At 45.7% G+C, this 230,686-nt stretch carries 238 protein-coding genes, 11 tRNA genes, 2 rRNA genes, 1 pseudogene and 1 riboswitch (2 of these 253 cut by a window edge); of the genes and pseudogenes, 211 read left to right on the forward strand and 41 right to left on the reverse strand.

Going from position 1 to position 230,686, the window contains the following annotated elements:
• From ACQW03_RS17655 to yajC, 21 genes are all read left to right on the forward strand, one after another.
• Positions 1-1,407, forward strand: a 23S ribosomal RNA gene (locus ACQW03_RS17655) (it extends 1,520 nt beyond the left edge of the window).
• A gap of 152 nt (positions 1,408-1,559) precedes the next feature.
• A 5S ribosomal RNA gene (gene rrf, locus ACQW03_RS17660) occupies positions 1,560-1,676 on the forward strand.
• Positions 1,677-1,695: 19 nt separating this feature from the next.
• Positions 1,696-1,771: transfer RNA gene (locus ACQW03_RS17665), tRNA-Asn, on the forward strand.
• Between the two features lie 3 nt (positions 1,772-1,774).
• Positions 1,775-1,866 (forward strand) — tRNA-Ser (locus ACQW03_RS17670).
• A 17-nt stretch (positions 1,867-1,883) separates the two neighbouring features.
• Positions 1,884-1,955, forward strand: a tRNA-Glu gene (locus ACQW03_RS17675).
• A gap of 10 nt (positions 1,956-1,965) precedes the next feature.
• A tRNA-Val gene (locus ACQW03_RS17680) sits at positions 1,966-2,041 on the forward strand.
• A gap of 29 nt (positions 2,042-2,070) precedes the next feature.
• Positions 2,071-2,147: transfer RNA gene (locus ACQW03_RS17685), tRNA-Met, on the forward strand.
• Positions 2,148-2,173: 26 nt separating this feature from the next.
• A tRNA-Asp gene (locus tag ACQW03_RS17690) sits at positions 2,174-2,250 on the forward strand.
• Positions 2,251-2,278: 28 nt separating this feature from the next.
• Positions 2,279-2,354, forward strand: a tRNA-Lys gene (locus ACQW03_RS17695).
• A 35-nt stretch (positions 2,355-2,389) separates the two neighbouring features.
• Positions 2,390-2,464: transfer RNA gene (locus ACQW03_RS17700), tRNA-Gly, on the forward strand.
• 5 nt (positions 2,465-2,469) lie between these two features.
• A tRNA-Arg gene (locus tag ACQW03_RS17705) sits at positions 2,470-2,546 on the forward strand.
• Between the two features lie 12 nt (positions 2,547-2,558).
• Positions 2,559-2,638: transfer RNA gene (locus tag ACQW03_RS17710), tRNA-Leu, on the forward strand.
• A gap of 7 nt (positions 2,639-2,645) precedes the next feature.
• A tRNA-Pro gene (locus tag ACQW03_RS17715) sits at positions 2,646-2,719 on the forward strand.
• A 114-nt stretch (positions 2,720-2,833) separates the two neighbouring features.
• Positions 2,834-3,538: a BofC C-terminal domain-containing protein gene (locus ACQW03_RS17720; protein WP_071642557.1), complete on the forward strand. Its 705-nt coding sequence runs from the start codon at positions 2,834-2,836 to the stop codon at positions 3,536-3,538.
• A gap of 230 nt (positions 3,539-3,768) precedes the next feature.
• Positions 3,769-4,272: a crossover junction endodeoxyribonuclease RuvC gene (ruvC, locus tag ACQW03_RS17725; protein ID WP_013311580.1), complete on the forward strand. Its 504-nt coding sequence runs from the start codon at positions 3,769-3,771 to the stop codon at positions 4,270-4,272.
• Positions 4,269-4,883 carry a Holliday junction branch migration protein RuvA gene (gene ruvA / locus ACQW03_RS17730; RefSeq protein WP_076294393.1) on the forward strand — a complete coding sequence of 205 codons (615 nt, stop codon included), beginning with the start codon at positions 4,269-4,271 and terminating at the stop codon, positions 4,881-4,883. The genes ruvC and ruvA overlap by 4 nt, the downstream gene beginning before the upstream one ends.
• Before the next feature lie 50 nt (positions 4,884-4,933).
• A complete protein-coding gene (ruvB, locus tag ACQW03_RS17735) occupies positions 4,934-5,941 on the forward strand; it encodes a Holliday junction branch migration DNA helicase RuvB (protein WP_013372650.1) in 1,008 nt (335 codons plus the stop codon).
• 228 nt (positions 5,942-6,169) lie between these two features.
• Positions 6,170-8,263, forward strand: a complete 2,094-nt coding sequence (locus ACQW03_RS17740) for a SpoIID/LytB domain-containing protein (RefSeq protein WP_441950871.1) — start codon at positions 6,170-6,172, stop codon at positions 8,261-8,263.
• Positions 8,264-8,270: 7 nt separating this feature from the next.
• On the forward strand, positions 8,271-9,299 hold the full coding sequence (gene queA / locus ACQW03_RS17745) for a tRNA preQ1(34) S-adenosylmethionine ribosyltransferase-isomerase QueA (RefSeq protein ID WP_028542424.1): 1,029 nt from the start codon (positions 8,271-8,273) through the stop codon (positions 9,297-9,299).
• Between the two features lie 20 nt (positions 9,300-9,319).
• Positions 9,320-10,459, forward strand: coding sequence for a tRNA guanosine(34) transglycosylase Tgt (gene tgt / locus ACQW03_RS17750; RefSeq protein ID WP_013311575.1), 1,140 nt, complete (start codon positions 9,320-9,322; stop codon positions 10,457-10,459).
• 34 nt (positions 10,460-10,493) lie between these two features.
• Complete coding sequence (gene yajC, locus ACQW03_RS17755) at positions 10,494-10,829, forward strand: preprotein translocase subunit YajC (RefSeq protein ID WP_013311574.1); 336 nt, start codon at positions 10,494-10,496, stop codon at positions 10,827-10,829.
• Positions 10,830-10,917: 88 nt separating this feature from the next.
• Here the strand turns inward: yajC and ACQW03_RS17760 are convergent, their stop codons facing one another.
• Entirely contained in the window at positions 10,918-11,307 is a 390-nt protein-coding gene (locus ACQW03_RS17760) for a TIGR04086 family membrane protein (RefSeq protein WP_023989933.1), read from the reverse strand.
• 206 nt (positions 11,308-11,513) lie between these two features.
• Here ACQW03_RS17760 and ACQW03_RS17765 point away from each other — a divergent pair, with 206 nt between their 5' ends.
• Positions 11,514-12,290 carry a DUF421 domain-containing protein gene (locus tag ACQW03_RS17765; RefSeq protein ID WP_220030069.1) on the forward strand — a complete coding sequence of 259 codons (777 nt, stop codon included), beginning with the start codon at positions 11,514-11,516 and terminating at the stop codon, positions 12,288-12,290.
• Between the two features lie 5 nt (positions 12,291-12,295).
• Here the strand turns inward: ACQW03_RS17765 and spoVB are convergent, their stop codons facing one another.
• The gene (gene spoVB, locus ACQW03_RS17770) at positions 12,296-13,870 is read right to left on the reverse strand and encodes a stage V sporulation protein B (RefSeq protein WP_025720232.1); all 1,575 of its coding nucleotides are present in this window, start codon (positions 13,868-13,870) and stop codon (positions 12,296-12,298) included.
• A 307-nt stretch (positions 13,871-14,177) separates the two neighbouring features.
• Here spoVB and ACQW03_RS17775 point away from each other — a divergent pair, with 307 nt between their 5' ends.
• From ACQW03_RS17775 to ACQW03_RS17800, 6 genes are all read left to right on the forward strand, one after another.
• Positions 14,178-14,435: a post-transcriptional regulator gene (locus tag ACQW03_RS17775; RefSeq protein ID WP_013311570.1), complete on the forward strand. Its 258-nt coding sequence runs from the start codon at positions 14,178-14,180 to the stop codon at positions 14,433-14,435.
• Between the two features lie 90 nt (positions 14,436-14,525).
• Complete coding sequence (secD, locus tag ACQW03_RS17780; RefSeq protein ID WP_071642546.1) at positions 14,526-15,782, forward strand: protein translocase subunit SecD; 1,257 nt, start codon at positions 14,526-14,528, stop codon at positions 15,780-15,782.
• On the forward strand, positions 15,772-16,689 hold the full coding sequence (gene secF, locus ACQW03_RS17785; protein WP_441950876.1) for a protein translocase subunit SecF: 918 nt from the start codon (positions 15,772-15,774) through the stop codon (positions 16,687-16,689). The genes secD and secF overlap by 11 nt, the downstream gene beginning before the upstream one ends.
• Positions 16,690-16,890: 201 nt before the next feature.
• On the forward strand, positions 16,891-17,847 hold the full coding sequence (locus ACQW03_RS17790) for a cation diffusion facilitator family transporter (RefSeq protein ID WP_441950878.1): 957 nt from the start codon (positions 16,891-16,893) through the stop codon (positions 17,845-17,847).
• Between the two features lie 34 nt (positions 17,848-17,881).
• On the forward strand, positions 17,882-20,278 hold the full coding sequence (gene recJ / locus ACQW03_RS17795; protein ID WP_441950880.1) for a single-stranded-DNA-specific exonuclease RecJ: 2,397 nt from the start codon (positions 17,882-17,884) through the stop codon (positions 20,276-20,278).
• Positions 20,279-20,347: 69 nt separating this feature from the next.
• Positions 20,348-20,860, forward strand: coding sequence for an adenine phosphoribosyltransferase (locus ACQW03_RS17800; protein ID WP_028542428.1), 513 nt, complete (start codon positions 20,348-20,350; stop codon positions 20,858-20,860).
• Positions 20,861-21,389: 529 nt separating this feature from the next.
• On the opposite strand, the gene uraA is transcribed toward ACQW03_RS17800, so the two are convergent.
• Complete coding sequence (uraA, locus tag ACQW03_RS17805) at positions 21,390-22,700, reverse strand: uracil permease (RefSeq protein WP_025720227.1); 1,311 nt, start codon at positions 22,698-22,700, stop codon at positions 21,390-21,392.
• Positions 22,701-22,969: 269 nt separating this feature from the next.
• On the opposite strand from uraA, the gene ACQW03_RS17810 reads away from it, so the two are divergent.
• The 14 genes from ACQW03_RS17810 (at position 22,970) to crcB (ACQW03_RS17875) (ending at position 40,249) form a co-directional block, all read left to right on the forward strand.
• A complete protein-coding gene (locus ACQW03_RS17810) occupies positions 22,970-25,147 on the forward strand; it encodes a RelA/SpoT family protein (RefSeq protein WP_025720225.1) in 2,178 nt (725 codons plus the stop codon).
• 138 nt (positions 25,148-25,285) lie between these two features.
• Positions 25,286-25,732, forward strand: a complete 447-nt coding sequence (gene dtd, locus ACQW03_RS17815) for a D-aminoacyl-tRNA deacylase (protein ID WP_023989923.1) — start codon at positions 25,286-25,288, stop codon at positions 25,730-25,732.
• A gap of 118 nt (positions 25,733-25,850) precedes the next feature.
• Entirely contained in the window at positions 25,851-26,012 is a 162-nt protein-coding gene (locus ACQW03_RS17820) for a hypothetical protein (protein ID WP_220025838.1), read from the forward strand.
• A gap of 231 nt (positions 26,013-26,243) precedes the next feature.
• Entirely contained in the window at positions 26,244-26,750 is a 507-nt protein-coding gene (locus ACQW03_RS17825) for a type 1 glutamine amidotransferase domain-containing protein (RefSeq protein WP_441950884.1), read from the forward strand.
• A gap of 62 nt (positions 26,751-26,812) precedes the next feature.
• Positions 26,813-27,283, forward strand: coding sequence for a hypothetical protein (locus tag ACQW03_RS17830; protein WP_220025837.1), 471 nt, complete (start codon positions 26,813-26,815; stop codon positions 27,281-27,283).
• Positions 27,284-27,971: 688 nt separating this feature from the next.
• On the forward strand, positions 27,972-29,216 hold the full coding sequence (gene hisS, locus ACQW03_RS17835; RefSeq protein WP_220025836.1) for a histidine--tRNA ligase: 1,245 nt from the start codon (positions 27,972-27,974) through the stop codon (positions 29,214-29,216).
• 84 nt (positions 29,217-29,300) lie between these two features.
• On the forward strand, positions 29,301-31,079 hold the full coding sequence (gene aspS, locus ACQW03_RS17840; RefSeq protein ID WP_220025835.1) for an aspartate--tRNA ligase: 1,779 nt from the start codon (positions 29,301-29,303) through the stop codon (positions 31,077-31,079).
• 143 nt (positions 31,080-31,222) lie between these two features.
• Positions 31,223-31,972 carry a tRNA threonylcarbamoyladenosine dehydratase gene (locus ACQW03_RS17845; protein WP_013311554.1) on the forward strand — a complete coding sequence of 250 codons (750 nt, stop codon included), beginning with the start codon at positions 31,223-31,225 and terminating at the stop codon, positions 31,970-31,972.
• A gap of 173 nt (positions 31,973-32,145) precedes the next feature.
• The gene (locus ACQW03_RS17850; protein ID WP_023989918.1) at positions 32,146-33,444 is read left to right on the forward strand and encodes an NCS2 family permease; all 1,299 of its coding nucleotides are present in this window, start codon (positions 32,146-32,148) and stop codon (positions 33,442-33,444) included.
• Between the two features lie 97 nt (positions 33,445-33,541).
• Positions 33,542-35,359, forward strand: coding sequence for an ABC transporter ATP-binding protein (locus ACQW03_RS17855; RefSeq protein WP_441950888.1), 1,818 nt, complete (start codon positions 33,542-33,544; stop codon positions 35,357-35,359).
• A gap of 238 nt (positions 35,360-35,597) precedes the next feature.
• Positions 35,598-37,739: a HelD family protein gene (locus ACQW03_RS17860; RefSeq protein ID WP_441950890.1), complete on the forward strand. Its 2,142-nt coding sequence runs from the start codon at positions 35,598-35,600 to the stop codon at positions 37,737-37,739.
• A 360-nt stretch (positions 37,740-38,099) separates the two neighbouring features.
• Positions 38,100-39,410 (forward strand): replication-associated recombination protein A, encoded by a 1,311-nt coding sequence (locus ACQW03_RS17865; protein ID WP_023989915.1) that lies wholly within the window; start codon positions 38,100-38,102, stop codon positions 39,408-39,410.
• 84 nt (positions 39,411-39,494) lie between these two features.
• The gene (gene crcB, locus ACQW03_RS17870; RefSeq protein ID WP_220025832.1) at positions 39,495-39,896 is read left to right on the forward strand and encodes a fluoride efflux transporter CrcB; all 402 of its coding nucleotides are present in this window, start codon (positions 39,495-39,497) and stop codon (positions 39,894-39,896) included.
• Complete coding sequence (crcB, locus tag ACQW03_RS17875) at positions 39,893-40,249, forward strand: fluoride efflux transporter CrcB (protein WP_220025831.1); 357 nt, start codon at positions 39,893-39,895, stop codon at positions 40,247-40,249. The genes crcB (ACQW03_RS17870) and crcB (ACQW03_RS17875) overlap by 4 nt, the downstream gene beginning before the upstream one ends.
• A gap of 114 nt (positions 40,250-40,363) precedes the next feature.
• Here crcB (ACQW03_RS17875) and ACQW03_RS17880 read toward each other — a convergent pair whose 3' ends face one another.
• Positions 40,364-41,194, reverse strand: coding sequence for a PPK2 family polyphosphate kinase (locus ACQW03_RS17880; RefSeq protein ID WP_441950893.1), 831 nt, complete (start codon positions 41,192-41,194; stop codon positions 40,364-40,366).
• A gap of 305 nt (positions 41,195-41,499) precedes the next feature.
• The gene (gene mnmA / locus ACQW03_RS17885; RefSeq protein ID WP_441950895.1) at positions 41,500-42,621 is read right to left on the reverse strand and encodes a tRNA 2-thiouridine(34) synthase MnmA; all 1,122 of its coding nucleotides are present in this window, start codon (positions 42,619-42,621) and stop codon (positions 41,500-41,502) included.
• Between the two features lie 304 nt (positions 42,622-42,925).
• On the opposite strand from mnmA, the gene cymR reads away from it, so the two are divergent.
• Entirely contained in the window at positions 42,926-43,345 is a 420-nt protein-coding gene (cymR, locus tag ACQW03_RS17890; protein ID WP_013311532.1) for a cysteine metabolism transcriptional regulator CymR, read from the forward strand.
• A 92-nt stretch (positions 43,346-43,437) separates the two neighbouring features.
• Here the strand turns inward: cymR and ACQW03_RS17895 are convergent, their stop codons facing one another.
• The 3 genes from ACQW03_RS17895 to ACQW03_RS17905 all read right to left on the reverse strand — a co-directional run bounded on the left by ACQW03_RS17895 (position 43,438) and on the right by ACQW03_RS17905 (position 45,598).
• The gene (locus ACQW03_RS17895) at positions 43,438-44,661 is read right to left on the reverse strand and encodes a tyrosine-type recombinase/integrase (protein ID WP_441950898.1); all 1,224 of its coding nucleotides are present in this window, start codon (positions 44,659-44,661) and stop codon (positions 43,438-43,440) included.
• 88 nt (positions 44,662-44,749) lie between these two features.
• Complete coding sequence (locus ACQW03_RS17900) at positions 44,750-45,169, reverse strand: ImmA/IrrE family metallo-endopeptidase (RefSeq protein ID WP_441950900.1); 420 nt, start codon at positions 45,167-45,169, stop codon at positions 44,750-44,752.
• Positions 45,170-45,598, reverse strand: a complete 429-nt coding sequence (locus tag ACQW03_RS17905) for a helix-turn-helix domain-containing protein (protein ID WP_441950902.1) — start codon at positions 45,596-45,598, stop codon at positions 45,170-45,172.
• A 191-nt stretch (positions 45,599-45,789) separates the two neighbouring features.
• On the opposite strand from ACQW03_RS17905, the gene ACQW03_RS17910 reads away from it, so the two are divergent.
• The 4 genes from ACQW03_RS17910 to ACQW03_RS17925 are packed head-to-tail and all read left to right on the forward strand — an operon-like array spanning position 45,790 to position 47,283.
• Positions 45,790-46,008 carry a helix-turn-helix domain-containing protein gene (locus ACQW03_RS17910; RefSeq protein ID WP_441950904.1) on the forward strand — a complete coding sequence of 73 codons (219 nt, stop codon included), beginning with the start codon at positions 45,790-45,792 and terminating at the stop codon, positions 46,006-46,008.
• A 6-nt stretch (positions 46,009-46,014) separates the two neighbouring features.
• Entirely contained in the window at positions 46,015-46,203 is a 189-nt protein-coding gene (locus ACQW03_RS17915; protein WP_441950906.1) for a helix-turn-helix domain-containing protein, read from the forward strand.
• Between the two features lie 15 nt (positions 46,204-46,218).
• On the forward strand, positions 46,219-46,998 hold the full coding sequence (locus ACQW03_RS17920; RefSeq protein ID WP_441950908.1) for a Rha family transcriptional regulator: 780 nt from the start codon (positions 46,219-46,221) through the stop codon (positions 46,996-46,998).
• 18 nt (positions 46,999-47,016) lie between these two features.
• Positions 47,017-47,283 carry a hypothetical protein gene (locus ACQW03_RS17925; RefSeq protein ID WP_071559222.1) on the forward strand — a complete coding sequence of 89 codons (267 nt, stop codon included), beginning with the start codon at positions 47,017-47,019 and terminating at the stop codon, positions 47,281-47,283.
• 155 nt (positions 47,284-47,438) lie between these two features.
• Here ACQW03_RS17925 and ACQW03_RS17930 read toward each other — a convergent pair whose 3' ends face one another.
• A complete protein-coding gene (locus ACQW03_RS17930) occupies positions 47,439-47,693 on the reverse strand; it encodes a hypothetical protein (RefSeq protein WP_441950910.1) in 255 nt (84 codons plus the stop codon).
• A gap of 87 nt (positions 47,694-47,780) precedes the next feature.
• Here ACQW03_RS17930 and ACQW03_RS17935 point away from each other — a divergent pair, with 87 nt between their 5' ends.
• The 55 genes from ACQW03_RS17935 to ACQW03_RS18205 all read left to right on the forward strand — a co-directional run bounded on the left by ACQW03_RS17935 (position 47,781) and on the right by ACQW03_RS18205 (position 77,702).
• Positions 47,781-47,945, forward strand: coding sequence for a hypothetical protein (locus ACQW03_RS17935; protein WP_441950912.1), 165 nt, complete (start codon positions 47,781-47,783; stop codon positions 47,943-47,945).
• A 133-nt stretch (positions 47,946-48,078) separates the two neighbouring features.
• The gene (locus ACQW03_RS17940; RefSeq protein WP_441950914.1) at positions 48,079-48,273 is read left to right on the forward strand and encodes a hypothetical protein; all 195 of its coding nucleotides are present in this window, start codon (positions 48,079-48,081) and stop codon (positions 48,271-48,273) included.
• Between the two features lie 309 nt (positions 48,274-48,582).
• The gene (locus tag ACQW03_RS17945) at positions 48,583-48,801 is read left to right on the forward strand and encodes a hypothetical protein (protein WP_441950916.1); all 219 of its coding nucleotides are present in this window, start codon (positions 48,583-48,585) and stop codon (positions 48,799-48,801) included.
• Between the two features lie 42 nt (positions 48,802-48,843).
• Positions 48,844-49,656, forward strand: coding sequence for a recombinase RecT (locus ACQW03_RS17950; RefSeq protein WP_441950918.1), 813 nt, complete (start codon positions 48,844-48,846; stop codon positions 49,654-49,656).
• Entirely contained in the window at positions 49,637-50,449 is an 813-nt protein-coding gene (locus ACQW03_RS17955) for a PD-(D/E)XK nuclease-like domain-containing protein (protein WP_441950920.1), read from the forward strand. Before ACQW03_RS17950 ends, ACQW03_RS17955 begins: the two co-directional genes overlap by 20 nt.
• Before the next feature lie 16 nt (positions 50,450-50,465).
• The gene (gene ssb, locus ACQW03_RS17960) at positions 50,466-50,891 is read left to right on the forward strand and encodes a single-stranded DNA-binding protein (RefSeq protein ID WP_441950922.1); all 426 of its coding nucleotides are present in this window, start codon (positions 50,466-50,468) and stop codon (positions 50,889-50,891) included.
• 18 nt (positions 50,892-50,909) lie between these two features.
• Positions 50,910-51,257, forward strand: a complete 348-nt coding sequence (locus ACQW03_RS17965; RefSeq protein ID WP_441950924.1) for a hypothetical protein — start codon at positions 50,910-50,912, stop codon at positions 51,255-51,257.
• Positions 51,238-51,771: a hypothetical protein gene (locus tag ACQW03_RS17970; RefSeq protein WP_441950926.1), complete on the forward strand. Its 534-nt coding sequence runs from the start codon at positions 51,238-51,240 to the stop codon at positions 51,769-51,771. Before ACQW03_RS17965 ends, ACQW03_RS17970 begins: the two co-directional genes overlap by 20 nt.
• An 8-nt stretch (positions 51,772-51,779) precedes the next feature.
• A complete protein-coding gene (locus ACQW03_RS17975; protein ID WP_441950928.1) occupies positions 51,780-52,688 on the forward strand; it encodes a hypothetical protein in 909 nt (302 codons plus the stop codon).
• Between the two features lie 88 nt (positions 52,689-52,776).
• Complete coding sequence (locus tag ACQW03_RS17980) at positions 52,777-53,460, forward strand: DnaA ATPase domain-containing protein (protein WP_441952421.1); 684 nt, start codon at positions 52,777-52,779, stop codon at positions 53,458-53,460.
• A gap of 19 nt (positions 53,461-53,479) precedes the next feature.
• Complete coding sequence (locus tag ACQW03_RS17985) at positions 53,480-53,857, forward strand: BC1872 family protein (RefSeq protein ID WP_441950930.1); 378 nt, start codon at positions 53,480-53,482, stop codon at positions 53,855-53,857.
• A gap of 258 nt (positions 53,858-54,115) precedes the next feature.
• On the forward strand, positions 54,116-54,307 hold the full coding sequence (locus tag ACQW03_RS17990) for a hypothetical protein (RefSeq protein WP_441950932.1): 192 nt from the start codon (positions 54,116-54,118) through the stop codon (positions 54,305-54,307).
• A gap of 32 nt (positions 54,308-54,339) precedes the next feature.
• Complete coding sequence (locus tag ACQW03_RS17995; protein WP_064795287.1) at positions 54,340-54,621, forward strand: hypothetical protein; 282 nt, start codon at positions 54,340-54,342, stop codon at positions 54,619-54,621.
• Between the two features lie 34 nt (positions 54,622-54,655).
• The gene (locus ACQW03_RS18000) at positions 54,656-54,847 is read left to right on the forward strand and encodes a hypothetical protein (protein WP_220031209.1); all 192 of its coding nucleotides are present in this window, start codon (positions 54,656-54,658) and stop codon (positions 54,845-54,847) included.
• A gap of 3 nt (positions 54,848-54,850) precedes the next feature.
• Complete coding sequence (locus tag ACQW03_RS18005) at positions 54,851-55,135, forward strand: hypothetical protein (RefSeq protein ID WP_441950935.1); 285 nt, start codon at positions 54,851-54,853, stop codon at positions 55,133-55,135.
• Positions 55,132-55,263, forward strand: a complete 132-nt coding sequence (locus ACQW03_RS18010) for a hypothetical protein (RefSeq protein WP_441950937.1) — start codon at positions 55,132-55,134, stop codon at positions 55,261-55,263. The genes ACQW03_RS18005 and ACQW03_RS18010 overlap by 4 nt, the downstream gene beginning before the upstream one ends.
• Positions 55,250-55,411: a hypothetical protein gene (locus ACQW03_RS18015; protein WP_441950939.1), complete on the forward strand. Its 162-nt coding sequence runs from the start codon at positions 55,250-55,252 to the stop codon at positions 55,409-55,411. Before ACQW03_RS18010 ends, ACQW03_RS18015 begins: the two co-directional genes overlap by 14 nt.
• Complete coding sequence (locus ACQW03_RS18020; RefSeq protein ID WP_441950941.1) at positions 55,371-55,619, forward strand: hypothetical protein; 249 nt, start codon at positions 55,371-55,373, stop codon at positions 55,617-55,619. Before ACQW03_RS18015 ends, ACQW03_RS18020 begins: the two co-directional genes overlap by 41 nt.
• Positions 55,620-55,629: 10 nt before the next feature.
• Complete coding sequence (locus ACQW03_RS18025; protein ID WP_441950943.1) at positions 55,630-56,154, forward strand: hypothetical protein; 525 nt, start codon at positions 55,630-55,632, stop codon at positions 56,152-56,154.
• Positions 56,151-56,420 (forward strand): hypothetical protein, encoded by a 270-nt coding sequence (locus ACQW03_RS18030; RefSeq protein ID WP_441950945.1) that lies wholly within the window; start codon positions 56,151-56,153, stop codon positions 56,418-56,420. The genes ACQW03_RS18025 and ACQW03_RS18030 overlap by 4 nt, the downstream gene beginning before the upstream one ends.
• A 29-nt stretch (positions 56,421-56,449) precedes the next feature.
• On the forward strand, positions 56,450-56,614 hold the full coding sequence (locus tag ACQW03_RS18035; RefSeq protein WP_441950947.1) for a hypothetical protein: 165 nt from the start codon (positions 56,450-56,452) through the stop codon (positions 56,612-56,614).
• Between the two features lie 26 nt (positions 56,615-56,640).
• Positions 56,641-56,979 carry a hypothetical protein gene (locus ACQW03_RS18040; RefSeq protein WP_441950949.1) on the forward strand — a complete coding sequence of 113 codons (339 nt, stop codon included), beginning with the start codon at positions 56,641-56,643 and terminating at the stop codon, positions 56,977-56,979.
• 84 nt (positions 56,980-57,063) lie between these two features.
• Positions 57,064-57,450, forward strand: coding sequence for a hypothetical protein (locus ACQW03_RS18045; protein ID WP_441950951.1), 387 nt, complete (start codon positions 57,064-57,066; stop codon positions 57,448-57,450).
• Positions 57,451-57,511: 61 nt separating this feature from the next.
• The gene (locus tag ACQW03_RS18050; RefSeq protein WP_441950953.1) at positions 57,512-57,724 is read left to right on the forward strand and encodes a hypothetical protein; all 213 of its coding nucleotides are present in this window, start codon (positions 57,512-57,514) and stop codon (positions 57,722-57,724) included.
• A gap of 2 nt (positions 57,725-57,726) precedes the next feature.
• Positions 57,727-58,080, forward strand: coding sequence for a hypothetical protein (locus ACQW03_RS18055; protein ID WP_441950955.1), 354 nt, complete (start codon positions 57,727-57,729; stop codon positions 58,078-58,080).
• Between the two features lie 34 nt (positions 58,081-58,114).
• Positions 58,115-58,561 carry a YopX family protein gene (locus tag ACQW03_RS18060; RefSeq protein ID WP_441950957.1) on the forward strand — a complete coding sequence of 149 codons (447 nt, stop codon included), beginning with the start codon at positions 58,115-58,117 and terminating at the stop codon, positions 58,559-58,561.
• On the forward strand, positions 58,554-58,781 hold the full coding sequence (locus tag ACQW03_RS18065) for a hypothetical protein (RefSeq protein WP_441950959.1): 228 nt from the start codon (positions 58,554-58,556) through the stop codon (positions 58,779-58,781). Before ACQW03_RS18060 ends, ACQW03_RS18065 begins: the two co-directional genes overlap by 8 nt.
• A gap of 38 nt (positions 58,782-58,819) precedes the next feature.
• Positions 58,820-59,158: a hypothetical protein gene (locus ACQW03_RS18070; protein WP_441950961.1), complete on the forward strand. Its 339-nt coding sequence runs from the start codon at positions 58,820-58,822 to the stop codon at positions 59,156-59,158.
• Between the two features lie 117 nt (positions 59,159-59,275).
• Positions 59,276-59,569: a hypothetical protein gene (locus ACQW03_RS18075; RefSeq protein WP_441950963.1), complete on the forward strand. Its 294-nt coding sequence runs from the start codon at positions 59,276-59,278 to the stop codon at positions 59,567-59,569.
• A complete protein-coding gene (locus ACQW03_RS18080; protein WP_441950965.1) occupies positions 59,559-59,810 on the forward strand; it encodes a hypothetical protein in 252 nt (83 codons plus the stop codon). Before ACQW03_RS18075 ends, ACQW03_RS18080 begins: the two co-directional genes overlap by 11 nt.
• A gap of 176 nt (positions 59,811-59,986) precedes the next feature.
• Entirely contained in the window at positions 59,987-60,199 is a 213-nt protein-coding gene (locus ACQW03_RS18085; protein ID WP_441950967.1) for a hypothetical protein, read from the forward strand.
• A gap of 13 nt (positions 60,200-60,212) precedes the next feature.
• Positions 60,213-60,608 (forward strand): hypothetical protein, encoded by a 396-nt coding sequence (locus tag ACQW03_RS18090; protein WP_167438251.1) that lies wholly within the window; start codon positions 60,213-60,215, stop codon positions 60,606-60,608.
• A 293-nt stretch (positions 60,609-60,901) separates the two neighbouring features.
• Positions 60,902-61,153, forward strand: coding sequence for a hypothetical protein (locus tag ACQW03_RS18095; protein WP_441950969.1), 252 nt, complete (start codon positions 60,902-60,904; stop codon positions 61,151-61,153).
• Between the two features lie 93 nt (positions 61,154-61,246).
• Entirely contained in the window at positions 61,247-61,441 is a 195-nt protein-coding gene (locus tag ACQW03_RS18100) for a hypothetical protein (RefSeq protein ID WP_441950971.1), read from the forward strand.
• Between the two features lie 101 nt (positions 61,442-61,542).
• Positions 61,543-61,854, forward strand: coding sequence for a hypothetical protein (locus ACQW03_RS18105; protein ID WP_441950973.1), 312 nt, complete (start codon positions 61,543-61,545; stop codon positions 61,852-61,854).
• 14 nt (positions 61,855-61,868) lie between these two features.
• Positions 61,869-62,279: a hypothetical protein gene (locus ACQW03_RS18110; protein WP_441950975.1), complete on the forward strand. Its 411-nt coding sequence runs from the start codon at positions 61,869-61,871 to the stop codon at positions 62,277-62,279.
• A 52-nt stretch (positions 62,280-62,331) separates the two neighbouring features.
• Positions 62,332-63,075 (forward strand): phage terminase small subunit, encoded by a 744-nt coding sequence (gene terS / locus ACQW03_RS18115; RefSeq protein ID WP_441950977.1) that lies wholly within the window; start codon positions 62,332-62,334, stop codon positions 63,073-63,075.
• Positions 63,068-64,309 (forward strand): PBSX family phage terminase large subunit, encoded by a 1,242-nt coding sequence (locus ACQW03_RS18120; RefSeq protein ID WP_441950979.1) that lies wholly within the window; start codon positions 63,068-63,070, stop codon positions 64,307-64,309. The genes terS and ACQW03_RS18120 overlap by 8 nt, the downstream gene beginning before the upstream one ends.
• A gap of 15 nt (positions 64,310-64,324) precedes the next feature.
• Positions 64,325-65,800, forward strand: coding sequence for a phage portal protein (locus ACQW03_RS18125; protein ID WP_441950981.1), 1,476 nt, complete (start codon positions 64,325-64,327; stop codon positions 65,798-65,800).
• Positions 65,797-67,494 carry a minor capsid protein gene (locus ACQW03_RS18130; RefSeq protein WP_441950983.1) on the forward strand — a complete coding sequence of 566 codons (1,698 nt, stop codon included), beginning with the start codon at positions 65,797-65,799 and terminating at the stop codon, positions 67,492-67,494. The genes ACQW03_RS18125 and ACQW03_RS18130 overlap by 4 nt, the downstream gene beginning before the upstream one ends.
• A gap of 259 nt (positions 67,495-67,753) precedes the next feature.
• A complete protein-coding gene (locus ACQW03_RS18135) occupies positions 67,754-68,386 on the forward strand; it encodes a phage scaffolding protein (RefSeq protein WP_441950985.1) in 633 nt (210 codons plus the stop codon).
• A 17-nt stretch (positions 68,387-68,403) separates the two neighbouring features.
• On the forward strand, positions 68,404-68,772 hold the full coding sequence (locus ACQW03_RS18140) for a hypothetical protein (RefSeq protein WP_441950987.1): 369 nt from the start codon (positions 68,404-68,406) through the stop codon (positions 68,770-68,772).
• An 18-nt stretch (positions 68,773-68,790) separates the two neighbouring features.
• Positions 68,791-69,837: a major capsid protein gene (locus tag ACQW03_RS18145; RefSeq protein WP_068939753.1), complete on the forward strand. Its 1,047-nt coding sequence runs from the start codon at positions 68,791-68,793 to the stop codon at positions 69,835-69,837.
• A 45-nt stretch (positions 69,838-69,882) separates the two neighbouring features.
• A complete protein-coding gene (locus ACQW03_RS18150) occupies positions 69,883-70,197 on the forward strand; it encodes a Rho termination factor N-terminal domain-containing protein (protein ID WP_441950989.1) in 315 nt (104 codons plus the stop codon).
• Positions 70,157-70,531: a hypothetical protein gene (locus ACQW03_RS18155; protein ID WP_441950991.1), complete on the forward strand. Its 375-nt coding sequence runs from the start codon at positions 70,157-70,159 to the stop codon at positions 70,529-70,531. The genes ACQW03_RS18150 and ACQW03_RS18155 overlap by 41 nt, the downstream gene beginning before the upstream one ends.
• Position 70,532: 1 nt before the next feature.
• Positions 70,533-70,904: an ABC transporter ATP-binding protein gene (locus ACQW03_RS18160; RefSeq protein WP_441950993.1), complete on the forward strand. Its 372-nt coding sequence runs from the start codon at positions 70,533-70,535 to the stop codon at positions 70,902-70,904.
• The gene (locus tag ACQW03_RS18165; protein ID WP_441950995.1) at positions 70,901-71,299 is read left to right on the forward strand and encodes an HK97 gp10 family phage protein; all 399 of its coding nucleotides are present in this window, start codon (positions 70,901-70,903) and stop codon (positions 71,297-71,299) included. Before ACQW03_RS18160 ends, ACQW03_RS18165 begins: the two co-directional genes overlap by 4 nt.
• Positions 71,300-71,303: 4 nt before the next feature.
• Positions 71,304-71,726, forward strand: a complete 423-nt coding sequence (locus tag ACQW03_RS18170; RefSeq protein WP_441950997.1) for a phage tail terminator family protein — start codon at positions 71,304-71,306, stop codon at positions 71,724-71,726.
• Positions 71,719-71,952 (forward strand): hypothetical protein, encoded by a 234-nt coding sequence (locus ACQW03_RS18175; protein ID WP_441950999.1) that lies wholly within the window; start codon positions 71,719-71,721, stop codon positions 71,950-71,952. The genes ACQW03_RS18170 and ACQW03_RS18175 overlap by 8 nt, the downstream gene beginning before the upstream one ends.
• On the forward strand, positions 71,953-73,275 hold the full coding sequence (locus ACQW03_RS18180) for a phage tail sheath family protein (protein WP_441951001.1): 1,323 nt from the start codon (positions 71,953-71,955) through the stop codon (positions 73,273-73,275).
• 1 nt (position 73,276) lies between these two features.
• Positions 73,277-73,750, forward strand: a complete 474-nt coding sequence (locus tag ACQW03_RS18185; protein WP_103049863.1) for a phage tail tube protein — start codon at positions 73,277-73,279, stop codon at positions 73,748-73,750.
• Positions 73,751-73,778: 28 nt separating this feature from the next.
• On the forward strand, positions 73,779-74,201 hold the full coding sequence (locus tag ACQW03_RS18190) for a phage tail assembly chaperone (protein ID WP_441951004.1): 423 nt from the start codon (positions 73,779-73,781) through the stop codon (positions 74,199-74,201).
• Positions 74,202-74,433: 232 nt separating this feature from the next.
• On the forward strand, positions 74,434-75,084 hold the full coding sequence (locus ACQW03_RS18195) for a hypothetical protein (RefSeq protein ID WP_441951006.1): 651 nt from the start codon (positions 74,434-74,436) through the stop codon (positions 75,082-75,084).
• A 39-nt stretch (positions 75,085-75,123) separates the two neighbouring features.
• Entirely contained in the window at positions 75,124-77,475 is a 2,352-nt protein-coding gene (locus tag ACQW03_RS18200) for a hypothetical protein (RefSeq protein ID WP_441951008.1), read from the forward strand.
• Positions 77,475-77,702: a hypothetical protein gene (locus tag ACQW03_RS18205; RefSeq protein ID WP_441951010.1), complete on the forward strand. Its 228-nt coding sequence runs from the start codon at positions 77,475-77,477 to the stop codon at positions 77,700-77,702. Before ACQW03_RS18200 ends, ACQW03_RS18205 begins: the two co-directional genes overlap by 1 nt.
• Here the strand turns inward: ACQW03_RS18205 and ACQW03_RS18210 are convergent.
• Positions 77,686-77,949, reverse strand: a complete 264-nt coding sequence (locus ACQW03_RS18210) for a hypothetical protein (RefSeq protein WP_441951012.1) — start codon at positions 77,947-77,949, stop codon at positions 77,686-77,688. The two genes, ACQW03_RS18205 and ACQW03_RS18210, sit on opposite strands and share 17 nt — an antisense overlap.
• Before the next feature lie 93 nt (positions 77,950-78,042).
• Here ACQW03_RS18210 and ACQW03_RS18215 point away from each other — a divergent pair, with 93 nt between their 5' ends.
• The 12 genes from ACQW03_RS18215 (at position 78,043) to ACQW03_RS18270 (ending at position 88,344) form a co-directional block, all read left to right on the forward strand.
• A complete protein-coding gene (locus ACQW03_RS18215) occupies positions 78,043-78,756 on the forward strand; it encodes a LysM peptidoglycan-binding domain-containing protein (RefSeq protein WP_441951013.1) in 714 nt (237 codons plus the stop codon).
• A gap of 4 nt (positions 78,757-78,760) precedes the next feature.
• Positions 78,761-79,759 carry an XkdQ/YqbQ family protein gene (locus ACQW03_RS18220; protein WP_441951015.1) on the forward strand — a complete coding sequence of 333 codons (999 nt, stop codon included), beginning with the start codon at positions 78,761-78,763 and terminating at the stop codon, positions 79,757-79,759.
• Entirely contained in the window at positions 79,759-80,118 is a 360-nt protein-coding gene (locus ACQW03_RS18225) for a DUF2577 domain-containing protein (RefSeq protein WP_071559168.1), read from the forward strand. The genes ACQW03_RS18220 and ACQW03_RS18225 overlap by 1 nt, the downstream gene beginning before the upstream one ends.
• The gene (locus ACQW03_RS18230) at positions 80,115-80,522 is read left to right on the forward strand and encodes a DUF2634 domain-containing protein (RefSeq protein WP_441951017.1); all 408 of its coding nucleotides are present in this window, start codon (positions 80,115-80,117) and stop codon (positions 80,520-80,522) included. The genes ACQW03_RS18225 and ACQW03_RS18230 overlap by 4 nt, the downstream gene beginning before the upstream one ends.
• On the forward strand, positions 80,515-81,582 hold the full coding sequence (locus ACQW03_RS18235; RefSeq protein WP_441951019.1) for a baseplate J/gp47 family protein: 1,068 nt from the start codon (positions 80,515-80,517) through the stop codon (positions 81,580-81,582). Before ACQW03_RS18230 ends, ACQW03_RS18235 begins: the two co-directional genes overlap by 8 nt.
• Positions 81,575-82,126: a YmfQ family protein gene (locus ACQW03_RS18240; protein WP_441951021.1), complete on the forward strand. Its 552-nt coding sequence runs from the start codon at positions 81,575-81,577 to the stop codon at positions 82,124-82,126. The genes ACQW03_RS18235 and ACQW03_RS18240 overlap by 8 nt, the downstream gene beginning before the upstream one ends.
• Positions 82,116-84,116 carry a hypothetical protein gene (locus ACQW03_RS18245; protein WP_441951022.1) on the forward strand — a complete coding sequence of 667 codons (2,001 nt, stop codon included), beginning with the start codon at positions 82,116-82,118 and terminating at the stop codon, positions 84,114-84,116. The genes ACQW03_RS18240 and ACQW03_RS18245 overlap by 11 nt, the downstream gene beginning before the upstream one ends.
• 78 nt (positions 84,117-84,194) lie before the next feature.
• Entirely contained in the window at positions 84,195-85,340 is a 1,146-nt protein-coding gene (locus ACQW03_RS18250) for a hypothetical protein (RefSeq protein WP_441951024.1), read from the forward strand.
• Positions 85,341-85,408: 68 nt separating this feature from the next.
• A complete protein-coding gene (locus ACQW03_RS18255; RefSeq protein ID WP_441952423.1) occupies positions 85,409-86,341 on the forward strand; it encodes an acetylxylan esterase in 933 nt (310 codons plus the stop codon).
• Between the two features lie 87 nt (positions 86,342-86,428).
• On the forward strand, positions 86,429-86,830 hold the full coding sequence (locus ACQW03_RS18260; protein WP_277511530.1) for a hypothetical protein: 402 nt from the start codon (positions 86,429-86,431) through the stop codon (positions 86,828-86,830).
• A gap of 3 nt (positions 86,831-86,833) precedes the next feature.
• On the forward strand, positions 86,834-87,751 hold the full coding sequence (locus tag ACQW03_RS18265; RefSeq protein WP_277511532.1) for a peptidoglycan recognition protein family protein: 918 nt from the start codon (positions 86,834-86,836) through the stop codon (positions 87,749-87,751).
• Positions 87,752-87,765: 14 nt separating this feature from the next.
• Positions 87,766-88,344, forward strand: coding sequence for a phage holin (locus tag ACQW03_RS18270; protein WP_441951027.1), 579 nt, complete (start codon positions 87,766-87,768; stop codon positions 88,342-88,344).
• A 65-nt stretch (positions 88,345-88,409) separates the two neighbouring features.
• Here the strand turns inward: ACQW03_RS18270 and ACQW03_RS18275 are convergent, their stop codons facing one another.
• Entirely contained in the window at positions 88,410-88,796 is a 387-nt protein-coding gene (locus ACQW03_RS18275) for a hypothetical protein (protein WP_441951029.1), read from the reverse strand.
• A gap of 201 nt (positions 88,797-88,997) precedes the next feature.
• Between ACQW03_RS18275 and ACQW03_RS18280 the strand changes: the two genes are divergently transcribed.
• Together ACQW03_RS18280 and ACQW03_RS18285 are read left to right on the forward strand one after the other, a co-directional pair.
• On the forward strand, positions 88,998-89,444 hold the full coding sequence (locus ACQW03_RS18280) for a NucA/NucB deoxyribonuclease domain-containing protein (protein WP_441951031.1): 447 nt from the start codon (positions 88,998-89,000) through the stop codon (positions 89,442-89,444).
• A gap of 66 nt (positions 89,445-89,510) precedes the next feature.
• Complete coding sequence (locus tag ACQW03_RS18285; RefSeq protein WP_441951033.1) at positions 89,511-89,765, forward strand: hypothetical protein; 255 nt, start codon at positions 89,511-89,513, stop codon at positions 89,763-89,765.
• 42 nt (positions 89,766-89,807) lie between these two features.
• On the opposite strand, the gene ACQW03_RS18290 is transcribed toward ACQW03_RS18285, so the two are convergent.
• The 8 genes from ACQW03_RS18290 to ACQW03_RS18325 form a co-directional block, all read right to left on the reverse strand.
• Positions 89,808-90,293 carry a hypothetical protein gene (locus tag ACQW03_RS18290; protein ID WP_441951035.1) on the reverse strand — a complete coding sequence of 162 codons (486 nt, stop codon included), beginning with the start codon at positions 90,291-90,293 and terminating at the stop codon, positions 89,808-89,810.
• Complete coding sequence (locus ACQW03_RS18295; RefSeq protein WP_441951037.1) at positions 90,293-90,562, reverse strand: hypothetical protein; 270 nt, start codon at positions 90,560-90,562, stop codon at positions 90,293-90,295. The genes ACQW03_RS18290 and ACQW03_RS18295 overlap by 1 nt, the downstream gene beginning before the upstream one ends.
• Positions 90,559-90,798 carry a hypothetical protein gene (locus ACQW03_RS18300; protein WP_441951039.1) on the reverse strand — a complete coding sequence of 80 codons (240 nt, stop codon included), beginning with the start codon at positions 90,796-90,798 and terminating at the stop codon, positions 90,559-90,561. Before ACQW03_RS18300 ends, ACQW03_RS18295 begins: the two co-directional genes overlap by 4 nt.
• 44 nt (positions 90,799-90,842) lie before the next feature.
• A complete protein-coding gene (locus ACQW03_RS18305; RefSeq protein ID WP_441951041.1) occupies positions 90,843-91,241 on the reverse strand; it encodes a hypothetical protein in 399 nt (132 codons plus the stop codon).
• A 148-nt stretch (positions 91,242-91,389) separates the two neighbouring features.
• The gene (locus ACQW03_RS18310) at positions 91,390-91,695 is read right to left on the reverse strand and encodes a hypothetical protein (RefSeq protein ID WP_277511559.1); all 306 of its coding nucleotides are present in this window, start codon (positions 91,693-91,695) and stop codon (positions 91,390-91,392) included.
• Positions 91,696-91,706: 11 nt separating this feature from the next.
• Positions 91,707-91,910: a hypothetical protein gene (locus ACQW03_RS18315; RefSeq protein ID WP_441951043.1), complete on the reverse strand. Its 204-nt coding sequence runs from the start codon at positions 91,908-91,910 to the stop codon at positions 91,707-91,709.
• Positions 91,910-92,335 (reverse strand): type II toxin-antitoxin system HicB family antitoxin, encoded by a 426-nt coding sequence (locus ACQW03_RS18320; RefSeq protein WP_441951045.1) that lies wholly within the window; start codon positions 92,333-92,335, stop codon positions 91,910-91,912. Before ACQW03_RS18320 ends, ACQW03_RS18315 begins: the two co-directional genes overlap by 1 nt.
• Before the next feature lie 29 nt (positions 92,336-92,364).
• The gene (locus ACQW03_RS18325) at positions 92,365-92,559 is read right to left on the reverse strand and encodes a type II toxin-antitoxin system HicA family toxin (protein ID WP_152380875.1); all 195 of its coding nucleotides are present in this window, start codon (positions 92,557-92,559) and stop codon (positions 92,365-92,367) included.
• Positions 92,560-92,788: 229 nt separating this feature from the next.
• On the opposite strand from ACQW03_RS18325, the gene ACQW03_RS18330 reads away from it, so the two are divergent.
• The gene (locus tag ACQW03_RS18330; RefSeq protein ID WP_441951048.1) at positions 92,789-92,986 is read left to right on the forward strand and encodes a hypothetical protein; all 198 of its coding nucleotides are present in this window, start codon (positions 92,789-92,791) and stop codon (positions 92,984-92,986) included.
• A 28-nt stretch (positions 92,987-93,014) separates the two neighbouring features.
• Here ACQW03_RS18330 and ACQW03_RS18335 read toward each other — a convergent pair whose 3' ends face one another.
• Positions 93,015-93,218 carry a YqaE/Pmp3 family membrane protein gene (locus tag ACQW03_RS18335; RefSeq protein ID WP_441951050.1) on the reverse strand — a complete coding sequence of 68 codons (204 nt, stop codon included), beginning with the start codon at positions 93,216-93,218 and terminating at the stop codon, positions 93,015-93,017.
• A gap of 163 nt (positions 93,219-93,381) precedes the next feature.
• Here ACQW03_RS18335 and ACQW03_RS18340 point away from each other — a divergent pair, with 163 nt between their 5' ends.
• From ACQW03_RS18340 to ACQW03_RS18380, 9 genes are all read left to right on the forward strand, one after another.
• The gene (locus tag ACQW03_RS18340) at positions 93,382-93,717 is read left to right on the forward strand and encodes a YolD-like family protein (protein WP_441951052.1); all 336 of its coding nucleotides are present in this window, start codon (positions 93,382-93,384) and stop codon (positions 93,715-93,717) included.
• A gap of 64 nt (positions 93,718-93,781) precedes the next feature.
• A complete protein-coding gene (locus ACQW03_RS18345; RefSeq protein WP_441951054.1) occupies positions 93,782-94,495 on the forward strand; it encodes a hypothetical protein in 714 nt (237 codons plus the stop codon).
• Positions 94,446-94,967 carry an accessory gene regulator ArgB-like protein gene (locus tag ACQW03_RS18350; protein WP_441952425.1) on the forward strand — a complete coding sequence of 174 codons (522 nt, stop codon included), beginning with the start codon at positions 94,446-94,448 and terminating at the stop codon, positions 94,965-94,967. The genes ACQW03_RS18345 and ACQW03_RS18350 overlap by 50 nt, the downstream gene beginning before the upstream one ends.
• Positions 94,964-95,086, forward strand: coding sequence for a hypothetical protein (locus tag ACQW03_RS18355; protein ID WP_258012324.1), 123 nt, complete (start codon positions 94,964-94,966; stop codon positions 95,084-95,086). The genes ACQW03_RS18350 and ACQW03_RS18355 overlap by 4 nt, the downstream gene beginning before the upstream one ends.
• 21 nt (positions 95,087-95,107) lie before the next feature.
• Positions 95,108-95,809 carry a hypothetical protein gene (locus ACQW03_RS18360; protein ID WP_441951056.1) on the forward strand — a complete coding sequence of 234 codons (702 nt, stop codon included), beginning with the start codon at positions 95,108-95,110 and terminating at the stop codon, positions 95,807-95,809.
• Positions 95,810-96,133: 324 nt separating this feature from the next.
• Complete coding sequence (locus ACQW03_RS18365) at positions 96,134-96,313, forward strand: hypothetical protein (protein ID WP_441951058.1); 180 nt, start codon at positions 96,134-96,136, stop codon at positions 96,311-96,313.
• A gap of 227 nt (positions 96,314-96,540) precedes the next feature.
• Positions 96,541-97,692 carry a cysteine desulfurase family protein gene (locus tag ACQW03_RS18370; protein ID WP_441951060.1) on the forward strand — a complete coding sequence of 384 codons (1,152 nt, stop codon included), beginning with the start codon at positions 96,541-96,543 and terminating at the stop codon, positions 97,690-97,692.
• A gap of 135 nt (positions 97,693-97,827) precedes the next feature.
• A complete protein-coding gene (locus tag ACQW03_RS18375; protein ID WP_441951062.1) occupies positions 97,828-98,349 on the forward strand; it encodes a PRC-barrel domain-containing protein in 522 nt (173 codons plus the stop codon).
• Positions 98,350-98,359: 10 nt separating this feature from the next.
• A complete protein-coding gene (locus tag ACQW03_RS18380; protein WP_013311529.1) occupies positions 98,360-98,572 on the forward strand; it encodes a hypothetical protein in 213 nt (70 codons plus the stop codon).
• Between the two features lie 164 nt (positions 98,573-98,736).
• Here the strand turns inward: ACQW03_RS18380 and ACQW03_RS18385 are convergent, their stop codons facing one another.
• Positions 98,737-100,710, reverse strand: coding sequence for a methyl-accepting chemotaxis protein (locus tag ACQW03_RS18385; RefSeq protein ID WP_441951064.1), 1,974 nt, complete (start codon positions 100,708-100,710; stop codon positions 98,737-98,739).
• 211 nt (positions 100,711-100,921) lie between these two features.
• Here ACQW03_RS18385 and ACQW03_RS18390 point away from each other — a divergent pair, with 211 nt between their 5' ends.
• The 12 genes from ACQW03_RS18390 to ACQW03_RS18445 all read left to right on the forward strand — a co-directional run bounded on the left by ACQW03_RS18390 (position 100,922) and on the right by ACQW03_RS18445 (position 114,401).
• Positions 100,922-101,989, forward strand: a complete 1,068-nt coding sequence (locus tag ACQW03_RS18390; protein WP_025723897.1) for an AI-2E family transporter — start codon at positions 100,922-100,924, stop codon at positions 101,987-101,989.
• Between the two features lie 350 nt (positions 101,990-102,339).
• Complete coding sequence (alaS, locus tag ACQW03_RS18395; protein ID WP_071642469.1) at positions 102,340-104,973, forward strand: alanine--tRNA ligase; 2,634 nt, start codon at positions 102,340-102,342, stop codon at positions 104,971-104,973.
• A 136-nt stretch (positions 104,974-105,109) separates the two neighbouring features.
• Positions 105,110-105,370 (forward strand): IreB family regulatory phosphoprotein, encoded by a 261-nt coding sequence (locus tag ACQW03_RS18400; RefSeq protein WP_007431624.1) that lies wholly within the window; start codon positions 105,110-105,112, stop codon positions 105,368-105,370.
• A 9-nt stretch (positions 105,371-105,379) separates the two neighbouring features.
• Positions 105,380-105,796, forward strand: coding sequence for a Holliday junction resolvase RuvX (gene ruvX, locus ACQW03_RS18405; protein WP_013311524.1), 417 nt, complete (start codon positions 105,380-105,382; stop codon positions 105,794-105,796).
• Positions 105,797-105,809: 13 nt separating this feature from the next.
• On the forward strand, positions 105,810-106,112 hold the full coding sequence (locus ACQW03_RS18410) for a DUF1292 domain-containing protein (protein WP_013311523.1): 303 nt from the start codon (positions 105,810-105,812) through the stop codon (positions 106,110-106,112).
• A complete protein-coding gene (locus ACQW03_RS18415) occupies positions 106,109-106,414 on the forward strand; it encodes a DUF1292 domain-containing protein (RefSeq protein WP_071642467.1) in 306 nt (101 codons plus the stop codon). The genes ACQW03_RS18410 and ACQW03_RS18415 overlap by 4 nt, the downstream gene beginning before the upstream one ends.
• 94 nt (positions 106,415-106,508) lie before the next feature.
• Complete coding sequence (mltG, locus tag ACQW03_RS18420) at positions 106,509-107,537, forward strand: endolytic transglycosylase MltG (RefSeq protein WP_071644376.1); 1,029 nt, start codon at positions 106,509-106,511, stop codon at positions 107,535-107,537.
• 11 nt (positions 107,538-107,548) lie between these two features.
• Entirely contained in the window at positions 107,549-108,478 is a 930-nt protein-coding gene (locus ACQW03_RS18425; protein ID WP_441951067.1) for a peptidase U32 family protein, read from the forward strand.
• Between the two features lie 32 nt (positions 108,479-108,510).
• The gene (locus tag ACQW03_RS18430) at positions 108,511-109,842 is read left to right on the forward strand and encodes a peptidase U32 family protein (protein ID WP_071642463.1); all 1,332 of its coding nucleotides are present in this window, start codon (positions 108,511-108,513) and stop codon (positions 109,840-109,842) included.
• Between the two features lie 224 nt (positions 109,843-110,066).
• A complete protein-coding gene (locus ACQW03_RS18435; protein WP_441951069.1) occupies positions 110,067-112,316 on the forward strand; it encodes a methyl-accepting chemotaxis protein in 2,250 nt (749 codons plus the stop codon).
• Positions 112,317-112,417: 101 nt separating this feature from the next.
• Positions 112,418-112,540 carry a hypothetical protein gene (locus ACQW03_RS18440; RefSeq protein WP_256703379.1) on the forward strand — a complete coding sequence of 41 codons (123 nt, stop codon included), beginning with the start codon at positions 112,418-112,420 and terminating at the stop codon, positions 112,538-112,540.
• Positions 112,541-112,625: 85 nt separating this feature from the next.
• The gene (locus tag ACQW03_RS18445; RefSeq protein ID WP_441951072.1) at positions 112,626-114,401 is read left to right on the forward strand and encodes a peptidoglycan D,D-transpeptidase FtsI family protein; all 1,776 of its coding nucleotides are present in this window, start codon (positions 112,626-112,628) and stop codon (positions 114,399-114,401) included.
• Here the strand turns inward: ACQW03_RS18445 and ACQW03_RS18450 are convergent.
• Positions 114,389-115,543, reverse strand: coding sequence for an AI-2E family transporter (locus ACQW03_RS18450; protein WP_076294379.1), 1,155 nt, complete (start codon positions 115,541-115,543; stop codon positions 114,389-114,391). The genes ACQW03_RS18445 and ACQW03_RS18450 overlap by 13 nt on opposite strands.
• Positions 115,544-115,722: 179 nt before the next feature.
• Between ACQW03_RS18450 and ACQW03_RS18455 the strand changes: the two genes are divergently transcribed.
• On the forward strand, positions 115,723-117,108 hold the full coding sequence (locus ACQW03_RS18455) for a polysaccharide deacetylase family protein (RefSeq protein ID WP_076294378.1): 1,386 nt from the start codon (positions 115,723-115,725) through the stop codon (positions 117,106-117,108).
• Between the two features lie 99 nt (positions 117,109-117,207).
• Here the strand turns inward: ACQW03_RS18455 and ilvD are convergent, their stop codons facing one another.
• The 3 genes from ilvD to ACQW03_RS18470 form a co-directional block, all read right to left on the reverse strand.
• Complete coding sequence (gene ilvD, locus ACQW03_RS18460) at positions 117,208-118,896, reverse strand: dihydroxy-acid dehydratase (protein WP_025723889.1); 1,689 nt, start codon at positions 118,894-118,896, stop codon at positions 117,208-117,210.
• Positions 118,897-119,239: 343 nt separating this feature from the next.
• The gene (locus tag ACQW03_RS18465) at positions 119,240-119,488 is read right to left on the reverse strand and encodes a KGG domain-containing protein (protein WP_023989894.1); all 249 of its coding nucleotides are present in this window, start codon (positions 119,486-119,488) and stop codon (positions 119,240-119,242) included.
• Between the two features lie 174 nt (positions 119,489-119,662).
• A complete protein-coding gene (locus tag ACQW03_RS18470; protein ID WP_441951076.1) occupies positions 119,663-120,697 on the reverse strand; it encodes an acyltransferase family protein in 1,035 nt (344 codons plus the stop codon).
• A 311-nt stretch (positions 120,698-121,008) separates the two neighbouring features.
• Here ACQW03_RS18470 and ACQW03_RS18475 point away from each other — a divergent pair, with 311 nt between their 5' ends.
• The 4 genes from ACQW03_RS18475 to mgrA all read left to right on the forward strand — a co-directional run bounded on the left by ACQW03_RS18475 (position 121,009) and on the right by mgrA (position 124,420).
• Positions 121,009-121,815 (forward strand): alpha/beta fold hydrolase, encoded by an 807-nt coding sequence (locus ACQW03_RS18475; protein WP_441952428.1) that lies wholly within the window; start codon positions 121,009-121,011, stop codon positions 121,813-121,815.
• A gap of 14 nt (positions 121,816-121,829) precedes the next feature.
• A complete protein-coding gene (locus ACQW03_RS18480; RefSeq protein ID WP_071642452.1) occupies positions 121,830-122,600 on the forward strand; it encodes an HAD family hydrolase in 771 nt (256 codons plus the stop codon).
• Positions 122,597-123,337: an NAD-dependent protein deacylase gene (locus ACQW03_RS18485; protein ID WP_441951078.1), complete on the forward strand. Its 741-nt coding sequence runs from the start codon at positions 122,597-122,599 to the stop codon at positions 123,335-123,337. The genes ACQW03_RS18480 and ACQW03_RS18485 overlap by 4 nt, the downstream gene beginning before the upstream one ends.
• 84 nt (positions 123,338-123,421) lie before the next feature.
• On the forward strand, positions 123,422-124,420 hold the full coding sequence (mgrA, locus tag ACQW03_RS18490) for an L-glyceraldehyde 3-phosphate reductase (RefSeq protein ID WP_028542446.1): 999 nt from the start codon (positions 123,422-123,424) through the stop codon (positions 124,418-124,420).
• Between the two features lie 127 nt (positions 124,421-124,547).
• Here mgrA and ACQW03_RS18495 read toward each other — a convergent pair whose 3' ends face one another.
• The gene (locus tag ACQW03_RS18495; RefSeq protein WP_071642446.1) at positions 124,548-125,414 is read right to left on the reverse strand and encodes an AraC family transcriptional regulator; all 867 of its coding nucleotides are present in this window, start codon (positions 125,412-125,414) and stop codon (positions 124,548-124,550) included.
• A gap of 220 nt (positions 125,415-125,634) precedes the next feature.
• Between ACQW03_RS18495 and ACQW03_RS18500 the strand changes: the two genes are divergently transcribed.
• The 10 genes from ACQW03_RS18500 (at position 125,635) to ptsP (ending at position 138,530) form a co-directional block, all read left to right on the forward strand.
• Entirely contained in the window at positions 125,635-126,813 is a 1,179-nt protein-coding gene (locus tag ACQW03_RS18500) for a galactokinase (RefSeq protein ID WP_441951081.1), read from the forward strand.
• A 1-nt stretch (position 126,814) separates the two neighbouring features.
• Positions 126,815-127,804 carry a UDP-glucose 4-epimerase GalE gene (gene galE / locus ACQW03_RS18505; RefSeq protein ID WP_071642442.1) on the forward strand — a complete coding sequence of 330 codons (990 nt, stop codon included), beginning with the start codon at positions 126,815-126,817 and terminating at the stop codon, positions 127,802-127,804.
• Between the two features lie 17 nt (positions 127,805-127,821).
• Positions 127,822-129,465, forward strand: a complete 1,644-nt coding sequence (locus ACQW03_RS18510; protein WP_071642440.1) for a UDP-glucose--hexose-1-phosphate uridylyltransferase — start codon at positions 127,822-127,824, stop codon at positions 129,463-129,465.
• A 184-nt stretch (positions 129,466-129,649) separates the two neighbouring features.
• Complete coding sequence (locus ACQW03_RS18515) at positions 129,650-130,813, forward strand: iron-containing alcohol dehydrogenase (protein WP_441951084.1); 1,164 nt, start codon at positions 129,650-129,652, stop codon at positions 130,811-130,813.
• A gap of 174 nt (positions 130,814-130,987) precedes the next feature.
• Positions 130,988-131,506, forward strand: coding sequence for a protease (locus ACQW03_RS18520; RefSeq protein ID WP_441951086.1), 519 nt, complete (start codon positions 130,988-130,990; stop codon positions 131,504-131,506).
• 48 nt (positions 131,507-131,554) lie between these two features.
• Positions 131,555-133,090 (forward strand): flotillin family protein, encoded by a 1,536-nt coding sequence (locus ACQW03_RS18525; protein ID WP_061829261.1) that lies wholly within the window; start codon positions 131,555-131,557, stop codon positions 133,088-133,090.
• A gap of 190 nt (positions 133,091-133,280) precedes the next feature.
• Positions 133,281-134,141 (forward strand): glucose PTS transporter transcription antiterminator GlcT, encoded by an 861-nt coding sequence (gene glcT / locus ACQW03_RS18530; RefSeq protein WP_023989882.1) that lies wholly within the window; start codon positions 133,281-133,283, stop codon positions 134,139-134,141.
• 252 nt (positions 134,142-134,393) lie between these two features.
• Positions 134,394-136,439: a glucose-specific PTS transporter subunit IIBC gene (gene ptsG / locus ACQW03_RS18535; RefSeq protein WP_023989881.1), complete on the forward strand. Its 2,046-nt coding sequence runs from the start codon at positions 134,394-134,396 to the stop codon at positions 136,437-136,439.
• 110 nt (positions 136,440-136,549) lie between these two features.
• Positions 136,550-136,825: an HPr family phosphocarrier protein gene (locus ACQW03_RS18540; RefSeq protein WP_013372579.1), complete on the forward strand. Its 276-nt coding sequence runs from the start codon at positions 136,550-136,552 to the stop codon at positions 136,823-136,825.
• On the forward strand, positions 136,818-138,530 hold the full coding sequence (ptsP, locus tag ACQW03_RS18545; RefSeq protein ID WP_025722137.1) for a phosphoenolpyruvate--protein phosphotransferase: 1,713 nt from the start codon (positions 136,818-136,820) through the stop codon (positions 138,528-138,530). Before ACQW03_RS18540 ends, ptsP begins: the two co-directional genes overlap by 8 nt.
• Before the next feature lie 118 nt (positions 138,531-138,648).
• On the opposite strand, the gene gcvPB is transcribed toward ptsP, so the two are convergent.
• The 3 genes from gcvPB to gcvT all read right to left on the reverse strand — a co-directional run bounded on the left by gcvPB (position 138,649) and on the right by gcvT (position 142,724).
• Positions 138,649-140,145 (reverse strand): aminomethyl-transferring glycine dehydrogenase subunit GcvPB, encoded by a 1,497-nt coding sequence (gene gcvPB / locus ACQW03_RS18550; protein ID WP_071642432.1) that lies wholly within the window; start codon positions 140,143-140,145, stop codon positions 138,649-138,651.
• Positions 140,142-141,497 carry an aminomethyl-transferring glycine dehydrogenase subunit GcvPA gene (gene gcvPA / locus ACQW03_RS18555; RefSeq protein ID WP_076294373.1) on the reverse strand — a complete coding sequence of 452 codons (1,356 nt, stop codon included), beginning with the start codon at positions 141,495-141,497 and terminating at the stop codon, positions 140,142-140,144. Before gcvPA ends, gcvPB begins: the two co-directional genes overlap by 4 nt.
• 126 nt (positions 141,498-141,623) lie before the next feature.
• Positions 141,624-142,724, reverse strand: coding sequence for a glycine cleavage system aminomethyltransferase GcvT (gene gcvT, locus ACQW03_RS18560; RefSeq protein WP_220030049.1), 1,101 nt, complete (start codon positions 142,722-142,724; stop codon positions 141,624-141,626).
• Positions 142,725-142,900: 176 nt separating this feature from the next.
• Positions 142,901-142,999: riboswitch (glycine riboswitch) on the reverse strand.
• A gap of 394 nt (positions 143,000-143,393) precedes the next feature.
• Between gcvT and gcvH the strand changes: the two genes are divergently transcribed.
• The 15 genes from gcvH to ACQW03_RS18635 all read left to right on the forward strand — a co-directional run bounded on the left by gcvH (position 143,394) and on the right by ACQW03_RS18635 (position 165,059).
• On the forward strand, positions 143,394-143,792 hold the full coding sequence (gcvH, locus tag ACQW03_RS18565) for a glycine cleavage system protein GcvH (RefSeq protein ID WP_071642426.1): 399 nt from the start codon (positions 143,394-143,396) through the stop codon (positions 143,790-143,792).
• Between the two features lie 377 nt (positions 143,793-144,169).
• Positions 144,170-145,648 (forward strand): PTS mannitol transporter subunit IICB, encoded by a 1,479-nt coding sequence (locus ACQW03_RS18570; RefSeq protein WP_076294372.1) that lies wholly within the window; start codon positions 144,170-144,172, stop codon positions 145,646-145,648.
• Between the two features lie 81 nt (positions 145,649-145,729).
• Positions 145,730-147,808, forward strand: a complete 2,079-nt coding sequence (locus tag ACQW03_RS18575) for a BglG family transcription antiterminator (RefSeq protein WP_441951091.1) — start codon at positions 145,730-145,732, stop codon at positions 147,806-147,808.
• Entirely contained in the window at positions 147,805-148,239 is a 435-nt protein-coding gene (locus ACQW03_RS18580) for a PTS sugar transporter subunit IIA (RefSeq protein ID WP_441951093.1), read from the forward strand. The genes ACQW03_RS18575 and ACQW03_RS18580 overlap by 4 nt, the downstream gene beginning before the upstream one ends.
• Positions 148,236-149,381, forward strand: a complete 1,146-nt coding sequence (locus ACQW03_RS18585) for a mannitol-1-phosphate 5-dehydrogenase (protein ID WP_441951095.1) — start codon at positions 148,236-148,238, stop codon at positions 149,379-149,381. The genes ACQW03_RS18580 and ACQW03_RS18585 overlap by 4 nt, the downstream gene beginning before the upstream one ends.
• A 214-nt stretch (positions 149,382-149,595) precedes the next feature.
• Positions 149,596-151,743, forward strand: a complete 2,148-nt coding sequence (locus ACQW03_RS18590) for a DUF454 family protein (protein WP_441951097.1) — start codon at positions 149,596-149,598, stop codon at positions 151,741-151,743.
• Positions 151,736-153,391 carry an amino acid ABC transporter ATP-binding/permease protein gene (locus ACQW03_RS18595; protein ID WP_441951099.1) on the forward strand — a complete coding sequence of 552 codons (1,656 nt, stop codon included), beginning with the start codon at positions 151,736-151,738 and terminating at the stop codon, positions 153,389-153,391. The genes ACQW03_RS18590 and ACQW03_RS18595 overlap by 8 nt, the downstream gene beginning before the upstream one ends.
• Positions 153,392-153,695: 304 nt before the next feature.
• Positions 153,696-156,230 (forward strand): type I pullulanase, encoded by a 2,535-nt coding sequence (gene pulA / locus ACQW03_RS18600; RefSeq protein ID WP_441951101.1) that lies wholly within the window; start codon positions 153,696-153,698, stop codon positions 156,228-156,230.
• Positions 156,231-156,461: 231 nt separating this feature from the next.
• Positions 156,462-157,103, forward strand: coding sequence for a 50S ribosomal protein L25 (locus ACQW03_RS18605; RefSeq protein WP_076294365.1), 642 nt, complete (start codon positions 156,462-156,464; stop codon positions 157,101-157,103).
• Between the two features lie 284 nt (positions 157,104-157,387).
• Positions 157,388-158,884, forward strand: coding sequence for a methyl-accepting chemotaxis protein (locus ACQW03_RS18610; protein WP_071642409.1), 1,497 nt, complete (start codon positions 157,388-157,390; stop codon positions 158,882-158,884).
• 182 nt (positions 158,885-159,066) lie between these two features.
• Positions 159,067-160,053, forward strand: coding sequence for a S66 family peptidase (locus ACQW03_RS18615; protein ID WP_441951104.1), 987 nt, complete (start codon positions 159,067-159,069; stop codon positions 160,051-160,053).
• A gap of 50 nt (positions 160,054-160,103) precedes the next feature.
• Positions 160,104-161,765, forward strand: coding sequence for a LytS/YhcK type 5TM receptor domain-containing protein (locus ACQW03_RS18620; protein WP_441951106.1), 1,662 nt, complete (start codon positions 160,104-160,106; stop codon positions 161,763-161,765).
• Positions 161,762-162,526, forward strand: coding sequence for a LytR/AlgR family response regulator transcription factor (locus tag ACQW03_RS18625; RefSeq protein WP_322252129.1), 765 nt, complete (start codon positions 161,762-161,764; stop codon positions 162,524-162,526). Before ACQW03_RS18620 ends, ACQW03_RS18625 begins: the two co-directional genes overlap by 4 nt.
• A gap of 190 nt (positions 162,527-162,716) precedes the next feature.
• Positions 162,717-163,970, forward strand: a complete 1,254-nt coding sequence (locus tag ACQW03_RS18630) for an L-lactate MFS transporter (protein ID WP_023989863.1) — start codon at positions 162,717-162,719, stop codon at positions 163,968-163,970.
• Between the two features lie 177 nt (positions 163,971-164,147).
• Positions 164,148-165,059 (forward strand): serine/threonine protein kinase, encoded by a 912-nt coding sequence (locus tag ACQW03_RS18635; protein ID WP_076294364.1) that lies wholly within the window; start codon positions 164,148-164,150, stop codon positions 165,057-165,059.
• Positions 165,060-165,102: 43 nt separating this feature from the next.
• Here the strand turns inward: ACQW03_RS18635 and ACQW03_RS18640 are convergent, their stop codons facing one another.
• Positions 165,103-167,193, reverse strand: coding sequence for a vWA domain-containing protein (locus ACQW03_RS18640; protein WP_441951109.1), 2,091 nt, complete (start codon positions 167,191-167,193; stop codon positions 165,103-165,105).
• Positions 167,194-167,831: 638 nt separating this feature from the next.
• On the opposite strand from ACQW03_RS18640, the gene ACQW03_RS18645 reads away from it, so the two are divergent.
• The 26 genes and pseudogenes from ACQW03_RS18645 to ACQW03_RS18770 form a co-directional block, all read left to right on the forward strand.
• Positions 167,832-170,000, forward strand: a complete 2,169-nt coding sequence (locus ACQW03_RS18645) for a hypothetical protein (RefSeq protein ID WP_023989860.1) — start codon at positions 167,832-167,834, stop codon at positions 169,998-170,000.
• A 119-nt stretch (positions 170,001-170,119) separates the two neighbouring features.
• Positions 170,120-170,545, forward strand: a complete 426-nt coding sequence (locus ACQW03_RS18650; RefSeq protein WP_013311475.1) for a hypothetical protein — start codon at positions 170,120-170,122, stop codon at positions 170,543-170,545.
• Positions 170,546-170,675: 130 nt separating this feature from the next.
• Entirely contained in the window at positions 170,676-171,125 is a 450-nt protein-coding gene (locus tag ACQW03_RS18655; protein WP_071642401.1) for a J domain-containing protein, read from the forward strand.
• Between the two features lie 32 nt (positions 171,126-171,157).
• Entirely contained in the window at positions 171,158-171,706 is a 549-nt protein-coding gene (locus ACQW03_RS18660) for an FHA domain-containing protein (RefSeq protein WP_068942022.1), read from the forward strand.
• Between the two features lie 67 nt (positions 171,707-171,773).
• Positions 171,774-172,301: an FHA domain-containing protein gene (locus ACQW03_RS18665; RefSeq protein ID WP_069290165.1), complete on the forward strand. Its 528-nt coding sequence runs from the start codon at positions 171,774-171,776 to the stop codon at positions 172,299-172,301.
• Between the two features lie 34 nt (positions 172,302-172,335).
• Positions 172,336-173,166: a PP2C family protein-serine/threonine phosphatase gene (locus ACQW03_RS18670; RefSeq protein ID WP_441951113.1), complete on the forward strand. Its 831-nt coding sequence runs from the start codon at positions 172,336-172,338 to the stop codon at positions 173,164-173,166.
• Between the two features lie 22 nt (positions 173,167-173,188).
• Positions 173,189-175,078 carry a PP2C family protein-serine/threonine phosphatase gene (locus ACQW03_RS18675; protein WP_441951115.1) on the forward strand — a complete coding sequence of 630 codons (1,890 nt, stop codon included), beginning with the start codon at positions 173,189-173,191 and terminating at the stop codon, positions 175,076-175,078.
• A gap of 46 nt (positions 175,079-175,124) precedes the next feature.
• On the forward strand, positions 175,125-176,444 hold the full coding sequence (locus tag ACQW03_RS18680) for a normocyte-binding protein (protein WP_441951117.1): 1,320 nt from the start codon (positions 175,125-175,127) through the stop codon (positions 176,442-176,444).
• Positions 176,441-177,130 carry an iron-dependent peroxidase gene (locus tag ACQW03_RS18685; protein WP_104496072.1) on the forward strand — a complete coding sequence of 230 codons (690 nt, stop codon included), beginning with the start codon at positions 176,441-176,443 and terminating at the stop codon, positions 177,128-177,130. The genes ACQW03_RS18680 and ACQW03_RS18685 overlap by 4 nt, the downstream gene beginning before the upstream one ends.
• Before the next feature lie 31 nt (positions 177,131-177,161).
• Positions 177,162-179,813 (forward strand): molecular chaperone, encoded by a 2,652-nt coding sequence (locus ACQW03_RS18690; protein WP_071642395.1) that lies wholly within the window; start codon positions 177,162-177,164, stop codon positions 179,811-179,813.
• 62 nt (positions 179,814-179,875) lie between these two features.
• Positions 179,876-180,388, forward strand: coding sequence for an RDD family protein (locus tag ACQW03_RS18695; protein ID WP_076294394.1), 513 nt, complete (start codon positions 179,876-179,878; stop codon positions 180,386-180,388).
• Positions 180,389-180,448: 60 nt separating this feature from the next.
• On the forward strand, positions 180,449-180,601 hold the full coding sequence (locus tag ACQW03_RS18700) for a hypothetical protein (RefSeq protein ID WP_023989850.1): 153 nt from the start codon (positions 180,449-180,451) through the stop codon (positions 180,599-180,601).
• A gap of 18 nt (positions 180,602-180,619) precedes the next feature.
• A complete protein-coding gene (locus tag ACQW03_RS18705) occupies positions 180,620-181,396 on the forward strand; it encodes a DNA and RNA helicase (RefSeq protein WP_441951120.1) in 777 nt (258 codons plus the stop codon).
• Between the two features lie 25 nt (positions 181,397-181,421).
• The gene (locus ACQW03_RS18710; RefSeq protein ID WP_076294359.1) at positions 181,422-182,021 is read left to right on the forward strand and encodes a hypothetical protein; all 600 of its coding nucleotides are present in this window, start codon (positions 181,422-181,424) and stop codon (positions 182,019-182,021) included.
• A complete protein-coding gene (locus tag ACQW03_RS18715; RefSeq protein ID WP_071642389.1) occupies positions 182,018-183,430 on the forward strand; it encodes a contractile injection system protein, VgrG/Pvc8 family in 1,413 nt (470 codons plus the stop codon). The genes ACQW03_RS18710 and ACQW03_RS18715 overlap by 4 nt, the downstream gene beginning before the upstream one ends.
• Entirely contained in the window at positions 183,427-184,074 is a 648-nt protein-coding gene (locus tag ACQW03_RS18720; RefSeq protein WP_441951122.1) for a hypothetical protein, read from the forward strand. Before ACQW03_RS18715 ends, ACQW03_RS18720 begins: the two co-directional genes overlap by 4 nt.
• Positions 184,056-184,580, forward strand: coding sequence for a hypothetical protein (locus ACQW03_RS18725; RefSeq protein WP_071642385.1), 525 nt, complete (start codon positions 184,056-184,058; stop codon positions 184,578-184,580). Before ACQW03_RS18720 ends, ACQW03_RS18725 begins: the two co-directional genes overlap by 19 nt.
• Positions 184,581-184,595: 15 nt before the next feature.
• Positions 184,596-184,988 carry a DUF4280 domain-containing protein gene (locus ACQW03_RS18730; RefSeq protein ID WP_071642384.1) on the forward strand — a complete coding sequence of 131 codons (393 nt, stop codon included), beginning with the start codon at positions 184,596-184,598 and terminating at the stop codon, positions 184,986-184,988.
• A 21-nt stretch (positions 184,989-185,009) separates the two neighbouring features.
• Positions 185,010-187,916 (forward strand): hypothetical protein, encoded by a 2,907-nt coding sequence (locus ACQW03_RS18735; protein WP_441951125.1) that lies wholly within the window; start codon positions 185,010-185,012, stop codon positions 187,914-187,916.
• Between the two features lie 16 nt (positions 187,917-187,932).
• Positions 187,933-188,907, forward strand: a complete 975-nt coding sequence (locus tag ACQW03_RS18740; protein WP_441951127.1) for a hypothetical protein — start codon at positions 187,933-187,935, stop codon at positions 188,905-188,907.
• A 21-nt stretch (positions 188,908-188,928) separates the two neighbouring features.
• Positions 188,929-189,384 (forward strand): DUF6630 family protein, encoded by a 456-nt coding sequence (locus tag ACQW03_RS18745; RefSeq protein WP_441951129.1) that lies wholly within the window; start codon positions 188,929-188,931, stop codon positions 189,382-189,384.
• A gap of 818 nt (positions 189,385-190,202) precedes the next feature.
• Complete coding sequence (locus ACQW03_RS18750) at positions 190,203-190,649, forward strand: SUKH-3 domain-containing protein (protein WP_181127246.1); 447 nt, start codon at positions 190,203-190,205, stop codon at positions 190,647-190,649.
• A 395-nt stretch (positions 190,650-191,044) separates the two neighbouring features.
• Complete coding sequence (locus ACQW03_RS18755; protein WP_441951131.1) at positions 191,045-191,476, forward strand: hypothetical protein; 432 nt, start codon at positions 191,045-191,047, stop codon at positions 191,474-191,476.
• 259 nt (positions 191,477-191,735) lie between these two features.
• Positions 191,736-192,224 (forward strand): hypothetical protein, encoded by a 489-nt coding sequence (locus ACQW03_RS18760; protein WP_220030035.1) that lies wholly within the window; start codon positions 191,736-191,738, stop codon positions 192,222-192,224.
• A 56-nt stretch (positions 192,225-192,280) separates the two neighbouring features.
• A complete protein-coding gene (locus tag ACQW03_RS18765; protein WP_071642380.1) occupies positions 192,281-192,901 on the forward strand; it encodes a suppressor of fused domain protein in 621 nt (206 codons plus the stop codon).
• A gap of 764 nt (positions 192,902-193,665) precedes the next feature.
• Positions 193,666-194,421, forward strand: a pseudogene (locus ACQW03_RS18770) (DUF2167 domain-containing protein); the annotation flags it as partial.
• 176 nt (positions 194,422-194,597) lie between these two features.
• Here the strand turns inward: ACQW03_RS18770 and ACQW03_RS18775 are convergent.
• Entirely contained in the window at positions 194,598-195,629 is a 1,032-nt protein-coding gene (locus ACQW03_RS18775; protein WP_220030034.1) for a PocR ligand-binding domain-containing protein, read from the reverse strand.
• 189 nt (positions 195,630-195,818) lie between these two features.
• On the opposite strand from ACQW03_RS18775, the gene ACQW03_RS18780 reads away from it, so the two are divergent.
• From ACQW03_RS18780 to ACQW03_RS18795, 4 genes are all read left to right on the forward strand, one after another.
• On the forward strand, positions 195,819-196,952 hold the full coding sequence (locus ACQW03_RS18780) for a glycerol dehydrogenase (protein WP_220030033.1): 1,134 nt from the start codon (positions 195,819-195,821) through the stop codon (positions 196,950-196,952).
• Position 196,953: 1 nt separating this feature from the next.
• Positions 196,954-198,714, forward strand: a complete 1,761-nt coding sequence (gene dhaK, locus ACQW03_RS18785; protein WP_441951135.1) for a dihydroxyacetone kinase subunit DhaK — start codon at positions 196,954-196,956, stop codon at positions 198,712-198,714.
• 226 nt (positions 198,715-198,940) lie between these two features.
• Positions 198,941-199,192 (forward strand): hypothetical protein, encoded by a 252-nt coding sequence (locus ACQW03_RS18790; RefSeq protein ID WP_071642371.1) that lies wholly within the window; start codon positions 198,941-198,943, stop codon positions 199,190-199,192.
• Positions 199,193-199,614: 422 nt separating this feature from the next.
• Positions 199,615-201,231 carry a cellulase family glycosylhydrolase gene (locus tag ACQW03_RS18795; RefSeq protein WP_441951137.1) on the forward strand — a complete coding sequence of 539 codons (1,617 nt, stop codon included), beginning with the start codon at positions 199,615-199,617 and terminating at the stop codon, positions 201,229-201,231.
• A gap of 321 nt (positions 201,232-201,552) precedes the next feature.
• Here the strand turns inward: ACQW03_RS18795 and ACQW03_RS18800 are convergent, their stop codons facing one another.
• Complete coding sequence (locus ACQW03_RS18800) at positions 201,553-202,557, reverse strand: LLM class flavin-dependent oxidoreductase (RefSeq protein ID WP_029515656.1); 1,005 nt, start codon at positions 202,555-202,557, stop codon at positions 201,553-201,555.
• 153 nt (positions 202,558-202,710) lie between these two features.
• Here ACQW03_RS18800 and ACQW03_RS18805 point away from each other — a divergent pair, with 153 nt between their 5' ends.
• Positions 202,711-203,034: a DUF3817 domain-containing protein gene (locus ACQW03_RS18805; RefSeq protein ID WP_016324638.1), complete on the forward strand. Its 324-nt coding sequence runs from the start codon at positions 202,711-202,713 to the stop codon at positions 203,032-203,034.
• Positions 203,035-203,203: 169 nt separating this feature from the next.
• Here the strand turns inward: ACQW03_RS18805 and ACQW03_RS18810 are convergent, their stop codons facing one another.
• Together ACQW03_RS18810 and ACQW03_RS18815 are read right to left on the reverse strand one after the other, a co-directional pair.
• Positions 203,204-204,154, reverse strand: a complete 951-nt coding sequence (locus ACQW03_RS18810) for an acetylxylan esterase (protein WP_441951140.1) — start codon at positions 204,152-204,154, stop codon at positions 203,204-203,206.
• Between the two features lie 36 nt (positions 204,155-204,190).
• Positions 204,191-204,454 (reverse strand): YkgJ family cysteine cluster protein, encoded by a 264-nt coding sequence (locus ACQW03_RS18815; RefSeq protein ID WP_013311446.1) that lies wholly within the window; start codon positions 204,452-204,454, stop codon positions 204,191-204,193.
• A gap of 296 nt (positions 204,455-204,750) precedes the next feature.
• Between ACQW03_RS18815 and ACQW03_RS18820 the strand changes: the two genes are divergently transcribed.
• Positions 204,751-205,008, forward strand: a complete 258-nt coding sequence (locus ACQW03_RS18820) for a GlsB/YeaQ/YmgE family stress response membrane protein (RefSeq protein ID WP_023989828.1) — start codon at positions 204,751-204,753, stop codon at positions 205,006-205,008.
• Positions 205,009-205,137: 129 nt separating this feature from the next.
• Here the strand turns inward: ACQW03_RS18820 and ACQW03_RS18825 are convergent, their stop codons facing one another.
• Positions 205,138-206,439: an MFS transporter gene (locus tag ACQW03_RS18825; protein WP_076294349.1), complete on the reverse strand. Its 1,302-nt coding sequence runs from the start codon at positions 206,437-206,439 to the stop codon at positions 205,138-205,140.
• 400 nt (positions 206,440-206,839) lie between these two features.
• Between ACQW03_RS18825 and ACQW03_RS18830 the strand changes: the two genes are divergently transcribed.
• From ACQW03_RS18830 to ACQW03_RS18840, 3 genes are all read left to right on the forward strand, one after another.
• Positions 206,840-207,691 (forward strand): amino acid ABC transporter substrate-binding protein, encoded by an 852-nt coding sequence (locus tag ACQW03_RS18830; protein WP_441951143.1) that lies wholly within the window; start codon positions 206,840-206,842, stop codon positions 207,689-207,691.
• A 73-nt stretch (positions 207,692-207,764) separates the two neighbouring features.
• Complete coding sequence (locus ACQW03_RS18835; protein WP_071642361.1) at positions 207,765-208,433, forward strand: amino acid ABC transporter permease; 669 nt, start codon at positions 207,765-207,767, stop codon at positions 208,431-208,433.
• A gap of 14 nt (positions 208,434-208,447) precedes the next feature.
• Positions 208,448-209,200 carry an amino acid ABC transporter ATP-binding protein gene (locus ACQW03_RS18840; protein ID WP_068942063.1) on the forward strand — a complete coding sequence of 251 codons (753 nt, stop codon included), beginning with the start codon at positions 208,448-208,450 and terminating at the stop codon, positions 209,198-209,200.
• Between the two features lie 119 nt (positions 209,201-209,319).
• Here ACQW03_RS18840 and ACQW03_RS18845 read toward each other — a convergent pair whose 3' ends face one another.
• From ACQW03_RS18845 to ACQW03_RS18855, 3 genes are all read right to left on the reverse strand, one after another.
• A complete protein-coding gene (locus ACQW03_RS18845) occupies positions 209,320-210,474 on the reverse strand; it encodes an MFS transporter (protein ID WP_441951146.1) in 1,155 nt (384 codons plus the stop codon).
• Between the two features lie 262 nt (positions 210,475-210,736).
• The gene (locus ACQW03_RS18850) at positions 210,737-212,017 is read right to left on the reverse strand and encodes an AAA family ATPase (protein ID WP_441951148.1); all 1,281 of its coding nucleotides are present in this window, start codon (positions 212,015-212,017) and stop codon (positions 210,737-210,739) included.
• 1 nt (position 212,018) lies between these two features.
• Positions 212,019-213,476, reverse strand: coding sequence for an RtcB family protein (locus tag ACQW03_RS18855; RefSeq protein WP_441951150.1), 1,458 nt, complete (start codon positions 213,474-213,476; stop codon positions 212,019-212,021).
• A gap of 545 nt (positions 213,477-214,021) precedes the next feature.
• Here ACQW03_RS18855 and ACQW03_RS18860 point away from each other — a divergent pair.
• The 5 genes from ACQW03_RS18860 (at position 214,022) to ACQW03_RS18880 (ending at position 224,905) form a co-directional block, all read left to right on the forward strand.
• The gene (locus ACQW03_RS18860; RefSeq protein WP_013311437.1) at positions 214,022-214,351 is read left to right on the forward strand and encodes an ArsR/SmtB family transcription factor; all 330 of its coding nucleotides are present in this window, start codon (positions 214,022-214,024) and stop codon (positions 214,349-214,351) included.
• Between the two features lie 29 nt (positions 214,352-214,380).
• Positions 214,381-216,162, forward strand: coding sequence for a SulP family inorganic anion transporter (locus ACQW03_RS18865; protein ID WP_076294346.1), 1,782 nt, complete (start codon positions 214,381-214,383; stop codon positions 216,160-216,162).
• Positions 216,163-216,681: 519 nt separating this feature from the next.
• Entirely contained in the window at positions 216,682-218,307 is a 1,626-nt protein-coding gene (locus tag ACQW03_RS18870) for a S8 family serine peptidase (protein WP_441951153.1), read from the forward strand.
• A 569-nt stretch (positions 218,308-218,876) separates the two neighbouring features.
• Positions 218,877-224,375: a S8 family serine peptidase gene (locus ACQW03_RS18875; RefSeq protein ID WP_441951155.1), complete on the forward strand. Its 5,499-nt coding sequence runs from the start codon at positions 218,877-218,879 to the stop codon at positions 224,373-224,375.
• Between the two features lie 182 nt (positions 224,376-224,557).
• A complete protein-coding gene (locus ACQW03_RS18880; protein WP_023989817.1) occupies positions 224,558-224,905 on the forward strand; it encodes a hypothetical protein in 348 nt (115 codons plus the stop codon).
• A 12-nt stretch (positions 224,906-224,917) separates the two neighbouring features.
• Here ACQW03_RS18880 and ACQW03_RS18885 read toward each other — a convergent pair whose 3' ends face one another.
• A complete protein-coding gene (locus tag ACQW03_RS18885; RefSeq protein WP_258296706.1) occupies positions 224,918-225,505 on the reverse strand; it encodes a hypothetical protein in 588 nt (195 codons plus the stop codon).
• Positions 225,506-225,728: 223 nt separating this feature from the next.
• Between ACQW03_RS18885 and ACQW03_RS18890 the strand changes: the two genes are divergently transcribed.
• Positions 225,729-226,100, forward strand: a complete 372-nt coding sequence (locus ACQW03_RS18890; RefSeq protein WP_025720792.1) for a DUF4190 domain-containing protein — start codon at positions 225,729-225,731, stop codon at positions 226,098-226,100.
• 93 nt (positions 226,101-226,193) lie between these two features.
• Positions 226,194-226,451, forward strand: a complete 258-nt coding sequence (locus ACQW03_RS18895) for a hypothetical protein (RefSeq protein ID WP_258296705.1) — start codon at positions 226,194-226,196, stop codon at positions 226,449-226,451.
• Positions 226,452-226,588: 137 nt separating this feature from the next.
• Here the strand turns inward: ACQW03_RS18895 and ACQW03_RS18900 are convergent, their stop codons facing one another.
• Both ACQW03_RS18900 and fabV read right to left on the reverse strand, forming a co-directional pair.
• Positions 226,589-226,741 carry a DUF1540 domain-containing protein gene (locus ACQW03_RS18900; RefSeq protein WP_023989813.1) on the reverse strand — a complete coding sequence of 51 codons (153 nt, stop codon included), beginning with the start codon at positions 226,739-226,741 and terminating at the stop codon, positions 226,589-226,591.
• A gap of 298 nt (positions 226,742-227,039) precedes the next feature.
• Complete coding sequence (fabV, locus tag ACQW03_RS18905) at positions 227,040-228,227, reverse strand: enoyl-ACP reductase FabV (RefSeq protein ID WP_441951159.1); 1,188 nt, start codon at positions 228,225-228,227, stop codon at positions 227,040-227,042.
• Between the two features lie 189 nt (positions 228,228-228,416).
• Between fabV and ACQW03_RS18910 the strand changes: the two genes are divergently transcribed.
• Positions 228,417-230,686: the beginning of a WIAG-tail domain gene (locus tag ACQW03_RS18910; protein WP_441951161.1), read on the forward strand. The gene runs 4,471 nt beyond the window's last position; the window shows 2,270 of its 6,741 coding nt (coding positions 1-2,270); it begins with the start codon at positions 228,417-228,419; its stop codon lies off the right edge, out of view.

Here is a 230,686-nt window from a genome sequence, read left to right on the forward strand (position 1 = left end):
AGTGAGGCTGGTGTGTAGGCAAATCCGCACATCGTAAGGCTGGGCTGTGATGGGGAGCGAAAATTGTAGTAGCGAAGGTCATGATCTCAGACTGCCAAGAAAAGCCTCTAGCCAGGAGAAGGTGCCCGTACCGCAAACCGACACAGGTAGGCGAGAAGAGAATTCTAAGGCGCGCGGAAGAACTCTCGTTAAGGAACTCGGCAAAATGACCCCGTAACTTCGGGAGAAGGGGTGCCTCGGTAGGGTGAATAGCCCGAGGGGGCCGCAGTGAAAAGGCCCAAGCGACTGTTTAGCAAAAACACAGGTCTGTGCGAAGCCGCAAGGCGAAGTATACGGGCTGACGCCTGCCCGGTGCTGGAAGGTTAAGGGGAGTGGTAAGCCCTTCGGGGCGAAGCTATGAACCGAAGCCCCAGTAAACGGCGGCCGTAACTATAACGGTCCTAAGGTAGCGAAATTCCTTGTCAGGTAAATTCTGACCCGCACGAATGGCGTAACGACTTGGGCGCTGTCTCAACGAGAGATCCGGTGAAATTTTAATACCTGTGAAGATGCAGGTTACCCGCGACAAGACGGAAAGACCCCATGGAGCTTTACTGCAGCTTGATATTGAATTTGGGTACGATCTGTACAGGATAGGTGGGAGCCGTTGAATCTTGAGCGCCAGCTTGAGAGGAGGCATCCTTGGGATACCACCCTGATCGTATCTAGGTTCTAACTTGGTACCGTAATCCGGTGCGAGGACAGTGTCAGGTGGGCAGTTTGACTGGGGCGGTCGCCTCCTAAAGAGTAACGGAGGCGCCCCAAGGTTCCCTCAGAATGGTTGGAAATCATTCGAAGAGTGCAAAGGCAGAAGGGAGCTTGACTGCGAGACCTACAAGTCGAGCAGGGACGAAAGTCGGGCTTAGTGATCCGGTGGTACCGCATGGAAGGGCCATCGCTCAACGGATAAAAGCTACCCTGGGGATAACAGGCTTATCTCCCCCAAGAGTCCACATCGACGGGGAGGTTTGGCACCTCGATGTCGGCTCATCGCATCCTGGGGCTGAAGTAGGTCCCAAGGGTTGGGCTGTTCGCCCATTAAAGCGGTACGCGAGCTGGGTTCAGAACGTCGTGAGACAGTTCGGTCCCTATCTGTCGTGGGCGTAGGAAATTTGAGAGGAGCTGTCCTTAGTACGAGAGGACCGGGATGGACGTACCGCTGGTGTACCAGTTGTTCCGCCAGGAGCACCGCTGGGTAGCTATGTACGGAAGGGATAAGCGCTGAAAGCATCTAAGCGTGAAGCCCCCCTCAAGATGAGATTTCCCAGTATGTAAGACCCCTTGAAGACGACGAGGTAGATAGGTTGGGGGTGGAAGTGCAGTAATGCATGGAGCTGACCAATACTAATCGGTCGAGGGCTTATCCTAAAAATAAAACGCAAATGAGTTTCGGATCCAGTTTTCAGGGTGTAACCTTGAAGGTATGTACAAGTGACATACGACAAGCGCATGGCTATTCATTCACACGATAAGTGATGAACCGAATAACCGTACGGTAGAATTTGCACAGCAAATTCATGTTTGGTGGCGATAGCGGAGGGGTTCCACACGTACCCATCCCGAACACGACCGTTAAGCCCTCCAGCGCCGATGGTACTTGGACCGCAGGGTCCTGGGAGAGTAGGACGTCGCCAAGCAGAGTTTTATGATTAATATTCCCTGATAGCTCAGTTGGTAGAGCACTCGACTGTTAATCGAGTTGTCACAGGTTCGAGTCCTGTTCGGGGAGCCATATGGAGAGGTGTCCGAGTTGGCCGAAGGAGCACGATTGGAAATCGTGTAGGCGCCAAAAGCGTCTCGAGGGTTCGAATCCCTCTCTCTCCGCCATAATTATTTTATTGTATGGCCCGTTGGTCAAGGGGTTAAGACACCTCCCTTTCACGGAGGTAACAGGGGTTCGAATCCCCTACGGGTCATAAGTAGTATGGAGGCTTAGCTCAGCTGGGAGAGCATCTGCCTTACAAGCAGAGGGTCGGGGGTTCGAGCCCCTCAGCCTCCACCATTTATTTAAATAGCAGTCCCTAATATTATCGCGGGGTGGAGCAGTTCGGTAGCTCGTCGGGCTCATAACCCGAAGGTCGCAGGTTCAAATCCTGCCCCCGCAACCAATTAAATTTTGAATGTAAACTGCTATGGAACTGTGGTGTAGAGGCCTAACATGCCTGCCTGTCACGCAGGAGATCGCGGGTTCGAATCCCGTCAGTTCCGCCATTTTTACAAAGTTATATTACCCTGTTGGGAGCCATTAGCTCAGTTGGTAGAGCACCTGACTTTTAATCAGGGTGTCGAAGGTTCGAGTCCTTCATGGCTCACCATTCATGAACTTATATGTCATGGATATAATGATATTGCGGACGTGGCTCAGCGGTAGAGCATCGCCTTGCCAAGGCGAGGGTCGCGGGTTCGATTCCCGTCGTCCGCTCCATATTTGCGCCCTTAGCTCAGCTGGATAGAGCGTTTGACTACGAATCAAAAGGCCGGGAGTTCGAATCTCTCAGGGCGCGCCATTAACTTCATAAGCCGGTGTGGCGGAATTGGCAGACGCGCGCGACTCAAAATCGTGAGGGAAACCGTGGAGGTTCGAGTCCTCTCACCGGCATCTATTTCGGGATGTAGCTCAGCTTGGTAGAGCACCTGGTTTGGGACCAGGGGGTCGCATGTTCAAATCGTGTCATCCCGATTCAAAAGAAAAGTCGCTGGAAGCAGCGGCTTTTTTGTTATATTAATATCTTTTTGTATAAATCAGTAATCGTCAGGTCACACTAACACAAAAAGTGGGACGGAAGGGATTACTGTGAAGCGATTAAGTTGGAAAAAACAGATGAAACGGCGCTGGAAACAGTGGAGAAGAACAGTGTGGGCTTGTAGCATTTTTGGTGCGGCTTGTTTGCTGGCAGGGTTGGGTATTCTGTTTTCGAATTATTTGCAGGCTATGTTGTCACAGCCACTCGCTACTACCGTCATGGCAGAGGAGAGCGTGGAGGAGGCTTCACATCTCAGTCCAACTGAAGATCACTCTTCACAGACGCAACTATTGCAAAGTATTCGTGCTTCGGGTATAAGCAGGAAGACCCGTCTATTAACCACCTACGTATGTGGTACGGAAACACTTTCCTTGGGAACACTAAGTTCACAGCAGCTAGAGACCTTACTGAAGCAACATCCCGATTGGAAGGGACGACTTAATACCAAAGGAGAGGTGTGGCTGGAGCGCAGGGTGGAAGACTTGTCAGAGTCATGCAAAGAGCGTGGATACATGGGTTTGAGCACTGACGGCCAGCTTACATTGTATGAAGGGCTACCTAAAAGAGAAAAAGTTATCCGCACTTTTTTTCAATTGGATGTGGGTTCCATGGAGACGGCCTTGCCAGAAGGGGTGTATAAACAACTTCAGCAGGGGATCCGTGTACAGGATATAAATGAGTATAACAGTGTAATCTCCACTTTTAGTGACTTTGCCGTGGAGCGAACACAAAGGGTATTAAAGCAGCACTATTGATTACAACTACGGAGACGTTAGGCATTGCCCATGAGGTGAGGCTTGAAGCGTCTCTTTTTATGTTTTTACTCACGTTTAAATTTTTTCCTCTATTAGATACAAAGTTTTGTTATAATGAAAAGAACGACACATATGTTCGCTTTATATGGTATTTGGCTATGATTATATGAAGAATAACGTCTGGCTATTGTTTAGTTATGCCATGTTTGAGCGATAGGGGAGAGATTTTTTTGCGCTTTTTAGGAATTGATCCGGGCATTGCCATTGTGGGCTTCGGATTTGTAGACAAGATTGGCAGCAAGGTAGTTCCTGTACAGTATGGCTGCATCCAGACGGAGGCCCATACACCGGAAGAAGAAAGGCTGCTTCATGTGTATGAAGGCATGTTGCAATTAATAGATAAATATAAACCTGATGCAGTAGCACTGGAAAAGCTCTTTTTTAATCGCAACGTTACAACCGCTATGTCTGTAAGTCAGGCACGTGGGGTGCTGGTACTAGCTGCAAAACAACGTAATTTGCCTATAGGTGAATACACGCCGATGCAGGTAAAGCAGGCTATTGTAGGGTATGGAAAGGCTGAGAAGAAACAGGTACAAGAAATGGTTAGAATGTTTCTAAAGCTTCAAGTTGTGCCCAAACCGGACGATGTAGCGGATGCTTTGGCGGTGGCTATTTGTCATGCGCATTCTTATGGACTAAATTCAAAATTAAATGAGGTATTGCGAAAATGATAGATTTCTTGCGTGGTTCTGTAGCCCATTTGGAAAATGAATATGTCGTTTTAGATGTGCAGGGTGTAGGGTACCGAGTATTTTGTCCGAATCCTTACGCGTTCGCCAAAACTGAAGGTCCAGTGGTTATTTACATTCACCATCATGTAAGGGAAGATGCTATTTTACTGTTCGGTTTTCCGACCCGTGAGGAGCAGCAGCTGTTCCGTAAACTGATTGATGTATCTGGTATTGGACCGCGTGTTGCGCTTGGTATTTTAGGAGGCGGTACGCCTGCTCATGTGGTAACGGCGATTTATCAGGAGAATATCACATTTCTCACCAAGTTACCGGGGATCGGTAAAAAGACGGCACAACGTATGATTCTGGATTTGAAAGACAAGCTGGACGGTATTGGCTCGTTGGGAATGGCAACCGGATTGTTTGCTGAGCCTGTCGTAGAAGAAGGCGAAGGTTCATATTGGGGCGAGGCCCGTGAGGCACTCAAGGCGCTGGGTTACACTGATGCTGAGTTGGATAAGGTATGGAGCAGAATGAAGAAAGATGCGAAACCTGATGAATCTGCTGATATTTTGATGAAGCGGGCTTTGCAACTGTTGTTTGCCGGATAGGACGATGATGTCCGTTAACAAATGTCTGGTGAAAAGAGGAGCGATGGAATATGGATGACCGGATTATTTCCGCCAATTTGATGATGGAAGACCAGACGGCGGAGCTAAGCCTTCGCCCCCGTTATCTAAATGAATATATCGGGCAAAATCAGGTTAAGGAAAATCTGAAAGTATATATTGAAGCGGCCAAAATGCGTAAAGAAGCGTTGGACCATGTACTGTTATACGGACCGCCGGGGTTGGGTAAAACAACTCTTGCTAACATTATCGCCAATGAGTTGGGGGTTAATCTGCGTACAACTTCAGGTCCTGCAATTGAAAGACCGGGAGATTTGGCAGCGTTGCTGACCAATCTTCAAGAGGGTGATGTTTTGTTCATTGATGAGATTCATCGCCTTCATCGTACGGTGGAAGAAGTCATGTACCCTGCGATGGAGGATTTTGCGCTGGACATTATGATTGGTAAAGGCCCGAGTGCACGCTCGGTCCGTCTGGATTTGCCACCCTTTACCCTTATAGGGGCCACTACGCGCGCTGGGCTGCTCTCTGCGCCATTGCGTGACCGGTTTGGTGTTATTAGTCGTTTAGAGTTTTATACGACAGACGAGCTGGCTTACATCGTGTCCAGGAACGCGGATATTATGGAGATTGAAATTGTCGGGGATGCGGCAGAGGAAATCGCATTGCGTTCGCGGGGGACACCGCGTATTGCCAACCGACTGTTAAAAAGGGTGCGTGATTTTGCCCAGGTTGCCGGAGACGGTATTATTCATTCTGAGTTAGCTGCAGAGGCGCTAAAGAGGCTTCAAATAGATCCACTCGGGCTTGATGAAATTGATCATAAAATGCTTAAGGCCATGATTCATTCATTCCGAGGCGGACCTGTAGGATTGGACACAATTGCTGCAACTATTGGTGAAGAGAGTCAGACAATTGAGGATGTGTATGAACCCTATTTGTTACAAATTGGTCTTTTACAAAGAACACCTCGGGGACGAACAGTGACTCCGGCGGCATATGCTCACCTTGGAATCCCAATGCCAACGGACCCACGGTGATTAGGAAACATGATTCACTTTAAAAAAAATCATTTCATGGTTACACGCAAGTATGATGAATACGATATCGGCTGACGGATGATTGAGGGAAGTGAGAGTGTAAGTAAGATTCGAGCGGGTTCATATTTTGGGTTATTCCGCCGATGTATTTAGAGGGACAGACAAGGGTCGAGATCCCGATAAATTACGCAATATAAGTGCTAGACAGCTAGATTGGGGGAGCCAGAAATGAGTGGAGAAGCATTTAACCGAAAAAGTATTTTCGGTGCATGGATGGGCCGGGCCAAACGAGCAGCAGCGATTATGGTATTAGCTACAGTGTGCATACCTTGGTCTTCGGGCGTTCACGCTGCTGCCGCCCAAGAGGATATTCGAGTAGTGATTTTTGCGGATCTAGGTAGCAAATATAAAGCGACAGTCCCCGCTGTAACCTTGAAATCATCAGGAGGTCTGAGTGTTGGACAGAACAGTGGAGGCAGTTTTCAAACTTGGATGGGACTGTCAGACAGTACCGCTCGTTTTAGTGTAGACAGCTATCGGGTGAAGGTACTTGAAGGAAATGAAGCAGCGGCGATAAAAGCGGCCCAAGCCCTGCAAAAGACTAATGATAAACCTACGGTTTTTATCGGTTCAAAAAATGGTAGCTCTGTGTATCAAGTGTACGCGGGAACATATGCTAGTGAACAATCTGCGCAGGCTGCTGTACAGCGGATTTCCTCCGCAACCGGAGCGCAGCCCGAGGTTAAGGGAAACAAGCATTGGTCCACAGGAAGCTACGGAAGCGAGCAGGAAGCTAATCTCGTTCGAACGACAATTGCTGCGGCAGGCTTTGATGCTTTTACTGTGATTCAATCAAGGGGCCAGTATGCTGTATGGGTTGGAGAAGAAAGTAATGACAGCAAGCTGTCGGCTTTGAAAACAGAGCTGGAGAGCAAGCAACCAAGACTCACGCTGTCCAAAGTTAATGCTACTCAAACCGGCCTCATTATAAGACAGGAAGCAGGAGTCACGACCGGCTCGCAGGTGATGTCTCATTACATGCTAAGTGGTTCTGATAATAGCAAGGTAACTGTCAATGGCGGTAATAATGGAATACAAGTGATGGAGAGATCACAGCGTACATATCGCGGCCAGATGGAGATTGGCATGACGTCAGGCCAGCTGGCGCTTGTGAACGAAGTTCCTTTGGAGCAGTATTTGTATTCCGTGGTAGGAGCAGAGGTCTATTCCTCATGGCCAGATGAAGCGCTCAAGGCTCAAGCGGTAGCGGCTCGTAGCTACGCGCTTGCCCAAGGCAATCGGTTTCAGATCGGAAATGTAGTAGATGGTACGTTAAGCCAGGCTTACAACGGTAAGAGCTCGGAACATGCCAATGTCAATGAGGCTGTAGATGCAACAGCTGGTGAAGTCATTAAAAGTGGCGGCAAAGTGGTCGAAGCTGTATTTTCATCTAATGCGGGCGGTGTCACAGCAGATGCTTCCGAGGTGTGGAACAGTGGTGGCGAAGCCTTTGCCAGCGTAGACAGCTCGGGGGATACTTCGGCACAAAAAGGAGCACAGGAATGGTATCATGTACTTCTCTCCAGTGGCAAGACAGGTTATATTCGTGAGGATAATGCTAAGGAACTGGAGGGTGTCACAGAAGCGGGGTTAGACAAAATAACCGTCACTGCGGAAAATACAAATGTGCGTCCTATTCCCCAAATCCAATCGACAGTTACACCAATAGCCAAGGCGCAGCCGGGCGAAGAGATAATTGTATTGGAAAAGGTGCCTCAGTCCGGAGACTATGCATGGGTGCGGGGGCCCTTTACGTCAGCTCAGCTTGCTAAATCCCTGCAAGGGAAAGTCACGGGCACAGTGCCTTCCTCTATTAATCACCTCGATGTCACTAAACGTGGTCCATCAGGGCGAGTGTTGGAGGTTGAAGCGAACGGATCCCCTTTGAAAGTGAAATATCCGGATATGTTTCGCTCAGCGATGGGCGGACTCCCGAGCACACTGTTTGATATTGCGAGTACCGGAAGTTATACTGTATTAGGCGCTGATGGGGCTACTTCTCATGTAAGTGGTACACAAGGCACTCAAATCCTGTCCGCATCTGGCAGCAGTACTTCAAGTGGTAACGGGGTGATCGTCATGAATGAAGATCGTCATGCACGGGTCATTGACAAAACACAAAGCTTTATTTTTACAGGTAAAGGAAATGGTCATGGTTTGGGCTTATCCCAATGGGGTGCCAACGGTTTGGCCGAGCAGGGGTATGATTACAAGAAAATTTTGCAACACTATTACAAAAATGTGGATATAGTTAAGGACTGACCAATATATGAACGTAAACGACTACGATTTTGAACTGCCTGAAACATTAATTGCACAGACACCTTTGCTGGATCGGAGCGCTTCCAGATTACTGACGTTAAACAAAAATAACGGTGAAGTGGGTCATCATACGTTTTCGGATATTGTGCAGTATCTTCAACCAGGGGATACGCTGGTGTTAAACGATACGAGAGTGATTCCTGCACGCTTGTTTGGCATCAAGGAAGATACGGGAGCAAAGGCTGAAGTTTTACTGCTTAAGCAACTGCAAGGGGACCGATGGGAAGCATTGGTGAAACCTGGTAAAAAGCTGAAAAAGGGTGCTGTTATCGTTTTCGGTGATGAGCTTAAAGCAGTAATTGAGGAAGAAGGAGATATGGGCGGAAGGGTACTTTCATTTTCATATGACGGTATTTTCCAGGAGATCTTGGACCGTCTGGGGCAGATGCCGCTTCCGCCGTATATCAAGGAACAACTGGATGACCGCGAGCGTTATCAGACAGTTTATGCTCGGCATGAAGGTTCTGCTGCGGCTCCAACGGCAGGGCTGCACTTTACAGAAGAATTGCTGGACCAGATTAAAAAGAAGGGCGTTACCGTTGCCTTTATCACACTTCATGTTGGCTTAGGGACGTTCAGACCGATGTCTGTGGATACGATTGAAGAACATGTGATGCATGAAGAATACTATTCATTGTCACAGGAAACAGCGGATGTACTCAATGAAACCAAGGCGCGCGGCGGAAGAGTCGTGGCGGTGGGGACGACCAGTTGCCGGACGCTGGAAACGGTGGGCAATAAATTCCTAGATGGAGTATTAGAGGCCAGTAGTGGCTGGACACAGATTTTTATTTATCCAGGCTATGAATTCCGTGTGGTGGATGCGATGATTACGAATTTTCATTTGCCTAAATCCACCTTGGTTATGCTGGTCAGCGCACTGGCGGGCAGGGAGAATATTATGCATGCTTACCAGGAGGCGATTGACCGACAATATCGGTTTTTCAGCTTCGGGGACGCAATGTTCATTTATTAATTAAGGATGGTAGAGAAAATATGGCACCAGCAATAAGATACGAACATATTAAAACCTGCAAGCAATCGGGAGCCCGTCTTGGGCGTGTACACACACCTCATGGAGTTATTGAGACACCAACCTTTATGCCTGTGGGAACTCAAGCTACTGTTAAAACGATGAGTCCTGAGGAACTGAAAGCGATGGATGCTCAAATTATTTTGAGTAACACGTACCATTTGTTTCTTCGTCCCGGCCACGATATTATTCGTGAAGCGGGTGGACTGCACAAGTTTATGAATTGGGATCGCCCTATTTTAACGGACAGCGGTGGATTCCAGGTGTTTTCCTTAAGTGAAATGCGCAAGATTTCAGAGGAGGGTGTTCATTTTCGCTCTCATTTAAATGGAGATAAGAAGTTTCTTTCGCCTGAAGTGGCGATGGAAATACAAAACTCGCTTGGCTCAGATATTATGATGGCCTTCGATGAATGCCCGCCATTTCCGGCTGAATATGAGTATGTGAAAAAGTCACTGGAACGTACCAGCCGTTGGGCTGAGCGTTGTTTGGAGGCACACGCGCGTCCTCATGATCAAGGGCTGTTTGCCATTGTACAAGGAGGCATGCATGAAGATCTACGCAAGCAAAGCGCTGCGGATTTGACTTCCATGGATTTCCCGGGGTATGCTATTGGTGGACTGAGCGTAGGTGAACCGAAACATTTGATGTATGAAGTGCTAGATTACACGCTTCCTCTGCTTCCCACCAACAAGCCAAGATATTTGATGGGCGTAGGTTCTCCGGATGCCTTGATTGAAGGCGCTATCCGTGGTGTGGATATGTTTGATTGTGTACTTCCAACGCGAATTGCTCGCAACGGGACAACGATGACCAGCCAAGGTCGTCTTGTCGTTCGCAATGCCCAATATGCAAGTGATTTTGGCCCGCTCGATCCCGCTTGTGATTGTTATACCTGTCGCAATTATTCACGTGCTTACTTGCGGCATTTGATTAAAGCGGATGAAACCTTCGGGCTCCGACTGACAACGTATCATAACTTGCATTTCTTAATACAATTGATGCGTAATGTCAGACAAGCGATTATGGATGACAGGCTGCTTGATTTCCGAGATGAATTTTTTGAGCAGTATGGTCTTCATGATAATGATAAAGGCTTTTAAGTTTTAGGTAGAGTATACGAAAGGGGGATTTAACATGTTTCATTTTGCTACAGCCGCTGCTGCACCCGGTGGAACTGGCGGACTTTTTCAAATGATCTGGCCACTGGCTCTGATGTTTGTAATCTTCTATTTCTTGCTGATTCGCCCGAATCAGAAAAAACAAAAGCAGCGTCAAACGATGCTTCAAGCTTTGAAAAAGGGAGATAAAGTAATTACGATCGGAGGTCTTCACGGTACAATTGTGGAGATTACGGATGATGTAGTAGTTTTGCGTGTGAATGATGTCACGAAGCTGACCTTTGACCGCAGTGCAATTAGTAATGCGATTGCAAAAGACACGGCATCTGAGGAAGTTGTTTCCAAATCGTAAAATACTTCTGACCGTTATGCAAAAACCGAGCCTTTGAGGAGGCTCGGTTTTTTTGTGTTGTTTTATTACATGGATACAAACATTTTGATTACTTGCTGAGATTAATGCCAAACATCCCACCACCTGCACCTATGACAAACGCGAAAGCTAAGTGTAACAGGTCCTTGCCGTTCATGCCCGCATCCAATGCCAGAAAACCGACCAGCAAAACGATTAGTCCATACAGGATGCCTGTAATACCGCCTTGATACCAGCCTTTGTTTGTGGATCTTTTACCGGCGACGAAGCCGCCAGATAGCATGGCGAATGCGTGGACGATGTACGTATACAATGATAAGTCCTGTTCCTGCATCTGTGTCAGCCACAAGAGTAGTGAAAGAATCAATGCGCCAAGCAGCATCCATGCAAAAGCATAAAATAAGCCGGATAAAATGGGATGGGCCAGACGAAACGAACACCAGCGGCGAATGAGCTCCATTGATAATTCCTCCTGTACCAAGGTTTGAACTATTATCATTCTATGGCCAAGCCTCCCTGCTTAGTACCAAGTCGCAAGCAGTCTTTCTCTTTATTTCAATAATTTAGCCTTTTGTTTTTTGTATGAGCCAAGTGAGGAACGGTCAGAATACGTGTACAATGAACGACTAATGTCTTATTGCAAGTACAGGGGAGGAGGCGAACATATTGAGTCACGATATTTTTGCTCATATTTTTCGGACGCTGCTCATGTATTTTATTGTATATCTGGTGATGCGCTTGATGGGTAAAAGGGAGATCGGCAAATTGTCTGTTTTCGATCTCGTCATATCGATTATGATTGCAGAAATTGCTGTATTCAGCCTGGAGGATATAAAACGTCCTCTTTATGAAGGGCTGATTCCTTTAGGAGTGCTGTTAATTTTGCAAATCGGGATTTCATTTTTCAGTCTGAAAAGTCGGCGACTGCGCTTACTATTTGATGGTAGGCCCAGTGTATTGTACTCCAATGGACAATTAAACAAGGACGAAATGGTGAAACAACGTTACAATTTAGATGACTTGCTGTTACAACTTCGTGAACAAAATATAGAAAGTCTGGATGAAGTCGAATATGTTATTTTGGAAACGACAGGTAAGCTAACGGTTATAGGTAAGGATGATAACGATGGAGTGGAACACGGAAAAATAAAGCAAGAATTAAACGGAACAGATGTGATAAACAAAGAGCAACAGGTGAATAAAGTTCATCCTTCTCCACAAATCGGTGGAAAGTTTAGATATGAGGGACTGCCTATTCCATTAATCATGGATGGCAAGGTGCTGGATCGAAATTTGGAACGGATGGATATGAACCGTTTTTGGCTTAAAAATCAGATTCAAGCAAAGGGACACAAAGATTTTAAAGATGTTTTTTTATGCTCGGTTAACCATAGAGGTGATGTGTATATTACACCACCGGCCTATGGAAAATCTTCGGATTAGATTTCTTACGCTTTAAACCATCTTCTCAGGAGTGGAATGCGTGTAAGGTTGTCCCAATCAATCATTTTGATCAAGGTCATTAGGAAAAGGTACAGTATAATTCCCAAACCTGCGGCAAAAATAAACTGAAGCCACATTTGGTCGAACATCGTTAGATGTCTGTAGGTATATAATACTGCTGCTGCCATGATGATCATACCTATCCCGGTCTTCCAGAAATCGAGCAAACGTACGCGGAAGCGAAGCAGTCTGCTGACACTGAAGCCATGAAGGAGTGTAACAATGGCACTGTTAATACAAATGGCAATGACAGCTCCGTAGATACCGTACTGAGGTTGGGAAGCAAGCCAGACGATTAGCGCAATTTTGATAACGGCTCCGATAAAGGTATTTAATAAGGCACTTCCAGGACGGTCTAATGCCTGAAGTGCTGCCTGAAGCGGGGCCTGAATGTACATAAAAAGTGCAAAAGGTGCCATGAGCTTAAGCATGCCTGCAATATCGCCATTATTATAGAGTAGCAGACACAGAGGTTCTGCCAAAACATACATGATTACGGCAAATGGGGCTCCTGCAACCAAAGCGAGCCGAAGCGATTGATGAAGACGTTTGTGAATGGCTGTAATATGCCCCTTGGCTGCTGCTTCGGATAACGAAGGAACGAGTGAAACAGCTAGTGAACTGGTAAGAACTCCAGGTAGTAATAATACAGGAATGACCATGCCCTGCATGGCTCCATATTGTGCGGTTGCCACGCCAGTTGCTATGCCTGCTACGGCGAGGCTACGCATGCACAAGATAGATTCGAGCAAATAGGATAAGGAACCAACAAGCCTTCCAGCAGTAACGGGAACGGATATAGACATAAGACGTGACAAAACGGATGATTGCTCGGGTTGAACCTCAGAGGAGGGGATAGGCGACTTCGGCTGAAGGATGCGATCTTTTCGATGGTTACATACGTATTGCCATAGCAGCACAATCATGCCAATGAATTCCCCCGCCAGAGCACCGAGCATGGCACCTGCAGCAGCGTAGGCTACCCCATGGGGAAGTAACAAGTAAGCAAACCAAATGACACAAAAAATGCGCATAACGGTCTCCGCAATGGAGGAGGTGGCGGAAGGAATCATATTTTGCTTTCCCTGAAAATAGCCCCTATAAGCTGAGGAAACCGCTACAATGACAATCATTGGGCTCATGCTCACGAATGTATAATACACGCGGCTGTCGGTCAGGAGATGGCTTGTAATCCAAGGCGCGAACACAAGACAGAGCACCATGGCGATTAGACTGAGTGTGATGGTGAAGCGCAGGCTGGTGTGCAAAATACGCCGCGACATTTCGGGCTGTCCCGCCGTTTCTGCTTCGGCTACAAGCTTGGCTACCGCAAGAGGGATACCCCCTGTAATAAGCGTCACCAGAACGATAAAAAAGGGATACCCCTGTTGGTACAAGCCAACTCCTTCGGGGCCGATGATACGCGGGAGTGCGATTCGGGGAATAAAACCTAGTATCCGGTTGATAATTCCTGCTGCCAATAAAATAATTGCTCCATGGATGAATGTCTGCTTTTTCAATCGCAACTCCCTCTTCCCCAAAATGTAATTCTGCGTCTATACATTACTTTAGAAGATATGCTGGACCTGTCCATCTTCATGACAAGCTTTTCCGTTCAGAAACAAAGTGATTTAGACAACAAGAGGGAGAGTGGTGAATTCTGCTATTGACGAGCGAAATGAATGCATATATTGTTGATTTAAGGCTATTTTCAACGAAAAGAAGGGTTTTCCAGGATCAGGACAGAAATGTTCTACAAAGCAGTCAATAACCCCGCTAATTGCTGATCTGCGGAACCGGTAGTCGCTGGGAGGAGGAACGGCCATCGTGGGTATGGAAGAGCTGGATGAGCAGGATTGGGATGACGCAATTGAGATGCTCTGTCAAAGTAAGGCGGACGAGTTGATTCTCGTAGGCTATGAGCATGTCACAAGTAAGGACGTGTGGAATTGCGTCAGCCATAAATATGAAAAGGAGGGTATCCCTCCGCTGCACAAGCTCGTTAACGATATACTTTCCCTTAAAGCGACGAGCTTTATGAACTATTTGACTATGTCCGCATTACGGGGCTCCACTTTCGAATAGAAGGGGGTCTTTTTTTGCGTTCAAATTGACTGCTTTTTGAGGGGTAGCTATAATAGGAATATTGAGAATGAAAGGGGAACATGGGACGGAATGAAGAGAATTCTAAGTTTCATCGTGGTCGTGCTCATAACTACTGGTGTTATGATCGGGACAAGCCCGGGCCTACTGAACAGTTTAAAATTAGGCCTCGATTTAAAGGGAGGCTTTGAAATTTTATATGAAGCCCAGCCTTTGGAAGCCGGGCAGAGTGTAACCAGACAGTCTCTTATTCAAACAGCTCAAAGTCTGGAGAGACGGATTAATGCGCTCGGTACGACTGAGCCGGAAGTAACAACAGAGGGGAGCAACCGTATTCGCGTGCGGCTTGCTGGTGTCACTAATGAGGCAGAAGTCCGCTCCATGCTGAAAAAACCTGCAGAATTAACGTTCCGCAGTGCAACGGCAGCAGATGCTAAAAAGCCAGGCCAATACAGCAAAATTGAGCTCCGCGGTAATGATTTTGTGGAGAATGGTGCTGTTGTCGGCTTTGACCAGCTGAACCAACCTGAGATTAGTATCAAAGTGAAGGACAAAGCTAAATTTGCAGAAATCACAAAGCGACTTCTGAATAAAGAATTAGCTATTTTCCTGGATCAGGAATTGCTGTCTGCACCTACAGTACGTGGGGAATTAACGGACGGTAGCGCGTCAATCACAGGTAGCTACACTCGTGATGAAGCGAATAAACTGGCGGATACGATTAATTTGGGTGCCCTTCCGCTCAAACTGACGGAAAAATATTCTCAGAGTGTAGGTGCTACGCTGGGTCAATTGTCACTGGATCAGACGATTCGTGCTGGGTTGATCGGCTCGATCATTATTCTGGTATTTATGATTGCGATGTTCCGTGTACCGGGCCTAGTGGCCAGCTTCTGTCTGATCGTTCATACTTGGCTGGTACTCGCGATCTTCTACTTGGGTGGATTCGTACTCACACTCCCAGGTATCGCCGCCTTCGTGCTCGGGATCGGGATGGCAGTCGATGCCAATATTATTACGTATGAACGGATTAAAGAAGAAATTAAGACAGGCAAAACGATTCGTTCTTCCGTTATCGCAGGTAGTAAGGCTTCGTTCCGTACCGTTATGGATGCCAATATTACGACAATTATAGCGGCAGCGGTTATGTTTGGTCTCGGAACAGGCTCCGTTAGAGGTTTCGCTCTGGTGCTTATCGTTGATATTGTCACCAGTATCTTGACGAATATCTTCTTCTCCCGCTTCTTGCTCAATCTGCTGGTTAAAGCGGATGCTGTGAAGAAGCCCAAGTATTTTGGTGTGAAGGAGAGTGATATTAGTGCGCTTTAATTGGGACTATAAATATATCAAGATGAGCAAGTGGTTTTACACGTTCTCGATTATTATCACACTGCTTGGTATTCTGAGCTTGTCGATATTCGGCTTGAATTACGGGGTAGACTTTCGTTCCGGTTCCAATGTGGATGTCAATTTGACTAAAGTCGTTACACAGAAACAGATCCAAACTTTGCTGGACAAGCAGGGGATCGGTAAAGAGGTGGATTATACACCGGGTAAAGAGCGTTTCGGTATTCGCTTCTCACAGGTTTTGACGGATCAGCAAGTGAATGATTTTAAGATTTCTTTTAATAAACAGCTGGATCCGAAGGCTTCCTTTGAGGTCAATACAGTGGATACGGAAATGGCGCAAGAACTGGAGCGGAATGCAATATGGGCGATATTGCTAGCATGTGTAGCCATCGCAGTCTATATTTCAATCCGGTTTGAATGGCGGTTTGCCATTGCAGCCATCGTTTCGTTGTTGCATGATGCCTTCCTCGTTATCAGTATTTTCTCGATTTTCCGTCTTGAGGTGGATTTGACCTTTATTACGGCAATTCTGACGATTGTCGGTTTCTCCATTAATGATACCGTCGTTATTTTTGACCGTATTCGGGAAAATCTACGATTTGCGAAGAAGAAGTCCAGAGACGACTTAGAACAGGTAGTTGATCACAGTATTGCGCAGACAATGACTCGTTCACTTGCAACCGTGTTTACGGTGTTTATTGCCTCCTTATGTTTGTTCATATTTGGCGGCGAATCGATCCGTATGTTCTCCCTTGCGATGGTCATTGGTTTGTTGTTTGGTGCTTATTCTTCCATTTTCATTGCCAGTCCGCTGTGGGTGGCTTTGAAAGGAAAACAAAAATCTCCGACAGCTGGCGGGAGCGCGGCCAAAACTGCAAAGTCTTAAGTTACGCAAATACCAGTAGTATAAATTAAAGAGAAAGCCGCGTCTGCTTGGGCGCGGTTTTCTAAGGTTTTGAGATTTACCTTGAGTAAGGCACAGTAGTGGACACTTAAATGTGAATGGTTTTTGTTTTTTAGAAATTCGGTTATTTTAGAATGGAGCTTTATTGGGAAAGGGTTAGTTCAGGATTGAGGGGGAAACGTTGTGAATAGCGAACGCAGCCGATCATTAGAAACTGCGGCGTTGAGTGGGATTGTAGGTAATCTCGCGCTGGCTGTTCTAAAGGGAACCGTCGGTTATGCGGCAAACAGCAAAGCGTTGATGGGGGATGCACTGCACACGGCTGCGGATAGTGCTTCCCGTTTGCAGGAGCTTCTGTTTTCCAAGGGGGCTACAGGGCACGGAATGCTGGCACGGTTGCGGAATGGTGAAAAAGTTCGGACGGTCATATCTGTGGTGCTGGCTATTTTAGTGCTGATGAGCGGTCTTCAGCTAGCTATGTCGGCGGTTCGTTCATTAAGCAGTTCGGAACCGCAGGCTCCCGGTCTGTATGCATTAATTACCGTATTTATTGCGTTGGTGTTGAGAGAAGCGCTATTTCAGTTTCAATATCGCTACTCGATTAAACATGGTCATAAAGCGGAAGCAGATCGTTACGCTAACCATGAACGTTACTCGCTGTATGCATCGTTGATTGCATTGATCGGCATGATCGGTGCAATGACTGGCGAAGCAATGGAATGGCCTGCATTATTATATCTTGATCCAACCGCAGCTTTGCTGGTAGCCTGTCTGGTGTTGCGTAAAGGGTATTTGATGGTAATGAATACCGCTTACCAGGTTCCTGCACAGCCCTTGCAGGAGGAAGACTCCCGACGCTTTATGGAGACGATTCAACGGGTGTATGGTATTGTAACGGTTGAACACTTACATGCCCAGGAAACAGGCCATTTCATAACGGTGGATGTAACGATAAGTGTAAACCCGCGGATTACGGTACAGGAAGCGCAGGAAATCGCCGATCGAGCAAAAAATTTACTGTTAGCCCGTTTTCCACAGGTGACCCATGTACAAATGCAGTTCATTTCTTATCAAGCCGGATATCCTTACAAATCCAATCATGAACTGCCAGATAATGATGTGTCGTCGTTGCTTCAGTAGGGGCAGGACGACTATGAAAGAAAGGTGAATAGGATTGCTTCATTCGCAGTACAGATGGAAGACCCCAGAAGCTAACCTGGAAGCGGCTCAGCTGTTGACAGAAGAACTGGGGATTTCACCATTGTTGTCCCGGCTTTTAGTGAACCGGGGCGTCACTACCGCCGGGGAAGCAAACCGCTTTTTGTACGGAAGTGTGGACGATGTACACGACCCTTTTCTGCTTCTTGGTATGAAAGAGGCCGTGCCGAGAATTCGCCAGGCTCTGGAACGTGGCGAGCATATATTAATCTATGGCGATTATGATGCAGACGGCGTATCCAGTACATCATTGATGATTCAGCTCATGCGTTTTCTGAAGGCTTCTTATGATATTTATATTCCCCATCGTTCTAATGAGGGGTATGGTCTGCATAACCATGCCCTTGATTGGGCTCATCAGCAGGGAGTTACACTGGTCATTACGGTAGATACGGGAATTAGTGCAGTAGAACAAATTGCTTATGCAACTTCCTTGGGGATAGATGTTATTGTGACGGATCATCATGAGCCGCCTGCTGTACTTCCCGAGGCATATACTTTGATTAATCCGAAGCTACCCGGTTGCCCATACCCATTTAAAGGTCTTGCAGGTGTTGGTGTTGCCCTGAAGCTCGCTCAGGCGTTGTTGGGTGAGGTGCCGGAGGAATGGTTTGAAATCGCCGCTATCGGCACGGTAGCCGATCTGATGCCACTACATGGTGAAAATCGGACGATGGTACGCAGAGGGATTCAATCCATGAGAAACTCTGCATTTCCGGGTATTCGTGCGTTGCTCCATGTAGCGAGCGTGGATATATCTACAGTGACTTCAGTCAACATCGCATTTGCATTGGCTCCGCGGATTAATGCCAGCGGGCGCCTGGATCATGCGGGACGAGCAGTTTCTCTGCTGACGACAGAAAAAGAGGAAGAAGCAGACCAACTTGCGCATGCGCTGGACCTGCTCAATCGTGAGCGTCAACAGGTGGTCGAACGTATTGTGGAGCAAGCCGAGCAGCAATTGGCATCCAAACTGAATGGAGGTAAGCTACCATCAGTTATTGTGTTGGCTGGTGAAGGCTGGAATGTCGGCGTTGTCGGAATTGTGGCATCCAAGCTATTGGATCGTTATTATCGACCGACTATTATTCTTGGTATAGATGCTGAGACAGGCACATGCAAAGGTTCTGCCCGTTCTATTCCTGCATTGGATATTTACAGTGCCCTTACGGACAGCCATGAGCTTATGGAGCATTTTGGGGGTCATCCTTCGGCTGCGGGTATGACGCTGTCCCGTGACAATCTGGAATTGTTTGAAGAGCAGCTGAACCACTATGCGGGTTCCATTCTGACACCAGAAGATCTCATTCCTGTAGCTGAAGCTGATATGGTCTGTCGTTTGGACGAGGTATCTTTGCAAGTGGTTGAAGAACTGGAGTTGCTTCAGCCTTTTGGTATGGGGAATCCTTCTCCACGATTCGTATTACAGGGACTGCAATTGCGCGAGGCTCGTAAAATGGGACGTGAGAAAAATCATGTGAAGCTCTTGCTGGAGCAGAACGGTTTATCGCTGGACGCGATTGCCTTCCGTCGTGGCGATTTGGCTGATTTTTTACAGCAACAAACGGAGATAGATCTGCTGGGTGAATTGTCAATTAACGAATGGAACGGTAAAAGGTCTCTCCAGCTAATGATGCAGGACATTCGAGTGCAGGCGCCGCAAATTTTTGATTATCGTGGAGTGTCGGACCCTTTTGCCGAATTAGAGCGGGGACTCAAGATCTTTCATCCACGCATAGAGGAAAGAAAGAAAGACGTTGCGGTGTTGATCCACCCGTCATCTAGGCTTCGTCCCTCGGGCTCCGTGGATGCTGAATCCTTATGGTTGTACGATAAAGATGGCAGCGTTATTCCCAGTGATGGTCAAAGAGATGCACAGCACTCTGTGAAGTCGCTGTTCGTACTGGAGCCGCCGGATACACCGGATCAGTTTCAGGCATTATGGTCTACCTTTGAGAATGTAGAGAACGTATTTCTCCTTCATTCGGTCAGTGAGCGTGGCGGTCGACTCGTAAGCCCCGACAGAGAGCTGTTCAAGCGTATTTACGTTGTGCTTTCCCGAATGGGGACACAGCCTATTGATGAAAAGGCAATGCTGCCTGCTCTTAGCCGACAGTGTTCCTGTTCAGTACGTATGTTATCCAAAGTATTGGACATCTTCGAAGAACTTGAGTTTATGACGCGTACAGATGGTCAATTCTGTTTTGTATCCAATCCGCCTAAGCGGGATTTAACCGCTTCTCCACGCTATCAGGAATTGTATAATATGGCTGAGATGGAGAAGTACTTGTTGGATGCGGACACTACCCAGATGACGAGCTGGATTATGTCGCTTATGAAGGGTGCGTCTTGAGATACTATTTCTCAATTTATGTTGTAAAATGTATATACTAATTTGAAGTTTACAGTAGGAGGAACTAAGTTGGACTACAAAGAATATATTCGGGTGATTTCCGATTTTCCACAACCAGGGATTAGTTTTAAGGACATTACGACCTTGATGAAAAATGGTGAACTATACCGCAAGGCTATCAACGATATGAAGGAACTGGTATCGGATTTGAAAATTGATTTGATTGCAGGGCCAGAAGCACGTGGGTTCGTTGTTGGTGCCCCTTTGGCTTATGCGCTTGGTGTTGGTTTTATTCCCATCCGTAAAAGTGGCAAGCTCCCTGGGGAAACCATTGAGGAAGCATACGGTTTGGAGTATGGTAAAGATACGCTGGCGATGCATAAGGATGCTATAGAGCCAGGCCAAAATGTTTTGATTGCTGATGACCTGCTTGCTACAGGTGGAACTATTGCTACATCCGTTAACTTGGTACGCCAGCTTGGTGGTAATGTGGCAGGGGCTGCTTTTCTTATCGAGCTGTCTGACTTAAACGGCCGGGCGAAACTGACTGATGTAGATGTATTCACCCTGATTACGTATTAAGTATTTTGAAACCCGGGTTTCCCGGGAAATAATTATGTGCGGATCGCCTAAATAGTCCGATGGAACATCTCTTTAACTAAAGAGTTGCTCCATCGGACTATTTTGTTTAGAAGTGTTTTAAGTTTGGGCTTTGTTTGATAGTCCTAAACCACCAACCACTTTGTGGGGATAGGTATGAAAAAAAATTAAAAATGTCGATGAACAATAAAAAAAGGAGCAGAGGTGGTCATAAGGAGCATAGTGGTCATACTAATTTCAATTAATTTTTGTTTTATTTTTTGCTAAGCAGAAGCTAGATACGGAAATAAGTCAAAAATGCTGCTCGTTGCTTATCGAGGGTTAAAGCGGTTATTGCAACTAACTTGGATGGGGTGCTCTGGAGATGGATGAAGGAGTATCTATTTTAAAAAGGCTGTGCATAAAAAAACGCCGACACCATGGGAGACGGATCCTTACACGCTTATCTTAACAGCTCAAGCGTATTGATCCGTGACTCATGGAGCGGCGTTTTAAAGTTTAAAAACAGATATCAATCTGGTGTTTTCTCGGTTAGAGGTTCCTGCGATTTATCGTTGGACCAGCCGAGCACGTCAACCAGCTTGAAGAACAAGCTGAGGATGATGCCGATGATTGTAGCCAATGCCATACCTTTCAAGGTTACAGCGCCCCAAGTGAGCGTAGTACCGCTGATTCCGACAACAAGCACGATGGTCGCAAGCAGCATGTTGGTTGGCTTGGCGAAATCCACCTTTTGCTCAACGAAGATTCTTAGACCGGAGGCAGCGATGACGCCGAATAATAGTAAGGATACGCCGCCCATAACTGGAGCTGGAATATTAGAAACAATCGCTGAGAACGTGCCTGAGAAGGACAGCAAGATGGCAATGACAGCCGCTCCGCCAATGACCCATACAGAGTACACTTTAGTTAATGCCATGACACCAATATTTTCACCATAAGTCGTATTAGGTGTAGAACCGACAAAACCGGAAATGACGGTGGAAATACCGTTACCCAGCAGTGAGCGATGGAGACCAGGATCTTTGGACAACTCGCGCCCGACAATGTTGCTAGTCACAAGTAAGTGACCAATATGCTCTACGATGACAACCAGAGCAACAGGAAGAATCGTCAGCATAGCAGAGGTATTAAAAACTGGAGTGGTAATTGCAGGATGTCCGAAAAAAGGAGCGTCTGCAATGGCCTGTGTATTGACCATGCCCATAAAATAAGCAAGCACATAGCCCACTACGATACCGATCAGAATATGAATGATTTTGGCAAACCCGCGAAACAACACCGCACCCAGAACAGTGACCCCGAGTGTAACGAGCGAAAGAGTAATCGTTTTGGGATCTGGAGACCAGGCTTTAGTAGGATCGGCATTGATAATGCCTGCCATGCCTGCTGCAACCGGAACCAGTTCTAGACCGATTAAGGCTACGATGGAGCCCATAACAGCTGGAGGAAAAACGACGTCCAGCCAACGGGTTCCGGCATATTTGATCACCAGTGCGACGAGGCAGAAAATAATACCTGTAACGATGAAAGCACCGAGAGCCATAGCATAGCCGTTGCCGCCGGGATTGTTTTTAAGCACAAGACTGACGGGAGCGATAAAAGCGAAGCTGGAGCCGAGATAGGCGGGAATTTTGCCGCGGCAGATCCATATGTACAACAATGTGCCAATACCGTTCATTAGCAAAATCATGCCAGGATCGACGCCGAAAATATTCGGCACCAGCACAGTGCTGCCAAACATGGCAAACAAATGCTGTACGCTGAGCAGGAACCCGGGTCCTGCCGGTAGCTTTTCATTAACTTGAATTTCGCGTTGCAACGCAGTTCACTCCTTAGTTCTTTCAATTATTCTTATATACATTAATTACTTTTCGTAATTTTTTCAATATAATTCGTTTCATTTCGTCAACAATCCTCATTTTACTTATCCATGTGTGACAGAATAATGCGACAATGCCAAACCTGTAATAGTTGACGTGCGACGTGCTAACCGTCATAATTGTAGGAAATCACTTTTAAAAGGGAACCTTTGCGCGACATTGATCGGCGGGTTCCATTTTGCATAGAAAGGACACGGAATAGAGCAGAATGGGGATAGAGCAATTACTTAAAAAGGCCGGGGCCTATACCAGAGAAGCAGATCTTATCCGCATCAGGGACGCCTATGATTTTGCCGAGCAGGCCCATTCCGGCCAGACTCGTAAGTCCGGTGAACCTTATATTCTGCATCCGCTTGCGGTTGCTGATATCGTCGTTAATATGCAGATGGATACCATCTCCATTATCGCCGCTCTTTTACATGACGTTGTGGAGGATACGACGGTGTCTTTGGCGCAGATTCGCGAGCATTTTGGCGATACATGTGCGATGCTTGTCGATGGTCTGACGAAGCTGGAGCGTATCCAGTTCCGTTCCAAGGAAGAACAACAGAACGAAAATTATCGGAAAATGTTTATTGCTATGGCGCAGGACATTCGTGTCATCGTCATTAAGTTAGCAGATCGTCTGCATAACATGCGTACCTTGAAATATCAGTCAGAGGAAAGCCAGCGTCGGATCGCTTATGAAACACTAGAGATTTTCTGTCCGGTTGCAAACCGACTGGGTATTTCAGCCATTAAATGGGAAATGGAAGATATTGCTTTACGCTATCTGAATCCTCAGCAGTATTATCGCATCGCTAATTTGATGCATAAAAAGCGGGCAGAGCGGGAGCAGTTTATTGATAATGTCATACAACGTATCAGAGAAAAGCTGGAAGAAATGGGTATTCAGGCTGACCTGTCCGGACGCCCTAAACATATTTACAGTGTGTTTAAAAAAATGACGACGAAGAACAAGCAATTCAATGAAATATATGATTTGCTGGCGATTCGAATTATTGTGGATAACATTAAAGACTGTTACGCCACACTGGGGATTATCCATACGTTGTGGAAGCCAATGCCGGGGCGGTTTAAAGATTATATCGCTATGCCTAAGGCCAATATGTATCAGTCCCTTCATACGACAGTAGTAGGTCCCAACGGGGAGCCTACCGAGGTACAAATTCGCACAGTGGATATGCACCGTACCGCTGAATTCGGGATTGCGGCCCATTGGGCCTATAAAGAAGGAAACGGAGCAAACAACACTAACTTTGAGGATAAAATCACCTTTTTTCGAGAAATTCTGGAGCTGCAAAATGAAGCGAAGGATGCGTCGGAATTTGTAGAATCGCTCAAAATGGACTTTTTCTCAGACCTTGTGTTTGTGTTTACTCCTAAGGGAGAGGTCATTGAGTTGCCGGCCGGATCCGTTCCCCTGGACTTTGCTTTCCGTATTCATACCGAAGTTGGCAATCGAACGATTGGCTCTAAGGTAAATGGAAGAATCGTACCTTTGGATTATCGACTTAAAACCGGTGATATTGTCGAAATTATGACGTCCAAGCATTCTTATGGACCTAGTCAGGACTGGCTCAAAATTGCTCAGTCCTCTCACGCGCGCAGTAAAATCAAACAATGGTTCAAGAAAGAAAAGCGTGAGGAGAATGTTGAAAAAGGCCGCGAAAATCTGGAACGTGAGCTAAGAAAACGTGATATCGAGCCATCGGTGTGGATGAGCGACGACAAGCTTCAGGAAGTGGCACAGAAGTTCTCTTTTAACGATTCCGAAGATATGCTGTCTGCGATTGGTTTTGGTGGTATAACTGCAGCGCAGGTCTGTACACGTTTGACAGAGAAGCTGCGTAAGGAACAAGAAGAGGCACGGTTGATCGAATTGACGACCGAGGTCAAGGAGTACAAGCCGCAGGGCGAGCGGAAAAAAACACCCACTAACGGTGTCAGCGTCAGAGGCGTCGATAATTTGCTCGTTCGTTTTGCACGATGTTGTAATCCCGTACCGGGAGATGACATCATTGGATATGTAACACGTGGACGCGGCGTATCCGTTCACCGGACGGATTGCCCGAATATTCCTTCGGGTACGGGCGAAGACCAGGCGCGTGTGATTGAAGTGGAGTGGGAAGAAGCAGCGGAAGTCAATTACAGCGTCGATATTGAGATTACGGGGCATGATCGTAACGGTTTGCTGAATGAAGTGCTTCAGGCCATTTCTGAGAATAAAACCAGCTTCTCGGCCGTTACAGGTCGTACAGATAAAAATAAAATGGCGATGATTCACATCACGATTCTCATTCGCAACACGGATCATTTGCATTCTGTTGTCGAACGGATTAAACGGGTGAAGGATGTATACACCGTGCATCGGATTATGCAATAACCTTGTTAAAGCGTATAGATAGGTTTATAGCCTTTGTAACACATCTTGGGTAGAAAGACCCATAGGCTGCTAAAAGAGCCGTAATACGGCTGTGAGCACCTTTTAAAAGGGAAGGTTAAAGGAGATATCGGATAGGCGATGAAGATCATTATTCAGCGCTGTAAAGACGCTCAGGTAACGGTGAATCAAAAGGTGGTCGGCAAGATTGGAACCGGATTAATGCTGCTGGTTGGTATTGGTCAGGGAGATACAGCAGCCGATGCCGTTTATTTGGCGGATAAAACAGCGGGATTACGTATATTTGAGGATGCTGAAGGTAAAATGAATGACAGCGTTCTGGATGTCGGTGGAGCCATTTTGTCTGTCTCTCAATTTACGTTGTATGGTGACTGCCGTAAAGGAAGAAGGCCTAACTTTATGGGGGCGGCCAAACCTGAGGAAGCAGAGAAGCTGTATGATTTCTTCAACAGTCAGCTTCGAGCCAAGGGCCTGGAGGTAGAAACGGGAATTTTTGGGGCTATGATGGATGTTTCATTGACGAACTGGGGCCCAGTGACACTGATTTTGGATACCGAACGTTCGTAACTATGCGTTCATGGCGTGATCTGAGTAGAATAAAATAGCTGTTCAGAGGGACCATAATGTCATCCCGATTGGTGATTAGCCAGGCGGATAGCCTAAGGGTGACAGGAGAGACGAAGCTATGCGTCAAACCCCAAAAATGGACGGGCATCGAAGCACTGTGCTGCTTTTTCCCGGTAGTATGCAGGAGGCAATCAGCCTTTCTCGTAATGCTGATACGTTATTACAGCATGTTGCAACAGCCATCGACAAGCCGGGACGCGGTGCTTTGCCGCGCAGGTAACATCGTGTTAAATGTAGCGTTAATGAGGGGCTACCCGAAAGCAGCACAAAGAGGTCAAAAATAACATATGTAGCATCGAATTAGTGCAGGAGCCGAAAGGCTCCTTTTTCTTTTCCACCGCTGCGAATTGTTATAAAAACTGATCAAGCGGGTAATAACAAAGCGTGGTAGACAAACAAACTTAATTTTAAACTTGTTTTGAGGATAACCGGAAAGGAGATCTGAACATTAATGAGTAAAATTGCATTTTTATTGGCTGACCAATTTGAAGATTCCGAAATGAAGGTACCTTATGATGAATTAAAAAAGGCTGGACATGAGGCAGATATTGTTGGGCTGAAGCAAGGTGAGAAAGTGAGCGGTAAGCAAGGTAAAGCAAGCTACACTATTGAAAAAGCCATTGCAGATGTGAAATCAAGTGATTATGATGCAGTTGTTATTCCCGGCGGATCCTCCCCGGAAAATCTACGACTGGATGCAAATGTTCTGAAATTTGTGACTGAAATTAATGAGTCCAAAAAAACGATAGGCGCTATCTGTCACGGGCCACAAATTTTGGCGAGTGCTGATTTGTTACAAGGCCGGACGATTACAGCTTATCCTCCATTGAAAGATGACTTGATTAATGCGGGTGCTCATTTTGAGGATCAAGAGGCGGTTGTGGACGGTAACTTTATTACGTCTCGGACCCCTAAGGATGAGCCAGCCTTTGTGCGTGAGTTATTAAAAGTATTGTAATTAGAACGCGAATATTTTCTTAGATTAATGCCAGTACAATTCCCAAACGAGGAGGATTTGATATGGCAAAACAGATTCAGGTTTATTTTCGCACAGAAGATGAAGCTGAGGGTGCCAGAGCTTCGCTTCAAGCTTATAGAACCGAACATTTGGAAGTAGGTGCTTTGGATGATGCGCTCGGCCGGGAGACGAGAGTTTTAATTCCGCTGGTCCCCTATAACAATACAGGCTCTGTGAGCACAGGAGGCTCTGCAGGTGCGGCAATCCCTGCGGCGGGTGCTTATGGCGAGAATATTCTACCAGATGCGAAGGATGACCAAATTAACTCTGGCTCAGCCCAAAGGGATCTGGATGAAGATCGGAACGGAACAACGAATCATGACGGAGGGTTGCTCCGTGCGACAGATGTTTATATTAACGGTGATCAAGATGAATTGCGGTATGTATTATCAGCAAAGGTGAATGATGCCGATTATGATGAGGTCATTTATAAGCTACGTTCCAATCGTGGATATGTATCGCAGTTGGATTAAAGCTGGGAGCGCGCCACAAGATTGTCGATACTTGAGGGATTTAGCCACAAAAGAGTGACTGTAATACAATTGTAATATTCGAAACATCATTCCTTAATATTCGTTGTTTATAATAACAGCATGACCCCCTTTTGATATATCTTTTTTAACCTGCGGACCGTTTCCGCAGGTTATTTTCTTTTTATAAGCCTTATTTGTCCGATTATAGGGAGAATGTCTTGACTTTGTCGAAGCGGTTCATTAAAATCATAAAATAATGAAAAATGATTTGATGACGGGACCAAGTACTCCGAACCCACAAGCGCAGAGAGGAATTTCCAGGCTGTAAAAATTCCCTTGATGAGCGGATGAATGACCTCCCCGAGAACAGGCGGCGAACAATTGAGGAAACCCTACTGAAAGTACATTGCAATTGTGCCGACAGTGGATGGTCCTGCATAATAGCCGTACTGCGCGTTACGGGCGTTATACGTATGAGCGGAGTCAGTATAATGCTGACGGGCAATGAGTGATTCTTATGCTGGTTGTCTGGGCAAACTCCGGAATGTGGGTGGTACCACGGGTGATTGTAAACGACAATCCCTCGTCCCTGTTAATGTTAACAGGACGAGGGATTTTTTGTTTTATATTGAAAGTGGAGCAAGAAGAAAGTGCACAATACGAAATACAACGATGGGGGGATACGTTAATGGCCTTTCAAAAACCGACAGGAACACAGGATTTGCTGCCGGGCAGTGTAGAAAAGTGGCAAGTTGTCGAGGAAAAAGCCCGTGAGATTAGCCGCCGCTTTAATTACCGAGAGATTCGTACGCCAATGTTCGAACAAACGAATTTGTTCGTTCGAGGTGTGGGTGAAACGACGGATGTGGTGGAAAAAGAAATGTATACTTTTGAGGATAAAGGGAAGCGCAGCATGACTTTGCGTCCGGAAGGAACAGCAGGGGTTGTCCGCTCCTATGTGGAGAACAAACTATACGGGGAGCCGGATGTAACTAAGCTGTATTATATCGGCCCGATGTTCCGGTATGAGCGTCCACAGGCTGGGCGTCAGCGCCAGTTTCACCAATTTGGAATTGAAGCATTTGGTGCGGTCGATCCGGCGTTGGATGCAGAAGTTATTGCTTTCGGGTATCAATTCTGCCGTGAGCTGGGCTTGAAAGGAGTAAAGGTGGAGATTAACTCTGTCGGTAATGCAGCCAGCCGGGCAGCTTATCGTCAGCATTTGGTGGACTTCTTGATGCCAATTAAGGATACGTTGACCAAGGAGAGCCAAGCACGCATTGAGCGTAATCCGCTGCGAGTGCTGGATAGCAAAGATGACCAGGACAAATTTGGAGGTGCACCTTCGATTTTGGATAGCTTGGACGAGGAATCTCGCACACACTTTGAGAAAGTGAAGCAAAATTTGGATGCCATGGGCGTGGAATATACAGTTAACCCGCGTTTGGTACGGGGGCTGGATTATTATACGTTGACAGCGTTCGAATTCAAAGCTGAAGGAATTGGTGCCATAGACACGATCGGTGGAGGCGGCCGCTACAACGGATTGGTTGGAGATCTGGGCGGACCGGATCAGCCAGGCATTGGTTTTGGCATTGGACTGGAGCGAATTCAGCTGATCCTGGAGCATCAAGGTGTCAAACTGAACGAAGCCAAGCCGTTAGATATCTATATGGTAGCGTTGGGAGAAGCAGCAGAAACGGAAGTAACCAAACAACTATTCAAGTTGCGTCAAGCCGGATTTTCCGCAGAACGAGATTATCTGGGGCGTAAAATGAAGGCACAGATGAAATCAGCCGATCGCTTTAAAGCAAGGTATACTGCGATTCTGGGTGAGGATGAGCTGGTTCAAGGTGAAATTGCACTGAAAAACATGGAAACTGGCGAGCAGCGTACCGTTAAGCTGGATCAGCTGGTGGAAGAATTAGGATAAACAAAATGATGTAACATCAATCAGTGGAGCTTCTTCTGGTTGTCATATAGCATTAACTACTAAACATAAACAGGAGTGTGTATTATGAAAAGGAGTCATGAGTGCGGCGCATTGACCCATGCGCATATCGGAGAAACAGTTACATTGAACGGTTGGGTACAAACCCGTCGTGATTTGGGGGGCGTGCTTTTTATTGACCTGCGCGACCGTAGCGGAATTGTACAAATTGTGTTTAATCCGGCATATTCCGGTGACGCACTGCAAATTGCGGATCGTGTTCGTAGTGAATATGTGCTTGAGGTTACCGGTACCATTGTTAAGCGTGATGCAGAAACGGTTAACCCGAACCTGCCTACAGGTGAAATTGAAGTACGTGTCACTGAAATCGAAGTATTGAATGCGTCCAAAACACCTCCGTTCTTCATTGAAAATGGTGTAGAAGTGGACGAGTCTCTGCGTTTGAAATACCGTTATTTGGACCTGCGTCGTCCGGAAATGTACCAGACGTTGAAACTGCGCTCCAAAGCAGCAAAAATATTCCGTGACTTCCTGGACGGAGAAGAGTTCGTCGAGGTGGAAACACCAATTTTGACGAAAAGTTCCCCAGAGGGCGCACGTGATTATCTGGTACCTAGCCGGGTGCATGAAGGTGAGTTTTTCGCCTTGCCGCAATCGCCACAACTGTACAAGCAATTGCTGATGGTGGGTGGCCTGGAGCGCTACTACCAAATTGCACGTTGTTTCCGTGATGAAGATTTGCGTGCTGACCGTCAGCCTGAATTTACGCAGGTCGACATCGAGACCTCCTTCATGCAACAGGATGACTTGCTGCCAATGATGGAGCGTCTTATGGTGAAATTGTTCAAAGAAACCGTTGGGGTAGAACTGGAAACACCGTTCCAACGGATTACACATGCCGATGCGATGGACAAATACGGCTCGGACAAGCCAGACCTGCGTTTTGGCATGGAGTTGATTAAAGTCAATGATATCGTGGCAACTAGTGGTGTAAAAGTATTCGCTTCCGTAATTGAAAAGGGTGGCGAAGTAAAAGTCCTCAATGCCAAAGGATGTGGCACTTGGAGCCGTAAGGACATTGATGACCTGGGTCCTTATGCTGCACGCTATGGAGCTAAAGGCTTGGCTTGGATTCAAGTGAAGGAAGGCGAATTCAAGGGACCTATCGTTAAATTCTTCACACCAGAAGAAATCGAAGCATTGAAGGAGCGCACAGGAGCCGAAGAAGGCGATCTGTTACTCTTCTCTGCAGATAATAAAAAGGTAGTTGCTGATGTATTGGGCGCACTTCGTCTGAAAATTGGCCGTCATTTAGGCCTCATCGACGATAACAAATTTAAATTTGCCTGGGTTGTAGACTTCCCGCTTCTCGGCTATGACGAAGAACAAAAACGTTATGTGGCGGAACACCATCCGTTCACTCGTCCGAAGGACGAAGACCTTGGCCTCTTGGATACCGATCCAGGTCAAGTTCGTGCTCAAGCCTATGACATCGTACTGAACGGCTACGAAGTGGGCGGCGGCTCGATGCGGATTTACAAACGTGATGTTCAGGAGAAAATGTTCAAAGCTCTCAACCTGGCGCCGGAAGAAGTTACTGATAAATTCGGCTATCTGTTAGATGCGTTCGAATATGGTACGCCTCCACATGGTGGTATTGCCTTCGGTTTTGACCGCCTTGTGATGTTGCTTGCAGGTCGTACAAACTTGCGCGAAACGATTGCATTCCCGAAAACAGCTAGTGCGACAGACCTGCTTATGGATGCACCAGCCGAAGTAGATCAAGCTCAATTGGAACAGCTTCATATCCGTATTGCTCCGAAGCCTGTTGCTCCTAAAGCTTAAGACGTTTGCAAGTGCCATCCATTGGCATGTGATTAGCTTATAGAATGCCATGAACCCGTTACCCTCATATGGATAATGGGTTCGTGGTTTGTATGCTGGAGTTCAAGCATAGAGTTTAAATCAGTGAGGGAGGATATACCATATTGTTGCATCAATTTTCACGAACGGAACTGGCTATCGGAACTGAAGGTCTAGAGGTTATGAAAAATAGCACGGTGGCCGTGCTGGGTATCGGCGGTGTCGGTTCGATTGCAGTGGAAGCACTGGCGCGCACGGGTGTTGGACGTATCATTCTGATTGATAAAGATGTTGTAGATATCACCAATATTAATCGCCAGATACATGCGTTGACAACGACGGTAGGCCAAAAAAAGGCTGATCTGATGGTAGAGCGTGTGAAACTGATTAATCCTGAATGTGAAGCGATTGCACTGAACATGTTTTATACGGAAGAAACATATGAGGAGCTGTTCAAGTACGAACTGGATTATGTGCTGGATGCTTCGGATACGATTATTTACAAAATTCATTTGATTAAGGAATGCCTGAAACGGGGGATTCCGATGATCTCCAGTATGGGTGCTGCGAACAAAATGGATCCGAGTCGTTTTCAAGTTGCGGATATTTCCCAGACGAGAATGGACCCGATTGCCCGTGTCATCCGCACCAAGTTGCGCAAGGAAGGTATTACCAAAGGCGTCAAGGTTGTATTCTCGGATGAAGAACCCATGAAGCCACGTGAAGAAATTACAAAAAAAATTGTACCTGCAAACGCACCTGAAATCCGGAAGGCGAAGCAGCCGCCTGCAAGCAATGCATTTGTACCTCCGGTAGCAGGACTGATCATGGTTAGTGTAGCCGTGAAGGATTTATTAGAACATGCTGGTGTGTAAGTTGCAAAAATAGCATGGCAGTGCATTCGTAGATTTACATCAGTATGTATTCACTTTAAGACCTGTAGTTCTGTGCATCACATCCTTTGTGTCACAGTTGCTACAGCTCTTTTTTGTTTTGAAAAAGCGCAGTTTACTGCAAACAGATTGAACAACTGCTGGAGGGTTTTGGTATGAAGGATGGACTGTGGTCCAGAAGTCTCGGTTTCAAGCCCGAGCATCATTGGAAAAAGGAATTAGCCGCTGGGGCCATTTCTTATTTTTCCGTTGTATACATTGTTATGGTTAATGCAACTATTTTGGCAGATGCCGGGATTCCCCTCCAAGGGGCGATGCTCGGGACGCTGCTGACATCGATGATCGGCTGTCTGCTTATGGCTTTTGGTGGGAAATCTCCAATGGTCGTTGTACCAGGGATGGGGATTAATGCCTTTTTCACTTATACGCTCGTACATTCTATGAAGCTGAGTTGGCAGGAAGCGTTGATGGTGGTTGCCATTACAGGGATCTTATTCGCCATTGTGGCCTTTACATCATTATACAAGCTGATTAGCCAAGCGATTCCCCATAATTTGCAGCACGGAATTACGGTAGGCATTGGTTTGTTTTTAACCTTTATCGGATTGCAAAAAAGCGGCATCGTGATTGCTCATCAGACGACTTTTGTGGCTATTGGCCATTTTAATGATCCCAAGGTAATTACGGCTTGTGTAACGTTGCTGCTCGCTATTGTATTGTTTGTGCGTAACGTTCAGGGAGGTTTACTAATTAGCATTTTGGCGGGAACTGGGCTTGCTTATATACTGGGAGCTGTAGAGCCTACAAGCACGGTACGAACCTCTGAAACGGTGCGACAGTATGGGCAATTGTTTGGAGAGCTTTCCTTTTCAGGCATTGTCTCGGTAGCTTTTTGGATCGCTGTCTTTTTGCTCCTACTCATTGTGCTATTCGAGAATATTGGTATGATTACTGCACAAACCAACATGATCGGAAGACCGGATTTATTTAAAAACAGCTTGCGTGTGTTGGCTGTAACCAATATCTTTGCCGGTATTTTGGGTAGCAGTCCGGCGGTAGCCGCTGCGGAATCGACGGCTGGTATTGCAGCAGGCGGACGCTCGGGAATGACACCGCTGGTAACTGCTATTTTATTCGGAGCGACGTTTTTCTTTATTCCCCTGTTGGCTTATATTCCTGACAGTGCCATTGCGCCCGTGTTGATCATTATTGGGGGTCTAATGGTGCAAAATGTGCGAGAGATGGATTTCAGTGATTTTACTGAAGCGTTTCCTGCATTTCTGATCATGGTGATGATGCCCTTTACTTACAGTATTGTAGACGGGATGGCATTTGGTTTTATTGCATACCCCGTAGCCAAGCTGGCAGCAGGACGGGGCAAGGAAGTGCCTGTCGCATTATATATCATTTCTGTACTGTTTGTGGCTAACTTTGTGCTTCATTCTCTGGTGTAGTAAACTCGAAGATAGATTGTACTGTTCATACCCGCGCAGAGCGCGGGTGTTGTTGTTTGAACAAGAATGGTCAGACAGGAAGCGAGGTTGATGGTATATGGAAAAAGAACATCATATAAACCAAGATGAGCAGGAAGACCGGATGAAGGAAAAGCCAGGTAAAAGACCGGATAAGGCTGGCATGGGGCGGTTTATCAAATTGATTGCGAGTGCGCATCCGCCCAAGGCCATTCTGATCATCGCCCTGATTCTGACCCTGATTCAGACCATTGCTGGTTTAATCGTACCCATGATGACCAAAGGGTTGATTGATGGCTTAACCTTTTCTTCATTAAACCGTATGGTCATTGTTGGTCTGCTTGGCGCTTTTGTGCTTCAAGCGGTGGCTTCGGCGGTTTCTATCTATATGTTGAACTATGCTGGGCATAAGATTGTGGCTAATTTGCGCAAACGCTTATGGCATAAAATCTTATCTCTACCTATCCCTTACTTTGATCGAAATCGGTCAGGAGATACGATGAGTCGTGTCACCAATGATACAAGCCTGATTATGAACTTAATTACGGAGTATCTAGTCAATCTGATTTCTAATTTGATTGCAATTATTGGTGGTATTGCATTGTTATTTTATCTGGATTGGGTGATGACGCTCATTATTATGGCTATTGTTCCGCTAACAGCCCTGATTTTATTTCCGGTAGGCAGAAAAATGTACCGTATCTCCAAAAAACAGCAGGATGAGATGGCAGATCTAACCTCAGTGTTGAGTCAGGTTATCGGCGAAATCAGACTGGTGAAGGCCTACGGAACCGAAAGCAGAGAGGCTCAGGCCGGTGAGGATCGTATTTACCGGATGTTCCGCTTCGGTTTGCAAGAGTCACGCATCCTGGCCCTTGTAGGTCCCATTTCTACCTTCTTGTTGACTGCAGTGCTGGTCATTATATTGGGTGTTGGTGGTGTTCGCGTCGCATCGGGTGTGCTGACCGCCGGGGATTTGGTGGCTTTTATTTTGCTGCTGTTTCAGGTGATCACACCGATGGCACAATTCACGACCCTGTATTCACGTCTACAAAAGGTGGTTGGGGCTACTGAACGGATCCAGACTATTTTAGATCATGAAGAGGAACCGCTCGAGTTGAAGCAGGAAGCGGCAAAAGAGAGCAGAGATATTATACTTCGTGATGTTGCCTTTTCTTATACCGAAGGTGAAGAGGTCCTTCATAATGCGAACTTGGTCATTCCGGCTAACCGGACGACAGCATTCGTGGGGCCGAGCGGGAGTGGGAAGTCCACCTTATTTTCATTGTTGGAACGCTTTTATGTGCCAGATACAGGGGAAATTCGTTATGGAGACGAACCGATATCGTCATATACACTTTCCTCCTGGCGCTCCAAAATTGGTTATGTATCGCAGGAAAGCTCAATGATGACCGGAACGGTCAGAGATAACATTACATATGGCTTGGGACGCGAAGCTGACTTGGAAGAAGTGAGACGAGCAGCCACGATGGCGTATGCGGATACATTCATTATGGATCTACCTCAAGGCTACAATACTGAGGTGGGAGAACGGGGAATGAAGCTGTCCGGAGGGCAGCGTCAACGGATCGCTATTGCGCGTGCGCTTCTTCGTAGCCCTGACATTCTCATGCTGGATGAGGCTACATCTAGTCTGGACAGCTCATCTGAGCATGAGGTACAGAAGGCCCTAGCGAACTTGATGGAAGGACGCACGACGATTGTCATTGCTCATCGCTTGTCTACGGTGGTTCACTCCGATCAGATTATCGTGTTGGACAAGGGCAAGGTGACCGGTGCAGGAACTCATACTGAGTTATTAGAGTCCCATCAGGTGTACCGTGAGCTGGCTCAAAAGCAGTTTGTGGAGATGGGGGAGAGGAGTATGGAGCATTAGAGGCCGCTGCGCGTGTGATTTGATCCTCCGATCGTTCCGCTTCTTCGGATTCAAATCACCCGCTCCATTGGTGCCGCGAAGCTTCATACTTTTGTGAAAGAGTAGGGAAATAGGTGTATTAGGAAATAAGGTTGGATTTTTATGGTTAAATGTGTTACGCTTACTTTCCTTTTTTTGTGTCGGAGCAAGTGAATGCGATGCAGAAATCGAGACTTGATATTCTTAGGAGGTAACTGAAATGGAGATTGAGTTTCAAAGTGCCTATCAAGAAGAACAGCATAGGCTGTCGCTTGCTATGGAGGAAATTGATCGGAGATTGGAACGGCTTCGCAATACGCCGGTGTACACCGGGCATGATTTTACGGAGCAAGTGCTGGAATCGGCACGGGAGGAAAAACGTCAGGCTTTGGCCAAAAGCTCGCAGGAGCCTTATTTTGGTCGTATGGATTTTGACGAGCGTGGTAGAGGGCAGCGGAAGCCACTTTATATCGGTAAAATTGGAGTGGAGCGTGAAGAAACGTCAGCGTATCCGCTGGTGATTGATTGGCGTGCACCGATTGCCAGCTTGTTTTATTCGTTTACAGGTGGTGAAGAAACCGCGTCCTACGAAGCTCCTGAGGGAACCATTGAGGGCTTGGTCTATCTGAAGCGTAACGTAGTCATTCGGAAAAAAATCCTGGAACGGGTAGCCGATACATACAATCGTGAAAGCGACGAGCCTGCCGTTTCCGATGAGTTTCTCGTTTATCGTTTGGGAGAAAACAAGGATAACCGTTTACGGGATATCGTATCTACCATTCAGGCGGAGCAGGATCAGATCATCCGCGCGGCCAAAAATACAGCCCTCGTTATTCAGGGGGTAGCGGGTAGTGGCAAGACGACGGTAGCGCTGCATCGTCTCGCATTTTTGCTGTATCAATACAAGGATCAGGTATCAGCGGACAAAATGGTAATTTTCGCACCAAACCATATGTTCCTTGACTATATTTCAGATGTACTTCCAGAGCTGGGGGTCGGGAATATTCAGCAAAGTACATTTGCAGACTGGGCACTGGACTTATTGGGTTTGGATTTACCTTTGGCTGATCCTGCCGAAACATTATCTTATTGGTTTGAGAGTGGCAGTCTGAGAAAGGAATCCATGGATGAGGCGCCGGGAAGATTCAAGGGTTCGGTTCACTTTATGGAGTTGCTTCAAGCTTTTGTTGAACGACTGGAGCCCATCTCCGTGCCCGAGGGGGATTTTTCACCATGGGATGGAGCGGTGCTGCCACAAGCTGAGATTTTGAATTGGTTTAATGAGGAATATAAGCCTTATCCGCTCGCGAAGCGGAAGGAGCGTGTGCTGGCAAGAGTCCACCGCTGGATTGAAATGGAACTGAAAAAGTCGCCTTCGGCGGCAGCGCTCAAGGAACGCAAGAAAAAGGCAGGGACACGGGAAAAGGCATATGCTAAAAAATGGCCACAATATGACGCACTGACGCTCTATAAGCAGCTTTTTCAGGCAGCTAAAGGGTTACCCGCAGATACGGCTGCGGAGATGAAGTCTTCTCTGCCAACTGCTATTTTTAAGACCACACAGTCGGACCTGCGAAAACAGATTATCCGTGAAGAAGATCTGACTGCGTTAGTGTATCTTCACGTGCTGATTCATGAGGTAGAGTCATCTCAACGTTTTGACCATGTGGTCATTGATGAAGCGCAGGATTTTTCACCTTTTCATATCGCATTGCTGGATTTGTTCGTGAAAGGGCATTCCTTCACTATACTGGGCGATTTATCGCAGGGCATTCATGAATACCGTGGCGTACATGCGTGGGAGGAAATGAGTTCTCTTTTTGCGCCGGAACATACAGGGTATTTTGCACTTACGCGGAGCTATAGATCAACCTTGGAAATTATAGAATTTGCAAACACGATTTTGGAGCAGGGAGTTCGCGGCGGTATTACGGCAGTTCCGGTATTTCGTAGTGGCGATCCGGTGCGCACTATGTCTTACGACTCATCGGTGCGTGAGCAGAGTTTGCTCACCGCTCTAAAAGAGCTGTCCTCCAAGGAGTATCGTACTGTTTCTGTGCTGACCCGTACCTTAAAAGAGGCTGTGGAGCTACATGAGGTTTTCACAAGCGCGGGGTTGGATGTGAATTTGATTGACGGTGGTAAAAAGCAATATGAAGGCGGTTTGTCGGTACTGCCTGTGTACCTATCCAAAGGTCTGGAGTTCGATGCAGTTATTGTGGCGGATGCCGACCATGAGCATTATGGGGAACGGGCATGGGATGCCAAGCTGCTGTATGTAGGATGTACTCGTGCGCTGCATGAGCTGTGGCTATTGCATGATGGCTCACTTCCTAGTTACGTACAGGCACAGACGGAGTAAGCAGGAAAAGCGTTGTAAAGCATCGCCTGAGTTGTTGTATTCCTTTTTGTTTACTGTTTATCTTAGTGATGGAAATTAGGAAGTCATGTTAGTCGAAGAACAGCCACGAAATTCATCTTTCGTCTAAGGCTGTTCTTTCTTTTTTGTGGGCGACTGACTTGGAGATCTACAGCCGTGCCATGACCATGCTATCTGCAACTTGTTAACGGATATGGTAGAATAAGAGGCGGTTTACACTGTATCAGGATTATAGATGACTTGAATTTTCATGATTTTCAACCGTATGAGCGAACATAATATAGTAGGTTTTCAAAGAAAAAGAGAAAGTGTTCGTTCATAAACCATAAGGAAGTGAATGAAATGGACTTATTTTCATATTCCCAAGAGTCAACGCCAAGCAATCGGTTGCTTGCGGATCGCTTGCGTCCGACTTCGCTGGATGAATATATTGGACAGGAGCATGTTGTGGGTCCAGGTAAGCTGCTGCGAAGAGCTATAGAGGCAGATCAGGTCTCTTCTATTTTGTTGTACGGACCACCGGGGTGCGGCAAAACAACGCTGGCACATATCATCTCGCAACACACGCAAGGCGATTTTGTACGTCTGAATGCTGTAGAAGCATCTGTGAAAGACGTAAGAGAAGTCATTGACCGTGCACAGACGAATAAATCGATGTATGGCAAAAAAACTATTTTGTTTCTCGACGAGGTACATCGTTTTAACAGTTCACGTCAGGATGCACTATTGCCTGCGGTGGAAAAGGGCACGATCGTGTTTATTGGTGCCACGACTGAAAATCCCTTTCACTACGTCAACGGCGCTTTAATGAGCCGTTCTACGCTGTTCCAGCTTGAAGCGCTAACGCAGGAGCATTCGCTGGCTGCTATGCGCCGCGCCTTGAGTGATGCGGACAAAGGGCTCGGCTACATGCAGCTTCAGGTCGATGAAGCTGCACTGGCTCACATAGCGTCCATGGCGAACGGTGATATCCGCCGCGCTTTGAACGCGCTGGAACTGGCGGCGCTCACGACGCCTCCACTGGCAGACGGCACGATTCACGTGACACTGGAAGTCGCGGAGGAATCCATCCGCCGCCCGATTGTCAAAGCAGATGAATCCACACAGTATGACGTGCTGTCGGCCTTTCACAAAAGCATACGCGGCTCCAGCGACGCCGCGCTGTTCTGGTTCCTATACGCCGTAGAAAAGCTCGGCATGGACCCGATGACCTTTATCCGCCGCCTCATCGCGGCGAGCAGTGAGGACATTGGCCTAGCGAACCCGCAGGCAATGGTGCAAGCGGTGAGTGCGCTTGAAGCTTATCGCAATAACGGCTGGCCCGAGGCCAAGCTGAACATTGCACAGGCCATTTTGTTCGCCGTGGAAAGCCCCAAATCGAATGCCGTATATACGGCGATTTCACGGGCCATGTCGGCTATGGACGATATCAAATCAGCCGAGGTGCCACTCCATTTGCGTGACGCACACTACAAAGGCTCGGAAAAGCTCGGGCATGTTGGCTATCAATATCCACATAATTATCCGAATCACTATGTGAAGCAGCAATATTTGCCCGATTCGATAGCAGACCAAACCTTCTACCAGGCTACTGAGCAGGGGAATGAGTCAAAAATCAGGCAAAACCAGCGCTGGCGGGATTCACAGTCTTAATATATGTGCGACTTAATATACAGAGTGTGTACGATATCGTCACGTTACACCATGATTGTGCAAGAGCGAAGAAGGGGATAAAAGATGAAAGACGTGCTATACGTTGCTGCGGGCGGAGCGCTTGGAACCTCTACCCGTTATGGCCTGCAATCGCTGCTGCCTGCGGCGGGTGCGGATTTTCCACTTGGTGTGCTGCTAATCAATTGGATCGGCTGCCTGTTTCTTGGTTGGTTCTTTACGGTAACCTTGCGATCATGGCGGATCAAGCCGCGATTGCGACTTGCCATCGGAACAGGATTTACAGGGGGTTTTACCACCTTTTCCACCTTTGCAGTGGATGCTGTCCGCCTCACGGTTCACGATCGTATGCTGACGGCTGTGTTGTACCTGCTGCTTAGCGTAGGCGGAGGGCTGTTTTTGACATGGACAGGTATCCGCCTAGGTACAAAAATGACGCAGGCTGCTCCCAAGGAGGAACGCTTATGATCTGGTGGGCAGCGACAGGCGGTATCGTGGGTACACTGGCGAGATACGGGCTTGGCATGTGGGCTGGAAAGAGGTTCGGTACCGTATTCCCGTGGGGGACGTGGATCATTAACGTCAGCGGTTCATTGCTGCTAGGCTGGCTCTATGGCGAGTTTACGCAAAACCATTTGTCTCCTGCACTCTGGATGCTGCTAGGAACAGGTTTTTGTGGCGGCTACACCACCTTTTCCACATTCGGCTATGAATCTCTTCAACTGATGGAGCGTAAAGAATACCGACGCATGGCTACGTATGTACTGTCCTCTGTCGTGGTAGGAGTTGTAGCTGCGGCTATCGGGTACAGAGTCAGTTAAGCTTTATACATTTTCGAAATAACACGTAAAAATGCAATAAAAAGCTTCCAATCCCGACTCAAGGCATTCTCAGCCGTGATACGGTTTTGGAAGCTTAGTGCTGTACCTATACAGCTATTTTTTATCTCGTTCTTCGTACAATTCAGGTAAAAGAGATTCAAGTTCAGGTCTTGGATCAGGATCAGACAACTTCATTTCCTCCAGCGTTTGGACGGCAATCCGTAGCACAGTATAATCCCTATACCAACGGTTGTCTGAAGGAACGACATACCAAGGTGCTTGTTTGGTTGCACTTAGCTCTAGTACATCCTCATAATACTGGGTATACTGCTTCCAAAATTTGCGTTCCTGCAAATCACTTGGATCGAGTTTCCAGTTTTTGTGAGGCTTTTCAATCCGATCGATCAGCTTTTCTAACTGAAATTGCTTTGAAATATGTAAAAAGATTTTAACCACCTTTACACCATTATCCAGCAACAACTGTTCAAAATGCTTGATATGCTTAATATTCCGTTTGGCCTGCTTATCGGATATCTGTCCGTGAACACGTGTAATCAGCACATCCTCATAATAAGAACGGTTAAATGCTGCAATATATCCACGTCCTGGGGTAACGCTATGAGCACGCCACAAGAAATCATGACTTAATTCCTCAGCCGTAGGTGATTTAAAGCTGTGGACAGTCACCCCCGCAGGGTTAAGGTTGGAAAATACCTGTCTGATGACGCCATCTTTGCCGCTGCAATCCATACCCTGAAATACAAACAAAACGGATTGTTTTTTCTCTGTAAATAATTTGCTTTGTAATTCCGTGAAGCGTTCCTTCAATTGATCTGTTTCCTGTCGGATTTCTTCTTTATTTTTGATATTCTTCGTATCCTTGGGGTCCCATTCTTTCAAAGAAACTTTTTTACCCGGTGTCAGCATTCCTAATGAATCAGACATAAAGGCACGCTCCTTTTCAATTGAAGTATGATCTTGTCTACATCATATACCCAAATGAGGATGTTATCAAAAGTTCCTTATGTATTAATGATCTTTCTAGTTAATTCAAGAGACGTGCATACACCATGGAAAATTTTTTGCAAGAAATGTTTGTCCAGCATGACAGACATCATAAAGAGCAGATTATCAATTCTTTACAAGCCATTAACTAAAAACATCTTTCATAAAAAAAGTCGCCCCTCCCAAATCTGGAGAGACGACTTTTTTTAATTCCCTGCTATATCAATGCAAAATGGTCATTTTATTTAAACTGTTTCAGGCTGAAGTTTTTCAACCTTATCAATGGTTCCGCCACCCAGACAGCGTTCCCCGTCGTAAAATACAACAGCTTGTCCAGGCGTAATGGCCTTCTGATGTACATCGAATATGACATGCACGGTTCCATCCGCAAGCCATTGTAAAGTTACTTTCTGATCAGGTTGGCGATAACGGAACTTGGCTGTGCAACGGAATTCGCCGGACGGACGAGTATCTGCGCCTTCAATCCAGTTCACGTCCGTTGCAATCAGGCTGGTAGAATACAGGCTGTGGTGACGATCACCTTGTACCACATACAGAATATTCTTCTCCAGATCCTTATCCGCTACGAACCACGGTTCACCTGAACCTGAGCCGCCAATGCCCAAGCCTTGTCGTTGACCCAGTGTATAGTACATCAGACCATCGTGGCGTCCTTTGACTTCACCAGTAGCGATATCCACCATATCTCCACCTTTTGCAGGCAGATATCCACTCAGAAACTCCTTGAAATTACGCTCGCCGATAAAGCATACGCCTGTACTGTCTTTCTTCTTGGCCGTATACAGTCCTGCAGCTTCCGCAATTTTACGCACTTCTGGTTTCGGCAGATGACCGATAGGGAACATGGCTCGGGACAACTGTGTTTGGCTTAATGCATTCAGGAAATAAGTCTGATCCTTGTTGCTATCCACACCTCGCAGCAAAGTAAAGTGGCCGTCTTCTTCCACAACCCGTGCATAATGTCCAGTAGCAACATAATCTGCTCCTAAATCCAGCGCTTTATTTAGAAACTCGCCGAATTTAATTTCACGGTTACACATGACATCCGGGTTGGGTGTGCGTCCAGCTTTATATTCATCAAGAAAATAGGAGAATACTTTATCGAAGTATTCTTTTTCAAAATTGACGGTATAGTAAGGAATGTCGATCTGTTCACAGACACGGCGCACATCCTCCGCATCCTCCTCAGCCGTACAACGGCCAAATTCATCCGTGTCATCCCAGTTTTTCATGAAGATGCCGATTACGTCATAGCCCTGCTCCTTCAGCAGCAGCGCGGTAACGGATGAGTCGACGCCACCGGACATCCCGACGACGACACGGGTTTCATGATTGGCTTTAGCCATGGTCATCACCCAATTCTTTCAATATTGTTGTAGAACCCACCTATTGTAACATAAACGATAATAAGATACGATGTTTGGACGATCAAACGACACGGCGAACGATGGAAGAAAGCTATATAAAATGGGCTAAAGTTGTTCCAAATCGCCCGAAAGCAACTTTTTTTAAGATTGTTACCGTAATGTTTCCCTTTACCTGCCCTAATATGTTAACATAAGCTGAGGGTTAGGATCGGAATAGAGAGGTTTACAACACCAGTTATTCCGCGTGTTTAACGGAATTGTTACTATAAGTGAGGTGGCACAATTGAAAATATCAACGAAGGGCCGTTATGGCCTGACCATTATGATGGAACTTGCAGCCAGGTTTGGCGAAGGTCCAACTTCTTTGAAAAGTATTGCCGAAAAAAATCAGCTGTCAGAGCATTACCTGGAACAGCTCATCGCGCCTTTGCGTAATGCAGGTTTGGTAAAAAGTATCCGTGGTGCTTACGGCGGTTATATTTTGGCGAATGAACCGGCAGGAGTGACAGCGGGAGACATCATTCGTGTACTGGAAGGTCCGATTTCTCCGGTCGATTTCACGGAAGAAGACGATCCGGCAAAACGTCAGCTGTGGCTGCGAATTCGTGACAGCATCGCTGAAGTGTTGGATTCTACTACACTTAAGGACTTGATCACATACCAAGAACATGATGAATTGGACAATTACATGTTCTATATTTAGCCAAGAGCTAGTTATATAGCCAAATTGCCTTATGTGGCAAGGGTTTTCGAGGTTATGGATTCGAGCGAGTTACCCGCAAATTACCCGCATTTCTAATTGTTTATTGCCCATTCAAAATCATCAGCAATCTTGATTTGGCGGTTCTTTGTGACGTGGAGATAGATCAGTTCTGTAACTTTAGAATTGCTCTTGTGCCCGATTCGTGCCTGAATCTCTGGCAGTCCAACTCGCGGATTAGAAGCGAGTAACGATACATGAGTATGGCGTAAACTATGTGGAGTAAGATTTGTCGGCAACTCAGCTTTCCCAAGAACCTTACGCATATAGTCACCCATTCCTGTAACCTGAACTGGATATCCGGGAAAAGAGGGACACCAGAAAACGAAATTGTCCTTCGTGTTAAATTCCTTGGCAGAAAGGCGCTCATCCTTTTGCCACTCCAGCAGTAATCCTAGAGCTTTGGCTACGGTGTCTCCGAAGCTTACGACACGTTCACTCTGCTCATTCTTGGGAGGTATGAAGGAATACTCGAGAACGCTTGTACCGTAAATCTGTTTGTTTACATCAATTGTTCGGGCGTCAAAATCAATATCGTCCCACTGGAGTCCTGCTGCTTCACTGATTCGTAAGCCTGTGTAGGCTAGTACAATGAAGAAAGCCCACATATTGGTTGTAAGCATGAACCTGGCTAATTGTAGAAATTTTTTCAGTTCGTCCTTCTCAAGAAATTTGGGAAGGACTTGTCTTTTTTCTCCGATTTTCCGCGCTGTTTTTTTCTCCTTCGGTATAACTGCATCAACAGTCGGATCGAATTCGATTAAGCCATTACGTTTAGCGTGTTCATACATGAGCGAAGCTACTGTGTGGACTGTGGTTACAGTACTGCGTTTTTTTCCTTCTTCCTTCAGCTTGTATAGGAAATCCTGATATTGACTCGCAGTCACATCTGCGAGCGCAAAGCCACCAAATTGTTTCAACAGAACCCTAAGTCCATACTCACGATTTTTGACCGTGTTGCCAGCTGGTTCTCGCTCCATGATGTATGCTTTGAGCCATGTCTGACTCCAAGTCCTTACTGTTAAGTCGTCTGTGTATTTCAACTTTTTCTGTATCTTTTTCGCCTCGATCAATATCCCAAAGTCAACCGCCTCCTGAATCGTGTCAAACCTTGGCGACTCTGTCTCTTTGTTGCTTTTCTTTTCCTCTCCATCAATGAATTTAGTAGTAGGAATGTAATAGCGATAAGAATACTTGCCATCACGTTCTCTGACATTTGGGGGTAACTTCCTCTTGGTGGAATTATGCTTCTTTTTCACATCTTCAACTCCTTTATTTTGGAAATATGAGAACCTATGTTCTGTTTTTGGATATATTTAAACAGCCTTGCAGCTGGAAAGCGCAAAGTTATATGTGAAAATTATGAAGTTGTTTTGGGATGCCGCAACGCAATAGATAGGCTTCTTGCGTTTCCCACGGCTCCCGTTCCACGGAATATGTCAGTAGTTTTACAGCAAAAAAGTTGGCTTGTCGCTCGTATTTCCCGACTGCAAAAAAAGTGTGCTCATCTAGCCAGAATTGGCTTAAACCTGAGTGTAGACGGTCGTGTCCAAGCTCGTGAGCACATACTATACGTTGCCATTCATCAGACAGACCATTATGGATACAGATAAATCGCCTTCGCAATTTACGATAATACAGACCCCGAGTCCCTTCATCGAATTCTACATGGCGGACTAATATGTTAAGCCCCTTGGCAATGACAAAAGGGTCGTTTGTTTTGAATCGTCTAACCAACTTGTAAATAATGTCGTCCAAAACAGTCACCTACTCTTTGTTGTCCTTCGAGGCACCTTTCTTATTTTTCCCATAAGTCTTTTTATTCAGTTCCTTGGCTTCCCAAAATAGCCCAGTAAGCATGTCCATGACTCTCTGACGTTTCTCTCCCTCAATTGGAACACCGTCAAACAAAATTGGTTGGTCTTCCTCAAGCATCTGTTTGAAATCAGCTATGTCCTTGGATGTCGCCCATTCAGGGATACTCTGCGCGTCTTCACCTTCATCATCAGTAAAATAATCCAGAGGCTTGTCGAAATAATTAGCAATTAATTTTAACGAATCTATTTGAGGGTGTCTTGTTTGTCCCGTAAGTATTTTAGTGACACCAGTGTAGGAGACGCCTGTTTCCTTGGCAAGACGGTATTTGGTAATCCCACGTTCATCCATCAATTCCTGGATTTTATCTGCTAACTCCACTACAACAATGCCTCCTGTATATCTCAATAGTGTTATATCTCTATGAAGTTATAATAAAACACAAAAGGGAGATAAGTCAAGTATTTTGGAGAGAGCGAGAGAAAAAAGGTCATTATATAACCCTATGGGGTTATATCGTCCATTGATCATAATTCTTTGGAGTTATACTATGTGTTCAGGAGGTGAACACAATGGGACAAGCAATTGAAGAAAATGTGCAGAGGTTAATTGAAGCAAAAGGTTGGACAATCTACCGTCTCTCTAAAGAGAGTGGGGTTGCAGTATCTGCATTGTACAACATAGGTAGGAAAAAACAAGGTCCTTATGCTGAAACCCTAGTGAAACTCGCTGATGCTCTTGGGTGCACGGTTGATGAGTTAGTCAGAAATAATCTTGCAACAAGAGGGTGAACCTAGATGACTGTTGATTTAAAACCGACATTGGATGTTATTGACGCTGCAGAATATTTAAAAGTCAGTAAATACACCGTGATCAATCGTATCAAACAAGGTAAGTTGAAAGCCTACAAACAAGGGCGGTACTGGAGGATTAAAAGAGAATGGCTGTTGGAATATGAAAATGATCTACTCAAACAAATTGCATAATCGAAGGGAGACAATATGACTCAATTGGTATTTATACAGAACGGACAAGCAGTGACGGACAGTTTAATAATGGCTGACGTATTTAAAAAAGCCCATGACGATGTGTTGAGGGACATAAGAATTCAGATTGAAAAGCTAAACGCCGCTGGAGAAACAGAATTCTCACTCCGCAACTTTGCGGAGTCAAGTTATCGTAACGAGCGAGGCCGCGATTATCCCAAATTCGAAATGACAGAAGACGCCTTTGCTATTGTCGCGATGTCATATACAACTCCAGAAGCTATGAAAATGAAAGTTAAGTTTTTAAACGAATTCAAGCGAATGCGAAACGAATTGACTATCAATACACAATCATTATCGCCAGAATTGCAAATGTTTAATCATATGTTTCAAGCTGTTGCAAAAGTAGAGTTGGAAAACTCACAACTAAAAAATGATGTGAACGCCGTAAAACAGCAGCTTGATAACCAGGCTGAGATACTGGCCCTGAACCCCACAGAATGGCGCAAGAAAGTCCGATCCTTGCTAAACAAAATTGCACAGAAGCGCGGCGGTCATGATGCTTACTCAGAAGTAAACAGCGAGAGCTACGAACTGCTAGAACAACGTGGGAACTGCAAATTAGGCATCCGGCAGGAAAACATCAAGAAGCGCATGGCTCTGGAAGGTGCCGCTAAATCGAAGATCAATGCAATTAGTAAGTTGGAAGCAATTGCGGAGGATTCGCGATTAACGGAAATCTATCTAGCTATTGTTAAGGAAATGGCAATCAAGCACAGCGTTAAGGTGGACTAATAAAAAGGAGTGAATACCTTGAATTTAACCAAACAAGAAAGCGAACTTATCCAATTTATTCGTACATTAGATTTTGACGACATGCTGAACGTGCTGGACGGCATTAAAGCAGTAGCAGAAGACTTGTCTACTAAATCTGTGGTGTATGCAAACAACGGAATTGACAGAGCCGCGCAGGGATTTAAAAGCCAAGCAGAAAACATGGACAAGCTTGAGCAACTGCTTGGTGAAGCAAATGAAGAATACCGTAAGGAAATCTATTCTGGATTAGAAGAAGGAGAATGAGTATGAGCAAACACGATGATGCGTACAGTGAAATATTAAAATTCAAACGTAACAAAGCACATGAAATTCATAATATTCTATCCGGATTAAGAGTAGCGGATGCAATGGAAGTCCTGGATAGAGCCAGAACCTCCATTGTGAATGAGACAAGGGTATCAGTTTTTCATGAACGGAGCGAGTGAATCTTTTTCCTCTTGAAGTGCACGATCATAACCGCTGAGAATTTTATGAAAGTTTTTCATGTAATCTTCATAACAAAAGGCGTAATGACAAAGGAGTCTTTCATGAAGTTCTAAATCCGAAAGTGCACCTCTTGTCTCCTGATCAGCTACTTTCTTTGCATACTCTAGTGCTAACTCATGACAAAGTTTCTGTCTTTCTTCATCGGTAATGTTATTTAAAAATCGCATCTATGTCACCTCCTTCCTAGTTTGATAGGTAAGTCTGGACAACTACCATCATACACAGAAAGGAAAAATCTTGAAAGGACGATATACATGAAACACAAACTCGCACTCATAGAAGCTTTTGACGATTGCCTGAGACGTAATGTTAGCAAGGGACAATTACTAGGGTTTGTAGATCGGGCGCGGCGGTACTGGAATGGCAACGCGGAAATGCTGGCTGTTGTAGAAGGACTGGTTGAAGGGGTGAGGGTATGAATCCATTCTTTAGCGGATTTAATGCCGGGAAGAGAGTAAATGGCGTATTGCTGATAAAGCGTGACGGTACCTGGTTCCAGCTTAAGACTATGGCAAGGTTGCAGGCTGACTCTATAAAAGGGAGTTGATAGGTATGTGGCGGTGGTGGCGTAAGAAGCCTGCGGCAGTCACTAAGAACCTTACGGGGTTGAGTGTACTGACGGACGAGCATTTAGAATGTTTGGCTGAGTCCTACTTGCAGCAAGAATATTGTGGTATGAAGCTTAAAGACCAAATACCATTTTCTGTGTATGTCGAGGTTGAGAGAAAAATCAAGTGGGAAGTGTGACATGGAGATCAGATGTGGATGCGGTCGGGAAGCCAAATACCTTGTATACGAACATGAGGAACCACACTGCAAAGAATGCATGTTGGATGCTGTTGAGTGTAAAAATCAGGTGCTTGTGAGGGTGATAGACGATGCATATGCAAACTCGCGTCAAGGGAAGCAATAGCTATTCCGATCTACAGGCTTTGATGCAGGTTGGTGGACAAGCCATCGAGCAAGAAAACGGAAAAGTGATGTTTATATTCAGCAGTGACATTGCTTATCGGGAATATCGCAGAATACGAAGGGAACAAAAGGAGGGGGCCAAACGTGAAAACGCCGTTAGAACAAGCTATCCGGGTTCTGGAGGAGCTTCAAGCCGAAACTGAAATACGTGGTAAATCGCTCAATAACATCGTAGAGCCTTTGCTAATCTTCAGGGATGGTAAATTGCAATATGTCTTAGAAGCTTTGTATGACGCACGTAATGCCTTAGAAAGCGAAACGACCCCGGCGGCAACCGGAGTCGAATCAGAAACTTTTAAATAAACATTTGTGGTCACTATAACAAAATTTTAGGAGGCTGTAAAGATGTCAGATAAATTATTAGTCATTCATGACAACCTAAACAAAATGTTGGATGAAAAAAGCGAAGCAATGCCTACTAGCTTTAACAAGACAAGGTTTTTACAAAACTGTATGACTGTTTTACAAGATACCAAAGATATCGAGCAATGTGACGCTAAAAGTGTAGCTAGAACGATGCTCAAGGGTGCATTCTTGGGATTAGATTTTTTCAACAAAGAGTGCTATGCAATCCCTTATAACGAGAATTTAGGTACTAAAGACAAGCCTAGATGGATTAAAAGTCTACAATTCCAAACGGATTATAAAGGCGAGAAGAAGCTTGCTAAGAAATACAGTACACGCAAAGTTAAGGACATTTACGCAAAGCTGGTTCGTGAAGGTGATGACTTCAGCGAGGAAATCGAAAGCGGACAACCAACGATTAATTTTAAGCCGCTGCCATTTAGCGATGGAGTTATTAGAGGTGCGTTTGCTGTTGCGCTCTTTGAAGATGGTGGAATGATTTATGAAACCATGTCTTTAAAAGAAATCGAGAAAACAAGGGACGATTACTCTAAACAGTCGACTGGTAAGGCTTGGACAAAAAGCCCAGGGGAAATGTACAAAAAGACTGTTTTACGCAGACTTTGCAAGAATATTGAACTTGATTTTGACACAATTGAGCAGGCGCAGGCTTTTGAGGATTCAAGCGATTTTGATATGAACAAGGAACCAAAGCCGCAGCAACAAAGCCCGTTGAATCCTAATGTGACTATCATTGATGCGGAATATGAAGAAATCAAAGAGGACCCAGCTCATGAAACTGACCAAGAGTAATTACTTTAGCCAAGAAGCCAACCGTCACTATATGTCTGTAAGCCAGTTTAAGAGCTTCCTGCCCTCCTATGGGGGCTGTGAGGCTCAAGCAATAGCTAAGATCAACGGCGAGTATGAGCAGCCAGCAATCACAGCTTTTATGGAGGGGCATTACGTTCACGCTTGGAATGAGGGGATATTAGAAGACTTTAAAGCGGACAATCCGGAAATGTACAGTAGTCGCGGCGCGACAGCCGGGCAGCTTAAAGCAAACTTTCAACATTGCAACAAAATGATAGAAGTCTTGGAGAATGATCCGCTGGTCATGAAGGCTTTGGCTGGAGAGAAAGAGGTAATCATGACTGCTGATATGTTCGGCATTCCTTGGAAGGTGATGCTTGACAGTTACCAGCCACAGACAGGTATTTTCGCAGATTTGAAAGCCCTAAAAGAAATGGACGGCAAGTGGTGGAACAAGGATGCTGGAGTATATGAAAACTTCCTACAGCACTATGGTTACACAATCCAGATGGCTGTGTACGCCGAAATCGAGAAGCGTGTTACAGGACGGAAAGATTGGTTGCTTCCACATATGGTTGTGGTGACCAAACAGAATCCGCCTGATCACGAAATCATCTATTTTGACTATGACATTATTGAGCAGAGTCTTTCTATAGTGAAAAACAACATTGAGCGCGTGAAGGAAGTCAAGTCAGGTCAGACGGAGCCTGTTCGATGTGAGCGGTGCGAATACTGCCGTAAGACCAAGAAAATCGACCGGATTAAGCATTTTTCAGAATTGAACCTTTATTAAGAAAAGAGGAACTACATTGTTAAACCGAGTGATTTTGATTGGCCGTTTGACTAAAGAGCCTGAATTACGATATACACCGAGCGGGGTAGCAACATGCTCTTTTACTCTTGCTGTAGACCGTCCTTTTACGAGTCAAGGCGGCGAAAGAGAAGCGGACTTTTTACCGATCGTGACTTGGCGGCAGCTTGCCGAGACGTGCGCTAACTATCTGAAAAAAGGGCGCTTAATAGCTGTGGAAGGTCGGGTTCAAGTAAGGAACTATGAAAACAATGAGGGGAAACGTGTTTACGTCACTGAGATTGTGGCAGATAACGTCCGCTTCCTTGAATCCGGCAGGAATGATAGTGCTGGTAGACAGCAGCCTTCAACTAAAAATGACAATGATCCGTTCTCAGATGATGGCAAACCGATTGATATAGCAGACGAAGATCTTCCCTTTTAGAGATTGGAGGCATGCAGCATGATACAGTACGGGTTTCATCCAACCCCTAAACCAGCCAAAAGCAAGCGTGTAAAGCTCACACAGAAGCAGAAAGGCGATATAAGCCAACAGGTAGATAAGCAGCTTAAAGCGCGGTCACACGGCTTGTGTGAGCTTTGTGACAACGCATTGGCTACTGAACGAGCTCACTTGATCGGACGTAAGCATATTAACCATAAAACGAGAGTAACGGACTTATTACATCTTTGTACGACGTGTCATGACTGGCTGGATGAAACGCCGGAAGGGATACGGGCACGGAAATGTATGGCTATGCTGGCAAACACGAACGAGAGGGGAAACCAAAATGAAGAAAATCGGACTTAACATAAAGGGGCTTTGCAAACAAATCAAGGCGGATAAAAACCGGATGATCTGGTCCTTGAAAGATGGGGTGCACTCCATAACTAACCGTCACTGGATGATTACTCTAGCCGAATTGCCAAGGGAAGTGAAAACAGTATTGCTAACTATCTTTGGGGATTTCCCAGAAGAAGGTCGTTGCTTAAAAAACACTTCATATAGTGCGATTCCTCTAAACGGTCCATCGGTAGATGGTTTGATACTAGACCGCGAGCATGCCATTCCTGCTAGAAAAACAGATTATTTGTTGTCGTCTAGCAAAGTAGGCGATTTGAGGATTTTCAAGGCTGGAGAAAATTTCATTTATATAAAAGAATCATTCTTGGAAGCAATTGATCCAAATTTCGGATTTGAAAATATGAGTTTCTTTGGGAAATTATCACCATTTATTTTCGAAGATTTGAATTATGTTGTATTGCCTGTACGGATCGGGGAAGAAAAAGATTTGCTTACACTCAAGGAACTAACTAACGAGTAGGTGGTGAAATGTCCGGGAAAGGTTGGATCAGCGTACACCGTAAAATGCTGGATAATCCGGTTGTATGTAAAGATGGCGACTACATGGCGGTATGGATGTATCTGCTTCTGAACGCCACTCATACCGAGTATCCAGCGCTGTTTTCCGGGAAGAAGGTTATCCTTCAACCCGGACAGCTTATAACCGGTAGAAAGTCGATATCAGAGAAATTGAACATTTCAGAAAGTAAGGTACAACGGATACTAAAATCGTTCGAAAGTGAACAACAAATTGAACAACAAAACGGAAACAAAAACCGCTTAGTAACAGTGGTTTCATGGTCCGAGTACCAAGAGAGTGAACAACAAAATGAACAACAAGTGAACAACAAGCGAACAACAACTGAACAACAAGTGAACACAAACAATAATGTAATAACAGAACAACAGAATAATGAAAATAAAAAACCACCTTCTCCGAAAAGTCCGAAACGGACTTATTCAGAGGACGATCGGAATTTTAAATTGGCTAAAAGATTTCACGAACTGGCTTATCAAAATGCACTAGAGATTGGAACGGCCCATTTAATAGAATCACCAAACTTCCAGAAATGGGCCAATACGTTTCGTTTGATGATTGAAAATAAAAAACTACCTGAAACTGAAATTGGTGAAGTTGTTAAATTCGCTTTATCGGATTCATTCTATCGAACTATCATATTCAGTCCGGATAATCTACGAAAACAGTATCAAGCTATTTTGACCAAAATGAGAACACAGGGAGGCGGTGGACGTGGACAGCGTAAAGCCAGCTATGCAGCAACTACTCAAACGGGTGGAAGCTATGAAAGCCCAACAGAAGACCTCATCCTTGGAAAATCAGGATCAGAAGACGAATCTGTTCCCGAAGAACTCTTACGGAGAATTAGAGGCACCTGAGGGCTGCGCTAAGTGCGATTACACAGGAACCATCAACGTAATGCGCTGGATTGAGAAAGAGGGCTACACGGACAAGTATGGCGCTCCTATGAAGGTACAGGTCGCACAGGTGGAACCATGTTCATGCTTGCTGGACAAGCAACTCAAGAAATATACAGCAAACAGCAGTTTTAATCATGAGCAAAAGCAGCACACATTTAAAAATGCTGTGATCGACGCGAAAAACGCTGAACACTTTGCAATAGCTACTGATTTTCTTGATAATATCGAATCTCACAAAAAGGACGGAACGTGGCTTTATATCTTCGGGGATGAAACCAGAATAAAGGGAACTCAGAGCGCTTACGGCACTGGCAAGACGTTTTTAATGGACTGTATAGCCAATGCGCTAGCAGAACGACGCATACCAGGCCTCTACGTGACCGAGGAGACACTTTTTGGGGATATCAAGTCTACTTACAGCCGGAACAGTGAAGAGAGCGAGAATGAGGTTCTAAGCCGCTATTACAACGTGCCTGTGCTGATGATAGATGACCTGTTTACAGCTCCTTATAAAGAATGGTCCGAAGGTAAGCTGTACAGCATCCTAAATGAACGCATGCAGAACGGCATGATTACGATTATAACCAGTAATTATTCTACCGATCGGATACATGAGCGACTGCCGCTGAATGGCCGGAAGATTGCCAGCCGGATTGTTGGACAAGCACAGCGAATTGAAATGATTGGCCCGGATCGGCGTGAGAAAAAGGCCCGGGATAGACTCCAATAAGAAGGGAAGAAGATACCCTATGACCAGGGATGAAGTAATAGCTAAATGGAATAGTATGCAGCCACAAGAGCGAGATATATGGATTGCTACGGATGTGATGGGATATAAGGCGGATCGAGTCAGACCAGGGATGATTATCAACAGTAAAGGTTATTCAACCTCACCAGCAATGTACAGCACTGACATAGGCGCAGCATGGGAAGTATCACAAAAATATCCGATCATGACTCTGAGCAGAACACAAATATTCGAAATTAGCCCAGTGGAGTACAGCTGCACATTTTGGAGTGATGTAGATTCAGGACCAATTGAAGTACCTGCCAAGACTGCACAGGAAGCGGTGTGCTTGGCTGCTCTGATATCGGTATTAACCCAAGGAGAGGGGATAGAAAGTTGACTGACTTCATTCAAAACAAGACTGTTAAGACTCGTAAAGAGCGCCGATGCGAAGGATGTGCTCAGAATTTCCCTGTTGGCACTACAATGGTTTACGTTTCCGGCATGTGGCAAGGGGACTGGCAATCTTATTATCTTTGTAGCCCTTGCGATGAGTTTATAACCAACGAAGATAGCGCGAGAGAAGCCGTGTGTGAGGTAGGATTCACTCTTGGTGATATAGGAGAATGGCGAAAAGAAGCAGAGAGGGGATAGAGGAATGACAATATCTGAACTAATCGAAAAATTACAAGCGTTTCGTAAAACCTATGGAGATATAAATGTCAATGTGGGCACTCTTAGAGACGATGTTGTTGATTACGACTCAATAGGACACCTTGCAGTTTTAAGGGATGTTGGTAAGAAAACGGGTGGCAAACTGGTTATTTTTGATAAATGGTCGGATGAATAATAGCCCCTAAAGGGCAAGGAGAGGAATAAGACATGACTGCAAACATCTCGAAACATATGAACGTTACCACGCTTGAGATCAAAACAGGATTGAAAGGTTTCGTGTACATCCATAATTACGGTAGGCACTCAATACAGGGATCAGGTTGGGGATTTTTCGCTGGTGGTAATCCTTACGCACTTAATCTTGTCATGGTAATCAACAACAACGATGACGTGCATAAGTGTATCGCAAAAATTAACGAAATTGACTGGATCGATTTGTATGACAAAGCGGAATGCACAGACTTTTTGCGCCGGATGATTAGAGATTAGGGATTACTAGCATATCAAAGGAGAGGAATAAGGGATGATTAATATATATGGAACAGCAACTGTATACGTGGACTATGAAGTGAAACTGGATTTGACGGAAGAACAATTTTCTGAACTTACGGAGAAAGAGCAAAACGAACTGCTTCAATCTGCAATTGACTGGCAGGAAGCGTTACGAAACGGGCAAACAGATGACATTGAAGTCGATGATATTGTGGAGGTCTAAACCATGGATAAGAAGATACAAGAGATACGTACAGCACTGGCAGCAGCTGATATACACGCACCAGGACGATGGATTGATCCTGAAAAAGGTAGGTTATTGAACTACATTGAATTTTTGCTTCAGCTGACAGACGAAAAAGACAAGGCAATCGAGGAAGAACGTACTGAAACCCAAAGGATGTTCAGAATGCTTAAAACGGAAAGCGGACTTGCTCGGAGTGCACATAAGAAAATTGAATCTCTAGAAAAGAAAATAGAGTACTTGCTAAAAGGAGAGGATACCCCATGAATCCAATAGACGTTATAGACGACTATGACTATTTAGAAAAGGACATTGAAGGTTCCCTACGTATTGCTAGAGCAGAGTTAGAGTGGGAGAAAGCACAGGAGGCCGAGGACGAACGTGAGACCCTTTGAAAGCATGACTAATTCTGAACTGGTCATAGCAGCTTATGACGAAACTAAAGATTATGATTATCGAATACTAGCACATGAAGAAATCTACCGGAGGGCAGGTGAAGCCGATGGCAAGGGACTACACAAACCGGATGGACGCTATATTTGAAAGCTGGGAATATCATCTGTTTGAAAAGCTAGGCGGAGTTGATCGGATAGTTGCCAGAATCCAAAGTGAAGCAGCACTGTTTGACATTCCTTATGCCGCAAGAACCGAATATATAAATCGAAAACTGGTAGATATGATAGACCAAATTGCGGAAAAGCGTGAAGCGAGTTCTCAAGGCAGCCGGAGACAAGCAAAGAAAATAGGATAGGGGAATGAATATGACCAGATACGTAGGAATAGACCCGAGTACCAAAACAGGGGTATGCATCTTGGATGCAGATGGTAATGTGCTGGATGCATTGGAAGTAACGGCAACCGGGAAAGATCCAGAACGTATGTCAGACATCATCACCGATGTTTGCGAAAACGTAGATTACGGCGATGTGGTAGTGATAGAGGGTTTTGGTTTTGCTTCACAATCAGGCTTCCTCCTTGGCGGGATTGGTTGGGGAATCCGATTGGACTTGTACGAACGCAACATTAAATATCAGGAAGCTGCTCCTGCTGCACTTAAAAAATTCGCTTCAGGCAAGGGGACTACTAAAAAGGATGAATTGGCAGTAGAAATCTTTAAACGGTGGGGCTTCCAGCACGGTTCAGATAACGTCCGAGACGCGTTTGTTTTGGCTCAGATAGCCCGTTCATTGCGAGGTAATGCCAATACAGCCAAATTCCAAGACGAAGTCATACAGGCTATTTTAAACCCGGTTCCTAAGAAGAAAAAGAAGGTGAAAGCTGGATGAACGAGGCAGAGAAACGGCGCGCTTTCCAAAAGATAAAATCCCTTTCAACCAAAAACTTTTATCGCTTCATGGATGCCACAAATTCAGATGCTTATGATATGGCAATCAAGCATATGACGGAAGCTATGAGCTGTGATCCAAAGATAAGTAAGCCAACGATTAAACGAGTGTTGGCAAAGGCAGAAGAGATACGGACATTATGGGACGGTATAAACACGTACACGGCGGACCAGGTGTACAAATTTGATGGAGGAAAAAGTAATTAATTCGTATAACAACGAAGATAGGTGACTATATGAAAAGAAAAACCAAGTATGAACAGAACAAAGGGTGGATTCGTGCTGCTGAGAAAAACGGCATCAAAAAAGAGTATTTCATTCAACGAATAGAGCAATACGGATGGAGTAAAAAAGACGCTTCTACGTTGCCAATAGGGACGGTAAGAAAGAAAAAAGCATAGCCCCCAAGGGCAGAGAGGACATAAAAATGGATAAAGCAATTTTAACCCAAGCGCAGGCGGAGGCAATTGATTCAATTCAAGCTGCATACCATTGGACAGCAGAGGCGTTTGTCCGCAGCCATGCAGAAAACTCGCACCAATGGGATGCGCCTTGTGATGTGCTCAACGGAGTACCTTTGGATTCTATTATCCGTGCGCTTTATATCGGTTATGAAGTCGAACTGACGATAGAGGAAAAGCTGTTAGAAATGTATAGAGAAGGGTTACCATGTCCAACCACGCCTACTGAAGATTCAGCTTTTCGCGAAGGTATGAAAAAGGCATGTGAAATAGCGGGAATTAAGGTCAAATGGTCCAGAAATTAAGCCCCATAGGGGACAAGAAGGAGGGGCAACCCTCCATAAGGGGGAGAGACACAATGCATCCCCTATACCAAAGGAGAGATATACATGTCACTGACAGTCGAACAATTGGACAATGAGATTGCTTTAAAGAGCATTATCAATCATGCATTACATGTGTTCCCTAAATCCTTCATCAATCATAATAACGAAATTATCCTGGAACCGCGAAACAACGTTTACTTTGGTTTGAATGATGTGTATACAGAACTTGCGTTTAAATGCAAAATGTTTGCCTGGCTATCAAGACCAATTGCAAAAGAATTGAACAAGTATTGGGCACCAAGGGTTTTGGATAGCTTCAATCAGTTATTACGGACCAACTTCACCAAAGACGATATGTATAAAATTTATGATCGTTTAGGAAATGATATCAATCGGAAACTGACAATACAGTTCATCGAATCTAACTATGATTTAACTTTACTGGACTGAGGTTGAGGCATAACAGCCTCTTACCCTACCCAATACAAATATCAAAGGAGCGAATGAACGTATGCAAAAAGTTTGGTTGATTTGTAAAAAAGACGGTAAGGCATCGGGTTATTTGATGTATGAGCAAGACGTTGAGGGGTATGTGAATGCACTTCGGGACAAGGGATTTGAAGAATTTGAAATCTGTACTCCTGTCTACGGTATCGACAACCAAGGTAGGTACGAGATATCCACCCTATTACCCTATACCCCTATATACCTTAAAGGAGCATGAATATGAGTCGTATTAAGCGAAAATACAGAACCATCCGGCAAGAGTTTAAAAATGAGCTTTACGCAGCAATAAGAAGCAACCCGGCACTTGGCATGCTTTGTATAAAGACTTATACAGCTAGTAGACACCGTGACCATATCCATCAAATTTGGGGGATGAGTGTCCGCTATCCTAATTTTCGTAAAGAATACACGGAAAAATTGATTGGTAAGTGTTTAACCGGACGAGATGAAATTTTTCATTCTCTCTACTTTGCGGCTCCAGACTTATACCAGAAATATGCGCGTAAAATACCGGAGGACTTGGCGATGGGCGATGCTTTGGGTGTTGCTTATAGAGCCATGAAAGATAAATGAGGGTTGATCCCCCTATATATAAGGAGCGATAAGCATGAGAGATATTAAATTCCGTGGCATAAGTGTTGAAAGGCTGGTTGGAGATAATCAGTGGTTAGAGGGGTTTGGTGTAGATTTTTGCGAGATGACAGACGGGACTACGGAAGTATATCTGTACACCAACTTTAACGGTGTATGCAGGGTGATCCCCGAATCAGTAGGTCAATACACAGGACTCAAGGACTCGAAACGTACACCAGAGTTTCCAGATGGTCAGGAAATTTATGAGGATGATATATCCACAAAGGAAGAGATGCTGTTCCCGCTGCATGGCACACGGACGGGGATTGTAAAGTACATTGACGGATCGTATCTGCTTGAAGATTTGGATGGCAAGGATGGAGACTACCTGTTCAGCGAATCGGTAGAGATTACGGTAATCGGCAACATACACGATAACCCGGAGCTGCTACAGCCCCAAGGAGGCGGTAAAGGTGAGTAAACGGACAGTAGATTTAATCCGTAAAGATGTGCAGTCGGCAAAGAATGAAGCGAAGAAAAATATCCTGTTACCAGTTAGAGAGGTAGAAGACCTGCTTGCCCTGGTAGACTCACTCCAGCAGCAGCTAGCAGAGAAGGACGAAACGATCCAGCTAGGTGTGGATATGCTAGATGAGAGGGACCACAAAATAGCCTGGCTTACTAACGAGTTAGGGGAGTAACCACCAATACAATACGTTCACCCAGGAGCGTTGGAAGGATGATAGATATGTCGGTAAAGGATATGACAGACCAGCAGCTTAATATAGCGCTTGATGTACTCCTAGGAGCAAAAGTGGACAGGGGCAGACCGGGCAACGTGCTCAAGAATAACTATTCAGTCAGTCCAACTGACTATTGCGCCGATCCTGTTGCCTCTCTGGAGGTACAGGCAAAGGCGATGGATATGGACGAGATTGGGTACATGGCAAATTTGGTTTTTCGCACGGGTCACTCGTATAGCGAGGGTCTTAACTACGAAACCGCAGCAGATATGCTCAGAGCTACACCAAGACAGAGGGCAGAGGCTGCTTATATGACATTATCCAGTCAGGATTAAACCCATACAGGGGATTGACAAAAGCTTGTTGCAACTATCTCACTAAAAAAACGTGTATTTTGCAACCAAAAGACATTCAGGGTGTAGGTCCTGCACCCACTAAGGGAGGATATATAGATGCCAGTGTTCATTTATGGACATTTTGAAACGAATATAGATCCAAAAAGCGAATTGAGCGGATACCTGAATGAAGTCAATGAACAACGTGAAAATAAGTTAATAATCGAATGTGAAACGATAAAGAGAGGTATCTTCCACAAACCGGAGACTATCTACAATCTGTACGTTGATATGGGTTATGGAGAATACCAGGAGATAGCGTGCGCTAGCGGGAATGAACGAGTGACAATGGCTTACTTACTAGGCATGTTATCAGGAATGCGTATGGGGAGGAACAACAATGACAGATAAACCACGTAACTGGCAAGAGGATATGAATCTGTGCATGAAAGTGGATGAAGCATGGTCAAGAGAATTATTTATCGCAGATCAACCCGACATTACTACCTATTGGCTCCAACAATATGCAGCCGCTGAATCCCTTATACAACTAAAGGATACAGAGATAGCTGTATTAAAACGTCTGGCTGAATTTTGGGAATCGCAATGTAGCGACGCTATTACGCATAGGATGAAACGGAAGAACGCTTGAACGTAAAGATAGCCAACCTCACAGCTCTCCTGCAAGATGTAGGAGAAACCCCATGATAAGAGCCTATACCTCTATATTATGCGCATTACTGTTATATGTAGGTGTAGTCAGTATAGATAGGTATTTCGTTATAGAACATATCGAACCGAACAAATTAAGCGAAGGAAGGATTGTTAATGTCGGGTAACAACGATAAAGTGACCGCCACTACACACTGGGTATGGACAGCCAAAGCAGAGCGACACAATGGTACACGGTCCGTTGAAGGGCAGGCTATCTGGCCGCATTATCTGCATAAAGCACCGCGTAAATGGTTGGATGAAGGACTTATACAAGATTCAACAGAGTATGTAGATCCAGGGCAGGTTGATTTGTTCGAATTGATATAAAAGGAGCGACAAGATGGGGGCGATAGAGCAAATGGAATTATACCCGAGCATCACAGAAGCCGATAAGAAGGCCGTACGCAAGTTGCTGGGCAATTACCCTAAGATGCGCCTTACCGTCGAATCATTAGGCCGCAAGGAGTCTCTAACGGCGGAAGAAAGGCAAGTGTATCAGGAGTGGAGCAAATTGATTACCGAATTAGACATGGCAATCAATTTAATCTTAGACGATGAGGTCAAAAAGATCATTGAGCACCGCTTCATTAAGGGGCGTAAATATAAATTCACTGTGATCCAATTCCAGAACCATGGCATGAGCGTTAATACCATTGACCGCCGAATAGACGAAGGAGTCAAAAGTATAGCAGAAACCTTGAAGCTATGCGGAATTTTGGGGGTAAGTTGGGGGTAACGTGGGGGCAATTTGGGGGTGAAACCATTTTAAAGTAGGGACATAGGGTTAACGCCCGGGTGTCCCTGCTGCCCCTTACCACGGCAGGACTCGTCCACGCTTAAAGGCACCGCTTTGAACACAGGGTGATAGAGCACTGAGTTGCGGTGGTGTGGAAGCGGGGAAGGAATAGGTTAGAGTCCTTTCCAGGCGCTCCGCCCGGGCGCGGTAGAACTACGGGCAATATCAAATAAGCAAGCATGAGGGCATCGGTATACGGTGTCCTTTTTGCTATGTACAGGAGGAAACAAACGATGGCACAGAATTACGCGTATCTTGATCAATACGGCATTCTGCATCTACACGATGAGGAGCATGCCAAACAGCAAGGCAAACATGTTGCTACTGAGCTGCAAGCAGACGAAAGCGGCTATCCAGTAGTAGAGGGCAACGGTGTAGTCTACTACAGCAATGAGGATGCAGCATACATCAAGGGCAACCGCAAAGATGGACAACGTATCAGCACCCCAGCTGTAATTAAGCAACTGGCAGATCAACTAAAGTAACACCTTTTTCCCGGCTTAGTCCGGGGATATGACACATATAGGATTATAGCGGTTCGATTCCGCTGTGTGTCTTACTAGGGAGGGATATAACCAATGAAACTCTATCCGGACGGAACCATAGAGGGTACACCACAGGAGATAGCGCAGTATAAAGGGTTGAACACACATTCTATAACCATTAAAAATGTCGATCTCAAAATTGAGAGTGCCGCGAGCGCTGAACAAGTCATAAGAGAGATAGGACAGCGGTTGGAGGAAAGCATGCTTGGGTGTAAGGCTGTCTATTAGTAGTCATTAGAGACAACTAGACCCGTAATATACATCTGAAAATAGCTGAGAGGTGACAGCTGAGTAGGATACACGGGTCTATTTGTCGTGGGGAGGGAAATATGAACGACCTGTCAATCGAGAAAGCGGAAGAGATAACAGTATCTGTTCATTTAGTGAACCGTGAGATATTCGAATATTACTATCCTGCGGATGAATTAGAAAATGTAGAAGTATTTCTGTCCTGGTACAAGAATCCTGGCAGGGATAAGGTGTTTACGATTCATACACCGCATCTGAAAGAGATACGATCGTTAAACCACGAAAATATTGTATTTGTATCAGTAGATGGATACATTGAACCGGATGGACGGGAATCAAGATGGTATGAACGCCTTATAGATCGTTTTAGGCTATGGAGAATGACCAGATAAGGGAGGAAGCATCGATGAAGAAATGTGGAACGTGTGGAGTTACATTTATGGAAGCGAGAATCCAACCTGTTTTCGATGAGGTGCAAACTTTAGGTATGGCTTCAACCCAAAAAGTAATAAGTTCTTGGGAAGAAGTGTGTACGAATTGCGGTTCAAATGATATAGAATACCTAACTCATGAATTGCAATGGCATACCGAAAAGCCTCCTGATTCTCCAAAGGGGAATGTCACTACGTTAACAATAGGAGACAAAAAGATAAACGTTACCTATTACGGGGCTAGACGAAAGATTTTCAATGAAAAAGAAGCTCAGGCTATAATGTCACGGGATAATTGGGAAGGTACTTTATCAACTGACGGATGGCAAAGAGCTTTACGTTTAGGAATGTTTAACTCAGTAAGGTTTAATGGGCAGTACATTTAGAATGTCCGCAAAACCAACTCAAATAACCAGGCGGGGGTGGTGAAATGTAGTCATGGATTGGTCAGCAATCAGAGAAGAATACGAAACAACGGATATTTCCTTAACCGACCTAGCCGATAAGCATGGTATCAAATATCCGACAATCAAGAGTCGAAAACAGCGGCAAGGTTGGGACAAAGATGCATCCGACTCCATAAAAGATGCGTCCAACGTTAAAGATGCATCCCAAAAAAGACGCGGCCCGCCCAAGGGTAGCAGAAACGCAGCGGGGCATGGTGCTCCTAAGGGCAACAAGAACGCGTTGGGCAATAGCGGCGGCGCTGGGGGGCCGTACGGCAATGATAAGGCGGTAACACATGGATTCTTCCGTAAGTTTCTGCCAGATGATACAGCGGAGATTATGGATGCTATTGAGGATCGTTCACCACTGGACATGATTTGGGACCAAATAATGATTCAGTACGCTGCTATACTACGGGCGCAGCAAATAATGTTTGTTAAAGACAGTGAGGATGTAACCAAGGTGCTGATCGAATCTGCAGACAACGCTTTCGGTGGATCTGAGAAGTGGGAATACCAACACGCTTGGGATAAACACGCTACTTTTATGAACGCTCAGAGCCGCGCTATGACCACGCTACAAGGACTCATTAAGCGGTATGAGGAAATGTGCAGGCTTGGTTATGCCGATGAAGAACAGCAACTACGGATTAGCAAACTGAAAGCGGAAGTTGCTTCTATGGATAAAGCCAAAATGGTGGAATCGGTAGTGTTTAAGGATGATTTGCATGAGTAACGAAATTAGCCTGCAAGAGACAATAGGCAAAGGGTACGCTGAATTTTGGCGCTTTCGAGGACGCTACCGAGTGGTCAAGGGTGGCCGGGGTTCTAAGAAAAGCGTTACCTCTGCTTACTGGATTATCTACAACATGATGAAGATGCCGTTAGCCAACACTCTAGTCCTGAGAAAGACGTTTAATACTCATAAGGATTCAACATGGGCGCAGCTGAAATGGGCCGCTCATCGGTTGAAAGTATCACATTTATGGCAATTTAAGAAGAGCCCGCTTGAAGCCATATATAAGCCGACAGGACAGAAAATATTGTTCCGTGGCCTTGATGATCCGATGTCCATCACATCTATAACGGTGGATAACGGTTTTTTGTGCTGGGCTTGGTTTGAGGAAGCATATCAAATTTTGAATGAAGATGATTTTGACAAAGTTGATATGTCTATCCGGGGCGAGTTGCCGGAAGGGTACTTTAAACAATTAACGCTATCTTTTAACCCGTGGAATGAAAAGCACTGGTTGAAGAGGCGTTTTTTTGATGTCTCCAATCCAAATGTACTGGCGATCACTACGAATTACCGATGCAATGAGTTTCTTGGAAACGATGATCGGGCGTTGTTTGAGTGGATGAAAGAGCATAAGCCCAAACGCCACCGCGTTGAAGGTGATGGGGATTGGGGGATTACTGAAGGTGCTATATATGAGGATTGGAAAGAAGAGGACTTTGACTGGAAATCTATATCTAAGCAGAGCGGGTATAAAGCCGTTTTCGGCCTCGACTTCGGTTACACGAATGACCCGAGCGCACTGGTTTGTGCTCTCGTAAATAAAGAGGCGAAGAAGCTTTATATATTCGATGAACATTATGAACACGGCATGCAGAATGACGACATTGCCCAAATGATAAAAAGCAAAGGGTACGCAAAAGAACGGATCATTGCCGACTCATCGGAACCCAAATCTATAGATGAGATAAGGGGCTACGGTATCGGAAGGATACGGGCTGCTGATAAGGGTGGAGACAGCATCAAAAATGGTATTCAATTCATTCAGCAGTACGAAATCATTGTTCATAAATTCAAATGCCCCAATGTAGCTATTGAGCTTTCCAGTTATGTATGGGATCAGAACAAAGCAGGCAAATTCATGAATAAGCCTATAGACGACTTCAACCACACGTTGGACGCGCTAAGGTATGCCATGGAGCAGATCAGAAAGCCAGCTACATTTGAGTTTTAGGGGAAGGAGGACACTATGACCACAACAGAAGAAGTAATCTACAACCTTGAAAAGAATGCTCCTATGACCAATAGGGAGATAGCGCAGCAAGAGGTGAACGACTTCAAACAGTCCAAACGTTATGAATGGATGCTGACCGGGGAAGCTTACTACCGTAACCAGACAGAGATTCTTAATCACAAGCGATATACCATCGGTGAAGGTGGAGCAAAGATTGAAGCAATTAACCTGGCTAATAACAAATTGGTTAATGGGTTTATACGGAAGTTGGTTGATCAAAAGACTGGTTATTTATTATCCAAGCCGATCAGTATACAGACGGATGGCCCGAACGAATACAAAGATCAATTGGATAATTTCTTTGGTAAGTCGTTTCTTCGTCAGCTCAAAAACCTTGGGAAAAACGCATTTAACAATGGAATAGGTTGGTTGCAGGTCTATTACAGTGAGACCGGGGAACTTAGTTTCAAAATTATTCCTTCAAGGGAATGTGTGCCATTGTGGAAGGACGGAGCACATACAGAATTAGATGCTATGATTCGTTTTTATCCGATAGTCATTTATGAGGCTAAAACCAAGAAGACGGTAAATATCGTTGAATTTTGGGACGACACTGGTGTTATGAAGTGGGTACAGGACACGACGATCAATTCAGACTATATCCCATATGAGGAATTGCAAGGGCACTTCTCTGCAATTGATGCTGAAGGAAAGACGCAACAGCTTGTTTGGGATCGCATCCCCTTTATCCCGTTTAAGTATAATGACGAAGAAATGCCACTGGTTGAGATTCTCAAGACACTGGTCGACGATTACGACTTACGCATGTCAGAGAACGCCAACAATCTGGAGGACTTACCGAACAGTATTCTCGTTGTCAAAAACTACGACGGTCAAGATGTTGGAGAAATGCGGCGTAACTTAGCAACAACCCGTACACTCAAGGTATCCGGTGACGGTGGAGTAGACACACTTACACTAGTTATCGACACTGCGGCATTCACCAACCACATGGAAATGCTTCGTAAGTCCATATACGAGTTTGGCCGTGGAGTGGATACACAGTCGGACAAGTTTGGGAACAGCCCGTCTGGTATTGCGCTGCGTTTCTTGTATGGCGACCTGGATATGGACGCGAACATTATTGAGACGGAATTTCAAGCCAGCCTCGAACAGTTGCTATGGTTCGTAGATCAGCACCTTGCTAACACGACAGGAAATGATTACGCGGAGTACGAGGTCGATTTCATCTTTAATCGTGATATTTTGATAAACGAAACCGAAGCCGTCACAAATGCCAAAGACAGTGTAGGCGTCATTTCTGACGAAACCATTGTGGCTAATCATCCATGGGTAACCAACGTGCAGGACGAACTGGACAGGCTCAAAAAGGAAAAGAGCGAGGCTATGCCTGTATTGCAAGACCAGCCTTATGGCGGTACAGGTGGTAACCCTCCTGAACCAGAACCAAAACAGGATGAACAATCATGAAGTCCGAGGAATACTGGTCAGGCCGTATGGACGCGCTAAACGAGGCGCAGTTAGGTAAGGGTGATGCCTACGTTAAGAAGATGGAACTGGAGTACGCCAAGGCTAACGCATCCATTCAGCGGGATATAGACACATTCTATCAGCGGTTCGCCAAGAACAACGAAATAGGGCTGGCAGAAGCGCGGCAAGTGCTCAAAGCTGGTGAGCTCAAAGAGTTCAAATGGACGGTTGAGGATTATATCAAAGCTGGCCGAGAAAATGCAGTCGATCAACGGTGGATGAAGGAACTTGAGAATGCATCCATACGAGTGCGTATGACTCGTTTAGAGGCTCTACAGATGCAGATGCGCCAACACGTCGAGGTCCTAACCGGAAAGCGTCAGGCAGGCGCTAAGGAGCTTATGGGTGATATATACAAGGATGGGTACTATCGCTCAGTGTTTGAGCTCCATAAGGGAACGGGGTTGGGCGCCACTTTCTCTAAGTTGGACAAGCGGCAGATTGAAGCGGTCTTAAGTAAGCCGTGGGCGGCAGATGGTTCAAACTTCTCTGCTCGTATCTGGAAGGATCGGGACAAGCTGGTACACGAGCTCCAAACCGTATTGACTCAAGGGATGATACGCGGCGATACATCGGACAAGATGATTAACGCCTTATCGGACCGCATGGGAGTTTCCCGATCAGCTGCAGCCAGGATCATTCAAACCGAATCAGCCTATTTCGCTGGTCAGTCTCGGATGGATGCATACAAGGAGTTAGGCGTAGAGCAGTACAAGTTTACGGCTACCCTGGATAAACGCACATCAAGTATCTGCCGGCACATGGATGGAGAGGTATTTGGGGTGTCTGAAGCTGAGGTAGGGGTGAACTACCCACCATTACATGCTTATTGCCGTTCTACCACGATTCCACATTATGAGGACAATGTCCAAGAGCGAGTTGCGAGGGACGAAGACGGCAAGAATCAGGCTGTTCCCGGGGATATGACTTATTCCGAATGGGAAAAGGAGTATGTTAAGCCGAACACGTCGAATGAACCCACAGAAAGCAACGTGCCTGATCCTGAGGTTGAAGAACCTGGAGGCAGCTTTAATCGGAAGTACAATCCTAAAGCTTCTTACCATGTTGATCTGCCAAACGTATCAGAACCGGTGTTGGAAAAGTTGGCTGAGGTTAATCGTAGTCTTGCCCGGGAAGGTCACAAAGCAGGCAAAGAAATCATGGTCATTATGGATCAGACAGCAGGTAAGAAAATCGGCAGAGCTGATGGTGTCATAAATAAGGTTACATTCACACCTGAGATACACGATTCGCTTATCAAAGCACCGCCGAATAGCGTAATCCTTACTCACAATCACCCAAGAGGAACAAGGGTTAACGTTAAGGATATACGCAACATGGCGATTTATCCGGCCATTGCTAGTCTGCTTGCAGTTGGGCATGATGGCGGAGTAAGTGGAGTGTCATCCAATGGTAAATCATCCGATCTGCTTGTGTTTAATAATGTGCTGGAATCCACTGCTATGACTGCTCTTGAGCAGTTACAAAGCAGCGAGAACTATGCTACAATGTCAGAAACAGCCAAGAATGAGTACATGGATTATCTATGGCTACAGTTAATAATTAAGAAACTGGGGTGGACGTATGTCGAAGACTTCCAAGCAGCCAAAGCGGACTATCGGTTTAATAGATGACACGCCGCTGAAACTGGATTTTACGAAAACACCTGAAGAAATAGCTGCTGACATGCTAAGGCAAGTCAAAGAGCCATTTGAAAAACAAAATAGTAAGGATTAAAGCCTGATTGCACATTTAGATGCAGCAGGCTTTTTATTTTGCCCTGTCATACGGCTATAAACTGGGTATCGCCCTCTTTAAAGGTTCGGGGCTGACTGAACGTATCCTATGCGTGGTGGGTTACACGTCATAAAAACTAAAATAGGGGTGCTATTAATGGATTTGAAAGAATTGCTTGGAGAAGAGTTGTATAACCAAGTTGTTGAAAAGGCTGGTGATAAGAAACTAGCGGTCGTAAATGATGGCAACTGGTTCCCAAAAGATAAATTCGATGAAGTGAACAATACCAAGAAACGACTCGAAACGGATCTGAAGGACCGGGATAAGCAGTTGACTGATCTACAGAAGGCGGCAGGGGATGTCCCAGCATTACAGGGGCAGATTACCAAGCTTCAAGAGGACAATAAAGCAGCTACAGACAAGTACAATGCAGACATGCAGGAGTTACGCCTTAATACGGCGCTTAAAATGGCGTTGAACGGTCAGGCCCACGATCCTGATATCGTATCTAGTCTGCTGGACAAATCACAAATCGAGATTGCAGAGGATGGAAGCATTAAAGCCGGACTCGACAATCAACTCACTGGCCTACGTGAAAGCAAGGGCTTTTTGTTTGTACCGAAAGAGGACCCGAAACCGGGATTCCAGCCGAAAGGCGCTACGCCAGCAGATGGAGCAGGCGGAAAGCAAGACCTAGGTAAGACGGAGGCTAATTATGGCAAGTTGGCTGCTCAAGGTAAAGCAGATAATGAGACATTAGCCAAAGCTCGGGCAGACTATTTTCAATAAACAGGAGGTAAGAGAAGATGAAATTCACTGAAACGAAATATACGAATAAAAAGGAAATTCTTAAATTTCCCGACCATTACGTTAACCTTGCTGTCACAGTAGATGACACCGGGATTGTAGCAAATGCAGATGGTCGCAAAATCGTGCCAGCCGGAACCATTATCGGAAATGGCATTCTGAACGACTTGACCAAAAAGGCTAAAAAAGCTGTTACAACCACGGGCGTTTCCAATGCGGAAGGCGTTCTTTTTTATGATGTCGATGTCACGTATGGTCCAGCGCCGGGCGCGATGTTGATTCATGGCTTTATCGACTTAGGCAAGATTCCCACGGCTCCAACGCCTGAGGAAATTACTGCACTCAAACAAATCACATTTTTGAAATAAGAGAGGATGAAATAAACCATGCCAGATATTTTTGATCTTGTAACTGCAGAGAATATCACAACTTATTATCAGGAAACGGCATCTAATGCTATTCCTTATCTCGGAGCCACGCTCTTCCCGGCAAAGAAACAGCAAGGTTTGAACCTGAGTTGGATTAAAGGAGCTGGCGGATTGCCAGTAGCGCTTAAACCGTCAGCGTTTGATGCTAAAGCACCGTTGCGTGACCGGATTGGATTGAGCAAAGTTGATACAGAAATGCCTTTCTTCCGAGAAAGTACGCGTATTGGTGAAAAAGATCGTCAAGAACTATTGATGCTCCTTTCTTCGCCTAATGCAGCCTATTATCAAGCGCTGATAGCAAGAATTTATGACGACCAATCGAATTTGGTAAAAGGCGCAGACGTCATTCCAGAACGAATGATCATGCAATTGCTTTCTACAGGTAAAATTGACGTATCTGCTGAAAGATTGGATTACACTTACGACTACAAAATGCCTGCAGAACATCAAGTCACTCTTACTGCGGACGATCGTTGGAGCCAGCCGGGTGCAGAAATTGTCCAAGATATTCAAAAATGGTTAGATGATGCTGAGGACAATACGGGCGTCCGTCCTGCCAAGGCCATTGTTACTCGCAAAACATGGAATTACATGCTCAGAAACTCAGGCATTCGCCTTGATTTGAATCCGGTCGGAGGACAAAACATCATCATGACAGATACAATGTTGCGTCAATACTTGGAAACAAAACTTAGTATTGCTGTAGCGGTGTATAACAAGAAGTACCAACTTTCAGATGGAAGTTCACACTTGTTCTTTCCTGATGATGTGTTCACCCTTATTCCTGATGGGCCGCTCGGTAACACGTGGTACGGCACTACGCCTGAAGAGGCCGACTTAATGAGTGGTGCTACGAACGCAGAAGTGAAAATCGTTAACACTGGCGTAGCGGTTACAACTATTAAAGAACCGCATCCTGTTAACGTGGAAACAATTGTATCTGAAATTGTATTGCCTTCATTCGAACAAATTAACAATATCTTCATCGCAAAAGTAAACGGCTAAGGAGGGGCAAATGCCTCTCTTTTTAATTTTGAAAGGAGTAACCACATGAAAGTAACATTGATTGCTGGCGCTAAATATAAGAAAGAGTTTTACCAGACAGGCGACGAAGTGGAGGTTGAGTCGATCCACATACCGGAGTTAATTAAGGCCAAAGTTATTAGTCCTGATACAGAAGTGCCTGACGAACCTGTTGAAACGGATGTCAACAAGATGAATCTAGCTCAGCTGAAGGATCACGCCGAACAAAACTCCATTGACCTAGCTGGCGCAACCAAAAAGGAAGACGTGCTCGCAGCCATTCTGAAAGCGGGTGAAGGAAATGGAACCGAACCGCAGGGAAGCGCTGCTGATCAAGCTTAAAATCCTACTTGGCATCCCAGTTACTGATACGAGTAAGGATGTACAACTCGGATTTTCCTTTGATTTTACGATTGATGGCATCAAAAACTACTGCAACATATCCGACATACCGGAGCAATTGGAAAATACGATGCTCCTGATCGCAAAGGACTATTACCTCAACCAGTTTGTGGCTCCGGCTGCGGCTGGTGAAGGTGAGAAGAATGTCCAGAGCATCAAGCGTGGTGACGTGCAGTTTACTTTCTTTGCGGATGCTAAAGTGGGTGTGGAAGGCACGGCCTTTATTAAGGCGTATGGCGCGCAACTTAACGCTTTCCGCAGATTGAGGTGGTAGCATGCAACTGGGTAATCCAGCAACAGAGCGCAGGCTGCTTGAAATGACCTACACAGGCGTTTGTCGGGTAGAGGGACAGATAACCCGTAAAGACCCGGTAACAGGCGTAGAACGACCAACCAACGGCGTTATATTTGATAATCAGCCGTGTGCGCTGTCTCAAGCGTCATTGCCAAGCGCGGCCCAAACGGACACGAACAATGATGTTGCATATGATGGAAAGTTGTTCATTGCTCCTGATATCGTTATTCAGTCCGGAAGCCGTATCTTTGTTACGCAGGATGGAATGAACTATGAGTTTCAGCAGTCAGGCGAACCTTTTATCTACCCGACACACCAAGAAGTAAAAATGAAGCGGGTTGGTAAGGCATGAGCTTTGCTGAATTTGATTTTAGCGAGTTTGAGCAGCTTGGAAAGAGCCTGAAAAAGATGCAAACGGACTATCCGCGCTTTGTAGAGGACTGCATAAGAGAACTTGCCAGCAGGCTCCTGGCTAAGACGGTGGCACGTACTCCGGTAGATACGGGTATGCTCCGGCGTAACTGGCAGCTTGGCCCTGTGGAGCGTGTGGGCGGTGGCTATAGCATCGAACTGTTTAATCCCATCGAGTACGCGCCTTACGTGGAATACGGGCACCGTACCCGGTTACACACAGGCTGGGTGGAAGGTAGGTTCATGCTTACTATTTCCGAAAGGGAACTGGAACGAGAATTGCCCGCGCTCATGGAACGTAAGCTGAAACGCTTTATGGAAGACCACCTGAGGTGATGTAATGGAAGATGTTAAAAATGGAATATTGAAGCACCTGAGCACCTTTCAAACGGGTGTGAAAGTGTACGATGAGCGCATTGAGCAGGGTTTTTCGGAACCGTGCTTTTTTGTGTTGCTCATTGATGGATCGCAGAACCGGGAATTTAATCGCCGTTACATGCGGACGGATAGTTTCGATGTTCACTATTTTCCTTCTGATACGCCAGAGAAGCGCCGTGAATGCGAAGCTGTGGCTGACCGACTATACGAGGAAATGGAGTACATCCATTGGGAAGGCACCATGTACAGGGCGGTGGGGATGAAGCACCAAATCGTCGATGATGTGCTGCATTTCTTCCTGGACATTAACGTTCATCTTATGAAACCGAAAGAGCAGGAAACAAAAATGAGGACTTTAAAACAGGAGGCTGGTATACGTGGCTGATACTGATAACCAAGAAACAGAAACCGTGGCACCTACGAAGAAAGAGACGGCAGCGTCGTCAGCTTCGGTAGAACCCCGTTTTGGCAAAGAGCAATTTCAAGAATCACAGCAGTTTACACAGATCGAAAAAGATACACTAAGCGTCCTACTTGAAGACGGACAGAATTACACCATCGGTGAAGCTAAACGAGTTCTTACCGAATGGTTAGTGAAGGAGGTCAAGTAAATGGCTGGTACATGGGTTACACAGAACAAGGATCTACCTGGCGTATATACCAACGTTGTTTCTGAGCCTAAACCACTAGGCACGTTAAGTGATCGTGGTACCGTCACCCTGCCGTTGACATTAAGCTGGGGGCCAGCAAAACAAATCATTACCATTGATGCTGGTGATGATATCGCAAAAGCGTTGGGATACGACATTACAGACACAAGCCTCCTGCTGGTTAAGGAGGCTCTTAAGCGCGCCAAAACACTGCTGGTGTACCGATTAAACGAAGGGACAAAGGCTACAGTCACAAGTGGCAATCTTGTCACTACTGCGAAGTATGGGGGCGTGAGAGGCAATGATATTTCCATTGTGATTCAGGCAGACATTGATACGCCTTCTAGCTTCAACGTTCGCACTCTGGTTGAGGGCCGAGAGATGAATACTCAAAAGGTTGCCAACATTGACGGACTGGTTTCGAACGAGTGGGTGACATTCAAGGCTTCAGCTACAGATAAGACGTTGGCAGCAACGGCCGGAGCGCCGCTGATTGGTGGGGCTGACGGTACGGCGACCAACGCAGATCATTCGGATTATATGGCGGCAATTGAAACACAAGTGTTTAACACCGTGGGTCTGCCGTATGATGATGCGACCCTTAAGCCTCTTTATGCCACTTACATCAAACGGCTTCGTGAGGATGAGGGGAAATATGTACAGTTGGTTGTTCCAAACTATGATGCGGCTGATTATGAAGGTGTAATCAATGTGCCGAATGGTGTTATTTTGTCCGATGGTACAGTGATTGACAAAACAAAGGCCGTAGCATGGGTTGCGGCTGCAACAGCTGCAGCAAACGTTAACCAGTCATTGACTTACGCCGACTACGACGATGCTGTGGATGTTGATGTTAGATTCACCAACCGAGAAGCTATTGCCGCAGTTCAAAAGGGTCAATTCTTCTTTATTTTCAAAGATGGCAAGGCTAAAGTGCAGCAGGATATCAACACTTTCCGCAGTTTCACGCCTACAAAAAATAAAGACTTCCGTAAGAATCGTGTACTTCGTACATTGGATGGTATTGGAACGGACTTGCAGAGAGTCTTCGAAAACTCCTACATCGGTAAAGTCGATAACAATGCGGATGGTTTGAACATTTTAAAGAAAGAAGCTATTTCATTATTCGAACTAAATCAAAATATCAGTGCCATTCAGGATTTCAACCCTCAGACAGACGTAACAATTGTACCTGGCACTGACAAAGATGCTGTTTACGCTGAGTATTATGTTAAACCAGTAGACAGTATCGAAAAAATCTATCAGTTAGTGAGGGCGAGATAATATGACACAGTGGTTGCAAGCTAAGGATACTATTTCCGGCCAGCAGGGTCGATTGTACGCCACCATAAACGGTAGTGTGGAAGAGATGGCCTACTGCAAGAAATTCGAGGCAAAGATCGAGAAAAACATGACAGAAGTAAAAGTATTGGGATATCTGGGGGATCAGAATAAAGCCAATGGTTGGAAGGGAACGGGGTCAATGACTTTTTACTATGTGACCTCGTTGTTCAGACAAATGATGCTGGATTATGTGACCACAGGAAAAGATACCTATTTTGATCTGGTCGCGGTCAATGAAGACCCAACCTCCTCGATCGGCAAACAAACCGTGACGCTCAAGAATGTCAATATAAGCAGCATTATTATTGCTAAGTTGGATACTGAATCTCAATTGTTGGACGAAGATTTGGACTTTACTTTTTCCGGGGTCGGATTGCAAGATAGCTTCACTAAACCTGTATTGGGCGGTAACTAAAATAATCTAAATTAAGGGGATATAAATAATGAGTCAATTTAGCGCGTTTTTTAAAGAAAATGCTTCAGTGGATATCACAGAAGAGATTGTTGTTTCTGAAAGATTTAAGGATGAAGATGGCAAGCACGTTCTTTGGAAGATCCAAGGTATTTCGGAAGAACGAAACAAAGCCATTAGAAAGTCTGCCACGAAAACAGAGAAGGGCAAAGGGGGGATGAAAATTCCTGAAATTGACCCAGACGATTACACCACTAAGCTAGTTTTAGAAAGCGTAGTGTATCCTAACCTGAAAGATGCTGAGCTGCAAGAGAACTATGGTGTTGTTGGGGCTGATAACTTGCTCAACAAAATGCTTTTGTCTGGTGAGTTCGCTACTTTGTTGGAAAAGGTGCAGGAGCTTAACGGTTACGATCAAGATATCAACAAGGTTATGGATGAAACAAAAAACTAATGGAGGAGGGTGATGCGGATGCAAACTTCGCGTATTATGCCCTCCACAAATTACGTATATTGCCCCAGGACTTGATGAAAATGTCTGTTACTGAGCGTGGAGTCATATATCAAATGATTAAGGAACGTATCGAAAATGAGAAAAAAGAAGCGGCTAGACTAAATAAATGATTTACTCTTCCTGAGCGGGTTGATAGAATAATGGTAAAATATACCCACTCAGGAGGGTCATTATGTCTAATTACGGCGAGTGGCAAGATTCGAAAAAAGAATACAAGATGGAAAAAAGAAAGAAACGTCATAAAAGCCAATTGGTTCTTCTTGCAATCATATTGATAATAGGAATTCCTTTGGTTATCATTGTTGGAATCACAAAAGGTTCAGAAAGCGGCAAAGAATCTGTAAAACCCATGACAGAATCTGCTCAAATAAAGAAGGAGTTTGATTCGTTTAAAAAGCAAATTCTCAGTGAAACTACACAAATGATTGAGAGTGAAGCGAATTTTAATGAATTCGTTAAAGCTTATTCATCTGGTTCGTTTAGTCAAGTCGAAGCTTACGAAAACGTTAAAGAGTATCGGGATATAATTAATCAACATAGATCAAATTTAATAGCAATGAAGTTTGACGAAAGATTTCCCGAGAAACTTGGAGCTCATTTAACGGAAGGAAAATCAAAGATTTTGGATGGAGTAGCTATGAAAGACTCTGCGCTGGCATCATTACTTGAATACTTGGATGATGGTAAAACAAGTGAATTAGCTGAATATCGAGAAAATTCTCCTTTGTATTTAGTAGGAGTGAAGGCAGGTTTACAGGAAATCAATGTAGTTGAAAAAATAGTAAATCCTAAAAAACAAAGTACAGGTAAAGCATCCAAATAGGGTGCTTTTTTTGTGCCCCTTTTTTGGAAAGGAGGGAAAATGGCTACTGTTCAATCGACGCTCCAATTATATGATAACTTTTCAAACAAACTAAATGCAGTCAATCAGGCTCTTCAAAATACAACACGGCAAATGGAACGGTTGCAAACGGCTGCCCGTGCTAATATTCAAATAAACGTAAACGCGGCTAATGCAGTTAGTGAGTTGAATACTGTACAACGAAGACTGCAATCTTTATCCGATGGGAATGTGCGAATCAATATTGATGCAGCCAATGCAATTCGAGAGCTGGAAGTCGTGCGTAACCACATAAGGCAAATGGGCTCAGGATCTGTTGTCAATATTGTGGTCAATTCGGCTGATATTCTGCGGGAAATTACAGTTATTCGTGACCGTATTCGCGGGATGTTCACCACTTCAGTGGTGAATATAACAATTAATGCCGCTGATGCAATAACGCAGGCTCGTCGCATTCGCCAGCAAATTGATAACCAATTACGAAATATCCAAGCCAGAATACGGATACAATTACCAGCATCGTTACAAGCAATGTTTGGCAATCTGCAAATGCTTGTATTGAGGCTCATTCGTGTTGTTCGGCAACTGAGAACAAGCAGCGGCGCAAACGCAGCATCGTTACAAGCCGCATTAGCACGGATAGAAGCTTTGGAACAGAAGATAAACCAATTACAAGAAAGACTGAATCGACGTTTGCGTGAGGGCGGACGGGCTTCCGAGAGTATGTTGAGCAACCTCAGAAACATTGCAGCCGTTTACGTTTCTATTGCAGCGGCAAAGGCTCTATTTGAAAAGGTTATGAGCGGGGCGATGGATCAACAATCATTTATTGACACATTTTCCTCTCGAGCCGGTGATTTAAATCTAGGGAATGCTATTTATGACTCGATCACAAAACAAGCATTAAAGGCTGGGCAAGATGTAAACGACGCTTTGTCAGGAACAATGAAGTTTATGTCCAACACTATGGACCCTGAACAGTTAACAAAATTGAATATGCTTTCTATGCGGCTTGCGAAGCTAAACCCTGCTGAAGGTTTAGAAGGGGCAGCTTTTAGTATGAAGGAACTCCTTTCGGGCGATTACACTTCCATAGTCGAGAGGTTTGACATAGGAAGAAGTACTATAAAAACAAGTGATGCCTTGAAGGCTGGTAAGGCAGGAAATATTGATGAGTTCATAAAGGGGATGGATAAACTCCTAAACCAACAGAATTTGACGCAAAAGGCATTCGACAAAATGTTAGAATCCCCTGCTGCAAAATGGAAGAAGGCAGTAAACACTTTTGAGTTTAGTCTATCTAAAGCAGGGATGCAGGCATTAAAAGCCTTTGAACCACTGTTCGATATGATAAACAATGGTTTCCAAAGTGGTAAGTTTGATCAATTTTTCGGCAGTATTCAAGCTGGCATGTCCATGATTGCAACAGCAACAACAAGCGTAGTTCAATTTCTTATGAACAACTGGGATCTGGTGAAAAACACGTTATTAGTTTTAGGCGTTGTAGCTGCCGCTGTAGCTGTTGGGTTTGCGATAGATTGGATTATAGCCGTTTGGCCATTAGCTCTAATTGTGGCTGCTATCATTGGTATTATAACGGTACTGAATAAATTCGGGATATCCACCGGGGAAGTTGTGGCTTTTGTTGTGGGGGTGTTTTATGCAATGTTTGCCCAACTAAACAACTGGATTGCTGGATTCTGGAATGTAATTTTAGATTTCGCGGAGTTCTTCGCAAATATTTTTATCGACCCAGTTTACGCAATCAAAAAGCTGTTTTATGACCTGTGGAATGATATCGGTAAGTATTTCGTAGATCTGATAAACAAAATGGTTGACGGACTTAACTGGTTGATTGAGAAAACTAATTCGATAACAGGTTCAACGATTTCGGCAATTCAGTACATGAAGATGGAAGATGGTCCGCAAAAGCCGACTTCTGATAAAGGAGTTATGGATTTTAGCAAATATCGAATGCAATCAATGGATGTCGTCAAAGCGTTCAATAGTGGTAAGTCGATGGCTAACGACCTTACTAAATCCGTAAGCAATTTTTCTCTTAAAGGAACTGCCCAGCCTTATAAAGCCCCTAAGGCAGCAAAGCCAAACGGCGCTGGCGATGTTGGCAAGGTTGGTAAAGTGGGCAAAGTCGGAAAGATTGAAGACAAGGTAGATATCTCATCGGAGGATTTGAAGGTTATGAGGGATATCGCAGAAATGAAGTCTATACAGAACTTTGTTACTCTTACGCCTACAGTGCAGGTCAAGACAGGCGATATCAACAATGGCGCTGATGTGGATACGATCATTAAGAAAATTGGCGACCATTTAGAAGAACAATTTGTTTCAACGGCACAGGGGGTATACACCTAATGGACATTAAAACAATCTTGGACGAGTTCATTTTGTCAGAGATAGCAGAAGATGCAGAAGAGTGTGAAAGGAAAAGACGGCTCTCCTGCGAGTTGGTATTAAATGAATTTAAAAAAATGACGGCGGATGATTTAAGTAAATACTTAAAGGATGCAATCATTTGTAAAACTGGGCCATCTTTTGATTTGACTTTCTCATTTCCAGTAACCTTTAATCCGTCAAGTTAGCCAATGCATATTGATACCCTTTATCCGTTAGTTCATAGCTAACGCGGGGAGCGAGGATGTTAATGCTGTCGGGGTCGTAATTATCGGATGTAGGCACTACGTATTCCTGTTCCACTAATGAGTCGAGAGCGTTGGAATAATGAAATATCTCGTCTCCATTTCTACCGATAGTTACACCTGTAGCCTTGCCGGATTTTCGGTAGTTTTCATAAGCGATCTTTAATAATTCAATTTCAAATTTGTTCATTTTGAACCCTCTTTCGTTAATTAATGGGCAGTCCAGACAACTACCATTATTCGACAAATAGAGGGTTATTCCTTTTTGGATGGAGGTGATCCCTTGCCGACAGAACACGCCATACTGTTGAGCTATAACAACCAGGAGGAAGCATTTCGCATCCCGGTCAATCCGCCAGAACTAAGTATCAAGGAAGCTGGAGACGGGTCAACGTACAAGATCGTAGGCGGCGATGAAATAAACGCTATACAGTCACGGAAACTCACGGAAATATCTTTCTCCAGCTTCTTTCCTGGTCAGGCATACCCTTTTGTGAACACGGATGAATTGCTTCCTATACCTGAATATATCGCTCTTATAACCAAGTGGATGGATGCCAAGCGGCCCATCCGCTTTATTTATTCCGCCATTAGCTTTGAGCCGGGCGCACAAAAGAGTCCACAAGAAATAGCTATCAATATGCCAGTGACCATTGAGGAATTCGAGTGGAAGCCGGTAGCTGGTACTTCTGATATCGAATACACCATCACATTCAAGAAATACGTGTTTTACAATGCGGTGCAGGCCAAGGTGAAGCAAACCACAACCAAGACAGGCGCAAAAAAGACGACAACCACCAAGGCGAAGGCCAAGCGGCCCAACGAGAAGGTGAAGCCTAAATCCGTCAAGGTTAAGGCTGGCGATACACTTTGGATTATCGCTAAAAAAAACCTGGGTGACGGGTCCCGATACAAGGAGATTCAAACACTTAACAAAATCACGAACGCACAGGCCAAACGGCTAAAGGTTGGGCAAGTGCTGAGACTGCCGGGGTGATGGCATGGACATTTTTATAGACAACCGTGACGGCAATGTATGGCAGGTGTCCGGCGAGGCTTTAACTGGTAAGGAGAACTCTTCTGGTCTGGTGGCTGAACTCACATGGAAAACCGAACGCACCGGGAGTCCAGGTAGCGTAGATATCACGTTGGTTAAAGACGGAATCTATCAAAACAAGAAGTTCAAGGTGCAAAACGGGGATATCATACGGATCACCAAGGGCAAGTACAAGATATTTTACGGCTATGTGTTTTCGGTGGAGCAGTCGGAAAAGTCAGATATGAAGATTACTGCTTATGATCAGATCCGTTATTTGAATGCGAACGATACCTACGTTTTCAAAAACTTAACGGCCGGGGCAGTCATCAAGCGGATTGCTGAGGACTTTAAACTCAAAACCGGAATGATTGCTGATACTGGATACAAGATCCCGGCAATGGTCGAAGACAACCAAAAGCTTTTGGACATCATTTACAAGGCTATCGACCAGACGCTAATGTCTACGGGAACTATCTATGTATTTTACGATGACTTCGGCGCCCTGGCCCTTAAACGGGCTGCTGACATGCTCGTTTCGGTGTCGGTAGGTGATGGTAGCCTTATGACCGGATACGCGCTTAAAAAGTCCATAGACAGCGAGACTTACAACTATGTAAAGCTGGTGCAGGACAACAAAGAGAGCGGCAAGCGTGATGCTTATGTCTATCAGGACGGCAACAATATCAAGAAGTGGGGGAAACTCCAACTCTATGACAAAGTAGACGAAAAAATGAACGCGGCACAAATTAAACAAAAAGCCCAAAACCTACTTACCTTGCACAATCGGGAAAGCAAGAGCTTGAGTATAGATGCTATGGGAGATTTAAGTATCCGGGCAGGGTGTTATGTGCCTGTGTTCATCGACGATTTAAAGGTGAGTCAAGTTTACTTGGTAGATTCGTGCACACATAAATTTTCAGGAATGGAACATACCATGTCACTCGAATTGAAGGTGATCTAATGATTAAACAACTACAGAAAATAGCGCTGGGTACTGTGGATGCTTCCAAGCCAAGCGAGAGTATGGTCGGGCAAGTAACAGGAGTAGACCCGCTTGAAATTACCGTTGACCAACGACTGGTGCTGGACGCGGATTTATTGCTTGTCACAGAACGCGTAAAACGGTACGTGGTTAGCCTTACACACAGCCATGTATACAAAGACGAAACTCCAACGGAGACGGCTACCAAGACCACTCAGACGGCGTTACCCGATGTGTTGGTGATCCGTGAAGGATTGAAAATGGGGGATGCAGTTATCTTGCAACAAATGAAAGGCGGTCAACAATTTGTCGTCATGGATAAGTTGGTGGCACCATGATACCAGAAGGCGGAAGCATCGTAGACGAGGAAATTGAAGAGGAAGAAATGCCTACCAAGACATACGCCTTAGACTTCACAAATGGACGCGCACGCGGCATTGTGGACGGTCTGGAGGCTATGCGGCAAGTGGTGTACAAGATACTCCAGACATTACGTTATGAAAATCTCATATACTCCGACGATTACGGGGCAGAAGTAGACCGGCTGCAAGGGCAGAGCCGGTTATTTGTGCAGACTGAATTAAAACGGTTGGTCCGTGAAGCGCTCCTGGCGGATGAACGGATTACGGATGTGCGAGATTTTCAATTCACTTTTAACGGTAGCGATGTTCTGGCCGAATTTGAAGTGATCACAACACAAGGTAACTTTAGAGACGAAACGGGGGTCGGAGGGATTGTATGAGGATCAAACAGAAGAGGTTATCTTAGAACGCCTGTTGGCCCGTATACCGGATACTATGGATAAACGGGAGGGGAGCGTTATTTTTGATGCTCTGGCACCTGCAGCAAATGAACTGGCCCAAATGTATGTTGAACTGGATACGAATATAAGCCTAGTTTTCCCGAATGCTGATAATGAGGAATATTTAGATTCGGCTGTGGCTTGGTCTGGCATAGTGCGAAAGGCGGCAACAAAGGCGCACTGGAGAGGTAAGTTTTACGATAACCAGGGCGCATTAATGGATGTACCTATCGGCAGCCGCTACAGCATCGAGGATCTAAACTATGTCGTGCTCAGCAAATTGGGTGTCGGACAGTTTGCCGTAGAATGCGAAACGGCTGGCGTAATAGGTAATCAATTTTCGGGTTCACTGTTACCGATTGATTTTATAAACGGGCTGGCTCGGGCCGAATTGGTCGATCTGTTGGTGTCTGGAGAAGATACCGAAACGGGAGAGGCGTTGTACGATCGGTACCAAGACAGAGTATCGAAACCTATTACAAGTGCAAACAAAAATCAATATGTTAACTGGGCGCGTGAAGTGCCAGGGGTTGGTGACGCCAAAGTATTCCCTCTCTGGAACGGTGAAGGGACGGTAAAGGTTGTTATTTTGAATAACGACAAACGTTCCCCCTCTGCTGCAGTTGTACAGGCTGTACAAACATATATTGATCCTACTCAAGATGGGCACGGTGAAGGTGCTGCACCAATCGGACCAGTTGTTACGGTTGTAGGGGCAACTGAAGTCGCTATCAATATCAGTACAAGAGTCGAACTTGCGCGGGATGCTACGGTGGCTGATGTAAAAGAACAATTAGAAGTAAGTATTGCGAAGTACCTTGAAGGTTTAGCTTTCTCTGACACTGATACATTAGTTAGGATTACTCGAATAGCAAACCTTATCCTTGATGTCCCACAAGTCATAGATTACTTCGAACTGACTATTAACGGGCTGACTGGCAATATACAAGTTCCGCTGGATAGCGTAGCTGTACTTGGGACGGTGGATGTACATGTCTAAGAAACTTATGTCCTATCTGCCAGACTATTATCAAGAGATTGAAGAGTTTGTGCAGATAATGGACACGGAAGATATCGAATTGGACAAGGTTAATGCCGCAATAGTAGATACATTTAAACAGTTCCATCCAGAAACGGCTACTTGGGGAATTGCTTATTGGGAACGGGATTTGAAAATAACTCCGCTCCCATCTAAACCAATTGAACAACGTCGTAGTGTGGTTATCTCTAAAATGCGAGGCAGTGGGAAAGTGTCAGCAAGCATGATAAAAAATGTGGCTGATAGCTATGATCGAGGCAAAGTGGATGTAATTGTATATCCGGCTGAATATCGGTTTGACATTAAATTTATCGGTACTTTAGGCGTGCCACCGAACTTACAGGACCTAAAGGACGCAATAGAGGAAATAAAGCCAGCGCATTTAGAGGTGAGATATCAGTTTCGATATTTGGTTATCCGCGAAATACACCATGTAATGACGATCAATGCAATAAACAGTACTCCATTAAATAATTTTGCGGGAGGTGTGCCGATTGGCAAGTAATACACCTAATTTGAGCTTATATATGAAGGACCCTGTGACAGATGGGAATGATTTTTTTGACATTAAGACGATGATGAACGACAACTGGCGTGCTATAGACACCTTTGCAGGTTCAACAAAAGGAAGCTTGGATAAGGCGACTAAATTTGTGGTCACGTCTGATATGTTTGGAGCCACAGGAAATAACACAGATCAAACACAGGCCATTCAAAATGCACTCAATTACCTGGAGAGTGTCGGAGGCGGAAAACTTATCCTAGGCGCAGGCACATTTCTTTTGAGTCTCGCTAAAAGCACACATACCAAAGCTTGTATCCTTATTCCGGCTGGGGTAACAGTAGAAGGCTCTGGCATGGGTGTCACCATCCTCAAAAGGCTGGAAAGTGAACGTAATCAGGACGGAGTATTGTTAGTTAACAAGGATTACGACACAAAGGGTGGATACACAGCAGCTGGTAACATCACGCTACGGAATTTCACAATTACTGATGGCGATGTTACTGCAACTCCCAGAACATATGGGGATCTGATTGCACTGGGACATGCGGATAACGTGTTAATTGAGCGGGTTGGATCTTTAAATCATGATCAGCATTTTGTAGATGTTTGCGGGTCGAGGAATATCACCATTCGGGATTGTATGTGTAATAACTTACAAGATACCTATGGGAGTGCCACCATCCAGATTGACCGGGCAAAAGGGCTTGGTATTTGGGGGCTGTTGCTGGATGATACAAATCCAAGCAATGTGACTATTGAGGGGAATAATATCACTTCTATATCTGAACTGATACTACAACTTGGGCATGGAAAGTCTACTGTAGAGGACTTGAGTGTAGTAGACAATGTAATTGTTTGTGCGAACACTGCTAAAGGTCAGATAGCAATCGGGAATGACGAAGATACTTCGATATCAACCGCTGATATTGAAGATAACAAAATAGAACTCAACAATATAAATAGTGCAGGAATCTACCTGGTTGGCGATCCAACAAACAAGTTTGAAAACATATCTATCTCCAGCAATATCGTAACGGGGAAGATGCGTGCAGCAATTTTTGTTGGTAGCTCTACAATGCCAAGTACATTTGCTAATTTTAAAAATGTATTGGTATCAGAAAATACCGTTGATATGGACATTAGGGAATCAACCAGCACTCATTACATTTCGGGAATCCGAGTGAGTAACGGCATTAGTGCGGCGCTTTGTAATAATACTGTACGCTTCGCCTGCCAAGGAGGTGGTTATGCAGATGCGAAGATTATAAGGGCAGACAGTTTTAAAGATATTTTGATCAGCGCAAATCAAATTATAATGGCAGACTCAAATTCCCGCACGGATGCGCAATTGTATGGTATCCAACTCGAAATGGATTCTGCCATTGCTAACAGTCTCTATTGCAAAGCAAAGATAATCTCAAATATGGTTCTTGGCACAGGTTATCGTTGGGGGATATCAGAGCGCGGAGGAGTTAATGTTTCAAACTTTCTACAAGCGGTGGTTTCACAAAATAATGTGTACGATGACGCACCGATGCAAGGACATTACCATGAGTCCACGCCATCGTTAGACGGAACCAATAACCTGCAGTTTGTAAACTTTGAATCTTTAGGGTTTGCTGCAACCGGTCCTGTATTGACAATTCAATCCGCAAAAACGTATACGTTTGTATCCCCAATCCGAAAAAGCGGGATAACACAGACAGCATACACAACAAGTGGAACAATGTTTTTTAACCCGGTTTCCGCCACGGCATTTGGTACGGATGCAGAGGAGATTGAAACGGCCTATTGGGTGGAAGGATCGACCACGAAATTTGTAGGAACAGTAGTGAGCAAGTCAGTGACAGGAAATGATGCGAATGGTCGAGTGATTAACACTTTAACTATCAACACGGGTAATGCTGGCTGTAACATGGCACTCAACTCAACTGACCACACGGGTATAATTCGTTCCAATGGCTATTTAATGTTGCGAATTGGAGTGTAAATTTACCAATGATATTGACTTTACTTCCCAATTATATGTAAGGTATTCACATCTACTATAAGTGAGGAAGGTTGTTAGATGATGTGTAAGAAATTACCTATGTTTTTCCTTATGGTTGTTTGTATTTTCACTCTTGGGATTTCCTTTGCATCAGCAAGTGGTTTTAGCATAAGCAATGTTTCTAGAGCCAAGCATGACATTTTGCACAAAGGTCGCAATTTTGTAGTTAAAGCTGCTGCGTTTGGCGCTACTGGTAACGGCACAGATCAGACCCGGACTTTACAGTCAGCTTTGAACTACCTAGAAAGGGTTGGAGGCGGTAAACTTGTCCTTGGTAAAGGCACGTTTCTATTAAGTCTTGCAAAAAGCATACACGATAAGGCTTGTATTATAATTCCGGCAGGAGTAACAGTAGAAGGCTCTGGCATGGGTGTCACCATCCTTAAACGGATCAGTAGTGAACGGAAGCAAAACGGAATACTTCTTGTCAATAAGGGTTACGACACAAAAGGTGAATACAAAGCAGCGGGCAATATCACTTTGCGTGATTTCACGATTACTGACGGTGATGTAACCTCAAAACCGAGAACTTACGGAGACTTGATTGCGTTAGGACATACGGATAATGTGCTCGTTGAGCGTGTACAATCGTTAAATCACGATCAACATTTCGTAGACATTTGTGGATCACGCAATGTCACCGTAAGAGATAGTATCAGTAACAATCTGCAAAATACCTACGGGACGGCTACGATTCAAATTGATCGAGCCAAAAACCTAGGAATATGGGGCTTGCTATTGGACGGAACTAATCCAAAGAATGTCACTATAGAAAATAACAAAATCACTTCAATGTCCGAACTTGTGTTGCAACTTGGGCACGATCAATCTACTGCTGAAAGTTTAAATGTAGTAAGTAACATGATTACTGCCGCGAACGCGAATAAAGGTCAGATGGCAATCGGGAAGGATGAAGATACCTCAATATCAACTGTAAATATTAAAGACAATCAAATAAAGCTCAATAATGAAAACAGTATCGGGATTAATCTGGCAACCGACACAGCCAATAGACTCGATAACATCTCAATATCTGGTAATGTTATAACGGGCAAGATGAGAACAGATACGTTTATAGATAGTGCTGTTGCGTCAACGGATTTTAAGGACATTTTGTATTCGCTTCTCATTGACTTGTCTTCTGGAATGAAGGTACTCTATTAATAACTACTAATAAATACCTTTTGGAAGGCGTTGAGTTGATATTGCGTAGAAAGATAAGTTTCTTGTTGGTGGCACTGATCCTAATTATGACTACATCCTTCGCTTATGCTGATAAGGGAGCTACATTTAAACAGAAACTTATATCTGTTTACGGCATTCATTTGAATAACGGAAAGTTACCAGATGCTCCTGAAATTATCTACGGAGAACAAAAAAAGGTAGAGGGACTGGATGTAACAGATATAACGTTTTCTAGTTTTGACGGTCAGAAGATACCTGGCGAAGTGATCTACCCGAAAGGCTTTAAAACAAATAATAAGTATCCTACGGTCCTAGTATTTTCTGGACATGGGGAGATGGAAGAACTAATCTCTAAACCAGAATCATATCAACATGCTGGTGCAGTAGGACTTGCACAAAATGGTTACCTCGTTTACACAATGGAAAATAGAGGTATGGGTAAGCTTGCGAAGATGGGAGATCACCTAGTCCTTGATGCTGTAGCGCGCTTGCACGGCGGTTCGTGGTATGGGGATATAACTACGGATGCTTTATATCTGAGCGCAGCAGTAAACAACGTCAGTTACGTGAATCAGAAGAAAATCGGAACCGCTGGTGTATCTACAGGCGGAGCACTGAGTATGTTGGTTGCTGCATTAGATGAGCGAGTAGACGCAGCTTATGTACAAGGTTATCTCGGCACCTATGCAAAAACGTTCACAGACGGTACGCACGATATCTGTAACAACATTAGCGGGATCCTTAACATTGGAGAGATGTGGGATGTCGGCAATCTAATCGCTCCACGTAACGCGTTGTATGTTAACGGAGAGATGGACCATTTCCATTATGCAGATGCTCAGGTTTCATATGCTGAAATAAAGGAACATTACAAAGAATTGAGTGTTGAAAAAAATGTAAACTTACAATCTCCGCGAGGGGTTACACATGAATTTTCCACTCAACTTGCAGCTGATTTTTTCGATAAGAATCTTAAATAGATTTTAACGACACGTCTTAAACGGCGTGTTTTTTTATGTCCTCAGAGTGGTTGAGGGCTGATTTTATAGAGAGACGGGGGAAAGGTCATGAACGAAACGGGGGAAATCTTCAAAGGAGGGGAAGGGGATGTAGTGCCGATCCAAAGGCTTGAAGATGTGGAAAAGGGATTGTCTGCTTTATCAGATGAATTTGCTAGACTTGCGGCAGAAAGTAACGCCATGCAACTTAAACTCAACTATCTTGATGAGAGCCGGAGCCGTCACGAAGAAGATGTGAAACAGATTAAACAAGCTTCAGCGGAAATGAAGATTCAATTCAATGAAATCATGCGCCGGTGGGATACCTTGGATGCACGTATGTTTCAATTACTTCAACAAAGCCAGGAAGACGAAAAGGCGGGGCAAAAGAGCTGGATGGACTTTACTAAGTTCGTTTTAGGAGGCACGATCATTGCTATCGTCGCCTTCATTTTTAGAGGGGGATTGTGATAATTGGATACAACCAAATATACGATAGAACGGCGCTACATAAACAAGCGCCATAACGTAAGACCGGGTACTCGCCTAACAAGCGGGAATCCGGTCTTTTTAGTTGCACACGACACGGGTAATCCTGGAGCTTCAGCGGATAACCACTTTACCTATTTTCAAAATCTAAAAGACCGATCCGCATCTGCTCAGGTCTTTGTAGATGACAAAAAGATTCTTGAAATCATCCCAACAGGAACCGGACCAGACGCAGCAGAGAAAGCTTGGCACGTCTTGTACAACGTCACCACGGATAACGAACGCTTTGGCGACGATGCAAACGATATCGCCCTTGGTATAGAACTTTGTTTTGGTGGCAAGATCGACACGCTGGAGGCTTACAAACGCTTTGTATGGTATATGGCTTACTGCTGTAACAAGTGGGGGATTAATCCACGTACACACATACCAAGCCATAAACAGCTTGACCCTGCTCGTAAGAGAGACGTAGACCAAGCGCTTGCGACTATTGGCAAGACGCTAAAGGAATTGGTTTATGACGTGGAAGCAGAGCTTAAAGGCGCTTCTGTGGCTCCTGTTGCGCTGGACTTTACACCGCTGCCTGTGTATATCGCTCAGTCGCTTATAGACAACTATGTATCTCCAGCTTGGTTTGCCAGCCAGAAGGCAGCCGATCAGGAAGGCAAGACACACTTTCATAACCTCGCTAATAACCTGCGAGCTGCGGCCGGGCTTAATGAAAAGAATCTGCCGCTTGCTGGATCTGTGAAGCTGTACAAGTCCAATGCACAAGAGATTATCTTCCGGTGGCTCCAACCAGCTTGGTTTAAAGCGAAACAAGCGGGTGACAAGGAACAAATGCAACATTTCAACAATCTGGCTAATTATCTGCGCGCTGCCGCAGGTCTGCCCAAACAATAATAGGGGGATTTTATATGCAAACAATTATCGAAACTGTACAACCATATGTAAGTACCGTCGCTACCGCCATTTTAGGCGTCCTGACAGCCATTGTTATAGCTGGGCTGAACACGATTAAGGTGAAGGCTAATGAATGGATAAATGCCCGTACAACGGAGTCACAGCGCGTCCTGTTGCACAAACTGGCGGAAGAAGGATTTTCTCTCGCTAAGACAGTGTTCAAAGAGGCGGACGGCCCGAAAAAGCTACAACAAGCTATATCCTATGTAACCAGACAATTAGAACAAAGAGGGATATATCTTACTGACACAGAGATTCAGGGAGCCATAGAAAAGGCGTATCTTGACTACAAAGCCAAGCAAAAACCCAATAGCACGGAGGAAGCCACTATAGCAGATGCAGCAGCCAAGGTTAGCGCCGAAGAAGCAGCTCAAGCGGCAGCGAAAGAGGCTATGGCTGGTTTGGCAGCTAAGGTAAACGAACTGTTGGCTCAGGCTACGGCAGAAGCGCTACCCACGGCTCCTGCTCAGGTGCAGGTTGAACCTATTCCAATTCCAATAGAATCTGCACAAGAGCCTGTTACTACTGAATAAGAATAATACGGCTACAGAAGCAAGTAAAGAAAAAAGGCCCCGGCATAATGGACGGGGCCTTTCTTCTATTTGGAACGTTCTAAAGTATAAGGATTGATTGTATGTTTCAGATATTTATTCACTGTGAAATACCCAACGCCTTGATCTTTATAGAAGAGTATAGGTGGAGAAGAAGTGTATTTATTAAAAGGACTGTACTGAGAATAAGTGCCGCCATACTGACCATAAATATTCCAAATACTCGTATTGCTGTATTGACTTCCATAGTCCCCATAAGTGTTATAGATGGAATATGTATCATATTTACTGCCAAGTGTGCCTAAATAAGTACCATCTGCCGCGATTAAATAGTAACTATCTGTTGGTAGTTGAGTAGCTGCGGCTGCATATGTTGGGAGAGAAATCCCAAGTAAAACTAAAATTGAAAGTAGAGTTATACATAGCTTTTTCATCAAAATACCCCTATTCTTTTTTTGAATATAGTCTATCAGGCCTAGGAATATTTTTCTATATATATTTACAAAATAGTCCAATTGTATTATGCTGACAACAATACATACGGAAGCACCGTTGTGCAATCCGAAAGCATCGGTGATACCCTGCTGGCATACGCTGGGGGGGTATTTTTCTGTTTTATAGGGGGAGGAATACATATGTTTAGATGGATATTTACCGTGTTGATAACAGTCCTATTAGCTGGATGCAGTGTACAACAAGACGTTGTAAAGACCACTAAGAGCGACCCTGTAGCCGTTCCAGTAACACAGGTGTCTGCCGATACGGTCAAGCTCGAATTTCCGTCAGATCGCTATCCTGAAACGGGCCAGCACATCAAGGAGGCCATTGCAGCAGGTAAGCCACCAGTATGCACCATAGACCGTGATGGAGCCGATCATAACCGCGACCTGTCCCTAAAGGGTGTACCCACCAAGAAGGGCAAGGATCGCGACGAGTGGCCTATGGCACTGTGCGCGGAAGGTGGCACGGGCGCAGATATAAAGTACATAAGCCCGAAGGATAACCGTGGAGCTGGATCGTGGGTCGGTCATAAACTCGATGACTACGTGGATGGTACAAAAGTGGAATTTATCGTTAAGTAACATTTTTTACAGCTTGGCTACTATCGGCGTGTTACATTGCAATAAAAACGATGGAGGGTCACAATTTTGATAACACTGACTATCGTAGAGAGTGGTATTACACATAATGATGGCGAGTTTGATTGGTTTGCTCCAATCCCTACAGGTCAAACCGGCACATTAGCTTATATCGACCCCGAAACAGAAGAGGATGCAACAATGGACTTTATAGCAGCAAATGGTGGCTTTGACGAGATGAATATCCTCGCAGATAGCGATGGAGAATATCGTTGCTCGCTTAGGACATTTCTCCACTGGAAAAATCACAAACACTGCCGATAAAATAAAAACCCCCGCTATCCTTAACTGGTCGGCGGGGATGTTTTATTCACCGTCACTGTTTCTGGCTAATTTAGGGTTAGGCTGGTTCTTATCAATTACCCAAGTATTCCCGATTTTTTTAGCGATGACTTTTCCAGTAGCACAAAGATTTTTTACAGTGCCTGGCGAATCATAATCCCATTCTTTAGCAGCTTCTACTGCTCCCATTACATTATCTAGCGTGTGTTGCTGAGCGCCATAAGCCTGTAAATACCGTCCTCTAAGGGGTTCATCCGTAAACTCATCCCAATCAATTTGAGCCATTTCCTCCATCAGAAGGTCAAATAAAATCATTTCTTCCTCACCGAATTTTTCAGCGTGTTGCATCAAATCCTTGTGAATACGTTCGAGTGTTGTAGCGGGTTTAAACCCGTATCTTTCCATATGTTTAGGTGAAATTCCGATTTCGCCCTTATCCTTTACTTTCTCTCCGAGAACATTAGCTATAGCCAACACCCTCCCGAATTTAATTTCACGATCCACTGCCATTAACCGATACCTCCGTAATTCTTTTCGAATTCAAATTGTTCAACCCAATCCTGACCGGTAACATCAAATCCGCCGATCGGATTATAAAAGCAAGAAGAATCTGGATGATTATATTCAATGTAGATAGACGAATATTTACCCGTACCATACAGTTCTTTGGCTATCTTTATAGCCTTTTCTTTTGTGCCCGCGTCCACGGGCTTTACAGGCTCTTCTAATGGACCACCTAATGTGTCGATCAACGCGGAAGCGCAGACTGAATATCTCATTTTTTATACTCCTCCATTATCAGATCATATGATCGCAGGGCTAGATCGTCACCCATCTCCTGCCGAACATAATCCAAAATACGGCTAATTTCCTTAGCTTCCTTAGCTTCGTCATGGTCGCCCTCATCCAACAGGATGAGCATGTATCTGTACAATAATTCAGAACCTCTCTCTAGACGTTCTTTGATGTATTCAGTATCTTCATATCGCTCTGTTTGTGCAGTGATACTCTTCATTTTCAGTTCTCCTTATGCCCGTCACCTTAGTGCGACTGCGGCTATTATTTGAAAGTCACAGTGCCTCTTTTAAAGAACAGAAATTCGGATGCATGACCGCAAACAACCTCAAGCTCTGTTTTGAAATTCCCAACTGTATAAAAGCGGACGGCCTTTCCAGTTTGTTTGTTCAATCCCTTCTGGTACTTAAGCTCGTATTCCGCGTTGCGGTTGTTCCATGCAGGGTAAACGTGGAGCCCTTCTCTTTCTTCCAGTGCGAACATGGTGTGCGTCTCATTTTTGCCTGCAACCATGAACCCGAAGTGAGCGACTTCTTTCATTGCGTTCTTCGCCTCCTTCCAAGCAATGACAAGAGCTTGGGAAAAGTATTCTTTTACCTTGCCGCCAAACTTAACCTTTGCCGTTTTAGCAATCTCCCAAGCTCTTGTCATTACATTCATCATTTTCTGTACCTCCATTTATATGCGCTATCGCATTTCTTGTTTATAATATATCATATGCGTTAGCGCATATCAAGTGATTTATTCAAATCGTCTAGTAATCAAAAAGCTCTGCTAACCTTAATTGGTCGGCAGAGCTTTTTTGTTATTCCTATACCACTTCATCTTCAGCTTTTTTAAAATCATCTACACTGTCGTAATACTTGAAACCTCCACCGTTTTTGTCAATAATCCAGTTGATTTTCTCGTCATTTAACCGGACTCCATACATACAGTAATAGAGCATTTCAATTTGTTTTTCATTCCTAATACGGATCAAATGTTTTTCTTGTTCGTTAATAAGGTACCATTTTGTTTCTGTTTGATCTACATTCACATATAACATTGATACCGATGAGGGAAATGGATAGTTAAACCAACGTCCTCGCTGATCCTCGCTATATCCTTCAAATGCCATTTTTAGCCCTCCTACTTGAATAATTTACCAATCGCTTTAAATATATCAAACGTTGTACGATTGTACACCTTGTTGTAAGCCGCCTTATGTGGGTTGCGGAGCCATCCCCAGCCTCGTGGCATCTTTAGCCCTGCACGGTGTACAACCTGCCGTTTGAGGCTGGTACGAGCTGCTATACGCTTGTTTAGGCTGGGCTTGCGTGGGCCGTATTTCATTATCGTTTCTCCAAAGGATTAATACCGAGACTCCGCTTCAATCCTTCCTGTAGCACCTGGGAGAAATTAAGGTGTTGCAGTTCAGCTTGATCATTAAGCCACTTTGGGACAGTCAGTGTCTTTTTAACAGCCTTACTTTCCATAGCTTCCCGAACTACTGGCATATAGACCTGAACGTCACACGCAGCTTCTGTTACTTCTCTTTGTGCCAAAATAACATCAAGTGGGGAAGGGTCAGGGATAGGGTCGCCGTCTTGTTCCGTAACATACATAAAACCCTCCAGCGCTTCACGAGCTGCAGCGTGCGCTTCTTCGGCAGTATCTCCAAATGTAAGGCAACCAGGAAGATCTGGAAAACGAACGGATATACCCTCTTCAGAATGGTCGAGCAATGCCCAGTAGCGATAAACGTCTTTTTTACTCACTATAATTAACCTCCTTTGGGGAGGGCTGTTCAGCCCTTAATCCCCGCTGTCTTTAGGATACTTGCTTGTGTCTTCGGAGGAAAGCTTTTCTTAGGATGTGGAACCGTAACCTTACCGATTTTTGTCGGATGCTTGAAGTAGTGGTGACTACCATGTACTCCTATTATGTACCATCCGTCCTCTTCTAACAGTTTGATTAATTCTCTCGAACTGTATGATTTCAAGTGATTGCCCTCCTTACACTTATTATTATACACGTATAATAAGTACGTGTCAACGTATTATTTATACGTATCATAAGAGCGTAAAGAATTATTTTCCGTCTCTTTTATAGGAACGAATGTTTGTATATAATACAAGTGAAGGGAGTGGATTGTATTGTTGCCAGATATCGAGCGTAAGCTACTACGGATACTCTACAACTATTCAGCAGGCCGCAGACGGATGCCCACTATGAAGGAACTGGAGATAAAGACAGGAAGGCGTACAGAGGACATAAAGGAGGGGCTGTTGGCTCTTGAGAGGGATAATTATATTCTATGGGATAACAAGAGTGATACGCGGCATATCCGCATTATTGAAGGATGGGATAGAGACCAGAAGATCGTTACGCCCCCAGGTGCGGCGAATAGATACTATACAGAATATTAAAACCCCGGATTGCTCCGGGGCTTTTTCGTTACCTATGTTGTCCTTGTTGAATAGCTTCAATCAATTTGTCATTACGCTTATCAGCCTTGTGGCTGTTAACAACTATGATGGCATGTATGATTCCTGGTAACCAACCAAAGAGGCATAGGATAAGATTTAACAATGCTTGCCCCGGTTTACCGCAGAGTAGCACTGCAAGCGGCGGGAGGATAATAGCTAACAGATAGCGCATTGGGATTAACTCCTTTTTATCGGCGTAATTTGGATAAATCTAGTATATATGACCTAGAAATATTTTTCTAGTACAAAAGTTTTAGAAGTGGAAAACAAAAATCCTTGTAAGGAACGTATGTTCGCTATATAATTTGAACATAACACATCAGGAGGCTACATACATGTCGAAAAAATTAGAAGGTAACGGCTTATGGGAAAGCAGCCGGATTATCATACCAGAACACAAGGAAGCATACTTAAAACTCATGCAAGACCGCCAGCGGAGAGGCAAGCCGGAACTTGACGATCAGGAAGTCCGGTTGATCGAGCAAGCGCTAATAGAGTCCTACAACTCGCGCCGGCCTGTCAGCGTGACTGTTTTTAGCCCGTTTGACGATACGGTTATGACTGGTGTAGTTACGTCAATTAACACCGCTAGACGCGAAGTAAAACTGTTTCGTGGTGAGGATGATTTTAGTTGGATTAAGCTGGAGGATATTATTTCGACAAATTTTTAAAATCACTTGCTTACGTCATGCGCCACTATATAATTAAGGTAGATAATTAGATAGGCGGTGTGAGGTGTCAACCAATTTGTTTTATATAATTTTTGGGGTGTTTGATGCACTAGCTATTCTTTTGCTGCCATTGGCATTGTATATGCTCCCCATAAAGGACTATAAGTATAAGATTATCCTTTTTGCTGTTGTTATATCTCTTGTATCCTTTTTGATGCGTATTGTACTAAACGTACCTAAGTTGGACTTACCTTTGCAGTATGCACTATTTTCAATATTTTTTCGTGTAGGGTTAAAAATAAAATTGCACTGGTCTGCTTTTATTTTGGGAGTTGCCATAAGTGCCTATGCCACTATGCAAATGGCTATTTTTTATGTATATAAGTTTTTTGACATAATGCAGATAGGCGTATTAAAGGAAAATGCATCTCTGCAAGTGTTTTTATTGCAAGGAACATCTATACTTATAACTTATCTCATTGCCGCACTTTTTAAGCTATACGGAACAGGATTTTCTTTTATATCAGCGCCTCCCCATGATTTTATCTGGAGAGAAGACTATAACACTAAAGAAAATAAAATGGTCCTAACAAGCACTTTGTTTTCGGCGGTGACGATAAGTTCAGGAGTAATACTTCTGTACTATTTAAACCCACTTGCAATATTGCTGGTGTCTATATTCACTTTTGCACTTTCATACTACTTTTCGAGGAAGAGTGATGCAGAAGATGCTAGAAAGGCTATCGAGGCGTATCGCGAACGAATTAAAAAAAGCTGATCCAGATGGACCCGGCAGCGCCGAAGTATTAACATACGCGATAGGTGTCAAGCTTAATTGGTATTCTGGGCTGATACTTACCATGTTATTCGGCTGGATATTAGGTAACTTTCTAGATGCACTCATAGCCTTTTTTTCTTTCGTTGCCCTTAGAAAATTTTCAGGCGGGTTCCACTTTCGTTCTTTAACATTCTGTGCTGTATTTTCAGCGACTCTTTTCGCCTGTATACCTCTAATACATCTGGGACATGATGGTGTACTATTACTTACATCCATAACAGCTTTAGTGGTCTTATGGGTGGCTCCAAATAAATCTGTGGACCTTAATCCATCAAAGCTAGATCCGTATTTAAAATGGATTTCCCTGGCTATTGTACTCGTAAATTTTATAATCCAATCCCCTGTAATTGCTCTATCTTTCACGGCTCAAGCTATTCTACTTCTACCACGGAAGGGAGGTGAGCAACAATGAAAAAGAGTATCGCGCGTCTTGTATCTAAATTGTTAGTTAACGATGCAGAAAAATCTTCTAGATCCGAAAAAACATTGGTAGGCGCAATGCCGCTTCCAAAAGAATTAAAAAAGAACTAAAAAAGAAATGAACATAATCATATGGACAACAACAAAGAGGTTTTTGCACCCGAGATAAATGGACCTAGGTTTTCATTTTTCGAGAGCGACATAGTTGCAATTGAAAGATGGATACCAAAATCCAACTATGAGATCCCGTATTTTATCACAACGGATGGAAACTTCACTGTTCCTACAACACACGGGGAATTCGCTGATGGATTCCCTGATTTCCTTAGTCTGGACACGGGGAATTTGGTGAATTTGAAAAATGTTTCCAGAGGGGAAACTGCTGATTATGGCGGTAAGGTTTTTTTCAAGGGAACCGATATGTACACCAGTGTTAATAAACTCAACTCAACAAATTTGTCCGATCTTATAGAAGCTGCACATAAGCGGCCGACGGATCGACGGTTTATTATAGGCACCGTTAATTCTAAGTCGGGCCTTTTTCCTGCTAAAGACGTTTATTATATGGATATGTGGGGTGCGAAAAAAAATTATCATGTGCCTCGTTTTCACCATATGGGAGGACTTTACGTAGTCGCTCTTACCATACGCCAGTGCCAGGAGGCATTCCCCTACTTATACCCCGCCACCCCGGGCCACCTCATAAATCTATCCAGGGTAGCCGGATTTGAAGAACACAGTTATGACACTATAGTCAGATTTAAAGACACAGATTATACATGTCCTATATCTGGACCAAAGCATAGAGCTTTAAAAAAAATATTAAAAAAATGACTAAACCCGGCCTATGGTCGGGTTTTATTAACATATAATCTCCACAATGTCAATATCAATCTACCCTAGGATAGCGCAAATCGATTCGACATCATACGACATCTTTCCCCTTTACGCCACGATATGATAATTGATATAAAGGGTTAAGACAACAAAAAGACGTACACGGGAAGGATGTGAAAAAACGCCTCCCATGAGAGAGGCGCTTAATTGTGGGTTGGCATCCCTGCCAGGATAGCCAAGTAAGTCCCACGCAAAAAGAATCAACGTGAGTATACAAGAAATTCATTATTCAGTAAAGACAAACACATAAGGAGTGCATCAATGCAGATACATCAGGTAGAGATAAAACAAAATTTAAGCCAGAAGGCTGCAACAGCTCTCGCGGAAATCATTATGAATATATACGATATAAAAACACCTGCTACAGTAAGAGTTATCTCACCATTACAAGAGCATGATATATTATTGGACGATATTACCAATTGTAGTGTGGGAGACTGAATGCAAATGAGCAGGAGAGGATAAAACCTCACTGCTCTTTCTCTTTGAATGGGTCAAAAAATCACCCGCAATTTACCCGCAAAATGGCTTGTAGATATTTAATTTTTCTTGTAGATATAACTCGCTCAAAAATCATAAAAACCCTTTGCCCTTGCGGCTTTAACTCTCTTCTTGTATGCTTGTGTAGATAATGGTTAATATATGTTCTACATTTGAGGTGGATTAACATGAACAGAATTTATCTGGATCATGCCGCATCGACTCCTATGCATCCTGAGGTTGCGCAGACTATGATGGACATCATGACCGGCCAATATGGCAACGCTTCGAGCGTTCATGCCTTTGGCCGCGATGCCAAGCGCACCGTCAGCGCTGCTCGGGATGCCGTTGCGGCCTCTTTGGGCTGCAAGCCTGAAGAAATTATATTTACGAGCGGAGGGACAGAAAGCGATAATCTGGCCCTGTTTGGGACGGCTATGGCAGACGGCCGTACTTCCGGGCATATGATTACAACCGCGGTTGAACATCACGCAGTGCTTCATGCTTGTGATGAACTGGAAAAAGCGGGGTATGAGGTGACTTATGTCCCGGTCAACGGTTTTGGACGCGTGAACCCTGCGGATATCGAGGCTGCCATTCGTCCGGACACTTTTTTGATCAGCATGATGTATGCCAACAATGAGGTGGGCGTCATTCAGCCGATCTCAGAAGTAGGGCAGATTGCGAGAGAACATGGCATTGTATTCCATGTAGATGCGGTTCAAGCTTTCGGTCATATATCCATCGACTGTCGGAATCTCCCGATTGACTTACTGAGTGTGTCGGGTCATAAGATTAACGGACCGCAAGGGGTGGGTGCATTATATATCCGCCAAGGTACACGCATTCAGCCGCTAATGCATGGGGGACTTCAGGAGAAGAAACGTCGTGCCGGAACAGAAAATATCGCCGGTATTGCGGGTCTGGCTAAAGCCGCAACTCTTGCTAATGCTTCCATTGATGAGCGTGGGGCGCACGATACGATTCTTCGTCAGACGTTGCTTAAAGGGTTGGAAGACACTCTGGGTAGCCAAAATTTTGTAATTAACGGTGATCCTGATCATTCTTTACCTAATGTCCTCAATGTTAGCTTTCCGGCCATTGGTACAGAGACCATGCTGATGAACCTTGACATGGAAGGAATCGCAGCAGCAAGCGGATCAGCCTGTACTTCCGGATCTCTAGAGCTATCGCATGTATTGCAGGCGATGGATCTTCCTGAAGATGTTTTACATTCAGCGATTCGGTTTAGCTTCGGTTTGGGTAATACTACGGAAGAAATGGAATACACGGCCAAGAAAATTGAAACCATATGGAAGCGGCTGCGTACTAGGTACTAGGGGTTTCTCCGCATTTTAATAAGAAGGGAGGGGCGGTTTTCCATTTCATTGCATGAACGGAAGCAAGGTCTGACAGGCATGTAGGAAAAGGACCGCACCTTCGTTCAGATTGCAGAATGAGGAGGTACCCTATATATGAAGCTTCAAGATATGATCGGACTTGCCGTTTTCGATGTGGAGGACGGGAAGCAGATTGGTAAAATACATGACTTTATGGTGACTGCTGATTGGCGAATCACAGGGATCGAGTTGGAAGGAAAAGGGCTTTTTTCTTCTCACGTGAAAATGGTTGCTTGGGGTGACATCGTTGCTTACGGTGAGGATGCGATCATGATTCGCAATCAGCAGGCTGTCCGTAAAACGGAGGCCCATGATATAAAACATACGTACTTGCTTGGACCCGGTAAACTGAAGGATCTATCCGTGCTAACAGAGGAAGGGCTTATGCTCGGGCACATCTCGGATGTTTATTTTGACCAGGAAATGGGCAATAACATAATAGGCTTGGAAATCAGCGATGGTTTTGTATCGGATATTATAGAGGGGCGGAAATGGCTGCCCTGCACCGAAGATATGTCCATCGGGGAAAATGCTGTTATGGTTCCCCCGTTAAGCGAGCAGCGTCTGGAAAAAGCCATATATTCTGTTAATGGATAGGGTGAGTTTATTGAGATGTCCGAATTGTAATTCCAAAGATATCGGCAAAATCGGCTCCCATCAATTTTATTGCTGGGGATGCTTTATCGAACTTCAGGTGAATGGTGAAAAAATGTCTGTCTACCAAGTGGAAGAGGATGGAACGCTCAGTTCGCTGGACGACCTATTCTTTGGAGATGAGATGGCACAACAGGACTTGCCGCAAATTCACGCTTCTTCCTAAGCTTGACTCCGAAAGTGGACAGGCTGCTTACTAAGAGGTGTGATCTACATACGGCTTAGTAGGTTGGATAACGCTTGATAAAAAACAACGAAGAGGGTGCCCCAAACGGCCATATTGGCTGGGGCACCCTCTTTTGTATACCGTTTTTGTGAAGATGGTTAGTTCTACAATTTAAAGCGTTTGACCTCTTCCAATAAAAGATCTGCATGAGAATCGAGTTTGGCAGAAAGGTCGGCAATATTGTTCATGGCATGACCTTGTTCTTGCACAGAGGAAGCTACTTCCTCTGTAGATGCTGCACTTTGTTCAGAAACAGCGACAACGCTGGAAATGACATCGGAAATATGTCCAGCATTCACACGGAGATGATCTGTGGCGGCGGTAACGTCCTCAATTTGGGCAAGCATATGCTGAGAAGCCCCACGAATGGATTCAAACGCCTGTCTCGTTGCAATGGCAGCATGCTCCTGTTCTACGGTTACAGCAAGAGCCTTCTTCATTTCCTCTGCGCTTTGTACTCCTGCAATTTTAATTTCTTCCAGCTTACTCATGATACTGTCACTGGAACTGCCCGCTTGCTCAGCCAACTTTCTCACTTCTCCCGCGACGACGGCAAAACCTCGTCCGTGTTCTCCGGCCCGTGCTGCTTCGATGGATGCATTGAGGGCCAGCAGGTTTGTTTGTGCGGCGATATCGTGGATGGCCCCGGCCAGCCGCTCAATATCCTGAGTTTTCATCGCCAGTGAATCTACGGCTTCTCCTGCCGCAGTTGTCGTTTGTCTGGACTCGGCGGCCAGTTTCGCTTGACGTTCTGCTGTTTCATACCCTGCAAGCACGGCAGAATCTGTTTCAAATACGGCAGTTTGGGTCCGTTTAACACTTTCGCCAATCTGGTCGATGGAGCCTGTCATGTGAGTCAGCTTCTCAGAGCCGGAAAATACAGCCTCAGCTTGATCGCTCGCTCCTTGGGCAAGCTCCTGAACTGCACTGGAGATTTGTGACGCGATGGTTCCAGTATCCTTAGCGTGCTGATGCATATCATGGGAAGCTGAACTGACATCTCCCGCCGTATCTGATACCTTGCGCAACAGGTGAGTGAGATTATCAGACATGATATTAAAATCTGTCCCCAGGCTGGCAATTTCATCTTTACCCTTAACATCCACACGAGCGGTCATATCGCCTTCAGCTATACGTTTGACATTCGCTTGGAGTCTGCGAATCGGCTTAATAAAGTTGTTTGCCGCCCAGATTGCCAGTAGCATAGCGACGACCAAGATGATAGCAACCGTAATAATCAACATATTACGAGTGGAGTAATACTCCTGAAAAGCAATATCTTTGGAAATAGACAACCCTACAATCCAGCCTGTGCTAGGCATCTTTTTAAAATAAAGCTGATGGTCACTACCATTATAGCTATAGTCTGTTTCTCCCGAAGCTGCGCTCAGCAGGGCCGCGGTTGATGAACCCAACTCGGGATTGTCCTTGAGGTTTTTGCCAGCCAGCTTGTTGTCTGGGTGCGCGATCACGGCTCCATTTTGGTCAATCAAAAATGCGTAGCCCAATCCGTTCAAGTCTATGCTTTTAATTATTTTTGTCATATCGTTGAGCATTATATCCTCGCTGACCACACCAGTGACGGAGCCATTCGAATTTTTGAGAGGCTTCGCAATAGAAATGGTGAAATTCGTACTATTTGCATCAATGTACGGGGACGAGTAATACATTTCCCCCTTGGTTTTGGCATCCTTGTACCACGGTCGAGCGCGAGGATCATAACCTGCTTCAAACCAGCCAGATCCATCCCAGTAGGTTCCATCTTCAAAGCCTGCGTAAATGTTGGAAATGTTTTGATCTTTATAGTTTTGAAAAGCTGCTTTCAGAGATACGGCTTTGGCATCTGATGAGATATCGCTGGATTCCAGACCTGCAGCCAATGTTTCAATAATTTTGGCATTACCACCTATCCATCCGTCGAGCTGATTGACGGTTTCGGAGGTTTTGCTGCTCATAAGCTCTTGGATATCATGGTTGGCCTGATTTTTAACGCTTGTCATGCTAATGATCGACAATGGCCCAGCTGCAACGATAACAATACAAGTGAAAAGGAGAATAAGTTTGATTTTTAAGTTCATGTAACGACCCCCGATGTTTCAGAAATGTGAAAGCTTAAAGTAGTGCTTTGTACTTATATCGTCAGATGGAATGACTTTGTTAATTGTTTTCATCCGTTTTCATCATTTTTTTACAATGGTAATCTATGGGGCATTCCAGCCTCGCGGGAAGGATTAAAGTAGAGGTACAGGCATATACTTAAAGGAGGCTAGTCCAGTAAGGGGGCACGAAATGGAGCAATTAACGAAAAGTAGACTGTTCCGGTACGGAATATGGACGCTGCTGGGACTTGTCATTCTATATTTTATCTGGCTGCTACGACCTTTGTTTTTGCATTTGTATGAATTTCTGAAAACAATCATTGCTCCGTTTGCGGTAGCGATGATCATCTCCTATGTACTTAATCCCGTTGTCAGTATGCTGGGCGGTCGCAAGGTGCCTCGAAGTGTAGCTGTGCTGCTCATCTATGCTGTGTTTTTAGCCAGTCTCGTTGTGATTCTGATGAACCTGATTCCGATGTTCATTGAACAACTGGATGAGCTGAATGAGCATCTGCCTGAGCTGACCATGCATGCACAAGGATTAATGACGAATATGGATAGCGGCATTTTGCCCCAAGGGGTGCGAACGGGTATGAATCAATGGTTTTTTCAACTAGAGAATCGGATGGCAACAGGGATTTCTACCTTTATGGATAACATCGGTGGGATGATCAACATGCTGTTCAATGTGTTCATTGTTCCGTTCCTCATTTTTTATATTTTGAAGGATTTTGATGTGTTCGAGCGGACGATTGTGTCTTACCTCCCGCGTTCTCGTCGCAAGGCGATTGTAACGGTACTTAAGGAAATTGATCAGGCGCTTGGCAACTATGTCAGGGGACAATTACTGGTATGCGTCATTATTGGAGTGATGGCTTATCTCGGATATATGCTAATTGGCATGCCTTATGCGCTGTTGCTGGCAGGAGTGGTTGCGGTTTTTAACATCGTTCCGTATTTGGGCCCCTTTTTGGGAGCCGCTCCGGCAGTAGTCATGGCTTCTACGGTCTCCTTAAAAATGGTACTTTTGGTCGTGGTCGTTAACACCTGTATTCAAGTGTTGGAGAGCAATGTCATTTCTCCCCAGGTGGTGGGACGAACGTTGCATCTGCATCCGATAGCCATTATTTTCGCTCTGTTAGTGGGTGGGGAAATTGCGGGAATTACCGGCTTGATTTTAGCGGTTCCCGTGATGGCAGTTTTAAAGGTAGGACTTCAGCATTTTTTTGCTTATTACGTGAAGCGGAAAACAATCTGATTTTGTCCATACACCGTATGTATCTTGTCTGAAATCGCGTTGACACGGCTAAATGACACGGATATACTGAGTTGAGTATGTTTAAATGTGTTTATCCAGTAGGGAAAGCTCATTTCGAAGTGCGGGCTGAACCCGCCGGGATGCTCCCGTTACCAGTGAAAACAAGGCGATCGATCGTCCGTTAAGCAAATGTTGGTGTGCAGCTTGCGCATGGGCATTTCGTACAGAGGGGACGGCGTTAACCAGGGTGGTACCGCGATACAATCGTCCCTGATCCGTTCAGGGGCGTTTTTCTGTTTTTTATGGCCTGTGCCAGGAACCAGTGACACCATAATTAGGAGGCTACTTATATGAAAGCTAGTGAAATCCGCTCCAAATGGCTGGAGTTTTTTGAAAGCAAGGGACATGTGATTGAACCAAGCGCGCCGCTTGTTCCACATAAAGATCCTTCCCTGCTGTGGATTAATGCGGGTATGGCACCGCTTAAGCCTTATTTTGACGGACGTGTGAAGCCAGAGAATCCACGTATTGCCAATTCGCAAAAATGTATCCGGACGAACGACATTGAGAATGTCGGTAAAACGCGCCGCCATCACACCTTTTTCGAAATGCTCGGCAACTTTTCCATTGGTGACTATTTTAAGGAAGAAGTCATTACATGGGCATGGGAGTTTCTGACGGATCCAAAATGGATTGGTTTTGATCCGGAACGTCTGGCTGTAACTGTGTATCCTGAGGATGAGGAAGCGTACAAGCTGTGGAACGAAAAAGTTGGACTTCCTGCCGAGCGTATCATCAAACTGGAAGATAACTTCTGGGATATCGGTGAAGGCCCTTGTGGACCTTGTACGGAAATCTTTTATGATCGTGGCGAAGCCTACGGTAGCGACATGACGGACCCTGAAATGTATCCGGGGGGAGAAAATGAGCGTTATCTGGAAGTGTGGAACCTCGTATTCTCACAATTCAACCATAACAAAGACGGCAGCTATACGCCGCTTCCAAACAAAAATATTGATACAGGGGCTGGATTAGAGCGTTTTGCATCCATTTTGCAAAATGTGGATTCCAACTTTGATACGGACATCTTCCAGCCACTAATCCAAAAAACAGCGGCGATGGCAGGAGTAAAATATAACGAAAATGTGGACAGTGACGTGGCTCTCAAGGTTATAGCTGACCATGTCCGCACCGTAGCTTTTGCAATTGGTGACGGTGTGCTGCCTTCTAATGAAGGACGGGGTTACGTGATTCGCCGTTTGCTGCGCCGGGCTGTGCGCTATGGAAAAATGCTGGGCATGAACCGTCCATTTATGTTTGAGCTGGTGGAAACCGTTGGGGATGTCATGGGTGTGTATTACCCTGAGGTAGTGGACAAGCGTGATTTCATCATTAAAGTGATCAAAACGGAAGAGGAACGCTTCCATGAAACACTGACAGATGGATTGGCAATTTTGTCCGATATCAGTGCTCAGGCAAAGGCTGAAGGTCGCAATGTCATTAGCGGAGCAGATGCTTTTAAACTGTATGATACGTACGGGTTCCCATTCGATCTCACAGAGGATTATGCGGACGAGCAGGGCTTGAAAGTAGACCGTGAGGGTTTTGATGAAGCGATGCAGGAGCAACGCAAACGTGCCCGTGATGCTCATCAGGACAGCGCGAGCATGAAGATTCAGGGTGGAGCTTTGTCCGATCTGGCGGTTAAAAGTGAATTTGTTGGATATAATGACCTCGTAACTGAGTCTAAAATTGTGGCGATTGTATATGAAGATGTACTGGTGGACAGTGTTAGTGAAGGGCAGTCTTGTCAGGTCGTGCTTGATGTGACTCCTTTCTATGCCGAAAGCGGAGGGCAAGTCAGTGACCAAGGCTTGCTGCGTGGAGGTACGGTAACCGCGAAGGTCGAAGGACTGTTTAAGGCGCCACAAGGTCAGCATGTGCATCAGGTTGTTGTAGAAGCCGGTGAGTTGAACGTGGGCGATACGGTGAAAGCAGAAGTAGATCAAGCTTCCCGTGGAGAAATTGAGAAAAACCATACGGCTACACATTTGCTTCACAAAGCGCTTAAAGAAGTGCTGGGTGACCATGTCAATCAGGCGGGTTCTTTGGTTGAGCCTGGGCGTCTGCGTTTTGACTTCTCCCATTTTGGAAGCATTACACCAGAAGAGCTGGCGGATATTGAACTGCGTGTAAACCGTGCCATCTGGAGCCAACTGGACGTTAATATTGAATTGAAACCGATTGATGAAGCCAAGGCTCTCGGAGCAATGGCGCTGTTCGGTGAAAAGTATGGAGATATCGTACGGGTCGTTAAGGTAGGCGATTACAGCATTGAACTATGCGGTGGCTGTCATGTCAGCAATACTTCGCAAATTGGCTTGTTCAAGCTTGTCAGCGAGAGCGGCATTGGATCAGGTGTACGTCGTATTGAAGCGGTGACCGGGCGTTTTGGCTTTGAATATATGGAAGGTCAATTAGAGCTGTTGAAGGTGTCGGCTGGGCTTGTAAAATCCAAGCTGTCTGAGGTACCAAAGCGTATCGAATCTTTGCAGCAACAAATTAAAGACCTCAGTCGTGAAAATGAATCGCTGCAAAGCAAGCTGAGTGTTATTGAGGCGGGCCAGCTGACCGATCAGGTCGTGCAAGCAGGCGGGGTGCAGCTCTTGGCTGCACGTGTGCAGGCTTCAAGCATGGACGCGTTGCGTGCGATTGCTGATGAACTGAAAGGGAAGCTTCCGGCTGCTGTATTGGTGCTCGGCGCTGCAATGGACGACAAAGTTAATTTTGTCGTAGCAGTTCCGGCAGAGCATACCAAAGCTGGACTTCATGCAGGCAAGCTCGTGAAAGAAATTGCTGCTGTATGCGGTGGCGGTGGTGGCGGACGACCTGACATGGCGCAAGCCGGTGGTAAAGATGCCAGCAAGCTGGACGAAGCACTTCAACGTGCGCATGAACTGGTGTCGGCAGCCTCACAAGGATAAAGTTCGATAATTTTTGCGGATTTTTGGGAAAAAACGGGCTTAGATATTTCCTTGTAGGGCTTTGCTTATGGTATGATGTAAAAGAATAAGCTGGCATAAACATGTACACATGTTTTGTGGAAGCGAGGTGTCAACAATGGATTCCATGGACAAAACGGTCAAATTTAATGTCAAGGCAGATGAGAAGGAAGCTTCTGCTCAGGAGATTTTGTTGACCGTATATGATGCGCTGGTGGAAAAAGAATACAATCCGATCAATCAAATCGTCGGCTATTTGCTATCCGGTGATCCGGCTTATGTGCCACGGCATAATAATGCCAGAAGCCTGGTACGTAAAAAAGAACGCGATGAGTTGATTGAAGAGTTGGTTCGTTTCTATCTCGCCAAGCACCGTTAGGAGACAGGCATGAAAGTAATGGGATTGGATTACGGGGATCGCCGAATTGGGGTCGCCGTAAGTGATGCCTTCGGCTGGACCGCCCAAGGATTGGAAGTCATAGAACGACGCGGTGACGACAGCGAGTTCGGTAAAATTGCAAATTTGGTTCGTGACAATGAGGTCGGCGAGATTGTTGTAGGCTTGCCGAAAAACATGAACGGAACCGTGGGTCCACGCGGTGAGATTTGCATCGAGTTTGCGAACCGACTCAAGGAGTTACTGGGTTTACCCGTTCACCTTTGGGATGAACGGCTGACGACGCGTTCGGCGGAGCGTGCGCTTCTGGAGGCCGACGTCAGCCGAAAAAAACGCAAGCAGGTGGTAGATAAACTGGCCGCAAGCCTGATCTTGCAAAACTATTTGGACGCACACAGTACAAGGTGAGGGGGATTTCGTAATGGCTGAAAATCAAGTGGGTATGGAAGAAGAGCCGGAAATTATTTATATTGCCGATGACGAGGGCAACGAGGAAGAGTTCGAGGTCATTATGAAGTTTGAGGTAGATGGTTCCGAAGCGAAGTACATGATGGTTGCGCCAGTGGACCCTGAAGCTGATGAGTCCGATGTGTACGCCTTCCGTTACGAGGAAGAAGGCGATGATATTAAATTGTTTGTGATCCAAGACGATGCCGAATGGGAAATCGTCGAAGAGACCTTTAATACATTTGTAGAAGAAGAGGAAGAGGAAGACGGGAAATGACGATCTATTCACGTGAAGACCTGAGTTGGACCTCTGATTTGAAGGAAACGTTCGACGGCGGTGTAGAGCTGCAGGATGAACAGGGCCATGCGATTCGCATGGAATTGGAAGCAGAGTTCAAGGTAGGTGAGCAACGGTACGCCGTATTGCGTAGACCCGGGGCTGCTGTTGGCGAACATGAGCTATATCATGTAAGCTCATCCACAGACGGCGAAATCTCCATCACCACCATTGAAGATGATGATGAGTGGGAAGATATTTCCGAGCTGTACGACGAATGTACGTTGCCGGAAGAACTGTAAGTCTGGATAACGATGAGATCAAACCTGAAAGGGCGGACCAGTCCGCCCTTTTTGGCTGTGAAGGAGTTGGGTGGATGTGAAGCGAAGGACGAGGATGTTTACATTGTTTCTACTGCTTATCATTATAGCAGGAGGGGCAGCCCTCTATATTTGGAGTGCCATGCAGCCTGTTCAACCCCAAACACAACCCGTTGCTTTTACGGTGGTGCAGGGAACAGGAACATCGGCTATTGCAGATACGCTGGAGCAAAAGGGACTTATACGTAATGCGCTCGTGTTTAAGGCTTATGTAAAATTTAAACAGCAAGGAAGCGGATTTCAGGCCGGAAAATATGAGGCGAAGCCTGGCGCAACCTTTGATCAGTTGATTACTAAGTTATCGGCTGGAGATGTTGTCAAAGAGGAAATGATTCGTTTTACAATCCCGGAAGGTTTTACGATTAGACAGATGGCTGATAAGCTGCAAAAGGAAGGACTGGCAGACCGGCAGCAATTTTTGCAGCTGGCCAACGATCCGTCCGCTTTTGACGTCGCGCTAATGCGGGACATTCCAAAGCAGGCGGGGCTTCGCTATGCGCTGGAGGGCTATCTTTTCCCAGAAACCTATGAGCTGAAAAAGGGCAGCACAGCCAAAGATATTATACAGGCGATGCTAGAACAGACGCAAAAACGGCTGGAGACTGTTTCCGATTTGGATGCCAAGCTAAAACAACGGGGTGAAACGCTGCATCAACTGCTGACGGTTGCTTCTCTAGTAGAGCGTGAGGTAGTTGTGGATGATGAGCGGTCTGTAGTAGCTGGCGTCATTTATAACCGAATCAAACAGGATAAGAAGCTGGAAATTGATGCTACAGTTCAATATATGCTGGATAAGCAAAAGGAACGGCTGTATTACAAGGATTTGGCTGTGGAAAGCCCTTATAATACGTATATGCATCAGGGACTTCCACCAGGGCCGATTGCAAGTCCCAGTCTGAAATCAGTGATAGCAGCTTTACAGCCGAAAGCTACAGATTATTTGTTTTATGTGACCAAAAAAGATGGAACACATGAACATTTGTTTGCCAAAACGTATAAAGAACATTTGCATAACATTCAGGTAAGTAACCGTAAGACAAATTAGGAGGTGAGCCTATGGCTTACAAACCCGAACTACTGGCAACTGCCAGCTCTCCGGAGGATGCCCGCCATATGCTGGAGGCTGGAGCTACTGCATTACTTATTGGAGATGACCGCTTTGGAATGCGGCTGCCGGGACATTTTACACCGGACCAAATCCGTGAAGTGGTGGAAGAGGCACGGAAGCATACGGCGCAGGTATACGTATCCATGACGAATTTGATGACGAACGAGCTATTGCCACTTCTTCCCGAATATGTGCAGACCCTAGCTGGATGCGGCATAGACGCCATTGAGTTTAATGATCCTGCAGTGCTCATGGCCGTAAAGGAGTATGTCCCGCATCTTAAGCTGTTCTGGAACGGTGAGATGATCTCCACCAACTTCGCAACCGCCAACTATTGGGGTGAAAAAGGAGCTTCCCGGGTCATTTTGGCTCGTGAGCTCAGTATGGATGAAATTACCGAAATGATACCAAAGTTGAACATAGAAGCACAGGTTCAGGTACATGGCATGACCAATATTTATCACTCCAAGCGTAAGCTTGTTCAAAGTTATATGCTGCACCAGGGACGTAATGTAGAAGGCGATTTGGGCAGAGGGCGCGGCTTGTTTCTGATTGAAGCAGAGCGTAAGGAAGAGAAGTTCCCCATCTACGAGGATATTAATGGGACACATATTATGAGTTCAGATGATTTTTGTATCATGGAGGACCTGCATATTCTGATGGAGGCGGGCGTGCATAGCTTTAAGATCGAGGGCTTATTGAAACCTACGACTTACAATGAGGCGGTTGTTCGTGCTTATCGTAAAGCCATAGATAATTATACAGCTGACCCGGATGCTTATGCTTATGATGAAAGCTGGCTGGATGAAGTTCGCCGTCTTCAAGATCCGGAACGGGAACTTTCCTTCGGATTTTTCTATAAAGAGCAGGTTTATTAATTTTAAAATGAATTCACAGAGGGGGGAACGTCATGGGGACGATAACCAAAACGAGAAAATATATAGGTAAACGGAATCGTCTGGATAAGCCGGAGCTGTTGGCTCCTGCCGGAAATCTGGAAAAGCTGAAGTTTGCCGTTCACTATGGCGCGGATGCTGTATATATTGGTGGACAAAAATATGGTCTGCGCTCTAACGCCGACAATTTCAGTTTTGAAGAAATGCGCGAAGGTGTAGAATTTGCTAACAAATACGGTGCTAAGGTGCTTGTAGCCACCAATATCTATGCCCACAATGAGGATATTGCCGGAATCGAGGAATACTTGCGCAATCTGTACGAGGCAGGAATTCATGCCGTTATCGTCGCTGATCCGGCTATTGTGTCCGTGGCATTGCGTGCTGTTCCCGGATTGGAAGTGCATTTGAGCACACAGCAGTCCACGCTGAACTGGCAAGCGGTAAAGTTTTGGAAAAACGAAGGACTACCGCGTGTGGTACTGGGACGTGAGACCAGTCTGGAAGAAATCGAAGAAATTAAAAAGCATGTGGACATCGAAATCGAAGCTTTTGTCCATGGTGCGATGTGCTCTTCATTTTCCGGCCGCTGCGTGTTGTCTAATCACTTTACAGACCGTGATTCCAATCGTGGGGGATGTTGTCAGTCTTGCCGCTGGAAATACGATTTGTTTGAGGATGCCCGCCCAGGTGAGGTTTGGATATCTGAGGAAGAGGCACAGGATAGCAATGTACTAAAACAGTTCCAGCTCGGTGTTAACCAGCTTCCACTGTTCGAAGAGAGCGATAATGCCTTTTCTATGGGTTCCAAGGATTTGTGTATGATTGAAAATGTCCCTGATCTGATTGATGTAGGTGTGGACAGCTTTAAAGTGGAGGGACGTATGAAGTCTATCCACTATGTGGCTACGGTCGTGAATGTCTATCGTCAAGCGATTGATTCCTATATGGCTGATCCTGAAAATTATGTGCTCAAACCAGAATGGATTGAAGAAATTAACAAGGCAGCCAATCGTCCGTTGAATACAGGGTTTTTCTACGATACACCGGATCATGAGGATCATATTTATGAGCCGGAAGAAAAAGCAGTCCCTTATGATTTTGCCGGACTGGTCATGGACTACGATGCCGCGAGTGGCATTGCAACCATTCAACAACGGAACCATTTTAAACCAGGGCATGAAATCGAATTTTTCGGCCCGAACGGAACATTCTTTAAACAAACGGTCGGAACGATCTGGGATGAGGAAGGCAACGAATTGGATGCTGCTCGTCACCCGCTTCAACGAATTAGAATGAAGGTAGATCAGCCCGTATCGTATTTTGATATGATGCGTAAAAAGAAGTAAATAAGCCTTAAGTCACAGGTGAAAAGATACAAAAGCCTCTCCTATCGGTTGGAGGGGCTTTTTTTTGAATAGTTTTCTAGGAAAAAAGTTTCACAAAATTTAGTTGATACTCAAAGGAAAGCTACATTCCTTGTCGAATAGTTCCGATAGAAGTTATATAGATAATAGATACATAATGGATGACGTGGAATTAGAAACTAATTATATGGTGGTAGGTGAGAGAAATGGGTTTACGGAAAAAAGAGGGGAATACAGCAAAAAGGCAACCCAAGAAAACGGATCAAATGCAGGGTTTGAAAGGCAGTAAAGTGACAATGGATAAAGAGGAACAAAAGGTTGCGGTTTCTTCAAAGGTTGCCCCCTGGGTAGCTAAGGCGACTCGTAAAGGTACACACAATTTAAAGCGTTTACTTAAGCCGGAAAGGTACAGTAAAGATTTCATGCACTTGGTCAAAAACTATAATCCGATGCGTTCGGTTGGAATGAAGTTGTTTCTGATCTTTTTTGCGGCAATTATGTTATTTGTGGTCAGCTTGGGGATGCTCTCATACTATAAGGCTAAAAGTACGATTGAGCAAAATGCAGCTACGGCTTATCAGCAGACCGTTCAGCAAACTTCAGAAAAGCTTGATATTATTCTAGAGCGCTTTCAAGACACATCGACACAGGTATTTTTCGATACTGAATTAAGTGATCAGTTGCAAAGGGCTGTAAAGCAAGATAAAAATCCTTTTGCATCTTTTGTTGCTATGGGCGAAGTAAACAAGAAATTAACGAATATTGCTTTTACGAATAAAGCGATCGATTCATTGTACTTGTACCCGGAAGAAACCAAGTTAGCTGCAATGGGCACCGGAACACAAAAGGATGTACGGCAGGAAGCGTGGTTTAAGGATATTTTGAAAAACAAGGGAATTGTTTGGCTGCCTACGCAGGTGAATGACAATGGCAGCAAGACCTTTCGCCTAGCACGCTCCATGAACAGTATGTCCGGGTTGGGAGGGACTTACGTTCTGGTTATGGATTTAAAGTCCAGTGCTGTGGAGGACGAGTTGAAAGGTGTTAATTTGGGCTCAGGCAGTATGATTAGCCTTGTGACAGACAAGGGTGAGTTTGTAGGTTCTAACAATGAGAGCTTAGCAGGAGGAAAGACAAAGCTGGATTACGTTTCCAAGCTTGAAGGGATCGAAGGAAATCAAATTATGGAGCAGGAAGCAGACGGCAAAAGGCAAAGTGTGCTTACGGTTCATAATACACTGGGAACTTCCAAGTGGATTCTCGTGGGTGTAGTACCTGTATCTGAGCTGGTGAAAGACGCTAAGGGGATACTAACCACGACCTGGATATTTGCCGCAGTGGCTGCACTCATTGCATTGTTCATTGGACTGTGGATCGTGCGCCTCGTGGCTCGTCCATTGACACATCTGAAGGATTTAATGGTCGAAGGCGCCAAAGGCAACTTACAAATCCGAACGAACTATAAGGCTCAGGATGAAATTGGGCAGTTGTCAGAAAGCTTTGATGCGATGATGGAGCAAATTACATTGCTGGTAGAACAGACGAATGCCTCAGCTCAGGAGGTTCTGGATACAGCGACGGAACTAGGCGATGCCTCGAAGAAGACAGCCATTTCAGCCAAAGAAATTGCAGCAGCAACGGAAGAGATTGCTCATGGCGCCGCCAGTTTGGCAACAGAGGCTGAACGTGGCAGCGGACTTACCGGCAATATATCTCAGCAAATGGAAACGGTTATGGCTTCCAATTATGAAATGAGTCTGGTCGCACAAGAAGTTGAACAATCCAGTGAAAAAGGGACCATTCAGCTGAAAAATCTATTAGGCAAGACTCGGGTTACGGAAGAAACTACACATGCTCTAGTGGGCAAAGTAGATGAACTGAAGCAGACAACTTCTGATGTATTTAAGGTGCTGGACGTACTACAGGATATTGCGAAACAAACGAATATTCTATCACTGAATGCGACGATTGAAGCGGCACGAGCGGGGACGGCCGGGCGTGGTTTTATGGTGGTAGCTAATGAGGTTCGGCAGTTGGCCGAACAATCACGTCAAGCTATTCGTACAGCTACAGGCATTACTAACAATATCGTCAATGAAATGAATGAAACGGTACAGGCATTATCTAAGGTGTACCCGCTGTTCCGGGAGCAGATGGGAGCCGTACAGGAAACAACGGATATTTTCCAATCGGTGCAGCAGCAAATGGGAGAGTTCGCGCTACGATTGGGAACGGTCACCGCCTCCATTCATCATCTGAGTGAATCGCAAACCACTTTGTCCGAGGCAATGACCAATGTAAGTGCGGTAGCCGAGCAATCTTCAGCTACTTCGCAGGAAGTCGCTTCGCTCAGCACTGAACAGGCCAATATTGGCAATCAACTGGTAGGTTTGTCGGATAAGCTGGAAGGAGTATCGGTGAATTTGAAGGAACAACTTTCGCGGTTTACGGTGTAGATATAACAAAACCATGGGAATCAGGATTGTTACTGATCTCCGTGGTTTTGTACTTTTATCAGTGGATGTGCTTAAAAATTTCTCAAGAAGGAAAGCGAAAGATGAATACAAACACAAAAGTAGCTTGGGTTGTGCTGGCCATTACCATTTTTATTACGGTTTTTTATTCGTTAGACGAGATTTTAGATTGGAACCCAGAAGCAGGCATCACAAGATACAAATAAATTCGGAAACCCATTCACGTTAAAAGTTGAGTGGGTTTTCTTTTTCAACTACAGGACATACTACTGGAAAAAAGATGAAAGAAGGATGGGCGTGCCGAGGCGTGGTAGCAGTTTCATTCAAAAACGTCGAATTGCATATATGGCCTTGGGGGTGATGGCACTACTGCTGATTTTATTATTCCGATTGGCTTGGCTTCAGGGGACAGCGGGCATTCATATGTCCGTTTATGGGGGGCATTCGCTTAAGGAAATGTCAGCACGTCAGCGACAGGAGGGTATTTCTATCGACTCTGGACGTGGGCAGTTTACGGACCGGCATGGGCAACCCTTGACTGGCGGAGTCGTATGGGTGCCAGTGCTTTTTCCCGATGTAGATGGCAAAGTGGCTTTACATGGCGAAGAACTGGCCGAGCTACTGCGTACGAATAAAAAGCAACTACTGACACGATGGAAAGGACTGCAATCCCCGCTCATATGGCGAGATGGGCGCGGAGAGCCCGTACAAATCAATCCGAATGAAGCAGGCAAGCTGCTGAAGCTAGCCCCTTCGCTTATTGAGCTTGTACCTTATACGAAACGTTACAGGGATTTGCCCAATGGCAGGCAATGGCTTGGCTTTCTGTATGAACGTGCCGACCGAGCGAGTGAACTGCCGATGGGGGCAGCCGGGCTGGAAAGAACGCTGGAGCCGCTGCTAAGCGGCGTCGGTGAAACGTTCGTCTCCCGGTTTGTAGATGCACAGCGTCGTCCATTGACTCATGTACCGCTGCGTGTCAGTGCTTCATCCAATGGTCACTATCCTTTACAGGTGCAGACTACAATTGATCTACCTATACAGGAAAAGATTGAAAAGCTGACGGAATCTAGTCATTTAGCAGAAGGGGCGGTGGTAGTGCTCGATGCAGGCAACGCGGATGTACTGGCGATGGTGTCTCGCCCTTTTTATAATCCCGGGCATGTTGATCCGCAGAAAAAAACAGACTGGTCTAATCGTGCCCTCAAGGCGATAACGCCCGGTTCCATTTTTAAGTTGGTTACGGCTGCTGCTGCACTTGAATCAGGTGTTGTCCAACCGCAGGAACAATTCCATTGTCATGGAACTTATGGCAAGTACGGTTTGGCTTGCTGGAAAAAAGAAGGACACGGTACCCTGAACCTGGAGGAAGGGCTTGCCGTATCCTGTAATAGTGTGTTCGCTCATCTCGGCGAACGGCTTAATCCTGAGCAAATTCAGGCCACAGCCTCTGCACTGGGATTGAGCCGAATTGTGGGCTGGCAGGAGCGGAATCTTGCAGGACTACCTCAATTCAGACCGCTGGATCACGAAGAAAAGGGAGCCGTATTCGGCTCCCATACGAACGCGTCTGATCCGGGCGTACGTGTACAGACAGCTATCGGTCAGCGCGATGTGCTGGTAACGCCTCTCCAAGCTGCCAATCTCATCGTCACCTTGTTGCATGATGGTCAAGTACATGCACCACGCCTCGTCAAACGCATCAGTTACGCAGACGGTAGCACCTTACTGGAACTACCTGCTCATGCTGCACCTTTACCCGAGGGCAGCCGCTTGATTCACACATCGACGGCTCGCACGCTTCGTGAAGCAATGGAAAAGGTTGTGACACAGGGGACTGGTGTCTCCTTGCGTAATAAATCATGGAATCTGGCCGGCAAATCGGGTACGGCCCAAGCTTTAAAGAACGGTCACCCTATCAATCACCAGTGGTTTATAGGTTATGGTCCGATAGAACGGCCTCGTTATGCAGTCGCCGTCCTTGTGCAAAATGCTTCAACACATTCTGAAAATCAAGCTACAGCACTTTTTGGTCAAGTAATGGATCTGTTAGCTCAATCCTCCTGAGTACCACGAGTAGCTTCACGATCCTCCTCCTGGATTTTTACGATAAACGGGGGCTCGTCAAATTCCTCTGTCGGAAACCGAATCCATTTCTGCAGATAGCCTTGCTGCCACAATTCCTTGAGCAAAATGATCAGAATTGGAGACAGAATTAATCCGGCCAGTCCAAAGATGGATAACGATATAATGGCAAAGGAAAGCATCAGATAGGCAGATGAAACACCGATGGAATTACCAGTGATTTTAGGCTCTGCCAGCTGGCGGACGATAACGGTGACAGCCATGACAATAAGCAGGCCTACAGCCAGGCCGGTATTGCCTGTGATAAACAGATACACTGCCCACGGAATAAAAATAACAGGCACACCCAACAAGGGCAGGATATCAAACAAAGCTGCCACGAGAGCCAATGATAGGGCATTATCCACTTGTAAAATGAGTAAACCTATAAATACGAGAACAAAGGTAATCCCTACCAGCAGAGCTTGAGCCTTGAGAAAAGCGGAGATGGCTTTAAGTACGTGATTTTTTAGAAAAAGGAAAGCAGTTTTTAGTGTCTTGGGTGTCTTACTACGGGCAATGCCCTTCCAAAGATTAATTTCCATACTTAAAAAGAACGCTAAAATGATGGCAATGGCAAAGTTGCCCATAAAAACAGTGAAGGAACTGAGGAACTGTATGAAAAAGGATAAGCCTAGCTGTGCCCATTTCGTAGCAATGGTGGTGGCAGTCGCAAAATAATCATTCACACGTTCAGTAACACTCGGAGGTAAAGCAGCGATTTTATCTTGAGAAAGATGAAGATACCGCGTGAATTCCACTTGGATAATCTGAGTATATTGTGGGAGGTTTTGCGCGACTTTCGTAAATTGCGTAACCAGAATCAGGCCCAATCCGAAAAAAATAGCAAGTAAGAGGACGATAAATAGCAATACGGAGAGTGCGGAGGCAAAAGGCTTTTTCATTCCTTTCCGATGAAAATAACGGGCAGCAGGTTCAATGCACCAGAACACGACGAACGAAAGGAACACAGGTGCGGCAAGTTGATACAGTTTGCTGGATACGAACATAATTAAATACACGGTTAATACAATCAAACCGATATCAAAAACGGTACGCCAATATTTTTTGTACAATGGAAGCATATGTATACAACGACTCCTTTTAGATTTTTATTTATTGTACACTAAATTGGACCTCAATGCTGACCATATGCAATAGCGAAATCTCGGCATGTTTACGTCATTGTGATAACATATAAGTAAGTGAGTTTTCCTCAGGAAGCCTGCTTGGGGAGTTCAGAATAGAAAAGTGGGGATAAAACGTGCAGACTTTGCTGTTATGGATGTTTTACATTTCAACTTTTTATGCTTTTATTCCGGCGCTGGTTAGTCGTATATTTGGTTTCCGGGTGTTCAGGCGTGGCAAAAGTGAGCAAGAATATGCACTCACCTTTGATGATGGCCCTGATCCAGTGTATACATCACAGCTGCTTGATTTACTGAAGCGTTTTGATGCCAAGGCTACTTTTTTTGTTGTTGGGATGAATGCAGAAAAACACCCTGAGCTTCTGAAACGCATGCATGATGAAGGTCATCTAATCGGTATTCATAATTATGTGCACAAGTCGAATTGGCTTATGCGGCCTGTTACCGTCAGAAGACAAATTGCCCAGACAGAGTCAGTCATTCGTCGAGTAACTGGCGAGGGAACGACCTTTTATCGCCCACCTTGGGGGATCGTGAACTTTTTTGATATTTCCAAAACCAATGGTCGTCGAATCGTATTATGGTCCTCCATGTTCGGGGACTGGAAGGCAAGCATTGGAGCGAAACAATTAGCGGAGAGAATGCTCAAAAAGCTGAGGGGTGGCGAGGTCATGCTGCTCCATGACTGTGGTACGACATTGGGGGCAGACGTGGAAGCGCCCCAGAATATGCTAATCGCACTGGAGAAGTTACTGAGGGTCGCCCAAGAACGACAATTACGCAGCGTACGGGTGGATACCTTGTTTTGCCGTCAGTCTGTCAATCAACCTACTGCCTCCGAGATGTCCAGTACGGGCTGGTTAAAAAGAACGCTGGTATTTGGATGGTTCCAGTATGAGCGGCTATTCCATGTTTTGTTTCGTCTTCGTCCCGTAAGCAAGGAGGATACGATCTTTTATTATCGTCGCCGTATCTATCATGGGCCAAATGTAAATATGGAGAACAGCAGATGGCTAGAAAAAGGAGACCCGGTAATCGAGCTTCATTTTGATAATAAAAAGTTGTTTCAATTGGGTTCGACGGCAAAGTCGATGGTACATCTAGCTATTCAATTAATTCGGATTGTAAAAAAACAACTTCCTGATCTGGCCCAACGCATTGTACATGATTCTGAAATGAAGGATGTAAAGGCGATCTATGCAGTAAGTATGATTCATCGGGGACCAGAGAAGTTGGGATTTCAAGTTCGAGAGCTTCCCAAAGGACTGTTCAAGCATGTGTCCACTGTATATCTAAAGCTGTTATTTCGTATTATCCATTCTTCGGGTTCAAAGCAATTGAGTGAAAAAAAAGATGTAATGGTACCGAAACTGATTGTGATGCCAATGGATACCTTGTTTGACTGTTTTCATCAGGGAGACTTACACCGCTTAGACGAGGCTCTTGAGCAAACAGCTCAGAGAGATGATGTCCATATACTCAACAGCGAAATGACTGAATAGGCTAACCCTAATGACCTAATAAAAAAGCCTCTCGATCCCTTGTTAGGTATCGAGAGGCTTTTTAACCGTTCATAAAGTAATCCTATCTTGGCAAAGCATTTAGATTTTCATAATTCCGCCGTTACTTGCGTTCGTCACCAGCTTGGAATAGCGCGCCAGGTAACCCGTTTTCACCTTCGGCTCAAAGCCTTTCCAGTTGGCGCGACGACGTTCGAATTCTTCGTCCGTAATGTGGAGCTCAATCTTACGATTGTTCAAGTCCAGCTCGATGATGTCGCCGTCCTCAACAAAAGCGATAGGTCCGCCTTCTGCGGCTTCGGGGGAAATATGGCCGATGGAGATACCACGGGAAGCACCTGAGAAGCGTCCGTCTGTAATCAGCCCCACCTTGGCACCAAGCCCCATGCCCACGATTTGTGAAGTTGGAGCGAGCATTTCAGGCATACCAGGTCCGCCTTTTGGACCTTCATAACGGATAACAACAACGTGTCCTTCATTAATTTTACCATTGGCGATACCTGCCAGTGCATCTTCCTGTGAATCAAAGCAGATGGCAGGGCCTTTGTGATAACCACCAACCGAAGCATCAACTGCACCGACTTTAATGATGGAGCCTTGCGGTGCCAGATTACCAAATAATACAGCCAGACCGCCACGTTCGGAATAAGGGTTGTCCAGTTTATGGATGACGTTAGTATCCAGAATTTCCTGACCCTCTACGTTTTCACGAATGGTTTTTCCAGTTACAGTAATACAGTCTCCATGCAGTGCTCCCGGTTTCTTCAACAATTCATTCAGCACTGCGCTTACGCCGCCTGCATTATGAACATCCTCAATATGATAGTCGGAAGCAGGTGCCAATTTGGACAAATGAGGTACGCGGTTTGCCACTTCATTAATACGTTCGATAGGGTAGTCAACTTCTGCTTCATGGGCAAGTGCCAATGTATGCAATACTGTATTCGTGGAACCGCCCATTGCCATATCCAATGCAAATGCATTATCAATAGCTTCTTTAGTCACGATATCACGTGGTTTAAGATCCAGCTTAATCAATTCCATCAATTGGCGTGCAGATTGTTTAACGAATTCTTTACGTTCTTCTGCTACTGCGAGAATGGTGCCGTTACCCGGCATAGCCAGACCCATCGCTTCTGCGAGACAGTTCATGGAATTCGCTGTGAACATCCCAGAACAGGAGCCACATGTCGGACAGCCATATTGTTCTAATTCAAGCAAGCTTTGATCGTCGATTTTGCCAGCCTGATATGCACCTACGCCTTCGAAGACGGAGGTCAGGGAAATAGAGCGTCCGTTCTTGTCTTTACCAGCTTTCATAGGACCGCCACTAACGAAAATAGTTGGAATGTTAACGCGCAGTGCGCCCATCATCATGCCAGGGGTAATTTTATCACAGTTAGGAATACAAACCATGCCGTCAAACCAGTGAGCGGAAACGACAGTTTCCAGAGAGTCAGCTATAATTTCGCGGCTTGGCAAAGAATAACGCATACCGATGTGCCCCATGGCAATGCCGTCATCTACACCGATGGTGTTAAACTCGAAAGGTACACCGCCTGCTTCACGAATGGCTTGCTTGACAATTTTGCCAAATTCCTGCAAATGGACGTGGCCCGGTACGATATCAATATACGAGTTGCATACCGCAATAAACGGTTTGTCAAAATCTTCTTCCTTGACACCCGCTGCGCGCAGCAAGCTGCGGTGAGGAGCACGGTCAAAGCCTTTTTTAATCATATCGGAACGCATTTTTGTCTTAGCTGTCATGATGCTGGTTTCCCCCCAAAGTATAAAAATAGTATGGCGTTCAATGGACGCCGTAATAGCGCAGATGTTTTCTAAAGAGTCTATCATAGATGTGAGCATTTTTCTACATATATGAAGATTTTGAAAAAGTACTAGTAGGGTTCTGTAATCAACAATATATAGACATGAACAGTTTTATTTATCTATATATTGCATTTAGATGAGTTAGAATTTGTTCTATTAGAAATATGTATACTGACATGTTTGCCGTATCAGGTAAAATATGAAAGAGCCCATTCTGCAATAAAGCGGATGGGCTCAAGCTTGTTTTATGTTAAAGGAGGGCGGAAGATGACATTACACCTTAATTTCTGCCGCCTTTACGACCGATGTCTCTGTAGAAATTTTTGTCATGCGACTCAGCTGTAGCATCGCCGCCCTTTTTACCGATTTCCTGATAAAATTCTTTATCGTGAGAGTTTGCGGTTGCTTCCCCGCCTTTTTTACCAATCTCCTGATAAAATTCCTTATTGTGCTTCTTGGAAGTAGCTTCTCCACCCATACGGCCTGCTTCTTCGCGACTCATTTTCCCCTGATTTTGATTACGTGCCATTACAAATCACTCCTTAATAAAAAAGTTGTTTTTTGTTGCGCGCATCCTTTACTTACCACATCACGCCTGTATGAAACAGGCTAAGTGGAGTAAAGAGGGGGTAGACTCGCTTCCATGTTCGTCTGTGAGTGGGGTGTCGCGTGTTCAATGTTAAATAAAAAATGGATAAAAAGATTACGCGGACCGTCTAAAAGGATAAGGAGCTGGCTTTAGCATCCACTCTACCTGTGGCTCAATCAGAGGTCGTGTTGCAGTTCGAACCCAAGGCATGGTCAACATACAACACAGACCAGCAGCACACACTACTATCAACATGACTTCCACTGGAGTATCTATATACTCGTAGACTCCCTTTGCAACGACGGTACGGACGATCAAGCCATGGAGTAAGAAGACATATAGTGTCCGTCTCCCCATCTCGGTTATACGTCCTGTGACAGCTGGAACAAAGCTTAGGAACGCCATAGATGCTATCCATTGAACTCCATAAATGCCGATACGGTAAATTCCTGCGTACCATTCGGTATGGCCCAATTCACCGTAAGTCATGTTGCCATACAGCCAGCCTGCCGGGATGCCGAAATACGACGTTCCCGCCAGTACCATAAGCAGAAGAGATACAACGCCAGCGATTATGCGGACTGGAGCTGTGAAGAACCGTCGAACGTCCGCATAATTCAAATGATAACCTGCTACAAAGTAAGGCAAATAAACAAAGGTTCTGCATACGCTCAGCCATATACCATCCATAGGGAGATACCCGACGAGGATACCCAGCAGTACGGATATACCCAATTGGAGGACAGGTGGTATTTTCTGAAAAGACAGCATCAGCAGTCTCCAACAGATATGGCTGGCAAGGAACCAGAGTAGCAGATAAGGAGCAAAGAACGAATGATGGATATGAGGAACGTGGAAGAGTGCAACATCCAAGATCGAATAGAGCGATTGAAAAATAAGATATTGCATACCGATCTGAAGCAGAACTTTTCGGCCTGCGGATCCGGTCAAAGATGTTTGGGCAAAGAAGCCTGTAACGAGTACAAACAACGGCATATGAAACATGAATATCCAGCTGAACCATTGTTGGGCAATATGAAGTGAACCGGCTAGAGGCTCCAGAGCATTTCCTGCAAATACGCATATGATCAACAGAAATCGCAAATTGAGAAAGAAGCTTTCCCCTTGTACATCATGGCTTGTCGTCATGTGTTTCCCTCCGAACGGCTTCTGCCGATTAAACTATTTAAAAAATAATTCTTTACAAGGAACAAGGTACGATACTCTGGACTTTATCATTGTGATTTTATTCACAATAGTAAGCGTTATCATAACCTTATTGTGTGGCAAAAGCTTGAACACGGACAAAGATGGGCTAAGACATGGAAATGTATGCTGATTTGACCCTGAATGTGCAACGATGTTACCCTAACAAGGCTAGTTACGCTGATGAATACAGCGGCACATTTTATATTCAAATTACGAATTACGAGGTACGAAAGGCGAAAGGAACTTTTACAATGAGAAGAAGAACAAGAAGATCATACAATTCATATGGGACACGTGGTCCTCGGAAAATATGGAAAGTTCTCTTAGGCATCCTGATTGTTATTGCACTGATAGCAGGGTGGGGAGCATGGAAGATATTTACGCCTTATCAGCCTGACGAGACGGCTGCTGCTGCATTAGCTGAAGTAGCGGATGCTGTGAAAGTAAATGAACAAGAACATTGGGTCGGTTTTGAGCCTGTAAAAAGAAGCGGAACTGGAGTCATTTTGTATCCAGGGGCGTTGGTGAAGCCCGAAAGTTATGCACCCTTGTCACGCCGTTTGGCGGAAAAGGGTCATCATGTGATCATTGCGAAAATGCCACTCAACCTTGCATTGATCTCTCCAGATCTGGCGAATGAAGTGCTAAAGGCATATCCGAAAGAAGCGTTTGTTATTGGAGGCCATTCGTTAGGCGGTGTGATGGCGGCCCGATATGCAGCTGCACATCCTGATCAGGTCAAAGGTGTATTTTTCCTCGCCTCCTACCCGGATAACAAGGGTAATTTAAAGGATAAAAATCTGCCCGTTATTTCTCTACTGGGAAGTGATGATGGAGTCGTCCAGATGGAAAATGTACAAAGTGGAAGAACTTATTTACCAGCCAACACACTGTATTTTACAGTCGAAGGGGGGAACCATGCCCAATTCGGCAGTTATGGTGTCCAAAAAGGAGATAATCCCGCGAAAATTAGCGCTGTTGAGCAATGGAATCAGACGGTAACGGCTTTACAGGACTGGATGAAAGAGAGTGTGGATGTGGCTCCTAAGAATCAGTAAAGGAGGTGTGCTGCATGTCTGAGCTGATCGTGCAGGGGGAGAGGTACCCATGCCGTGGTATTTTATTAGATAAAGATGGAACGTTGCTGGATTTTATTCAGTTGTGGGGCCCCTGGGCTCGTTCTATACTGGATATGATGGAGCAGCATCTTACCGTGGCGGGTACCGGTTTTACGGTAGAAAAAAGCAACGTTCTAGGTACTGTTCACGATCAAGAGGGACGTGTGATCGGTTACGATCCTTCTGGCCCGCTAGCCATGGGGACGGTGGACGAAAGTACGGGGGTACTGGCTTGGCAGCTTTATACTGCTGGTATACCGTGGAATGAGGCTGTGCGGCTTGTCCGCGACTTTAATAAAACGGCGATGGCTGATATTCGGCGACATCGGGCAGCGAAGGTGTTTCCAGGGTTGCGGACGTTGCTTGAGCAAAGCCGCCATGCCGGGCTGAAGCTGGCGGTTGTGACCTCTGACAGTACAGAGGCTGCACAGGAGCATTTGGAGTGGATGGGGCTGACATCCTATTTTGACGAGATTATCGGACATGATAGGGTTACATACGGTAAGCCTGACCCTGAAATGACTGAAAAAGCCTGCGCGTTACTAGGATTGTCGCCGGCGGACGTGGTAGTCATCGGAGACAGCAATGGGGATATGCAGATGGGCAAGCGTGCCGGAGTACGGCTCGCTATTGGATTTGCGCCAGAAGCAGAACGTTCTGGTCATTTGCTGGATGCGGATAAGGTTGTTCGTGGATATGAAGAGCTGGAGGTGCGTAGGGTATGAAAGTTAATACGTTGGCGGAATGGATACAGAAATCGCAGAATATTGTTTTTTTCGGCGGAGCAGGGACATCGACGGAAAGCGGTATTCCGGATTTTCGTTCGGCAGCAGGCCTGTATCAAAGTGAGGAGAAATTGCCTTATTCCCCTGAGGTTATGCTTAGCCGTTCATTTTTTGTGAAGCATCCTGAAGTGTTCTTCGACTTCTATCGCAGCAAAATGCTGCATCCCGATGCGGAGCCGAACGGTTGCCATCATTTCCTCGCGTTATTGGAAAAGCAAGGCCTTCTTAAAGCGGTTGTGACACAAAATATTGACGGCTTACATCAGGCTGCAGGTAGTGTGAATGTACTAGAACTTCATGGCTCGGTGCATCGCAACCACTGTATGGAATGCGGCCGCTTTTACAGTCTAAATGAAGTGATGAACAGCTCTGAGGTTGTACCCAAATGTCCGATAGATGGAGGAATTATCAAACCGGATGTCGTTTTATATGAGGAGGAGCTGAATCAGGATACCCTTATTCAATCCGTTCAGGCTATTTCGCAGGCTGATTTGCTGTTAATTGGAGGAACGTCGCTGACAGTACATCCTGCTGCGGGCTTGATTACTTATTTTCGTGGTAAACATACGGTGCTGCTGAATACAGATCCCACCTCGTATGATCATAAGGCGGATCTTTTGATCACGGATCCAATCGGTAAAGTTATGGAAAAACTTGCTCATCAATTAGGTCTGTAATCGTTTTCTTGTCAACGCCTGGATAAAAGCGCTATGATGATGTTGTGATGGACATTACAATGTTTCGAGAGAGGCTGGGATAGCATGGTTTATTTAGCTGGCGAAGATCGTTATGAAAGTATGAAATATAACCGTACAGGGAGATCAGGTCTAAAACTGCCCGCTATTTCGCTGGGCTTGTGGCATAATTTTGGCGGGATTAACAACGCGGAGAATGGCCGTAGCATGATTACCCGTTCCTTTGATCTAGGAATTACGCATTTTGATTTAGCTAATAACTATGGCCCTCCTGCGGGATCAGCTGAGGAATTTTTTGGACAAGTCTTAGCCAGTGATATGAAACCGTACCGAGATGAGTTGGTCATCTCCACCAAAGCGGGCTACAATATGTGGGCAGGGCCTTATGGGGACTGGGGATCTCGCAAGTATATGATATCTAGTCTGGATCAGAGCCTGAAGCGGATGGGGCTGGACTATGTCGATATATTCTACTCTCACCGATTTGATCCTAATACGCCGCTGGAAGAAACGATGGGAGCACTCGATCATATCGTACGTTCCGGCAAAGCGCTGTATGTGGGTGTGTCCAATTATAGTGCGGAGCAAACAGCAGAAGCAGCTCGCATTCTGAAGGAGCTCGGAACACCGCTTCTGATTCATCAGCCGAAATACTCCTTGCTCGACCGCTGGATTGAAAACGGATTACAAGATGTACTGGACGAAAACGGGGTAGGCAGCATTGCCTTTTGCCCGCTGGCTCAGGGACTGCTGACCAATAAATATTTGAACGGAATTCCTGAGGATTCACGTGCAGCGAGTACATCGGTTTTCCTGAATGAGAACCATGTAACGCCAGAGACACTTCGCAAGGTACGCGCCCTGAATCAGATGGCTGCTGCACGCGGACAAAGTTTGGCTCAATTCTCGCTGGCCTGGGCTCTGCGCGGCGAACGTCTGACCTCTGTCTTGATTGGGGCAAGCCGTGTAAGTCAAATTGAAGAAAATGTTGCTACCTTATCCAATCTGGACTTTTCTCAAGAGGAACTGGATCGAATTGATTCGATTCTGAATGCCGGGAACTGACAGGACGGCGGCACAGCCTAATGGTGAAAGTTAATCTGTAGTCATCGGCCTAATTTCGCATCCTCTTATACAATATATAACCAACAGCCCGCATCCGTTTGAAGGATGCGGGCTGTTTAAGTCTGCTTTACGACTGTGGGTAGTGCTTAACCTTGCTTCGGTACTCGGTTGGAGACTGACCACAGAAGCGCTTGAATTGACGTGAGAAATATAAGGCATCGGTTAGTCCGACCGAAGCGGCCACTTGCTCTACTGATAGTTCAGGACGCTCACGCAGCAGTTGACGTGATTTGTCGATTCTTAGCTTAAGCAGATAGGTGACGGGGGAGATGCCCGTTTCCTTTTTGAATATCCGTGACAAATACGCACGGTTATAACCAAGTCCTTCAGACATTTGCTCAATGGAAACGGGATGTGCGTACTGAGTGGACATATATTGCACCATCTGCTTGACTGTACGTTGAATTTGCGAATCCGCCCCGGACGGATCAGCCCAGTCACTCAGGTAATTGCCTGCTTCCCCCATAATCAGATACAAATAGCCCAAGGCTGAAAGATGAGAACTAGATTTTCTGCTGTAAAAGGCCAATTGCATTTGTTCCAAATAACTGGGGATGGGACTTTGATCAGAAGCATGGAAGACAGGCTGGTGAACACGCAGTCCTGCCTCCTGTACCACCTGCTCAGTATGGTGTCCGGTAAACGCAGACCAACGATAACGCCATGGTTCCTCTTCATCAGAAGTATAGCTCACCAGCTGACCGGGATGGATAAGGAAAAAATCGTTTTCTTCAAGCTGATATGTGTGCTGTTCCGTTCGGAAGATGCCTTTGCCCGATTCTACAAAGTGAAGCAGATAGTAATCATAGATTTTAGGCCCTACGGCATGACCAGATTTGGTTTGGCTCTCTCCTGCAAAAAGTACATGCAGTGGGCTATTTTCATAAAACACTGGATTAGAGGCGACAGCATAACTATATGAATGCGCTTGCAATATAGGGTCATCCTTCCTGCATTTGTGAATAGTTTAGCGGATGCGGTATACTTACATTGTACATATCCAAGTCACATTTATCCATAGCTTAAACACATGGATGCATTACATTGTGTGACGCTTTCATTTATACTGAAATCATAAGAGATGTCAACCTGATTAAGATGTTACAGGGAAATCAGGGAGGTCTTTACTAACGGTATATGAGGTGGATGCGGATATGAACTCTACTGAATTAAAGAAACATTTTATTGAAAAATATGGTGAAAGCAGCAATGAACTGCGGATATTTCATGCACCTGGACGTGTCAATCTGATTGGAGAGCATATCGACTATAACGGTGGTTATGTACTCCCGGCTGCGCTGGAATTCGGAACGACGCTAATCCTTCGTGCGCGCAATGATGATGAAATTCATTTCGCTTCGACAAACCTGTCGTATGAAGTATCTATCTCCCGCGGAGAAATAGGTAAAACAAAAACGGATGATTGGGTGGACTATCCGGTGGGTGTGCTGGTGGAGCTAGCTGATAAGGGAGTTTATCCGTCTAACGGATATGACCTGCTCTATCACGGAGAAATACCGAACGGTGCTGGATTATCCTCCTCAGCCTCCATTGAGGTTGTCACAGGATATGCGTTCCTCACTATCGAAAAACAGAAGACAGATACGGTCGAAATCGCTTTGTTGTCCCAGCGGGCAGAAAACAATTATGTAGGTGTCAATTGCGGCATTATGGACCAGTTCGCTGTAGCAAACGGAGCAGCTGATCATGCAATTCTACTGATGTGCGATACGTTGGATTACCGTAAAGTGCCATTCCGCACGGGAGATTACAAGTTGGTGATCGGCAATACAAACAAGCGTCGCGGTTTGGTGGACTCAGCCTATAACGAGCGTCGTAGTCAATGTGCCGAAGCACTGTCCATTTTGCAGCAGCAGGAGCCGTCACTGGAATACCTCGCTCAGCTGGACGAGAAGCGTTTCGAAGAGCTTCAGCATCACATCGCGGACGAAACAGTGCGTCGGCGGGCACAGCATGTGGTGGAGGAAAACGCTCGTGTGTTGGCCTCTGTTGATGCTCTCGCAGCGAATGAACTTGCAGCTTTTGGTCAGTTAATGAACGCTTCTCATGATTCATTACGAGATTTGTATGAGGTCAGCTGTACGGAGCTGGACGTCATGGTTGAAGAAGCACGACGCATTCCTGGCACGCTGGGTGCTCGTATGACAGGAGCCGGATTTGGAGGTTGTACGGTTTCATTGGTTCATGAGGACGATGTGGAACGTTTTGTGAAGGAAGTCGGCGAAGCTTATCAGACCCGCACTGGGCTGGAAGCCAGCTTTTATGTATGCAAGGCAGGAGACGGAGTTAAAGAACTGAAGGAGGACGAATAACATGGCCATTTTAGTCACAGGTGGAGCTGGATATATCGGTTCACATACCGTAGCAGAACTGTTGGATCTGGGAGAAGAAGTTGTGGTGCTGGATAATTTGCAAACCGGGCACAAAGCAGCATTGCTTGGAGGCAAGTTGTATGAAGGGGATTTGAGGGATAAAGAACTACTGTCCAAACTGTTCTCTGAAAATAGTATCGACGCAGTTATCCATTTTGCAGCCAACTCGCTGGTTGGAGAAAGCATGCAAAATCCTGGTAAATATTACGACAACAATGTATTTGGCACGCTGAGCTTGCTGGAGGCAATGAAGGATGCTGGAGTGCGCCGAATCGTGTTTTCCTCTACTGCGGCTACCTACGGCGAACCGGAAAAGGTACCGATTGAAGAGGGAGACCGTACAGAACCAACCAACGTTTATGGTGAAACAAAGCTGATGATGGAGCGCATGATGTCGTGGTTTGATAAAGTTTTAGGCATCAAATATGTGTCTTTACGGTATTTTAATGCGGCTGGTGCGCATGAGAGCGGCAAGATCGGTGAAGATCACCGACCAGAAAGCCATCTGATCCCGTTGGTGCTCCAGACAGCCTTGAAACAGCGTCCACACATCGCTGTATTTGGTGAGGATTATGCGACACCTGACGGCACGTGTGTTCGGGATTACATTCACGTGAGTGACCTGGCGGATGCTCATGTGCGTGCAGTAAATTACTTGCGCGAAGGCAATGACAGCAACGTATTCAACCTGGGCAACGGGCAGGGCTTCTCTGTGAAAGAAGTTATTGAGACGGCACGCAAGGTCACTGGGCTCGACATTCCAGTTGTTACAGAGCCACGCCGCGCAGGCGATCCAGCGATATTGGTTGCATCTTCTGACAAGGCTCGTTCGGTGTTGGGCTGGAATCCAGCACGTACCCAACTAGAGGATATTATTAGCGGAGCATGGGGATGGCATCAGTCGCACCCTCACGGCTACGGCGACGAGTAGACGGGAGACGATAACATATGAGCGAGCGCCAATCCGCAGATAAAGGCCAAGGCCGGGAACATTCCCGGCATCTGGCCAATGACATCGACGAAACTGTACAGCAATCAGCTCTATATGCGGTGGAGCAACTGGTTGCATTCGCACAAAACAGGGGCTTGATTGGTCCGCAAGATACAGATTACAGCCGTAATTTGCTATTGGATCAGTTTGGTTTTTCCGAGCCTTATTCAGGTGGGGAAGCAGGGGGCATTATGGCCCCCGAAGTGCTCCAGCCTGTGCTAAATGTTTTGATAGATTATGGTTTTGCCACTGGACTTATCCCTGAAAACACAGACACGTATCGTGATTTGCTGGATTCCAAAATCATGGGACTGTTGATGGCAAGACCGTCTGAAGTCATCCGTGACTTTCATCAAACGGAGACTGAACGAGGCATAGAGGCGGCGACAGATGCTTTTTATCAATTATCCATCGATTCGAACTACATCCGAATGGATCGGGTCGCCAGCAATGTGTACTGGAATCAGTCGACATCTTACGGAGATATGGAAATCACGATTAATTTGTCCAAGCCAGAAAAAAGTCCCAAGGAAATTGCGATGGCGAAGCTTTTGCCGCCGCCTGTTTATCCCAAGTGTCAATTATGCCGTGAAAACGTTGGATATGCAGGAAGAGTAAATCATCCGTCCCGTCAAAATTTGCGCATTATTCCGGTGGAATTGAATGGGGAACCGTGGTTTTTTCAATATTCACCTTATGTGTATTACAACGAGCACTGCATTGTGTTCCATCATGATCATGTACCGATGAAGCTTACGAAGGATACACTGCGCCGATTGCTGGCCTTTACGAAAGCGTTTCCGCATTATTTTATTGGCTCCAATGCGGATCTGCCGATTGTTGGCGGATCGATCCTGACCCATGATCATTTTCAGGGTGGTCGTCATACATTCCCAATTGAAAAAGCGGGTGTAGATGGCGTATACCATAATGAAGCGTTCCCGCAGGTTACAGCAGGGATTGTAAACTGGCCGATGTCGGTCATCCGTTTTACGTCAACAGATGCCGAGGCGTTGTTGGAAGCGGGAAATGCTGCTTTTGAAGCCTGGAAAGCTTATAGTGATCCTGTAGCTGATGTCCTCTCTCATACAGAGCAGGAAGGGGAAACGATTCCGCATAATACCGTGACGCCGATTGTGCGCCGTGATGCCGAAGGCAGGTACCAGATGGATCTCGTACTGCGTAACAACCGAACGAGTGAAGAGTATCCGGAAGGTATTTTCCATCCTCACCGCGAGATGCATCACATCAAGAAGGAAAATATCGGTCTGATCGAAGTTATGGGACTTGCCATATTACCGGGGCGGCTCAAGGATGAACTGGATGGAATTGCAGATATTTTGTGTGGGGATGACAAACTGGCTGTGGCTATGCAGCAGGAAGGACATCCACTGTTTAAGCATGCAGACTGGATTTACCAGTTAAACACCCGGTTCGGTCGTTTGCCTGACAAGGAGACGGCTATTCGTACCGTACAAAATGAGGTTGGACTGAAATTCAGTGAGATTTTAGAGCATGCAGGAGTGTATAAACGGAATCCGTCCGGTCAACAGGCCTTTGGTCGTTTTATGAAACAATTGGGATATACTTTGGGAGAATAAAATCGCTGGCGTAGCACATAATACACTACGAGAACCCTCCCAAGATATGACATGGAACCATGCTCCTCAAGGAGTGTGGTTTTTTTCTGAAAATAAAGCAGATTTGTTTCCTGTAACCGAAAAGGTTATAATAGAGTAGTTTCTTAACATTAAACTTTAGAACTATTGGAGGCGAGCGTTTGCGATGAAAGCATTCGAATTTTATAATCCTACACAATTGATCTTCGGTAAAGGACAATTGGAGGCTCTCAAGCGTGAAGTTCCTAAATATGGTAAACGTGTACTGCTTGTATATGGCGGCGGCAGCATTAAGCGCAGCGGTTTGTACGATAATGTAATAAGTTTGCTTGGTGAAATCGGTGCAGAGGTAACGGAACTGGCTGGTGTAGAACCGAATCCTCGCTTATCTACAGTACATAAAGGCGTGGAATTGTGTAAAACACATCAAATCGACCTCGTTCTGGCTGTAGGCGGCGGTAGTGTGCTGGATTGCTCTAAAGCCATTGCTGTTGGTGCAAAATATGATGGCGACATGTGGGATTTTGCAGAGCGTAAAGCGGCACCACAGGCAGCATTGCCATTAGGTACGGTTTTGACCATGGCAGCTACCGGTTCTGAAATGAATGCTGGTTCTGTTATTACAAATGAAAAAACACAGGAAAAATTGGGCTGGGGCAGCGTATTTGCGTTCCCTGCGTTTTCTATTCTTGATCCGGTGAACACATACTCTCTGCCGCAAAATCAAACCGTTTACGGAATCGTAGATATGATGTCACATACGCTGGAGCATTATTTCCATTTGGAATCCAATACTCCGGTCCAACTTGGCTGGTGCGAAACGATTTTGCGTACGGTCATGGATGCGGCTCCAGGCCTGGTCAACGATCTGGAAAACTACGAGCTGCGTGAAACGATTATGTATTGTGGTACGATGGCGCTGAACGGCTTCCTGAACATGGGGCTGACAGGTGACTGGGCTACTCACAATATCGAACATGCTGTATCTGCTGTTTATGATATTCCACATGGTGGAGGACTGGCTATTCTGTTCCCAAACTGGATGAAACACAATCTGCATGTGAAGCCTGAACGCTTCAAACAACTGGCCGTCAATGTGTTCCATGTAAATCCAGAAGGCAAGAGTGATGAAGAAGTGGCGCTGAAAGGTATTCAGGCGTTGCGTGATTTCTGGAACTCGATTGGTGCACCAAGCCGTCTGGCTGATTACGAAATTGATGCTTCCCAAATCGATGTTATGGCTGATAAAGCTGTGAAATTCGGATCTTTTGGTGGCTTTAATAAGCTCAATCGCGAAGATGTAGTCGAAATTTACAAAGCATCTCTGTAAACCGACACTTGTATCATTTTAAGCACGTTTGTGCGTCATTAGACGTACGAACGTGCTTTTTTGGGTTTGATTTGTGATATTGGAGGAAAATTTTGAAACTTTTTAAGGTTGAATACGTAAACATAGTTATAGACTGGAAACCAGACTGAAAAGGTACATGGAAGGAGGAGTCGCATGGAAACCATATTTTGGTGGTTGTTGGCAGGGGGCGCTATCTTTACCGTAGTCAGTGTGCTGATTGGAGATGTACTCGGTGGTTGGCTGGATGGTGCATTGGAGCTACCGGGCCTCGATTGGTTCAGACCTGTCGTTTTACTTGGAGCCATAACCGCTTTTGGCGGAGCTGGAGTACTGCTGACAAAGTATACTGGGCTGAGCATGGGGTGGGTCGTCGTGCTTGCTTTAGGGATTGCGTTCGTCATCGGAATACTCGTGTTCTTTGCGTTTATTAAGCCCATGGCGAATTCGGAGGTATCCAGCGGCTTCTCCATGCGTGAGCTGACTGGCCGGATTGGTGAGGTCACCATTCCTGTACCTGAGGTTGGTTACGGGGAGGTTATGATCCGCTTGGGTGCAGGCAACACCATACATACAGCATCGAGCTTCGATCACAAACCGCTTGCTGCGGGAACCCGTATCGTCGTGGTTGAGGTCGCAGAGGGCGTCGTCCGCGTAGCGTACCTGGACACCTAGACGGCGCATTCGCTTAACTTGAAGGGAGCGTGATCGGGAGTGTCAAATTTGCAAGATATTGTGTTGGTCCCTGGGATTGTTGTTATCGTTATCGTCATATTAGGGATCGCTTTTTGGGCCCGCTACAAAACAGTAGGGCCGGATGAAGGAATGATCGTGACGGGTTCTTTTCTAGGAAATAAAAATATTTCCGAGGATGACTCTGGACGAAAAATTAAAATTGTACGCGGCGGGGGGGCCTTCATTTGGCCTATTTTTCAGCAATCCGAATTCATCTCTCTGTTGTCCCATAAACTGGACGTAACCACACCGGAAGTGTATACGGAACAAGGAGTTCCTGTGATTGCGGATGGTGTGGCGATCATCAAGGTCGGCAGTTCTATTGAGGATGTGGCTACAGCAGCCGAGCAGTTCATCGGGAAGCCACTGGAAGCTCTTAGGGGAGAGGCTCAGGAAGTGCTGGAGGGGCATTTACGCGCAATCCTCGGCTCGATGACGGTGGAAGAAGTTTATCGTAATCGGGATCGGTTTGCGCAGGAAGTGCAAGGCGTGGCTGCTCGTGATCTGAAAAAGATGGGCTTGCAAATCGTTTCATTCACCATCAAAGATGTGCGTGATAAACATGGATATCTGGATGCGCTTGGTAAGCCGAGAATTGCCGCTGTGAAACGGGATGCTGAGATTGCAGAAGCTGAGGCTGTGCGGGATGCCCGGATTCAGAAGGCGCGTGCGGAACAGGAAGGCCAGAAGGCCGAATTGCTGCGGGATACCAATATTGCCGAGGCAGCCAAGGAGAAGGAACTGAAAGTGGCTTCGTTTAAGAAAGAACAGGATACAGCGAAGGCAGAAGCCGATCAGGCTTATCACATCCAGGAGGCCCGTGCCAAGCAGACTGCTGTCGAGGAGCAGATGAAGGTCGAGCTTGTGCGCAAAGAACGGGAAATTGATCTTCAATCCAAGGAAATACAGGTACGTGAAAAGCAATATGATGCGGAAGTGAAAAAGAAGGCAGAAGCCGATCGGTATGCGGTTGAACAAGCGGCGGAAGCAGATAAATCGCGTAAAATGCGTGAGGCTGAATCGCTGCAATACTCGATTGAGACACAGGCTAAAGCGTCAGCTGAACAAAAACGTCTCAACGGGCAAGCAGAAGCGGATGCCGAACGCGCCAAAGGGACGGCAGACGCAGATGTAATCCGTTTGCGTGGACTTGCAGAAGCGGAGGCCAAGGAAAAACTGGCGGAGGCGTTCCAGAAGTTTGGAGAGGCCGCCGTGCTCGATATTATCGTAAAAATGTTGCCTGATCTGGCTGGACGTATTGCCGAACCGATTGCGTCCATTGATAAACTCACCGTAGTTGATACGGGAAAAGGAGAAGGAGCAGCGCGTGTCAGCAATTATGTCACCGAACTGATGGCTACGGCACCTGAGATGCTGAAGAGTGTATCTGGTATTGATGTGGAGCAGTTAATCAAGGGGTTGACCACGGGGAAAAAAGGCCTTCATTCCGTGCCGCCTTCCGGTGAAGCGAATAAGCAGCCTCTTCCAGCCTCGGTGGAGGTAGCGCTAACAGATAAAGAATAACGATAAGTCTTTGGGGAGCATCTATCCCTAACCAAAAGACCGCTTTTCATCACAGCATTTCCCGGCAATGTGATGAAAAGCGTTTTCTTTTTATTGACCTTTAGCCGAATATTTGGTACTTTAACGTGGATTCCTCTGAGCTTCATGCTATAATTCTTAGGATCAAGGTTCTGATAAAAGAGGTGCGGATGTGAGCAGCCTAAAAGTGGCCAAAGCGCTGAATAACAATGTGATTATAGGGATGCATCCCGAGCATGATGAGGTTGTCGTGATTGGAAAAGGAATCGGTTTCAATCGCAGACCCGGCGATCTTATGCCGTTGGATTCAGTTGAAAAATTATTTATTTTAAAAAGCCATGAAGAACAGGAGCAATATAAACGGTTGCTTCCTGAGCTGGATGAAAAGCTCATTGAGGTCATCGGTGAGGTGCTTCATCTTGTTCAGCTTCAAGCAAAAAAGCCTCTAAATGAGCACATACTGATTGCTTTAACTGACCATATCGCTTTTTCCATCAACCGTCATAAACAGGGAATTACGATTCATAATCCTTTTTTGTATGAGACTAGGGAAATATATCCTCAGGAATATAAGATGGCTGAGCAGGCTGTTGCTTTAATCAGGGATAAGATGGATGTAGATCTGGGAGAAGATGAAATCGGATTCGTGGCTCTGCATATTTATAGCGCCATGACAAACCAGCATATCTCCGAGGTTAGGAAGGATTCTCGTCTGATTGCTGATATGGTTCAGGTTGTCGAGACCACACTGGATTATCGTATTCCTCTTCAATCCCTTGATTATTCTCGACTGCTGACTCATCTGAGGTTTGCGATTGAACGTGTGCGCCGGGGAGAAATTGTGCAGGAGATTTATCGATTGGACAAGCTTTTGAATGAGGAGTATCCGGAAATGTATATGCTGGCCTGGAAGCTCACGAAAATTATGGAGAAAAGACTGCGTAAATCTGTGTATCCGGCTGAGGTTAGTTATTTGACAATGCATCTGCAACGGTTGTCCCAACGCAAAGAGCAGGGGGAGCAACAAAAGTGATAAAACCGGAATAAAAAAGTATTGCCTCGCATTTAGCGGGGTGCTATAATCAATTCTGCAATGAGGAAGACAACAACTGAACATTTAACGTGTTACTGATTCGATCAGGCATGAGTTGTTTTAAGTTATGATTGTTTACAGCCTACTGGGGCAAGCTATATCCCAAGGTTGTTTTCAAACATACTTAAATCGGCTCATGCCTTTTTTGTTGTTTTGCCTCTGTTCTAAATTTCAGAGAAGGATGTGGAAGGTATGTTTAAAAAGCTTTTCGGCGTTTTACAGCGTGTCGGTAAAGCATTAATGCTTCCTGTAGCGATTTTGCCAGCTGCGGGGCTTTTATTGGGTATCGGTAACATGCTGGTCAATCCTGATTTTCTCCAGTACATTCCGGCATTAAATGCAGGCTGGGTTCAATCGGTAGCGACGATCATGATGAATGCCGGACAAATCGTTTTTGATAATCTGGCACTGTTGTTCGCAGTTGGCGTAGCCGTCGGTCTGGCGGGCGGTGAAGGTGTAGCAGGTTTGGCTGCCATCATCGGTTACCTCGTTATGAACATTACACTGGGTACAGCCGTGGGTGTCACACCTGGTCTGATTGCTCAAAAAATACCGGGTTATGCAAACGTGTTGGGGATTCCAACGCTTCAAACCGGGGTGTTCGGCGGGATAATCATCGGTATACTGGCCGCGGCCATGTACAACCGCTTTTTCAAAATTGAGCTTCCTTCGTATCTGGGCTTTTTCGCGGGTAAGCGTTTCGTTCCGATTGCAACGGCGGTATCCTCACTGATTGTCGGACTTGCGCTGGTTCTGATCTGGCCTCCAGTTCAACAAGGACTTAATGCAGTATCTCACTTTATGGTGTATTCCAACCCGACTTTGTCGGCGTTCCTGTTCGGGGTTATCGAACGCGCGCTTATTCCATTTGGTTTGCATCACATCTGGTATTCACCGTTCTGGTTTGAGTTTGGTGAATATGTTAACAAAGCAGGTCAAACCGTTCACGGTGACCAGCAGATCTTCTTCAGCCAGCTTCGCGACGGAGTGGCGTTGACAGCAAGTACGTTCCAAGTGGGTAAATTCCCATTCATGATGTTCGGTTTGCCGGCAGCAGCGCTTGCAATGTACCATGAAGCAAGACCAGAACACAAAAAATATGTAGCAGGTATCATGGGTTCAGCAGCATTGACTTCGTTCTTGACAGGTATTACGGAGCCACTGGAATTTTCCTTCCTGTTCGTAGCTCCACTGCTGTTTGCAGTACACTGTATATTCGCAGGTCTGTCATTTATGACCATGCAAATTTTACATGTCAAAATCGGTATGACCTTCTCAGGCGGATTTATTGACTTCCTGATTTTCGGGATTATTCCAACCCGTACGCCTTGGTGGTATGTAATTATCGTCGGTCTGATCTTGGCAGTTATTTACTACTTCGGATTCCGGTTCATCATACGGAAGTTCAACTTGAAAACACCAGGACGTGAAGAAGCTACAGATAATGTGGATGGCGCAGCAGTCGGTAGTAGTGATGAGCTCCCGCACAACATTTTGGCAGCTTTCGGTGGTTCATCGAATATCAAGCATCTAGATGCTTGTATCACACGTCTTCGGATCGAGGTTAATGAGAAATCGAACGTTGACAAAGCTCGTCTGAAACAACTTGGTGCATCGGGTGTCCTTGAAGTCGGTAACAACGTACAGGCAATTTTCGGTACACGTTCGGACACCATTAAATCTCAAATGGCTGATATCATGGCTGGACGTACACCTGCACCAGCTCCGGCGCAACCTGCTCCACAAGAGGAGAAGGAAGCTGGAGAAGAACAACAAACCATTATTGTAGAAGATATTGTAATGCCTGTTAACGGAGAATTGGTTGATATCTCGACGGTTCCCGATCCGGTATTTGCAGAACGTATGACAGGTGACGGTTTTGCGGTCGTTCCAAATGATGGAACGATTGTGTCCCCTGTTTATGGTAAAGTATTCAATGTATTCCCAAGCAAGCATGCGATTGGTATTCAATCCGATGGCGGTAAAGAAGTGCTTGTTCATATCGGGGTGAATACAGTGAAGCTTAAAGGCCAAGGATTTGACGTTTTGGTGAACGAAGGCGATCTTGTGTCAGCTGGCCAGCCTATTATGAAAGTAGACCTGGAATACGTGAAGGCAAACGCTAAATCCATCATCTCACCTGTCATTTTTACTAACCTTCCAGAAGGTTCTTCGGTAACTTTAAACAAAACTGGAGTATTGAAGGCTGGCGAAGATGGTATAATTACGATAAAATAAACTCTATGTGTTTCGGATTAGTTGATTAGGCGGCTTAGGCCGTCTGATCAACTATCTGGTATACTGCGTGTAAACAAATATTATCTTTAGGAAAGTGGGAGGAACAAATTATGCAAACAACTTTTAGAATTACGGATGAAGACGGTATCCATGCACGTCCTGCAACTGCGCTGGTAAATACAGCTAACAAATTCAGCGGTGCTGAATCTTTTGCCGAAGCTAACGGTAAAAAAGTAACTTTGAAATCCATTCTGGGTGTATTGTCTCTGGGTCTGGAACAAGGCGATACTATTAACATTATCTGCGAAGGCGCTGAAGCTGCCGAAGCACTGAAAGCTCTTGAAAATGTAATCGTTAACGAAGGGCTGGGCGAAGTTCATGCTTAAAATTTCCGGGATTGCCGCTTCGGCAGGCATAGCCATTGCCCGGGCGTTTATCTTGGAGCATCCGAATTACGCTGTAGAGAGACGCGCGGTTGGTGATGTTGAAGCTGAAATCGCGAGATTGGATGCGGCTTTGGCACAATCTCAAACCGAATTGGAATCCATTAAGGAGAAAACGCTTCAGGAGCTGGGAGAGAAAAAAGCAGAAATTTTTGCATCTCACTTGCTCATCCTGAATGATCCTGAATTGATCGATCCGGTTAAAGCTAAAATCAGAGACGAGCAGCTTAATGCTGACTATGCTTTGAATGAAGTAGCTACACAGTTCATTTCCATGTTTGAAAACATGAAAAGTGCCTATTTGCAAGAACGCGCATCGGACATGCGTGATGTAACCAAGCGGATCCTGAATCACCTGCTTGGTGTTCATTTTGTTAGTCCTGCAGAAATTGCCGAAGAAACGATTGTGCTTGCAGAAGATTTGACACCTTCCGACACAGCTCAGCTGAACCGTGAATTTGTTAAAGGTTTTGCAACGAACATCGGCGGACGTACTTCGCATTCGGCTATTATGGCTCGCTCACTTGAAATTCCTGCAGTTGTGGGAACGAAAAATATATTGTCTCAAGCTAAAAGCGGTGATTTGATTATCGTTGATGGTTTGGATGGTCACGTATTCGTGAACCCTACCGAAGAGATTGTTGCGGAATACCGTGCTAAACAGGTGGCATACGACAAGCAACGCGAAGAGTGGCGCAAGCTGCGCGGCGAAGCTACGGTTTCTGTCGATGGTGTCCATGTCGAACTGGCAGCCAATATTGGTACGCCTAATGATGTAGCTGGTGTTCTGGACAACGGTGGTGAAGGCGTTGGCTTGTACCGTACGGAGTTCTTGTACATGGGACGCGATAAGCTTCCATCCGAAGAAGTACAGTATACGGCGTACAAAACCGTTCTGGAAAGAATGGAAGGTAAACCGGTTGTAGTCCGTACTTTGGATATCGGTGGCGACAAAGAACTTCCTTATCTGGACCTGCCGAAAGAAATGAATCCGTTCCTTGGATTCCGTGCTATTCGTCTGTGTCTGGATCGCCAGGATATTTTCCGCACTCAATTGCGTGCTTTGTTGCGTGCAAGTGTGCATGGTAACCTGCGCATCATGTTCCCAATGATTGCTACGCTGAACGAATTCCGTGAAGCTAAAGCTGTTTTGTTGGAAGAAAAGGAAAAGTTGGTAGCCGAGGGTGTATCCGTATCTGAAGAAATTCAGCTGGGCATCATGGTAGAAATTCCTTCTACAGCGGTATTGGCTGACCAATTCGCAAAAGAAGTGGATTTCTTCAGTATCGGTACAAACGATCTGATTCAATACACAATGGCAGCGGATCGCATGAACGAGCGGGTTTCTTATCTGTATCAACCATACAATCCATCTATTCTGCGTCTGGTGAAAATGGTTATTGATGCCGCTCACCGTGAAGGACGTTGGGTTGGTATGTGTGGCGAAATGGCAGGAGATACAACAGCAATTCCGTTGCTGCTGGGTCTGGGACTTGATGAGTTCAGTATGAGCGCAACTTCCATTCTGCCAGCACGTAGTCAAATTTCCAAGTTGTCCCGTGCGGACATGGAAAAACTGGCTACAAAAGCTCTGGACATGCAAACAGCAGAACAGGTTGTTGAATTGGTTCAAAGCATCGAAGGCTAAGGAAGGGTATTCCATTTCAAAGGTTATATCTTTTTTCAACAAAAAAATTGCTGTGTACATACAGCAGCCGGTATCTAATGATACCGGCTTTTTTGCATGCTTTAAGTAGAATTTGTTTTTAACTGCATGAGCAATTCAGTACAGGTTTGCGGGCTGCGGTAGTTTCGTCCAATCGTGTGACTGGAGTAGTATATGGTGCATTGAGCACCAGCTCAGGGTTCTCTTCTGCTTCCCGCGCAATATGAATCATAGTGTCGACAAAAGCATCAAGTGTTTCCTTACTCTCCGTCTCCGTGGGCTCGATCATGATGCACTCCTCTACATTCAGCGGAAAGTAAATTGTAGGCGGATGGTAGCCGAAATCAAGCAGCCGTTTGGCTACATCAAGCGTACGCACTCCAAATTTTTTCAAGCCTCGCCCCGACATTACAAATTCGTGTTTGCAATGTCCAGGGTAGGGCAGGTCAAAATGTGGAGCGAGCCTATGCATCATGTAATTGGCATTGAGCACAGCGCATTCCGATACACGCTTTAAGCCATCAGGACCGTAGCTACGGATATAGGTATAGGCACGGACGAGAATACCGAAGTTGCCGTAAAAGGCTTTAACCCGTCCAATAGAATCTCCCTGTTCCCGGTCCCAGTGGTACACCCCCTGCAGATCCCGTACGACAAGTGGCTTGGGCAAATAAGGGATGAGCCGTTGCTTTACGCCGACAGGCCCAGCGCCGGGGCCGCCGCCGCCGTGCGGGGTACTCATCGTTTTATGCAAATTGAGATGCACTACATCGAAGCCCATATCTCCGGGACGGGTAATCCCCATGATGGCGTTGGAGTTCGCCCCATCATAGTAAAGTAGACCACCTGCGTCATGCACGATGGCAGCAATGTCAGTGATTTGCTTCTCGAACAGCCCAAGCGTGTTCGGGTTGGTCAGCATGAGCGCCGCGGTGTCGTTGCCTACGGCTTGACGCAGCGCATCCAGATCCACCAGCCCCTCAGGGGTGGAGGGGAGGGTGACTGTTTCGAAGCCCGCGACGGTTGCGCTGGCGGGGTTCGTTCCGTGCGAGGAATCCGGCACGAGCACCTTGGTACGTCGCTCACCACGTGCTTCGTGGTATGAGCGAATCATCATCAGCCCGGTCCATTCGCCATGGGCGCCCGCGGCGGGCTGAAGCGTGACGGCATCCATGCCAGTTAACGCAGCCAAATCATTTTGGAGCGTATGCAGCAGCTCCATGGCACCCTGGATGCTCTCCTCTGGCTGATATGGATGGATTTTGGCGAAGCCTGTATATCGGGCGACATCCTCATTCACCTTCGGATTGTATTTCATCGTACAGGAGCCGAGCGGATAAAATCCGTTGTCCACACCGAAATTACGCCGGGACAAGGCGGTATAATGCCGAATAACGTCTACTTCGTATACCTCGGGTAATGCCGCAGGTTCGCTACGCAGCGCATAATCTGGCAAAAGCTCTGCCACCGGGCGACGGGGAACATCGCACTCGGGAAGGGAATAGGCGATGCGACCCGGACGGCTCAATTCAAAAATGAGCGCTTGATCGTGTTCCTTCAACAGCCCTTGTTTCTGATCCTGTCCGGTGTGTGTCATAGCAATCCCCCCAAGGTGTGTACAAATTGGTCAATCTCTTCTTTGGTTCTTTGCTCCGTCACGGCAATCAACATGTGACCAGCAAGTTCCTCATAGTCCCGGCCCAAATCGTAGCCAGCGATAAATCCAGCAGCTAGCAGCTCGGCCTGGAGTTTGCTCATATCTGTACCCTCAGGCAGTCTAAGGGCAAACTCGTTAAACGTCGGTGCGTTAAACGAGACAGTTACGCCCTTCAAGCTCAGCAATTGCTCTAAAGCATAACGGCTTTTATGCAAATTTAGCTCCGCTACTTCCTTGATCCCCTGTCTACCCATGACAGACAAGTATACAGATGCAGATAAAGCTAGCAACGCTTGGTTGGAGCAAATGTTAGAGGTGGCCTTTTCGCGGCGGATATGCTGTTCCCGCGCTTGCAAGGTCAGCACGAAGCCGCGCTTACCGTTGCGGTCTGTGGTCTGACCCACAATACGGCCGGGAATACGGCGCATATGTGCCTGAGAAACGGCAAAGTATCCACAGGTCGGACCGCCGAGAGAAGAGGAGATACCAAGTGGCTGCGCGTCTCCTACCACAATATCCGCGCCCTGTTTGCCGGGTGTTTCCAGCAAGCCAAGTGCTAGTGGATTGGCACTGACGACCAAAAGACCTTTGTGCGTATGGATGAGGTCAGCCATCGGCTTCAGGTTTTCCACGGCTCCGAAAAAGTTGGGGCTTTGGACCAAAACAGCCGCGGTCTGTTCCGATACGGCTGCCGCTAACGCATCAACATCCGTTACGCCGTCCGAACAGCCGATCTCCACGATGTCCAAATCCAATCCGCGTGCATAGGCTGCCAATACCTGACGTGCCTCCGGATGGACGGACCTTGATACGATAAGCTGTTTACGGCGGGTAGCTGCGGCGGACAGTGAGCCCGCTTCAGCCAGTGCAGTCGCTCCGTCGTACATGCTGGCATTAGCTACAGCCATGCCCGTCAATTCGCAAATATACGACTGAAACTCGAAAATGGCTTGTAGCTCGCCTTGGCTTACTTCCGGCTGATAGGGGGTGTAGGCTGTATAGAATTCCGAGCGTGAAGTGATGTGCTGGATGACGGACGGAATATGATGATCATAAATTCCTGCGCCAAGGAAGCTGGCATGTGTGTCTGTATTGGCGTTGTGTCCGGCCAGCTCAGCCAAGTGGCGGGTTAAGGCTTTCTCATCGAGTCGAGAAGAAAGAGGCAGTTCCCCTTGATATCGAATGGCCTCTGGAATGTCACTGAATAAATCATCAATGGATGATACACCGACCACACGTAGCATTTCGGTTTGATCCTGTTCAGTCATAGGGAGATAACGATGCTGCTTCATAGGTTCTGGCTCCTTTCGAAAAGCAAATTTCAAACGTAAATTAGCTAATAAAAAAGTGTGTGAGATGAAAAAACCAGAAGTTCATATCTGACATGTTTGCTTTATAGAAATAAAAAGAGTTTAAGATCAGCGCGGGCGTCTATAAAAGGGTGCTGCCACCACCTCGGCACGCAGGCGTTTGCCACGAATCTCAACCTCCAACGGTGTAGAGAGGGCGCTAAAACGACTGTCCACCAAGGCGAGGCCCAGATTACGCTTCAAGGTGGGCGACTGAGTCCCCGTTGTAACCTCACCAATGTGTTGTCCTTCTGCGAATACTGGGTAATGGGCGCGTGGGATACCGCGATCAATCATTTCCAGCCCGATCAATTTGCGAGGAATCCCTTGTTCTTTCTGACGTTGCAGTGCTTCTCTACCGATAAAATCTCCTTTATTCAGCTTGACGAAGAAACCTAGACCAGCTTCGAGTGGTGAAATCGTGGCAGATAACTCCTGACCGTACAGCGGCAATCGTGCCTCAAAGCGTAGTGTATCCCGAGCACCAAGTCCAGCGGGAATCAGCCCATACGACTCACCGGAACGAAGCAAACCCTCCCATACGGCTGGTGCTTCCGCAGCAGGTACATAAAATTCAAAACCGTCTTCGCCCGTATATCCGGTTCGTGAGACAAGTGCTTTTGCTCCGAACAATGGCACATTCTCATGGAAGCGGAAAGATGCCAGATTCGTAATGTCCGTATCTGCCACGGCTGCGGCAATACGTGCTGCTTCCGGTCCTTGCAACGCCAGCAATGCTATCGCATCAGACATATTCTCCATGTGAACGGATGCAGGCATATGACGAATTAGCCAATCCCAATCCTTATCGATGTTGGATGCGTTCACAACGAGCATGTAGCGTTCCGGTCCTTTGCAGTAAACAAGTAGGTCGTCTACTACACCTCCATCGGGGTAACACAGGAGTGAATATTGTGCCTGACCTGGTTCCAACTGGCTGACATCATTCGTGGTCACCCTTTGCAGAAAAGCTTCGGCCTCTTTGCCTTCAACCAAAAATTCGCCCATATGCGATACATCGAATAAACCCGCACGTTGCCGGACGGCCTCATGCTCCTTTTGAATGCCGCTAAACTGAACCGGGAGCTCCCAGCCGCCAAAGTCAATACAACGAACCCCAGACTGCGTCCCGTAGGACGAATATAGCGGTGTTTTTCGCAAATTAGTCATTATTCCACTCCTATCCGGTGTGATCGGCTAAACAAAAAAGACAGGCCGAAAAAAACGTATAGACGGCAGTCTACACTCTTTTTTCAGCTCTGTCCTTGATACCAGAAAGTTACCCCGGTATGTACCGGGTTTCCCCTTGGGTGATCCGCTCCAATAGCGAATGCTCTCCAGAGATGCGTCCGGCAGAGGTCCTTTTGCCTGAGAGATTCACCTGCAATGCAGGTTTACTCCTTCGGCGCTACCTTCGGGATCAACGGTATATTACCTGGCTTTGCAGATAACAACTTGATCCGATTCGCGTGCACTTATGTCTCACAAGCGGCAACAGCTATGCGAATCTTTTTGGCAGTCTCTCCCTCCGCGTTCATCCGCGTTTGCAGTTGTCGGTGTGTTTCCCAAAGCATTTGCTATAACCCATTAATACGCAAATTCATTCAAAATGTCAATAAAAATGTCATCAAAAATAATAGAAAAAACATTTAATATATAAATAAGGATATGTAAGCGTTTGTTATAAGCTATCATTTTTTTATATAGTACGCTATATGAGGTGATATGAAGTATTTTTGTTAGTATTATTGACATGAGTGTTCTTGTTGTCATAATCTTAACCTGTCTAATACAGGTGAGCAAAAGCGATTTTATTCATATGGAAGTGAGGGGAACAGAATGGGTGAAGTGAAGCAGCAACTTTGGTATACAGACGAACATGAGTGGGTTCAGCGGACAGAGAATGGAACGGTGCGGATTGGTATTACAGACTTTGCACAGCATCAACTGGGTGATATTGTTTTTGTAGAATTACCTGAGGCGGGAGCAACGATTGAGCAGGGAGCGGAGATCGGTACGATTGAATCGGTGAAGACGGTATCCGACCTTTTTGCTCCGGTGACGGGAACCATATTAAAAGTGAATGAAACGCTGGAAAGTACGCCTGAGCTAGTGAATGAATCTCCCTATGACAAAGGTTGGATGATCGAAGTAGAGATGGATAAAGAGGTGGAGGAAGCCTTGGGCAAGCTACTGTCTGCGGACCAGTATGAGCAGTTGATTTCCGATGGGCAGTAATGGAGCATTGTAGTATGGAGTAAGAGGGTTATTTGTCTGCTCGATTATTGTATAAAATAGTCGCTATGATTTAACATAGCGGCTATTTTTTTGTCTTTTTGCAAACGTAATTACGTGTTTTATTCTGATTTAGAGGGTTGTCCCCATATAAGAATCATACATAATCCAGCACGGTTTTTCGACTAATTTCTATAGCTACAGGTCATATTAAGAAGAATTATGCAGGTATAATACCTTCCCGGATAATTTAAATTTAAATGTTGTCATCAACGTTCATGACGAAAGTACGTTTTCATTTCGTTGATGAAGATAGCGCTGTCATTTAGTATGAATTTTAAGAAAAGGTAGTGATGCTTACCTACAAGGAGGATTTGAATATGAGTACATTGGACGCAAAGCCAAGTTCAAAAGGAGGCACTCGTGTCGCCGTACAGCGTTTTGGCCGTTTTCTTAGCGGTATGGTTATGCCCAATATGGGAGCCTTTATTGCGTGGGGGCTGATTACGGCACTCTTTATTCCGACCGGATGGTTTCCAAACGAAGGTTTTGCACAATTGGTTGACCCGATGAAAAATTATTTGTTGCCGCTACTGATCGGTTATACAGGGGGCACGATGATTCACGGACAGCGTGGAGGTGTGATTGGTGCCATTATGACGATGGGTGTCATAGTGGGAGCCGATATCCCGATGTTCCTGGGCGCGATGGTAGCTGGTCCGCTGGCTGCGTGGATATTGAAGAAGTTCGACAAGGCCATTGAAGGCAAGGTCAGATCAGGCTTTGAAATGCTGGTCAATAACTTTTCGGCCGGGATTATCGGTGCCATTCTAGCACTGCTTGCCCATGTGGCGATCGGCCCGATTGTACAAATGATCAGTCAAATATTGTCGGCAGGGGTACAGTTCCTCGTGAACGCAGGGCTACTGCCGCTTGTCAACCTCATTATTGAGCCCGGAAAAGTATTATTTTTAAACAACGCGCTGAATCACGGAGTATTGAGTCCGATTGCGTTGGAGGAAGCTGCAAGAACAGGAAAATCCGTACTGTTCATGCTGGAATCTAACCCTGGGCCAGGGCTCGGTATTTTGCTGGCCTACTGCCTGTTCGGCAAAGGCACTGCGAAGTCGTCAGCTCCTGGCGCAGTCATCATTCATTTTTTCGGCGGGATTCATGAAATTTATTTCCCTTATATTTTGATGAAGCCGATTTTGATTCTTGCTGCTATAGCTGGGGGCGTTGTGGGAACCTTCTGTTTTATGTTGACAGGTGCCGGACTGGTTGCTGCTCCTTCACCGGGTAGCATCATCGCCTATTTTCTAATGACGCCAAAAGGCGGATATTTGCCAATGCTGAGCGGGGTGATCGCTGCTGCGGTCGTATCCTTTGCTGTTGCCGCAGTGTTACTCAAGACTAGTAAGCAAAAAGAAGAGGGGCTGGAGGAAGCTGCATCCCGCCTGAAAGATATGAAAAATCAAAGCAAGAGTGCAAGTGCTAACGCCACTGTAACGGAAGATAACCACGAATCTGATCGTGCTGCCGAGATTGCCGCAGATCGAACGCTCAAGGATAAATCCGAAGTGAACAAGATCGTCTTTTCCTGTGATGCAGGTATGGGTTCAAGCGCTATGGGCGCCTCGATTTTACGCAAAAAAATGAAGCAGGCGGGCGTAGGTGTGACAGTTACGAATACGGCAATCAGTGAAATTCCACAGGATGCGGATATTGTCATTACGCAAAAAACGTTGACAGACCGGGCTAAAACAGTAGCCCCGAATGCTGAGCACATTTCCATTGACAACTTTCTGAAGAGCCCTGAATACGAAGCGCTGGTTGAACGTCTGAAATCCGATTCTTAATCCCCGTCGTAGTCAGGCGGACTGTATGCAGTGTACGTCTCCTGCTGGAGGGATGAGCTTGGGAAGGAACGGTATGCGCTTATGAATATTACGAAACGACAACGTGACATCGTGGAATATCTTCTGGAGCAGTCCAAAGAGGTTACAGCCGGGGAAATTGCCACGAAGATCAATGTCAGCACAAGGACGGTTCATCGGGAACTGGGAGCAGTCGAGCATTGGCTGGCAGCTCATGAGGTCAAGCTGGAGAAAAAGTCAGGGATTGGTATCTGTATAGATGCTGACCCAGCTCAGCTTGTATGCCTGCGAAGGCAATTGCTGCATACGAAGTCAGACGAATATTCGGCTGAGGAGAGAAAGATCGTGGTTCTCTGCATGCTGCTGGATACACGGGAGCCGATCAAGCTGCTGGCGCTGGCTTCAGACTTGAAAGTCACGGTAACTACGGTCAGTCATGATCTGGACGAATTACAAGGCTGGATTGGGGAACGGGGGCTCGTGCTTGTCCGCAGACGGGGGTACGGCGTCGAGATTACAGGACGGGAGACAGACAAAAGACGGGCGATTTCCGAGCTGGCTCTCGAATATTTGGATGAATCTGATCTGTTTTCAGTCCGAGAAGAACTTCGTTCTGTAACCCGTGTCGCCGACAAGTTACTGGAGATGATTGGCAGAGGGAACCTGCTGATTGTGGAAAAGGCCCTCTGGCAGCCCCATGAAAAATGGCTGGAAAACATGGTGGAAAGCAAATATATGGAGCTGCTGATTCAAATTTGCGTTTCGCTGGCACGTCTGCGACTCGGGTATGTTATGGATCCTCTTCCCTCATATTTAAAAACAGATTCAGATGAAAATATCATGCTTCGCACAGCTATGGTGGAACGCATATGCACGGAGTTGTCAGAGGCGCTGGATATTGAATTTCCAGAGCCGGAACGATCTTATCTCAGGCTACTGTTTCGTGATGCCGAGGATCACTCCACCCGGCTACTACCGCTGGATGATCTCGTACTGCTGGAATCGGTTCATGAGTTGATTCGTCGTGTGGAGGAAGAGACAGGCACGCCATTGGAAGAGGACCGTGTTCTGCGTGAAGGACTGATTGCCCACATGGCCCCGGTGTTCAAACGTTTGAAGGAAGGCAGGTCGATTCGTAACCCCCTCCTTCAGCAAATACGTAAGGACTACAGCAGCTTATTCGACTCAGTGAAAAAGGCTGCAGCGGACATGACAGAAATGAAAGTGCCAGATGAAGAGATCGGATTTCTCGTCATGCATTTCGGCGCTTCGCTGGAGCGGCTACGACAATTGCGGCGGGAGGTGCGGGCCATCGTAGTCTGCACGAGCGGCATTGGATCATCCAGACTTCTGGCAACAAGGCTCGCCAAAGAGCTGCCACAAATCAAAATTGTGGATAGGGCTTCATGGTACGAGGCGGCGCGGCTTCCCAAGGAGGATTATGATCTGATCATTTCGACAGTAGAGCTACCGCTTGAACCGGATCGGTATCTTAAGATCAGCCCGTTGCTGACGCAGGAGGAGAGTGATCGCCTGCGTCAATTCATCCAGCATATTACACTCAATCATCCCAATGACCATCAGCAGGAACAGGCTGTTCAGCCTGGTCAGGATATGGAGTGGCTTACCGGTCTGCGGAAAAGTCTCGAGGAAATTGTACACATTGTACAGCAATTTCAAGTGTATCCACTGGAAAATCAGGGGATGGATATGGCGGCGACCGTAGAGGCTATATGCATGTTGGAGGCGGGGCGGGGAAATGTTACAGAGCCTTCTGCGGTTGCTGCACAGCTCATGGAAAGAGAACGCCAAGGTAGTCAGGTGATCTCTGATACCTCCATTGCTTTAGTTCATACGCGCAGCCACTATATTCGCAAGCCTTCGCTTACCTTGTATAAGCTGGCAGAACCGCTGTTGGCGGATACAGACGAACAAGTAGAATGCGTGCTGCTCATGTTGGGACCTCGTGAGTTGCCGAGAGAAAGCTTGGAGGTATTGAGCGAGATTAGTGCATTACTCTTGCAGGAAGATATGGTTACGCTACTGGAACACGGTAGCAGGGATCATATTGTCAATTATATATCGAGTGAACTAGCTGAATTTTTCCACAGTAAATTAGGGACAGGGAGGAACCTACCGTGAGTATTATGACGATAGACAAAGTGAAAATGAACGCAACCGCCAAAGACAAATATGAGGCGATTCGTATGGCTGGACAAATCCTGCTGGATGCAGGACATATTTCAAGTGAGTACATTGACAGGATGCTGGAACGCGAGGAGATCGTGTCCACCTATATCGGGAACGGGCTGGCTATTCCACATGGCACCAAGGAATCCAAGATGTTTATTCAATCCACAGGCATCTCCATCGTTCAGTTTCCGCAAGGCATAGATTTTGGGGAAGAAAAAGCATACATGGTAATCGGCATTGCAGCACAAGGCGGCGATCATATGGAGATTTTGACGAGTATCGCTGTGGTGTGTGCGGAGGAAGAAAATATGGATAAACTTCGCAACGCGGTGACCCCACAGGAAATTATAGATCTGTTCGAAAGTGAGATGGAACTATGAGAGCCGTCCACTTTGGAGCAGGAAATATCGGTCGCGGGTTTATCGGATTGATTCTGTCGCGTGCAGGCTATGAGGTTGTCTTTTCAGATGTCAACGACACCCTTGTATCCGAGTTACGTCGTCGTAAACAATACACCGTAGAGTTAGCCAATGATACAAAGGATACGGAGCTGGTCACGAATGTGACGGCGATTGACGGCAAGGATGCAGCGGCTGTAGCCGATGCGGTAGACCACGCTGATCTGGTAACGACCGCAGTAGGGGTCAGCATCCTCAAGCACATAGCAGCAGGCATTGCGGAGGGAATCAAGCGGCGGGTAGAGCGAGGAGCAAGGCCGCTGCATGTGATTGCCTGTGAAAATGCAATCGGAGGCAGCGCCCAACTGAAAGAGCATGTTTTTGCCCTATTGGATGAGGCGACCCGTGCCAAGGCTGAGGTTTCGGTGTATTTTCCAAATGCTGCTGTAGACCGGATTGTGCCGATCCAGCACCACGAGGACCCGTTACATGTACAGGTAGAGCCTTTTTACGAGTGGGTGGTGGATCGTTCGCAAATGGCACCTGAGCATGAAGAAATCGAAGGTATCCTGTACGTGCAGGATCTAGAGCCTTACATTGAACGAAAGCTGTTCACGGTGAATACGGGGCATTGCGTGGCAGCCTATCTTGGTTATAACGCAGGTTATGCTACCATTCAGGAGGCTATGAAGGATAGCGAGGTGGTGGATTCGATACAAGGGTCACTAGAGGAGACAGGAGCAGTGCTTGTGAAGCGCTTCAGTTTGGATCAAGGGGAGCATAAGAAGTACATCTCTAAAATTTTGGATCGCTTCCGCAACCCTAATCTGACAGACGATGTTACTCGGGTCGGACGTTCACCGTTGCGTAAGCTGTCTCCCAATGACCGTCTTGTGCGTCCCGCGCTGCAAGCGCAGGAGTATGGCATCCCGACGGATCATCTGGCGTTAGGTATGGCGGCTGCCTGTAAATTTGATATTACGGAGGACCCCGAGGCAGTCGAGCTTCAGCAGGTGATCCGCAGTGAGGGACTGGGTGTGGCGCTAACGCGTTATACTTCCATAACCGCAGATCACCCGTTACATCGGCAGATATTGGAGCAATATGATATTATAAATTCATAAAACAACGAATTATAAACATCTTCTCTCGAAAATCCTCTTAAAGACAAAGCATCGACATCAACACTAACGTGTTCTGTAGAGATGTGCTTCAAGAGGATTTTTATATGCGTGATTTACATCACATAACAACCTGCTTAAATTGTTTATATTGATAATGATTATCATTATCTATAAAATGAAATCATTACTATTATAACTATTAGGGAGGATTATAGTGAAACCGATCTATATTACCTTAGGGTTTTTATTTTTGGCGCTTGGAGTTATTGGTGTAGTGCTACCGTTGCTACCGACTACACCGTTTCTACTGCTAGCGACCTTTTTCTTTATGCGGGGGTCCGAAAGGATTCACCAGTGGTTTTCGAATACCTCTCTGTACCAAAAGCATCTAGAGAGTTTTGTGCAAACAAGGTCGTTGAAGTTGTCTACGAAAATCACGACATTGGGCTTAGCGTCAGCGATGCTGATTACAGGCTTTATTTTCACCCCTAATGTGTGGGGCAGAACGCTCATCGTCTTGGTCATCCTTTTTAAATATTATTATTTTATATTCCGAATCGGAACAGTGAGAAAAGCTGCAGCAGAAAAAACGTCTTCACCTGCACCTACTCTGAAAAAAAGGTCTAAAATGGTCGACAGCCGTCTGCTCGGTCTAGTGGAACATTCTCGGAAATATATCGTATTGGGTGTGCTTGTGCAGTGGATCGGTCTTTTGGGGAGTATAGCTGCTGTGTTGTCTATGGCCTTTGTTATGCAGCAGGCATGGGAAGGACAAGTGACTCGCAAGCTGATTCTATCTATGACGGTCATTGTTATTGCTGCTATTGCAATTCGCTGTCTGAGCAATTATGCAGCCAGTATGTTATCCTATCGTGCTTCGGTAAATGCTAAAAAAACGCTGCGCTCGCAAATTTACGGCAAGTTGCTCAAAATGGGACCCGCATATACAGATCATACCTCCACCTCGGGGGTTATACAGGTTGCTGTAGAAGGGGTAGAGCAGCTTGAAACCTATTTCGGTAGATACATGCCTCAGCTATTTTACAGTCTGCTTGCCCCCGTAACGTTATTCATCACCCTCTCTTTTGTCAGCTTCAAAGCAGCCATTATACTATTGATCTGCGTTCCCTTAATTCCGGTGTCGATCATTGTCATTATGAGGATGGCTAAAAAGCTGTTTCGGAAATATTGGGGCAGCTACGTCAATCTGGGTCACAGCTTTTTGGAGAATGTACAAGGACTGACTACGCTCAAAATGTACGGGACAGATCAGGATAAACATCAGGAAATGAACACAGCAGCTGAGGATTTTCGCAAAATGACGATGAAAGTGCTGACAATGCAGCTTAACTCCGTGGCCATTATGGATCTTATCGCATTTGGTGGTGCCGCTGCGGGTGTACTGGTCGCGGTAAGCGAATATTCTTCAGGCCATATTGGCTTGGCGGGAGCAATCATCATTGTTTTGCTGTCGGCAGAATTTTTCATTCCTCTGCGTCTGCTGGGTTCTTACTTTCATATCGCTATGAACGGAATGGCAGCAAGCGACAAAATATTTCAAATGTTGAGTACTGAGGATCTTATACAAGGACAAGAAAGCATAGAAAACACAGATATTCGACTGGAACAGGTGAGTTTCGCCTACGACGAAAGAGATACCTTACGAAATATATCCATGGATATTCCCCAGGGCAGCTTTGTTTCAATTGTTGGGGAATCAGGCTCTGGTAAAAGTACGGTAGCCGGATTGATCGTTGGGCATCACGAGGGGTATCGAGGAAGTTTGACGATTGGAGGAACCGAACTTACCGATATTTCGGAAGAAAGCCGCATGCGTCACATGACCTGGATCGGTTTTAACAGCTATATTTTTAAAGGCACAGTGGAAGCGAATTTAAAAATGGGCAATGAGCACGCGGATGAGCAACAAATGCTGGAAGCTTTGCGACAAGTGAAGCTGTATGATTTTATCCTTTCAGAAGGAGGACTGGAAGCAGAACTGGAAGAGCAGGGAGCGAATCTGTCAGGAGGACAGCGCCAACGGCTAGCACTAGCCAGAGCATTGCTGCATGATAGTCGTGTGTACATTTTTGACGAGGCCACCTCTAACATTGACAGTGAAAGTGAGGAAGGCATTATGGAGGTTATACATGCGCTGGCAGGTCAAAAAACAGTGATTCTTATCTCTCACAGACTGGAAAATGTAGTTCAATCCGACTGTATCTATGTACTGCAAAACGGTTTGGTGGCAGAATCGGGAACGCATTATGAGCTGTTGAGCCAGCAGGGACATTATGCAGAGATGTATCTCAGTCAACACCGGGTAGAGCAGTTTGTAAAAGGAGGGGCTGTATATGCGTAGACACGGATTACGGATCATGGGCCAATTATTGGTATTGGCGGGGCCTCTTTTACCTGTGCTGCTCATCACGATTGTTACAGGAGTGCTTGGTTTTGTTTGTGCTATTGGCATTATAGTGTTTGGAGCCCTAGCTCTGCTTACAGCAACGGGCATCACTACAGGCTACACCATGTCGTTTTTGCTGACGACGATTGTCGTTTGTGCTGTACTGCGCGGCGTATTCCGTTATGGCGAGCAAATGAGTGGTCATTATCTCGCTTTCAAGCTGCTGGCTGTACTGCGTGATAAGGTACTTCAAGCCCTGCGCAGACTCGCTCCAGCCAAATTGGAAGGCAAGGACAAGGGGAATCTGATTTCACTCATTACGAGTGATATTGAGCTACTGGAAGTATTTTATGCGCATACGATAGCGCCTGTTATGATCGGCATCATCACTTCACTACTCATGGTGTTTTTTATCGGTTCTTATGAGCCTCTGCTAGCCTGGCTTGCTGCGCTTGCTTACCTAACTGTCGGTTTATTTATTCCCTTAATCACGTCACGTATGGGCAAACGTCAAGGGATGGAATACCGAAGCAGCTTTGGCAAGCTGAGCAGTTATTTTTTGGACAGCTTACGGGGTATGAAGGAAATTGTGCAATATGGGCAAGGAGAACAACGTTTGAATGAGATTAACCGTCGTACGGATCAATTAGATGCCAAGCAGAAGGACTTGAAGCATCATGAAGGTATCACAAGAGCCATCACAGATGCGGCTGTAGTTGGATTCTCATTCTTGATGCTGCTGGCTGGATTGTACGGTATATCTAATGGACAGGTTGACTTTACAGGTATGCTAATTTCTGTCATTGCCCTGTTTAGTTCATTTGGTCCGGTCGTCGCGCTGAGCAATTTGTCCAACAATTTGCTTCAAACGCTGGCGAGCGGGGAACGAGTATTGAGTCTATTGGAGGAAACCCCGGAGGTAGAGGAAAATATCGAAGGGATAAGTGTTGCCTTTACTGGGGCACAAGTAGACAAGGTGACTTTTGCATACGATGGTCAAACGGTGCTGAATGATGTAAGTCTCACGATACCGCATAAGCGGATTTTAGGCATTCAGGGTAAAAGCGGCTCTGGCAAGTCTACGCTGCTGAAGTTGCTGATGCGATTTAGGGACCCGCAGCAAGGTGAAATTTTGCTATCCGGGCACGATTTGAAGGAAATTGGAACCCGACATGTGAGAGGCTTACAGAGCTATGTAGACCAGCATACGTTCCTGTTTGATGATTCAATTGCAGCTAACATCAAAATCGGAAAGCCTGATGCTACACATGAGCAGGTGGTGGAAGCAGCACGTAAGGCATCCGTGCACGATTTTATTATGACCTTGCCTCAAGGGTATGATAGCCGAGTTGGAGAATTGGGGGACAGGCTGTCCGGTGGAGAACGTCAACGCTTGGGACTGTCCAGAGCCTTTGTCCATAATGCTCCTCTCTTACTGCTCGACGAGCCTACCAGCAATTTGGACAGCCTGAACGAGGCAATTATTTTAAAATCGTTAAAGGAACAGCAGCAAGATAAAACGGTTGTCCTTGTTTCGCACCGAAGTTCTACCATGCGGATTGCTGACGATATTTTTGAAATGGATAACCGTAGATTGTCCTGACTTTTCTAACGTGTTTTTTAACGTACTTATTTAGCAATAAGTGATGAAATCTAGGAAATTATTGTTATACCTTGAGGGCAAAAGCTGTAGCCTGTTCATGGTTTTGTCATAAAATGGAGTGTGCGTTGAAATGGAAGCGTCATCCTTATTTAAATCATCCAGCTTTTCAAGCTTGTCTTATTTTGATAGCCTATTAGGTGAAGATTTTACAAAATCCTGAGGTATATTGACAAGTCATAAACATCATAAATGATGGATGAACAGAGGCTGTAAGCCGATGTACAGAAATGGGTGGTGAACAGGAATGTCAGATTTCAATCAGCTCAAAGAGCTTGAGCACACAACATATCCTATATATGAAGGCTATGATTTGGGTCTTACTTATACGCCTGCGGGCAGCAAGTTCAAGGTATGGGCACCGACTGCGCAGCAGGTCCATATAGCGTTGTATAACGATGCGGGGGTGTACGATCAGGAGGGGAACGTTCAGGAGCACGGCGGTGGTCAGGAATTTCTCATGAGCCGTGATGATCAAGGTGTATGGTCTATAGAGCTGGAAGGGGACTGGAACAAATATTATTACATGTACAGGCTGGAGTGGGCGGACAACACCATTCATTACGCTGCTGATCCATATGCCACAGGGGTATCAGCCAACGGGCAGCGTACAGCGATCATTGATTTGGCTCAAACCAACCCGGACGGATGGGAATTGGATGCGGGGCCTACACTTAAGCGGCCGACAGATGCCATTCTTTATGAGCTTCATGTACGTGATTTTTCGATGGATACCCATTTTAATACGGGGAAAAAAGACTTATCTGCTGCTCAGGGACGGTTTGAGGCCTTTACGTATACGGGATTGAAGGATACTGAGGGGAACAGCATCGGGCTGGATCATCTGCTGGAGCTGGGCATTACACATGTTCATTTGCTTCCAGTAGCTGATTTTCATACGGTGAATGACTTTGCGGAATTAGATACTGAATATAACTGGGGCTATGATCCGCAGCATTATAATGTGCCGGAGGGGTCTTATTCTTCCAATCCGGCTGATCCGGAGACACGCATACGAGAGCTGAAACTGCTGGTACAGTCTTTGCATACTGCCGGCATCGGTGTCATTATGGACGTTGTGTACAACCATACTTATTCGGTGGAACAGGGGCCATTTGAGCCTGTTGTACCTGGATATTATTACCGAACAGATGAACAAGGGCAGCTCACCAATGGATCAGGTGTAGGTAATGAGGTGGCAACCGAACGCCCGATGGTGCGCAAGTATATCAAAGATTCACTACGCTATTGGGCAGAGGAATATCATATAGACGGCTTTCGATTTGATCTGATGGGTCTGATTGATACCCCAACCGTGGTGCAGCTTACGCAAGAACTTCGCTCTGAAGTGCGTTCGGATCTGCTTATCTATGGTGAGCCTTGGACGGGAGGAGAATCTCCGCAACCCTTGCTTACACTAAAAGGAACGCAACGGGACAAAGGCTTTGCTGTTTTTAACGACAACTACCGTTCTGCTATTAAGGGGGATAGCGACGGTACTGGGAGTGGGTTTGCCACGGGGGCAGAACATCAGGAGGAACAGGTGCTCAAAGGTGCTTTTGGGGCGATTCATGATTTCACAGCTCAGCCATCAGAGACCGTCAATTATGTAACTGCCCACGATAATCTCAATCTGTGGGATAAAATTTTGACGGTAAGACAATTGCGGGAGCACTGTCGTTTTCCACAATGGGAGCAGGGGAAGCCACAGGATGGGAGGACACCTGAACAAGCTGTTGCCGAAGCAGACCCGTATTGGGAACTGGATGAAAATAACTTGCTAGAGGACGAAACCGTACGCAAGTCCCTGTTATCTAACGGCATGGTACTCACATCTCAAGGTATTCCTTTTATTCATGCAGGGGATGAACTGCTGCGCTCCAAATGTGGAGACCATAATAGCTACCGAAGCTCAGATGTAGTCAATGCCATCCGTTGGGATAACAAGGCGAGGTTTCGCCCAGTGTTTGATTACTACCAAGGCTTAATTGCTTTGCGACGCAGCCACCCGGCATTCCGAATGGATCATCGTGAGCTTGTGGAGCAGCACATGGAAGTGCTGCAAAGCAGTGGGCATGTGGTGGCTTTTGCTTTGAGGCACCATGCTAACGGCGATGCCTGGAATCATATTGTGGTGATTTATAACGGCTCGGATGCAGAGCAGACGATAGCATTGCCTGCGGAATCGGATCGTTGGCATGTGGTCGTGGATGCACACGGGGCTGGTAATGAGACACGGTATGAAGTCGTAGGCCATCGTGTAACCGTATCACGCTGGTCGATGATGGTGTTATATGATCAGGAAGAACCTGCACGAGTCTCATTTGTGATTGAACAAGATCAGGCTAATCGTCAGGCGGAGAACGAATTGGAAGACTCGGATGAGGCAACAGATCAAGAAATTGCAGGTACAGCCATAGCGTTGACAGATGTCCAGCTTGGAAACGATAGTGAAGTCGCCCCATTTCGCACGATTGAACTGATCTATGAGCGTGCGGATCGGCAATACACTGGCTGGAACCTATGGGTATGGGGAACGGGGCACCGCGACGGACATGTCGAATTCCGTGATTTGGATGATGGTCGTGCAGTAGCGCGTATTCAGGTGGCCCCTGATATACAGCGAATCGGCTACATTGTCCGGCTTAATCACTGGGATGCCAAGGATGTTGAGGCAGATCGATATATTGATATAGACCCGAACCAGTCTGTGATGCAGGTATTGATTCATAGTGGCAGAGAAGAATATTTGCTACTGGTAAATGATAATCGGGCCGGATAGACTTGTATGCTTGGTCGCTATATATACGAAAGTAGCATTTTTCGATCATTTCGAAAAATGCTATTTTTTTATGCAAACGTGTGTCAGTTTCAGAAAAAAGGGGTAAAATAGAATTATGGACTTGTTTAGTTTTGCCAGCTTGCTGGCTTATATCCTGTAGTACGACTGGTAAACAGGCAAGATTCTTGGAGGAAAATCATTTGTAAGGTAACCTGAAGGAGGTTGTATATCATGAGTTCTAATGGAGGAAGTATTCAACTGACCGCCCAGCCGAGAACAGAGAAGAAGGGTTCGGCTATTCGTGAATTGAGGTTAAAAGGACGGATTCCAGCTGTGGTTTACGGCTCTGAGCTTGAAGGAACCCCTGTACATGTCGATGCCAAGGAATTTAATAAAGTAGTCAGAACCGGACGTTCAGAGGTGTTCAACCTTACTGTTGAGGGTGGAGAAACCATTCCAGTTATTATTAAAGATTATCAACAGCGTGACAACCAGTGGTTGCATGCCGATTTTTTGAAAATTGCCAAAAACAAACCGCTTCGCGTGCGTGTTTCTATTGATTATCAGGGTACACCTGCAGGTACAAAAACAGGCGGTATTCTGCAAGTTCAGGAAACGGAAGTTGAAGTCGAAGGTCTTCCGGCTGATTTGCCATCTACTATTGAGGTGGATGTATCCGCGCTTGATGTTGGCGACAAGCTGAGCGCTAGCGACTTGAAACTCCCTAAAGGAGTAACACTGCACGTCCCTGAAGAAGAACTGCTTGCTTCTATTATCGTTCCGCGTGCAGTTGAAGTGGAAAATGCTGCTGTGGAAGGTGATGCAGCGGCAACCGAAGGGGCTAAAGAGGCTTCCGAAAACAAGGAATCCTAATATTATTAGTGGGTACATGAACCTTTTCCCATTGCAGAAGATCGTCAAAAATGAATTCAAATCGCTCCCTACTAGGGGGGCGATTTTTTGCATTCATTTAATTACACTTACACACTCATTCCCTTTAAAAAGTTGTCCTGTTGTGATTTGGTGTTTAAAAGGGAATGTGGTGTTTGTACGATTTTCATTCAATACGCGTTCTGATATGACGATATATATAGTATGGCATTTACATTTTTATTTTATAAATACCTAATATATATCTAAGGAGCGCGTACACAATCATGGACAGAACGAATGAATTGTTGTGGCAAAGAAACAAATTGGTGATCATTATTTTTTGGATTATGGCCTTGAGCGGCATCGTCCCGGCATTATCTAATCCCTCGATGTGGGTATCTAATGGTGTAGGATTTGTAGTCGCGGCAGTTTTAACGATCCTGAATATGAAAAAGAAAGGAATCCGCCTTATTCCGTGGATTACTACTTTTTTTAGCGTATTAATGTGTATATTTTTGAACTTATCTAGCGTCGAGGTAGTGACCACCATATTAATTTGCTCTTTGTTTTTGCTGTATCCGTCTTACCGATATTTTCTGGTAGCTATGACCTTAAATCTCTGTAATATTTTTGTGCAAATAACAATCGGTACGCCCCCAGTTCCCCCAGCTACCGGTTCTTTGCGCTATGTGCATGAGTTTATTATTGTTTTACTCATTGGTTTGCTACTGTTAGTGGTATCGGTGTTAAATCAAAAGCAGTTTAAGAAAAGTGAAGAGCAAAATAAAGATATCGATGCTACAAGGCAACGAATTGAATTTCTGTTTGAGCAAGTTAAACAAGCAGTGGCTGGATTGCATAACTTTACAGAACGATTCAGGAATCAAGTGGATGCTACGGGCAGCGTGACGAATGAAGTCGCTATCGGATTTCAGGAGGTTGCCAAAGGGGTAGAAATGCAAGCTTCGAATATCACCGAGGTTACGGATAACTTGGCCCAATCTGACAGGCACGTGCGAGAGGTAGCTGATCATTCCCGAGAACTGAAGCAGCTTTCCGAAGATACGAAAAATGCCGGGGACAGAGGGAGCAGTCAACTGCTGGCATTAACGTCTCAAATCAAGGATTTGGGTCAGGTCATGAGTCGTACCAAAGAAGAACTGGACGAGTTTAAAGTACAAAGTGATAGCATGTCTGCCATGCTTAAAGATATTACTCAAATCTCAAAACAAACTAATTTGCTGTCCTTGAATGCATCCATTGAGGCCGCCAGAGCGGGAGAGCATGGAAAAGGATTTGCCATCGTAGCTGGAGAAGTGCGTAATTTGGCTGAAATGGTAGGGAACACCTCGGTGGCGATGGAAGGTATCTTGACTCAACTGAGAACTCAGATGGATTCTGTCGTTAACCAATTTGATATGGGACAGCAAAGGCTACAGCAAAGTATGGAATCGGCACATTCGACCGAAATTGTACTGGAGGATATCCTGCAAAATGCCAATAAAGTGCTGCAGCAGGCCGTAGATGTGGAAAACAGTACGAATAGCATGCAGCAATACTCATCTCAGGTTGTTCAAGAAATGACGGAATTTTCAAGTGTAACGGAACAAGCGAGTGCAGCGTCAGAACAAATTTTGGCTGGAGTAGAGGAGCAACGAAATATAACTTCCAATATGGTGACCGGGTTTAGTGAGCTGGAGGCGTTGATTATTCAATTAAAAGAACTGGTACATGATCAGAAGGAGGACAACATTTCTACCGAAATCAGCAAAAGCAAATAACCGAAATGCTTCATTATCGGACTAGAGATCCGGGGATTATCGCTATCTAGCGGTAGTCTCCGGTTTTTTACTGCGTTTGAAGAAGGGAAATGAAGATGGGATTTTTAGAAGCTATAATTAGATGGAAGTTGATGGTATAATTTGTGGCAGTTTAAATGCTTTGTAACTAAGGGGGGATGACCATGATCATAGGAAAGCAAGCACCCAAATTAAAAGCTGGAGACGAGATACGCATTCTTTCGCCGTCCAGAAGCTTGTCTATCGTTTCTGAGGAAAATCGCTTGATTGCCCAGCAAAGACTGGAGGAGCTAGGGTTTAAAGTGAGTTTTTCGCAACATGTGCTGGAAAATGATGATTTTACATCTTCCTCAATAGAGTTCAGAGTCGCAGACTTGCACGAAGCTTTTGTCGATCCAAAGGTAAAGGGCATCCTGACTTCAATTGGGGGCTATAATGCCAATCAGCTCCTTACCCATCTTGACTATGAACTGATTGCAGCTCATCCTAAACGATTATGTGGTTATTCGGATATAACAGCGTTAAGCCATGCGATTTATGCCAAAACGGGGCTTATCACGTATGCAGGACCTCATTTTTTGACGTTTGCCATGTTGCGAGGAAATGATTATACGACGGCGTATTTTCAAAGGTTGATGTTGGAAGGGGGTAGCATTCAAATTCAGTCTTCGTCGGAGTGGAGTGACGATACTTGGTATCTAGATCAGGATCAAAGAAGCTTTCACCGCAATGCGGGTCCGTATGCAATTCATGAAGGTGAAGCAACGGGTACGATTGTGGGCGGAAACTTGTGTACCCTGAATTTGTTGCAGGGGACTCCGTATATGCCGAGTCTGGAAGGAAGCATTCTATTTGTTGAGGATGATTACGAAAGCTCTCCCGCTACGTTTGATCGGGATTTGCAATCACTGTTGCACCAGCCTGAATTTGATCAGGTTAAGGGGATCATCATAGGACGATTTCAGCAGGCGTCGCATATGACAGAAGTCTTGCTGCGGCAAATCATTAGCTCGAAAAGAGAATTGGCCTCCATTCCAGTGATTGCAGATGCTGATTTTGGTCATACTACGCCGCAGTTTACATATCCGATTGGTGGGAAGGCTAGCATCCATGCCCATAATGGCAGGGTGAGTATTGAAATATGTGAATAATTAACACAACCTATTGTAGACATATCCATTTTTATTTGGGAGGAACGCAGGTGAACGCCTTGTTGGAAATGCTGATGCAGCTATTTGAGCGCGCAGCGTTGTTACTGATTTGTCTATTTTTTATTACACGTATCCCGCGGTTTAAGGAAACCTTGCAAAAGAACAGCCATTCTCCGGCAGAGCTGGCCATATTAACCTTGATTTTTTGTATGTTTGCGCTGATTGGTACGTACACCGGGATTGAAGTCGAAGGTTCGCTTGTTAACGTTCGAATCATTGCAATTATGGCGGGCGGTATTTTGTTCGGACCCTGGGTTGGGATCGTTACAGGTATTGTATCAGGTATTCACCGTTATCTAATTGATATCGGGGGAGTGACCTCGATTCCGTGTCTGATTACGAGTATTTTGGCAGGTGTGGTGTCAGGATACATCGGCCGCCGGGTCAACCGTTCCAAGAGATGGCTAGTCGGTATCGCCGCAGGTATGGTCTGCGAAGCATTAACGATGCTGCTCATTCTGGTGATGGCACAACCCCATAACCTTGGAGTGGACATCGTTTCTAAGATTGGTCTACCGATGATTGTCGGAGAAGTTAGTATCGGTTTAATCGTTCTGTTGATCCAGAGTGTGGAGGGGGAAAAGGAGAATATCGCGGCCAGACAGGCCAAGCTTGCACTGGATATTGCCAATAAGACGTTGCCTTATTTTCGCTCCATTAATACGGAATCCTTGCATACCATTTGTTCGATCATAAAAGAAGATATCAAGGCAGACGCGGTGGCAATTACGGATACCAGAGATGTGCTTGCCTATGTCGGTTTTGGCGAAGAGCGTTATCACATCGGAGATGAGATCATTAGCGATGTGACTAAATCGACGATCCGCAGCGGTAAAATTACGATCCGCAACCATATTGCAGACGATAAAACACCCCAAATCCAGTCTCTGCTCATTATCCCGTTAGAGGAGCGCGGAGAAGTAACCGGAACGTTGAAGATTTATTATCGCAAAGCTTATAAAATCACGTATCCGTTGCAGACGATGGCGATTGGCTTGTCTCAAATCATTTCCACGTTAATGGAAGTGTCACGTGTGGAGCAAATTAAGGAAGCCGCGAATAAAGCCGAGCTAAAGGCGCTCCAAACGAAAATTAATCCCCATTTTCTGTTTAACGCGCTGAACGCCATTGCCTCTACGACACGCACCAAGCCGGATAAGGCGCGAGAGTTGATCATTAATTTATCGGGCTATCTGCGCTATAATTTGGAACTAAATGATGATTTGATCGAAATTCATAAGGAGCTTCAGCAGGTGTCTGATTACGTAGAAATTGAAAAAGCACGCTTCGGCAACCGACTTCAGGTAGAGTATGTAATGGATGAGGTGTCTGTGCGTATTCCAAGTCTTATTATCCAGCCCCTGGTTGAGAATGCGATTAATCATGGAATTCTCAAGAAAAAAGGGTCAGGTACAGTAACCATTTCTGTAAAGGATCGTGGAGAAAAGGTGCGTATTTCTGTGGCAGATACCGGGGTAGGTATACGGGATGATGTTGTGGATAACCTGTATCATGATCGGGTTCCGGCTAAACAGATTGGCTTGTACAATGTGCACAGACGACTCAAGCTTATGTACGGCGAAGGAGTTATTATTCTGAAGCATGAGCCGGGCACCGAAGTTTATTTTGACATACCAAAGGAGAAGTCATGAAGGCCATAATTGTAGAAGACGAACTTCCGGCGCGTGAAGAGCTGGAGTATCTTATTCAGACTCATAGCAACATTGAGGTGACCGATAGTTTCGAGGATGGGCTAGATGTGTTTCGGTTTCTGCAAGATCAGGAGACGGACGCGATCTTTCTGGACATTAACATTCCTTCATTGGACGGGATGCTGCTGGCACAGAACATTAGCAAATTTGCCAAAAAGCCCTATATTATTTTTACAACCGCCTATAAAGAACATGCGGCGCAGGCTTTTGAACTGGAGGCGTTCGACTACATCCTCAAACCATATGATGAAAAACGGATCGCATCTATGCTGCGTAAGCTGGAAAATGCTTATGAGCAGCAGAACGTTCCAATACAGGAACCTGTTCAGACTGCGCAACCCCGAGCTGCTGAAGCCAGCGCCGTTGCTGCGCCAGGTCGTATTAATTTGCTGAAAAACGACAAAATCATTGTGACGGATGCGAACGATATTTACTATGCGTGTGCGCAGGAAAAGGTGACCCGTGTCTTTACAAGGCACGAAGAATATACGATGCCGATGAGCATTTCGGAATTTCATGCCCGGCTGCCGCAGCAGGACTTTTTCCGCTGTCACCGATCATACACGGTGAATTTGTCGCAGATCCGTGAAATTGTACCTTGGTTCAACCATACGTATCTCCTGCGTTTGCGTGGACTAGAAGCAGAGATTCCGGTGAGCCGTAGTAAAGCCAAGGAATTTCGGCAAATTATGCGACTTTAAAGGCATTTCATTCCGCTATATGTGCATTTCGTTCCTCAAACGATTTCTGGCTAACATGCAGGGTTATAATAATCCATGTAGAGAGAATCCTTACAGACTTGCTCCTCCACAGGCGCAAAGCGTACTGGATTCCCGGTTATTATGATCACAAATTGACGCTGTAGAGCCGGAATGAAAAGAGGAGATTGAAATGAAAACAAACAGCGGAAATCGTTGGCTTGTCGTACTTGGAACAATAATTGTCCAGATGGGATTAGGAACCATTTACACATGGAGTTTATTTAATCAACCGTTGGTGGACCGCTTTGGCTGGAATCTCAGTTCGGTTGCCATTACATTTTCAATTACCAGTTTTGCACTGGCGTTTGCTACATTATTCGCAGGCAAACTACAGGATAAATGGGGACTACGTCGTTTGATTTTGTGTGCAGGTGTCGTGTTAGGAGCAGGACTCATGCTCAGTTCGCAGGTAACATCGCTGTCCCTGCTTTACATTTTGGCGGGTATTGTCGTAGGTTTTGCGGATGGAACGGCATATATAACATCACTGTCGAATCTGATTAAATGGTTTCCTGAGAAAAAAGGACTTATTTCCGGTATTTCGGTTGGGGCATATGGAACAGGTAGTCTTATATTCAAGTATATCAATGGTTCGTTGATTCAGTCCGTTGGCGTATCACAAGCGTTTTTATATTGGGGAATGATCGTGCTGATCATGATTGTGGGTGGTTCTTTCCTGGTAAGAGAAGCTGTAGTCGTGAACAAGCCTTCGGTACAAAATGGGGTTGTACAACGGGACTACACCGTTAAAGAAATGCTGCGCACCAAGCAGGCATACCTGCTGTTCGTAATGTTCTTTACCGCTTGTATGAGTGGTCTCTACCTGATTGGAGTAGTCAAGGATATCGGCGTACGGATGGCCGGTCTAGATGTAGCAACAGCCGCTAATGCGGTCGCTATGGTCGCTATCTTCAACACGGCGGGTCGGATCATTTTAGGTGCGCTATCGGATAAAGTAGGTCGTCTGAAAGTAGTAGCGGGTGCTCTATTAACAACGGCGGTCGCAGTTACAGTGCTGAGTCTGGTACCGCTGAATTATGGTTTGTTCTTTGCCTGTGTAGCAGGAATTGCTTTTTGCTTCGGCGGCAACATTACAGTCTTTCCTGCCATCGTAGCTGATTTCTTCGGTCTGAAAAATCAAAGCAAAAACTATGGTATTGTGTATCAAGGCTTTGGCCTCGGTGCGCTGGCGGGGTCATTTATCGCAGCCTTGCTCGGCGGATTCATCCCTACCTTTACTACGATTGCTGTGCTGTGTGTCGTATCATTCCTAATTGCCCTCACCATTCGCACTCCAGAACAAGGTAAAGGCAAACTGCGCAGTGAACGGAAGAAAAATACCAACAGTGTGCGCAGCATGAAGCCCGGAACGAAACTGGGTTAAACAATTTGAGAAAAAAGAACCAGATGAATGCCAAAAGACCTGTCATCATTTCTCTAAGGGAGATTATGGCAGGTTATTTGTTTTTCCAATAATCTATTTTACGGTATAATAAAAAGATGTGTAATAAGCCGATATATACAAAAGACATAAGCTAAGAACCTGACAGGAGGACGAGTCATGATCGTGGATACAAGCGGGAATCTGCTTGCCCGTAATACGAAGCTGCGAAATACATATCAAATTCGAAGCGCCTTGTCCCGCAGTGAGCTGGCCATCGTGTATACGGCAAGGCTGTTGGATAACCGAGAAAAGGTCATTGTGAAAGAATTTTTTCCGAATGCACTGGCTTTGCGGGGGATAGATCGAAAAACGGTCACTTGCGGTGCTTCTATGCAATCCAAATACGTGGAGTTTATGCATTATTTTTTGCGTGAAGGGCAAATGTTGAAGGAGCTAAGTCATCCGGGGATTGTCGGTTATATAGATCACTTTGAGGAAAATGGAACTGCCTATCTGGTCATGGAATACTGTGCAGGCAAGACACTGGATCGAATGATGAAAGAAGAGGCTGTGCCAACGTATGATCCCACTTTTTTGTACCATACGCTGCTACCTTTAATTGATGCCATGGAGTACATTCATGACAAAGGAATTATTCACCGAGATATTAAGCCGGGCAACATTATGATTGGGGAAAATGGAAACATCAAGCTGATTGATTTTGGTTCGGCTGTGCATTTTGAAGGCAAAGAGCATCCGATCTTCACCACGGCGGGCTATTCTCCGCTGGAATTTTACTCTAATCGTTCGCAGCAGGGGCCTGTGTCTGATATCTATAGTTTGGCCGCCACGCTGTATTATTGCCGAAAAGGAACACCTCCGCCAGATGTGCCAGGCCGATTGTTTGCAGATCATTCCGAGCGGATTCAGATTGAAAATGCGGGACTTTCTCTGTTGCCGTATGTCATTCGACGTGGTCTGGAGGTACAGGCTAACAAGCGTTGCCGCTCACTTAGATGGTTTAAAGCCGCACTACGTGCGGAATATTGGATAAAAAAAGGGAAGCGCCCTACTCTTACGGTTCGTTAATCGTAAGAGAGGGTGCTTCTCTTTTTTTACGTTGTGACGGACATTATCCTGTCGGAGCTTGGATATGGTCGGTATACACTGAAGTATTCGGTTTAATCGCTTTGTATCGCAGCTCGATTTCAGTGACACCATCCTCGAATGTAATGTACAGTTTGTCACTGTACTCCATGACCGCTTTTTTATTGCGGGCTAATCTGATCTTTCCATGCTGTAAGGCACAGCGTGTATCATGTTTCACGATCAGGCTCCCTTTTTTGCCTGCGGAAAATAGGATCCGTTCCGCTTCTGGCAACGGTTCGTGAACGTCAAGCGTACGGAACAATTCCTGCAAGCTGACCTTACGACCCGGAAAGGAGGTGAGCGGCCAAGATTTTACCGGAATCTCCTGTCCGCTTGCTGTTGCGAGAAAATATCCTTCGATTCTTCCCGCAAACTGCGGCTTCGGCCGCAAGAACCAATACAGAAGAGCGGCTACCACGATACTGATGGCTACCGTCCATTTAATGGCTGTATACCGGGATTGTACAGAAACGGTTAGTGTAGCGCTGCTGGATGCCCCTTCCGGATCGGTAGCGGTAATCTTCAGCTGTGAGTCACCTGTGTGGAGCTCGGATAGCAGCAGATCATTACCGTTAATCTCAGCATTGACCGTATCCCCAGAGGCTTCTGAATCCAGCTTATAGTTCAGCTTGTCATGATTGGGGTCAATAATAAAATCCGATAAACTTCGACGGGAATCGCCGTCTTCTTTTACCAGGCGAATCGTCAGGTCTTTTAAGACCTGTGGCGCTGCATTGGCCGCGTGAACCTTATGTACAATTCCCTTACGGTACCATTGCGGACTATCCAGAGATAGCTGCCATGTATAATCCCCGGTTTGTGGGAACGCATATTCGGTATGAAAGGCTCCTGACTTATAGGTCATAGGCACCTTTTTGGCTGTGCCCCCCTTGGGAGTAACTACAATATGGGCTTGGAGAGACGTATATACGGCTTCATCTGTAAGCTTTTGACTGTCGGGTAACAGGAGCTGAGCTTGAAACGGTGTGGTTTGACCTTTCAGCAACTGCACAGGCTTGTCGCCATGAGTTGCCGTTGCTTGTTGCTTTCCTCCCATGGTAGCTTCGGCTTCCAGTCGATAGCTGCCAAGTAAATTGATTTTCACCAAATCCCCGCGTATGCCCCGTAGTTTCAACTTCACTTTACCTGCCTGTGGATGTTCGATTTTTAAAATCGCATATCGGCTCGACTTGTACCTGCGGACATTTTCTGAATTGGAATATAGCTGTGTTTCCAGAAGGGGATGCTCCGACAAAAGCACCAGGTTGGCTTCCTCCATACTAGAATCAGGTAGAGTTACAGTTAATTCTTGCATCTCGCCAGTGGTCGTAATTGCAGCAATTGGAACGAGCTTGGAGCGAATTTGACTGGCGAAAATACGGTTCAGAATTTCCGGCAGATCCTCCGCACTACTCGTAATAAAAGAAGCTCCACCCGTTTGAGAAGCGATCCGTTCGAGTTCTTGTCGGTTCACTGTGCCATCATGGTTCAGACCAATCGTGTACACCGGATATCCCTTGGTCTGTGCAGATTTGATGACAGAGGACACATCGTTATTGGAGTCACCTTTGGATCGGGAACCAGAGGAGGCACCAAAATCAGTCTCTCCATCTGACAATAGAATCATAAAAGGCTGACGCCCTTGGGATGCTCCTGCCGCTAGCAGCTCCGAGCCTCTGCGCAACCCAAGTCCCAAATCCGTATAACCGGAACGGTTTAGCGTTCTGATATCCTGCTGGATCTGGGATTTTTGCGCTGCCACGGCAATCGAAGTCAGTGGTTTCGAGGCGACCACGTTGTGATTGTAGGCAACGAATCCTACGCGTGTGCGGTCTGCATCACTCAAATCCATAAACATATTGATGACTTCGGCGGCAATGCCCTCAGGATCAGTATCCCTCATGGAATAACTTGTATCCAATACAAAAACGGCATCATATCCCTCGATCGGGACAGCACCTAAAGATGCTGCATTAGCCTGATTTACAGTGCAAATGACCCCATTTAAGCCCAATTGTAAAAATAGTACAAAAGTCATGAAAACGATAATCCCTAGTTTCCTTATTCTGAACATAAGCTCCTCCATCGTCGAGGCCAACATAGGGGGATCAACTCTCCTAATCCTTGGGATATAAGGGATAAAGGATCAAAACAGCTGATAACCCTCACATTAGCCATGAATTTGATTCTTTTACGCTTATCAGAAATATCCAATGGACTTCTATCGGTAATTGGGTTTCATTTGTGAATATTTCCCTGAAGAAACAGGTCTAACATATCATGAAAATTACGTATTCACGCATAAAATGAGTCAAAATGCCCTGTTTCAATCTGAGACTACAGAAATTGACAAAACTGAAGGGTGCTTTGTATGATAGCTCTCGTATCAACGGCAAAAATTGGGATTGAAGTTAGGAATACGAAATCATAAATTTGAAATTTCTGTGTTATCTGACTTTTGAATTTGAAAAACATCTCATTTGTATGCTTTGCCGTTAAAAGCCGAATAACGCTTCGGACCGATTTTCGAGGTTACATGCCTGTACCGTAAATGTGGTATAAGCTCAATCCTTTGACGAATTTAAATGTTAAGTAGGGGGGAGGAGGCAAAAGAACTAAAAATGAGTATTCGTCCGTTTCAAATTGGACATCCCATGTCCGTATATGGAGCAATGGACCTATAACTCATACTTTATTCATTTGCCGACAGCGATGGAAATCATTTATCAAACCAACCGGACAATGCTTTTTGAAGAGATTAACCCGGAAAAGCTGGACCTGATCACCATTGTAGGTGATGTGAAGGGTATTGACAGCTTGAGCGATGAAAAGATCAAGGAAATTAATCAGCACCTTCTGGTGCGCAGCTTTGACGAATTTTTGGATAAGTTTTCACCAACCGTGTATTCGTTTTTTAACGCGGCCAATCAAAAAGTCGTCTACACCCTTAAAAAGCCAGAGGGAATTGATGAGGATAGCATTTCTGAAATTCGTGTAAATCAAAGTAATGACTTTCTGAAAATGTTGTTTACGCTCATCGATACCAAGCGCAGTCAAGGAATCACCAATGTAGATTTCAAATTTGAAAATCTGCTGGATATGATTTCACCGAAAAAGGTCATGGATGATATTCGTCAAGTCCGCAAAGAAATTCATTATATGTATGGTGAATACGACAAGCTGGATGATGGCGATCCGAAGAAACTCGATATGGGTGACAAGCTGAATGGTATGTTCGAGGAAGCGAGTCAGAACTATAACAACGTTATGGCTATGCTCCCACTGGCAATTGAGGACATCAAAACCCGCCTTCTGCTCGGTGGCGCCCAAGAGGAAAACTCCGGTGAGCTGATCCAGGTGGGTATGCTCTCCATTGGAGAAAGCGGCGAACTGAAAATTATTGAAGCGCCGAAGAGCGACAGTACTGAGCTGATGCTGTTGGATGAGAACAGCACTGGCGATCTCTCCCAAGTATTCGAAGAGGATTATAACTCCATCACAGATACGCCTTCTGACTATGTGAAGGATTTGGTAGTTCGCACGTTTGTGCCACTGCCAGCTGTTCAGACCAAGGTGGATACAGCCGTTGAAGTTCAAAACTACAACACGTATCTGGAGTTCTATAAAAATGCCAAGGACGATTTCGTAAAGGCGGTTAAGCCGCTTGTGGAGAAAATTCTCGGTGTCAAAATGTTCTTCGACCAATATGCAACGAAGAGCAAAGGCATGCTGCCGACAATGCTGGTGGCGAACAACAAGCTGGACATGCTGGTAAAAAGCAGCAATATCCCGCGTCTGGAAACGTACCTGAATACTGTGAATGCTAAGAATGAATTCAGCGACACGATCTGGTTCGGTATCGTTCCATCCGTCGAGCTGGAAGCAGCCGGTAAGGTAAAGGTTTCACGTGAACGCTTCAAGGGCAACGAGAAGGTCGTTAAGCAGGGCGGGAATTCTATGGAATCGCTCTCGATGCTGCTGCAAGTCGTGAAGGATTACAAAATTCAAATGTTCTTTAACTTTGAATCCGGTGAAGAAACGACTTTCAACAGTATGGCGACAGCAGGCATCGATAAATATGTCGATAAATGCGCCAGTCTCGTTCGCAGAGAATATAGCGAATTTGCCATTCCTTGTGTACCGAATTTTACGATTATTCCGAAGGACAAATCGGGTGTTATTATCGACAGCAAAATGCTACAGACCGAAGATGGTGTACAGCTCTCTAAGGAGAAAGAGGATATTCTCAAGCTGTGGATCGAGGGCGTTTATGTGGGTGCAGCCTATGTTGCCGCCGGCTTGGTCGCTTCCTATCAGTGTCCTGAATACCTGCGTGAGACGTTCAAAACGGTCAATAAGAACTTTCCTGGCGTACGCTTCGACATTGAAGCGGGAGACAACAGTCTGCGCACGGTGACGACAATGGCCAAGGAAATCACCGGATTCACCAACACGATCAAGGATGCCATCAACCGTAAAAACTTCGGCTTTGTATTCTCGTCGGAGAATGCTCAGATCCAGGATAAGGATATCCGCCGGATTACCGTCTACAAGGCGAGAAGCATGGCGATGTCCGAGGACGGTTTTGACTCCATCTACAAGACGCTGGTCAGCACGTACATTGAACGTATTTTGCGCTACCAGACAGGGGACTTCAAACACGAAAATATCGTCCGCTTCTTCAGTAACAATCCGAGCAGTCAGAAGAGCAAGTGGCTGAGCAGCAGAGGATCTGTTAACTCGATCATTCAGGACGGAGACGATATGAGCTTCATTATTGATGAGAAAAGCAATATGTGCCATATCGATCTGGTCTTCAACGGTAATGTGAAGAACCTGGAAGTCATGATCACTAAGGGAACCAGCTCGGTCAAATCATGATCCGAGCACTACGAAAGATGTTAGAGGCGTTTCTATCCAGAATCGCCTTTATACATAAATCGCGGAGAAGCTCTGCATCTCCCGCCATCATATTACCTAATTTCAAGGAGGCAACACACATGGGATTCAGATTGAAAGTAGAAGGACAAGAAACAATCGAGCTGGGCTTGGATAACATCCAAACGGTTATTTATGACACCGATACACCGGACGATTCCAATGCACGCTCCACTGACGTAGGCTCCACGCTGCGCATCAGCGGCAAAATCATCACAGCAGTAGACGGTGACAGCGCGGATGACACGCTGAAACTGGCTCTGTGGTCTCTGGTTCCTGCTGAAAAAGCAGACAGCTACCGTAAAGTAACACTGGAAGTTATCGCAGCTGATCAAGTTGTGCGTAAAATCCACTTCCCGAATGCTTTCGTTGTAGACTACAACGAGCACTTCGGCGACACAGAAGGTGTAGGTGCATTTACACTCTACATCAAACAAAAGAAAGACAAAACCGAGCTGGCTACAATCGACGGCGGATATCCGGTTTAAGCTTAACGTCTTCACGTTAAGTGCAGCTTAAACACACACTCACCCGGCACACAAGTGCAGGGTGGATAAATATTAAGAGGCCTACGGGTCTCTTAATATTTATTTTTTTCGGAGAGGGGAACATCACACAATGACCAACTACTATGAGCTGCTCGGTGTCAGCCGGGATGCTTCGGAGGCAGAGATTAAGCAGGCTTACCGTAAACTGGCCAAAAAGTATCATCCTGATACCAACCAGGGAAGCGAGGAAGCAACGCGCAAGTTCAAGCTAATTCACGAGGCTTACAATACCTTGCGTGACGAAGCATTGCGGCAGGCATACGATGCCGAGCTCATCCGAAAAACTGAGGGAGCTGGCGGGGAACAGCGAGAGAGAGATAGAGGGGCTGCATCCTCCGGCGGTGCGCGTACGGCAGCCAAAGGATTCAATCCGGCTGATATAGGTACTGATTTTGAGCAATTTTTTGGTTTTCATCCGAAAACGAAGGAGGGCTCACCAGGGAAAAAAACGAAAAAACCCGGTGATCCGACGGATACCTCAGCGATGTTTAACCAATTTTTCGGTATTCGTAAAAAGTGATGATTTCAGGATAGAAATGGGGGAAGCAAGCAGTGAAAACGGCGCAGAACAGATGGGTTTTCATCATAGATGTTGCCATGTTCGGGCTGATGCTGGCGATCGCCTTTTATGTGTTTAATCGTACAGGCTACAGCGGTTTGAAAACCGTGGTCGCGATAGGTATTGGAATCGGCGTGCTTGTATACATATTGCGCAATCTGGTGTCTGTTGTACCCGTAGCCAAGCCAAAGGCGAAACGTCATCGGATTGCCAAGCTGGTGTTGATTGATGAAGAGGGCGAGTCCATTAAAGAATGGTATATCGAAGGCGAAACGTCACTCTTAATCGGTAAAACAACGTCACGTTCGGAGGCGGATATTGATTTGGTAGGTACAGATTATGCCTCCCTGGTAAGTGTGGAGCATGCGGTGCTCAACCGGGTGAACAGCGACTGGTTTGTGGAGGATGTGGATTCCGGTAATGGTACAGGCTTGCGGTCTGCCAACGAAAGTGTAACCAAGAAGTTGGAAAGCGGTGAGCCATACCGGATTTACTCAGGTGACTTATTATATATTGCCAATACGAGACTGCTCGTTAAATAGATGAGGATGCTGGAAAATCCTCAGATCGCTGAAAAGACAATCATGACAATGGGGGAAGGAACCGACTATGAGTTTGACAAGATGCCCGAACGGACACATGTTCAGTACACGAAAGCACGGAAATACGTGTCCATATTGCAACACGGTAGTAAATGTAGCTGCACCCAAGAGCGCAGAGCCAGTGGCGAAAACAAACGTCGCGGGAGATAACGACAAAACAATGCCGTATTTGGGCGAGACGGTGGGGATTCATCCGGTAACTGGATGGCTGGTATGCATCGAAGGAGCACAGGTGGGTCAGGACTATCGCATTATGGCGGAGAAAAACTTTATCGGGCGCGCAGAGGAAATGCATGTCCGCATTATCGGGGATAACACGATTTCCCGCAGAAATCATGCTGTCATTGTGTATGATCCGAAGAAACGTAACTTTTATTTGCTGCCAGGCGATTCATCAGGTTTGGCGTACCACAATAACGAGGCGGTATATTCACCAGCAGAGCTGGCTGCCTATGACGTGATTCAGCTGGGACACAGCAAATTTATCTTTATCCCGCTGTGTGGTGCCCATTTTGAGTGGGATAACGAAAACTAGGACGGAATTGGCAATGGTGCAGGGAGGTAACGATATGCAGCCTTATTTTGTTGTAAGTGGAGCTGCGGTACTATTCGCTGTTCTTCTCATGATCCGTATACGACTGACGCGAAGTCCCGGCAGCCGTACCGTGAGTGGAATTGAGATCGGAAATGGTCAAACGATCGGGAGCCGGAGCGAGCAGGATGATTATTTCTCCAGTATGACGACACCTGTCGGTACGCTGGCTGTTGTCGCAGACGGTATTAGTGGACTGGCCAATGGACGTATGTCCAGTACCTTAGCTGTGACGACTTTTACGAAGGCGTTTGCCAAGCTGGAAGATGCAACGAATTTGAACGGATATTTTGCAGAGGCGGCAACTCAAAGCAATCGCGGCATTTTGCAAAATTTGAATGGACAGGGCGGAGGAACGACGCTGGCTGCGGTCATTGTGTGCGGCTATCAGCTGTATTACGGAGCGGTGGGCGACAGTCTGATTACGATTTACCGCAATGGTCATTTCCAAACAGTCAATTCCAAGCATACAGCGGAAACACTGCTGGAGGAACGAGTGCTTGCTGGACAAATGACCTCGGAGGAAGCCAAAACGAGTCCAGTGCGCAATCAACTGGTCAACTACTTAGGCTATGAGGGCTTTGAGAGCATGGAACTGGGTAGTGCACCGATTCGTCTGTATTCAGGCGATCATGTGCTGCTGTGCAGCGATGGCATTCAGGAGGCGCTGACGGAGATTGAATTGGAAGAGATTATGCGCAAGGGTGGAATACCGCAGGAAACAGCGGATGCCATGATCGACGCCATTAATGATAAAGGCTTTAAAAGTCAGGATAATGCGACAGTACTTATTTTGGCGATAGGATGAAACAAGAAAGACGGGGGTAGCGATGCGCAAGGACAACAGCGATTTTAGTACCGCCTTTGTGTCGGAAGCGGGCTCTTACATAGACAACCGGGACTATTTTGCATTCATGGAGACGGACGACATGGCCTGTTATGTCCTCGCAGACGGTCTGGATTCGGATCAGGAACTGCGCAGCGCAGAAATGGTTGTCAAAACGGTGCTGGAAAACTTCATGGAGAAGCCTTCCATGTCCAAACGGCGCTTGATGAGAGATCTTCGTGAAGCGCAGGAATGGCTGCAATTTGAAAGCCGTCGTGTTCGGCTCAAAGCCAGTCTGCTGATGGTAGTGACCAACTACAACAAAATGGTATATGTTTCGTGCGGTAATGTGCGACTATATCATTTTCGCAATGGAAGGCTTAATTTTCGCAGTAAGGATCATAGCCTGGCTCAGTCATTGGCAGATGATGGACGCATTCCAGACGAAGCGACCAGCACACATGAGGAACGAGGCAATCTGCTGGAATACTTGGGAAATCCGAATGGAGTTCATGCCCATTACGCCAAAAAGACGCAGCTTGCAGATGGAGATGTAATCCTGCTCGCTACGTCAGGGATGTGGGAGGACGTCGAGTTGGCGGAAATGCTGGGGGCGCTAGAGGAAGCGAAGGACCCAGTCATGCTGACGGACACATTGGAAGAGGTTCTGCTAAGCAAACAGCACCGGACGGTGAATAATTACACGGCTGCGGCCATTTATGTAAATAAAGTTTTTCAGGAAAAGCCTAAAAACCGCCGTAAGCTGATCAAACGGATTTTGATTGCGTTGCTTGTCTTTATTGTTGTGGGCGGGGGAGCATGGATTACGCTGGCTCGTATGGCTGCGAATAAGGCAGCTGCGCTGGAAACGATGATCGAATCAGCCCAAGCCGCAGACGATTATGCAAGGACAGGGGATTATGCGAAGGCGCTTAAGTCTTACAGCGAAGCGAAAAACGCGGCGGTTAAAATTAACGATAAGATTCACAAGCGACTGTATACTGCAGAGCAGAAACTGTCTCAATTAATGGTTGATGGAGATGGCTATGTGGAAAAGGCGGACTTTACCAAAGCTGAAGCCAGCTACGCTAAAGCACGGAAAAGTGCCGGGCTATATCCACCATTTAATGTGAAGGATATTGAGCATAAAATCGACCAATTGGACAGCTATGCTGAGACGGCGAGCTGGATGAAGGACGGAGATTTGAAATTTCAGGGTGGCGATTACACGAATGCGCTTAAGCTGTACAAGAAAGCAAACAAGGCTGCGATGGAATCCGGATATACGTCCGCGCAAAAAGAACTGGAGAAGAAAATTACCGAGGCCAACGATAAATTGACAGCTATTCAGCAGCAACTCAAGGAGATTCAAGCTGGTAAACTTCAGGCCAAAGGGGATCGGATGATGAAGGATCTCGATTATGAAGGAGCCATTGAGGCCTATAGCGGGGCACAGGAAATTTATCAGGAGATCGATAAGCTCGAAAGTGTTCTGGCATTGGAGCGGAGCATAGCCAAGGCGGAAGAAAAGCAGAGCGCGGAGCAGCAGAAAAACGGTCAGCTTCCTGCTGGATTGGGATTGTCTGACGGAGCGTTGAACGACGTGGACGCAGGGGACGCAGCGAGTGAAGCTTCATCTTCCGCTGCTGCAATCCCTGCCGCAATCCCTGCTGCAGAATCGCAAATGAAGGCTGCGCCAACGGCTTCAGCGGGAACTACACCCGCGAAGAAGGAAGCCTCTTCGGCTGCAAAGAGCATGGGTACAGGCGATGGAACTGCCCCTTCGGCCAAGGTGGATACCAACAAAGAGCAAGGAACTGCTGATTCCGCTTCTAAAGCAGCAGGGGCGTCTGATTCAGAGAACCAAGATCGGGCTGCTGCGAACGGAAGTTAAGTTTTTCATGTTCACTGAAGCTGGAGCCGGAAAGGAGTGAGACGTCGTGAAAGAGCTGGTACAGGACCGTTTGAGCAAGATGGACGATTTAGAGCAGAGACGTTTACTGAAAAATATGATGGCGGGGGTATTTATGAACCTCGTCGAATATCAGGAAGAAATGACCCGCCAGCTAGAACGGCGGGTATTTGAGGAAATTGAGAATACGGAAGAAAAGATTGATGTGTACGTGTCATTGACATCGCGTGAGGACTATGACCCGATTCATGAATTTTTATATCCTGTGTTACCGTCTGATACGGAGGAAAAGCAGATGGACATCAGCCGTGTGGCAGAGGTGGTACGCGAAGGCGGTGCGATGCCGCTGTTTACGCTTTTTCTTGAGATGGAGACCGAACGAATCTCAGCGCTGGTGCGCAGCAAGCGAATTTTCTCAGGAATGTTGGTCACGGAAACCGACAATTATCCGATTCGTTTTCGTCTGGAGCATAACCGTTCTTATATTTTGGAGATTGAGCAGTTATATCACACGTTTATGCAAAATGGCATGCCGTGGAAAACAATTAATCACCCGTACGCTTATAAGTTTGTGGACTGTGTATTGATTGGTGGAGACGGCGAGCCGGCTGCCCATGAAGAAATTCATGAAATTACAATTTCATTGGAGGAATTCGACGTTTTTAAGAAGGGCGACGTTTTTCCACTTTGGAACATTGAAAGGCTATCTCTAAAGAACAGCGGTTTTCCTATACCCGCTATGGATCGTGTGAATTATGAGCATGTGCTGCCTTTGCGAAAAACAGGTCCTGAGCATGGTTATTTGATTGACGGGACTGAAGGTGATATCCGGTATATCAAGCGTACAGAAGAGGAACTGACGATTGTCACACCACGTGATAAGTCTGGCGAATGGAATGTGTTGAAGGTTACGAAGCCTGTTACAACGAGACTTAGTCGTCAGACTTATCCGTTATTGTCCAATCGGCGACAGGACAGCTTTTTGGGCCGCTATGCAGGAAAACAGGCCGTGATTGTCCGTGCCAAAGCGGAAATCATGCGCATCGTAAACTCGTTTGAAGCAGCACAGGGGCTGGAGCTGGAACGTGTGGACATCTGGGGAGGTGCAGGGAGAAATGATGTAAGCAACCTGTTAACCAAAACCCAGACGTATCCATTAAATCCGTTTGTCAGCGATAACGTACGGACAGAGGAAGGCAAGCAGATCATGCGTTTGGGGTTCAGACGTGGTTCTGACGATGTTTTTCCCACCGCGCCTGCTTATATTTTATCCGATTTAATGAGCTTTCTGGTATCGGAAGTGCAGATGTATTTTCCGGAGTACAAGTGTGAAGGAGAATGGGTGTGAATTACGTCTGGGATTTGCTCATGCGCGCGAGGGAACAGGGGCTGGATGTAGATAAATTCTGCTTCGTACCCGCTGTCAGCTACTCTCCGTATATGGAGCTTAGTCTGGCAGAGTTGAATACTTCCCATTTGGAGCAGGTAGTGGAAATAAATCCGTACTACCGCTTTTATTCTATTTTTCGGGATCTGTTTCCACCGGATGCTGAAGAGTATCTGGAGCTGAGAGAATCGCTATTTGATATTATGATGCATTTTCTGGCGGAAATGGACTTGTATCAAGGGATGAATCGGCGGGAGTACCATATCCGGTTTGTTCGGCGTGATATTGCAGAGGGCATTTTTGGCCCGAAGGTAAAGGAAGGCTTTGGGCAATTAAACCGTGAGGATCAGGACGCGATTGCTGAAGGATTGCTGCGCCTGTATGAGACGGGAGAAGCCGTACATCTGCTAAAAGAAACGATGCGGCGCGTCTTTCATCGCTCAATCATTTACACCAATTGTGAGGAAAAAGACGAACTGCTCATCTATATCGGCCAAGAGGAGACACCGTTGTCACGGATTAAAGTGGATTTGATTCTGGATTTGTTTCTTCCGGCACGTTTTACGACGGAATTGTATTGGACAAGTCATTTCGGCATTTTAGAGGAAGATCCTACGATGAAAATAGACGCTATCGCCCTCTATTAAGGCTAAATGGCTAAGAAAGGACATGTGAACGATGAACGGACCCTATACATACAGGTTGCTAGACCCGCTCACCGATCGAAAAAGCATACGCTTCACGGCGAAATACACGCGGGCGGAATTGGAGCAAATGACGACCTTTCAGTTACGCGGAATATGCGATAAGGAACGACTGGTCGAGGGCTTTGCCAATCGCCTGGCACGTGAAGAATTGATTCGCGTGATTTTGCGATTTCGGAGCGCGGAAGAGCATTTACTCATCACAAGGCCGAACCCTGGCGGTTTTGAACGCATGGAATCGGCACTACAGCGAAACTGGAACGACCGTCGACAGGAGAGCAGCGGTATCCGGGTTCCCGCTAAAATCACGCTGTATCAGGGTGTACGCACAGGTCGCATGGACAACTACCGGATCGAATCCGATTTGCCCTGGCTGAGCTCATCTAATGTGCTGCTGGTGAATGCGACAGGAGAACTGTGCGGTGTTTTGAATTTGGTGAAGGATGAGGGACGAACAGGCGTATATTATCTTTCTCGTCATCGCGACGCTGAACTGCGAGAGACGTCCAATCATAGTTATAGCCTGCTATTTCTGCGAAGACAGGAATCAGAATATTTTTATAACCTCTACTATGGAGATAAGCCGATGCTGCCGCTGAAGCTTCAAGGTCACCGGGTTCCGGTGGCAGAGCTGATCATTCGAGGCACGGAAACTACAGATGCGGTACTTGCGATTGATTTTGGCACCTCTAACACCACAGCAGGTGCTTATTTGGATAGCTCCTACGTTACGGCCCCTGATACAGGTATGAGCAGCACAGTAAGGCTGAACGCCATCAATTATGTGTCATTCCCCGGCCCAGAAGGGGCAGAAGGCGACTGGATCGAAGTATTGCCGACTGCTATTCGCGTCGCAGACTGCTCCAATCCGGAACATATCCTTTATGTATTTGGGGAGGATGCATTACGTGGATCTGACGTGGCAGGCAGCCGTGCGACAGTATTACGGGGAATCAAGCGGTGGGTCAACGACTACAAGCGAATCGAGGAATTAATGGATTCCGAGGGGAATACAGCAACTGCCTCCCGCAGCGATATTTTAGCTGCTTTTATCCGTTATGTGATTGCTACAGCCGAGCAGCAATTTAAGTGTCGGTTCCGCAATCTGCACTTTTCTGCTCCGGTCAAGCTGCAGCCCCAGTTTATAGAGATGTTTAGCGATATTTTGCCTGATTACCGGATTGAAACGGAGGATGCGTTGGACGAAGGGTTGGCTGTGCTGTACAACACGCTGGCAGACCAGATGGAACGAGGGACTTTTGCGGACGGTGAGGAGTATCAGGCACTTGTCATTGATTGTGGTGGAGGCACGACAGATTTGTCTTCCTGCCGATTCCGAATTGAGGACGGACGTATTGCTTACAAGCTGGATATTCACACAACGTATGAAAATGGGGATACCAATTTTGGCGGAAACAATCTGACGTATCGGATTATGCAGTTTATGAAAATTGTATTTGCAGGTTATTATGCTGCCGAGACGCGCTTGCCTGACACCGATATTGATGCCCTGATCGGCATTCCTTCGGGAGATTTGTACCGTCATGTGGATGAGTTTGGTGTAGATGCTGTATATGCGGGACTGGAGGAACGCTACCGAGAGGCAGAGGCCATCTTGCCTACCGCATTCAAACAGTATGAACATGCTACACGGGATGAATATCAGCGGGTACTGAGTAATTTTCATCTGTTGTGGAGCGCGGCAGAAAATATGAAAAAGGAATTTTTTCTACGTACGGGGATCTTGCGCAGCCGCTTCGAATCTGAGCAGGTATTATCTGCTGAAAGCGACCTGAACATTGCAGTGATGGACCGTTGGCTGGTTTCAGTCATCGAGAACGGACGGTTTCGTGATGAATATGGCTTGCCTGATGTGGTGTTTAACATTCGGGAGATACAGCAACTTCTTAAGGCAGATATCTACAATATTGTGCGCAAGTTTCTGGATGATTTTTATCAGGAGGGGCGCTTGCAGGATTATTCGATTATCAAGCTAACTGGGCAGTCCTGCCGAATTGACGTATTTCGCGAAGCACTCAAGGAATTTGTACCGGGGCGCAGTATTGAGTTCCGTCAAAAGGCAGAGGACCTCAGCCGGGTACCTGAGTTGAAAATGGCCTGTCTGCGCGGGGCTATCCGTTACCTGAACGCTAAAAAAATGGGCACGATTGAGCCTGTCATTACCAATCATATTCCGGCTATTCCGTACACGGTCAGCGCATGGACGCATACGGGGCGCGAAAAGGAGCTGATTGCGAGTTTAGAGAGCAACCGGGTGCGCGGTTCCATTTCCCGGCCGTCCCATGCAGCCGAGGTGGAGTTCTTCCTGACGGCCGACGGCGGCAAGCTGCGTCAGCGCCATGTATATCGTAGTCGGCCAGAAGCTTTTGAACCCATGCCGTATGAGGAAATTGCCGTGTTGTACGGGCGGGATATCCCGCAAGATGATACGGACTCCATCCGTAATGAGGAAACGAAATATTTTGTTTTTGTCGGGGATAGCCGCTGGGGCTTTTATGTAGTTCCGATTACCCGTCGAGATGAATTGCTGCATCTGGGTCCCAAACGCTTTTTTGCCTTCGAAAATGATCTCTCCGAGCTGGATTTCTTTGACGGCACGAAATAGTAAATTAAGGATTTCACAAAATGCTGAAATCAGAAAAGTACACAACACTTGGAGGGGATAACGTGCTGTATGCAGGTTTTTGGAAGCGAACTTTGGCTTATATCATCGATAGCCTTATTTTAGGATTTGTATTTATGATTATTGGATTGATCTGGGGTGTAATTCAGCTTTTTGGGAACTGGGCGCCATCTCCGGCAGAAAGCTCTATGCTGACAGACGGGCCGTCTGCTATTTTTACAATGCGATTATTAGGACAGACTTTGCTGAATTGGGGAGCTATATGGCTATACTATGCGCTTATGGAATCATCCAAATGCAAAGCCACGGTGGGCAAGCTGGCTCTCGGCATCGTTGTAGTAGATGAGTTTAATCACAAGCTCAGCTTTGGACGTGCGAGTGCCCGCTACTGGAGTAAGCTTATATCGGTCATCATTTTGTTCATCGGTTTTATCATGGCAGCCTTTACGGCGAGAAAACAGGCCCTTCACGATCTAATCGCTCGTACCTATGTTGTGGACAAACGCGAGCTGAATTATATCCTTCGTGAGCAGGCTGAACGCGGAGCCGGGATGTAAAGGTGGATAAATAGATTCTAAGATTATTATGAACCGTAGTTTTCAATCAGGGGGAGCACGATGGATATACGCAGATTTTTAGAAAAGAATATTCGCCTATTTACTGGATTACTTGGAGTAAGTAAAGCTCAACCCATCGATGATGCAGTTCCTGTTCCGCCTCCTGCACCCGGTGTGAATCGGCTATCTGTTCCCCTAAATAAAGAAGAATAGAGAAAGGAGGGGAGCACCATGTTAACGCATATCGTTCCGAAGTTTGAGAAGGGCCGTATTCTTAAAACCGAGATGCTAGAGAACCTGCGAGACTACCCTCGCAGTTTTCTGGATATCAGGTATCAGGATTTTTCGGATGGCATTATCACCGGAATGAACCTAACTGTCGGGGAGAACACGCTGACCATTGGTAGAGGCATCGTGAAGCACAAGGATAGACTATACCTGCTGGAGCAGGAGCGGGAAGTGCCGTATGCGGCTACAGGCCGGCTATCGGTGTTGAAGTTGCTCTTTTTGGAACAAACAGATCGCCCGGATTTCACAGTCCATCATGCAGATATCGTGCTGGAGGATGAGGCAGAGATCGGTCTGGATGAGATGGAGCTGGGCCGATTCAAGCTTAAAGATGGAGCTGTGCTTCGCTCGGATTATCAGGATTTTGCTGACATGGCTACCGAATTCAATACATGGAGCGATATTTATGCTCCTTTTGCGGGTTTGAAGCAGAGTACATTGCGCCCGGAAACGATGCGCTACTTCGCATCCGAACTGCTTAAAAGTGGTGCCACAGATCCGATGGATTGTATGTTTGCGCTCATATGCCTGAACTCAGAAGCCGTAGACAGGGAGTCCATCCAGCATTACATTGCAAACCGAAATGGTGCGGAATACAGAGATTATTCTCATGCTCAGTTGCATAGACAGTTAGTTCTTATTCTAGAAGGCGCCGGACGTGGAAAACGAACAGCAGGACGTTGGCAGGGCGGCGGAGCCGGACGGATGATTGTGGATTAGAAAATCAGGTAGAGGAGTGTGCATTATGAAATATGAGGATGAAAAGATTTTGGATCGGCTCCGTGAGATGGAGAAGCTGAAGAGGCCTAACAATATTTTAGCAGGACCCATAATCATTAACGGTCAATCCTATGTGTTTGAAGAGCGATCTTTTTTTAAGGATCGGCTGAAAATGCATGTCCCCTCTATCTTTACTCCAATGCCTAAGCATTTGCAAAAGATTAAATATCCTCATGAGCAACGTCCAGAAATGATTTTGACGAATGATTTGGGCAGTGTGGATGTTACGCTGAATCGGGTGGACCAGACGTTACAAGATGAATGGGTGGAGCAGCTCACTTCTGGCATGAAGGCCATGATGAAAAATATGAATCCTGCCCATGTATTTTATGATGAAAAAATAGAAGAGGTATTTGGTAAGCAGATTGGCTATTTTGACTTTAAAAGTCCTGCGCTGGACCAGCCCATCTACCACAATATGTTCTACTTTGAGCTGGAAGGAAAGACGGTCATGGGAACATTTTGTTGTCCGTATAAGCAGTATGCTGAATGGCGGGATGTCGCCCTGCAGATGATTCGTACCATTCAAACGGTTGACGAGGCAGAAAAGGAGGGATATGAATGAGTAACCCCATTTACACCACAGCAGATGTTCAGGTGGCCCCTTATCAGTTTCAGCGCGTATTAAGTATCCATCTCATTAAACAGTTAAACGAACATGTGAGCTTCTGCATACGTGGAATTGTTTCGGAGGACAAGCTGGATCAATACGTAGAAAAAGCAGATGAAGATGAGCACATCGAAGTCTTCTTAAAAAGTGAAGGCAAGGAGTTCCGGTTTTTTCAGGGAATCGTCACGAATATTGCTGTAAAAGCTGTAAACGGAGTACGCGAGCTTACGATTGAGGCTAGCAGTGAAACCTTAATGATGGACATTCGCCCTAAACGTCGTTCATTCCAAAAAACAGGAGAGTCGTATAACAAACTGTTTTCGCATGTTACAAGTTCATATACTGATGCAGAAGTGATTGATGAGGCTTCTCATGGCGCAGCTATCGGTGAATTATTAGTGCAATACAATGAAACGGACTGGGCTTTTGTCAAAAGAATTGCTTCTCGGCTACATGCTGCTTTAATTCCAATTACGATGCAACAAGGACTGAAATATGTGATTGGTGTCCCCCATTCTAGTGCCCCTCAACCGCTGAACGAACATAACTATTCCATAAAAAAAGACTTGAAGGAGCACAAGCTCATGTCCCGTAACGGGTTGCCGGAGTATGGCGAGTCTAACAGCTTGAGCTATGAAGTGACCAGCAACAAAGTGCTAGAACTCGGTAGTTCCGTCATTTTTCATAAAAGAACGCTTTACATAGCTAGGGCGGAGACGACCACAGAAGGAAATCTGATCGTTAATCGTTACATTTTACGGGATGCACATGGGTTAAAATGCCCAACCGTCTATGCCTATGATCTGTCAGGAGCCTCTCTGTTTGGTAAGGTGATTGATATTTCCAAAGAAAAGGTGAAAATCAAGCTGGAAATTGATCAAGGTTCGACTGCATCCGGGGCTATGTGGTTTCCCTATTCTACGGTATATTCTTCTCCTGATGGGAGCGGCTGGTATGTCATGCCGGAAGCAGGGGATCAAATTCGTCTGTACTTTCCGGATGAAAGGGAGCAGCATGCTTTTGCCGCCAGTTCTGTCGATCTTGCCTCCTCTGATCCTGTTAAAAGAAGTGATCCTGCGGTCAAAAGTATTAGCACCAAATACGGCAAACAAGTCGTTTTCAAGCCTGGTGCAGTAGAAATTATCAACAGTGGGCAAATGCTAATGCGTCTCACGGATGAAGGCGGGATCGAAATTAACAGTAACAAAAAAATAACCCTATCTGCTCAGGAAGATATCCAGATTACAGGGGGAGCGAAAATTATTATGGAGGGGAAAGAAGGCGTAAGTTTTATTCAATCCGGAGCCAAACTCGACATCATGGACGATGTGAGATTAACCGGGGGTAAGGTGAACATTGAATGAAGCTCATGGATCGGGATGCTGCGTTGCAGGATTTGCTGGAAAAGCACGTATTTACGGAATGGATACATGATTTGGCTCTTATTGAAAACAACTTTCTGACGCGCCAGCAAGCTATTGAAGACGAGCTTATAGCAGCTTTAGAGTCGATATGCCAGCTCGCTACCCTTCAGCACGAGCAAGGTCGTAAGGGGGATATTCGATATATTTATATCTCCTTGCTCAGAACTCGTGTTATGAGAAATAAAGCGGTTTATCGTATAGATGCCTATGATGAAAATTGGTTTCTGGATGAGACTGAATGCGCTGTGGAATGGTCGGCAGACTTTGTTTTCGGGCCTCTGTTCAATCGCATGACTAAGCTGGAAAAGCTTAAATCAGATTATGCCCGTAAGATCACGACGATGGATATTGAACAAATTCAACAAATTGAGGCGGTCAAATACCATCTGCTCACTGTTGAGTTCTTGAAAAGCCAGATGCCAGTTCTTATCGCTTCCCCTTCGTTAGAAAGGATGCCAAAAGCAAATGTATGCACGATATTTGCTGGAGAATATCGAGATGATAGCGAAATATTGTGCCGTTTTACGCGTAGTGAGGGAGCCGAGGCACGAGAGGGGGAATCTTCATGGATTATTTCCTCTTAAAGCAGGATGTGCGGTATACCCATGTTCCTGCGCTACAAAAGGTGATGGAAACGATTGACCCGTGGAAGCTGTATGATTTGCAGCCGGAGGATATTGTCAAGCCATTGATGTTTCACGTGAAGGCAGATGCAGAAAGTATTTTTAATGATTATCTAGAAGGTCCCATTCCACTCATTTCAGATGCTTTAAAACGCCTTGTCCAGGCCTATGTGCCGGAGATGCCTATGAAATTAACGATACTTACTCAGATCGAACAGAAGATACAGAAGAATTACTATATACCTTTTGCGGAGCGGCTTGCAGCAGTACATCCAGAAAGCGAATGGAATTTGGATCAAAGTGTGCTTAGAAAGCTGGTATTACAAGCAGATGCTATTCGGGGCCACAAGATATTTACAATCCAGGAGAGTGCTACCCCGATGATCATCGTCCGTTTGGACGTGGCGGAAAGTATATTGCGGCGTGATTACACAGGGATCGCTTTGGAGCAAGTCCAGGTGAAATAGGGAGGGAAAGGGCATATGTCAGACAATGAGTATTATGTCGTACGGGGGGCCTGTATGCGTTGCACTTGCGGGACCCATCCTCGAAAGATCAATTTGCCGAACAGCCACGGGGCTCTTGTTAATGGTAAACCTATGATGAATGAAGGAGATTATTCTCCTGAGAATGTCCCTCATTTTGGAATTTGTAACAGTCCAGAACAGCCGAGTGCCGAGACGATATATCTGATCGCCGAAGATGGCTCCACAATCTCAGGGAAGCCATGCCTGCCGATGCTGACGGATAAGTGGAAAAACACAAAAGAACAGACAAAGGTGGAAGGCCAGCCAGCCTTGACGACCTCTTCATTTCAGACTTGTTTATATCATGGGTTTATCGAATTTCATACGAATGGCCAGCAGGAGGAGTAGCTGGAAGGGAGGTTTGAAAACATGATAGGATATGATCAGATTCGAATAGATTCCCCCTACCCCATTCAGGTCTTAAAGGATGTTCAGATCGAGTGGAAGCCGGGTGAGCATGGGCGTATTACACTCACAGGTATTTGTAAGGAGTCGAGTCATGCCACGGCTGCGCTAGATGCGACCTCAGAGGATCAGCTACATGTGTATGCGCAGAATGGACAAGAGGAAATCAGCTTGTTTAAGGGTGTCGTCCATACAGTGGAAGTTGAGAACCATAATGGAGTATATACACTTACACTGGAAGGAATCAGTGGCTCATTTGAGCTGGATATTGTTAAAAGAAAGCGGTCATTTCCTGAGGAAAAACAAACATATAAACAGTTAGTGAATAAGCTTGCTCAAGGCTATGAGCGAAGTGATGTCTTGTACCAGACCGGAGAGCAGTCGGTAGGCGAAGCCATTTTACAATATGATGAAACCGACTGGGAGCTTATGAAACGGATGGCGAGCCGTTTACATACAGTGGTGGTCAGCGACATATGGGAGTCCGCATCGCCGAAGCTGTATTTCGGCATGCTTGCTGGCACCCAGCGAACGATTCGCAAGGATACGCCATATACGGCAAGTAAAGATTTAAAGGGCTATCAGCGGGCAGGCGGAACGTCAGCCGGACTACATGATACCGACTTTTTCAAATACGAGATTGAGAGCGGAGAACGGTATGCTCTTGGAGATGAGGTGCAATTTCGCCAGAAAACAATGATTGTAACTGAATTGCGAAGCCGCATGGAAAAGGGACATTTGCTATTCAGTTATGTGTTGGCCCGCGCAGAGGGCATTCGCAGTGATTTCATCTCCAATCCCAAAACAATCGGAATTTCTCTGGAAGGAGAGGTCCTTGCGGTACGGGGAGAGGAAGTGAAGATGCGGCTGGCGATTGATAAGGATGATGGGGTATCCGAGCCGCATTGGTATCCGTTCGCTCCCCCAACGGGAAGTGCGATGTACAGTATGCCAAAGGTGGGAACACAGGCAAGCCTGTATTTTCCAGATGCGTCTGGTTCCAGAGCAATGATTTTGGGTGCGGTTCGTACAAATGGAGACGGGTGTGCGAAAACGAGTAATCCCAATGACCGATATTTTGGTACGGAGCATGGAAGTGAGCTGAAAATGGCACCAGGTCGCATCCATATCATGGGTGATGCGGGTGGGACATTGCAGATGAGTCTGGACGATGCTACTGGGATTGAAATAACTAGTCCCAAGAAGTTATCGTTAGAAGCAGAGCAGGAAATCATTCTGAATACGCCGAAGAAAATCATTATTGATGGAACAAGTCAGGTCATGGCGTATCAGACGGGAGGAAGCACGGGGCTTTCGGTAGAAAACGAATACCACGTGTTGGGAGGAAACGTCTGGGCTGACGGTAGCGACCGAACTGCATATCCGCCGTTTGATGATGAACCGAAGGAAGGCGAGCCCCCTCCACCACCGCCGCCCCCTGAACCGTTTAACTGGGGCAAGCTAGGGATGAATATTTTGGGCGGTTTGGCGGTTGTGGCAGCTGTAGCCGTGGTGGCGGCCGTTACGGTAGCGACACTTGGAGCGGGTACGGTGGTCATTGCGGCGGTAGCCGGAGGAGCACTGCTTGCAGGCGGCTTGGGCGTAGCGAGTTTGGCGGCATCGGATATCGCCCGAGGGGAAGTGAGCGACTTTAGTGACTATGCCCTGACCGGCTTAAAAGAAGCGGGGATCGGGGCAGTGTCTGGAGCGATCTTTGGTCCACTCGGTGTAGGAGGAACGTTGCTAAGAAAAGCAGCGATCGGCGGTGTGACAAATGCCGCGGAAAATCTGGCGAGTCAGGTGCTAAGTGGTGAGAAGATCAACTGGGGCTCAGTAGCAAAGGACGCAGGACTGGGCTTTGTCACTGTGGGCGTACTGGATTCCAAAGTAGGCAAGGCCATTGGCGGATTCGCTGAAAAAGTAGGCAGCAAGGTTACACCGCAATGGATTAGCAAAGGTGTAGATGCAGTCGGGGCAGGCTTTGGCAAAGCTGTAACCAAGCTGGAGCAGGCCGGCAGTAAATTGGGTCAGAAGTTCAATGAGCAACTGAGTAAAATGGCAGACGGCCTCAGCCCCGGGAAGTTGGCCACAGCCAACGGAGCGCCAGTTCCGCACGTTAATAAGATAGACAGCGGACCACTTCCACAGACGGATGTGCAGAAGAATTACAACAAGGTCATGAAGGAAATGGAAGAGAGCGCGGCGAAAAAGGTTGAGGGGACGGGTAAAGGTGATTCAGGTGGTAGTAAGGCTGACAATATCAAAAAAGAAATTAAAACTTTAGATGAACAAATAGCGAAATTGAAAAAAGAAGGAAATGAGGATGACCTCAAAAGATTAACACGTAAAAGAAACAAATTGGCAAACAAACTAGATACTAAAGATGAAATTAGTGATAATTTTGACTTGAAAGACGCAAAAGAACATGAAAGAAAAATCGATAACTCTAAATATTTTAGTCATGATAAAGGTGATTTTGGAGAAGAAGTAGCGAAAAAAGTAGCAAAAGATAACAATTTAGGTGAAGACATTTCAGATTTTTTCCAAACAGGTAGGAACGGTGTAGATGCGACATTTTTATCAAAGGGTCCTCCACCAAAATTAACAATGATTGAATCAAAAGCATCAGATTCCGCCAGTTTTAGTTATTCTAATAAACAAAAATTGGGAGGGGAAGCTTATTTTCAAGATATGCTAAAAAGTAGCAATTCAATATATGCGGCTTTTCAGACTAAATTGAAAAAACTAAAAAAGGAGTATCCTGGATTGCAATTTGATTTTATTAGGGTAGAAACAGATTTAAAGATAACCAAAACTGGATTTGGTGTAGACGAATTAAAGATAAAAGATTGGAACAAAGCAATAGACTAACCTTAAGGAGGACATAATGCTAAATCCAAAAAAACTAGAAATGGCGTATAGAAGATACAGTAAAAACTTTGTTGACGGGATCAAATTTGAAGAAATTAAAAATGAATATGAAGAGTGCCAAAGTGAAATAATTAATATCGTCGATTTGAATGCCGTAGAGAAGGATCATATTTTATTAATAGATTTAGACTCAGTTTTCTCATATTACCTCTCAAAATGGAAGTACGATGTTTTAATTAATGGTGGAAATAGAGTAGAAGAATTGAAAAAGATGCAAATGGTCGTTTTTTACCAGTGTATGGGGCAAGATCTTTATAAAATCCGTTACCCTGGGATGATGCCAGAATACTCGTTTCGGGAAGTCATAACAGCCTTAATTCATTTCACGATGTTTGGGTGGGAGAAAGAAGAAAACATATTATTTGACTTTATAGAGAACAACCTTGGAAGTAATATACTAGAAGCTAATGAATGGAACAAACATACGTGGTTTTTATTGGAGTTATACTTACAATATAGAAATAAAACTATTGCGGGAACGAGTCAATACTTGCATATAGCTGTGAAAGAAAAATTCAAGGAAGCTGGGCTTCGATACGATTTAATACCGGAAGACCTGGATGTTTATAAGGGAGTGTTGGAGCAATGGAAAACTCGTGATTCGGAAGTAATTAACCGCCTGATTGGTGAAATGTCACTTTACCACTCGATGTTAGCCTCAGAAATAGGCGAGTCCATGGAATTTGGCGACTTTAGATATGGATTCTATCCATATGAAATATTGTTCTTGCTTTATGTAAGGAATAAATTGAGTCTACCTGTTTTCAATCATTTTGACGATGTATTGATGAACACGCCAGAAGCGAAAATGGAAATTGGAGATCATGAATCTTATCCGGAATGGGACAGGCTGTTGCGCCTCATAGATAACTTTTATCGTAAAAATTATCCCGAATATATTCCGAATAAACATGGGGAATTGTTTCAATAATTATAAGCGGAGGAAATCAACATGTCTGATGAGGAAATCGTACAGCTCATATTTGAAGATCGCCAAGACATGGAAGTCATTCTAAGTGATTTGGAGGAGTTAAGTATCTACGAAAGTGTATTAAAATATGGTCTGTCTACGAAGAAATTTCTCTATCTTGATTATCGAGGTGAGCAATCTATGGAGATTGTTAACTATATTTTGGATTATGAATTTGCTCATAACCTTGAGTTGGCTTCCCAGGAGGAATTGGAGAAATTGGGGGAATTTGAATATGAGTATGTGCCTGACAAGATAAAAAAAGTCAATAATCTCATTTATCCAAAAAAGTATGGATTGTTTGCTTATCCAACTGGTGGCGACTATTATGCCCTATTTATTGCCAAACTGGAGCACAAATCTAAACTGCTGCGAGAAGATCTATTGGTTGATGAATGGACACCTCCCAAAGAAAGATGTATACAGTATTATTATTAACCCCACTTTCGTACTATAAATCTCTGATCTAACTCCTTGTAAACTTTCCAAAGCTTGTTCCAACTTGAACGATGAGGGGGAATGAGCTTTTTTGCATGCTCAAAATCAAAGGAGGGCAAGATAAATGGCAAAGTAGGTTCTGGCAGGAGAAGGAAAATTAGGATTGATTTCACAGACACAAGCAGAGTATCAGGAGATAAGAGGCTACTGCCAGAAAGTACGAGGGTCACGGCAACAGGCGGACAGTTAAGATGCGCTGATAGTAGTCAACATTATCTACGGCATGATGAAGGACAAAACAGTATTCCGCATGTCTGTACAAGCAGAAAAAAAGAAAACTAAACAGATGGATTGCTAGAATTTTAGCAACCACCTTACTAATCAATAGATTAGCTTTACAACATAGGGAACGGATAGTGCTACAGACAAAAGCTAATTGAGAATTAGAGATCTTGCTAGGGAGCAGTTAGAGAAGCATGTTCAGTTCCTCAAAGACGAGAGTAACAATTCAATCCAAGTGTAATGGAATTGAATCCTGACTTAATTAAGACAGTACAAGAAACAAGAGGAAAGCCAATAACGACCCCAAAAATCCGTACAAGGATGATGAAAGTTTCAAATCATGGCATGTTGAAAATTGTGCTGAGATTCAGGCGGTCATCGACTTTTATGGTCACATTAAAAATAGAAAATATACTAGTAAGTATCTTTAAAGGTAAAGAGAAGTACTACCAGCCATGTAAAACTGTGAAAAGACATTTTTTGATTTTATCAATGACTTTCATGAATAGTATTTTTGAATAAATAGGAGAATGCTTATGGATAACTTATCATATGATGCGAGAGAAATACTAATACAAGCAGGATGGAAACCAATTAATGAGGTTGACCTAACCGCAACAGTAAAGTTTTTAGAAGCAATGGGGTATCAAGTATTCGATTCAGTGATTGATGCACTAAGCGTATTTGGTGGAATCGAATATAAATTTAAGCATCCCGATGGAAGTTTGGAAACCTTTATTTTTAGTCCTGAAGAAGCTGTAGGGGATTATTATGAAAAAGAAGACTTCGAGGAATTTGAGGCACGAGTAAAAGAGCCGCTTGTTGTAGTTGGAGAAGCATATCGCGGAAATTTAATAATGTTTATTTCGAAATCCGGGAAGGTATACGGAAAAAATGGATATTCATTATTCAAGTTCGGAGATAACATCTTCGAAGCACTAGATACTCTATGTTTATTTAGAAAACCAGAAGAGGTAGAATAATAAAGTTCAGCTATCGGCTGAAAGGAACCTAGGCAAGATGACGGCGGACATGAATTGCAACTTTTAATAAGGTTAGTACAACAACTATAGTAATGAAGGTAGACAAAGAAAGTTACTTTAATCGCAGTTCAACTACGCGTAGCAGGGATTATTGTGTGAGAAAACCATTTGGTGACGACCGGTCAACCGATACAGGTAAAAGGATAAGTTTTAGGTTAGCACCCTTACCCTCTAATACAATCCGAAATTAACTTTACCTTTGTTTCTAAGTCGTGAGCCTGTTTGGGACAGAGGCGGGGGCGTAACAATAGATTTGTGGGAAAGGTGGTTTGATAAGTTATGAAGTACGGAGTACACAGTAATTAGTTGAAGAGGTTATTCAATTCTCAAATTCTATGATGGATTTTCCAAAAACACAGAGACCTCAAAATATTGTTACAATTAATCAATATGAAGAGGCGAAAAGGCTAGCCATTACTGAAGTTTTCGGTGAAGATGAATATACTTGGTCCGATATAAGACAACTTGAAATGGGAAAAGTTAAGGGGAAGTTGTATAAATTAGATTCTTCCCAAAAACCTAGTGGTTTGGATGAATTAACTGGATTAATAGCTGATTGTCTTAGAAGTCAAATAACGGACTCTTATAGTGATTTTTTTGAAAGTGTTGTAGTAGATTTGAGAAACTGCGCAATAAATCGTGCAATAAATGGTGAGATTGAAAATTTTTACAAACAAATTTTTAGAATCTATAAGGCTGGTGGTTTTCCATGTGGGTGGGATGGTGATTACCCAGAAGAAGGAAAACTTATTGCTTACTTTGCTTAAAAACAGTAATGCTTTTGTTTACTTTTTTTGACTAAGGGATTGTAGATACAATCAATAAGTAGAACGTTATACCAAACTTAAACAAATACTTGAAAAAATCAAGAAAGCTTATTCCAACCAACTTGATCCAATGAGAGAAATAAGCTTTTTTTATATCTAAAAGCATTAGTAAAAATAATCAGAGCACTCCAAAAATAGGCAGCAAGGTCGCACTATAAATATTTATTTCAAAAAATAAAACTAAACTGAGGGGAAGAAAATGAGCGAAGTAAAGGATTTTTACGATAATACAATATCTAAAATTGACTTTTTCAGTAACTGTGGGGATGCTATTAATGCTACACTCAATGTTAATGTTACGCAAGTACGTAACTGGGTTGATGTTGAAAAAAAAGTTAATTCTACTTGGGATAATGTTAGACTCCAAATAAGAAATCAACTAACTTCGACTCTACATGAGAATTGGCGAGAAGAATACAGACAGTGGAATAATATTACTATGGAGGCTAAATTATTACTTAAGGATGGAGTCCTTAAAAATATTTCTACATTTATAGAAAGAAATAAATTAAACAATTGTATATATGAGAGCGTTGAGTGGGATTTGCTTACTGCAATGATGGAGTATGCATATAGCACGTATGTAAAACCAGGTTTTCATACAGAATTGTTGGAAATATATAATTCAGGACATATACCTTGTGGTTGGAAAGGTAAGTGGCCTCAAGGAAGCCTATTGGTATTCTAACAGCCTATGGGAGGACTTCAATACAAAGAGATTGCTTATAAGAGGAAGTGATAATATTGGATATAAATAATCAATTATTAGAACATTATAAGAAATACATTGGTGAGCCAGATTTAATAAATATAGAGACCGTTTCAGAAAGTCTAAATATAAACTTAATCATTTTTCGAGCAAACGACCAAAGAGACTTTCATACTATTATAACGTCAGGAATGAGCTTATTACCTGCACAAGTTTCAGAAGATAATAAAGATTGGGAATATACAGAACTTATCATGTATCTTCCGGCATCATGGCCTGTGGCTAAAGAGGATATTAAAGATTTTAAAGATTATTGGCCATTTGGTTGGCTAAGAAAACTTGGCAAGTTCCCGCATGAAAGAAACACATGGTTTTGTTATGGAGACACTATACCTAATGGGGATCCTCCAGAACCAATTGCAAATGACAATAATTTCACTTGTATGCTATTATTACCTCCCATTCGTGAAGATGAAGGATTTAGCTCGTTAATGTTAAGTAAAGATAAAACCATACAATTTTTAGTTGTTTGTCCAATATATCAGGAAGAAATGGAATTTCAACTATCAAAAGGTTTTGGTGCTCTTCTTGAAAAGTTTGATGAATACAGCGTAAATGATATTGTTGAAGTTAATAGATTAAATACATGTAAATAAGGATATTAATAGCTAATAAAAGAGCGAGAATAACAGATTGTAAAAAGAATTTACACAATTAATTGACCCCAAAATTATAATTTATCTTAAAAAACTTATTTCACTCGAACATGAGAGGAATAAGTTTTTTCTTGTAGAGAATGACCAGTTGTGTGCTATGGTGACACTATCAAATACTGATGAATAGCCCCTAGTCTCCAAAACAAGCAGTGAACTCTTAGAAGGCTATTCAATGATTAGCTTATTTCTAATTAAATCGACCCTGTGTAAGCCTATACATTCTTTTAAATAAAAAAATTGACATATATTTAAAAACAGGACAAAAGTCACTAAGACTAAAGTCCTTTGTTAGATGAATTGTACATTCCTTAATCTGATGAAATTCGACATTTTTTATGCTAGACGGATGTATTCGAAATTAAGCTAGAAGTCAATGGGGGTGTCGTATCAAGGAATAATCCCTTTTTAGAAATTCATAAGTAGGAAACTGGCACGGAGAAGTAGTGCCATTGCGCAATTGTGCTTGTCCTTTATGAGTCTTTCTTATCGCTCATTCACTTATTATAAATTCAGTTCGATTAGATTAGAATATTTGCATACATATGTATAAAAATGAGTATTAAGTCTCGGAAACTCCCTTTGCTACTGCGAATTGACAAAATATGAAGCAGTGGCTAATATGGTTGGGGACACGGAAGATACTGGAATTTATAAAGGGGTAATGAGTTTTGAACAAGAGACTAGATAACAGATGTAGTAACAAAATGAAATGGGGCCAAACGATTTTTGGAGCGCTGTTGGCGCTTAGTCTGGTGTTACTCAGTGGGGGTAACGTGTGGGCCTCATCCAATGAACAATTAAAATGGATTGAGGGCGGCCGAAAGGTAGACCTGGGAAAAATGGCTACGGTTGAACTGGACTCATCTCTTCTTTTCTTAGATGCAGCTAACAAGGCAAAAGTAAGCAAGATGAATCATGAGAAGCCAACTGGCAAGGGAATGGGGAGTATATTTCCGAAAGATGAAAATCAAAATTGGGAAGTTGTTTTTGAATACGATGAACTTGGACACATCAAGGATGATGAAAAAGAAGACATCGATGCGGATGCCATTCTAGGTAGTTATAAAGAGGGTACGGAAGAGAGTAACAAGGAAAAAGCGGAAAGCGATCGTCTGTATGTTACGGGCTGGGATGTGGAACCTTTTTATAATGAGGCGACCCATAATCTAACCTGGTCTATGCTGGCGGAGGATGGGAACAAGGAAAAACTGATCAATTATAATGTTCGTTTGCTCACTCGTCAGGGTTATATCTCTGCAATATTAGTGTCCGATCCTGCGCATTTGGACGCAGATAAGAAGTTTTTGAATGAGAAAATATTACCCAAGCTGACAGTCAAATCAGGTGAGCGGTACGAGGAATTTAATGCTTCAACGGACAAAATTTCCGAATACGGCCTAACCGGATTGATTTTGGGAGGAGCAGGCTTGGCAGTAGCTAAAAAAGTAGGCTTGTTGGCATAGATAAAAAAACACTCCAACATAAAATTGCTGATAAAAAGGGATGGTGATTGAGGGCAAATCACCATCTCTTGCAGCTTTAGAAGCACACCAGGACATAAGTAGCTGAGCAGAACTAATTTACATGAACAGATGATCATGGAGACGATAGACCCGTGAATCATCTGTTTTTCTTTTTATCCCTTGTAATACTTTCGATACACCGCGGGCGTTGTGCCTTCATACTTTTTGAATATTTTAATAAAATACCCCGGCTCATTGAAGCCGAGCTCGCTACTGATCTGAGATACAGGAATATCTGTAGCTTCGAGCAATTGCTTCGCCCATTTAATCTTCAGGCGGGAAAGATAGCTGGAAAAGTTCTCCCCCGTTTCCTTGGCAAACAGCCGACTAAAATAGCTTGGGCTAATGTGGCACAAGTCAGCCATGGCTTTGAGAGAAAAAGTTTCACCCTTGTGCTCAAAAATATATTCAAAGGCGGGTTTTAGTACGGGATTTCCGCACGGAATATTCACATCTCCTGAGGAATTCAGATAGGCATCTGCTAAGAAATTATTCATTTCTTTCTTAAGGCTTTCGATATGCTCCAGCGAGTAGCCAGGAAGGATCTCGGACAACTGTGGAGTGGACTGTGTGGCCGACGCCTTCTCGAACATTTCTGCGAGAAGATTTTTGTTCATGGCTTCTTCAACAATATAATTACACAATAAGGATAACATGTTGGAGATCGTCTGAATTTCCTGATAGGTCATGGATGGCAGATCGGCGTAGTCGTTCTTAAGTTCCTCCCATTTGGAACTGTACAGTTTTTCATTTTTTGACGTGAGGATTTGCTCCAGCTGTAGGGCACTCGAAGGATCAGCTAAGCGGACCTGACCTGCCATGACAGCGCCGATGTACTTATCGTCAATAATGATCGGTACCGCGATGTCGACGATGTCATAATGACAGAGATAAATATAAGGTTTGTTGGAACGCACCGCTTCAAGTCCACCGCGAGAGTCACATTTTTGGCAGTAGGGAAGGAGATTCTCATCCTGGCGAACCTTCTTGCAGAACGATTGGCATTGGCTGTGGCTAGTTACGGGATTCCCTTTATAATCGACAGTGAGAATGGCTAATTGGGTAACGGATGCTAATGAATCCTGCAACTGCTCCCACTTTTTCAAATCAAAGATTTTCTGGATGCTCAAATGTTCACGTATCAAGATTCTCATCCCTTAATGGTAAAATATACTGTAAGCGATAACAAAAAAGTACAATTCGTGATCTTTAGTGCAAAAAAATACGATTGTAGATTATAATATATTCCTTGATTCCTCCAATGTAAAGTTTACATGGTTCGGTTATAGTTTTAATCAGAACGAAGCCAACACAATCATAAGGAGGAATTATAGATGAGAAAAGCTTTTATCAGCCCAAGCAAATATGTACAAGGTGAAAACGAATTGTTGAATTTGGGTTACTATGTGAGCACCTTCGGCAAATCCGCTTTACTGATTGCGCATCCTGCCGATGTGGCGCGGGTAAAAGATAAGCTTGATTCCACTTTGGGTAAATATAACGTGACCTTTATTGAAAGCGGTTTTATGGGCGAGTGTTCCAGACAAGAAGTGTCTAGACTTCAGGAAATTGCTACTGCGAATGGATGCGATTGTATCGTAGGTCTCGGGGGTGGGAAAGCGATCGACGCGGCGAAATGCGTGGCCCAAGGGGAAGCGCTTATCATCTGTCCAACGATTGCTGCGACGGATGCACCGACAAGTCACTCGGCCGTTCTTTACACCCCGGAAGGTGCTTTCGATGATTACGCCTATTTTAAGCAAAGTCCGAATGTCGTATTAGTCGACACCACCGTAATTGCCAATGCACCAACCCGATTCCTCGTATCAGGCATGGGTGATGCACTGTCGACTTACTTTGAAGCCCGTGCGACCTCCCGTTCTTACTCCAGGGTCAATGCCGGACTGCCTAACGGAGTACGCGAAGGACAGTGTGCGCCAGCAGTAGGTACAAATGCGGCGATTGCACTTGCAACGCTATGTTATGAAATGCTGTTGAAAGACGGTGCCAAAGCAAAAGCGGCATGTGATGAAAACCAGGTTACGCAAGCACTCGAGAATATCATTGAAACTAATATTTTACTCTCAGGCCTCGGCTTCGAGAGCGGCGGACTTGCGGCGGCCCATGCGATTCATGATGGACTCACGATTTTGGAAGGCACGCATCATTATTATCATGGGGAGAAAGTTGCATTCGGCACGATCGCACAGCTGGTGCTCGAAAATGCACCGACGGAAGAATTACATCAGGTACTGGATTTCTGTTTAGCCGTCGGTTTACCAGTCTGCTTGGCTGATATTGGCGTCGATCATATCAGCCAGGAAGAACTCATGGAAGTAGCTGCAAAGGCCTGCATTCTGGAGGAATCGATTCATTCCATGCCGTTTCCGGTCACAGTGGAGCAGGTTGCAGCGGCAATCGCTGCGGCCGACCGTATCGGGAGCCAGTACAAAGCGGAGGTAAAGTAGCATGAAAAAGGTCATCAACCGTGCGGAAAATTTGGTCCTTGAGATGTGCAGCGGTATTGCGCTCGCGCATCCCGAGCTGGAATTTCTGCCAAAATACAAAGTGCTCAAAAAAAAGGAATTGAACGCGGAGAAAGTAACGCTCATCAGCGGCGGTGGTAGCGGTCATGAGCCCGCCCACGCCGGATTTGTTGGCAAAGGGATGCTCGATGCCGCAGTCTGCGGTGATGTCTTCGCCTCTCCCTCACAAATTCAAGTATATCAGGCCATCCGAGCGACAACCGGGAAAAAAGGTGCGCTACTGATTATTAAAAATTACAGCGGCGATATTATGAACTTTAGAAACGGCGCCCATCTGGCCACTGAAGACGGTCTGGAAGTGGACTATGTAAAGGTTGAAGACGACATCGCTGTAGAAGACAGCCTATATACGGTCGGACGGCGCGGGGTGGCGGGAACGGTACTCGTCCATAAGATCGCGGGTGCAGCGGCGGAAGAGGGCCGGAGTCTGGCGGAAGTTAAAGCAGTGGCCGAGAAAGCTGCTGCGAATGTACGCAGTATCGGATTCGCATTGACTTCGTGTACCGTGCCGGCGAAGGGCACGCCAACATTAGAGCTCGGGCATGATGAAATCGAGTACGGCGTCGGCATTCACGGCGAGCCTGGGACCAGCCGTGAGAAGCTGACGGATGCGGATACGTTGGCAGGCAGAATGGTAACCGATCTCCTTCGAGACATGCAGATTGAAACTGGATTCAGCGGAGAAATAGCCCTGTTGATCAATGGTTTCGGCGGTACGCCTCTGCAAGAACTGTACCTCTTCAATCATTCGGTCACTCGCGAACTAGCAGCGAAGGGGATCACGATCGATCGCACTTTTGTCAACAATTATATGACGAGTATCGATATGGCAGGTATCTCGGTTTCCATCATGAAGCTGGACAACGAACTGAAAACGCTCCTTTCCCATGAAAGCAACGCACCTGCGTTCAAGGTGGCTGGACCTGTTGATCATGTCGTATTCACGGATATTTCAACTGTAGCAGACGAAAAGCGGCAAGTATCCTTTGCGGTGGAAACGGACCCAGCCTTAGCGGTTATTGAGAACAACAAAGTTACGTTGAACAATCTTATCTATTTAGTAGATAAGATGAGCGAGGTTATCATCAAGAATGAGGTACCTTTCTGCGATCTTGACTCTCATGCAGGCGACGGAGACTTTGGCATGAGCGTTGCTAAGGGATTTCGTCAGCTAAAACGGGAATGGAGAGACATCCTGAATCAAGATTCTTTGACGATGGGAGCCTTTCTTCATTCATGCTCGCTCGTCATCATGGAATATTGCGGTGGCGCTTCGGGTCCGATCTGGGGTTCAGCATTTCGCGCAGCGGCACGATCTGCGGGCGAACGAGCCGAACTCACCGTTTCCGAATTCGCGGATATGATGCAGGCTGCGGTGCAAGGCATACAATCGACAGGCGAACGTTCTTTCGGCAGAGGAGCCGTCGTTGGCGATAAAACGCTTATAGATGCATTAGTGCCATGTGCGGATAGCTGGGTGGAGAGCGCGAAATTAGATTTTGACGTGAAGACAGCCTTTGTAAGAGGTGCTCAAGCCGCTGTATCAGGGGCTAAAAAGACGGAAGACATCGTGGCGCGCATGGGCCGTGCCGGAACGGTCGGAGAGAGAAGCCTTGGTTATCCAGACGCGGGGGCTTATGCGCTTGGAGTGATCTTTACGGAGCTTGCTGAATGTTTGAACTAATTCTATAAATCCAAAATTACTGGCGCTAACACTTCGTTTAGATATCCATTCCTGCCTGTAACACTCGCTAATTCTTAAAAATTCAAGGTTTGTTCATTGCAATTGATGTGCATTAGGTTTATAATTTCAGACGGATTCAAAGGGCTTATCCCGGAATCCATGGGAGTTCATCCCATCTGAGCTAGCTTACTGCATGCTCAAATATGAATTAAGCGAGGGATTTACAATGAAAACCTGCTGCACCATCCAAGTTGACGAAGACAGTTTAGTTATTGATTTACCAGAAGAAGGAACCACGCTAGAGTCCCTGCTCGGAGATATTGAGAGCTGTGGAGGTAGTGAAGAACCTTGGCTGCAACTTATTGACAAGGTAATAGGTAACTCATCTGAGACTGTACTGACAGAGCAAGCGACGGATGGCGGCGATATGAAGGAAGATCAGACGACCAAAGAGCCTCAAGCAACCGCTCAGGGGTAATAGGGAGATCATACGTTAAGACGATATTTGTAACATTATTCGATCACATATAAGATCATCTATAAGACTGCTATACCGAGCTAAGGCATCGGGAAGCAGTCTTTTTTTATTAAACGACTAAAATTCTCTAAATTTTGCAATTAGTAAATTTTGCAATTAGTAAATGAGTCTTTTGTCCCTTTAGTACTCTATAGTAGCCAACTAAGCAGAACACATCCCAAAACCGTGACTTCCTGTTCATTTTCTATCATAAAGTCGAAATGTAACATGAAACTAACTATAATAGTAGTATCATCCATATACAGGTAAGTGACATCTATGTTTGGACCTGATCCTCTTGCTGCATGAAGGAGGGGACGAAAGAGCAGAGAACAACGTACTGATAAGTCTCATCTACTTTATAAAAAGGAAGGAATGTGTAAATGATGAATGGGCAATGGATCCTGCCAAGGATCGCAAAAAGAGTAGCGGTGATGCTAACAGCAGTATTACTGTTAACGTTAACGAACGGATTCAACTGGAATACGCAAACAGCAGAGGCTGCTGGGACGACCCCTGTGGAACGTTACGGACAACTTTCAGTAAAGAATGGTAAATTGGTGGATAAAAATGGTAAACCTGTACAACTCAAAGGTATTAGCTCTCACGGCGTTCAATGGTTTGGGGATCTGGTAAATCAGGACTCTATGAAATGGCTACGGGACGATTGGGGCATTTCCGTATTCCGGGTTGCACTGTACACTGAAGAAGATGGTTATATCACCAATCCTTCTTTGAAAAATAAAGTGAAGGAAGCGATTGAGGCAGCACAGAAGCTGGGCTTGTACGTCATTATTGACTGGCACATTCTCTCAGATGGCGATCCGAACATTCATAAAAAAGAAGCCAAAGCTTTCTTTAATGAATTTTCGACTCAGTACGGCCATTTGCCTAACGTAATCTATGAGCTTGCCAATGAGCCGAATGGGAATGTGAACTGGAACAATCAAATCCGACCTTATGCATCTGAGGTATCTCAGGTTATTCGTGCTAAGGACCCGGACAATATTATTATTGTAGGAACAGGCACATGGAGTCAGGATGTACATGATGCAGCAGACCATCCACTTCCAGACAAGAATACAATGTATACCGTACATTTCTATGCGGGTACGCATGGACAGTACTTGCGCGATCGGGTCGATTATGCGCTGAACAAAGGCGTGGGCATATTTGCTACCGAGTGGGGTACAAGCGATGCTTCGGGTAACGGTGGTCCGTTCCTGAATGAATCCAAAGTATGGACTGATTTTCTTGCAAGCCGTGGAATCAGTTGGGCTAACTGGTCGCTGGCAGATAAAAATGAGACCTCTGCTGTGCTGTTGCCTGGTGCTGACCGTAAGGGCGGATGGCCTGATTCACAATTGTCCGCTTCCGGAAAATTCGTAAAACAGGCGATTCTGGAAGGCTCCAGCAACAATGGTGGAGGCGGAAACAACGCTGGGAATAACGGCGGAAATGGCGGCAACACTGGCGGTGGCAACAACGGCGGCGATAACGGTAACGGTAACGGTAACGGAGGAAGTACACCAGGCAGTAACGATCAAGGGATTGTGCTTCAGTATCGCACCGGTGACACGAACGTCAAGGATAACGCAATCCGTCCTGAATTTAATATCAAAAATACAGGGAAAACAGCTGTGAAGTTGAGTGATCTAAAAATTCTCTACTATTACACAGATGAAAGCAAACAAGCTCAGCAGTTTTTTGTAGACTGGGCCAGGATTGGCAATGAAAAGGTAAAAGCAACATTTGTAACATTGCCGAGTCCAAAGGCTAAGGCTGATAAATATGTGGAGATCTCTTTCACAGATGGAGCGGGAACGATTCAGCCCGGCGGGGAAAGCGGAGAAATTCAACCCCGTATTCATGCTGCAAATTGGAGCAATTTTGATGAGACCAACGATTACTCCTATGGTGCTACCCAAACAGCATTCGCAGACTGGGACCATGGCACTGTATATCAGCAGGGTAAGCTGGTTTGGGGGATAGAGCCTTAGAATTTAATCGTTATTAACTTTATCGGAACGAGTAAAGATATGGGACTTTTGGGTGCAAGCTTTCCAAGGTTTGGAGTATAGAATATGCGCCTTTGGTATATGAAGACTGGAACTTTAGGGGGTAACGACTGACACTTTAGTTTCGGTGTGTATACTACTAAAGTACCATATGATGTTCGACTTTTGTGGTGCTTGAATTACTTCTATAGTGCAGAGGGGATGGTTCCAATGCACCCTTCTCTACGACAAACCCCCGCTGTTGCCATCATAGGCAGGCGGGGGTTTTAATGTTTCTGAAGCTCAGCCTCCGTTCAACTGCGTCTATACCAAATCAAAAGCTTTGGCCAGCAGACGGTAGGACTGAACACGTTTATCAAAGTCATGTATGGATGAAACGACCAGTAATTCATCAGTACGATACTGCTCAGCCAGTCTTAGCAGCTGTTCCTTACACTGTTCAGGGGTACCAACAACACGCCATGCTGCGGACTGACGCAGCCGCTCACGATCCAACTCCGTGTACGGATAGGACATTGCTGTTTTTACCGACGGAAGAGAACTCATTTCTTTACCTTGCATAAGCAAAAGGAAATACAAACTAGCACTGGACGCCAGTTGTTCAGCTTCTTCTTCGGTTTCCGCACAGGCCACCGTCACAGCCGCCATGGAATGGGGCTTATCACCCAGGATCGAAGGCTGGAATTGCTCGTGGTAACGTGCGGTAGCTTCTACACCACCTGGAGTCCCGAAAAATTGGGCAAAGGCATAGGAGGCACCCATCATCGCAGCCAATCTGGCGCTTTCTCCGCTGGAGCCGAGCAACCATAATTCAGGGACGGTCGATATCATCGGGGAGGCATGAAGACCGGCAAATCGATGATTGTCAGGCACCGAATCATGGAAGTAGTCGATTAAATCGAGAATCTGCTGTGGATATTGTTCGACAGATTGGTACTTGCCTTCCTGCAGGGCACGAGTAGCCAGCGGTAAACCACCGGGAGCACGCCCTATTCCCAGGTCGATGCGTCCGGGATGGAGAGCCTCCAGCAAGCGAAAGTTTTCGGCGACTTTATACGCGCTGTAGTGTGGCAGCATAATACCGCCTGAACCCACACGAATGCGTGATGTATGAGCAGCCAAATGCGCAATCAGCACCTCAGGGCTGGAGTGCGCTAGTGTTTTGGACGCATGATGCTCGGATACCCAATAACGGCTGTATCCCAGTTGATCAGCTTCACGCGCTAAATCTGTTGTATTGGATAATGCATCCTGAGCAGTACCGCCTTCAGGAATATGAGACTGGTCCAGTATACCCAGTTTAAGCATTTTGCAATCACCTCTTACACAACTGTATCAGACACAACTCATTAGGTCAAAACTCAAAAATGGATAGGTTGGAGTTTGGGGACCTTTTCGTTATAATAAAGGATGTGTAAAGGATGAGAGAACATCCTTGCTTATGGAGAGGGGATTGAATTTGTGTTAAGAACACCTTTGGGGCGTGTCCGACTCATGCTCTGGATTCAAGCTATAGCTTATTTGGCGATACTATTCACCCACCAGCCCCTGCAAGCGGCGGGCATGACCCAGGCGGTTATGGTGATTGGTAACATATACCGGGTGAGCTTTTTGTTGCTCCTCGTTGCTTTAATCTATGGAAAAACAGCACTGCACTGGTCTATACGGCGGCCTCTTTTTATTATGTTTGCCTCCTTCATCCCGTTTGGTCTGATGATTATGGATTTTGTTTGGGTGCGAAAATGGACAGGGGATTCGGCAGCAGAACAGCGAACTGCATCGTAACATTTGAAGATGCGCTTAGTGTGAAGTTTCGAGGAGTTTGTCTGGCGTAAGCGGGACTGGTCCCGATGCAGTAGAAAAGAACATTACGCAGGTTGATGCGTGGTGTTCTTTTTTTTGTGCACCGGAGGAATCTTCTACATATTTTTACTTTCGAGCGTTCAAAATCAAATTATGAAAAATGCTGAACTAAAAATTCTGCCGTCTTGCGTCTTTGAAAGCCTTCAACCCAATGTCCAGTAAACGGATAAATTTCAATCGTTTTCGCTGATTCAATGCGGTTATAAGCGGCGAAAATCGTCTCTGGCATACACACAGTATCCTTAAACCCTACCGATACCATGACCGGTATACGAATGCGATGAGCAAGATTCATCACGTCAAAATAACTTAATGTATGTAGTACCTGCTCCAAATGCTCCGGGAATCGGTTGGCGAATTCGGCAGCTTCCGTCAGTGAACTGGTAGAATTCATCATACCAAAATCCATATGACACATATTGGGGATATCCGCCACCGTAATGGCAGCTTTATCGCTGAGCGCAGCCACCATTAATGAAAGTCCGCCGCCCTGACTAGCGCCACTGACTGCGATTTTAGCCGAATCGACATCCGACTGCTCCGCTACCCAATCTACGGCTCTAAGGGCATCGGTTGTAATCGTTTTGTAGTAGCAGGTATCCTTGTCCAATATTCCTTTCGTTACCCAGCCTTTAACCGTACCGTGAGGATCACCCAGACGGTCTCCCGTTTCTCCTCCCTGACCACGTACATCTACTGCCAATACAGCAAAGCCAAGCATGAGCCAAGAGGAATAATCTTCAGGATAGCCTTTTCCGCCTGTATAGCCATGAAACAGAACGATACACGGCAACTTTTGATCTCCGGCAAATCGGGGGCGTACATACCAGGCATGCAGAGGCGTATCATCGACACCCTCAAAAGTAATCCGGTAGGCAAGGATATGAGGATATGGTGTTTCTACGGGAGCTTTGAACGCACGTACAGGTTTGGTGTGGACTTCTTCCAATGTTTTGGCCCAGAATAAATCTATATCCTTCGGGGCGGTAAGATCGGGCCGATATTGCTTCAATTCGGCAATTCTTTTTTCAATAACATTCATAATTAAAATTCTCCTTCATATAGAATGAACTTCTCCTTATGCTTTACCCGGTAAAGTTGACTCCTCCAGCTCTCTGAGCAGCTCAAATGCTCTTTCATTAGTGCTTCCACATGTATCCTCATCAGCATGGAATCCACTGCATACAACTGGGCGCTCAGGTTTGCCAAACAATCGGCAACGATAATCGGAAGTGAGCTGAGGGCAAGGAACACCAGCTGGTTTTCCATCTGGCATGCCGGGAATAGGGGAAGAAATCGTAATGGCAATACAGCACGCGGCACATCCTACTCGACACTCCAGTTGGGGTCACTCCTTAAAATCTGTTATTTTTGTAACTTATGCATGAAGTGACATTAATGAAGCCATAATGTGAGGATGGCACAAAAAAAGCAGGAATACAAGGATAAACGCATATTAGACACACTTTTCACACAAGGGGTATAAATAGTCGTAGAGGCACGTAAGATGGTATCAAGTCCCTAAATCAGTGTTCCGTTATGTGGTAATATTAACCAATCGTCTTTTGTGTGTTCAAAAGGAGTTCGAGTGGTTAATAATAGAACACAACGATAAAAACTTAAACGAGGTGACGCAAAATGAGTTGGTTATGGGCATTGATTGTTGGTGGTATTATTGGTTGGTTGGCAGGAATTATTGCAGGTCGTGATGTTCCGGGTGGCGTGATAGGTAACATCATCGCTGGTTTTATCGGCGCATGGTTGGGTAGCTTGATTCTGGGAAACTGGGGTCCTGAAATCGGATCGTTCTACATCGTTCCTGCATTAATTGGTGCGATTGTGCTGGTCGTGATTGTAAGCTTGATCTTCCGTTCCGTTGGACGGAGTAGAGGCTAACTTTACGAATCATTGAATAGACTAGCCCCTATGGGGCACAAGGCTAAAAATGGAAAGAAGCTGCTTCCGCAAGGTTCGAAAAAGAACCTGTGGGAGCAGCTTTTTTTGAGGAAAAGTGACGAATTTTTCCTATTGAAAACGCCTGATATGAGGAACACTTAGAACGCCGAGCACAATACACATGCCAATGGTTGCAAACATGCCAATTGTGAACATACCACCAAGCTTATCCGCTACAGCACCTACGGCCAGATAGCCGACAGGGAGCAGGGCAAAGGAAAACATTAGATCCAGACTAGCTACACGTCCAAAAGACTCGGCTGGGACTAATTCCTGAAGGCTTGTCTCCCAGATAATCGCAAATATCATAATGCCAAATCCTTCGAGCATCATGCTCATAATCAGTCCTGGCATCCAAGTGACTACAGACAATAGTAGTAAAGCAAGGCCGCTGACAAAAGCTCCTAAGTAAGCGAGCAGACCGCGATGCTTCCAATGCTTGCGTGATCCATACACAAAGGCCCCCAGCATGGCGCCAATGCCGCTACTTGCCATCGCAATGCCGTATACGACTGGATTGTAGCCATGATGAACCTTGAACAGCCACGGAATGAGTACAGCGATAATGCCTGAATAACAAATATTAATGAAGGAAAAGGCAAGAATCGTAATCCATAGCCAAGGATGGCTTTTGAGAATGGTAAAGCCTGCGATAAAATCCTTGAGAAAATGCTGTCCACCCTGATCTTGCTGTTCTGGATCTACCTGACCTTTGCCGATGATGGAGGCCAAATGAGCGCTCAGCATCCAAAAGCAGGCAAAAGATATCAGATAAGCGATAGAATCCAGTCCAAAGCCGACACCCGGTGAGGAAAAAGATACAATGAAGCCTCCTAACGGAGGGCCAAGTAGACGGACGGCTTGTATACTGATCTGACTCAGCGCGTTAGCTGCATTACGTATGTCCGGTGTAAACACCTGTGCGCGTAAGGCAGAATAAGCAGGATTAAAGATGCCGTCCATCAATCCATACAACGCTAGGCCAACGAATAGAACCGGTAATTTCATCCCGCCTGTAAACATCAGCACCGCCGCAATGAACATCAGTCCAAACCGGGCGATATTCGTAAACAGAAGGAGACGAATTCGGTCAATTCTGTCCACGATCATTCCTGCGAAAGGCAGAATAAGTACGTTAGGCAGCATATAAACAGTCATCGCCAGTCCCATGATAGTAGTCGAGCCTGTTAGGGAATAGATAACCAGTGGCAAAATGACTGTGGTGACTGAGCTCCCCAACATTGCGATCCAATGTCCAAGCCACAACAAGGTGAACGCTTTGGATTGTTTTAAAGGTGAAGTGAAGGTAGCCCAGGCCGAGTGACTTCCTTCAGGTGATGTAGAGGATAAGGTTGAATTTTGGGTATCCATAGTCACACTCCGGTATATTTCTAAACTGAATCTATTTCATAATACCTTCAGTAGCTTTAATAAAGAGTACATATAGATCAAAATGGTTTAATTTGTCTATACGTCATATACATTTCGTTGGTTTAATCATTTATGAAATGGATTCAACTGCATATTAAAACCTATTATACGAAATCTCTAACGTAAGGGTACAGAAAAAGTTGCTGTGAGGGGAGTTATAATGAATAACCTGCCAATGAAAGAGTCAACCTAGAATAATTATAGGCCACAAAAATATATAACTTACCTTTTGCATAGGGATTATTGGATAAAAGCATTGACGCGTGAAAATGAATGATGTACTATTCAATGACCAGCCGCGTGCTAGGTTATCAAGAAAAAGGGAAAGAGTGTGGATACCATGAAAAAATTTAGTTTTTTGCCGATTGTACTCATCGTGATGGCATTGCTGGTTTCGGCCTGCGGTAACAACGATAAAGGCGCCAGTACCAATAATGCATCTACCGGAGATAACGGATCTAATAATGGAAAAGCAGATACTACTGCTACAGCTACTCTTGAATCTGTAAAAGCAAGCGGCAAGCTAAGAATTGGCACGGAAGGTACCTATGCTCCGTTTACCTACCATGATGCTGCTGGTAAACTGACAGGCTTCGATGTCGATATTGCGACTGAAGTGAGTAAACGCCTGGGGGTACAACCGGAGTTTATCGAGACGCAATGGGATGGCATATTCGCAGGGTTGAACTCCAAGCGGTTTGACACGGTTTTTAATGAAGTATCCATTACAGATGAGCGTAAGCAAAAATATGATTTTTCCGATCCGTACATTGTCTCCAAGGCAGTTTTGATCGTAAGCGAAGACAATACAGACATCCAGAAATTTGCTGATCTAAAAGGAAAAAAGGCTGGGCAGTCCCTGACCAGTAACCTGACTCAAATCGCGAAAAGCAACGGTGCGGAAATTGTGGCAACAGAGGGATTCAACCAAGCCATCGACCTCCTCACTTCCAAACGGGTGGATGCGACCGTCAATGATGGATTATCCTATCTCGATCTGAAAAAGCAAAAGCCTGACGCACCCATCAAAAAGGTGGATGAATCTCCAGATGCTTCACACAGCGCAGCTGTATTCAATAAAGGCAGCGAAGATTTGGTCAAGGAAGTAAACAAAGCGCTGGCTGATATGAAGGCTGATGGTACGTACCTGAAAATTTCCGAGAAATATTTTGGAGCCGACGTATCCAAATAATAAATGAAGACCAGACGTTCGCCAAGTCGAACCGAATCTTCTCAAACCTATCTTTTCAAAGGATGTCTGTACAATGGATGATCGCCAAATACAAATCATTATGGATTCATTATTGCCTCTGCTAAAAGCAGGGGTTTCTTTTACGATTCCGCTCACGCTTATCTCCTTTGCTCTGGGACTCGTGCTGGCGCTGGTTACAGCGTTGGCCCGGCTGTCCAAATGGAGAATACTCAAGCTGATTTTCGGCTTCTATGTATGGGTGATTCGAGGAACTCCTTTGCTGGTGCAATTGTATATTATTTTCTATGGTTTACCTTCCGTGGGTATTACACTGGACCCGTTTATTGCTTCAGTGATCGGCTTTACCCTCAGCGTAGGGGCTTATAGCTCTGAAATTATGCGTGCGGCTATCATATCCATTCAGGAAGGCCAATGGGAGGCGGGATACTCTTTGGGTATGACGCGGTGGCAAGTATTGCGGCGTATCGTGCTTCCGCAAGCATCCCGTGTGTCCGTACCTCCGTTGGCTAATTCATTCATCAGCTTGGTGAAGGATACCTCACTGGCTGCGACCATCACTTATGTGGAAATGTTCAGAACGGCTAACCAGATTGTAGCTACCACATACGAACCGCTATTGGTGTATACCGAGGCTGGGGTTATTTACCTGCTGTTTAGCACCATTTTGACTGTGCTGCAAAATTACCTGGAGAAGCGACTAGGCCGTTTTTCCGTCAGATAAAGGAGATTGTACCGGTGATCCAAATTCGGAATATACACAAATCGTTCGGCTCGCTGGAAGTGCTTAAGGGTGTTGACGTAACGTTGGGTAAGGGGAAAGTGCTTGTTATCATCGGTCCTTCCGGTTCTGGTAAAACAACGCTTTTACGCTGCTTGAATTTGCTGGAAATTCCTGACCAAGGAGAGATCCAAGTAGGGGATATTGCACTGAATTTTGCGAAAGGAACGAAGCTCCGGCAAGAAAACATTTTGGCGCTGCGCAAGCGGACAGGGATGGTATTTCAATCCTACAACCTCTTCCCGCATATGACAGCAGTACAAAATGTGATGGAGGGACAAGTCACGGTTCAGAAAAAGAGCAAGGATGAGGCGCGCAAACGTGCATTGGAGTTGCTTAAAAAAGTGGGGTTGGCTGATAAAGCGGAATCCTATCCGCATCAGTTATCGGGAGGACAGCAGCAACGGGTCGGTATTGCCCGGGCAATGGCGGTCGAACCTGAGGTACTATTGTTCGACGAACCGACCTCCGCGCTTGATCCCGAGTTAGTAGGCGAGGTGCTTAAGGTGATGAAGCAACTGGCTGCCGAAGGGATGACCATGGTCATTGTCACCCATGAAATGAAATTTGCAGCTGAGGTTGCGGACCATGTGATTTTGATGGATCAGGGTGTAATCGTTGAGCAGGGTACGCCGCATGAGGTTCTGGAGCAGCCCACCAGTCCACGGGCTATTCAGTTTTTGAATCGTCTGAGCGGGGAAGCGGAATAAAAGGGATTACAGTAGTTATTAAAATAAGCGTTTAGACTGAATAAAAAGGCAGCTACAGCCGGGCATTGAAAAATAAGCCTCGAACCCGTAGCTGCCTTTTGCTCATCAGTTGTCCTCTTTTATTTCAATTTTAATGTAAGTAAAAAAGTGATCAACAGAATACAACAGCCTGCTATGAATGGAGCGAACAGATTTGTATCAAATAAAAATCCCGCTAGAGTAGGGCCTAAAATACTTCCAACACTCATATAGGCATTATTCATACCCGCTACATATCCTTGCTCATTCCCGGCCATCTTCGATAATTGTGTATTAAGAGCTGGACGAAGCATAGCTGTGGCAAAGAAAATAAGGGAAGTGACAAGGAAGATACTCCAAAAATCTTTGGCTAAGAGAAATAAAATATAAGCAACTGAGGTGAAAAGAAGCGATCCTTTGATCACCCTTTGTTCACCAAACTTATTGATTATTTTAGCAACAACTAATGCTTGCATACCGACTCCGATCACAGCACCTGCGGTCAGAATGACAGCAATATTTTGAGGTGAGAATTGGAAACGGTTCGTTACATATAAACCAAGAACAGATTCAAAATTAGCGAGCCCAAAGGTCATCACCAGGACAAGTACAAAGAGCATCGTATATTTTGACTTCAACGATCTCACGTATTGTTTGTAAATAGATTCCTTCTGAATCATTCTTGCCCGTGCTGCTTTCATTTGCTCTGTCGATAAACTTTCAGGCAAACAAAACACTGAAAAAATAACAGCAACCATAGCAGCACCTGTCGCTGCGTAAAGCGGCACTCTCGTTCCATATCCTGCAAGAAGACCACCCAGTCCAGGTCCAATAACAAATCCGAATGACATGGCTGCGGCGAGCAGGCTATTTCCTTTGGCGCGTTCTTCGGTTGTTGTAATATCCGCTACATATGCCATCATGGGTGGAACAAGCAGGGCTGCTGCCATTCCTTCCAGAAGTCTTGAGGTATACAGCATCCACAGCTCATCTCCAATAGCAAAGATAAATTTAGCCACAGCAAAAACAATGACACCTACGACGATGAATGCCTTTCTCCCATATCGATCAGACAGCTGTCCAGTCAGGGGAGAGAGCAGGAATTGTGTCATGCCATAAGCAGCTACCAATAAACCGATCGCCCGCCCACTGGCGCCAAACTCAATGATCAGTTCTGGCAGGATGGGGGTAATTAAACCAACGCCCACCATAACGATGAAGATATTAATCATTAGAATCCCAAGTATTCTGTTCATGCAAAAAAACCTCCTTATCCATTGGTTTCTGGATAGGAGGTAGACGTGCGAACAAGAAGATACACTGCTCCCGTCAAAGAAACAATGCCCTTATCGTTAATACCCAAAGCCTAAACTAATCCTATCCAGAAAATTCGTAAGATTACGATTTTTTTCTTTGGTGGAATAGGATTAGTAGATCATTGGCTTAAGGTCACCCTTTCGATACTTTATTATTTATCAACGTAACATAAATTTCTTGATAAGGCAATGAAAGGATAACTCAGAAGAACCCGACTCGTCCTTCGGCCACATTTTTTAACCAGTCCTGCTTGCGGCTCTTATCGAGCTCGCCTCGCATACCTTTGATAATCAGCTCAATATCGGCTTTTCCCTGCTCATGCCACTCCAGAGCAGTGCTGACATACAGTTCTCCGAGCTGTGCCAGCGAAAACCCTTCAGTCATGGATGCCGCCTTCTGTGTACCTGTTTCCCCTGCAAAAACAAGGAAGTTGCGCAGCTTGAGATACGCCAGTCGCAGCGCTTCGTCAGGCAAACTGATTTCATAAGCCCGGTCGAAACGCCCTGCCCGGTTCATCAGACCTGGGTCGATTTTTTCGGGATAATTGGTCGTTCCGATCAGGAAGATGCCCTCCTTGGATGTAGCGCCGTCGAGGGTATTCAGGAAAAAGGAACGAACCTCCTGAGGCATGGAATCAATGTCCTCAATAACCAGTACCATCGGAGCCAGGCGAGTAGCCGCCTCGAACACCTCTTTGACCGATTCACTGGTTGTATACTCCGTAATTTGCCAGTAGGCTGCCGGACCGGGTACACTGCTGGCAATTGATTTTACAAGTGTTGTTTTACCGTTGCCCGGATGGCCGTATAGTAGAATACCTCGCTTGTAAGGAATGTTATAAGTCTGATAGAAGGTACGATCCGCTTCAAAAAACTGGTCGAGTGATCGAAAAATATCCCGTTTGATTTCTGCTTTCAAAATCACGTCATCCCGCGTAATTGCGCGGGTTATCGGCTCTGCCTGCCGAGAAAGTCCACGGCTTGTGTCGGTAAAAACGGTGACACGCTTCATATTCTGCTTACGTTCACGACCGCGTACTCCCGCAAGGAAGCCTTGCAACTCCTGGTCGCCTATCGCAAATACGTAATCTTCATTGTACACGCCATTATCACGGAAAAAGGGAACTCGCGCCAGTGCGATGCCCCACTTGGGATAGGCGAATACATTATTACGCATCGACAGATGCACGCCATATTCAGGAGTCGGTCCGTCATCGTCATACTGGATGGTGCGTTCCTCCAAACGATCGAAGACCCGTGCCACATGCTCCAGATCGGGACTGCCTGCACGAATATCCTCCTCCAGCAGATCCCAATACTCAATATTGGGATCATCGCTGGCATACAGCACGTATTTTACGCCGTAGCGGTTATAGAGTGCTTCACTGATACCGTCGATCAGACGGGCATAAGCGGCATAACCGGTAATGCGTCCATCTGTACGTTCATCAAATTCGTAAATAGCTGGGATGTCTATACTCAAATTATTTGGCTCCTTTCAGGGCGGCTAGCGGCTTGCATTTGGCTACAACTGCTGCGAGTCCTGCCCCGGTGACACTTTCGATAATATCATCTACATTTTTGTAGGCTTGCGGAGATTCGTCGATAATGCTTTCCAGTGATGCCTGATTGACCACAATTTCGTCGTCTGTCCCTACACCCAGGGCCCCTGCAAAATCGTCCACACTGACGAGTCGTTTGGTCGCAGAACGCGAACGAATACGGCCTGCTCCATGGCAAATGGAGTGGAAGTTATCCTGACCGCCCGGTAAACCTACCATAATATAAGAAGCTGTCCCCATAGAGCCGGGGATCAGGGCCGGATGCCCTGTCGCCTGATAAGGCCGTGGATTGTCGGGGTGTCCTGCTGGAAGAGCACGCGTAGCACCTTTACGATGCACAAACACGCTGCCGTGATCCGGATGGGATTCCTCCCAAGCATAATTGTGCATTAGATCGTACAAAGTACGCAACTCGCACTTTGTACCAAAGACATCGCGGAAGGCTTCACGCACCGAGTATGCGATGAGATGTCGGTTCACCACGGCATAATTTAGCGCCGAATACATCATATCGACATAATGTGCAGCCTCGGGATGGTCCAGCGGTGCGAATACCAGTCTCGGGTCAGAGGTACCGAGTCCGAGACGGCTCATCGTCTTGGCAATAGCAGATGAACTGGCCTGGCTAACTGCTCCACCCCAAGCCCGCGATCCAGAATGAATCATCACAGCTACCTGACCGTCGAACATACCCCACGCTTCAGCTGTTTCGCGGTTTTCCTCCGCGATTTCAATCGCCTGAATTTCGACGAAATGATTGCCTCCACCCAGTGTGCCTAGCTGTCGGTGAGCCCGATGCCATGTACGGTCTTCGACAAGATTCAGCACCTCCTCGTCAAAGGAGAACTTACTGTGCTCTACATGGGTGAGTGAGGTGGATTTCTTAGGGGTGTAGCTGTCTGGAATATATTTGTTGGGTAAGCCGTGTAGACCCTTGCGTACAATATGCTCCAGTCGGATATCCGAATAATGCCCGCGCTGGTGAGCTTCTATGGGCAAGTATTTGTCGATGGTTTTGACCAGCTTGCGTCGCAGCTTGGTTTCCTTCAAAGCATCCTTGTGCAAATTGGTCAGGTGTACGCGCATGCCGCAGCCAATATCGCTGCCGACGATGGAGGGAGATACATAGCCGTCCTCCATTCCCCATACAGCAGTCGTACCGATGCAGGTTCCGACGCCTACATGTACATCTGGTGTGTATCCCATATAGCGGATACCAGGAATTTGTAAATTGTTATTAGCCATCTCGAACACTTTGTAATCCAGTGAGGAGAAAAGCTGCTGAGAAGCATATACGGTTAGATCACCTGCCGGAAGCTTCATCAGATGGCTGTATGGTCCTTCATGCAAGGACGAGTTGGTTGTATGTTGTATATTCATTTAAATGGGTAGTTCCCTTCTTCATGTAAATTCATAAATACTTGCATAAAAAGATTTAAAAAACAAAAAAAACCGCAGACTTGTCGTCTACGGCTTCCTGCACCGAAAGTGTCATTACATTTTATGATCAACACATCATAAATACGTAAAATAACCTGTTCTTCCAATAGCATAAAAAAATAAAAAAGCCTGGCTAATCACGCCGTCAGACAGCGTGATATCACCCATCATGTCGCCCGAACGGGGCCGATGAGACGAAAACTCAAATATGTGGTTGTATCATGCTGTCTGTCTGTCGTTATCATGTAAAGCTCGGTCATGTCTGTCGGCCCCCTTTTCTTAAAGTTAATTGCTATGTTAATGGAAACCTGTGGAAGCTGTCAACCCCTGAAAGATAGAAGTGTGGGAGAATGTGACTTTACTCATGGTGAAGTGTGAGTAACATCATAGTTCAATTGGCCCAAAGCTGTTATTGTACTAAATATTCAAATATTCAGATATTGTTGATCGTTATAGGACAATTCTGTGAGGGGGACGGAGCAGGCATGGAAGGAGATCTCCAGAAATTTAAGGCCGACTTTTTCAAAGCATTGGCTCACCCTCTGCGCATCCGTATTTTGGAGGTGCTGAGTGAAGGAGAACGGAATGTGAACGAGCTGCAGACTGCGCTCGGTTCCGAAGGTTCTGCCGTATCGCAGCAATTGGCCGTTTTACGGGCCAAAAATTTGGTGAACAGCTTCAAGGAAGGTACATCGGTTGTGTATTCACTACGTGATCCGCTTTTGACGGAGCTGCTTGCGGTAGCGCGGCGGATTTTTGACAATCATTTGGTTGAAGCTATCTCGTTGCTGGAAGGTATACGTAACGAGAAGTAATGCTATTACAGAAAAGAAGGGTTACAGGAATGAAGTGGATAGGAAGGTTCGAAGGCTATAACGCAGGGGCTTTGCGAAAGGATCTAATTTCCGGAAGTATTGTAGCGATTGTGGCGATTCCGCTCGGTATGGCGTTTGCCATTGCATCAGGAGTAAAGCCGGAATATGGGCTGTATACGACCATTGTTGCGGGAATTTTGGTTTCGCTGCTGGGAGGGTCCAAATTCCAGATCGGAGGACCTACAGGTGCATTTATTCCGATTTTGCTGGCTATTGTCATGCAATACGGTTATGAGAACTTACTCATAGCCGGTTTTATGGCGGGCATTATGCTCATTTTAATGGGTGTGCTAAGGCTGGGGGCACTGATTAAGTTTATTCCCAAGCCAGTAACAATTGGCTTTACAGCCGGAATTGCCGTGACGATATTCAGCGGTCAGATTGCTAACTTTCTCGGCTTGCGTGGGGTAGAGCGGCATGAAACTTTTCTGCCTTCCATGGCAGAGCTCATCCATCGACTTCCTTCACTGAATGTATATAGTATCCTGACGGCTTGTATCTGTCTTGCCGCGCTTATTTTGGTGCCTAAAAAATGGCCCAAGATACCCGGCTCACTGGTTGGCCTACTCTTGTCAACGCTGGTGGCAGCTTTACTTTTTCCAGGGCAGGTGGCTACCATTGGATCTGCGTATGGCGCAATTCCAGCATCTTTACCTGAGCTACATATTCCTGTGATGACGTGGGATTTGATCGTGAAACTCTTACCGCCAGCACTTGTTATTGCAATGCTGGGAGCTATTGAATCTCTGCTTTCAGCTGTGGTAGCTGACGGTATGACGGGAGCCCGGCATAACAGCAATCGTGAACTGGTTGGACAAGGGATTGCTAATTTGCTGACACCGCTGTTTGGCGGTATTCCTGCGACAGGTGCAATTGCCCGCACCGCCACAAATATCCGTAACGGTGCTGTTTCTCCTATGTCAGGCATCGTACATGGGTTCGTGGTGCTCCTCATTCTGGTGCTTTTTGCACCTTATGCATCTAATATTCCGTTGGCCAGTATGGCTCCGGTGCTGATGGTAGTAGCGTGGAATATGAGTGAGCGCAAGCATTTTGCGCACATTCTCAAAACGCGGACAGCGGATTCTATCGTACTGGTTGTCACCTTTTTGCTGACGGTTTTTACGACGTTGACAACGGCTGTGGAGGTGGGTTTAATTCTGGCGGTTGTATTGTTTGTCAAACGTATGAGCAATACACTTTCAGTAGATAAGGTACTTCCTGATCCTTCTGTAAAACATGAAAAAGTAGGCGCGCATATGGTCACAGATCAGCATGATTGCCCGCAGGTGGCTATTTATAATGTGGAAGGCCCTCTATTTTTTGGTGCAGCCTCGGTATTGGAAAACTCAGGTGTGGGAGGTCGGACTGACCACCTACAAGGGATTTTGTTGTTGCGTATGGGAAAAGTCCCTTTTATGGATATGACGGGAGAAGGTAACTTTACCGCATTAATTCATAAATACCGGAAGTCTGGCGGGACGGTGCTTGTTTCCGGACTCCAGCCTCAACCTTTGGCATTACTACAGAAAACCGGATGCTACGACATGATTGGACAAAAGCATTTTTTCGAACATACAGGAGAGGCCCTTACAGCTGCCCTTGCGCTGGTGAATCAGGATCATTGCTGTGGATGCAGGCAAATGGCTTTCCGAGAATGTACGAGTCTGTGTCGCAGATCGCAGCAAACCAAATCTTCCTTTCCAGATGGAGCCGTATCGGTTCCCATACCTGTAAATAGCAGCAGATAACACTCTTTAAATTTGTTGCTGAATGCCGAAAAATCTCTTCTAATCTCCGAAACCAAGTGCACAATGAAGAGTTGCATTTGCTTCGAAAATGGAAGAGATTTTTCTCTTCTTAAAGAAAAAAAGGAATAAAATTCAAAAAAATGCTTGAATATCTGATTTTATGACACTATACTAGATTCAAAAGATACCATATGTTTCATTCTTCTGTTTTAAATTGTATTTTAATACTTGCTTATCAACCTCCTCGATCACTTCTAGTTTCTTACCCTACCTTTTTCTTCATTTTTTTCACTTACCATTTTCAAACTTGTTCACCTGTTCCTACCCGTTATGCTTGTTCTTTGCGGTCTGCACCAAGGGTTTTTCACCTCAGAATGATGACCTATGGATTTCACCCCAGCGGAATCTATATTTTTTAAAGGAGGTGAGTACCAGAGGCTATTTTGTGAGCTTTTGACGTAGCTGGCCGGAAGGTTGTCCTTGAGAATTAAAAAACCAAGTAAAGGGAGATGGAAAGTATTGATTAAGTCGAAAAATATCAAAAAGACGCTGTCGGTCAGTTTTACCGCTCTTCTTGCTTTTTCTCTAATTTCTCCGGTATATGGAGATTCCAGCACAGCCACCTCAGCAGGAGGATCAACCATTTCCGCCAAGGTTTCAGCCAAGCTGAACCAACAATTCAGTGCCAGTGAGTATGTCACCTATCTGGTTAAATTGAAGGATCAGGTGGATACGGAGTCAGTTGCCAAGCATGCTTTCCAAAAGGCCTCTGCAGAGCAAATTTCACCCGCTGCCGCCAAGCTTTCTGTACGTACAACAGTTGTGAACTCTCTCATGGATACAGCAGAAAAAACGCAACAATCCGTGGAAGAATACTTAAAGAAGGAAGTCAATAACGGAAACGTCAAAAAGTACAAGAGTTACTTTATCGTGAACGCATTTGCGGTAACCAGCACCAAAGAGGTCATGGATAATCTCGCCACACTTCCTGAGATCGACAAAATTTTACCGGATGAAAAGCGGGAACTGCAAAAGGTAGAAATAGATAAGGATGCCCAGCCCGTAGTTGAGGAATCTACAGCTGACCAAGCGGTTGCAGATCAAGCCGCTGTAGATAAGGCTGTGACGGAAGAGAATGCGCAAAAATCGGTGGAAGAATCCGTGTATAAGGATGCTGTAACGCCAAGCCGGGTTGAATGGAATATTACCAAAGTCAAAGCACCACAGGTGTGGGCCAAAGGCATTGACGGCAAAGGGGTTGTCGTTGCCAATCTTGATACGGGCGTAGAGTATACTCACCCTGCGTTGAAAAGAAAATGGCGCGGTTTGAACGCTTCCGGTCAAGTCGTGAATCCAGAGCTGAGCTGGTATGATGCGGTTAACGGGGCATCTCTGCCAACTGATTCAAATGGACATGGTACACACACGATGGGTACGAGCGTTGGCTCGGACAGCAACGGTACGAATGAAATCGGTGTTGCTCCTGGCGCCAAATGGATTGCGGTTCGAGTATTCAATCCAGATACCACCGACTCCATCTTACTGGACGGTGGACAGTGGATTCTTGCTCCTGTAGATAAAAACGGTAAAAAGCACCCTGAGCTTGCACCGGATGTGGTGAATAACTCTTGGGGCGGTGGACCTGGCCTGGATGAATGGTATCGTCCAGTCACCAAGGCGTGGAGAGCGGCTCAGATTTTCCCTGAGTTCTCCGCCGGCAACACAACACTGTCCAATCCGGGCGGACCTGGGTCTGTAGCCAATCCGGCGAATCTGCCGGAAGCTTATGCGACAGGAGCCACGGACGTTAACAACAAGCTGGCCAGCTTCTCGTTGCGCGGTCCTTCTCCTTATGGCGAAGTGAAGCCTGAAATTTCGGCTCCTGGTGTAAACATCCGTTCTTCTGTACCGGGCGGAGTGTATGAGGGGGGATGGAACGGTACCTCCATGGCAGGCCCGCATACTGCCGGATTAGCAGCATTACTGCTTCAGGCCAAACCATCTTTGACTGTGGATCAACTGGAGGATGTTATTTCAAAAACAGCGACACCGCTGACAGACAGCCAGTATCGGACTTCACCGAACAATGGTTACGGATATGGTCTGATCGACGCGCTTGCTGCGGTGAACTCCGTACTTAAGTGAGGATTTTACAAAAGTCCCATAAGCGACTTCCAATGAACAAGATATAGAGCGAAAGACAGGATTAAGAAAGACCCCCCAAAATCCCTTTGAGCGGCTCGTACAGAGATTGCATACACCTGTTAACCGTGTAATGCACTATTTACGTAGCCGCAAAAAAGGGGTTTTCGTACATAAAAGAATATAAAAGTCATAGAATTTCAAGAAAAATGCAAAAAAATGACTTGTATATCTGTTTTGATAACTTTATACTATTCCATAATATATGATTATATATCAATTTTTAATATAAAATGTAATGATATAACATGTCTTTTCTTCGAAGTTCTCCTGCTTTTTCTCCTTGGTTTCTACTGAATTTCATCGCTTGCTATTTGGATCGTAAACTCACCTATGAAGTACTACTACCTACGAACAGCCAAATATTTTTGTGCCTCTATATTCTATGAAGGAGGTGGTCGCCAACCACATCGTGTTGTGCAACCCGTGTGTTTGATGTGCTAGGCATGAGGTCTTACTCTGTACAGGTTATTCCAGAATCATTAAACCTAGTAAAAGGAGTGGAGAAGTAATTGATTAAACCTAAACGATTCAAGAAACCACTATCTATCGGACTATCTTTACTAATGGCCTTTTCCTTTGTTCAACCTGCTTTGGCGAATAACACACCGGATGGCTCCAAGCTGGAGCTGAAATCTGCCTCGCACAAGGTCACGACCGCGAAGGTGTCCCCGAAACTGACCAAACAGTTTGAGGAGAATAACTATGTTACCTATCTGGTCAAATTAAAAGAACAGGTAGACACCAACAAGGCTTCCAAAAATGCACTCCAAAAGGCCTCACTTGAGAAAATAACACCCTCCGCTGCCAAAATGGCTGCACGTAGCCATGTGATCAGCTCTCTGCGTGAAACGGCTTCAAGAACCCAATATGGGCTTGAAAATTATTTGGATAAGCAATCAGAGAGCGGCGGAGTGAAGGAATATAAAAGCTTTTTTATTGTCAATGCATTGGCTGTAACAAGCACCAAGGAGGTGCTGGATCATATTTCGCAGCTGCCTGAGGTCGATAAAGTCTTGCCGAATGAAACGCGTTATCTGCAAAAGGTGACGGTTGACAAGCAAGCAGAGGGAGCAAATGCCAAAACGGCTGAAACAGCGACAGCAGCAACGGCGAAGTCTGCAACGGTAGAGAAAGCTGTAGAGCTGGAGAAGGACGATGGCAAAACATCGGCTAAGCCTGGCAATGCAGGTAAGAACGCTGTAGACCCATCTACGGTGGAATGGAACATATCCCATATTAACGCACCACAAGTGTGGGAAAAAGGAATCGACGGAACCGGAATCGTGGTCGCCAATCTGGATACAGGTGTAGATTATACACATCCGGCCCTTCATCGCAAATGGCGGGGTCTGGACGCGGCAGGCAATGTCGTGAATCCCGAGCTGAGCTGGTACGATCCGCATAGTCATGCGACGCTTCCGGTCGATCAGGAAGACGATTCCCATGGTACACATACGATGGGCACGATGGTCGGCTCTGAGGAAAACGGAACGAACCGAGTTGGCGTTGCACCTGGTGCGAAGTGGATTGCGGTTCGGATTTTTAATCCGGAAACGACGGATGCGATTATACTGGATGGCGGTCAATGGCTGCTTGCGCCAAAAGATGCCCAAGGGAATCTTCATCCCGAGCTTGCTCCAGACGTAGTGAACAACTCGTGGGGAGGCGGACCGGGTCTTGATGAATGGTTCCGGCCTGTGGTTCAGGCATGGAGGGATGCTCAAATCTTCCCCGAATTCTCCGCAGGTAATACCTCTCTTTCCAATCCGGGCGGTCCTGCCTCGGTAGCCAATCCGGCGAACTATCCGGAATCCTTCGCTACTGGAGCCACCGATATCAATGATAAACTGGCCAGCTTCTCCTTGTTAGGACCATCACCCTATGGTGAGGTGAAGCCAGAAGTTTCCGCACCGGGTGTGAATATCCGGTCATCTGTCGCTGGTGGCGCCTATAAAGGCGGATATAACGGTACTTCTATGGCGGGACCTCATGTGGCGGCCCTTGCGGCTCTGTTGCTGCAAGCGAATCATTCGCTTACCGTAGACCAGCTTGAGGAAATTTTGATGAACACAGCTACACCGCGCACGGACAGCACATATCCTACTTCGCCAAACAATGGCTACGGACATGGTGTCATTAATGCGCTGGATGCAGTCGGTTCGGTCATGCAAGGTCTGGGCTCCGTGTCTGGTAAAGTTGTAACGGGTGGCGACGATCTGGAAGCACCTGTTCTCGAGCATACACCGCCCGCAGCGGCATTCGAGGGTATTGATATACCTCTGACTGCTCATGTAACGGATGATGTCGGCGTGACAGCCGTTGAGGCATTTGCCAAAACAGCAGGTACGTCAAACTATGTATATATTCCGTTGGAACGGACCTCCGGCGACAGCAAAGATGGTACATATCAAGCGTCCATCCCGACTTTTTTGGTGGACAGCGCTGGTCTGGAATACTATATTCGTGTAAATGATTACGGTAATAACGGATTTGAAACTGAAGTATACAAGGTTAAAATCTCCAAAGGCGTAAAACCAGGCTACACACAAGACTTTGAAAAAGACATTGCTGGTATTAATATCGGTGGACAGGGCAGTGTTTGGAAATGGGGAACTCCGACAAGCGGCCCTAAAAGCGCACATTCGGGTACAAAGGTCATCGCGACAAATCTCGAAGGCCAATATCAGGCCAACTCCAACAGTTATTTTATGGCCCCTCCGATTGATCTGACCGAGAGCTCAAAAGGGGCACTGGTCAGCTTCAAGCATTGGTACGATCTTGAAAACAATTCTGATTTCGGCAAAGTATACGTAGCAACCACAAACAATCAGAATGCGTTTGAGCAGGTATTATCGTTTACTGGCACCAGCAACGGCTGGAAAACACAATATCTTGATTTGCGGGCATTCGCGGGTCAAAAGGTATACCTCCTGTTCAACTTTACTAGTGACAATACGGTTGTGAAAGATGGCTGGTATATTGACGATCTGTCGATTCAGGAGCCAGACACCGTTGCACCTGCTGCGCCGAGCAATTTGACTGCTGAAGCAGATACTGTGGGCAACGTCACGCTGGCCTGGAATGCTTCCTCCGATGAAGATGTGAAGCAGTACAAGGTGTATCGTTCTACCCAATCAGGCAAAAATTATACTTCCATCGGTACAACCTCAGCACTGACACTCACAGATACCATCACGGTCGGTGGAGCAACCTATCATTATGCAGTGGCGGCTGAGGATTATAGTGGCAATGAAGGAATCAAGTCAAATGAGGCTTCTCTGAGAGTAGACGTGCCGGATACGCTGTATAGCGATCATTTTGACGGCAGCTCGGATAATGGCTGGACTCATTCCGGTACCAAGGATGAGTGGGAACGTGGCATTCCGAAGGAAGTAGGACCAGAGAGCGCAGTGTCCAGACCAAATGTGTGGGCAACCGATCTTGATAGCAATTATGAGAACGGAGCTGAATTTTCGCTGGTTTCTCCAAAAATTAATTTGCAGGCTGTACGCAACGCAACACTGACCTTCAATCACTGGTTTGAAATTGAGGCTGGCTATGATTACGGTTATGTGGAAGTGTCCAAAAACAATGGCGACACGTGGAGCGAGCTGGGCAAGTTCTCTCACAATACGAATGGAAAAAAGTGGACTCCAGTTTATTACAATCTGGATAGCTACACCGGCAATGAGATTCAAATTCGCTTCCGTTTGAAATCGGATAACAGTGTGAACAAGAACGGTTGGTACATTGACGATTTCCGTGTATTGGGTATTCCAGCTGCGACAGTGACCAAGGACATCGTACCTGAGTCGAATATCAAGCTGGAAAAAGCGGAAGAACAATTCCCGCTGTACAAAATTACAAGCACTGAAAAGAGTGAATTCCTGGAGAAAGTGAAGCCGGCAGAAACAACGGTGGATAGTGGACGTGTCGGGCTCGACAGTCTTCCAGCCAGTGCTACGGTTACGGTATTGGAAACCGGACGTTCGGTGAAAACGGATCCGACCACAGGCAAATACAGCTTCACCCATGTAGCGGGCGACTATACGCTGAAGGCTGAAGCCTATGGTTACGTGCCTCAAACGAAAGCAGTCACGATTGAGAATAACAAAGTCATTAGAGCAAACTTTAGTCTTCAGGCCATACCTCACGGTACGATTCACGGGGTCATTACCGACAAGCAATCCGGTGAACCGATCCAAAAAGCGAAAGTGTTGGTGCTGGAGGATGCACGTATTGCTCCGGTAGAGACGAATGAGGCTGGAGAATTTACGCTGGACGTGCTGGAAGGAACATACACATTGTCTATTTCAGCTGAGAATTATTATAGCGACAGTGTATCCGTTATTGCTCCTCCGAACGGTAGTGTGGAAGCGAATGTCACGTTGAAACCTTTCATCGGGTTCCAGGGAGGCATCGCCTACGATGACGGGACAGGAGAAAATGCCAGAGCCTTTAACGCGGCAGGCAATTCATGGGCAGTCAGAATGACGCCTGAGTCGGAAGTGGCTCAAGTGACAGGAGCATCGCTTTTGTTCTGGAACTCTGCCTTCCCGAATCCGGGAGGAACGGCATTCCAATATTCTGTTTATGACGCCTCCGGTACGGCAGGAGCGCCTGGACGATTATTGGCTGGTCCATTCGACGGGACTGCCGTGCGGGATGAGTCACAATGGACGACAGTGCAGCTTCCAGAGCCGGTGACGGTTCAAGGTGACTTCTACATCGTATATACACAGTCTGCTGTAGGCACACAGTCGCCGGGTCTTGCTACAGATGAGAGTGGCCCGAATGCACTTCGCAGCTGGCAAGGTGTAAGTGGCGCATGGAGCCAATCACCTGAGGAGGAAGGGAACTACATGATCCGGGCTATCGTCAGATATCCGGTGAATGCTCCAACGATTACGACTCCTACGAAGGCTACGTATACGCAGGAAGAGTCGATTACCGTAACAGGAACTTCCCCGGCAGAAGGAGCCGATATTCAGCTCTTTAACGGTAAGGAGCTGGCTGGCACAACGAAAGTGAAGGATCGCCAGTTCAGTTTGTCGGTTGATCTTCAACCAGGTACTAATCCGCTAAGTGTTCAAGCAGCGGTATACGGCAAATTAACGGATCGTTCCGAAACGGTGGTTGTGACGCTCGATCAGACTAAACCGGGTCTGATCCTGACATCGCCTGATGAAGGGGCGCGTACAAACGCGGGTGTAGTCAGTGTAGTCGGTACCGTGTATGACGAGTTCCTCACCGAATTGACGATTAATGGTGAGCCCGCTGAATTTGGAAGTGACGGCAGCTTTAACAAGCGGTTGCTTATCAACGAAGGTGAAAATCAAATTACGGTGACGGCCAAGGATCTTGCCGAAAACGAAACAAGCGTTACGCGCTCGGTGTATGTCGATACAGCTCTGCCGAAGCTTGAAAACATTAGCCCTGCTGAGGATGTGCGTATTACTCCAGGGCAGCCGGTACAAGTATCCTTTGACAGTGCATCCGGTTTGGAGGCGTCCTTCCATGTGGAGCTGCCTTTCAACCTGTCCACTTTGGGCCGCAACGATATTCCATTAAATGAAACTTCGTCAGGCCACTATGAAGGTACTTATTTCACTTCATCTTCTCTGAACCTGGAAGGCGGAGTCATCGTGATCCGGGTAAGGGATGCAGCGGGAAATGAAGTGGAGACGGAGGCACCGGGAAGATTGTATGTAACCAATGGTGGAGGACAGAACCCTGATCCGAATCCATCCAATGAGAAGCCGGTAGCCATTATTCAGGCTAACGAATCAGCCAAGAAGAACAAAAATGTACAATTTAACGCCAAAGCTTCCCGTGATGTAGACGGTGAGATCGTCAGTTACAGCTGGAATTTTGGCGATGGCGATACGGCGGTCGGTTCCAAGGTGAAGCATAAATTCACCACAGCTGGAACATATACCGTAGAGCTAACGGTAACGGATAATGACGGCGCAAGTGGTAAGACTGTGCATACGATCACGATCCGTTAACAGCCAGTAGGAAAGGAAATGCTTCTTTTAGAATAACAATGAAGGCCCACAGCAAGCCCCGGTTTATAGAGGCTGCTGTGGGCCATTTTTAATTGTCGAGCCGTTCAAGAAGCGGTACAATGAGTAGAACTCTAAAAAGTGAATCGTTTCACAATAATATTTTTTAGCAGGAGAGGATCCTATTGATTCATTTGCAAAAAGAAAGCGGACGTATCCGTCTTGTGCTGGATGCCTATTTTATGGGGGAAGATATCATTGTACTCATTTCAGGCGGTGATCAGCCTCATTTGGGAACGATTACAGCAGGGGCCAGACTCGAGCCGATTCAAACTGTGCAATTGCAAAATCACAAGGAGTTTTATATTACCGAAGAAATTGCAGTTCGCTTGCGAAAAGAGTTTGCAGGCAATTTTGCCATTTGCTGCGGGGCACATTTAGATCATGCAACCAAGGACGAAATCCGAGTGCTGACAGATATGGCTATACAATTGGGAAAAGAGCTCATTGGAGAACTCAAGCAAGCACGCTAGTAGCATACCTTCTTAATTGAATTCCCGAAAGAGCAGATTGCGATATGGGTACTTACTAAAGGGATACTTAAAAAGCAATGCAAAGCCATCATCCTCAATTTGTACGGATTTCAGCGCAGAGGATGGAATCAAACTACGAATCATGACATGAACTGCACGCTGGTCTTGTCTGTTGATCGCTTTGGCTAAGGCAGAAGCAAAACATGAATTACGTGCCAATTCGCGATACAGCGGAAAAACGGCTTTTGCAATGGCGCGATGAACTCTCGGCTCAAACGTAAACTGCACAGTCCCCGGTGGAATCGTCGTTCCATTCGTATAATAGAGCATCGGTGGCTGAGCTAAAAAGGAAATAAAGTAGCCGATGCCATTCGTGCCTAAGCCTTGTTTGGCGGCAAATGGTGCTACTGAGCAGAGAAGGGATTTCATCCGATCCAAATTGCCCTGAACGACAGCTCGTGACCATTGGACGGCAAAAGCACGTCGGGTTGCAATAGCTTTGTAAAAGGGTAGCATGGCAGCGGATATTTTCCTAAGTGTATCTGCATTTAAACGTTTGTGAGGCGAGCCCTTTCTGCGGGATGTTGAACGATATAACATAGCTCCGACCTCCTTGGCAGGATGCTCTCATGGAGCGCAATTGATCTGTAACAGGTACAATACTGTATGCCCGGTTACCTCAAAAAGTGCTAATATCGCTAGGTTTCTTCTTTTTAACGTTCTAATTTAAAAATTCGAAATAAGTACTGTCCTGATTTGTAAGATTGTGGTACCCTAGAACTTATATAATTGCTATTTTACTTATTGGAGTTGAATTTAACAGATGAGTGATTTGTACAAGGAGCCTCGATCTTCCGATCCTTTTCAGGAGACGAACGATTATAACGCCCCATTTAACCCGCCCCCAGTAGTTCCACCTACAAATAGTAAAGCTGTTGCCTCGATGGTGCTCGGGATTTTATCTGTTGTCATTCCCTATATTGGGTTGATTATCGGAATTGTGGGTATTATTTTGTCCAGTCTTTCCTTGAAGGAAATTAACCGTCATGGAGAGCAAGGCAGAGGTATGGCCATTGCTGGATTGGTATGTAGTATTATCGGTACACTGATTTATACACTGATCATCATTTTTATAGTTATTGTTTTTATTGTAGCGGCCTCCAGTGGCGATCCGGATATTTTTTCAGACATTTAATCAATTGAAGAATGCTTGAGTCAGACAAACCATTCACGATTTGACTATTGGATGCTATGATAAAAGGAGTCCAATGAAGGAGAGTGAAGCCGTATGGCACGTACTCAAACACAAAAAGCGCTGAGCAAGGCAAAACGCGCTGGAATCTATTGCGCGGCACAAAGCCGCAAAACGAATGACCATTATGGCGAGATTTCACAGCACATACGAGTGAAGCCGACCAAGCAAGAACAATTACAAAAGGTCAAGCACAAGAAGCGAATCGTTCAGAGCGACGCTTCTTTTTTTTTGTCTTTAGAGAGAACAGCAGTGTCCTTTTCGGCTTGGATTTATAAAGTAGCAGAGAAATGATTGTATACAAGCGAATAGCGTTTTTCTGTACCGAAAAAGGACTTGATAATAATTATCATTATTGTTAGAATATCATAAGAAAGAAGGAACCCGGGCATGGGCTCCTTCATTATAAAACTAGGCTTGAAATCAAAGATTTACTTGGCTTCGAAGGTTTTGCAGTCTGTTTCTTCAGACTTGTGAGTGTCTTCAGGTCTGTTGCTTACGATGTAAATGGAGCTAGCGCTGCATTTATTCTCTTGGGCCCAGTGCGTACATGAATTGACTTCACACAGAACGTCTTTTGCCATGTTGTACACCTCCTTATATGGATGTGGTGGGCTGAGCAAATAAAATCACGGTCAGTCAAGGTAGGACTTGTCCAACTGTGTTTACCCTCTTGTTAGGAAGAGGGACTTTGCTATGCCTACTTGTACAATATCAAATGAATTTTAAAATTGCAATGTTTGCTTCATTTTGCAGTTCAGAGCGGACACAAGTGTCCCTTTTAATTAAAAAACAAAAGCTGTCCTCCAAGCAGAACGAAATGTTTCTCTGCTGGAGAACAGCTTTTGTTTGTTTTTCTGACATAATGACGGTATTAAAGGCTTAGCGCACGTTGGGAATATTTACGATGGGATCAATGTCAGCATCATAGTCTACACCCTCGAACTCAAAGCCGAACAGTTGGAAAAATTCGTGACGATATCCTTCAAGATCTGACAATTCGTAGATATTGTTGGTTGTCAGCGCCTCCCATATTTTCTCAACCTCTGCCTGTACGTCTTCGCGCAGTTCCCAATCATCAATGCGAATACGTCCTTCTTCATCTACAGGGATTTCTGGTGCATACAGACGCTCAGCAAACAGACGGTAGCTCTGTTCTACGCACCCTTCATGCAGCCCTTTTTCCTTCATTACCTTATATAAAGCAGAAATATACAGAGGAACGACAGGGATAGCGGAGCTAGATTGGGTAACGAGTCCTTTAGTGACTGCGACGAAGGCGCGTCCGCCTGTAACTTTCAGCTGATCGTTCAGCTGATGTGCTGTCTCCTCCAGATGATCCTTTGCACTTCCGATACTGCCCTCTCTGTAGATGGCTTGTGTAATATCTGAACCGATGTACGAAAAAGAGAAGGTAGTTGCAGTATCGGCGAGTACACCGCCAGCTCGCAAGGCGTCAATCCACAATTTCCAGTCCTCACCGCCCATAACCTCTACAGTTCCTTGTACTTCTTCTTTTGTTGCGGGTTCGAGCGTCACGCTACTGACTTCCCCGGTGTGGAAGTTAACGGTCTTGTTTGTGTAAGGCTTACCAATAGGTTTGAGCACGGAATTAAACGTTTCGCCTGTGCGGGGATTTGTACGGCGACCTGAAGCGACACTGTAAACCACCAGATCGACTTGTCCCAGTTCTTCGCGAATGGCTTCCACCGTTTTGGCTTTGACCTCATCTGAGAAGGCATCTCCCGTCACGCTTAAGGATTTAAGCCCAGCTTCCTGAGCAGCTTTTTCAAATGCAGCAGAATTGTACCAGCCTGCCGATGCTGTACGTGTGGCGCTAGCATTACTAGGGCGATATACACCAATTGTATTGGCACGCGCACCGAAGGCGGCAGTAATTCGAGAAGCCAACCCATATCCGGCAGATGCCCCGATCACAAGTACATTACGGGGTCCCTGGATAGCAGGACGGGCCTGTACATAGTCAATTTGCTCCTGAACATGTTGGGCACAGCCCACCGGATGAGCAGTGGTGCAGATAAAGCCACGTGTTCTTGGTTTGATAATCATGTTATTGTAATTCCTCTCTTCTTGTAGCGATCTTCACCCTTACTATTTTAACTTTTAACTTTTTTTTTTCAAACGTGGATTTTAGTAAGTATCCTTTTTACCCAAAAGTGTATCCTTGCACGGGGTGGCAAGTGCCTAAGTGCCTGCATATGATGCTGTAACGATAAATATGAGAAGGGAGAGAGTTGCTTGAAGAATAAGAGCCGCAAAACCATAAGAAACAAAAAGCCGCTCTATAGTGTAATTGACCCGGATATGAATGAATTAAGTATGATACATCGCGTGAAGCCACAGCCTGCGGAGAGGGAGACAGAAGCAAGACTTCATCAAGTTGCTTCTCCGCCTCCCCCAACCAAAGAGGAGCCGGAGCTACAGACTATTGTGGAACCTGAAGTCGAGGCTTCGCATGAGACAGAGGTTGAATTTGCGGATGCAGAGGAGACTCAAGTGTCGATGGGGGAACCCCAAGAGCTAGAAGCAGAGCCGGAGCCGGAACCAGAACCAGAACCTGATCCAATCGATGTGGAGGAAATTTTGAGCAATAAGAAGGCTCCGCATGTAAACAACGCTTTCATTTATACAGACGATTTGAGCGATCTCGCTGTAACGGGTGAGAAGATCGCTCCCGCTTCCATAGATTCCAGCAAGCTGAAGCAAGAGAGTATCCACACGGATTCTCTGGCGGATTATGCCGTTCAAACGATTAAGATAGCCGACGGTGCTGTGACTTCTTCGAAGATTGCCCCGGATTCCATTACGGTGGAACATCTGTCGGACGCATCTGTGGCAGGCAGTAAATTGCAGGATCGCTCCATCGGTGGTGAAAAACTTCGAGATGGCAGCATCACTCCAGAAAAGCTGGCTGATAAGATTATCAGCGGCGATCATATTGCGAATGGCTCCATTGAGAGCCGTCACTTCAAGCAATGGATCGTGTCTTCAGACATGCTTCAAGATCAGGCGGTTACCTCTGATAAAATTCGCAGTGGTACGATTCAATCAAACAATTTGGCTAATGAAGCTGTCGATAGCTCCAAGCTGGGCGATCAATCTGTGACCACTTCCAAACTGCGGGATGGGGCTGTGGATGCGGCTAAAATCCAAGCTGGCAGCATTGAGAGTGCACACCTGACCGAGCATGCCGTTCATGCAAGGCATCTGGCTCCCGGTTCGATTAATCGCAAGCAGCTATCCAATGGAATTGTAGGCAAGGAACAATTGGAGGAAGGTGTTGTCAGCGGGCGTCATCTGGAGTCGGAGGCAGTTACCAGTTCGCACATTCAGGCTGGAGCGATTGAAAGAAAGCATCTGAGTCCAGGCTCCATTGGGGAAGAACAGCTTGGAACGGGCCAAGTAACAGCCCGTCACCTGGCGGATCGGAGTATTCAGTCCAATAAACTGGCAGATCAGTCTGTAGGCTCATTGCAAATTGTCGATCAATCCGTCACTTCATCCAAGATATCGGATCAGAGCATATTACCACACAAAATTGCCGATGAGGCGGTACTTACCAGACATATTGCTACAGCAGCCATACAAGGTCCACAAATTTCTCCAGAGGCAGTTTCTTCCTTGCATCTCCAGTCCGAAATCATTCGAAAGGATCATATTGCATCGGAGGCGGTTACGGAGCAACATTTGCATTCCGGGGCTGTGACGAGCGAGAAATTAGGGAAGGGAGCAGTTCTGGAACACCATGTGGCGAATCAGGCTGTCAAGGAAAATCACATTGCTTCGAGCGCGGTTAAGTCTGATAAAATCGCTGACGAAGCAGTGACAGAACCTAAAATTGGCACTGGGGCGGTAACCGGAAATAAGATTGCCTCTCAAGCCATTACACACGTACACATTGCAACGGGGGGGATTCGTGAAAACCACCTTGCCGACAACAGTGTGGGTGGAAAGGCATTGCAGGCTCAATCCGTCGATTCGACCCATCTGGCCCAGAGTTCTGTGCTGAGCAAACATCTTGGGGAAGACAGTGTTGGAACCTCGGCTTTGCAAGAACAGTCCGTTACCGCGGACATACTAGGTGAAGGCGCTGTTCAAACCGCGCATTTGGCCGGCGGAGCGGTGTACTCCCATCATTTGCAGGATCATGCTGTTACTTCGCTGAAACTATCGCCGGAGAGTGTGGCCACGGATAAAATCAATGATTTGGCGATTACGGCTCCTAAGTTAGCTGAGGGGAGTGTCACTTCCTCTAAGCTGTCTGCTCGTTCCGTGCAGCCGTGGCATATTACGGATAAAGCGGTGCAGAGTAACCATCTGGCTGTTGAAGCGGTGGAGGCGAATCATCTCGCTCCGGAATCCGTCACCTCTAATCATTTGCAATCTGCATCGGTCCAAACCAAACACCTCGCCCCCGACAGTGTATCCGGTCATGCTCTTCAGTCGGAAAGTGTCACCTCTGAAAAGCTAGCAGCCCGTGCTGTGCAGGCACCCAATCTGGCGGAAAA

The sequence above is a fragment of the Paenibacillus sp. DRB1-1 genome (assembly GCF_052119485.1).
In the GTDB taxonomy this organism is placed as follows: domain Bacteria; phylum Bacillota; class Bacilli; order Paenibacillales; family Paenibacillaceae; genus Paenibacillus; species Paenibacillus polymyxa_B.

Excerpts from the sequence above, each read along its gene's own strand:
- ACQW03_RS18105 (WP_441950973.1), top strand. The coding sequence starts at position 61,543 with ATGAACGACCTGTCAATCGAGAAAGCGGAAGAGATAACAGTATCTGTT.
- ACQW03_RS18855 (WP_441951150.1), bottom strand. The coding sequence starts at position 213,476 with ATGAATATACAACATACAACCAACTCGTCCTTGCATGAAGGACCATAC.
- ACQW03_RS18885 (WP_258296706.1), bottom strand. The coding sequence starts at position 225,505 with ATGTTATATCGTTCAACATCCCGCAGAAAGGGCTCGCCTCACAAACGT.
- ACQW03_RS18745 (WP_441951129.1), top strand. The coding sequence starts at position 188,929 with ATGTCTGATGAGGAAATCGTACAGCTCATATTTGAAGATCGCCAAGAC.
- ACQW03_RS18275 (WP_441951029.1), bottom strand. The coding sequence starts at position 88,796 with ATGAAAAAGCTATGTATAACTCTACTTTCAATTTTAGTTTTACTTGGG.
- ACQW03_RS18900 (WP_023989813.1), bottom strand. The coding sequence starts at position 226,741 with ATGGCAAAAGACGTTCTGTGTGAAGTCAATTCATGTACGCACTGGGCC.
- tgt (WP_013311575.1), top strand. The coding sequence starts at position 9,320 with ATGGCACCAGCAATAAGATACGAACATATTAAAACCTGCAAGCAATCG.
- ACQW03_RS18295 (WP_441951037.1), bottom strand. The coding sequence starts at position 90,562 with ATGAGATATTCAGTCTGCGCTTCCGCGTTGATCGACACATTAGGTGGT.
- ACQW03_RS17970 (WP_441950926.1), top strand. The coding sequence starts at position 51,238 with ATGAAGAAAATCGGACTTAACATAAAGGGGCTTTGCAAACAAATCAAG.
- secD (WP_071642546.1), top strand. The coding sequence starts at position 14,526 with ATGAAGAGAATTCTAAGTTTCATCGTGGTCGTGCTCATAACTACTGGT.
- ACQW03_RS18890 (WP_025720792.1), top strand. The coding sequence starts at position 225,729 with ATGAGTGATTTGTACAAGGAGCCTCGATCTTCCGATCCTTTTCAGGAG.
- ACQW03_RS18190 (WP_441951004.1), top strand. The coding sequence starts at position 73,779 with ATGAGTCAATTTAGCGCGTTTTTTAAAGAAAATGCTTCAGTGGATATC.
- ACQW03_RS18040 (WP_441950949.1), top strand. The coding sequence starts at position 56,641 with ATGGATAAAGCAATTTTAACCCAAGCGCAGGCGGAGGCAATTGATTCA.
- ACQW03_RS18075 (WP_441950963.1), top strand. The coding sequence starts at position 59,276 with ATGCCAGTGTTCATTTATGGACATTTTGAAACGAATATAGATCCAAAA.
- ACQW03_RS17850 (WP_023989918.1), top strand. The coding sequence starts at position 32,146 with ATGAAGGATGGACTGTGGTCCAGAAGTCTCGGTTTCAAGCCCGAGCAT.
- ACQW03_RS18445 (WP_441951072.1), top strand. The coding sequence starts at position 112,626 with ATGGGCGTGCCGAGGCGTGGTAGCAGTTTCATTCAAAAACGTCGAATT.
- ACQW03_RS18735 (WP_441951125.1), top strand. The coding sequence starts at position 185,010 with ATGATAGGATATGATCAGATTCGAATAGATTCCCCCTACCCCATTCAG.
- ACQW03_RS18605 (WP_076294365.1), top strand. The coding sequence starts at position 156,462 with ATGAGTTCTAATGGAGGAAGTATTCAACTGACCGCCCAGCCGAGAACA.
- ACQW03_RS18625 (WP_322252129.1), top strand. The coding sequence starts at position 161,762 with ATGAAGGCCATAATTGTAGAAGACGAACTTCCGGCGCGTGAAGAGCTG.
- ptsG (WP_023989881.1), top strand. The coding sequence starts at position 134,394 with ATGTTTAAAAAGCTTTTCGGCGTTTTACAGCGTGTCGGTAAAGCATTA.
- ACQW03_RS18595 (WP_441951099.1), top strand. The coding sequence starts at position 151,736 with ATGCGTAGACACGGATTACGGATCATGGGCCAATTATTGGTATTGGCG.
- ACQW03_RS18375 (WP_441951062.1), top strand. The coding sequence starts at position 97,828 with ATGAAGCTTCAAGATATGATCGGACTTGCCGTTTTCGATGTGGAGGAC.
- ACQW03_RS17820 (WP_220025838.1), top strand. The coding sequence starts at position 25,851 with ATGCGTCAAACCCCAAAAATGGACGGGCATCGAAGCACTGTGCTGCTT.
- ACQW03_RS18515 (WP_441951084.1), top strand. The coding sequence starts at position 129,650 with ATGAAAGCATTCGAATTTTATAATCCTACACAATTGATCTTCGGTAAA.
- ACQW03_RS18340 (WP_441951052.1), top strand. The coding sequence starts at position 93,382 with ATGTCGAAAAAATTAGAAGGTAACGGCTTATGGGAAAGCAGCCGGATT.
- ACQW03_RS18475 (WP_441952428.1), top strand. The coding sequence starts at position 121,009 with ATGAGAAGAAGAACAAGAAGATCATACAATTCATATGGGACACGTGGT.
- dhaK (WP_441951135.1), top strand. The coding sequence starts at position 196,954 with ATGAAAAAGGTCATCAACCGTGCGGAAAATTTGGTCCTTGAGATGTGC.
- ACQW03_RS18450 (WP_076294379.1), bottom strand. The coding sequence starts at position 115,543 with ATGCTTCCATTGTACAAAAAATATTGGCGTACCGTTTTTGATATCGGT.
- ACQW03_RS18655 (WP_071642401.1), top strand. The coding sequence starts at position 170,676 with ATGACCAACTACTATGAGCTGCTCGGTGTCAGCCGGGATGCTTCGGAG.
- ACQW03_RS18350 (WP_441952425.1), top strand. The coding sequence starts at position 94,446 with ATGCTAGAAAGGCTATCGAGGCGTATCGCGAACGAATTAAAAAAAGCT.
- ACQW03_RS18690 (WP_071642395.1), top strand. The coding sequence starts at position 177,162 with ATGAACGGACCCTATACATACAGGTTGCTAGACCCGCTCACCGATCGA.
- crcB (WP_220025832.1), top strand. The coding sequence starts at position 39,495 with ATGAAAGACGTGCTATACGTTGCTGCGGGCGGAGCGCTTGGAACCTCT.
- ACQW03_RS18070 (WP_441950961.1), top strand. The coding sequence starts at position 58,820 with ATGATAGATATGTCGGTAAAGGATATGACAGACCAGCAGCTTAATATA.
- ACQW03_RS18315 (WP_441951043.1), bottom strand. The coding sequence starts at position 91,910 with ATGAAATACGGCCCACGCAAGCCCAGCCTAAACAAGCGTATAGCAGCT.
- ACQW03_RS18120 (WP_441950979.1), top strand. The coding sequence starts at position 63,068 with ATGAGTAACGAAATTAGCCTGCAAGAGACAATAGGCAAAGGGTACGCT.
- ACQW03_RS17990 (WP_441950932.1), top strand. The coding sequence starts at position 54,116 with ATGACAATATCTGAACTAATCGAAAAATTACAAGCGTTTCGTAAAACC.
- ACQW03_RS18895 (WP_258296705.1), top strand. The coding sequence starts at position 226,194 with ATGGCACGTACTCAAACACAAAAAGCGCTGAGCAAGGCAAAACGCGCT.
- ACQW03_RS18305 (WP_441951041.1), bottom strand. The coding sequence starts at position 91,241 with ATGATGAATGTAATGACAAGAGCTTGGGAGATTGCTAAAACGGCAAAG.
- ACQW03_RS18800 (WP_029515656.1), bottom strand. The coding sequence starts at position 202,557 with ATGCTTAAACTGGGTATACTGGACCAGTCTCATATTCCTGAAGGCGGT.
- ACQW03_RS17940 (WP_441950914.1), top strand. The coding sequence starts at position 48,079 with ATGTGGCGGTGGTGGCGTAAGAAGCCTGCGGCAGTCACTAAGAACCTT.
- ACQW03_RS18170 (WP_441950997.1), top strand. The coding sequence starts at position 71,304 with ATGGAAGATGTTAAAAATGGAATATTGAAGCACCTGAGCACCTTTCAA.
- ACQW03_RS17740 (WP_441950871.1), top strand. The coding sequence starts at position 6,170 with ATGAGTGGAGAAGCATTTAACCGAAAAAGTATTTTCGGTGCATGGATG.
- ACQW03_RS18585 (WP_441951095.1), top strand. The coding sequence starts at position 148,236 with ATGAGAGCCGTCCACTTTGGAGCAGGAAATATCGGTCGCGGGTTTATC.
- ACQW03_RS17950 (WP_441950918.1), top strand. The coding sequence starts at position 48,844 with ATGTCAGATAAATTATTAGTCATTCATGACAACCTAAACAAAATGTTG.
- ACQW03_RS18700 (WP_023989850.1), top strand. The coding sequence starts at position 180,449 with ATGGATATACGCAGATTTTTAGAAAAGAATATTCGCCTATTTACTGGA.
- ACQW03_RS18610 (WP_071642409.1), top strand. The coding sequence starts at position 157,388 with ATGGACAGAACGAATGAATTGTTGTGGCAAAGAAACAAATTGGTGATC.
- gcvH (WP_071642426.1), top strand. The coding sequence starts at position 143,394 with ATGGGTGAAGTGAAGCAGCAACTTTGGTATACAGACGAACATGAGTGG.
- ACQW03_RS18165 (WP_441950995.1), top strand. The coding sequence starts at position 70,901 with ATGAGCTTTGCTGAATTTGATTTTAGCGAGTTTGAGCAGCTTGGAAAG.
- ACQW03_RS18310 (WP_277511559.1), bottom strand. The coding sequence starts at position 91,695 with ATGGCATTTGAAGGATATAGCGAGGATCAGCGAGGACGTTGGTTTAAC.
- mgrA (WP_028542446.1), top strand. The coding sequence starts at position 123,422 with ATGGTTTATTTAGCTGGCGAAGATCGTTATGAAAGTATGAAATATAAC.
- queA (WP_028542424.1), top strand. The coding sequence starts at position 8,271 with ATGAACGTAAACGACTACGATTTTGAACTGCCTGAAACATTAATTGCA.
- ACQW03_RS18210 (WP_441951012.1), bottom strand. The coding sequence starts at position 77,949 with ATGAACAAATTTGAAATTGAATTATTAAAGATCGCTTATGAAAACTAC.
- gcvT (WP_220030049.1), bottom strand. The coding sequence starts at position 142,724 with ATGACTAATTTGCGAAAAACACCGCTATATTCGTCCTACGGGACGCAG.
- gcvPA (WP_076294373.1), bottom strand. The coding sequence starts at position 141,497 with ATGAAGCAGCATCGTTATCTCCCTATGACTGAACAGGATCAAACCGAA.
- ACQW03_RS18630 (WP_023989863.1), top strand. The coding sequence starts at position 162,717 with ATGAAAACAAACAGCGGAAATCGTTGGCTTGTCGTACTTGGAACAATA.
- ACQW03_RS17910 (WP_441950904.1), top strand. The coding sequence starts at position 45,790 with ATGGGACAAGCAATTGAAGAAAATGTGCAGAGGTTAATTGAAGCAAAA.
- ACQW03_RS18030 (WP_441950945.1), top strand. The coding sequence starts at position 56,151 with ATGAACGAGGCAGAGAAACGGCGCGCTTTCCAAAAGATAAAATCCCTT.
- ACQW03_RS18260 (WP_277511530.1), top strand. The coding sequence starts at position 86,429 with ATGAACGAAACGGGGGAAATCTTCAAAGGAGGGGAAGGGGATGTAGTG.
- ACQW03_RS18335 (WP_441951050.1), bottom strand. The coding sequence starts at position 93,218 with ATGCGCTATCTGTTAGCTATTATCCTCCCGCCGCTTGCAGTGCTACTC.
- ruvA (WP_076294393.1), top strand. The coding sequence starts at position 4,269 with ATGATAGATTTCTTGCGTGGTTCTGTAGCCCATTTGGAAAATGAATAT.
- ACQW03_RS18715 (WP_071642389.1), top strand. The coding sequence starts at position 182,018 with ATGAGTAACCCCATTTACACCACAGCAGATGTTCAGGTGGCCCCTTAT.
- ACQW03_RS17985 (WP_441950930.1), top strand. The coding sequence starts at position 53,480 with ATGACCAGGGATGAAGTAATAGCTAAATGGAATAGTATGCAGCCACAA.
- ACQW03_RS18250 (WP_441951024.1), top strand. The coding sequence starts at position 84,195 with ATGATGTGTAAGAAATTACCTATGTTTTTCCTTATGGTTGTTTGTATT.
- mnmA (WP_441950895.1), bottom strand. The coding sequence starts at position 42,621 with ATGGCTAAAGCCAATCATGAAACCCGTGTCGTCGTCGGGATGTCCGGT.
- ACQW03_RS18810 (WP_441951140.1), bottom strand. The coding sequence starts at position 204,154 with ATGAATGTTATTGAAAAAAGAATTGCCGAATTGAAGCAATATCGGCCC.
- pulA (WP_441951101.1), top strand. The coding sequence starts at position 153,696 with ATGTCAGATTTCAATCAGCTCAAAGAGCTTGAGCACACAACATATCCT.
- ACQW03_RS17865 (WP_023989915.1), top strand. The coding sequence starts at position 38,100 with ATGGACTTATTTTCATATTCCCAAGAGTCAACGCCAAGCAATCGGTTG.
- ACQW03_RS18755 (WP_441951131.1), top strand. The coding sequence starts at position 191,045 with ATGATGGATTTTCCAAAAACACAGAGACCTCAAAATATTGTTACAATT.
- ACQW03_RS18520 (WP_441951086.1), top strand. The coding sequence starts at position 130,988 with ATGGAAACCATATTTTGGTGGTTGTTGGCAGGGGGCGCTATCTTTACC.
- ACQW03_RS18835 (WP_071642361.1), top strand. The coding sequence starts at position 207,765 with ATGGATGATCGCCAAATACAAATCATTATGGATTCATTATTGCCTCTG.
- terS (WP_441950977.1), top strand. The coding sequence starts at position 62,332 with ATGGATTGGTCAGCAATCAGAGAAGAATACGAAACAACGGATATTTCC.
- ACQW03_RS18195 (WP_441951006.1), top strand. The coding sequence starts at position 74,434 with ATGTCTAATTACGGCGAGTGGCAAGATTCGAAAAAAGAATACAAGATG.
- ACQW03_RS18650 (WP_013311475.1), top strand. The coding sequence starts at position 170,120 with ATGGGATTCAGATTGAAAGTAGAAGGACAAGAAACAATCGAGCTGGGC.
- ACQW03_RS18150 (WP_441950989.1), top strand. The coding sequence starts at position 69,883 with ATGAAAGTAACATTGATTGCTGGCGCTAAATATAAGAAAGAGTTTTAC.
- ACQW03_RS18845 (WP_441951146.1), bottom strand. The coding sequence starts at position 210,474 with ATGAACAGAATACTTGGGATTCTAATGATTAATATCTTCATCGTTATG.
- ACQW03_RS18330 (WP_441951048.1), top strand. The coding sequence starts at position 92,789 with ATGAAGGAACTGGAGATAAAGACAGGAAGGCGTACAGAGGACATAAAG.
- ACQW03_RS18180 (WP_441951001.1), top strand. The coding sequence starts at position 71,953 with ATGGCTGGTACATGGGTTACACAGAACAAGGATCTACCTGGCGTATAT.
- fabV (WP_441951159.1), bottom strand. The coding sequence starts at position 228,227 with ATGATTATCAAACCAAGAACACGTGGCTTTATCTGCACCACTGCTCAT.
- ACQW03_RS18640 (WP_441951109.1), bottom strand. The coding sequence starts at position 167,193 with ATGTTCAGAATAAGGAAACTAGGGATTATCGTTTTCATGACTTTTGTA.
- ACQW03_RS17830 (WP_220025837.1), top strand. The coding sequence starts at position 26,813 with ATGGCAAAACAGATTCAGGTTTATTTTCGCACAGAAGATGAAGCTGAG.
- ACQW03_RS18760 (WP_220030035.1), top strand. The coding sequence starts at position 191,736 with ATGAGCGAAGTAAAGGATTTTTACGATAATACAATATCTAAAATTGAC.
- ACQW03_RS18725 (WP_071642385.1), top strand. The coding sequence starts at position 184,056 with ATGGATTATTTCCTCTTAAAGCAGGATGTGCGGTATACCCATGTTCCT.
- ACQW03_RS18830 (WP_441951143.1), top strand. The coding sequence starts at position 206,840 with ATGAAAAAATTTAGTTTTTTGCCGATTGTACTCATCGTGATGGCATTG.
- galE (WP_071642442.1), top strand. The coding sequence starts at position 126,815 with ATGGCCATTTTAGTCACAGGTGGAGCTGGATATATCGGTTCACATACC.
- ACQW03_RS18790 (WP_071642371.1), top strand. The coding sequence starts at position 198,941 with ATGAAAACCTGCTGCACCATCCAAGTTGACGAAGACAGTTTAGTTATT.
- ACQW03_RS18280 (WP_441951031.1), top strand. The coding sequence starts at position 88,998 with ATGTTTAGATGGATATTTACCGTGTTGATAACAGTCCTATTAGCTGGA.
- ACQW03_RS18005 (WP_441950935.1), top strand. The coding sequence starts at position 54,851 with ATGGATAAGAAGATACAAGAGATACGTACAGCACTGGCAGCAGCTGAT.
- ACQW03_RS17975 (WP_441950928.1), top strand. The coding sequence starts at position 51,780 with ATGTCCGGGAAAGGTTGGATCAGCGTACACCGTAAAATGCTGGATAAT.
- ACQW03_RS18355 (WP_258012324.1), top strand. The coding sequence starts at position 94,964 with ATGAAAAAGAGTATCGCGCGTCTTGTATCTAAATTGTTAGTTAACGAT.
- ACQW03_RS18415 (WP_071642467.1), top strand. The coding sequence starts at position 106,109 with ATGACGATCTATTCACGTGAAGACCTGAGTTGGACCTCTGATTTGAAG.
- ACQW03_RS18125 (WP_441950981.1), top strand. The coding sequence starts at position 64,325 with ATGACCACAACAGAAGAAGTAATCTACAACCTTGAAAAGAATGCTCCT.
- ACQW03_RS17995 (WP_064795287.1), top strand. The coding sequence starts at position 54,340 with ATGACTGCAAACATCTCGAAACATATGAACGTTACCACGCTTGAGATC.
- ACQW03_RS18575 (WP_441951091.1), top strand. The coding sequence starts at position 145,730 with ATGAATATTACGAAACGACAACGTGACATCGTGGAATATCTTCTGGAG.
- ACQW03_RS18615 (WP_441951104.1), top strand. The coding sequence starts at position 159,067 with ATGATCATAGGAAAGCAAGCACCCAAATTAAAAGCTGGAGACGAGATA.
- gcvPB (WP_071642432.1), bottom strand. The coding sequence starts at position 140,145 with ATGACACACACCGGACAGGATCAGAAACAAGGGCTGTTGAAGGAACAC.
- ACQW03_RS18230 (WP_441951017.1), top strand. The coding sequence starts at position 80,115 with ATGATACCAGAAGGCGGAAGCATCGTAGACGAGGAAATTGAAGAGGAA.
- ACQW03_RS18430 (WP_071642463.1), top strand. The coding sequence starts at position 108,511 with ATGGGGACGATAACCAAAACGAGAAAATATATAGGTAAACGGAATCGT.
- ACQW03_RS18360 (WP_441951056.1), top strand. The coding sequence starts at position 95,108 with ATGGACAACAACAAAGAGGTTTTTGCACCCGAGATAAATGGACCTAGG.
- ACQW03_RS18130 (WP_441950983.1), top strand. The coding sequence starts at position 65,797 with ATGAAGTCCGAGGAATACTGGTCAGGCCGTATGGACGCGCTAAACGAG.
- ACQW03_RS18385 (WP_441951064.1), bottom strand. The coding sequence starts at position 100,710 with ATGAACTTAAAAATCAAACTTATTCTCCTTTTCACTTGTATTGTTATC.
- ACQW03_RS18635 (WP_076294364.1), top strand. The coding sequence starts at position 164,148 with ATGATCGTGGATACAAGCGGGAATCTGCTTGCCCGTAATACGAAGCTG.
- ACQW03_RS18720 (WP_441951122.1), top strand. The coding sequence starts at position 183,427 with ATGAAGCTCATGGATCGGGATGCTGCGTTGCAGGATTTGCTGGAAAAG.
- ACQW03_RS18110 (WP_441950975.1), top strand. The coding sequence starts at position 61,869 with ATGAAGAAATGTGGAACGTGTGGAGTTACATTTATGGAAGCGAGAATC.
- ptsP (WP_025722137.1), top strand. The coding sequence starts at position 136,818 with ATGCTTAAAATTTCCGGGATTGCCGCTTCGGCAGGCATAGCCATTGCC.
- ACQW03_RS18795 (WP_441951137.1), top strand. The coding sequence starts at position 199,615 with ATGATGAATGGGCAATGGATCCTGCCAAGGATCGCAAAAAGAGTAGCG.
- ACQW03_RS18705 (WP_441951120.1), top strand. The coding sequence starts at position 180,620 with ATGTTAACGCATATCGTTCCGAAGTTTGAGAAGGGCCGTATTCTTAAA.
- ACQW03_RS17855 (WP_441950888.1), top strand. The coding sequence starts at position 33,542 with ATGGAAAAAGAACATCATATAAACCAAGATGAGCAGGAAGACCGGATG.
- ACQW03_RS18500 (WP_441951081.1), top strand. The coding sequence starts at position 125,635 with ATGAACTCTACTGAATTAAAGAAACATTTTATTGAAAAATATGGTGAA.
- ACQW03_RS18000 (WP_220031209.1), top strand. The coding sequence starts at position 54,656 with ATGATTAATATATATGGAACAGCAACTGTATACGTGGACTATGAAGTG.
- ACQW03_RS18540 (WP_013372579.1), top strand. The coding sequence starts at position 136,550 with ATGCAAACAACTTTTAGAATTACGGATGAAGACGGTATCCATGCACGT.
- ACQW03_RS18435 (WP_441951069.1), top strand. The coding sequence starts at position 110,067 with ATGGGTTTACGGAAAAAAGAGGGGAATACAGCAAAAAGGCAACCCAAG.
- ACQW03_RS18480 (WP_071642452.1), top strand. The coding sequence starts at position 121,830 with ATGTCTGAGCTGATCGTGCAGGGGGAGAGGTACCCATGCCGTGGTATT.
- ACQW03_RS17860 (WP_441950890.1), top strand. The coding sequence starts at position 35,598 with ATGGAGATTGAGTTTCAAAGTGCCTATCAAGAAGAACAGCATAGGCTG.
- ACQW03_RS18780 (WP_220030033.1), top strand. The coding sequence starts at position 195,819 with ATGAGAAAAGCTTTTATCAGCCCAAGCAAATATGTACAAGGTGAAAAC.
- ACQW03_RS18270 (WP_441951027.1), top strand. The coding sequence starts at position 87,766 with ATGCAAACAATTATCGAAACTGTACAACCATATGTAAGTACCGTCGCT.
- ACQW03_RS17930 (WP_441950910.1), bottom strand. The coding sequence starts at position 47,693 with ATGCGATTTTTAAATAACATTACCGATGAAGAAAGACAGAAACTTTGT.
- ACQW03_RS18140 (WP_441950987.1), top strand. The coding sequence starts at position 68,404 with ATGAAATTCACTGAAACGAAATATACGAATAAAAAGGAAATTCTTAAA.
- ACQW03_RS18010 (WP_441950937.1), top strand. The coding sequence starts at position 55,132 with ATGAATCCAATAGACGTTATAGACGACTATGACTATTTAGAAAAGGAC.
- ACQW03_RS18820 (WP_023989828.1), top strand. The coding sequence starts at position 204,751 with ATGAGTTGGTTATGGGCATTGATTGTTGGTGGTATTATTGGTTGGTTG.
- ACQW03_RS18710 (WP_076294359.1), top strand. The coding sequence starts at position 181,422 with ATGAAATATGAGGATGAAAAGATTTTGGATCGGCTCCGTGAGATGGAG.
- ACQW03_RS18060 (WP_441950957.1), top strand. The coding sequence starts at position 58,115 with ATGAGAGATATTAAATTCCGTGGCATAAGTGTTGAAAGGCTGGTTGGA.
- ACQW03_RS18825 (WP_076294349.1), bottom strand. The coding sequence starts at position 206,439 with ATGGATACCCAAAATTCAACCTTATCCTCTACATCACCTGAAGGAAGT.
- ACQW03_RS17980 (WP_441952421.1), top strand. The coding sequence starts at position 52,777 with ATGAAGGTACAGGTCGCACAGGTGGAACCATGTTCATGCTTGCTGGAC.
- ACQW03_RS18465 (WP_023989894.1), bottom strand. The coding sequence starts at position 119,488 with ATGGCACGTAATCAAAATCAGGGGAAAATGAGTCGCGAAGAAGCAGGC.
- ACQW03_RS18750 (WP_181127246.1), top strand. The coding sequence starts at position 190,203 with ATGGATAACTTATCATATGATGCGAGAGAAATACTAATACAAGCAGGA.
- ACQW03_RS18425 (WP_441951067.1), top strand. The coding sequence starts at position 107,549 with ATGGCTTACAAACCCGAACTACTGGCAACTGCCAGCTCTCCGGAGGAT.
- ACQW03_RS18670 (WP_441951113.1), top strand. The coding sequence starts at position 172,336 with ATGCAGCCTTATTTTGTTGTAAGTGGAGCTGCGGTACTATTCGCTGTT.
- ACQW03_RS18665 (WP_069290165.1), top strand. The coding sequence starts at position 171,774 with ATGAGTTTGACAAGATGCCCGAACGGACACATGTTCAGTACACGAAAG.
- ACQW03_RS17935 (WP_441950912.1), top strand. The coding sequence starts at position 47,781 with ATGAAACACAAACTCGCACTCATAGAAGCTTTTGACGATTGCCTGAGA.
- ruvX (WP_013311524.1), top strand. The coding sequence starts at position 105,380 with ATGAAAGTAATGGGATTGGATTACGGGGATCGCCGAATTGGGGTCGCC.
- mltG (WP_071644376.1), top strand. The coding sequence starts at position 106,509 with ATGTTTACATTGTTTCTACTGCTTATCATTATAGCAGGAGGGGCAGCC.
- ACQW03_RS18200 (WP_441951008.1), top strand. The coding sequence starts at position 75,124 with ATGGCTACTGTTCAATCGACGCTCCAATTATATGATAACTTTTCAAAC.
- ACQW03_RS18055 (WP_441950955.1), top strand. The coding sequence starts at position 57,727 with ATGAGTCGTATTAAGCGAAAATACAGAACCATCCGGCAAGAGTTTAAA.
- ACQW03_RS17760 (WP_023989933.1), bottom strand. The coding sequence starts at position 11,307 with ATGGAGCTCATTCGCCGCTGGTGTTCGTTTCGTCTGGCCCATCCCATT.
- ACQW03_RS18020 (WP_441950941.1), top strand. The coding sequence starts at position 55,371 with ATGGCAAGGGACTACACAAACCGGATGGACGCTATATTTGAAAGCTGG.
- crcB (WP_220025831.1), top strand. The coding sequence starts at position 39,893 with ATGATCTGGTGGGCAGCGACAGGCGGTATCGTGGGTACACTGGCGAGA.
- ACQW03_RS18410 (WP_013311523.1), top strand. The coding sequence starts at position 105,810 with ATGGCTGAAAATCAAGTGGGTATGGAAGAAGAGCCGGAAATTATTTAT.
- ACQW03_RS18865 (WP_076294346.1), top strand. The coding sequence starts at position 214,381 with ATGAAGTGGATAGGAAGGTTCGAAGGCTATAACGCAGGGGCTTTGCGA.
- ACQW03_RS18240 (WP_441951021.1), top strand. The coding sequence starts at position 81,575 with ATGTCTAAGAAACTTATGTCCTATCTGCCAGACTATTATCAAGAGATT.
- ACQW03_RS18035 (WP_441950947.1), top strand. The coding sequence starts at position 56,450 with ATGAAAAGAAAAACCAAGTATGAACAGAACAAAGGGTGGATTCGTGCT.
- ACQW03_RS18050 (WP_441950953.1), top strand. The coding sequence starts at position 57,512 with ATGCAAAAAGTTTGGTTGATTTGTAAAAAAGACGGTAAGGCATCGGGT.
- alaS (WP_071642469.1), top strand. The coding sequence starts at position 102,340 with ATGAAAGCTAGTGAAATCCGCTCCAAATGGCTGGAGTTTTTTGAAAGC.
- ACQW03_RS18370 (WP_441951060.1), top strand. The coding sequence starts at position 96,541 with ATGAACAGAATTTATCTGGATCATGCCGCATCGACTCCTATGCATCCT.
- ACQW03_RS18440 (WP_256703379.1), top strand. The coding sequence starts at position 112,418 with ATGAATACAAACACAAAAGTAGCTTGGGTTGTGCTGGCCATTACCATT.
- ACQW03_RS18225 (WP_071559168.1), top strand. The coding sequence starts at position 79,759 with ATGATTAAACAACTACAGAAAATAGCGCTGGGTACTGTGGATGCTTCC.
- ACQW03_RS17825 (WP_441950884.1), top strand. The coding sequence starts at position 26,244 with ATGAGTAAAATTGCATTTTTATTGGCTGACCAATTTGAAGATTCCGAA.
- dtd (WP_023989923.1), top strand. The coding sequence starts at position 25,286 with ATGAAGATCATTATTCAGCGCTGTAAAGACGCTCAGGTAACGGTGAAT.
- ACQW03_RS18300 (WP_441951039.1), bottom strand. The coding sequence starts at position 90,798 with ATGAAGAGTATCACTGCACAAACAGAGCGATATGAAGATACTGAATAC.
- ACQW03_RS17880 (WP_441950893.1), bottom strand. The coding sequence starts at position 41,194 with ATGTCTGATTCATTAGGAATGCTGACACCGGGTAAAAAAGTTTCTTTG.
- ACQW03_RS18160 (WP_441950993.1), top strand. The coding sequence starts at position 70,533 with ATGCAACTGGGTAATCCAGCAACAGAGCGCAGGCTGCTTGAAATGACC.
- ACQW03_RS18485 (WP_441951078.1), top strand. The coding sequence starts at position 122,597 with ATGAAAGTTAATACGTTGGCGGAATGGATACAGAAATCGCAGAATATT.
- ACQW03_RS18365 (WP_441951058.1), top strand. The coding sequence starts at position 96,134 with ATGCAGATACATCAGGTAGAGATAAAACAAAATTTAAGCCAGAAGGCT.
- ruvB (WP_013372650.1), top strand. The coding sequence starts at position 4,934 with ATGGATGACCGGATTATTTCCGCCAATTTGATGATGGAAGACCAGACG.
- ACQW03_RS18860 (WP_013311437.1), top strand. The coding sequence starts at position 214,022 with ATGGAAGGAGATCTCCAGAAATTTAAGGCCGACTTTTTCAAAGCATTG.
- ACQW03_RS18045 (WP_441950951.1), top strand. The coding sequence starts at position 57,064 with ATGTCACTGACAGTCGAACAATTGGACAATGAGATTGCTTTAAAGAGC.
- ACQW03_RS18155 (WP_441950991.1), top strand. The coding sequence starts at position 70,157 with ATGGAACCGAACCGCAGGGAAGCGCTGCTGATCAAGCTTAAAATCCTA.
- ACQW03_RS18135 (WP_441950985.1), top strand. The coding sequence starts at position 67,754 with ATGGATTTGAAAGAATTGCTTGGAGAAGAGTTGTATAACCAAGTTGTT.
- ACQW03_RS18220 (WP_441951015.1), top strand. The coding sequence starts at position 78,761 with ATGGACATTTTTATAGACAACCGTGACGGCAATGTATGGCAGGTGTCC.
- ACQW03_RS18085 (WP_441950967.1), top strand. The coding sequence starts at position 59,987 with ATGTCGGGTAACAACGATAAAGTGACCGCCACTACACACTGGGTATGG.
- ACQW03_RS18645 (WP_023989860.1), top strand. The coding sequence starts at position 167,832 with ATGGAAATCATTTATCAAACCAACCGGACAATGCTTTTTGAAGAGATT.
- aspS (WP_220025835.1), top strand. The coding sequence starts at position 29,301 with ATGAAAAGGAGTCATGAGTGCGGCGCATTGACCCATGCGCATATCGGA.
- ACQW03_RS18390 (WP_025723897.1), top strand. The coding sequence starts at position 100,922 with ATGGAGCAATTAACGAAAAGTAGACTGTTCCGGTACGGAATATGGACG.
- ACQW03_RS17915 (WP_441950906.1), top strand. The coding sequence starts at position 46,015 with ATGACTGTTGATTTAAAACCGACATTGGATGTTATTGACGCTGCAGAA.
- hisS (WP_220025836.1), top strand. The coding sequence starts at position 27,972 with ATGGCCTTTCAAAAACCGACAGGAACACAGGATTTGCTGCCGGGCAGT.
- ACQW03_RS18730 (WP_071642384.1), top strand. The coding sequence starts at position 184,596 with ATGTCAGACAATGAGTATTATGTCGTACGGGGGGCCTGTATGCGTTGC.
- ACQW03_RS18095 (WP_441950969.1), top strand. The coding sequence starts at position 60,902 with ATGGCACAGAATTACGCGTATCTTGATCAATACGGCATTCTGCATCTA.
- ACQW03_RS17955 (WP_441950920.1), top strand. The coding sequence starts at position 49,637 with ATGAAACTGACCAAGAGTAATTACTTTAGCCAAGAAGCCAACCGTCAC.
- yajC (WP_013311574.1), top strand. The coding sequence starts at position 10,494 with ATGTTTCATTTTGCTACAGCCGCTGCTGCACCCGGTGGAACTGGCGGA.
- ACQW03_RS18080 (WP_441950965.1), top strand. The coding sequence starts at position 59,559 with ATGACAGATAAACCACGTAACTGGCAAGAGGATATGAATCTGTGCATG.
- ACQW03_RS18675 (WP_441951115.1), top strand. The coding sequence starts at position 173,189 with ATGCGCAAGGACAACAGCGATTTTAGTACCGCCTTTGTGTCGGAAGCG.
- ACQW03_RS18290 (WP_441951035.1), bottom strand. The coding sequence starts at position 90,293 with ATGGCAGTGGATCGTGAAATTAAATTCGGGAGGGTGTTGGCTATAGCT.
- ACQW03_RS18740 (WP_441951127.1), top strand. The coding sequence starts at position 187,933 with ATGCTAAATCCAAAAAAACTAGAAATGGCGTATAGAAGATACAGTAAA.
- ACQW03_RS18570 (WP_076294372.1), top strand. The coding sequence starts at position 144,170 with ATGAGTACATTGGACGCAAAGCCAAGTTCAAAAGGAGGCACTCGTGTC.
- ACQW03_RS18400 (WP_007431624.1), top strand. The coding sequence starts at position 105,110 with ATGGATTCCATGGACAAAACGGTCAAATTTAATGTCAAGGCAGATGAG.
- ACQW03_RS18145 (WP_068939753.1), top strand. The coding sequence starts at position 68,791 with ATGCCAGATATTTTTGATCTTGTAACTGCAGAGAATATCACAACTTAT.
- ACQW03_RS17920 (WP_441950908.1), top strand. The coding sequence starts at position 46,219 with ATGACTCAATTGGTATTTATACAGAACGGACAAGCAGTGACGGACAGT.
- ACQW03_RS18090 (WP_167438251.1), top strand. The coding sequence starts at position 60,213 with ATGGGGGCGATAGAGCAAATGGAATTATACCCGAGCATCACAGAAGCC.
- ACQW03_RS17810 (WP_025720225.1), top strand. The coding sequence starts at position 22,970 with ATGGGGATAGAGCAATTACTTAAAAAGGCCGGGGCCTATACCAGAGAA.
- ACQW03_RS18205 (WP_441951010.1), top strand. The coding sequence starts at position 77,475 with ATGGACATTAAAACAATCTTGGACGAGTTCATTTTGTCAGAGATAGCA.
- ACQW03_RS18185 (WP_103049863.1), top strand. The coding sequence starts at position 73,277 with ATGACACAGTGGTTGCAAGCTAAGGATACTATTTCCGGCCAGCAGGGT.
- ACQW03_RS17965 (WP_441950924.1), top strand. The coding sequence starts at position 50,910 with ATGATACAGTACGGGTTTCATCCAACCCCTAAACCAGCCAAAAGCAAG.
- ACQW03_RS18470 (WP_441951076.1), bottom strand. The coding sequence starts at position 120,697 with ATGACGACAAGCCATGATGTACAAGGGGAAAGCTTCTTTCTCAATTTG.
- ilvD (WP_025723889.1), bottom strand. The coding sequence starts at position 118,896 with ATGACAGCTAAGACAAAAATGCGTTCCGATATGATTAAAAAAGGCTTT.
- ACQW03_RS18510 (WP_071642440.1), top strand. The coding sequence starts at position 127,822 with ATGAGCGAGCGCCAATCCGCAGATAAAGGCCAAGGCCGGGAACATTCC.
- ACQW03_RS18025 (WP_441950943.1), top strand. The coding sequence starts at position 55,630 with ATGACCAGATACGTAGGAATAGACCCGAGTACCAAAACAGGGGTATGC.
- ACQW03_RS18100 (WP_441950971.1), top strand. The coding sequence starts at position 61,247 with ATGAAACTCTATCCGGACGGAACCATAGAGGGTACACCACAGGAGATA.